General features: G+C 69.5%; 206 protein-coding genes, 2 pseudogenes and 1 riboswitch (2 of these 209 only partly in view). Of the genes and pseudogenes, 121 read left to right on the top strand and 87 right to left on the bottom strand.

The window, feature by feature from the left end; all coding sequences use genetic code 11:
* From WA675_RS16515 to WA675_RS16505, 3 genes are all read left to right on the top strand, one after another.
* Positions 1-1334, top strand: the 3' portion of a protein-coding gene (locus tag WA675_RS16515; protein ID WP_336085389.1) for a hypothetical protein. 598 nt of this gene lie to the left of the window's left edge; 1334 of the gene's 1932 nt are visible here — the last part of the coding sequence; its start codon lies beyond the left edge, outside the window; its stop codon occupies positions 1332-1334.
* Positions 1331-2125, top strand: coding sequence for an ESX secretion-associated protein EspG (locus WA675_RS16510; protein WP_336085387.1), 795 nt, complete (start codon positions 1331-1333; stop codon positions 2123-2125). Before WA675_RS16515 ends, WA675_RS16510 begins: the two co-directional genes overlap by 4 nt.
* Positions 2126-2241: 116 nt before the next feature.
* Positions 2242-2562: a hypothetical protein gene (locus WA675_RS16505; RefSeq protein ID WP_336085385.1), complete on the top strand. Its 321-nt coding sequence runs from the start codon at positions 2242-2244 to the stop codon at positions 2560-2562.
* Positions 2563-2571: 9 nt separating this feature from the next.
* On the opposite strand, the gene WA675_RS16500 is transcribed toward WA675_RS16505, so the two are convergent.
* From WA675_RS16500 to WA675_RS16490, 3 genes are read right to left on the bottom strand one after another with little or no spacing between them, the layout of a single operon-like run.
* Positions 2572-3018, bottom strand: a complete 447-nt coding sequence (locus tag WA675_RS16500; RefSeq protein WP_336085383.1) for a TY-Chap domain-containing protein — start codon at positions 3016-3018, stop codon at positions 2572-2574.
* Positions 3015-3500, bottom strand: a complete 486-nt coding sequence (locus WA675_RS16495; RefSeq protein WP_336085381.1) for a DUF6301 family protein — start codon at positions 3498-3500, stop codon at positions 3015-3017. The genes WA675_RS16500 and WA675_RS16495 overlap by 4 nt, the downstream gene beginning before the upstream one ends.
* A gap of 20 nt (positions 3501-3520) precedes the next feature.
* Positions 3521-3904, bottom strand: coding sequence for a hypothetical protein (locus tag WA675_RS16490; protein WP_336085380.1), 384 nt, complete (start codon positions 3902-3904; stop codon positions 3521-3523).
* A 209-nt stretch (positions 3905-4113) separates the two neighbouring features.
* Here WA675_RS16490 and WA675_RS16485 point away from each other — a divergent pair, with 209 nt between their 5' ends.
* From WA675_RS16485 to WA675_RS16410, 16 genes are all read left to right on the top strand, one after another.
* On the top strand, positions 4114-19995 hold the full coding sequence (locus WA675_RS16485; protein WP_336085378.1) for a WXG100-like domain-containing protein: 15882 nt from the start codon (positions 4114-4116) through the stop codon (positions 19993-19995).
* A 21-nt stretch (positions 19996-20016) separates the two neighbouring features.
* A complete protein-coding gene (locus WA675_RS16480; RefSeq protein ID WP_336085376.1) occupies positions 20017-20760 on the top strand; it encodes a toxin-antitoxin system YwqK family antitoxin in 744 nt (247 codons plus the stop codon).
* Positions 20761-20775: 15 nt separating this feature from the next.
* Positions 20776-21963 carry a hypothetical protein gene (locus tag WA675_RS16475; RefSeq protein ID WP_336085374.1) on the top strand — a complete coding sequence of 396 codons (1188 nt, stop codon included), beginning with the start codon at positions 20776-20778 and terminating at the stop codon, positions 21961-21963.
* Positions 21964-22028: 65 nt separating this feature from the next.
* Positions 22029-22505, top strand: a complete 477-nt coding sequence (locus WA675_RS16470; protein WP_336085372.1) for a YbaB/EbfC family nucleoid-associated protein — start codon at positions 22029-22031, stop codon at positions 22503-22505.
* Between the two features lie 115 nt (positions 22506-22620).
* Positions 22621-24360, top strand: coding sequence for a hypothetical protein (locus WA675_RS16465; RefSeq protein WP_336085370.1), 1740 nt, complete (start codon positions 22621-22623; stop codon positions 24358-24360).
* Positions 24357-25139, top strand: a complete 783-nt coding sequence (locus WA675_RS16460; RefSeq protein ID WP_336085368.1) for an ESX secretion-associated protein EspG — start codon at positions 24357-24359, stop codon at positions 25137-25139. Before WA675_RS16465 ends, WA675_RS16460 begins: the two co-directional genes overlap by 4 nt.
* On the top strand, positions 25126-25476 hold the full coding sequence (locus WA675_RS16455; RefSeq protein ID WP_336085365.1) for a hypothetical protein: 351 nt from the start codon (positions 25126-25128) through the stop codon (positions 25474-25476). The genes WA675_RS16460 and WA675_RS16455 overlap by 14 nt, the downstream gene beginning before the upstream one ends.
* Before the next feature lie 21 nt (positions 25477-25497).
* Positions 25498-25794, top strand: coding sequence for a YbaB/EbfC family nucleoid-associated protein (locus WA675_RS16450; RefSeq protein WP_336085363.1), 297 nt, complete (start codon positions 25498-25500; stop codon positions 25792-25794).
* Positions 25795-25895: 101 nt separating this feature from the next.
* Entirely contained in the window at positions 25896-26207 is a 312-nt protein-coding gene (locus WA675_RS16445) for a type VII secretion target (protein WP_336085361.1), read from the top strand.
* Positions 26208-26209: 2 nt separating this feature from the next.
* Complete coding sequence (locus tag WA675_RS16440; RefSeq protein ID WP_336085359.1) at positions 26210-27556, top strand: hypothetical protein; 1347 nt, start codon at positions 26210-26212, stop codon at positions 27554-27556.
* A gap of 28 nt (positions 27557-27584) precedes the next feature.
* Entirely contained in the window at positions 27585-27890 is a 306-nt protein-coding gene (locus WA675_RS16435) for a PE family protein (RefSeq protein WP_336085357.1), read from the top strand.
* Entirely contained in the window at positions 27887-28867 is a 981-nt protein-coding gene (locus tag WA675_RS16430) for a PPE domain-containing protein (protein WP_336085354.1), read from the top strand. The genes WA675_RS16435 and WA675_RS16430 overlap by 4 nt, the downstream gene beginning before the upstream one ends.
* Positions 28864-29040 carry a hypothetical protein gene (locus WA675_RS16425; protein WP_336085352.1) on the top strand — a complete coding sequence of 59 codons (177 nt, stop codon included), beginning with the start codon at positions 28864-28866 and terminating at the stop codon, positions 29038-29040. Before WA675_RS16430 ends, WA675_RS16425 begins: the two co-directional genes overlap by 4 nt.
* Positions 29037-29828 (top strand): ESX secretion-associated protein EspG, encoded by a 792-nt coding sequence (locus tag WA675_RS16420; RefSeq protein WP_336085349.1) that lies wholly within the window; start codon positions 29037-29039, stop codon positions 29826-29828. Before WA675_RS16425 ends, WA675_RS16420 begins: the two co-directional genes overlap by 4 nt.
* 43 nt (positions 29829-29871) lie before the next feature.
* Positions 29872-30201, top strand: coding sequence for a WXG100 family type VII secretion target (locus WA675_RS16415; RefSeq protein ID WP_336085347.1), 330 nt, complete (start codon positions 29872-29874; stop codon positions 30199-30201).
* Between the two features lie 30 nt (positions 30202-30231).
* Positions 30232-30525, top strand: a complete 294-nt coding sequence (locus tag WA675_RS16410) for a WXG100 family type VII secretion target (RefSeq protein WP_336085346.1) — start codon at positions 30232-30234, stop codon at positions 30523-30525.
* A 214-nt stretch (positions 30526-30739) separates the two neighbouring features.
* Here WA675_RS16410 and eccE (WA675_RS16405) read toward each other — a convergent pair whose 3' ends face one another.
* Positions 30740-32479 carry a type VII secretion protein EccE gene (eccE, locus tag WA675_RS16405; RefSeq protein ID WP_336085345.1) on the bottom strand — a complete coding sequence of 580 codons (1740 nt, stop codon included), beginning with the start codon at positions 32477-32479 and terminating at the stop codon, positions 30740-30742.
* 117 nt (positions 32480-32596) lie between these two features.
* Here eccE (WA675_RS16405) and eccB (WA675_RS16400) point away from each other — a divergent pair, with 117 nt between their 5' ends.
* Positions 32597-34102, top strand: a complete 1506-nt coding sequence (eccB, locus tag WA675_RS16400; protein ID WP_336085344.1) for a type VII secretion protein EccB — start codon at positions 32597-32599, stop codon at positions 34100-34102.
* A 45-nt stretch (positions 34103-34147) separates the two neighbouring features.
* On the opposite strand, the gene eccA is transcribed toward eccB (WA675_RS16400), so the two are convergent.
* Complete coding sequence (eccA, locus tag WA675_RS16395; RefSeq protein ID WP_336085343.1) at positions 34148-35989, bottom strand: type VII secretion AAA-ATPase EccA; 1842 nt, start codon at positions 35987-35989, stop codon at positions 34148-34150.
* A 158-nt stretch (positions 35990-36147) separates the two neighbouring features.
* On the opposite strand from eccA, the gene eccD (WA675_RS16390) reads away from it, so the two are divergent.
* From eccD (WA675_RS16390) to eccCa (WA675_RS16380), 3 genes are read left to right on the top strand one after another with little or no spacing between them, the layout of a single operon-like run.
* On the top strand, positions 36148-37608 hold the full coding sequence (eccD, locus tag WA675_RS16390; protein ID WP_336085342.1) for a type VII secretion integral membrane protein EccD: 1461 nt from the start codon (positions 36148-36150) through the stop codon (positions 37606-37608).
* A complete protein-coding gene (gene mycP, locus WA675_RS16385) occupies positions 37605-39011 on the top strand; it encodes a type VII secretion-associated serine protease mycosin (RefSeq protein ID WP_336085341.1) in 1407 nt (468 codons plus the stop codon). The genes eccD (WA675_RS16390) and mycP (WA675_RS16385) overlap by 4 nt, the downstream gene beginning before the upstream one ends.
* A gap of 6 nt (positions 39012-39017) precedes the next feature.
* The gene (eccCa, locus tag WA675_RS16380) at positions 39018-43082 is read left to right on the top strand and encodes a type VII secretion protein EccCa (protein WP_336085340.1); all 4065 of its coding nucleotides are present in this window, start codon (positions 39018-39020) and stop codon (positions 43080-43082) included.
* A gap of 3 nt (positions 43083-43085) precedes the next feature.
* Here the strand turns inward: eccCa (WA675_RS16380) and WA675_RS16375 are convergent, their stop codons facing one another.
* Positions 43086-43655, bottom strand: a complete 570-nt coding sequence (locus WA675_RS16375) for a GNAT family N-acetyltransferase (RefSeq protein WP_336085339.1) — start codon at positions 43653-43655, stop codon at positions 43086-43088.
* Positions 43652-44461 (bottom strand): GntR family transcriptional regulator, encoded by an 810-nt coding sequence (locus WA675_RS16370; protein WP_336085338.1) that lies wholly within the window; start codon positions 44459-44461, stop codon positions 43652-43654. The genes WA675_RS16375 and WA675_RS16370 overlap by 4 nt, the downstream gene beginning before the upstream one ends.
* Before the next feature lie 281 nt (positions 44462-44742).
* On the opposite strand from WA675_RS16370, the gene WA675_RS16365 reads away from it, so the two are divergent.
* Positions 44743-45135 carry a DUF4254 domain-containing protein gene (locus WA675_RS16365; RefSeq protein ID WP_336085337.1) on the top strand — a complete coding sequence of 131 codons (393 nt, stop codon included), beginning with the start codon at positions 44743-44745 and terminating at the stop codon, positions 45133-45135.
* Between the two features lie 15 nt (positions 45136-45150).
* On the opposite strand, the gene WA675_RS16360 is transcribed toward WA675_RS16365, so the two are convergent.
* Positions 45151-49296: a nucleotide-binding protein gene (locus WA675_RS16360; protein ID WP_336085336.1), complete on the bottom strand. Its 4146-nt coding sequence runs from the start codon at positions 49294-49296 to the stop codon at positions 45151-45153.
* Between the two features lie 271 nt (positions 49297-49567).
* On the opposite strand from WA675_RS16360, the gene infA reads away from it, so the two are divergent.
* From infA to WA675_RS16295, 13 genes are all read left to right on the top strand, one after another.
* Positions 49568-49789: a translation initiation factor IF-1 gene (gene infA / locus WA675_RS16355; RefSeq protein ID WP_003418601.1), complete on the top strand. Its 222-nt coding sequence runs from the start codon at positions 49568-49570 to the stop codon at positions 49787-49789.
* A gap of 150 nt (positions 49790-49939) precedes the next feature.
* Positions 49940-50053, top strand: a complete 114-nt coding sequence (gene rpmJ, locus WA675_RS16350; protein WP_011207363.1) for a 50S ribosomal protein L36 — start codon at positions 49940-49942, stop codon at positions 50051-50053.
* 179 nt (positions 50054-50232) lie between these two features.
* Entirely contained in the window at positions 50233-50604 is a 372-nt protein-coding gene (rpsM, locus tag WA675_RS16345) for a 30S ribosomal protein S13 (protein WP_019045109.1), read from the top strand.
* Between the two features lie 9 nt (positions 50605-50613).
* Positions 50614-51027 carry a 30S ribosomal protein S11 gene (gene rpsK / locus WA675_RS16340; RefSeq protein ID WP_019045110.1) on the top strand — a complete coding sequence of 138 codons (414 nt, stop codon included), beginning with the start codon at positions 50614-50616 and terminating at the stop codon, positions 51025-51027.
* Between the two features lie 22 nt (positions 51028-51049).
* Positions 51050-51655, top strand: coding sequence for a 30S ribosomal protein S4 (rpsD, locus tag WA675_RS16335; RefSeq protein ID WP_218717566.1), 606 nt, complete (start codon positions 51050-51052; stop codon positions 51653-51655).
* A gap of 137 nt (positions 51656-51792) precedes the next feature.
* Complete coding sequence (locus WA675_RS16330; protein ID WP_022567324.1) at positions 51793-52851, top strand: DNA-directed RNA polymerase subunit alpha; 1059 nt, start codon at positions 51793-51795, stop codon at positions 52849-52851.
* A 44-nt stretch (positions 52852-52895) separates the two neighbouring features.
* The gene (gene rplQ / locus WA675_RS16325; protein ID WP_336085335.1) at positions 52896-53399 is read left to right on the top strand and encodes a 50S ribosomal protein L17; all 504 of its coding nucleotides are present in this window, start codon (positions 52896-52898) and stop codon (positions 53397-53399) included.
* A 75-nt stretch (positions 53400-53474) separates the two neighbouring features.
* Complete coding sequence (gene truA, locus WA675_RS16320; protein ID WP_336085334.1) at positions 53475-54314, top strand: tRNA pseudouridine(38-40) synthase TruA; 840 nt, start codon at positions 53475-53477, stop codon at positions 54312-54314.
* Between the two features lie 273 nt (positions 54315-54587).
* A complete protein-coding gene (locus WA675_RS16315; RefSeq protein ID WP_336085333.1) occupies positions 54588-54962 on the top strand; it encodes an SHOCT domain-containing protein in 375 nt (124 codons plus the stop codon).
* Between the two features lie 20 nt (positions 54963-54982).
* Positions 54983-55957, top strand: coding sequence for a helix-turn-helix domain-containing protein (locus WA675_RS16310; RefSeq protein ID WP_336085332.1), 975 nt, complete (start codon positions 54983-54985; stop codon positions 55955-55957).
* Between the two features lie 306 nt (positions 55958-56263).
* Positions 56264-57181 (top strand): helix-turn-helix domain-containing protein, encoded by a 918-nt coding sequence (locus tag WA675_RS16305; protein WP_336085331.1) that lies wholly within the window; start codon positions 56264-56266, stop codon positions 57179-57181.
* Complete coding sequence (locus WA675_RS16300; protein ID WP_336085330.1) at positions 57178-58146, top strand: helix-turn-helix domain-containing protein; 969 nt, start codon at positions 57178-57180, stop codon at positions 58144-58146. Before WA675_RS16305 ends, WA675_RS16300 begins: the two co-directional genes overlap by 4 nt.
* Before the next feature lie 188 nt (positions 58147-58334).
* The gene (locus tag WA675_RS16295; RefSeq protein WP_336085329.1) at positions 58335-59240 is read left to right on the top strand and encodes a nitrilase-related carbon-nitrogen hydrolase; all 906 of its coding nucleotides are present in this window, start codon (positions 58335-58337) and stop codon (positions 59238-59240) included.
* Here the strand turns inward: WA675_RS16295 and WA675_RS16290 are convergent.
* Positions 59237-59563 (bottom strand): metal-sensitive transcriptional regulator, encoded by a 327-nt coding sequence (locus tag WA675_RS16290; RefSeq protein ID WP_336085328.1) that lies wholly within the window; start codon positions 59561-59563, stop codon positions 59237-59239. The two genes, WA675_RS16295 and WA675_RS16290, sit on opposite strands and share 4 nt — an antisense overlap.
* A 130-nt stretch (positions 59564-59693) precedes the next feature.
* Here WA675_RS16290 and WA675_RS16285 point away from each other — a divergent pair, with 130 nt between their 5' ends.
* Positions 59694-60503, top strand: coding sequence for an S-methyl-5'-thioadenosine phosphorylase (locus WA675_RS16285; protein ID WP_336085327.1), 810 nt, complete (start codon positions 59694-59696; stop codon positions 60501-60503).
* A 6-nt stretch (positions 60504-60509) separates the two neighbouring features.
* Here WA675_RS16285 and WA675_RS16280 read toward each other — a convergent pair whose 3' ends face one another.
* From WA675_RS16280 to WA675_RS16270, 3 genes are all read right to left on the bottom strand, one after another.
* Positions 60510-61493, bottom strand: coding sequence for a GAF domain-containing protein (locus WA675_RS16280; protein ID WP_336085325.1), 984 nt, complete (start codon positions 61491-61493; stop codon positions 60510-60512).
* Between the two features lie 88 nt (positions 61494-61581).
* Positions 61582-61968, bottom strand: coding sequence for a MerR family transcriptional regulator (locus WA675_RS16275; protein ID WP_336085324.1), 387 nt, complete (start codon positions 61966-61968; stop codon positions 61582-61584).
* A 24-nt stretch (positions 61969-61992) separates the two neighbouring features.
* On the bottom strand, positions 61993-63012 hold the full coding sequence (locus WA675_RS16270; RefSeq protein WP_336085323.1) for an NADP-dependent oxidoreductase: 1020 nt from the start codon (positions 63010-63012) through the stop codon (positions 61993-61995).
* A gap of 68 nt (positions 63013-63080) precedes the next feature.
* On the opposite strand from WA675_RS16270, the gene WA675_RS16265 reads away from it, so the two are divergent.
* On the top strand, positions 63081-63641 hold the full coding sequence (locus tag WA675_RS16265) for an NADPH-dependent FMN reductase (RefSeq protein WP_336085322.1): 561 nt from the start codon (positions 63081-63083) through the stop codon (positions 63639-63641).
* Here the strand turns inward: WA675_RS16265 and eccE (WA675_RS16260) are convergent.
* Positions 63638-65281 (bottom strand): type VII secretion protein EccE, encoded by a 1644-nt coding sequence (eccE, locus tag WA675_RS16260; RefSeq protein ID WP_336085321.1) that lies wholly within the window; start codon positions 65279-65281, stop codon positions 63638-63640. The genes WA675_RS16265 and eccE (WA675_RS16260) overlap by 4 nt on opposite strands.
* A gap of 102 nt (positions 65282-65383) precedes the next feature.
* On the opposite strand from eccE (WA675_RS16260), the gene eccB (WA675_RS16255) reads away from it, so the two are divergent.
* Complete coding sequence (gene eccB, locus WA675_RS16255; protein WP_336085320.1) at positions 65384-66865, top strand: type VII secretion protein EccB; 1482 nt, start codon at positions 65384-65386, stop codon at positions 66863-66865.
* A gap of 394 nt (positions 66866-67259) precedes the next feature.
* Here eccB (WA675_RS16255) and mycP (WA675_RS16250) read toward each other — a convergent pair whose 3' ends face one another.
* Positions 67260-68672, bottom strand: coding sequence for a type VII secretion-associated serine protease mycosin (mycP, locus tag WA675_RS16250; RefSeq protein WP_336085319.1), 1413 nt, complete (start codon positions 68670-68672; stop codon positions 67260-67262).
* On the bottom strand, positions 68669-70135 hold the full coding sequence (eccD, locus tag WA675_RS16245; protein WP_336085318.1) for a type VII secretion integral membrane protein EccD: 1467 nt from the start codon (positions 70133-70135) through the stop codon (positions 68669-68671). The genes mycP (WA675_RS16250) and eccD (WA675_RS16245) overlap by 4 nt, the downstream gene beginning before the upstream one ends.
* A gap of 186 nt (positions 70136-70321) precedes the next feature.
* On the opposite strand from eccD (WA675_RS16245), the gene eccCa (WA675_RS16240) reads away from it, so the two are divergent.
* Positions 70322-74359 carry a type VII secretion protein EccCa gene (eccCa, locus tag WA675_RS16240; protein ID WP_336085317.1) on the top strand — a complete coding sequence of 1346 codons (4038 nt, stop codon included), beginning with the start codon at positions 70322-70324 and terminating at the stop codon, positions 74357-74359.
* A complete protein-coding gene (locus WA675_RS16235; protein WP_336085316.1) occupies positions 74356-75789 on the top strand; it encodes a type VII secretion-associated protein in 1434 nt (477 codons plus the stop codon). The genes eccCa (WA675_RS16240) and WA675_RS16235 overlap by 4 nt, the downstream gene beginning before the upstream one ends.
* A 17-nt stretch (positions 75790-75806) precedes the next feature.
* On the opposite strand, the pseudogene WA675_RS16230 reads toward WA675_RS16235, so the two are convergent.
* The 3 genes and pseudogenes from WA675_RS16230 to WA675_RS16220 all read right to left on the bottom strand — a co-directional run.
* Positions 75807-76019 (bottom strand): annotated as a pseudogene (locus WA675_RS16230) (Fic family protein); the annotation flags it as partial.
* 19 nt (positions 76020-76038) lie between these two features.
* Positions 76039-76317, bottom strand: a complete 279-nt coding sequence (locus WA675_RS16225) for a helix-turn-helix domain-containing protein (protein ID WP_336085315.1) — start codon at positions 76315-76317, stop codon at positions 76039-76041.
* An 88-nt stretch (positions 76318-76405) separates the two neighbouring features.
* Positions 76406-77884 carry an ATP-binding protein gene (locus WA675_RS16220; RefSeq protein WP_336085314.1) on the bottom strand — a complete coding sequence of 493 codons (1479 nt, stop codon included), beginning with the start codon at positions 77882-77884 and terminating at the stop codon, positions 76406-76408.
* A gap of 693 nt (positions 77885-78577) precedes the next feature.
* Here WA675_RS16220 and WA675_RS16215 point away from each other — a divergent pair.
* The 3 genes from WA675_RS16215 (at position 78578) to WA675_RS16205 (ending at position 80357) form a co-directional block, all read left to right on the top strand.
* Positions 78578-79327: a hypothetical protein gene (locus WA675_RS16215; RefSeq protein WP_336085313.1), complete on the top strand. Its 750-nt coding sequence runs from the start codon at positions 78578-78580 to the stop codon at positions 79325-79327.
* 374 nt (positions 79328-79701) lie between these two features.
* Positions 79702-80034, top strand: coding sequence for a WXG100 family type VII secretion target (locus WA675_RS16210; RefSeq protein ID WP_336085311.1), 333 nt, complete (start codon positions 79702-79704; stop codon positions 80032-80034).
* 35 nt (positions 80035-80069) lie between these two features.
* Entirely contained in the window at positions 80070-80357 is a 288-nt protein-coding gene (locus WA675_RS16205) for a WXG100 family type VII secretion target (RefSeq protein WP_336085310.1), read from the top strand.
* Positions 80358-80432: 75 nt separating this feature from the next.
* On the opposite strand, the gene WA675_RS16200 is transcribed toward WA675_RS16205, so the two are convergent.
* From WA675_RS16200 to WA675_RS16165, 8 genes are all read right to left on the bottom strand, one after another.
* Positions 80433-81653 carry a DUF7373 family lipoprotein gene (locus WA675_RS16200; protein ID WP_336085309.1) on the bottom strand — a complete coding sequence of 407 codons (1221 nt, stop codon included), beginning with the start codon at positions 81651-81653 and terminating at the stop codon, positions 80433-80435.
* 30 nt (positions 81654-81683) lie between these two features.
* The gene (locus WA675_RS16195; RefSeq protein ID WP_336085308.1) at positions 81684-82925 is read right to left on the bottom strand and encodes a DUF7373 family lipoprotein; all 1242 of its coding nucleotides are present in this window, start codon (positions 82923-82925) and stop codon (positions 81684-81686) included.
* 31 nt (positions 82926-82956) lie between these two features.
* The gene (locus WA675_RS16190; protein WP_336085307.1) at positions 82957-84498 is read right to left on the bottom strand and encodes a serine/threonine-protein kinase; all 1542 of its coding nucleotides are present in this window, start codon (positions 84496-84498) and stop codon (positions 82957-82959) included.
* Between the two features lie 87 nt (positions 84499-84585).
* A complete protein-coding gene (locus WA675_RS16185; protein WP_336085306.1) occupies positions 84586-85830 on the bottom strand; it encodes a DUF7373 family lipoprotein in 1245 nt (414 codons plus the stop codon).
* Positions 85827-87032, bottom strand: coding sequence for a DUF7373 family lipoprotein (locus tag WA675_RS16180; RefSeq protein WP_336085305.1), 1206 nt, complete (start codon positions 87030-87032; stop codon positions 85827-85829). Before WA675_RS16180 ends, WA675_RS16185 begins: the two co-directional genes overlap by 4 nt.
* Before the next feature lie 81 nt (positions 87033-87113).
* Positions 87114-88373 (bottom strand): DUF7373 family lipoprotein, encoded by a 1260-nt coding sequence (locus WA675_RS16175; RefSeq protein WP_336085304.1) that lies wholly within the window; start codon positions 88371-88373, stop codon positions 87114-87116.
* The gene (locus WA675_RS16170) at positions 88370-89560 is read right to left on the bottom strand and encodes a DUF7373 family lipoprotein (RefSeq protein WP_336085303.1); all 1191 of its coding nucleotides are present in this window, start codon (positions 89558-89560) and stop codon (positions 88370-88372) included. Before WA675_RS16170 ends, WA675_RS16175 begins: the two co-directional genes overlap by 4 nt.
* A 63-nt stretch (positions 89561-89623) precedes the next feature.
* Entirely contained in the window at positions 89624-90820 is a 1197-nt protein-coding gene (locus WA675_RS16165) for a DUF7373 family lipoprotein (protein ID WP_336085470.1), read from the bottom strand.
* A gap of 145 nt (positions 90821-90965) precedes the next feature.
* On the opposite strand from WA675_RS16165, the gene WA675_RS16160 reads away from it, so the two are divergent.
* On the top strand, positions 90966-92282 hold the full coding sequence (locus tag WA675_RS16160) for an FHA domain-containing protein (RefSeq protein ID WP_336085302.1): 1317 nt from the start codon (positions 90966-90968) through the stop codon (positions 92280-92282).
* Positions 92283-92286: 4 nt separating this feature from the next.
* Here the strand turns inward: WA675_RS16160 and WA675_RS16155 are convergent, their stop codons facing one another.
* Positions 92287-93732 carry a neutral zinc metallopeptidase gene (locus WA675_RS16155; RefSeq protein WP_336085301.1) on the bottom strand — a complete coding sequence of 482 codons (1446 nt, stop codon included), beginning with the start codon at positions 93730-93732 and terminating at the stop codon, positions 92287-92289.
* 107 nt (positions 93733-93839) lie between these two features.
* Here WA675_RS16155 and WA675_RS16150 point away from each other — a divergent pair, with 107 nt between their 5' ends.
* From WA675_RS16150 to WA675_RS16125, 6 genes are all read left to right on the top strand, one after another.
* On the top strand, positions 93840-96389 hold the full coding sequence (locus tag WA675_RS16150) for an FHA domain-containing protein (protein ID WP_336085300.1): 2550 nt from the start codon (positions 93840-93842) through the stop codon (positions 96387-96389).
* Positions 96390-96456: 67 nt separating this feature from the next.
* A complete protein-coding gene (locus WA675_RS16145) occupies positions 96457-97773 on the top strand; it encodes a hypothetical protein (protein ID WP_336085299.1) in 1317 nt (438 codons plus the stop codon).
* Between the two features lie 168 nt (positions 97774-97941).
* Complete coding sequence (gene rplM, locus WA675_RS16140) at positions 97942-98385, top strand: 50S ribosomal protein L13 (RefSeq protein ID WP_022567307.1); 444 nt, start codon at positions 97942-97944, stop codon at positions 98383-98385.
* Complete coding sequence (gene rpsI, locus WA675_RS16135; RefSeq protein WP_336085298.1) at positions 98382-98900, top strand: 30S ribosomal protein S9; 519 nt, start codon at positions 98382-98384, stop codon at positions 98898-98900. The genes rplM and rpsI overlap by 4 nt, the downstream gene beginning before the upstream one ends.
* 167 nt (positions 98901-99067) lie before the next feature.
* A complete protein-coding gene (gene glmM, locus WA675_RS16130) occupies positions 99068-100405 on the top strand; it encodes a phosphoglucosamine mutase (protein ID WP_336085297.1) in 1338 nt (445 codons plus the stop codon).
* 221 nt (positions 100406-100626) lie between these two features.
* Entirely contained in the window at positions 100627-100980 is a 354-nt protein-coding gene (locus tag WA675_RS16125) for a hypothetical protein (RefSeq protein WP_336085296.1), read from the top strand.
* Positions 100981-101027: 47 nt separating this feature from the next.
* Here WA675_RS16125 and WA675_RS16120 read toward each other — a convergent pair whose 3' ends face one another.
* Together WA675_RS16120 and WA675_RS16115 are read right to left on the bottom strand one after the other, a co-directional pair.
* A complete protein-coding gene (locus tag WA675_RS16120) occupies positions 101028-101453 on the bottom strand; it encodes a hypothetical protein (RefSeq protein ID WP_336085295.1) in 426 nt (141 codons plus the stop codon).
* 4 nt (positions 101454-101457) lie between these two features.
* Positions 101458-103044, bottom strand: coding sequence for an ABC-F family ATP-binding cassette domain-containing protein (locus WA675_RS16115; protein ID WP_442945642.1), 1587 nt, complete (start codon positions 103042-103044; stop codon positions 101458-101460).
* A gap of 201 nt (positions 103045-103245) precedes the next feature.
* Here WA675_RS16115 and WA675_RS16110 point away from each other — a divergent pair, with 201 nt between their 5' ends.
* From WA675_RS16110 to WA675_RS16090, 5 genes are all read left to right on the top strand, one after another.
* Positions 103246-103437: a PspC domain-containing protein gene (locus tag WA675_RS16110; RefSeq protein WP_336085293.1), complete on the top strand. Its 192-nt coding sequence runs from the start codon at positions 103246-103248 to the stop codon at positions 103435-103437.
* 92 nt (positions 103438-103529) lie between these two features.
* Entirely contained in the window at positions 103530-103835 is a 306-nt protein-coding gene (locus tag WA675_RS16105; protein WP_336085292.1) for a DUF6802 family protein, read from the top strand.
* 95 nt (positions 103836-103930) lie between these two features.
* Positions 103931-104500, top strand: coding sequence for a DUF3558 family protein (locus WA675_RS16100; protein WP_336085291.1), 570 nt, complete (start codon positions 103931-103933; stop codon positions 104498-104500).
* A 39-nt stretch (positions 104501-104539) separates the two neighbouring features.
* Positions 104540-105742 (top strand): hypothetical protein, encoded by a 1203-nt coding sequence (locus WA675_RS16095; RefSeq protein WP_336085290.1) that lies wholly within the window; start codon positions 104540-104542, stop codon positions 105740-105742.
* Positions 105739-106197 (top strand): hypothetical protein, encoded by a 459-nt coding sequence (locus tag WA675_RS16090; protein ID WP_336085289.1) that lies wholly within the window; start codon positions 105739-105741, stop codon positions 106195-106197. The genes WA675_RS16095 and WA675_RS16090 overlap by 4 nt, the downstream gene beginning before the upstream one ends.
* A 163-nt stretch (positions 106198-106360) precedes the next feature.
* Here the strand turns inward: WA675_RS16090 and WA675_RS16085 are convergent, their stop codons facing one another.
* The 13 genes from WA675_RS16085 to WA675_RS27400 all read right to left on the bottom strand — a co-directional run bounded on the left by WA675_RS16085 (position 106361) and on the right by WA675_RS27400 (position 118139).
* Positions 106361-106978, bottom strand: coding sequence for a hypothetical protein (locus tag WA675_RS16085; protein WP_336085288.1), 618 nt, complete (start codon positions 106976-106978; stop codon positions 106361-106363).
* Positions 106975-107487: a hypothetical protein gene (locus WA675_RS16080; protein WP_336085287.1), complete on the bottom strand. Its 513-nt coding sequence runs from the start codon at positions 107485-107487 to the stop codon at positions 106975-106977. Before WA675_RS16080 ends, WA675_RS16085 begins: the two co-directional genes overlap by 4 nt.
* Positions 107484-108227 carry a WXG100 family type VII secretion target gene (locus tag WA675_RS16075; protein WP_336085286.1) on the bottom strand — a complete coding sequence of 248 codons (744 nt, stop codon included), beginning with the start codon at positions 108225-108227 and terminating at the stop codon, positions 107484-107486. Before WA675_RS16075 ends, WA675_RS16080 begins: the two co-directional genes overlap by 4 nt.
* Complete coding sequence (locus WA675_RS16070) at positions 108224-108547, bottom strand: type VII secretion target (protein WP_336085284.1); 324 nt, start codon at positions 108545-108547, stop codon at positions 108224-108226. The genes WA675_RS16075 and WA675_RS16070 overlap by 4 nt, the downstream gene beginning before the upstream one ends.
* 65 nt (positions 108548-108612) lie before the next feature.
* The gene (locus tag WA675_RS16065) at positions 108613-109383 is read right to left on the bottom strand and encodes an ESX secretion-associated protein EspG (protein WP_336085282.1); all 771 of its coding nucleotides are present in this window, start codon (positions 109381-109383) and stop codon (positions 108613-108615) included.
* On the bottom strand, positions 109376-110539 hold the full coding sequence (locus WA675_RS16060) for a WXG100 family type VII secretion target (RefSeq protein ID WP_336085280.1): 1164 nt from the start codon (positions 110537-110539) through the stop codon (positions 109376-109378). The genes WA675_RS16065 and WA675_RS16060 overlap by 8 nt, the downstream gene beginning before the upstream one ends.
* On the bottom strand, positions 110539-111000 hold the full coding sequence (locus tag WA675_RS16055) for a hypothetical protein (protein ID WP_336085278.1): 462 nt from the start codon (positions 110998-111000) through the stop codon (positions 110539-110541). Before WA675_RS16055 ends, WA675_RS16060 begins: the two co-directional genes overlap by 1 nt.
* Before the next feature lie 27 nt (positions 111001-111027).
* Complete coding sequence (locus WA675_RS16050) at positions 111028-111588, bottom strand: DUF3558 domain-containing protein (protein ID WP_336085276.1); 561 nt, start codon at positions 111586-111588, stop codon at positions 111028-111030.
* A gap of 122 nt (positions 111589-111710) precedes the next feature.
* The gene (locus WA675_RS16045) at positions 111711-112256 is read right to left on the bottom strand and encodes a hypothetical protein (protein WP_336085274.1); all 546 of its coding nucleotides are present in this window, start codon (positions 112254-112256) and stop codon (positions 111711-111713) included.
* Complete coding sequence (locus tag WA675_RS16040) at positions 112253-113830, bottom strand: hypothetical protein (protein ID WP_336085273.1); 1578 nt, start codon at positions 113828-113830, stop codon at positions 112253-112255. The genes WA675_RS16045 and WA675_RS16040 overlap by 4 nt, the downstream gene beginning before the upstream one ends.
* Positions 113827-114144 carry a hypothetical protein gene (locus WA675_RS16035; RefSeq protein ID WP_336085272.1) on the bottom strand — a complete coding sequence of 106 codons (318 nt, stop codon included), beginning with the start codon at positions 114142-114144 and terminating at the stop codon, positions 113827-113829. The genes WA675_RS16040 and WA675_RS16035 overlap by 4 nt, the downstream gene beginning before the upstream one ends.
* Before the next feature lie 484 nt (positions 114145-114628).
* Positions 114629-117949, bottom strand: coding sequence for a DEAD/DEAH box helicase (locus WA675_RS16030; RefSeq protein ID WP_336085270.1), 3321 nt, complete (start codon positions 117947-117949; stop codon positions 114629-114631).
* Positions 117873-118139, bottom strand: coding sequence for a DEAD/DEAH box helicase family protein (locus WA675_RS27400; protein ID WP_442945638.1), 267 nt, complete (start codon positions 118137-118139; stop codon positions 117873-117875). Before WA675_RS27400 ends, WA675_RS16030 begins: the two co-directional genes overlap by 77 nt.
* Before the next feature lie 134 nt (positions 118140-118273).
* Here WA675_RS27400 and WA675_RS16025 point away from each other — a divergent pair, with 134 nt between their 5' ends.
* From WA675_RS16025 to WA675_RS16005, 5 genes are all read left to right on the top strand, one after another.
* On the top strand, positions 118274-118552 hold the full coding sequence (locus WA675_RS16025; RefSeq protein WP_336085269.1) for a hypothetical protein: 279 nt from the start codon (positions 118274-118276) through the stop codon (positions 118550-118552).
* The gene (locus WA675_RS16020) at positions 118540-118977 is read left to right on the top strand and encodes a type II toxin-antitoxin system VapC family toxin (RefSeq protein WP_336085268.1); all 438 of its coding nucleotides are present in this window, start codon (positions 118540-118542) and stop codon (positions 118975-118977) included. Before WA675_RS16025 ends, WA675_RS16020 begins: the two co-directional genes overlap by 13 nt.
* A 232-nt stretch (positions 118978-119209) precedes the next feature.
* The gene (locus tag WA675_RS16015) at positions 119210-119530 is read left to right on the top strand and encodes a hypothetical protein (RefSeq protein WP_336085266.1); all 321 of its coding nucleotides are present in this window, start codon (positions 119210-119212) and stop codon (positions 119528-119530) included.
* Complete coding sequence (locus WA675_RS16010) at positions 119527-120237, top strand: hypothetical protein (RefSeq protein WP_336085264.1); 711 nt, start codon at positions 119527-119529, stop codon at positions 120235-120237. Before WA675_RS16015 ends, WA675_RS16010 begins: the two co-directional genes overlap by 4 nt.
* Position 120238: 1 nt before the next feature.
* Positions 120239-120730, top strand: a complete 492-nt coding sequence (locus WA675_RS16005; RefSeq protein WP_336085263.1) for a hypothetical protein — start codon at positions 120239-120241, stop codon at positions 120728-120730.
* Between the two features lie 1070 nt (positions 120731-121800).
* Here WA675_RS16005 and WA675_RS16000 read toward each other — a convergent pair.
* Positions 121801-124692 (bottom strand): UPF0182 family protein, encoded by a 2892-nt coding sequence (locus WA675_RS16000; protein WP_336085262.1) that lies wholly within the window; start codon positions 124690-124692, stop codon positions 121801-121803.
* An 88-nt stretch (positions 124693-124780) separates the two neighbouring features.
* On the bottom strand, positions 124781-125635 hold the full coding sequence (locus WA675_RS15995; protein WP_336085261.1) for a poly(ethylene terephthalate) hydrolase family protein: 855 nt from the start codon (positions 125633-125635) through the stop codon (positions 124781-124783).
* A gap of 36 nt (positions 125636-125671) precedes the next feature.
* Here WA675_RS15995 and glmS point away from each other — a divergent pair, with 36 nt between their 5' ends.
* Positions 125672-127552, top strand: a complete 1881-nt coding sequence (gene glmS / locus WA675_RS15990; RefSeq protein ID WP_336085259.1) for a glutamine--fructose-6-phosphate transaminase (isomerizing) — start codon at positions 125672-125674, stop codon at positions 127550-127552.
* Between the two features lie 54 nt (positions 127553-127606).
* On the opposite strand, the gene WA675_RS15985 is transcribed toward glmS, so the two are convergent.
* Entirely contained in the window at positions 127607-128029 is a 423-nt protein-coding gene (locus tag WA675_RS15985; RefSeq protein ID WP_336085257.1) for a cupredoxin domain-containing protein, read from the bottom strand.
* Between the two features lie 69 nt (positions 128030-128098).
* Here WA675_RS15985 and WA675_RS15980 point away from each other — a divergent pair, with 69 nt between their 5' ends.
* From WA675_RS15980 to tsaD, 7 genes are all read left to right on the top strand, one after another.
* Positions 128099-129565 carry an NAD(P)H-hydrate dehydratase gene (locus tag WA675_RS15980; RefSeq protein ID WP_336085255.1) on the top strand — a complete coding sequence of 489 codons (1467 nt, stop codon included), beginning with the start codon at positions 128099-128101 and terminating at the stop codon, positions 129563-129565.
* Positions 129566-129976: 411 nt separating this feature from the next.
* Positions 129977-131104, top strand: a complete 1128-nt coding sequence (gene alr / locus WA675_RS15975; protein WP_336085253.1) for an alanine racemase — start codon at positions 129977-129979, stop codon at positions 131102-131104.
* Positions 131101-132171 (top strand): alpha/beta fold hydrolase, encoded by a 1071-nt coding sequence (locus tag WA675_RS15970; protein ID WP_336085251.1) that lies wholly within the window; start codon positions 131101-131103, stop codon positions 132169-132171. The genes alr and WA675_RS15970 overlap by 4 nt, the downstream gene beginning before the upstream one ends.
* On the top strand, positions 132164-132619 hold the full coding sequence (tsaE, locus tag WA675_RS15965; RefSeq protein WP_336085250.1) for a tRNA (adenosine(37)-N6)-threonylcarbamoyltransferase complex ATPase subunit type 1 TsaE: 456 nt from the start codon (positions 132164-132166) through the stop codon (positions 132617-132619). The genes WA675_RS15970 and tsaE overlap by 8 nt, the downstream gene beginning before the upstream one ends.
* 65 nt (positions 132620-132684) lie before the next feature.
* Positions 132685-133377, top strand: a complete 693-nt coding sequence (gene tsaB, locus WA675_RS15960; protein ID WP_336085248.1) for a tRNA (adenosine(37)-N6)-threonylcarbamoyltransferase complex dimerization subunit type 1 TsaB — start codon at positions 132685-132687, stop codon at positions 133375-133377.
* Between the two features lie 29 nt (positions 133378-133406).
* Complete coding sequence (rimI, locus tag WA675_RS15955) at positions 133407-133901, top strand: ribosomal protein S18-alanine N-acetyltransferase (RefSeq protein ID WP_336085468.1); 495 nt, start codon at positions 133407-133409, stop codon at positions 133899-133901.
* 40 nt (positions 133902-133941) lie between these two features.
* Positions 133942-134988 (top strand): tRNA (adenosine(37)-N6)-threonylcarbamoyltransferase complex transferase subunit TsaD, encoded by a 1047-nt coding sequence (gene tsaD / locus WA675_RS15950; RefSeq protein WP_336085246.1) that lies wholly within the window; start codon positions 133942-133944, stop codon positions 134986-134988.
* Positions 134989-135136: 148 nt separating this feature from the next.
* Here the strand turns inward: tsaD and WA675_RS15945 are convergent, their stop codons facing one another.
* On the bottom strand, positions 135137-136645 hold the full coding sequence (locus WA675_RS15945; RefSeq protein ID WP_336085245.1) for an Hsp70 family protein: 1509 nt from the start codon (positions 136643-136645) through the stop codon (positions 135137-135139).
* Between the two features lie 363 nt (positions 136646-137008).
* On the opposite strand from WA675_RS15945, the gene groES reads away from it, so the two are divergent.
* Positions 137009-137311, top strand: coding sequence for a co-chaperone GroES (groES, locus tag WA675_RS15940; protein ID WP_336085243.1), 303 nt, complete (start codon positions 137009-137011; stop codon positions 137309-137311).
* A gap of 84 nt (positions 137312-137395) precedes the next feature.
* Positions 137396-139006: a chaperonin GroEL gene (gene groL / locus WA675_RS15935; RefSeq protein WP_336085241.1), complete on the top strand. Its 1611-nt coding sequence runs from the start codon at positions 137396-137398 to the stop codon at positions 139004-139006.
* Positions 139007-139352: 346 nt separating this feature from the next.
* On the opposite strand, the gene WA675_RS15930 is transcribed toward groL, so the two are convergent.
* From WA675_RS15930 to WA675_RS15920, 3 genes are all read right to left on the bottom strand, one after another.
* Positions 139353-139601, bottom strand: coding sequence for an RskA family anti-sigma factor (locus tag WA675_RS15930; protein WP_336085239.1), 249 nt, complete (start codon positions 139599-139601; stop codon positions 139353-139355).
* Between the two features lies 1 nt (position 139602).
* On the bottom strand, positions 139603-140220 hold the full coding sequence (locus tag WA675_RS15925; protein WP_278264989.1) for a sigma-70 family RNA polymerase sigma factor: 618 nt from the start codon (positions 140218-140220) through the stop codon (positions 139603-139605).
* 125 nt (positions 140221-140345) lie between these two features.
* A complete protein-coding gene (locus WA675_RS15920) occupies positions 140346-140639 on the bottom strand; it encodes a WhiB family transcriptional regulator (protein WP_278264990.1) in 294 nt (97 codons plus the stop codon).
* A gap of 712 nt (positions 140640-141351) precedes the next feature.
* On the opposite strand from WA675_RS15920, the gene WA675_RS15915 reads away from it, so the two are divergent.
* From WA675_RS15915 to WA675_RS15905, 3 genes are all read left to right on the top strand, one after another.
* On the top strand, positions 141352-142095 hold the full coding sequence (locus WA675_RS15915) for a hypothetical protein (protein WP_336085237.1): 744 nt from the start codon (positions 141352-141354) through the stop codon (positions 142093-142095).
* A 157-nt stretch (positions 142096-142252) separates the two neighbouring features.
* Positions 142253-142831: a sigma-70 family RNA polymerase sigma factor gene (locus WA675_RS15910; RefSeq protein WP_336085235.1), complete on the top strand. Its 579-nt coding sequence runs from the start codon at positions 142253-142255 to the stop codon at positions 142829-142831.
* A 109-nt stretch (positions 142832-142940) separates the two neighbouring features.
* Positions 142941-143939, top strand: coding sequence for an anti-sigma-D factor RsdA (locus WA675_RS15905; protein WP_336085232.1), 999 nt, complete (start codon positions 142941-142943; stop codon positions 143937-143939).
* Between the two features lie 125 nt (positions 143940-144064).
* Here WA675_RS15905 and WA675_RS15900 read toward each other — a convergent pair whose 3' ends face one another.
* Positions 144065-144478, bottom strand: a complete 414-nt coding sequence (locus WA675_RS15900; protein WP_022567296.1) for a DUF5319 domain-containing protein — start codon at positions 144476-144478, stop codon at positions 144065-144067.
* Positions 144479-144698: 220 nt separating this feature from the next.
* On the opposite strand from WA675_RS15900, the gene guaB reads away from it, so the two are divergent.
* Both guaB and WA675_RS15890 read left to right on the top strand, forming a co-directional pair.
* A complete protein-coding gene (guaB, locus tag WA675_RS15895; RefSeq protein WP_336085228.1) occupies positions 144699-146243 on the top strand; it encodes an IMP dehydrogenase in 1545 nt (514 codons plus the stop codon).
* A 111-nt stretch (positions 146244-146354) separates the two neighbouring features.
* Positions 146355-147509: a GuaB3 family IMP dehydrogenase-related protein gene (locus WA675_RS15890; RefSeq protein WP_336085227.1), complete on the top strand. Its 1155-nt coding sequence runs from the start codon at positions 146355-146357 to the stop codon at positions 147507-147509.
* Here WA675_RS15890 and WA675_RS15885 read toward each other — a convergent pair.
* Positions 147506-148306 (bottom strand): alpha/beta fold hydrolase, encoded by an 801-nt coding sequence (locus WA675_RS15885; RefSeq protein WP_336085226.1) that lies wholly within the window; start codon positions 148304-148306, stop codon positions 147506-147508. The two genes, WA675_RS15890 and WA675_RS15885, sit on opposite strands and share 4 nt — an antisense overlap.
* 81 nt (positions 148307-148387) lie before the next feature.
* On the opposite strand from WA675_RS15885, the gene guaA reads away from it, so the two are divergent.
* Positions 148388-149962 (top strand): glutamine-hydrolyzing GMP synthase, encoded by a 1575-nt coding sequence (gene guaA / locus WA675_RS15880; RefSeq protein WP_442945637.1) that lies wholly within the window; start codon positions 148388-148390, stop codon positions 149960-149962.
* 376 nt (positions 149963-150338) lie between these two features.
* Here the strand turns inward: guaA and WA675_RS15875 are convergent, their stop codons facing one another.
* The 4 genes from WA675_RS15875 to WA675_RS15860 form a co-directional block, all read right to left on the bottom strand.
* Complete coding sequence (locus WA675_RS15875) at positions 150339-150548, bottom strand: hypothetical protein (protein WP_336085224.1); 210 nt, start codon at positions 150546-150548, stop codon at positions 150339-150341.
* Positions 150541-152361: a PspC domain-containing protein gene (locus WA675_RS15870; protein ID WP_336085221.1), complete on the bottom strand. Its 1821-nt coding sequence runs from the start codon at positions 152359-152361 to the stop codon at positions 150541-150543. The genes WA675_RS15875 and WA675_RS15870 overlap by 8 nt, the downstream gene beginning before the upstream one ends.
* A 67-nt stretch (positions 152362-152428) precedes the next feature.
* Positions 152429-156274: an nSTAND1 domain-containing NTPase gene (locus tag WA675_RS15865; protein ID WP_336085218.1), complete on the bottom strand. Its 3846-nt coding sequence runs from the start codon at positions 156272-156274 to the stop codon at positions 152429-152431.
* Positions 156275-156358: 84 nt separating this feature from the next.
* The gene (locus WA675_RS15860) at positions 156359-156985 is read right to left on the bottom strand and encodes an MspA family porin (RefSeq protein WP_336085217.1); all 627 of its coding nucleotides are present in this window, start codon (positions 156983-156985) and stop codon (positions 156359-156361) included.
* Between the two features lie 625 nt (positions 156986-157610).
* Between WA675_RS15860 and WA675_RS15855 the strand changes: the two genes are divergently transcribed.
* Positions 157611-158945 carry an ATP-binding protein gene (locus tag WA675_RS15855; RefSeq protein WP_336085466.1) on the top strand — a complete coding sequence of 445 codons (1335 nt, stop codon included), beginning with the start codon at positions 157611-157613 and terminating at the stop codon, positions 158943-158945.
* 228 nt (positions 158946-159173) lie between these two features.
* A complete protein-coding gene (locus WA675_RS15850; RefSeq protein WP_442945641.1) occupies positions 159174-159809 on the top strand; it encodes a response regulator in 636 nt (211 codons plus the stop codon).
* On the opposite strand, the gene WA675_RS15845 is transcribed toward WA675_RS15850, so the two are convergent.
* A complete protein-coding gene (locus WA675_RS15845; protein WP_336085214.1) occupies positions 159810-160946 on the bottom strand; it encodes a serine/threonine-protein kinase in 1137 nt (378 codons plus the stop codon). It lies immediately after the preceding gene.
* Between the two features lie 266 nt (positions 160947-161212).
* On the opposite strand from WA675_RS15845, the gene WA675_RS15840 reads away from it, so the two are divergent.
* From WA675_RS15840 to WA675_RS15830, 3 genes are all read left to right on the top strand, one after another.
* On the top strand, positions 161213-161959 hold the full coding sequence (locus WA675_RS15840; protein WP_336085212.1) for a hypothetical protein: 747 nt from the start codon (positions 161213-161215) through the stop codon (positions 161957-161959).
* Between the two features lie 89 nt (positions 161960-162048).
* Positions 162049-163617, top strand: a complete 1569-nt coding sequence (locus WA675_RS15835) for a DNA polymerase Y family protein (RefSeq protein WP_336085210.1) — start codon at positions 162049-162051, stop codon at positions 163615-163617.
* A 65-nt stretch (positions 163618-163682) separates the two neighbouring features.
* Positions 163683-164618: a sucrase ferredoxin gene (locus WA675_RS15830; RefSeq protein WP_336085209.1), complete on the top strand. Its 936-nt coding sequence runs from the start codon at positions 163683-163685 to the stop codon at positions 164616-164618.
* A gap of 142 nt (positions 164619-164760) precedes the next feature.
* Here the strand turns inward: WA675_RS15830 and WA675_RS15825 are convergent, their stop codons facing one another.
* A complete protein-coding gene (locus tag WA675_RS15825; RefSeq protein WP_336085207.1) occupies positions 164761-165717 on the bottom strand; it encodes an SDR family NAD(P)-dependent oxidoreductase in 957 nt (318 codons plus the stop codon).
* 121 nt (positions 165718-165838) lie between these two features.
* Between WA675_RS15825 and WA675_RS15820 the strand changes: the two genes are divergently transcribed.
* The 6 genes from WA675_RS15820 to WA675_RS15795 are packed head-to-tail and all read left to right on the top strand — an operon-like array spanning position 165839 to position 172014.
* Positions 165839-166294 (top strand): hypothetical protein, encoded by a 456-nt coding sequence (locus WA675_RS15820; protein ID WP_336085205.1) that lies wholly within the window; start codon positions 165839-165841, stop codon positions 166292-166294.
* 33 nt (positions 166295-166327) lie between these two features.
* Positions 166328-170089 (top strand): error-prone DNA polymerase, encoded by a 3762-nt coding sequence (locus WA675_RS15815; RefSeq protein ID WP_336085203.1) that lies wholly within the window; start codon positions 166328-166330, stop codon positions 170087-170089.
* A 28-nt stretch (positions 170090-170117) separates the two neighbouring features.
* Complete coding sequence (locus WA675_RS15810) at positions 170118-170360, top strand: CopG family transcriptional regulator (RefSeq protein WP_336085201.1); 243 nt, start codon at positions 170118-170120, stop codon at positions 170358-170360.
* Entirely contained in the window at positions 170357-170791 is a 435-nt protein-coding gene (locus WA675_RS15805; protein ID WP_336085199.1) for a type II toxin-antitoxin system VapC family toxin, read from the top strand. Before WA675_RS15810 ends, WA675_RS15805 begins: the two co-directional genes overlap by 4 nt.
* Before the next feature lie 46 nt (positions 170792-170837).
* Positions 170838-171827: a DUF4349 domain-containing protein gene (locus WA675_RS15800; protein WP_336085197.1), complete on the top strand. Its 990-nt coding sequence runs from the start codon at positions 170838-170840 to the stop codon at positions 171825-171827.
* Positions 171787-172014, top strand: a complete 228-nt coding sequence (locus WA675_RS15795; protein ID WP_336085196.1) for a DUF167 domain-containing protein — start codon at positions 171787-171789, stop codon at positions 172012-172014. Before WA675_RS15800 ends, WA675_RS15795 begins: the two co-directional genes overlap by 41 nt.
* On the opposite strand, the gene WA675_RS15790 is transcribed toward WA675_RS15795, so the two are convergent.
* From WA675_RS15790 to WA675_RS15780, 3 genes are all read right to left on the bottom strand, one after another.
* Entirely contained in the window at positions 172015-172476 is a 462-nt protein-coding gene (locus tag WA675_RS15790) for a type II toxin-antitoxin system VapC family toxin (protein WP_336085194.1), read from the bottom strand.
* Positions 172469-172693: an AbrB/MazE/SpoVT family DNA-binding domain-containing protein gene (locus WA675_RS15785; protein WP_336085193.1), complete on the bottom strand. Its 225-nt coding sequence runs from the start codon at positions 172691-172693 to the stop codon at positions 172469-172471. Before WA675_RS15785 ends, WA675_RS15790 begins: the two co-directional genes overlap by 8 nt.
* 101 nt (positions 172694-172794) lie before the next feature.
* Positions 172795-173259: a tRNA (cytidine(34)-2'-O)-methyltransferase gene (locus tag WA675_RS15780; protein ID WP_336085192.1), complete on the bottom strand. Its 465-nt coding sequence runs from the start codon at positions 173257-173259 to the stop codon at positions 172795-172797.
* 84 nt (positions 173260-173343) lie between these two features.
* Here WA675_RS15780 and WA675_RS15775 point away from each other — a divergent pair, with 84 nt between their 5' ends.
* Positions 173344-173670 carry a DUF3017 domain-containing protein gene (locus WA675_RS15775; RefSeq protein ID WP_336085191.1) on the top strand — a complete coding sequence of 109 codons (327 nt, stop codon included), beginning with the start codon at positions 173344-173346 and terminating at the stop codon, positions 173668-173670.
* Between the two features lie 46 nt (positions 173671-173716).
* On the opposite strand, the gene WA675_RS15770 is transcribed toward WA675_RS15775, so the two are convergent.
* Positions 173717-174670 carry an oxygenase MpaB family protein gene (locus WA675_RS15770; protein ID WP_336085190.1) on the bottom strand — a complete coding sequence of 318 codons (954 nt, stop codon included), beginning with the start codon at positions 174668-174670 and terminating at the stop codon, positions 173717-173719.
* 143 nt (positions 174671-174813) lie between these two features.
* On the opposite strand from WA675_RS15770, the gene WA675_RS15765 reads away from it, so the two are divergent.
* Positions 174814-175458 (top strand): TetR/AcrR family transcriptional regulator, encoded by a 645-nt coding sequence (locus tag WA675_RS15765; protein ID WP_336085189.1) that lies wholly within the window; start codon positions 174814-174816, stop codon positions 175456-175458.
* Positions 175459-175461: 3 nt separating this feature from the next.
* On the opposite strand, the gene metX is transcribed toward WA675_RS15765, so the two are convergent.
* Entirely contained in the window at positions 175462-176610 is a 1149-nt protein-coding gene (gene metX, locus WA675_RS15760; RefSeq protein WP_336085188.1) for a homoserine O-acetyltransferase MetX, read from the bottom strand.
* Positions 176607-177923, bottom strand: a complete 1317-nt coding sequence (locus WA675_RS15755) for a bifunctional o-acetylhomoserine/o-acetylserine sulfhydrylase (RefSeq protein ID WP_336085187.1) — start codon at positions 177921-177923, stop codon at positions 176607-176609. The genes metX and WA675_RS15755 overlap by 4 nt, the downstream gene beginning before the upstream one ends.
* Positions 177924-178004: 81 nt before the next feature.
* A riboswitch (SAM riboswitch) is annotated at positions 178005-178115 on the bottom strand.
* Between the two features lie 364 nt (positions 178116-178479).
* Between WA675_RS15755 and WA675_RS15750 the strand changes: the two genes are divergently transcribed.
* Positions 178480-179700, top strand: coding sequence for an NADP-dependent isocitrate dehydrogenase (locus tag WA675_RS15750; protein WP_336085186.1), 1221 nt, complete (start codon positions 178480-178482; stop codon positions 179698-179700).
* Positions 179701-179904: 204 nt separating this feature from the next.
* Positions 179905-181053 (top strand): MFS transporter, encoded by a 1149-nt coding sequence (locus WA675_RS15745; protein WP_336085465.1) that lies wholly within the window; start codon positions 179905-179907, stop codon positions 181051-181053.
* A 104-nt stretch (positions 181054-181157) separates the two neighbouring features.
* On the opposite strand, the gene glpK (WA675_RS15740) is transcribed toward WA675_RS15745, so the two are convergent.
* The 3 genes from glpK (WA675_RS15740) to WA675_RS15730 are packed head-to-tail and all read right to left on the bottom strand — an operon-like array spanning position 181158 to position 183762.
* On the bottom strand, positions 181158-182672 hold the full coding sequence (glpK, locus tag WA675_RS15740; RefSeq protein ID WP_336085185.1) for a glycerol kinase GlpK: 1515 nt from the start codon (positions 182670-182672) through the stop codon (positions 181158-181160).
* Entirely contained in the window at positions 182669-182938 is a 270-nt protein-coding gene (locus WA675_RS15735; RefSeq protein WP_336085184.1) for a hypothetical protein, read from the bottom strand. Before WA675_RS15735 ends, glpK (WA675_RS15740) begins: the two co-directional genes overlap by 4 nt.
* Complete coding sequence (locus tag WA675_RS15730; RefSeq protein ID WP_336085183.1) at positions 182935-183762, bottom strand: IclR family transcriptional regulator; 828 nt, start codon at positions 183760-183762, stop codon at positions 182935-182937. The genes WA675_RS15735 and WA675_RS15730 overlap by 4 nt, the downstream gene beginning before the upstream one ends.
* A 120-nt stretch (positions 183763-183882) precedes the next feature.
* On the opposite strand from WA675_RS15730, the gene glpK (WA675_RS15725) reads away from it, so the two are divergent.
* From glpK (WA675_RS15725) to WA675_RS15710, 4 genes are all read left to right on the top strand, one after another.
* Positions 183883-185391, top strand: a complete 1509-nt coding sequence (gene glpK, locus WA675_RS15725) for a glycerol kinase GlpK (RefSeq protein WP_336085182.1) — start codon at positions 183883-183885, stop codon at positions 185389-185391.
* A gap of 33 nt (positions 185392-185424) precedes the next feature.
* Positions 185425-187104 (top strand): glycerol-3-phosphate dehydrogenase, encoded by a 1680-nt coding sequence (gene glpD / locus WA675_RS15720; RefSeq protein ID WP_336085181.1) that lies wholly within the window; start codon positions 185425-185427, stop codon positions 187102-187104.
* A gap of 44 nt (positions 187105-187148) precedes the next feature.
* Complete coding sequence (locus tag WA675_RS15715) at positions 187149-187913, top strand: SDR family oxidoreductase (protein WP_336085180.1); 765 nt, start codon at positions 187149-187151, stop codon at positions 187911-187913.
* Between the two features lie 110 nt (positions 187914-188023).
* Positions 188024-188548: a hypothetical protein gene (locus WA675_RS15710; protein WP_336085179.1), complete on the top strand. Its 525-nt coding sequence runs from the start codon at positions 188024-188026 to the stop codon at positions 188546-188548.
* Between the two features lie 45 nt (positions 188549-188593).
* On the opposite strand, the gene WA675_RS15705 is transcribed toward WA675_RS15710, so the two are convergent.
* Entirely contained in the window at positions 188594-189448 is an 855-nt protein-coding gene (locus tag WA675_RS15705; RefSeq protein ID WP_442945640.1) for an alpha/beta fold hydrolase, read from the bottom strand.
* A gap of 69 nt (positions 189449-189517) precedes the next feature.
* Here WA675_RS15705 and WA675_RS15700 point away from each other — a divergent pair, with 69 nt between their 5' ends.
* Positions 189518-190297, top strand: coding sequence for an exodeoxyribonuclease III (locus tag WA675_RS15700; protein ID WP_336085177.1), 780 nt, complete (start codon positions 189518-189520; stop codon positions 190295-190297).
* 3 nt (positions 190298-190300) lie between these two features.
* Here the strand turns inward: WA675_RS15700 and WA675_RS15695 are convergent, their stop codons facing one another.
* Complete coding sequence (locus WA675_RS15695) at positions 190301-191731, bottom strand: ATP-binding protein (protein WP_336085176.1); 1431 nt, start codon at positions 191729-191731, stop codon at positions 190301-190303.
* A 160-nt stretch (positions 191732-191891) separates the two neighbouring features.
* On the opposite strand from WA675_RS15695, the gene WA675_RS15690 reads away from it, so the two are divergent.
* Together WA675_RS15690 and WA675_RS15685 are read left to right on the top strand one after the other, a co-directional pair.
* Positions 191892-192392 (top strand): ribonuclease domain-containing protein, encoded by a 501-nt coding sequence (locus WA675_RS15690; protein ID WP_336085175.1) that lies wholly within the window; start codon positions 191892-191894, stop codon positions 192390-192392.
* Entirely contained in the window at positions 192392-192877 is a 486-nt protein-coding gene (locus tag WA675_RS15685; RefSeq protein WP_336085174.1) for a barstar family protein, read from the top strand. Before WA675_RS15690 ends, WA675_RS15685 begins: the two co-directional genes overlap by 1 nt.
* A gap of 105 nt (positions 192878-192982) precedes the next feature.
* Here WA675_RS15685 and WA675_RS15680 read toward each other — a convergent pair whose 3' ends face one another.
* Positions 192983-193621, bottom strand: a complete 639-nt coding sequence (locus tag WA675_RS15680) for a TetR/AcrR family transcriptional regulator (protein WP_336085173.1) — start codon at positions 193619-193621, stop codon at positions 192983-192985.
* 102 nt (positions 193622-193723) lie between these two features.
* Here WA675_RS15680 and WA675_RS15675 point away from each other — a divergent pair, with 102 nt between their 5' ends.
* The 3 genes from WA675_RS15675 to yhjD all read left to right on the top strand — a co-directional run bounded on the left by WA675_RS15675 (position 193724) and on the right by yhjD (position 196863).
* Positions 193724-194671, top strand: coding sequence for an oxygenase MpaB family protein (locus WA675_RS15675; protein ID WP_336085172.1), 948 nt, complete (start codon positions 193724-193726; stop codon positions 194669-194671).
* 97 nt (positions 194672-194768) lie between these two features.
* Positions 194769-195800: a tryptophan--tRNA ligase gene (gene trpS / locus WA675_RS15670; RefSeq protein ID WP_336085171.1), complete on the top strand. Its 1032-nt coding sequence runs from the start codon at positions 194769-194771 to the stop codon at positions 195798-195800.
* Between the two features lie 40 nt (positions 195801-195840).
* Positions 195841-196863: an inner membrane protein YhjD gene (yhjD, locus tag WA675_RS15665; protein WP_336085170.1), complete on the top strand. Its 1023-nt coding sequence runs from the start codon at positions 195841-195843 to the stop codon at positions 196861-196863.
* An 18-nt stretch (positions 196864-196881) separates the two neighbouring features.
* On the opposite strand, the gene WA675_RS15660 is transcribed toward yhjD, so the two are convergent.
* Positions 196882-198192: a D-alanyl-D-alanine carboxypeptidase family protein gene (locus tag WA675_RS15660; RefSeq protein ID WP_336085169.1), complete on the bottom strand. Its 1311-nt coding sequence runs from the start codon at positions 198190-198192 to the stop codon at positions 196882-196884.
* Positions 198193-198333: 141 nt separating this feature from the next.
* On the opposite strand from WA675_RS15660, the pseudogene WA675_RS15655 reads away from it, so the two are divergent.
* Positions 198334-199413: pseudogene (locus tag WA675_RS15655) on the top strand (MFS transporter); the annotation flags it as partial.
* A complete protein-coding gene (locus WA675_RS15650) occupies positions 199403-200011 on the top strand; it encodes a TetR family transcriptional regulator (RefSeq protein WP_336085168.1) in 609 nt (202 codons plus the stop codon). The pseudogene WA675_RS15655 and the gene WA675_RS15650, both read left to right, overlap by 11 nt.
* Here WA675_RS15650 and WA675_RS15645 read toward each other — a convergent pair.
* Both WA675_RS15645 and WA675_RS15640 read right to left on the bottom strand, forming a co-directional pair.
* Positions 200008-200691, bottom strand: a complete 684-nt coding sequence (locus tag WA675_RS15645; RefSeq protein WP_336085167.1) for an ester cyclase — start codon at positions 200689-200691, stop codon at positions 200008-200010. The genes WA675_RS15650 and WA675_RS15645 overlap by 4 nt on opposite strands.
* Positions 200692-200845: 154 nt before the next feature.
* Positions 200846-201742: a phenylalanine 4-monooxygenase gene (locus WA675_RS15640; RefSeq protein ID WP_336085166.1), complete on the bottom strand. Its 897-nt coding sequence runs from the start codon at positions 201740-201742 to the stop codon at positions 200846-200848.
* Between the two features lie 257 nt (positions 201743-201999).
* Between WA675_RS15640 and WA675_RS15635 the strand changes: the two genes are divergently transcribed.
* Positions 202000-202185 carry a type II toxin-antitoxin system VapB family antitoxin gene (locus tag WA675_RS15635; RefSeq protein ID WP_336085165.1) on the top strand — a complete coding sequence of 62 codons (186 nt, stop codon included), beginning with the start codon at positions 202000-202002 and terminating at the stop codon, positions 202183-202185.
* A gap of 82 nt (positions 202186-202267) precedes the next feature.
* The gene (locus WA675_RS15630) at positions 202268-202936 is read left to right on the top strand and encodes a JAB domain-containing protein (protein ID WP_336085164.1); all 669 of its coding nucleotides are present in this window, start codon (positions 202268-202270) and stop codon (positions 202934-202936) included.
* Here WA675_RS15630 and WA675_RS15625 read toward each other — a convergent pair.
* Positions 202933-203664, bottom strand: coding sequence for a TetR/AcrR family transcriptional regulator (locus WA675_RS15625; protein WP_336085163.1), 732 nt, complete (start codon positions 203662-203664; stop codon positions 202933-202935). The genes WA675_RS15630 and WA675_RS15625 overlap by 4 nt on opposite strands.
* Before the next feature lie 28 nt (positions 203665-203692).
* Entirely contained in the window at positions 203693-204922 is a 1230-nt protein-coding gene (locus tag WA675_RS15620) for a cytochrome P450 (protein ID WP_336085162.1), read from the bottom strand.
* A 182-nt stretch (positions 204923-205104) separates the two neighbouring features.
* On the opposite strand from WA675_RS15620, the gene WA675_RS15615 reads away from it, so the two are divergent.
* Together WA675_RS15615 and WA675_RS15610 are read left to right on the top strand one after the other, a co-directional pair.
* On the top strand, positions 205105-206154 hold the full coding sequence (locus tag WA675_RS15615; protein ID WP_336085160.1) for a fructosamine kinase family protein: 1050 nt from the start codon (positions 205105-205107) through the stop codon (positions 206152-206154).
* A gap of 126 nt (positions 206155-206280) precedes the next feature.
* Positions 206281-206673 carry a hypothetical protein gene (locus tag WA675_RS15610; RefSeq protein WP_336085159.1) on the top strand — a complete coding sequence of 131 codons (393 nt, stop codon included), beginning with the start codon at positions 206281-206283 and terminating at the stop codon, positions 206671-206673.
* A 173-nt stretch (positions 206674-206846) separates the two neighbouring features.
* Here WA675_RS15610 and WA675_RS15605 read toward each other — a convergent pair whose 3' ends face one another.
* Entirely contained in the window at positions 206847-207254 is a 408-nt protein-coding gene (locus tag WA675_RS15605) for a hypothetical protein (RefSeq protein WP_336085158.1), read from the bottom strand.
* Positions 207255-207514: 260 nt separating this feature from the next.
* Between WA675_RS15605 and WA675_RS15600 the strand changes: the two genes are divergently transcribed.
* Entirely contained in the window at positions 207515-208120 is a 606-nt protein-coding gene (locus WA675_RS15600) for a dihydrofolate reductase family protein (RefSeq protein WP_336085157.1), read from the top strand.
* Positions 208121-208185: 65 nt separating this feature from the next.
* Here the strand turns inward: WA675_RS15600 and WA675_RS15595 are convergent, their stop codons facing one another.
* Genes WA675_RS15595 through sdhC form a run of 4 tightly spaced genes read right to left on the bottom strand, consistent with a single transcriptional unit; the run spans position 208186 to position 211582 of the window.
* Positions 208186-208956 carry a succinate dehydrogenase iron-sulfur subunit gene (locus WA675_RS15595; RefSeq protein ID WP_336085156.1) on the bottom strand — a complete coding sequence of 257 codons (771 nt, stop codon included), beginning with the start codon at positions 208954-208956 and terminating at the stop codon, positions 208186-208188.
* Positions 208956-210725, bottom strand: coding sequence for a succinate dehydrogenase flavoprotein subunit (sdhA, locus tag WA675_RS15590; protein WP_336085155.1), 1770 nt, complete (start codon positions 210723-210725; stop codon positions 208956-208958). The genes WA675_RS15595 and sdhA overlap by 1 nt, the downstream gene beginning before the upstream one ends.
* Before the next feature lie 16 nt (positions 210726-210741).
* Positions 210742-211176 carry a succinate dehydrogenase hydrophobic membrane anchor subunit gene (locus WA675_RS15585; RefSeq protein WP_336085154.1) on the bottom strand — a complete coding sequence of 145 codons (435 nt, stop codon included), beginning with the start codon at positions 211174-211176 and terminating at the stop codon, positions 210742-210744.
* Position 211177: 1 nt separating this feature from the next.
* Positions 211178-211582 carry a succinate dehydrogenase, cytochrome b556 subunit gene (sdhC, locus tag WA675_RS15580; protein WP_336085153.1) on the bottom strand — a complete coding sequence of 135 codons (405 nt, stop codon included), beginning with the start codon at positions 211580-211582 and terminating at the stop codon, positions 211178-211180.
* A 290-nt stretch (positions 211583-211872) separates the two neighbouring features.
* Between sdhC and WA675_RS15575 the strand changes: the two genes are divergently transcribed.
* From WA675_RS15575 to WA675_RS15565, 3 genes are all read left to right on the top strand, one after another.
* Positions 211873-212286 carry a cytidine deaminase gene (locus WA675_RS15575; protein ID WP_336085152.1) on the top strand — a complete coding sequence of 138 codons (414 nt, stop codon included), beginning with the start codon at positions 211873-211875 and terminating at the stop codon, positions 212284-212286.
* A 19-nt stretch (positions 212287-212305) separates the two neighbouring features.
* Positions 212306-213694 carry a thymidine phosphorylase gene (locus WA675_RS15570; RefSeq protein WP_336085151.1) on the top strand — a complete coding sequence of 463 codons (1389 nt, stop codon included), beginning with the start codon at positions 212306-212308 and terminating at the stop codon, positions 213692-213694.
* Between the two features lie 194 nt (positions 213695-213888).
* Positions 213889-214986 carry an adenosine deaminase gene (locus WA675_RS15565; RefSeq protein ID WP_336085150.1) on the top strand — a complete coding sequence of 366 codons (1098 nt, stop codon included), beginning with the start codon at positions 213889-213891 and terminating at the stop codon, positions 214984-214986.
* Positions 214987-215040: 54 nt separating this feature from the next.
* Here WA675_RS15565 and WA675_RS15560 read toward each other — a convergent pair whose 3' ends face one another.
* From WA675_RS15560 to WA675_RS15540, 5 genes are read right to left on the bottom strand one after another with little or no spacing between them, the layout of a single operon-like run.
* Positions 215041-216282 carry a primosomal protein gene (locus WA675_RS15560; protein ID WP_336085148.1) on the bottom strand — a complete coding sequence of 414 codons (1242 nt, stop codon included), beginning with the start codon at positions 216280-216282 and terminating at the stop codon, positions 215041-215043.
* Positions 216283-216302: 20 nt separating this feature from the next.
* The gene (locus tag WA675_RS15555; protein WP_336085147.1) at positions 216303-216656 is read right to left on the bottom strand and encodes a YbaB/EbfC family nucleoid-associated protein; all 354 of its coding nucleotides are present in this window, start codon (positions 216654-216656) and stop codon (positions 216303-216305) included.
* Positions 216653-217006, bottom strand: coding sequence for a hypothetical protein (locus tag WA675_RS15550; protein WP_336085146.1), 354 nt, complete (start codon positions 217004-217006; stop codon positions 216653-216655). The genes WA675_RS15555 and WA675_RS15550 overlap by 4 nt, the downstream gene beginning before the upstream one ends.
* Positions 217003-218139 (bottom strand): C40 family peptidase, encoded by a 1137-nt coding sequence (locus tag WA675_RS15545; protein WP_336085145.1) that lies wholly within the window; start codon positions 218137-218139, stop codon positions 217003-217005. The genes WA675_RS15550 and WA675_RS15545 overlap by 4 nt, the downstream gene beginning before the upstream one ends.
* Positions 218136-218465: a hypothetical protein gene (locus tag WA675_RS15540; protein ID WP_336085143.1), complete on the bottom strand. Its 330-nt coding sequence runs from the start codon at positions 218463-218465 to the stop codon at positions 218136-218138. Before WA675_RS15540 ends, WA675_RS15545 begins: the two co-directional genes overlap by 4 nt.
* A 143-nt stretch (positions 218466-218608) precedes the next feature.
* On the opposite strand from WA675_RS15540, the gene upp reads away from it, so the two are divergent.
* A complete protein-coding gene (upp, locus tag WA675_RS15535; RefSeq protein ID WP_336085141.1) occupies positions 218609-219232 on the top strand; it encodes a uracil phosphoribosyltransferase in 624 nt (207 codons plus the stop codon).
* Between the two features lie 19 nt (positions 219233-219251).
* On the opposite strand, the gene WA675_RS15530 is transcribed toward upp, so the two are convergent.
* Positions 219252-220829: a phospho-sugar mutase gene (locus WA675_RS15530; protein WP_336085140.1), complete on the bottom strand. Its 1578-nt coding sequence runs from the start codon at positions 220827-220829 to the stop codon at positions 219252-219254.
* The gene (locus tag WA675_RS15525) at positions 220830-221609 is read right to left on the bottom strand and encodes a purine-nucleoside phosphorylase (RefSeq protein ID WP_336085138.1); all 780 of its coding nucleotides are present in this window, start codon (positions 221607-221609) and stop codon (positions 220830-220832) included.
* Between the two features lie 95 nt (positions 221610-221704).
* Here WA675_RS15525 and WA675_RS15520 point away from each other — a divergent pair, with 95 nt between their 5' ends.
* The 3 genes from WA675_RS15520 to WA675_RS15510 all read left to right on the top strand — a co-directional run bounded on the left by WA675_RS15520 (position 221705) and on the right by WA675_RS15510 (position 224948).
* On the top strand, positions 221705-222406 hold the full coding sequence (locus WA675_RS15520; protein WP_336085137.1) for an enoyl-CoA hydratase-related protein: 702 nt from the start codon (positions 221705-221707) through the stop codon (positions 222404-222406).
* Positions 222407-222456: 50 nt separating this feature from the next.
* Positions 222457-223659, top strand: a complete 1203-nt coding sequence (locus tag WA675_RS15515) for a M20 family metallopeptidase (RefSeq protein WP_336085136.1) — start codon at positions 222457-222459, stop codon at positions 223657-223659.
* A gap of 101 nt (positions 223660-223760) precedes the next feature.
* Entirely contained in the window at positions 223761-224948 is a 1188-nt protein-coding gene (locus tag WA675_RS15510; protein ID WP_442945639.1) for a M20 family metallopeptidase, read from the top strand.
* 7 nt (positions 224949-224955) lie between these two features.
* Here WA675_RS15510 and WA675_RS15505 read toward each other — a convergent pair whose 3' ends face one another.
* On the bottom strand, positions 224956-225417 hold the full coding sequence (locus WA675_RS15505; protein WP_336085135.1) for a gamma-glutamylcyclotransferase: 462 nt from the start codon (positions 225415-225417) through the stop codon (positions 224956-224958).
* A gap of 200 nt (positions 225418-225617) precedes the next feature.
* On the opposite strand from WA675_RS15505, the gene WA675_RS15500 reads away from it, so the two are divergent.
* The 4 genes from WA675_RS15500 to WA675_RS15485 all read left to right on the top strand — a co-directional run.
* Complete coding sequence (locus WA675_RS15500; RefSeq protein WP_336085133.1) at positions 225618-227018, top strand: NAD(P)H-quinone dehydrogenase; 1401 nt, start codon at positions 225618-225620, stop codon at positions 227016-227018.
* A 393-nt stretch (positions 227019-227411) separates the two neighbouring features.
* A complete protein-coding gene (locus WA675_RS15495; RefSeq protein WP_336085132.1) occupies positions 227412-228305 on the top strand; it encodes a hypothetical protein in 894 nt (297 codons plus the stop codon).
* A gap of 72 nt (positions 228306-228377) precedes the next feature.
* On the top strand, positions 228378-229631 hold the full coding sequence (locus WA675_RS15490; RefSeq protein ID WP_336085131.1) for a hypothetical protein: 1254 nt from the start codon (positions 228378-228380) through the stop codon (positions 229629-229631).
* A 91-nt stretch (positions 229632-229722) separates the two neighbouring features.
* Positions 229723-230686, top strand: the 5' portion of a protein-coding gene (locus tag WA675_RS15485; RefSeq protein ID WP_336085130.1) for an aminotransferase-like domain-containing protein. The gene runs 212 nt beyond the window's last position; only the first 964 of its 1176 coding nucleotides appear in the window; it begins with the start codon at positions 229723-229725; the stop codon falls past the right edge of the window.

Raw genomic sequence — 230686 nt, 5'->3', positions numbered from 1 at the left:
GGCGCGATATGTACGACCTCGGTCAGCGGATCTCCTGGGCGGAGGTCGCCAATGACGCGCCGATCTGGGAGGCGATGGCGCACGCGGTGCACGGCGCCGCCTACAACCTCGAGCAGAAGCTGGCCGAGATCACCAGCGACCGGTGGGAGAGTCAGGGCGGTGACGCCGCGCTGGCGGCGATCGGCACCTTCGGCAAGTCGGCGATGGTGGCCAGTGACTCCTTCACGATGATGCAGCAGAACCTCGAATACACGGCGGACTGGTTGTACGCGACCAAGGTGTGTATGCCGATCGAGACCGAGGACAAGTGCGACGACGATCTGCAGGAGAACCGCGATCGGTACGAGCGGCACTATGTCAACGGGGTGATGAACACCGAGAAGCTGTTCCCGGCGGCGGCCGAGCCCGCGGCGCCGAAGGGTCCGGTGACGAAGCCCGACGACGGCAATAACAACAACAATAACAACAATAACAACAACGGAAATAACAACAACGGCGGAAACAACAACGGTGGAAACACCGGTGGCAGTGGTAATTCCGGCGGTAGTGGGAATTCCGGGGGTAGCGGAAACTCCGGCGGTGGCAGTCAGCAGCAGGGCATCTCGGCCGCCGACGCGGCCAAGCAGCAGGCCGCTCAGCAAGCCGCCCAGCAGGCGGCGGCAGCGCTGCAGCAGCAGGACGGCACCGGTGGCGCCCAGCAGAACAGCGGTTCCCAGCAGGACGCGAACGGGCAGGCCGCCGGGTCGACCGGTTCCACCGGGTCCGCGTCGGGGTCGAGCGGGTCCGGGTCCGGCGATATGTCCGGCATCCTGTCCTCGGTGATGTCGGCGGTGACCGGCGCGGTCTCCTCGCTCACCCAGGCGCTGCCCTCGCTGGCCACCGCCCTCCAGCAGGTGTCCTTGCCGACGACCGACACCGGCGCCACCTCGGGCCTGCCCGACCTCACCCAGCTCGGCACGCTGTTCGGGCAGTTCCCCGATCTGGCCGAACTGCTGTCGCAGTCACCCGAGATCAATCAGCTGATCGCGGACAACCCCGCGCTGTCCCCGCTGGCGGAGATGCTCGGGATCGAGACCGCCGCACCGGCCACCGACGGGGCTGCGGTGGCCGGGGAGACCACCGAGCCCGCGATGGCCGACGCGTTCCCGCGGGCCTCGCTGCCCGACTTCTCGAACCTATCCGGGCTGGACGAGGTCGTCACCCCGCTCACCGGCCTGGTCGCCGAGTCGCTGGCTACCGAAGCGCCGGTCCAGCAGGTCGAGGCCCCGGTCGAGTCGGTCGAGGCCGGAGCCACCGGCTCGATCGCGCACGCCCGCCCGGAGGCCCGCGCATGACGCAGAAGTGGGAACTCACCGATATCGAGTTCCGGGTGCTGTGGCAGCGATTCGTGGGCACCGACCTGCCGCGCCCGCTGACCTTCCAGTCCACGACGCGCCTGCACGAGGACTACGAGGAAGAGAAGTACCAGACCTGGCAGCGGTTGCAGCACTCCGTCGATCCGGCCCTGCGCACGGTGTTCGATGTGCTGGAACGGCCGGAAGTCTATGTGCGGCTGCGCGGCTGGAAGGACAGCGAGCGCGACCAGGCCGCGCACTGGCTGAAGGCGCGCGCGGCACGAGCCGGTGCCAATGGGTACCTGATCTACCAGCTTCCGGGCGAAACACCCACGCACAGTGGCGGTTACACGGTGGTCGATATCGGGCCGTACGGGCTGGCCGACGCGATCGTCGACCTGATGCCGGGCACCGGCGCGGGCACCGGTGGGCTCATTCCGCTCGTCACCGACGCGGGCGACCGTGACGACTACGGGCAGCGCTCCTCGATGTTCTTCGAGGAGGCCGACACCTCGATCGTCCAGCGCAGCACCGAGTTCTTCAGTCGCCCGGCCGAGCGCACGGGCACCATCAATATCCTGCAGAACCAGTCGATGTTCGGTTCGCGCGGCATGCACCGCGACATCCTGGTGTGGCGTGACCTGCCCGCCGACGGCCGCTACGTCATCGAACTGCCGAACGAGAACCCCACGGCCACACCGATGTCGCGCACCGATCTGATCGACAAGATCAATGCCTCGATCGAGCGGATGATGTCGCGGGTGGAGGCGCACTGGGAGGCGGGGGTCTGACCCGCACCCGCCGTTCATGATGGGGCCATGCGGGATTCGCGCGGCTGTGTGAGGCTGTTGCGCACGGGAAAGTGTTGTGGTGTGCTCGAAACACCACTCGTGGAGGGATGAGGGCGATGGGCACGTTCGAATACGACGCCGACAACTTCCGGACCGCGGCGGGCAAGTCACGCGGGGTGAGCAATCAGCTCACGACCATCATCAACACGCTCAACAGCTCGCTCAACAGCCGCGGAAACGTCTGGGGCAACGACAAACTCGGTCAGAGCTTCAACGACGGCCCCGGCGGCGACGACGGCTACGACTCGTCCTGGACCAACACCAGCGACAACGTCAAAACCATGGCCAAGTCCATGGGCGATTTCGCCGACGGCCAGACCGAGAGCGCCGACTACATCGACAAGATGGAGCAGGGCAACCGCAACGGCCTGACCTAGCCACCGGTCTCAGGGGGCGTCGGGGATGCCCAGGCCGGGGAGGTGGAGATCGCTGTTGCCCGCCTGTTCCACCCAGCCCCGGTAGACCAGCGTGGTGGGGGCGGCGATGCCGAAGCCGTCGCGGAGGCCGGTCACGGTCATGGCGGCCAGCCGCTGGTAGTCCTCGGTGGTTGTCGGCCAAGGGAATTCGGCCCACCAGTTGTCCATGTGGGCCTCGTCGGGGGTCTGCCAGCCCGCCTCGGTGATGGCCCGGATGCCGTCGGCGTCGGGGCGGAAGGCGGGTTCGAGCCATTCGTCGCCGGTGAGTTCGGCCGCGACCGCCGTGCCGGTCTTGCGGAACTGGGCGAAGCGCCGCGCGCCGGGGGCGGCCGATTCGCCGATCACCAGCACGGTGGTGTCGGGGGCGGCCGCGAGTTCGGTGGCGAGCCCGTGGGCGAAGGCGGTCCAGCCGGTCACAGCAGGCCCTGTTCATCGAGCGCGATATTGCGGTCGTCGGCGGCCAGCCGGGCATTGGCGGTCAGATACAGCCAGACCGAAGCGGCGGAGCGTTCGAGCACGACCGTGGCCGCGGTCCCGGCCCACCGCAGCCGCGGCGGCGGACCGGCGACGCGCGCGGTGGGCGCGCCGAGCTTGGCGGTGATCGCCGCGGCGATGCCGTCGAAGGCCGGGCCGACCTCGGCCTCCTGGCCCGCGCCCGCGAAATCGCTGATCTGCAGCTCGATTCCGGTGACCTGGCCGTCCTTGGCGCGGATGGCGCCGCTGTCCGGGCCGAACCCGATGTCGAGCATGATCCGGCGGGGGCGGCTGGAGAGGGTCTGCCAGCCGAACTTCTCGACGACGGCGGGTGCGTCGTCGAGGGTCCACGACCACTCGAGGGTGTGCAGTGCGGCCGCGAGATCAGCTGCCTCGTCGGCGGGCAGCACGCGCCAGTTCGCCATGGGCTTGCCTTTCCTCTCGGTCAGAAATAGGACAGGAACGCCGCGTCGAAGTCGGGATCGCGGGTGTCGAACGATTGCGGGGTGTAGTCGAAGGCGCGCACCCGGTCGACGAACTCGGCGGGCAGGGTGAGCGGCTGTTCGGCGAGGTATTCCAGAGAATCCTCGCGCCAGATCCAGACGCCATCGGAATACAGCGACGGCCCGCCCTCGATATCGGCGCCCTCGACGAACAGGTGGTCGGAGGAGCCCATGACATCGAAGATGGCGCGGACCTCGCGCATGTAGTTCAGGATCTGCTCGCGATCGGGTTCGACGGTGCCGGTCGGCGCGGTGTGGACCGAGGGCAGTTCGTCGTGCGTGCCCTCGTACATCTCGCGGTACATGGCCACCGGCTGCAATTCCATGGCCCCGATCCTTCGCGTGCACCGCATGGTCGTCAAGTTCGCCGACGCGGTCGTTTCCCGTTCATCCTGCGGTCACGGCGGATTCGCCCATAGCTGCCACTCTGTTGCACAGGCGAACGACTTGTGGTGTGCTTCGGATGGGCACCACTTGCTGGAGGATGAGGGGCGATGGCGACGTTCACGGACGCGAGCTGGTGACGTAGCGCCCCATGATCGATCTGCCATCCGGGCTGCATTGGCTCTCGATTCTCGCCGGCATGGAATGGCCGGACGGCAATGAAGACGAGATGTGGGCCATGGCCGAGGACTGGCGCGCGGCCGCCGACAGTCTGCGCGGGCTCGTCGACGACATCGATGCCGCCAAAGACGCTGCCTTCAAGGCGTATCCGCAGGGCGAGGGCGTCGACAAGATGCTCGAGGCCTTCGACAGCATGGCGCGCGGTGACCAGTCGGTCACCAAGCTGGGTGAGCTGTTCGATCTCCTCGGTGACTCGGTGTATCAGACCGGCACCGAAATCGAATACACCAAGATCATGTTCCTGTCCTCGCTGGGCTTGCTGGCGCTGGAAATCGCCGCGGCGTGGATCTTTCCGCCGACGGCGCCCGCGGTGGAGGCGGCCGCCATCGCGGCGACCCGGGTGGTGGCGCGCACCATCTTCGGCCGGGTGCTGGCGGCGATTCTGCGGCACGGCGCGAAGGCGGTGCTGACCCGCGTCCTGAAGTTCGTCGGTCAGCACGTGGCGATCGACACCGCGCTGGGCACCCTGCAGGAACTCGGTGTGCAGCAGTGGCAGGTCGACCAGGGGCACCGCAAGGAGATCAACTGGGATCAGGTGAAGTCGGCCGCGATCAGTTCCGCCGCAGGCGGTTTGGCGGCGGGTCCGTTCGGCGACTTCCTCGGTAAGCGGCTCGGTGACAGCATGGCGCCGTGGCTGCGCGGCGCGATCACCGGCACCGGCGCGGGTCTGGTCGGCGCGGGCGGCGGCATGCTCGGCCAGTTCGCCTACGACGGCTTCACCAAGGGCTGGGATCAGGCCTGGGACAACCTGCAGGCCGCGGCCTCGGACCCGCTGATGTGGAGCGCGGGCGCCACCAACGGTGGGCTCTCCGGCTTGAACAAGGCGGGCGCGAATTCCGCCTGGCAGAAGATGAATCCGGGCCTGTTCGAGCGGCCGAGCTTCAGCTCGCGGATTCGCGAGGCCATGGGACCCGGCTATGACCTGGGCAGTTTCGGTGTGGACGAGTCCACGGGCGCGGGCGACGGGTCGTCCACCCGGCCCGGGGGCGAGGACGAGAACCGGGCGGGCGCCGACGACGGGGCGACCGGGGCCGGTGACGACGGCAAGGTGCGGGTCGGCGCGGGCGAGGACACCATGGACGGCGGCTCCGGCGAGGGGCGCGCCGGTGCTGGTGACGACAGTCAGTCGATGCGGCCCGCGGGCGCCACTCAGTCGCCGGAGGCCGACGGGCAGACCGACACGAATTCCGGTGCGGGCGAAGCACGTCAGGACTCCGGCGGCGATCGGCAGCACAGTGGCGCCGACGGCGGCGCCGGGGGTGGGCGTCAGGATGCCCGGCCGGAGGCGCAGACCGGCGGCGACACGCAGCAGTCCGGTGACGGTGGCCGCCAGGACTCCGGGGCCAGGGCGGACGGGGAAAGCCCGGCCGCACAGGGCGATTCGGGGAGGGACGGTTCGCGGGCCGGAGAGGCCGACTCGACGGCCGACGGTGCGAACGTCAATGACGGAACGCGCACCGACGCGCACTCCACCGGCAAGCCGATCACCCAGGTCGACGCGCCGACGGCGACCAGGGACATGACCACCCAGGCCGGGGGCGCGCCGGTGGCCGCCGGGATGACCGGTGCGGGTCCGGCGGCGACGGGTGGGCCAACGCCCGGCGCGACGGGGCAGGCGCCGGTCACGGGCCAGGCGGCACCCGCGACCTCCCAGCCCGCCGCCACGCCCGCGCAGTCCGGCGCTCCCGCCCAGTCCACGTCAACGCCGGGCCAGCAGGCGGGTACTCCCGCGGCGCGGCCGGGGGCGAGCGATGTCCGGGCCGGGATGCCGGACGGCGTCCAGGGCTCCGATATCCGTTCCAGTGCACCGGAACTCGGCGCCGATGCGTCGCGGACGGTGGATTCCGATGCCGAACAGGTGAACGAGCCGAGTGTCCGGTCCGAGGAGGAATCGCGCGCCGGTGTCGGCGAACAGCGCGGCGCCGGTCTGGCCGACACCCCGCTCCAGGGACTGCAAGCCGCGCCGGGCGAAGCGCCGCCGGTGCGCGGCGAGGCGGAGGACGCCGCGACTCCGGTGCGTGCCGGGGCGGAGGACGCCGCGACTCCGGTGCGCGGCGAGGCGGAGGACGCCGCGACTCCGGTGCGTGCCGGGGCGGACGAAGCTGCGACTCCGATGCGGGCCGAGGGGGAGGACGCTGCGACTCCCACGCGCGGCGAGGGGGAGGACGTCGCGACTCCGGTGCGCGCCGGGGAACCCGAGGTCCGGTCCGACCCGCTCGCTGACCTCGCGCCCGTGGTGCCGCTGGTCGGCGCCGATCCGGGTGCGAGCCCTGCGCGGCCGGGTTCGGAGACGAGCCGTCCGGCACGCCCCGCTGACTCCTCGTCGCGTCCACGCCCGGGCGATGACGGTGGCTCGCCGCGTGACCGCACCGACGATAGCGGTCGGCCGAACGGCCGGGGCGACGACGCCGCATCGCTCCGTGACCGCACCGACAACGGCCCGGGTGACGATCCCGCCTCGCCGCGTGACCGCGCCGACGACAACGGGCAACCGCGCCCCGACAGCGACGACACCCTGCCGGTGCCCGACGACTATCTGCCCAATGGTCAAGGTGTCGTGCACAATCCGACCGGCACCGCGATCGGTGACGATGCCCGCACCCATCGCGTCAGCCAGAACGTCCGCAACGACGGCGCGCACGACGTGGTGGTGCACGGGCGCAGCGATGGTTCGGTGACGCCGGGTAACAAGGACGCGGTCAGCCCGCAGGACATCGTCGACGCGATCAACCGCAATCCACATTACGTTCCTGGCACGCCGATCCGGTTGCTGTCCTGTCACGCGGGCAACGATTCCGGCTGGGCGCAGCACATCGCCGATCAGCTCGGTGTGGATGTCATCGCGCCGACCGACCGGGTCGGTGTGCGCCGGGAACCGGGCTCGGAGCCGGTGATCGATCGCGGTGGTGAGTGGGAGCGGTTCCGGCCGGAGTCGGCGACCACGCCCAGCGAGACACCCACGCCCAGAGCGGATTCCGATCCGGACGTGCCCCGCGACACCCTCGACGGTGACACCCGCGCGCGCGATGGCGAACTCGTCGACTTCATGAGCGACCAGGATCCGCCCACCCGCCCGACGGCGATGTCGTTCCTGACACCCGAGATCGGCACCCCGCACGCGCCGTTCAGCCGCACACCCGGGGTGGACGCGCACCTGCTCGGCGTGCTCGACCTGAACGACCCGATGGTGCGGACCGGGGGAAACCCGCGCCGGATCACCCATGTCGGCGGGGAACCGATCGACGAGTATTCGCACCGGCTCAGCGAGGAGCGCGGCCAGGCGTTCGACGACGCGGCCAAACCCGACGCGGCCCTGGTCGCCGAATTCGAGCAGCACAAGGCCCAGCAGAAGGCGCTCGAGGCCGAGCGGGCGGCGGCGGGCCGGGGCGTTCGCGATGCCAATATCGAGCTCAGGGACGCCAAGCAGGCCAGGGACGCCGGGGTCGAGGGCGCCGACGCGCGGGTGCGCGCCGCCGAGGACGCGGTCACCGCCGCCAAGGACAAGGCCACCGCGGCCAAGGCGGCCCTGGACAATTTCCTCGCTGCCGACAAGGCCGAAGGCGAGGCCGGGAACTCGCCCGCCAAGCGCCTGGCGAAGGCCGAGGCCGACCGGCTCTCCGCCAATCGGCGCGGCCACGTCTCGTCCATCACCATCGACCGTCTCACCGGCCGCGTGTACGAGGCCGCCAACGGCACCTCCGACCAACGCATCCATCCGTCGGAGCTGCACCCGACGCTGCATAACAATGTCGCCCGCTACCAGGACCCGCTGGACGTCTACCACGGGAACCGCGACCCGGCGCACTTCCCGCACGCGGACAACCCGCTCGGCCACGCCGAGATCCGCGGCACCAACGCCGCCCTGCACGACCGGGAGCTGTTCAACCAGCGCCGGAAACCGGGCGAGGCGGCGCTGCCGACCGATTTCGACGGCCTGGCCTCCATTCTCAACTCGCCGTATGTGCCCGGTCGCGGTGTCGAAGCGCCCTGCTGCGCCAACTGCACCCGGGTGGTGCAGGGCACCGAGAGCACCGCGGGCCACATCATCGACGAGGGCGAGCCCCGGGTCGACCCGCTGCGCCACGCCGATCTCGAACAGGCCGCGCGCGACGGCGAACCCCGGGACCCCCGGTTGGTCTCGCCCGAGTATCCGGCCGATACCGACTTCATGGGCGACGACGATCCGGTGCCGCCCGGCCTGGTCCGCGGTGACGACGGACAGCTGCATCGTCCCGGCGACCGGCCGGACAGCTTCCGCGACCCGGACGGCACCTGGCACCACAACGACGACCCGCCCGGCACCAAGCGCAATGTCGACTTCCGGCTCTACGACTCCGGCGGGTTCATCAAGGACCACCTCACCGGTGGCGAGTACCAGCATCGCGTGCAGAAGGGCGATTCGGAGCCGCACATCGTGCAGGATCCGGAGCGCGCGCGGGAGATGGCGGAGGCCTCCACGCGGCGGGTGGAGCTGCAGACCGAGCGGAACAACACCGGCAAAGAACTCGCGAAGCTCATGAAAGAGTTCGCGTTGAAGGACAAGCACGAACTCGCGCCCAAGGCACTGCCGGAGAAGATCAAGAGCCTGCGGCAGGCGCTGCTCGCCGACACCACGCTGAGCGAGCAGGAGCGCGCCCGTAAGCGCGCGCTGCTCGACGATCTGGAAGACGTCGCCACCGACTACAACGACCAGGGCCGCGAGATGGTCGAGCTCTCCAAGAAGCTCGGTGAGGTGGCAGGCACCGACTACGCCCTCGCCCGGCCGGGCGCGGTCAAGCTCTCGCCGTTCGACGGCGCGTTCGACGGCGCGGGCGTGGTCGATATCGCGGCCTTCATCCCCGCCGATGGCGACTCGCCGCCGACGCTGCTGGTCGTCGAGGCGAAGGGTGTCGGGGCGACACTCGGTGGGTCCAAGGTCATCAGTGCCGAACAGGGATCGCCGGAGTACCTGCGCCACATCCTGGGCAAGGACCGCAACCTCGTCCGCCTGCTCAACGAGACCCCCGAGCAGCTGCGCGCGTGGGGCGTCGATGCCGCGGTGGATCAGCTGCGGGCGGCCATGGACGACGGCACGCTGCGGGTGGAGTACCGGCTCGTGCACTCGGACGAGAACGGGAAAGTCACGGTGACCGAGCTGCTGCTCGACCGCGACGGCGTCGACCAGCTCGCCGATGTGCCGCTGCCCTTCGACATCGACCCCGCCACGCTCGACCGGTCCGGCGACGACGACGTCACCACTGACTACATGGGCGAGCCCGATACGTCGCGGACACCGGACACCGACGGCACCGACCGGACACGGCCCGATCCCGACGACATGGACTGGCTCGGCACCGATGACGAATCCACCTCGCGCAGACCAGATTTCGCCGAACCTGAACCGCCGGAGCGGGAGGTGCGCGTCGAACTCGGGGACAACGGGGAGGTCGTCGCGCTGCATGTGCGGCTCGATGACGGCCAGTGGATCGTCGCGCGGAACGATGGTGCGACGGATCAGGAGGGCGCCCTCGCGCGGCGCGAGGACCCCGAGCTGCTGGATACCCGCAGTGAACTGCGCAAGTGGGTGGATCGGCTCAATCGCGGGTTCGAGGGGCTCAATCTCAAGTACCCGTCCGGGTCCGGGCTCGACGGACGTGGCCAGACCGCGATTCGCGACGGCGTGACCGGCGGCATCGGCATGGTGACCGATCCGCCGCCCGCGCCCACACCTGCCTCGCCGGTGCCGGACGGCCCGGTGATCAGTGCCCCGCCACCGGGGCCGGGCGACCCGGCGCTGAATGTGGCGCGCATCGGCAAAGAAGGCGTGACCATCTGGCACAACCGGGAGCATCTGCCGATCATCGGCGGCATGATGGGCCGCCAGGAGGACACGGCGGGCGCCTATCACCCGGTCTACTTCCCGGACGGCACCGAGTACCGGCCGTGGATCACCGACGCCGACCCGAACGCGGTGCGCGACACCGTGGTCAGCGAGCTGCGGGCGGAACGGATGGATCCCGACGAGGCCCGCGCGATCCTCGAGGAACTGTTCGCCACCAGCCGGGATCCGCGACTGCGCCAGGACCTGATCGACGACCTGGAGTTCAACGGCCTCATCGACACCGACACGGCGCGGGCCATGGAAGACGCGCCGCTGCCCGATCCGCCCCGGCCGCCCGAACAGCCGGGCTCGCCGCCGGAGGGCGAGTCGCTCACCGACATGGCCCAGCGCCTCGGTATCGACCTCGACAGCGACAGCCCGCAGGACGTGCGCGCCGCGATCGACCGGCAGACCCACCGGGTGCTGCGCGAGCTCGGCGCCATCGAGGGGCTGGCCGATGCCGCGCACCGCGCCGAGGCGGAACAGACCCGGCCCTACCGGCGCGCCGATCACCCCGTCGACCCCGAACCCGCGCCGGACGAGCGGACCGTGGCGGGACCGGACCGCCGCTCCGAGCTCGACTCGGGCGAACCGCGCCGCGACACCGCCGACTACGACGACCTCGACGACGAGACCGCGCCGCCACGCCGCAGCTACTGGGGTGACACCAGTGCGCCTCGGCCGGTGCCGTTCTCGGCGGAAGCCAGCTTCCTCGACAAGGACCCGCTCGGTCGCTTCCTGCGCGATCTGATCGTCGCCTTCGATGGCGATACCGCGCTGCGCGACTACGACCGGGTCGGCAACGGCGCGGACCGGCTGCCCGAATGGGCCAGCTTCCTGGACGACCGCGAACCGGGCCGGGACCAGGCGCGCGCCCGCGAGTTCTTCGAGAACGCGCTGCGCCGCGACCAGCTGCGCGACGAATTGTCCAGCTGGGCAGCCATGTTCGGCCGCGACCTGGGCGATCTGACCGGGGATCGGCTGGAAACGACGCTGAACGAACTGCGCGAGTCGGCGCGTCAGCGGGCGCGGCACCTGGCCGATTTCGTCGCCGCCGCGCAGCCGATCCTGCAGGGGGACGGCACCCCGCCGGTCGGGACCATGTACGGCGATCAGGTCGCGCGGGTGCCCGATCCGGACGGCGGGCCCGACCGGCTGCTGGTGCTCGACGGCGCGCTCGCCCGCGAAGAGGCGCTGGCGCGGGCCCTGCGTGATCATCCCGAGCTGGCCGTCGACGTGAACAGCGGGGTGCTGAAGCCGGATTTCCGGGCCTCGCACGACGACGGGGCCGGGCAGCGATTCCTCGATCCGCTGGCGACCCCGGAGGTCCAGCACATCCGGCGCACGGTGGACGGCGCCGAACTGCAGGTGACGATGTTGCGCGGGGAGGACGGCGAGTGGCGTCCGGTCCAGACGACTCCCGAGCCGCCGCCCGCGCCGCGCGACCGGGCCGAGATGGCGCGCGAGATCGTCGATCTGGCACGGCAATTGAACCTCGGTCCGGCCGCGGTGCATCCGGATGCCATCGCCGACACCGTGCGCGCGCTGCACCTGGACAACGCGGTCCGCGCCGGGCAGGCCGAGGCGCTGGCCGACTACGCGCGCACCATGTCCGATATCGAGAGCTTCCACCTGATCGGTGACGCGCGGGGTCAGCTGGCGACCCGGCTCGGTATCCCGGAGGCCGAACTCACCCCGCGCCGGATCGCCGAGGCGCTGGCCGATCCCAAGCAGCGCCGGGCCCTGCGCAACCAGCAGTTCGAGGATCTGCTCGACGGGCAGCAGCGCGATCCGCGACGGACCGCCGGGTACTCCCAGCAGCTGCGGAATATCGACGAGGGCGCGGTCCTGGCCGCGCAGGAGGCGCTGATCCGGGCGCTGAGCCCGGGCGATCCGGACGCGCTGCGCCCGCTGATCAGCGAGACCGACCGGCACGGCAGGTCGAAGGTGCGGCCCGCCGACACCGGCATCGACCCGACCGCGTTGCGCAGGCGGGTCATGCGGATGCACCGGCTCGGGCAGCGCGATCAGGTGCTCGACGCGCTCACCACCTTCGCCGACGCGTTGCTGTCGCTCGACCCGTACAAGGATGTGCCCAAAGGCGATTCGTCCGCCGACCCGCGCACCACCGGCGACCCACACATCTACGACGCCGACGCGGTGCACGCGCTGCGCGAGGTGACCGACAGCGCGCGGCCCGGCGCCGACCCGCTCGATTTCGCCGCCCTGATCGCGGAGAACCTCGCGCACGCCTACGGGGCCGATCTGCCCGTGGACCCGAACGAGCCACGCCCGCAACCGAATCGGGACTGGGCGCGGTTGGTCGGTGTCGACATCTCCACCGCCGACGGCGCGACGTTCGTCAAGGTCTACGAGGCCTACCGCGACGGCAAGATCGAGAAGCACGAGGGGCTCAGCCCGGAGAAGCTGGCGGCCGAGATCGCCGCCATCCGCGCGGAGATCCGGACCAGGACCGAGCAGCTCCGGCGGTTGCGGGAGCTGGCCGACGAGTTCTATCGGCCGGTGGGGGATCTGCCCGCCGGGTCGCCCGGACGGGAGCATCCCGGTCGACAGCCCGACGCGCTGGGCGACGGCGAGAAGGGCCTGCCTGCTGGGCCGGAATCCACGGGCTCGGAACCGGTTGACGGCGGTCCTGCTGGTGGGCCGCGGGCGATTCCGGATGGTGCGCGACCGGATTCGCGGGCCGACGCCGATGCGGTGCCCGAGCGCGGTCAGGATCTCGACGACCGGGCCGCCGCGAAACTGGCCGAGACCATGCGCAAGCTCGACGCGGTCGCCGATGAGCTCGCCGAACCGCTGCCGACGCTCGACGATCTCGTCGGCCCCGGCGATCCGGTCGACCCGCTGGCCAGGATCGACGAAGCCGTCGACCGGCAGAACAAGCTGGCCGACCAGGCCGAGGAACGCCGCGCCGACCGAGCCGACGAGGCACTGGACGAGGCGATGCGCGCCCTCGACGGTGTCGATGACGATCTCGCGGCCCAGCAGGAGCACTCGCGGGCCCAGCGCGAGCTCGACGCGGCCCAGGCCGAGATCGCCCGCCGTTTCGAGGAATTGGCCGCCAGCGAGGGGCCGAGTGAGTCCGTTGCCGCTGCCGCTCCTGACAACGGCGGCAACAACGGCAAAGGTCCCGATGGCAAGAATGCCAAGGGGGGCGACAATGGTGACGGTGTCGATAACGGCGACAACGGTTCCCGTGGGGACGATGATTCCGGCGAGCCACCAGCAGCAGCCGAGCCCGGCGGGCCGCCGTCCAAGCCTCCGTCACGTCCACCGACGGCGCCGACTCCGGAACCGGAAGAGCCGTCGAGGAATTCGTCCCCGCTGAACTCGGGTCTGCCCAAGGCACCCGCCGAGCTGGCCGTCCCCGGCGACAACACCCTGGCTGGGTCGGTCGCCGACGACAGCGTTCCCGGCGATCCCCCGCAACGCGCCTACCAGCGCCGGGACTTCCTCAACGATGTCCACCGGTTCCTGCGGGAACTCGGCGATCTCCCGCCCTCGACCACCGCCGACACCCCGCCGCTCACCCCGGAGCAGGCCGAGCAGGTCCGGATTCTCGCCGAGGCGCTCGGGCTCGGTGACGCCCTCACCCGTCAGCGGGATCCGCTCGGCGCGCTCGCCGAGATCGCCGATATGGCGCGGGCGCGCGGATTCCTCGACCGCGCCCTCGATCCCGACGCCGACCTCGGCAAACCCATGCGATACCCGGACGACTACGAGCCGCTCGATCTCGACGAGCTCCAGGATGGCTTGGACCACTGGCGCGTCGAAGGCGATCCGCGGGTGCGGGACGAGCTGGCCGAGGATCTCCGGCTGGCCGGACTCGACGACGATTCCCGCCCCGCGCTCGGTGCCGAACCGGAGCCGAATCCGCAGGCCACGCCGCTGCGCCCGTCCGCGATCCTGCCGCCGGACGACGGCACGCGTCAGCCCGGCGCGCCCCGGCTCGAGCCCGCGCGGCAGGCGATGGATCGCCTGGCCGCCCGGTTCGGGGTGGATCTCACCGACGCCGGTGCCCTCGATGCCGCGCGGTACCGCCAGTTGCTGCGGGCGGGCGCGGTCGAGGCGTTCGCCGCCGCGGTCCGGCACGCCGAGACCGCCACCGATCCGCAGCAGCGGGCCCTGCGCGAGGCCGTCGCCCGGCGGTGGGCGGCGAGGCTGGGTCTGCCCGCCGATCCCGGTCTCGTCCGCGCCGCCGACGACATCAACCGGTTGCGCGCGGGAGTCGCGCGCGATGCCGGGGATATGGCGCATCTGTATCAGATGGTGCGCCACCAGCTCGACGACCGCGTCCTGTCGCTCGATGTCGACGGCGACAAGACGCTGGTGCGGCTGGTGGCCGACGGACCCGACGCCTGGCATCTGGAACCGCTCGAGCGACGCGCGCCGAAGCCGTTCCGGCATCCCACCGACACGGCGGTCGAGGTGGCGCCGAAGAAGAACTGGCTGCGCAGGCTCTGGGATCGGATCGTCAACCGGGGCTATTACGGGGAGAACCCGAAGTACCCGTCCGGTTCGAGCATCGACAGCGCGGGCCAGTCCATGCTCGGGCACGGGGCCGGGCTGCCGCTGACCTCGGTGAAGGACGCGACGCCCGACGCCCCGGGCGGCGAATACGACCAGCTGCAGATCAAGTTCAACCCGGTGCGCATCCTCAAAGAGGGCATGGAGATGTGGCGCAAGCGGGAGCTGGTGCCGATCCTGCGGCACCTGTCGGCGCGGATCGCCGATCAGGCGGGCGAGTTCCTGCCGCTGCGCAATCTCGACGGCACCGAATACAAGCCGTGGATCTCCGACGCCGACCCGGAACTGCGCCGCCAGATCGAACAGGAACTGCGCGAGGCCGGGCTCGAGCACCTGCTCGAACCGGAAAGCCTGACACCGGAGGAACTCGCGGCCCGGCAGGCCGAGGAAATCCCGGAAACCGCTGAGCGGCAACAGCTTCCCGCCGAACCCGAACGGGCTCCCGAACCGGCCGAGCCGCTGCCGCCGTGGCTGAGCGAGGTGGTCGACGCGGTCAACCAGCGCATCGCCGACGCCACCGTGCTCGACGCGCTCGCCGCCGAACTCGGCATGCGCATCACCGATTTCAGCGAGGAGGGTCTGCGCAAGGCGCTCGCCGAGGCGCAGTACCGGCTGCTGCGCCGCGACGGGGTGATCCAGGCGCTGGCAGCCGCGGCGCGGTTCTTCAATGCCGAGCACGCCGACATCCCGTTCCGCCCGGCCAACTTCTTCAGCAAGGACCCGCTGGGCGCCTACCTCAAGGAAGTCGTCGCGGCCAGGGGCGAGAAGTTCAGCTTCGACATGCTGAACTGGCGCGGGGTGAACAACGGTGGCGAATGGGTCGACCTGTGGCCCGATCTGAGCGACGACGGTTCCCCGACCATCCACGCCGAGGACGCGCGCAAGATCTTCGACGACGCCCTGCGCCGCGCGGGTCTGCGCGATGAGCGGTCCACCTGGGCGCATCTGGCGGCCGCCGATCTCGCGGCGCTGACCGGGAATCTCGACGCCGAGATCACTCGGCTGCGCGATCAGCTCGACCGCAATGTCGGGGTGCTCGACGAATTCGCCCGGCGGACAGCGGAATTCCTGGACAGTGACACCGGCGACCGGCTCGTGCTCGATCCGGAGAACGGCACCATCGCCATCGTCGACACCGGGGCCGGGCACGAAGCCGCGCTGGCGCGGGCACTCGCCGATGCCGACGCGGACTTCATCGACCGGCTCAACCGGGGCGAGGTCGACATCCGGATCAGGATCGTCGGGGTGGACGATCGGGGGCTGGTGCGGGTCGCGGAGGTCGACGCGCCCGAGGTGCGTCAGGTGCGGGCCGAGGTGGACGGGCGCGTCGTCGACGCGACCATGGTGCGGGACGGGGCCGGGCCGTGGCGGATGGTCGAGGCGTCTGCACGGGACGGCGCGGCGGAGGCGAACCTGCCCGCGGTCGCCGAGGAGACTGTGCCGCAGCCGCGTTCGCTGGCGGAGGTGCGGGCCGAGGTGGCCGAGGTCGCGGCGCGGCTCGGGATCGACGATCCGGCGAATCTCTCGCCCGAGCGGCTGCACGATCTGCTCGCCGAGCTGGATCGCGAGAATCAGGTGCGGGCCAGGCAGCTCGAGGGGCTCGTCGACTACGCGCTCAGCGTGGACGCGGTCGACAACTTCAACGCGCTGCACAACGCCCGGAGTGCGCTGGCGCTGCGGTTGGGTGTCGACCCGAGCGATCTCGGTCCGGAAGTGGTCGCCGAGGGTCTCGCCGATCCGTCGACCCGCGTGGAACTGCATCGGCAGCGCGCCAAGGACCTCACCGAGTACGCGAAACTGCTGCACGCCCTCGACCCGGCCGCCGTCGACGCCGCGCGCGACGCGCTCGCCCCGCACCTCGGATTCCCGCGCGGCGGGCTGCCGCTGGATGCCGCGACCCTGGCCGAGGCCGTGTCGAACCGGGCCGCGCGCGGCGATCTCGACGATCTCACCGGCCCGCTCACCGACTACGTGCGGGCACTGGCCAAGATCGACCCGTACGCCGACGACCTGGTCTACGACCCGGCCACCGACCCGCGCGCCATCGGCGACGACCCGCCGGTCCACCCGCGCGACGCCCTCGACTTCCTGCGCGAAGTCGGTGCCGACGACCTCACCTCCCGCGCCCCCCGCCCCGCCGCGCCCCCGGACGCCGTCCCCGGCCCGAGCCGCGATCACGCCCGCCTGCTCGGCGCCGACCTCACCGACGCCGACGACGAGAAGGTCGCCAAGGTCTACGACTGGTTCCGCGACGGCCGCATCGACAAACACGAACGCCTCACCCTCGACCGCCTCGCCGAGGTCCACGAACAGATCCGCGACGAGATCCGCCGCCGCGCCGCCGATATCGCCCGCCTGCGCACCCTGCTCAACGAACCCTTCGTCACCGACCCCGAAATCGGCACCACCACCCCACCCACCGTCGACCCTGCCGACGGCGCACCCCCGTCCGATCCGAACCGTTCACCGAGTTCGGAGCCGTCCGCCCCCGCCGTGCCGGGTGCACCGGTGCGCCCGGAACTGCCTGCCTCCCCGGATACCAACGGCGACAACGGAACTCCGCCCGCCGGCCGTTCACGGGAGGAGCGCCCCGGCTCGAACGGAAACCTCGCCGATCACCCGGGTACCGAACCGCGCGGTTCTCATCCGCCGGTCGACGGCCGCGACGCTGTCGCGACCGACAGCCCTTCGCCGACGCCACCGTTGCTCGGCCCGGTCACCGACCCCGGCGACCCCGGTATCCCCACGGATCTCCGGCCGCACGAGGAGAACCGCCGCCCCGACGCCGGGCTCCCCGCCAACGGCACACCCCGAACGGACTCGGGAGACGGATCGTCACCCCGCCCGTCGTCGAACCCGGTGCACGGCCCCGAGGAGTCCCGCAAGCCCGCTCGACCCGATCAAGACGGCCCGCCTCCCGGCGAGGAAACGCGACGTCCTACCAACCCGAACACCGACATCGACGGCGGGGATCCGACCAAACCCACCGATCCCGATGCCGGTGTCGACAGCGGCGGTCCCGACAAATCCGCAGCCCCGGATACCAGCGTTGATGGTGGTGGTGTTCCGGTGAAGTCGGCCGATCCGGATGTCGGCGTTGATGGTGGTGTTTCGGCGAAGTCGGCCGATCCGGATACCAGCGTTGATGGTGGTGTTCCGGTGAAGTCGGCCGATCCGGGTGTCGGCGTTGATGGTGACGATCCGGTGAAGTCCGCCGACTCGGACGCCGATCCGGACGGTGACAGTCCGGACAAGGGGTTCGATCCAGGTGGACCTGCACAACCGCCGCGTTCGCCCGAGGGAGACCGGCCCGGCACACCTCGACAGCTGCCGGGTTCGTCCCTGCGCTCCCACATCCCGCACCCGCCCCACGAATACGAGGTGGAGCTCGACGTCCCGATCTTCGACGCCGTCGAATGGCCGGTCCCACCCCTACAGGTAACCCCGGAACCCCAGGACCCCCCACAACCCCCGCGCCCACCCCTACCCCCACCCCTACCCCCACCCCCGGGCCACCAGGATCCGCCGTGCCCCCCGGAAACCCCCGAACCACCACACCCCCCGGCCCCGCCGCACGCGCCTGTCCCCACGGACCCACCCGCACCGCCGCAGCCGCCGACAAACCCGCCTGTGCCGCCACAGCCACCTGTGCCGACAGACCCGCCCGCGCCGACGGACCCGCCTGTGCCGCCACAGCCCCCCGTGCCGACGGACCCGCCGGGTACTCCGGCGCCGCCGCAGCCTCCATTCCCGACGGACCCACCCGCGCCTTCGTGGCCCCCGCTGCCGCCCGGACCCTCGCTGCCGCCCGTCCCGCCATTGCCGACCGAACCTCCCTTGCCGCCGCAAATTCCGGTCCCGCCGGGTCCGGTTCCAACCGAACCCGTGCCGCCTGGTGGTGGCTCCTCGATGCCTTCGTTCCCGCCGTGGGTGGCTCAACCCCCCGGGCCCGGCCTGCCCTACCAGCCGGACGGTGGCCACCCGTATCCCCTCGGCAGCCAGCCGTATCCGCCTGGAACTGGCGATCCTTATGCACCGGGGAATGGTGGTCAGCCTCAGCCAACCGGGAGCGGCCAGTCGCCGGGGAATGGTCAGCAGCCGAATGTTCCGGCGAACAATCAGTTCTCGGCGCCAGGAAGCGGTCAGTCTTATGTGCCTGGCACCGGTGAGCCCTCCCCGCCTGGGAACGGCGTGCCGTACCCGCCTGGGCACGGCGTGCCGTACCCGTATGGGACCGGCCAGCCGCACACGGTTGGCACCGGCCAGGATGCCCCGGCGGGGAACGGTCAGTTCGGCACGCCGGGACATGGGCAGTTCGGCACGTCGGGACACGGTCAGTTCGGCACGCCAGTTGGCGGGCAGCCGTACTCGCCTGGGACAGGTGAGCCCTACGCGCCCGGGAACGGTCAGTCGCACGAACCGGGGACTGGTCGGGATTCCCGAGTGGGGAACGGGCAGCTGAACTTGCCGGGGAACGGTCAGCCGTTCTCGCCTGGGGGCAGTCAGTCCTACGGGGCAGGGCCTGGTCAGGCTTATGGGCCGGGAACTGATCAGTCGTACTCGCCAGGGCCTGGTCAGGCTTATGGACCGGGAACTGATCAGGCGTACTCGCCGGGGCCTGGTCAGGCGTATGGGCCTGGGGGTGGTCAGCCGTATTCGCCAGGTAATGGTCAGGTGACTACGCCGGGGAACGGTCAGGCGTTTGGTCCGGGGGCGGGTCAGTCGTACCCGCTGGGGAACCAGGTTTATGGGCCTGGAAACGGTGAATCGTATGCGCCGGGTGGGCAGCAAGGGGCCGTGTCGGGTGGGGTGCAGGGTTCCTCGGCCGGTGGGCAGCAGGGCGCGCAGGCCGGTGGGCAGCAGGGCGCGCAGGCCGGTGGGCAGCAGGGGCCCGTGCAGGGGGCGCCTATGTATCCGCCGCCGATGGTGCCGCCGGGGGGTGCGCAGGGGAGTGAGCGCCGGGCTTATCGGGCCGAGTATCGGGCGCCCGTGGAGCAGGTGGTGTTGGTGGTGCGGGCGTATGGCGGGGGTGTGCTCGCCGAGTTCGAGCCCCGGTCGGGGGCTCTGCGGGCCGCGGCGGCGGGGATGGTCGGGGCCGATGGGGTGTATGGGGATCTCGGTGGGGTGACGGTGATCTTCTATCGGCTCGGGGATCGGTTGCTGGTGCAGGTCGGGAGTCAGGCCATCGATGTGACCTATGGGGCGCATGTGGGGTGGGAGCGGTCGGCGCAGGGGCGGACGCGGTTCAGTGTGGCCGTCGACGGGCGGCCGATGGGGGAGCTGATCTACGGGGTGCTGCCGCCGGAACTGGACCTGGGGCTGCTGGTCCGTAACGTGGTGGCCGATCCGGCGAGCCGGATGACAATCTTCAGTGACCGAGCCTGACCGATCGGAGAGGTTTTCCAGGTGAGTGACGATCCGATCGAAGCGAGCGATCCGGATGCGGTGTTCGATCCGGCGACGGGCACCCTGTCGTATCGGGGCGAGCCGTACAGCGGCGCGGTGACCCAGTCCTACGCCGACGGCTCCTGGCGCGAGTACTGGAGCTACGACGACGGCGACCGCGACGGCGACTGGACCGGCTGGTACCCGGACGGCACCATGCGCTACAACGGCGAGTTCTACCGCAACCGCCCGGTCGGCACCTGGCAGGAGTGGTACCAGGACGGCACGCGCGGCCGCGAGGACGTCTACGACATCGACGGCGTCCTGCTCACCCACTCGGTGTGGAACCGGGCGGGCGAGCTGGTCGAATTCGAGGACGAGCGCACCCGCAAGGGCGTCGCCGCGACGGCGATCCCGGCGGACGACCTGCGCTGGGACGAGCAGGAGAACCGCAGGTACTACGGCGACGAACCGTTCACCGGCCAGGAATACCATCGCCCCGCACCGAGCAGCCCGATCACCGAGGTGGCGAGCTACACCGACGGCTACCCCGACGGGCCGACCAGGGGCTGGTACCTCGACGGAACCCCGCGCTACACCGGCGAATACGCCGACCGCCGCCAGGTGGGTACCTGGCTCGAGTGGTTCCCGACCGGCGCCCGCAAAGCGGAAACCGTCTTCGCCCCGGACGGCGCGTTGCGCACCCGCAGACAATGGGACGAGACCGGCGCCCTGATCGCGCAGCACGGCGAGAGCCGGGACTAGGCAAGGAGTGTGGCAGTGGCCGAGGAACCGGATGTCGGGTTCACCCTCACCACGGTGGTGGCCGAGGACGGGGTGACCGAGCAGGCCGCCGCGCTGAGTCACCGGATCGCGAAGACGGTCGCGGCGCTGGGCCCGCCGGGGTGGACCAAAGTCGAGGCGTCGTTCGCGATGTCGGCGGCGGCCGAGGTGTCGATGGTGGTCTTCCACGACGAACAGGACCGGTTCGCGCGGGTGTTCCCGAGCCCGGAGCTGCTCGGATTGCTGCGCGAGCACCGGCATCTGTCCGCGTCGCTGGGTGACGGCCCCTGGTGGCGCTACCTGCTGACGCTCACCAACGCGGGCCGCATGGACGTCGACTACGACTACGGCGACGAGCCCTTCCCCGACGACCAGCTGTTCCCGCCGACGGTGTACCGCACCGATATCGAGGTCTACCCGCGCGAGCGGCTGCCGGTCTGGCTGGCCGCCTACATCGGCCACGGCGACCGTCAGATCCGCGGTCCGGTGGCCGCCGCCGAGCAGGCGCGCGCCGACACCGCCGCGGGCAGGCACGCGGTCGGTTCGGCACCGGGTGTGGAGTTCCCCGCTCTCGAGCCGATGGCCCGCCGGTGGGCGCTGATCGCCGCGGCCTTCGTCGCGGTCGGCTCGAAGTGGGGCCCGCGGGTGACCCCGGCGTTCCATGTCTTCGAGGGGTCCTCGTTCAGCGGCTCGACCCTGTGCCTGCTGCCCGGCGATCGCGCGGTGCTGTCCGGCGGGGTCTGGGACGCACCGGAACTCGACGCCGTCTACAACCGGGACGCGCAGGCGCCGCGGCTGTATCTCGGCGCGCCGGACTGGGTGGCCGCGCCGGTGATCAATCGCCGGGCCGACAACGGCCTGCTCACCTTCTGCTACTGGTGGGAGGGCGGTCGCTGGTATCGCGGCGCCTCGCCCGGCTCGGACGCGCTCGCCCCGGCGGTACCCGGCATGTGGGACACCGCGACCGTGGTGCGCGTGCTGACCGGGTTGCTCGGTGACCAAGCGCCCGAGGAACGGCGTCATGCCGTCCTCGGCCTGGTCGAGGCCGCCGAGCGGGCCGCTGTCGCCCGCGACACCTTCACCCGGGTCTTCCCCGCCGACAGCTATCACGTCGACGCGGCCTGGTTCGAGCTGACACTGGCCGGACTCACCGGCGCGCCCACCGCGGGGCTCGCGAAAGGGTAAGCACCGCCGTGCTGTTGCGGGGCACCCCGGGGTGTGGTGTGCTCGCTGACCGAAGGGAGAACGGAATGGCCAACGAGCACGCCAAGGCGCAGATGGCGGACATCCTCGAGACCGTCCAGGAGCAGATGCGCGCGATCGCGCAGGTGCAGCAGGACCGCGCGCGGATCGTCGCCAGTGCCACCGTGCGCAAGCGGGTCACGGTGACCGTCAACGCCGATTACAAGGTGATCGAGACGAAGTTCACCCCCGATATCGACGACCTGACCTACACCGAGATCGCCAAGGCCGTCACCGAAGCCGCCCAGCAGGCCGCGACCGAGGTGGCCCGCCGCACCCAGGAACTGATGGCGCCGCTGCAACGCGAACGCGCCCGCCTGCCCAAGATCACCGAATTGGTCGACGACATGGACGAATTCGCGATCCCGCAGCCGGTCGAGGCCTCCCTCGCGCCGCCCAATTCGCCGGAGCGCGAACCGGATCCGACCCGCCCCGAGGACGGCGCCGCGGCGCGTCCGCGCACCGCGACCGACTCGGGCTGGTGACCTCGCTCCGGCGATGGTCGATGCGTGGTCACCGGTGAGAACGCTGCTGTACATGCGGGATTCATCCGGAGACCCTTAGAATTGATAACGGGTACGGACAGGGAGGGCCTACTGCATGACGGGACCATCTGCGCAGCAACAGTGGGCGGGTCTGCGTTCGGCGGCCGCCGACGGCACGCTGATGCTCGAGCCCTCGGCATTGCCGGATCTGGTCGACGCCGCCACCAACGCGCGCTACTGGGTCAATACGGTCAAACGCTCGGTCGACACGGTCGCCGAGCTGGTGGACTTCTCCTCGCTGGAGTCGGGTAAGCAGCTGTCCAAGCAGTTCGAGGCCAAGGCTGAAGAGCTGAAAACCATTCTCGGCAAGCATGAGACGGTGCTCGACGACGTCAGCAGTACGTTCCTCGACGCGGCCCGGCACTACGAGGGCGCCGAATCCGACAGCTCGGTCGACATGAACGCGCTGCGGACCGAGATCGAGAAGAGCAAGACCGAGGGCATGACGCTGCCCGCGCCGCAGCCCACCGCGGGCTTGCTGCCCGAGCCGGGCACCGCGGTCACGCTGCCCGCGAATCTGGCCGACGGCAAGACCTTCGACCCGGCGGGTATGAAGGCCGAGAGCCCCACCGGCTACAACTACGACCAGCTGCAGACGATCCGGAACTCGCTGTCGACCGTGCCGGGCAATCTCGCGCACAACGCGCTGTTCTGGGGCACGCTCGCGTCTTCGCTGAAGACCGGCTTCGACGACCTGAACACCAAGGTGGAGGCCAGCAAGAAGAGCTGGACCAGCCCGGGCGGCGCGACCAAGGCCATGTCGGCGATGTCGGCCTATCACTCCGGCAACGAGACGCTGGTCGACCAGGTCGAACAGGTGAAGTCGGCGCTGGAGTACTCGGTGCTGTGGACCGACGCCACCGCCAAGCAGCTGGCCACGGCGCTGATGCTGCCGCGCTGCTACTCCGATCCCAACGGCACCCAGGCGCAGACCGACAAGGAGAACTGCGCCAAGAACGCCCGCGAGGTGATGTGGAACGTCTACGTGCCGGGGGTCAACAGCACCACCAGTCATATCGCCACGTTGCCCGAGCCGACCGCGCCCACCACCGGTGACGGCAGTGGCAACGGCAACGGGAATGGGAACGGCAGCGGAAGCGGCTCCGGTTCAGGTTCCGGGGCGGGGTCCGGCTCGGGGTCAGGCAGTGGCTCGAGTGCGGCCCTGGCGGCGTTCGACCGGGCCCTGTCCCAGCTCCAGCAGCAGGAATCCGGTGCGGGCAAGGACAACGGCGGCCAGGACGGCCGCACCGGCGGGAACGGCGACAGTTCCACCGATTCGTCGGGCTCGTCCTCGGCCGGTCAGCTGACCTCCGCCGCGCAATCCGCGCTGGACCAGGCGAGTTCGGCCGCCCAATCCGCCCTGGAACAGGCCAGTTCGGCCGCCGACCAGAGTTCGCTGGCGGGCATCCCCGGCTCGGCGCTCAGCTCGCTGCAGGATCAGGCCAAGAAGGCGCTCAGCGCGGCGAGCAAGGGCGGCGGCGGTGGTGGCGGCTCGGGCGCCGGTGGTGCCGGTGCCGGGCCGGGCGGTCTCTCGCCGAGCCTGGACAGCGCGTCGAAGCTGTTCCCGCGCGCCTCGGTGAGCACCGGCGCCGAGTCGGCCATCCGGGCCGGACTCGCCGCCACGGCGGGCTCGCCGATGGGCGGTATGCCGATGGCGCCGATGGGTGGCGCGGGCGCGGGCGGTCAGGGCCAGCAGAAGGAACACAAGCGGGCCGACTACCTCGACTCGACCACGCACCTCGACGACGCGCTCGGTGACGCTCCGATCGTCGCCCGCCCGGTGGTGGAACAGTGACGTCCACCTGGGAATTCACCGCCGACGAGTTCGAGGCGCTGTGGATCGGGCTCGAAGCGGAGTACCTGCCCGAGCCGTTCATCCACACCAGCGAGGCCGCCGACGCCGAGGAAGCCGACTTCGCCCGCAGGCAGCGGTGGGTCGACCTCAAGCAGCGGTGGGGGCACGAGCTCGACGAGCTGATCGACGTGCTCACCAAGCCCGACCTGCGGGTGATCGTGCGCGGCTACGGCGGCGGCGAACGGCTGACCGACCCGGCCCGCTCGGTGCGCCTGCTCGGCGTGCGCAAGGGCGAGGTCGGGTATCTGGTGAAGCAGCGGCCCGGCGAGACCCTGTATCACGCCGACGGTTTCGAGATCACCCGCCACGGCGCGCTCACCCTCGGCGATGTGATCGCCGACGAACTGCCCCCCGCGCCCGCGGGCCGCGGCCAGGAGATCCGGCTCGACGAACCCACCGACGACGAGCTGGACCACAGCTACGGCCGCTCGCTGGTGCAGCACTACGACGACGACGCCGCGGTCCAGACGCTGACCTTCCAGCGGGCGGCCCTGGATCGCGACGGCTTCATCGATATCGAGCAGGGCTGGTCGCGGTTCGGTCCGCGCGGGGTGGTGCGGTTGCGGCTGGGCTGGCGCGATCTCACCGACGACGGCCGCTATGTGCTGGTGCCCGGCACCCCACGGGTGGCCGTCGGCGCGGATCGGCGGCGGGTGGTCTCGCTGATCAACGGCCAGATCGCCGAAGTTGTCAGAGCCATCAGAGATGATCGGGCGTAACGCGATGGATCAGTTCCCGACCGAGTTCACCGCGGCCTCGCTCACCGGCGCGATATCGGTACGCACCACCGAGCAGGGGCTGCCGCTGGGCGTCACGGTGGACCCCGATCAATTGCGGCGCGACCCCGCCGAACTGGCCGCCGAGATCCTGCGGCTGTGCCAGAAATCGGCCAAGCGGGCGGGGCTGGCGCGACGGAATCAGCTGGCCGAGGCCGGGTTCGACCCGGCGCTGCTGGCGGCGACCGGTCTGCCGACGGCGGCCGAGGTGGCGGCGGCGGAGATCGTCGAGGAGCAGGAGTACGACACCGAACCGCAGAGCTGGCTGCGCTCGGTCTGACGAGGGAGAGAGGGGCGGGCGATGGTCGAGACCATGGACGAACTGATCGCCAAGGTGCAGGGGCAGCTCTACCGGTTACAGGACCTGAGCGAGTCGACCCAGGGCATCCGGGCGCGGGAGACCTCGCCCGACGGCGCGGTGACGGCCACCGTCGACGGCGCTGGCGCGCTGGTCGGACTGGAGTTCACCGCGGCGATCGGCAAGCTCGCACCCGCCGATTTCGAACGGGTGCTGGTCGAGACGGCACGGGCGGCGGCGCATCGCGCGCTGGGCGAACGCGCCGAGCTCGTCGAGGCGTTCAACCAAAGCGGTACCTGAGATTTCCCCTGATCTTCACCGCGTATACGCATGGTGCGGGTTTCCAGCGGGTAGATAGAGTAACGAAACACCATGGGCTGTTTCGAGATTGGACGAGAGCCATGAATCACGTTGCGGTAGTTCCCGAAGCGGTGCGCGCGTACGCGGGCGCGTCGGCCACCATGGCGGCGGGGGTCGCCCAGGCCGGTGCGGTGGACCAGGCGGCCACGATGGCGGCCGCGGTGCCGGTCTTCGGCCTGATCGGCCAGGAGTTCCTGCTCTCGTTCGCCTACGCCCAGGCCAATCACCTGACCTCGGTGGCCGAGCTGGCCGCGGTGCACGCGGGCACCGCGCTCACCGCCGCCCAGGCCGCGAGCACCTACGAGGGTGCCGACGGGGCCGCCAAGCTGGGCATCGCCTCGGTCGATCGGTAACCATGACGACTACCGGGGGAAGCGCGGCGGTACCCGTCGATCCGACGGTGCTCGAGCTGCTGCGCGGAAGTTCGCTGGCGCCGATGCTGGACCAGCCGGTGAGCGAGGTGCTCGGCTCGATGGGGCTGCCCCAGCTGCCCGCGCTGCCGGAATTCATCCAGCTGCCCGAGCTGCCGCCGCTGCCGACGATCGATCTGACCGCGCTCATGCAACCGCTCACCGAGCTGGCCTCGGCCTTCGGCACCGGCGCGCTGGGTGGCGGAACCGCCTCGGACACGGGCACATCGGCCAATCCGGTCGACGCGCTCTCGGCCATCACCTCGGGCTTGCAGACGGCCATGTCGCTCGGGTCGACCGCTTTGCAGACGGTGATGCAGCTGTGGCAGAGCGCCGCGGCGACCGAGGCCACCACCAAGGCGACCGCGGCCCAGGCCGACGGCGCCAAGCTGGCCACGCAGAGCACCCAGGAGAAGGCGGTGCTCACCCACGCGGCGGGCAATGTGGCGGTCGGCGGCGCCAAGATGGCCGCGGTGATCGCCCGCTACTCGGCGACCCTGGCCCTGGCCCCGCTCTACGCGGCGACGCCGGGCGGGCAGGCGGTGCTGATCGCGGCGACCATGGAGGCCATGGCCGAAGGGCTGGCCATCACCGCCGAGACCAAGGCCGAGATGGTCGCGCGCAGTGGCGAGATGGCGCAGGCGGGGGAGAAGGTCCAGGTCACCAACGCGCCCACCGGGGTGGACGCGAGCAGTGAGTCGCTGAGCCAGCTGATGAGCCTGATCTCGCCGTTGATCAGCACCGCGAGCACGGCCGTGTCCTCCATCGGCACGCTGGCCCAGCAGGTGAGTTCGCTGTCGACGAGCACCACGACCACCGATACCTCCACCACCACCGATACCGCGCTGACCGGCGAGGAATCCGCCGACGCTCTGACCGGCGCGGGCGGCGGTGGTGGTGGCGGCATGGTCGGCGGTGTCGGCGCGATCGGCGCGGCGGGGGCGGCCTCGACGCCGCTGAGCCCGTGGCAGGGCGGCCGCACCGGCGGGCTGACCAGCACCGGCGCGTTCGGCGGAGCCGGGGGCACCACCAGCTCCGGCGGGGCCATGACCACGGCCTCGGCCAGCGGTTCACCGGGCTATATGCCGATGGGCGGCGCGGCGGGTGCGGCGGGCGCGCCGATGGCGCGCGCGGTCGACGGGGGCGGCAACGAGGCCGTGCATTCGCAGCTGGTGACTGGCAACCACGGCGACGAGGTCGTCGGGCCGATCGCCGGGGTGGCGACACCCGTGGTGGGCGCCGCCGAGACGGTGAGCACCGAAGCGCCACCGGACAAAGAACTCTCACTGTGACGCGGGATCAGCACGACAGGAGTGGCACATGACCGACACCTTCGAATTCGACGCGACCGCCGCGGGCAAGGCCGCGGCCGCGCTCGACGGCATCGCCGACCGGCTCACCGCCGAGCTGAGCGCGGTCGCCCCCGCGCTGCAGGTGGCGCCCGCGGGCACCGACGAGGTGTCCGCGCGCGCCGCGACCACCGCCAACGGTGTGGCGCAGGACTACCTGACCGGCGCCGAGGCGGGCGCGCACGAGATGAGCAAGCTGGCCGCGACCCTGCGCGCGCAGGTCAGCGAATTCGATCAGATGGAGACCGACAACACCAGCGGCTTCACCGGACGATGATCGAACCTCCGCAGCCCGGCTTCACCGGAGTGGTGTGGGAGGCGCGCGAGCCGGAGAAGCTCGCCACCGACCTCACCTCCGGTGCCGGTCCGATGCCGATGGCCGACGCGGCCGCCGCCTGGACGCGGCTCGCCGCGGCCTTCGGCGCGGCCGTGCTCGACTACGAGCAGGTGCTGCACACCCTGCGCGGCTCCTGGACCTCCGGGCGCAGCGAGCAGGTGTGGGAACGGATCTCGACCCTGCGCGAATGGCTGATCGAGACCGCCGCCGCCGCGACGGCCAATGCCGCGCGCCTGCAAGCCCAGGTCCTCGCCTACGAGGTGGCGGCCCTGGCCATGCCCGCCACCGCCGATATCGCCGCCATCACCGCGATGCAGCAGGCACTCGAACAGGTCGGCGCCGCGCTCGGCGCGCCGATCAAGGCCATCGCCGCCCAGACCGACACCGAGGCCGACCTGGCCAAAGCCGTCGCCTCCCGGGTGATGCGCAGCTACGAGGCCGCCACCGAACCCCTGGCCACCCCCTGGCTGCACGCCCCGCCGCCGTCCATCGCGCCGGAAACCGCCCTGACAGGCGAACAATCGGCCCAGGCCACCGCCCCCGGTGCCCCTGGCACCGGTGCCCTGCCGGGCCTCGGCACCGCCGGACTCGGCATGCTTCCCGCCATCCCCGCCCCCGTCCAAACGGCCTACCGCGCACCTACTTTCGTACAGTCCACCGCCGCCGTGACCACTACGACACCGCAGGCCGCGCCGGTGAGCACACCGACCGGCCACGCCCCGATCGTCCCCGGTGCCATGGGCGCAGGCGCGGGCCAGAGCAGCGGCAGTGTCTTCCCCCGCGCGGGCATCGCCTACGAGGAATCCGACCAGCTCGTCGCCGAGGGCGAAATCCAAGCCGCCCCCGCCGTACTCGGCGTCGCCGAACGCCCCACCCCACAGACCGGCACCACCACGACGGGGGAGGGCACGCCGTGACCGCCCGCGCCAACTACTCGCTGCCGATCGTCGGGCCCCGCGCCGTGCGGATCGACGGCACTTCCGCGACCTGGGGACAGGCCGTGGCCAGTTGCGGCCCGCTGGCGACTGTCGCTGAGCGCTTCGCCGTGTGGGCCGGTGCTGCTACCGCCAGCGCGGAGGGCGCGCGATGACCACCCTCACCAATGACTCGTTGCTGGCCGTCGCCGACCGGCTGGGTGTGCAGACGCTGCCGCTGGTGCTGGCCGTTGGTCCCCAGCAGGACACCATCGAGGCGTGGCGCGCTGCTCGGGATGCCGCCGTCGACGAGCTCACCGCCACCGGGGTTTTCGATGCTTACGGGGATGTCGAGCCCGGGCTGGCCGACGCACTGCACATTCTGGCCCAGCCCGATGCCGAGCTTGTCGCCCGCGGCTATGGTGACGGCGAGCGGCGGCGGATCTGCCTGGCCCGGCGCGGCGCAGGGCACGCGCATGCCGTGCGTACCGGCGCCTCGTTCGACATCACTACCAGCACCATTGATGGATCCGATCGCGAACTGGCCCGCCTGCTGCTGGCCGCGCTGCCCGCCTGCGCGCCCGCCGAGGTGGCGGGGGTGAGCGTGGCGGCCGATGAGCTGGCCGCGCGGCTGGACGCCGCCGAGACCACCTCCCACTACGTGGACGCGATGTACGCGCTCGGGATCGACGCGCATCAGGCGACCGTGCTCGGCGCGGCCTTCGGCAGCTGCCGGGGGTACACCGAGATCGTCGCCACCGTCCACCACGACGGGCTGACCACCCGGGCTCCTGGCGCGGTCGCGGTGTACGACACCGCGCGCGGCCGGATCGTCGTCGCGCCGATGACGGCGCCCGACGGGCAGGTGTGGTCCACCATCACGCCGGGCACCGACCATCGCCTCACCCAGGCGGTCGGTGCGCTCCTCGAGGGGCTTCCCGGTGGGGGGTGGCGGCCCGATTAGCCATCTCTGAAGTTTCAACCATCAAGTTAGAAAGGCTCGGCACATGCCCCCTCAGGGACCAGTAGGTGTAGAAGCAGGCGGCGTAGACGGCGTCGTCTCCAAGCTCGAAGGCACCATCAACAACCTGCGCACGTCGGTCGGCCAGATCGACGACGCGGCCCAGGCCGTGCTGCGCGGCTGGAAGGGTGACGCCTCCGACGAATTCGTCAAGGTCGCCCAGGCCTGGCACGACGAGGCCGACGCGCTGAACAAGAAGTTCGACCGCCTCACCGAGGCCGTCAACACCGGTAAGTCCACCCTGGTGAACATGGACGGCGCAGGCCTGTCCGGTGGCGGCGCCTCCGGTGGCGGCGGCACCTACACCAACCTCTGACGCGAATCAGCACGAACAGGAACTGAGCTCATGACCATTCTTTACGATCCCGCGGCGATGAACGAGCTGTTCAGCGACCTGCAGACCTACGGCGGGAAGATGAAGGGCGAGATCGACGAACTCGAGGGCGCCGCTTCGGATTTCCGCAACAACCTGCAGGGTGACAACGCGATCACGAACTTCGACACCGCGCACAAGAACGTCACCACCGAGCTGACCGACACGCTCGACAAGCTCGACAAGCTGGCGGCGCAGGTGGAGTCCGCGCTGAACCGTGCTCTCGAGGCCGACGGCAAGGTCGGCGACGGGTTCGCTGACTTCTAGGGAGCTGTGTTTTTGGAGCGCTGGCGCGCTCGAGCGCGGCCCCCTTGGGGCCCGATGAAAAACGGGGCGTGACTCGTGCCTTCGGCACTTTGTCACGCCCCGTTTTTCCTCGGGCCGGGCCGCTACGCCCGCTGCGCGGGCGGGGCCTCCTCGAGGTCGGCCTGTGGGTGGTGGCGAATTGCTGGATGGTGCGGCATTTGGGGTGTTGGTTGAATCAGCGGGCCGCCAGGGATTCTCCGATGTAATGCATTTCGTCGGGGGTCGTCACCATTGATACCGTCGCGCTTCCCGTTGCCGTGCGGACCGTGATCCGGTTGGGCGCGTAGGGGTCCTGGACGAGGGTGACATCGGGGGCGATCGCCTCGGGATCGCGTTCGGTCGAGAGCACTTCGACGATGGTGGCGCCACCCATGTGACTGGTCGGCGCGATGCCGTCGAAGACCAGGACCGTCGTCGTCGGATAGGGGGCGGCGGGGGCCGGTGGGGGGCCGGGTGGTGTCTGCGGGGTGGCACCGGCGGCGCGGGGGGCGATCGACAGCAGCTGGGGGGTGGCCAGATTGGCGACCATCGAGTGCCAGGCCTGGGGGCGGGTCGTGTGCACCACCGCGTGGGCGCCGAGGGCGGTCGCCCGCAGCACCACCTGCTGGGCCAGGTCGAGATTGCCGATCACGTCGACATGGCGGGTCCCGGCGCCGATGAGCGGCACCGCGATGCCCTGGCCGCGCTCGTCGGCGCCGATCAGCTGACCGCAGCCGGTGGTGGGGACGGCGATATCGGTCAGCGCGGTGAGGGTGCCGCGATAGCCGTCGCGGCCACCGAGATCCTCGGCGGCGCCGATCGGCAAGGCGTCCAACAGAATCCGCCGCTGGCTGCCGGGGAGTTCGCGCAGCCCGGCGATCGGGACCTCGTCGTAGGGGGCGGGGGAGTCGAACCGGACCACCGCGTTGAGCACGACCGTGCCCGCCTTGTCGTCGGCCCGGCCGACCCGGCGCGCACCGGGGTGCAGGCGCAGGGTGACGGTGGTCGACAGCGTCGGCAGCGACCAGATCTCGGCCAGCCCGCCGGTGCTGATCATCGGCGCGGTCAGCTGATAGTGGGTCAGGTGCCTGCCGAACTCGGATTCGAGGCCGTGGGTGGACTCGGTCAGGCGCAGCGGATCGAAACCGTGCGAGAGCTCGCGCACCGCGCTGTTCATCTCGGTGGCGGTGAGCACGGCGGCGTCGATGCCGTGGGTGGCCAGGCGATTGGCGACGCGGCGGGTGGCGATGATCATGGTGCGCAGGGCGCCGGTCGCGCCGCCGCCGCGCTTGTCCACGGCGGCCGCGTTGGCCACCGGGTCCAGCCGCAGCACCAGCCAGCAGGTGCGGTGCGCGATGGCGGGCAGCGGGCCGAGGATGCGGTCGTAGAGGTGGGCGGCCGCGCCGGTGCCCGCGGTGCGCGCGCCGGTGGCGATCACATCGATGCTCACCAGCTCCACGTCGAACTGGTCCAGGCACCGGGCGACCTCGGTGAGCGGCAGCAGCTGATCGGCGCTCAGGGCGCCACGGCGCAGCAGGGTGAGGGTGTCCGGTGGGGGATCGATACGCAGCATGGTCAGCAGTAGATCGCCGTCCCAGCGCACGCCGCAGCCGCCGCCCTCGGGCAGCGGGACATCGAAGGCGGGCGCGCGGTCCAGGGTGTCGGCGCGGGCGCGCAGCCGCCGCGCCAGCCAGCCCTCGACCCGCACGGCGGGCGGACGGCGCCGGATCGGGACCAGCCCGATCAACAGCACGGCCGCGGCCGCGCCGATCGCCCCGTAGCCATTGCCGGTGGTGGCCAGCACGACCCACGCCAGCCCGGCCGCGAGAATCGCGACCGGCACGCAGGCCCGCAGCGGATACATGCGGAACAACCAGAATTCCGGATCGCGCAGTGTGTCATAGGCATTGTCGCCGCCGGTTCGCCCGGCGTTCATACTGTTGTTCAAAATCGTTGTCCCTGCTCGGCATCCGTCGATTCATGGTGAAGGACAATTCCGGATTTACGGTACCGTGTCCGACGAGATGGTGATCAACGCAGCAATGGAGTCCCTGTGCCGGCACAGCTGACAACCAAAGCCCAGGTCAATGGTTATCGTTTTCTGCTGCGCAGGCTCGATCACGCCATGGTCCGCCGGGATGTGCGCATGCTGCACGATCCCATGCGCTCGCAGAGCCGGTCGATGATGGTCGGTGCGGTGCTCGGGCTGATCATCGTGGCGGGTGCGGCGATCCTGAGCTTTCTCAAGCCGCAGGGCGCCATCGGTGACGCGCTGATCGTGAGTGGCAAGCAGAGCGGCGCCATGTATGTGGTGGTCGAGGCCGAAGCGGGCGAGAAGACCCTGCACCCGGTGCTCAACCTGGCCTCGGCCCGGCTGATCGCGGGTGACGCGCAGACCCCGAAATCGGTGAAGGACGACAAGCTCGGCTCGCTGCCACGCGGCCCGCTGCTCGGCATCCCCGGCGCCCCCGCGGCCATGCCGGGCTCCGGACAGGGCTCGAGCTCGCAGTGGACGCTGTGCGAGACCACCCAGCTCTCCGCCTCCGGCAGCGCCTCGGGTTCCTCGGGCGGGCAGACCACCGCGATCGTCGGCAAGCTGGCGACCGGCGAGCGGATCGGCGTCACCGGCGCCGACGACGCCCTGCTCGTGCGCCGCGACGACAAGACCTACCTGGTCTACCGGGGCACCAGGGCCGAGGTCGACCCGGCCAATTCGGTGGTCGCGCGCACCCTCGGGCTCACCGGCGAGCAGGCCCGCCCGCTGGGCAGCGCGGTGCTCGGCGCCACCACCCAGGCCCCGCCGCTGACCGTCCCCACCATCGACCGCGCGGGCGAACCCGGCCCGGGCAAACTCGCGAATGTGCCGATCGGCGGCATCATCTCGGTCACCGGGGTGCGCGCGTCCGACCAGGAGACGCTGTACGTGGTGCTCGCCGACGGCGTGCAGCCGGTCTCGGAGTTCACCGCGGACCTGCTGCGCAATGCCGATTCGCGTGGCATGCGCGAGATCGCCGAGCTGGCCCCCGACATCCTCGACCAGATGCCGATCCGGCACACCCTGCCGATCGACGGTTTCCCCGAGCGCGCCCCGCGCATCCTGTCCGCCGAGGACGCCCCGGTGGCCTGCGTGCACTGGGCCAAGGACCCGGGCGCGGCCACCGCGCCGGGCAAATCCGTCGACGGTCCCGCCGAGCGCGCCACGGTGACCATGCTGGCCGGGATGACCCTGCCGCTGCCCGACGCGGCCAAGCCGGTGGCCCTGGCCACCGCCGACGGCACCGGCGACCGGATGGACGCGGTCTACCTGCCGCCGAGCACCGGTGAGTACGTGCAGGTCACCGGTGCCGAGCCGGGCAGCCTGCGCCGCGAATCGCTGTTCTACGTGGCCGACAACGGCATTCGCTACGGCATCCCCGACGCCGCCACCGCCGCGGTGCTCGGCCTGGGCGACAAGCCCCGGCTCGCGCCGTGGTCGGTGGTCGGCCAGCTGGTCCCCGGGCCGACGCTGTCCGCGAAAGACGCGCTGACCAGCTACGATTCGCTACCCTCCGCGAATTAGTAAGGGCCGTGGGCGAATCCGCCCACGGCCCGGCACTCCAGGAACTCAGTCCAGGTTGGGCACCTTGCCCACATTGAGCGTGGCGACGATCCCGCTGAGCGCGGTCCGCATGTCCGGCTCCTCGATCCGCATGAGCACATCGTCGTCGACCTCGGTCAGATCGATGCCTTCGGTATTGGCCAGCCGGAACTCGCGCTCCTCCTCGGCCGCCTCGATCACATTGCGGATGAACCGGCCGTTGCCCGCCAGGTCGACACCGCGGCGCGGCTGCCCGCTCTGATCGGTGCTCTCCAGGTCGTAGAGGTACTGGCAGGTCTCGACCAGGGTGGCCAGCGCCTCGGGCGCGAGCTGGGAATCGCGTCCGCCCGCGACGATCTCGCCGATCCGGCCCAGTTCCTCGGCGGTGTAGGAGGGGAACTGCAGGCGCTTGGCGAAGCGCGAGGCCAGACCGTCATTGGCGGTGAGCAGACGGTCGATCTCGCCGTCGTAACCGGCGATGATGACCACCAGCCGGTCGCGGTCGTTCTCCATGCGCGCCAGCAGGGTGTCGACGGCCTCGCGGCCGAACGCGTCACCGCCGGACAGGCCGGTCTGGATCAGGGTGTAGGCCTCGTCGATGAACAGCACGCCGTCCATGGCGCTGTCGATGAGCTTCTCGGTCTTGATGGCGGTGCCACCGAGGTTCTGGCTCACGAAGTCGACGCGCTTGGCCTCGACCACCTTGTCGGTCTTGAGCAGCCCGACACCGCAGTAGATCTTGGCGACCACGCGCGCGATGGTGGTCTTACCGGTACCGGGCGGGCCGGTGAAAGCCAGGTGCTGGCCGCGCGATTGGCTCGACAGCCCCTTGCCCGCGCGGATCTTGGCCAGCTGCGCCGAGGACTGCAGCTTGGCCACCTGGTTCTTCACCGAGGCCAGGCCGACCTGCTTGTCGAGTTGCGCGCGCGCCTCGGTGAGCACCGTCTTGGCGCGGTCCTCGGCGGCGGCCTCGTCCATCGCGGCCAGCGAGGGCGCCGAGGTGGGGTCCCACTTGTCGGTGCGCGCGTCGATCACCTCGCGGCTGGTGATCACGATGCGGAAGGTGCGGTCGCGCATGGCCGAGGTGTTGGCGGCGAAATCGGGCAGCTGGGAGTAGACCTGCTCGAACAGCTTCTGGGCCTCGGCCTCGTTGCCCGATTCGCGCAGGCACAGGCCGCGGTTGTACATGGCGGTGAACTTGGCCGACGGGATCGGGCCCGCCTCGGCCTGTTCCATCCGCCGGATCGCCTCGCCGAACAGGCCCAGCTGGGCGCAGGCGGTGCCGACCATCACGTTCGCGCCGGTGGCCAGGTACGGATCCTTCCACTCGGCCGAGCCTGCCAGCACCGTCATCACGTCCGGCCAGCGCTGGGTGTTGTAGTGCAGGATGCCGCGGATGTAGGCGCTGATCCGGTCATCGATCTGCTTGTCCGGGTCCTCGGCGCGGCCGCGCCGCAGTTCGGCGAGCTTGTCGAGCACCTGCTCGGCCTGGTCGTAGTCCTTGTCGGCGATCAGCTGACTGGCCCAGGCCAGCCAGATCTCGGTGAGACCGGCCAGCGGGTAGTCGATGTAGAGCCCGGGCAGGAAGCGCCCGGCCATCGCCCGCGGCGCCAGGCCGAGCCTGCGCTGCTCGCGGCCCAGCGAGTCCAGGCTGGTGCGGTGCAGATGGAACAGCACCTCCTTGGTGAGCTCGCCCGCGGCGGCGCGGCCCAGCCACGCGTCACACATCGACGAATCCCATTCGGTCGCACGCTGGAAGGCCAGCTTCGCGTACTCGTCGTCGCGCGCGGACTCCTGACCGTCGATGGACAGACCGAGCGAGAGGACGCCCGCGTCGAACGCGCGCTGCGCCTGGCGAATGTCTGGCATGTGGTGTCGGACCCCGAAATCTTCCTCTGGTGGACAACTTCTGTTCAATCCGGCGCCCAAGACTTCGATCGCGCCGGTTTGCCCTGTCCGTTAGATTAGGTAACGCTGCCGTGTGGTCGCAACGGAAGTAGTCAGCTACAACTGAGAGTTCATCACTGGTGTCGACGTTGTTAGGCAATGAGCCCGAGCTGTGCCGAGTTTCGGTGATCGGGGGTGATACGCAGCTCGACATCGGTCTTCCCGCCACCGTGCCGATCGCCGGATTCATCGGTGATCTGGTCGCCCTGATCCGTTCGCGCAACCCGCGTCTGCCCGACGGCGACGAGGATTCGGCCCCGGTCCGCGCCCAGCACTGGACCCTGGCCCGGCTCGGCCAGGACCCGCTCGCGCCCAGCCGCACCCTCACCGAGGCCGAGGTCTACGACGGTGAGCTGCTGGTACTGAGCCCGGTGACCCGCAAGGAGTCACCCGCGCTCTTCGACGATGTCATCGATGCCGTATCCCGGCTCACCGCAGGCGAATTCCGGGGCTGGTCGGGCTCCTCGGCCCGCTGGACCGGCCTGGTGCTGGCCACCGTCGCGATTCTCGCCGCGCTCGGGTTGCTCGCGGTCTCGCGGTCGAGCGGCGACCCGCTGATTCCCGCGTTCGCGCTGCTCGGCACCGGGATCGCCGCCATGGCCGCGGCCGGGATCGCCGCGCGCAAGTTCACCGATCCGGTCACCGCGCACTGGCTGTCGCTGGACGCGTTGCTGTTGCTGTTCGGTGGCGGCGCGCTCATCGTGCCCGGCGCGCTCGGCGCCGGACAGGTGCTGCTGGGCAGTGTGGTGTTGCTGGTGGCCGGGGTGCTCGGGTACCGGGTCACCGGGATCGGTGCCGGGATCTTCGCCGCCGCCATCACGCTCGGTGTCTTCGGCGCGGTGACCGGGCTGGTGTATCTGATCTGGCATCCGGGGCTGGCCAAGCTGTTCGCCGGGGTGCTGGTGGCCGCGGTGATCCTGCTGTCGTCGGTGCCGCGACTGGCCGCGGTCGCCGCGCGGCTGCCGATCCCGCCGGTGCCCACCGCCGGTGGCGCGATCGACCCGGCCGACCACGAACAGCGTCCGACCATCGAGGGCATCGGCGCGGTCGGCGCCATCGCCCTGCCCTCGGCCGCGGGTCTGGGCGAACGCGCCCGCGTCGCCAATCAGATCCAGACCGGGCTGGTGATCGCCTGCGCGCTGGCCGCCCTGGTCGGCGCCGTCGGCGCGGCCGATCCGCTCGGCACCTTCCACTCCGGCGGGGTCGCGCTGGCCGCCGTCACCGCGAGCGTGCTGTGCCTGCGCGGCCGGTCCTACGCCGACCTGGTGCAGGCCGCCACCCTGATCACCGCGGGCGCGCTCACCGTGCTCGCCCTGCTCACCGGCCTCGGCCTCGGCCACGATGCGATGCGGTTCGCCGCGGTGGCGCTGCTGCTGGTGACCGCGGGCGGGGTGATCGTGTTCGGCGTGATCGGCCCGCACGTCGAGGTGACCCCGGTGACCCGCCGGATGATCGAGATCGTCGAGTACCTGCTGATCATCACGATGATCCCGCTCGCGCTGTGGGTCATGGATGTGTACTCGACCGCACGCAACCTATGACCCGCGCACCCCTGCGCCGGGCGCTGCTCCGGCTGACCTGCGCGGCGGCAGTGCTCGGCGCGGCCGCCGGGTTCCCGGCCCCGGCGAACGCGGTCTCCCCGCCGCGCATCGACCCCGGCGCGCTGGACGCGGCGGTGGCGCTCAGCGGCAGGCCCGCCCCGCTGGAACCCACTGAACAGCGGGAACTGTGCGCCGAACCGGTGCTGCGCGGTAGCCCGCCGAGCGAACCGCCGATGTCCCAGCGGGTGCTCGACCTGCCCGCCGCCTGGCAATTCAGCCGGGGTGCGGGCCAGAAGGTGGCGGTGATCGATACCGGCGTCAACCGGCATCCGCGTCTGCCCGCGCTCCAGGCGGGCGGCGATTACGTCAGCGACTCGGACGGCACCGTCGACTGCGACGGCCACGGCACGCTGGTGGCCGGGATCATCGCCGCGCGACCGTCACCTGACGATGCGTTCGTTGGTGTCGCGCCCGAGGCCGAGATCCTGACCATCCGTCAGCTCAGCCTCGCCTACGACACCAAGGACCGCCAGCCGGACCGCTCCGGCGAGCTGCGCAACGACGGCTACGGCAGCGTGCTCACCCTCGCGGCCGCCGTCGTCCGCGCGGTCGACATGGGCGCCACGGTGATCAATATCTCCGAAGTCGCCTGCACCGCGGCGGGTTCCGATACGGCCGACGCCTCCCTCGGCGCCGCCGTGAAATACGCCTACGACCGCAATGTGGTGGTCGTGGCGGCGGCGGGCAATGTGGAACAGGGCGGGCCGTGCCAGAACCAGAACGAGGGTTCGGGCTGGAGTTCGGTGAGCACCATCCCGTCCCCGGCCTGGTTCACCCCGTATGTGCTGGCGGTCGGGTCGGTCGACGCCGACGGCAAGCCCTCGGCCCTGTCGCTGCGCGGGCCGTGGCTCGGGGCCGCCGCCATCGGGCGCAATATCGTCTCGCTCGACAGCAAGCCGGGCGGAACCGGCCTGGTCGACGGGGTGCAGACCATGGACGGCGTGCAGCCGGTCGACGGAACCAGCTTCGCCGCACCGTATGTGGCGGGCCTGGCCGCGCTGGTCCGCGCGCGCTTCCCGGAACTGTCCGCCCAGCAGGTGATCGACCGGATCACCCGCACCGCGCACGCCCCTGGCCGTGGCCGCGACGACGCGATCGGCGCGGGCCTGATCGACCCGCTGGCCGCGCTCACCGCACCGCTGGCCGACGAGGCGCCGAGCCGCGGCGCCGATGTGGGCCACCCGATCCCGACGCCGTACGCGGCCCCGGAACCGGACCCGCGCCCGCGCCGGATCGCGATCGCCGGTTCGCTGACGTTGCTGGCCGCGCTGGGGATCGGCGCCGCCTTCGGCTTCCCGTTCCGCAGGCGCCGCGCCGATCTCAATCAGGAATTCGAGGAGTAGGGATCGATGGCCACCGAAGGTTTCGTCCGCCGCCCCCGGATCGCGCCGCCGCGCGCCCCGGGCGGTGAAGTCGCGCTCACCCCGCCGCCGGAGATCCAGCGCGCCATCCCGTCGCCGCTGATGATGAAGCTGATGCCGGTGATCATGGTGGTCGCGGTGGTCGGCATGATCGCCATGATGGTCTCGATGGGCCGCAATCTGCTGGCGAATCCGATGATGATGATGTTCCCGATGATGATGCTCATGTCGATGGTCGGCATGATGGCGGGGATGCGCGGCGGCGGCCCCAAGCGCGCGGTCGAGCTCAACGAGGAACGCAAGGATTACTTCCGCTACCTCGACCAGGTGCGCAAAGACGTGCGCGGCACCGGGATCAAGCAGCTCGAGACCCTGGGCTGGAGTCATCCGGAACCCGCCGACCTGCCCTCGCTGATCGGCAGCAGGCGGATGTGGGAGCGCCGCCCGGCCGACCCGGACTTCGGGCACGTGCGCGTCGGCGTCGGCAGTCATCGCCTGGCCACCAAGCTGGCCCGGCCCGAGACCGGCCCGCTCGAAGACCTCGAACCGGTCTCGACCGTGGCCCTGCGCCGCTTCGTGCGCACCCACTCGGTGGTGCACGAACTGCCCACCGCCGTCTCGCTGCGCGCCTTCCCGGCCATCAATATCGGCGGTGACCTCGACGAGGGCCGCGAACTGGTGCGGGCCATGCTGATGGAGCTCACCACCTTCCACGGCCCCGACCACCTGATCGTCGCCATCGTCTGCGCCGACCCGGATACGCATTGGTCGTGGGCGAAATGGCTGCCGCACGTGCAGCATCCGTCGGTGCGCGACAGCCTGGGCTCGGCCCGGATGATGTACACCTCGCTCGGCGAACTCGAATCCGCGCTGCAGACCGAGCTGATGGAACGCGGCCGGTTCATGCGCAACCCGCAGCCCACCCAGGGCCGGTTGCACGTGGTGGTGGTGATCGACGACGGCTACATCAGCGGCAACGAACGCCTGATCAGCGAATCCGGCCTGGACTCGGTCACCGTGCTCGACCTGACCGCACCCGAGAACGGGCTGGCCGCCCGGCGCGGCCTGCAACTGGTCGTCGGTGAGGGCGCGGTCTCGGCGCGCAGCGCGGCCGGGGTGGAACGCTTCGCCACCGCCGACGAGGTGAGCCACGCCGAGGCCGAATCCTTCGCCCGCGCCCTGGCCCGCTACCGGCTGGCCACCGCCGCGCAGATCGTCAGCCTGGGGGAGGGGACCACCAGCGACCCCGGCCTGATGGCGCTGCTGCGCATTCCCGACGCCGCCCAGATCGACCCGGCCCGGGTGTGGCGCCCGCGCACCGCGCGTGAGCGGCTGCGGGTGCCGATCGGCATCACCCCCGACGGCACGCCCGTCGAGATCGACATCAAGGAGTCCGCCGAGAACGGCATGGGCCCGCACGGCCTGTGCATCGGCGCCACCGGTTCCGGCAAGTCGGAGTTCCTGCGCACCCTGGTGCTGTCGCTGGTCACCACGCATTCGCCGGACGCGCTGAACCTGGTGCTCGTCGACTTCAAGGGTGGCGCCACCTTCCTCGGCCTGGACTCGCTGCCGCACGTCGCGGCTGTGATCACCAACCTGGAGGACGAGCTCTCGCTGGTCGACCGCATGAAGGACGCGCTGGCCGGTGAGATGAACCGGCGCCAGGAGCTGCTGCGCTCGGCGGGCAACTACGCCAATGTCACCGATTACGAGAAGGCCAGGGCGGCCGGTGTACCGCTCGATCCGCTGCCCGCGCTGTTCGTGGTGGTCGACGAGTTCTCCGAACTCCTCTCGCAGAAGCCCGATTTCGCCGAGCTGTTCGTAATGATCGGCCGCCTGGGCCGCTCGCTGCACGTGCACCTGCTGCTGGCATCGCAGCGGCTCGAGGAGAACAAGCTGCGCGGGCTGGAATCGCACCTGTCCTACCGGATCGGCCTGCGGACCTTCTCCGCCAACGAATCCCGCGCGGTGCTCGGCATCACCGACGCCTACCACCTGCCCAGCATCCCGGGCGCCGGTTACCTGAAAAGCGATGCGTCCGAACCGCTCCGGTTCAACGCCAGCTATGTGTCGGGTTCGTATGTGGCGCCGGTTGGCACGGTCGTCGACGACGACGGCGCCCCGGTCGGCGGCCAGCGGCCGGTGGTGTTCACCGCCGCGCCGGTCGAGGTCGAGGAGGCCGAAGAGGCTGCCGCCGAGGAGGATCCGATCCTGCGCGGCAGGCCCGAACTGCCGCCGCCCCCGCCCAGTGGCCCGGCGGCCGAGGAGGGCATCCCGGACTCGCTGCTCGACGTGGTGGTCAAGCGCCTGACCGGCCACGGCAGGCCCGCCCACGAGGTCTGGCTGCCGCCGCTGGAGGAATCGCCCACCGCCGACATGCTGCTGCCCGACCCGGACTGGCGCTCGCCGGTGAACCGGCACGGTCAGCTGTGGATGCCGATCGGCGTGATCGACAAGCCCTACGAGCAGCGCCGCGACGTGCTCACCATCAATCTGGCCGGGGCCCAGGGCAATGTGGCGGTGGTCGGTGGTCCGCAGTCGGGCAAGTCGACCACGCTGCGCACCATCATCCTGGCCGCGGCCGCCACCCACACCCCCGAGCAGGTGCAGTTCTACTGCCTGGACTTCGGTGGCGGCAGCATGGCCGGTCTGGCCGGTATTCCGCACGTCGGCTCGGTCGCGGGCCGTCTCGACGGCGACCGGGTGCGCCGCACCATCGCCGAGCTCACCACCCTCATGCGCCAGCGCGAGGAACGCTTCGCCGAGCTGGGCATCGAGTCGATGGCCGAGTTCCGTCGCCGCAAGTTCTCCGCACTGGAGGCCCGGCAGATCAACGGCACCACCGCCGCGCCCGGTGATCCGCTGGCCGCCGACCAGTTCGGTGATGTCTTCCTGGTGATCGACGGCTGGGGCGCGATCCGCGAAGAGTTCGACCTGCTCGAACCGCTGATCAACGCCATCGCCACCCAGGGACTGTCCTTCGGTGTGCACCTCATGCTGGGCGCGTCGCGCTGGGCCGAGATCCGCCCGATCGTCAAGGACCAGATCGGCACCCGGCTCGAGTTGCGCCTCGGTGACCCCGGTGACTCGGAGATGAATCGCCGTACCGCGCACCAGGTTCCGGTCGGCAGGCCCGGTCGCGGTCTGACTCCCGAGCAGCTGCACATGCTGATCGCGTTGCCGCGTCTGGATTCCGACTCCGATCCGTCGACCATCGCCGACGGTGTCACCCGGGCCAGGGAGGAACTCGTCGCGCTGTATCCGGGGCGGCGCGCGCCCGAGGTGCGCATGCTGCCGCTGAGTTTCCCGCGCGAGCAGGTACTCGAGGCGGCCCGGCAGCACGGCCACACGCTGGACCGCACCAAGGTCGTGGTCGGGCTCGGCGAATCCGAATTGCAGCCGCTGGTCCTCGATTTCGGACTCGAGCCGCACTTCATGGCCTTCGCCGACGTGGAGTGCGGCAAGACCACGCTGCTGCGCAATATCGTCATGAGCATCGCCGAGCAGTCCACCGCGTCCGAGGCCAGAGTCATCCTGATCGACTACCGGCGCACCATGCTCGGGGTGCTCGAGGGCGACCAGCTCGCGGGCTACTCGACCTCCTCACAAACCTGCGGGCCGATGATCGCCGAGGTCGCCGCCTACCTGGCCAAGCGCATCCCCGGCGCCGACATCACCCAGCAGCAGCTGCGCGAACGCAGCTGGTGGACCGGCCCGGAGATCTACGTGGTGGTCGACGACTACGACATGGTCGTCACCGGCTCCGGCAACCCCTTCGCCCCGCTGCTCGAGTACCTCCCGCAGGCCCGCGACATCGGCCTGCACCTGGTGGTCACCCGCCGCATCGGCGGCGCCTCCCGCGCCCTCTACGACCCGATCCTCGGCGCCATGAAGAACCTCTCGGTCCAGACGCTGATCATGAGCGGCTCCCGCGACGAGGGCAAACTCATCGGCGACGTCCGCCCGAGCAAGATGCCCCCCGGCCGCGGCACCCTGGTCTCCCGCAGCCAAGGCATCGAACTCGTCCACATCGCCGACCTGCCCCCGGTCTAGCGGTCAGCCGAAGCGGGTGCGCAGTGCCGGGATCACGACCTGCGCTATCGGCCAGTCGTCGGTGCGTCGTTCGAACAGCGCCCGCGACGGGCCGACCGCGCCGGGGCCCGCGATCCGGGCCAGCGCGAAACCGGCCCTGCGGTAGTAGTCGTGGAGTTCGGTATTGGTGGTCCAGGCGTCGAGCCGGACCCAGTGACGATGCTCGCGCCCGGCCAGCTCGGCGGCGTGGGTGAGCATGTGGTGACCGATCCGGCGGCCCGCGAAACGCAGGTCGACGATCATGAAATGGACGATGACCGATTCGGCCAGCTCGCTCGCCGACCACAGCCCGGGATCGGAACGGTGGTTGACGGTGATGGTGCCCGCCGGTTCCCCGTCGACCTCGGCGATCCAGGTCTCGCCCGCGTCCAGCGAGCGGCCCACCGCCCCGGCGAAGATCTCGATCGGGCGGCCGCGGCCCGCGACCGTCCACTGATCGGAGCCGCGGGCGGTGAGCCAGGCGGTGCGTTGCACGCGCAGGCGGCAGATCAGCGACAGGTCGCCCAGGATGGCCGGGCGCATGCCCACCGTCATGGCAGGGCGACGGCAGGCCCGGGTGCGATGCCGAGGGTCCGGGCGATGACGTCGGTGCCCGCCGCGTCGCCGAGTTGGTAGGCCAGCCGGTTACGGCCTGCCTGGGAACGGTGCCGGGTCGCCCGGGTGACCCGCTCGTGATTGGCGCCGATGCGCAGGTGGTCGAGCAGGACGGTGCCGGTGGCGACGCCGAGGACCGCGGCCTCGTCCGCGGTCGCCGGGCGGGCCAGCACCGTGTCGCGATGCGCGGTCTCGCCGTAGCCGCGGTCGGCAAGGCGGCGGGTGGTGCCCTCGGGGATGTCGCGCGGGGAATCGATGCCCGCGGCCTCGGCCAGATCGCGTGGGTAGAAACTCACCTCCCACGACCACGGTTCGTTGTCGAGATGTTGTACGACGGTGCGGGCCAGCACCCAGGAGTCCACCGGGACACCGAGCCACTGCGCCACCTGCGCGTCGGCCGGTTCCATCCGGGCGCTGAACTCCTTGGACGGCTCACGGTTCGCCGCGCGCGCGATCTCGGAGAAGATGTCGTGCGAGGACTTGGGCCGGTCGCGCCGGATGTGGTCGGTGACCACGGATTCGAGCACTTCCTGGTTTCGCACGATGGTGCCGCGGGAAGTCGCTGTGTAGACCAAGTTTTCGGCGACCAGCACCTGAATCGCGTTGCGCGATGTGGTGATCGAGACCTGCATCTGCTCGGCGAGTTCGGAGTGGCTGGGCAGCCGGTCGCCCGGTTTCCACGTGCCGGCGCGGATCTCCTCACGGAGCAGGTTCGCGATCCGGAGGTAGGTAGGACCGTCCGCCATCGTGCTCCTCGGTAGGTCGTGCAGGTAACGAAGTGTACTCGTCTGGGTTACCTACGGCCGAGTAATGCTTGACAGGAAGCTTGCGAGGTTTATTGTAATGAACGTCCTGATCCGGTGCTGTGCGGCGATGACGGCGAGGCAACGTGGCTGGTTCGGAGAGTTCTACGGTCGTAATGGCTTTCCCCGACACACTCCGGTGTGTCGATACCGCCGGGCCGCCGGCGAGTACCGGTCCGCTCCCGCTCTCCGATCTTCTCGTCCGGGCGTGTCGCGGACATCGGGTGGTCGGTGGACCGCTGCTGTGGTTCGCGCGCGATCTCGCTGTGCTGCACGAGAAACGGATCGTCGGCCGCGGCGGGTGCGTCGACACCGATCCCCTGGTGATGCGTGAGATCGATTGCCGCCGAAGCGAACTGGTGCTGGCCATCGACGACTGGGTGCTGCGCGGCGTCCCCCAGCACCGCCTGGGCGCCACCCTGCACACCGAGACGATCGGCGCGGTCATCGACCGGCTGGCCGAGTCCTCGGTGCGCGCGCACCACGCGCTGATGACCCTGGCCGCCCACGACGAGATGCTGCACTCGGCCTGGCACCACCTGGCCGAACTGGCCGACGCCTACGACGACCTGGTCCGCGATGTGCTGGCCGGACGGCGCAGGCTGCCGGAGTGGTAGTCCGGCAGCCGCGCCTCAGCCGAAGCGGTGGTGGCTGACGCCGAACTCGTCGGCGACGGTCGCCGCCAGCTCCACGTAGGCCCGCTTGGTGGTCTTGTGCAGGCGGTGCAGGTCGATCTCGGCGCCCTCGGACAGGTGCTCGTCGAACGGGATGATGTGCACGGCGCGGCAGCGCGACAGGAAGTACTCACGCAGCTGCTGCACACCGACATTCGGCGAACCCTCACGCGGCAGGTTGATCACCACGACCGCGTTGCGGACCAGGTGATCGTGCCCGTGCAGCGACAGCCAGTCCAGGGTCGCGGCGGCGCTGCGGGCGCCGTCGATCGCGGCCGAGGAGATCAGCACCAGGGAGTGCGCCAGATCCAGCACGCCGGTCATCGCCGAGTGCATCAGGCCGGTGCCGCAGTCGGTGAGGATGATGTTGTAGAAGCGCTGCAGGATCCGCGCGACCGCGCGGTACTCCTCGTCGTTGAACGACTCCGACGCGGCCGGATCCCGTTCGCTGGCAAGCACTTCCAGGCGGCTCGAACTCTGCGAGGTGTGCCTGCGGACATCGGAGTAGCGCTCGATCGAGGGATCGAGCAGCAGGTCGCGCACGGTCGAACGGGTCTGCAACGCGACGCGCTGTGACAGGGTGCCGAAGTCCGGGTTGGCGTCGACGGCGATCACCCGGTCGCCACGGATGGAGGCGAAGATCGAGCCGAGGCCGGTGGTGGTGGTCGTCTTGCCGACACCGCCCTTGAGCGAGAGCACCGCGATCCGGTAGTCACCGCGCACCGGCTGGCGGATGCGCGCCACCAGTTCCTGCAGGCGCAGCTCCTCGGCGGACATGCCCGGGTTGATCGCACCACCCGAAACATGGTGCACCGCTTTACGCCAGCCGCTACCCGGCGCCTTCTTGGCCCGCTTGACCGGCACATTGTCCAGCGACGGAGCCTGGAAACCCGGCTGCTGCTGCGGGTTGCCACCCCAGCCCTGCTGCGGCTGCTGATACTGCTGCGGGGCCTGCTGATACGGCTGGTTCCCCTGATACGGGGGTTGACCGCCGTCCGGCGCGGCGAACTGCTGCGGCGCGCCCTGCTGGTACTGCTGCGGCGCGCTGTTCGGTGCCTGGCCCTGCCACGCCTGCTGCGCGCCATCGGGCATCGCGAACTCGCCGGATCCCTGCGCGGGCCCGGACCCTTGCCGCGACTGGTTCGGGTCCTGCGTGGGCCCACCCTGCCCGTAAGCGCCTGCGCCGTACTCGGATTGCGGCTGCGCCTGCTGCCCCTGCCATGACTGGAACTCACCGGCCTGATTCGGGCCCGGCTGCAGCCGCGGATCATCGGCACGGAACATCTCGGTCTGCGCGTCGGGCGAGGCCTGCACGTCGTGCGTGGGGTCGCCGGGGATCGAATTGTATTGCGTCGCAGGGTGAGCCGGGGCCTGCCCGGAGGCGTAGGGCGACTGGTCGTCCGGGCCAGGCGCGCGCTGCGGGGCGGAGCTGTAGGGCGAGTGCTGCGGGGGGAGCGCGGACGTCGGGATGTCAGCGGGCTGCGTGGGTGTGGCGGCTGCGCCCGAACCGGCGGCTTGGGCATCGTCGGTACGCGAGCTGGTTCCGGCGCCGGTGGCTGAGACTCGCGCGTCACCGGGCATCCCGGTGGCCGAAGCCCGTGTATCGCCGGGCAGGCCGGTGGCGGGGGCCTGCGCATTGCGTGGCCCGCCAGTGACGGCCGCCTGTGTATCGCCAGGCATGCCGGTGGCCGAAGCCTGCGTATCGCCGGGCAGGCCCGTGGCTGCGGCCTGGATGTCGCCGGGTCCGCTGGTGGACGGGCTCTGAGCGTCGCTGGAGACGCCGGTGGCCGAGGCTTGCGGGTCGGCGGTTCCGCCGGTGGCGGAGGTCGGCCGGTCACCGAGGCTGCCGGTGGCCGGATTCGTGCCGACCGCGTTGGAGTGGCGGTGCTCGTCCGCGACCGTCGGGTGTACCTCGGTGGCCTTGGTGTCGGCGGGCGAGGTGACCGGGTCGGGGACCTCGCCCCCGGCCTGCCGGAAAGCATTGGCCGACTGCGTGGGAACGGCCGGAATCCGCGAACCGGCCCCGTCCTGCTGCCTGCCATCCGCGAGATCGGGGCCGCTGGCGCTGTGCCGCCCGGCTGTCGGGTCGGCCAGCCGCGGCGACGCCTGCTCGGCCTCGGCCGAGTCGCCCGCGGCCGCACTCTCAGCTCCAGCAGTGGAAGCTGCCCGCTGCCCAGCGGCTGCCGCCGCCGCCAGCGCGGCCTCGGCGATCGCGATATGCGGATTCGGCTCCCGAGTACCCGCCGAATCCCCGGTCCGCTGCCCGGCCTGTGCCGCGGCGGCCAATGCCGCTTCGGCTGCGGCGATGTGCGGGTTGGGCTCGCGGGTGGCCGCGTCGCCAGTTTGTTGAGGTGCCTGGGCCGCGGCGGCCAATGCCGCTTCCGCTGCGGCGATGTGGGGGTTGGGCTCTTCGGCTGACGGTGCGTCTGTTTGCTGCGGTGCTTGCGCTGCGGCGGCCAGAGCGGCTTCGGCCGCGGCGACGCGGGGCGAGGATTCCGCGGGGGCCGAGGGGGCGGTGAGGCGCTGGGGTGCTTGGGCTGAAGCGGACAGGGCGGCTTCGGCTGCGGCGATGCGTGGGGACGACTCGGCGGGGGTCGACGGGTCGGTGAGGCGCTGGGGGGCGGCTGCGGAACTCGTCGGCGATGCCGGGGCGTCACCGGGGGTGGAGGCCGTGTCTGTCGGCCCGTCCGTTGGGCCGGTGGTCGGCTGGGGCGGGGTGGGGGCCGTCAGGCGGGGTGGGGCCTCGGTGGGGCGGGGGGTCGGCGGGTCCGGGAGGGGTGGTGGGGGTGGCAGGTCGGGGCGTTCGCGCTGGGCGGAGGGGCCCAGGGGAGTGAAGCCGTTCGACGGTGGGGCCGGGGTGCGGGTGGGCAGACCGGGGGTACTGGGTGCGGCGGCCGACGGGTCGCCGGTGGTCCACGGTGCCTGGTCTGGGGTGCCGGGTGTGGAGGTCGGCTGGCCGGTGTTCCACGGTGTTTGGCCGGACGTGCCGGGGCCGGGTGCCGCGCCCTGCGGGCCGGTCGTCGACGGCTGGCCGTTCCACGGTGCCTGATCCGGGGTGCCGGGGCCGGGTGCCGAGGTCGGCCCGGTGGTCCACGGTGTCTGGTCGGGTGCGCTGGATGCCGAGGACGGCTGGCCGGTGGTCCGCGGTGCCTGATCGTGGGCGCCGGGTCCGGGAGCCGAGGTGGGGCCGGTGGTCCACGGTGCCTGGTCGGGCGAGCCGGAGGTCGGTGTGGAGGGCTGGCCGGTGCTCCAGGGCGCCTGGTCTGGGGAGGTGGGGTTCGGTGCTGCGTTCGGCGGGGTGGCGCCGGTCGCCGGTTGGCCGGTGGTCCAGGGCGCCTGGTCAGGCGCGGTGGGGTTCGGTGCGATCGGCGGGGTGGCGCCGGTCGACGGCTGGCCGGTGGTCCAGGGTGCTTGATCGCTGGGTGCCGTGGTCGACGGCTGGCCGTTGTTCCAAGGTGCTTGATCGCTGGGTGCTGTGGCAGGCGGCTGGCCGTTGTTCCAGGGGGCCTGGTCGGGTGCGCCCGCGGTCGGCGGCTGGCCTGCGTTCCAGGGGGCCTGGTCGGCGGGGCCGGGTGCCGGGGTCGGTGGGGTGGCGCGCTGGGCCGTGTTCCACGGTGCCTGGTCGGTGGGCGGCCAGGGCTGGCCGGGGGCGGACTGGTCCGCGGGCTGTTGGTACGGCGGCTGGCCGGGCGGGGTCAGCGGGGTGGCGCCCCAGCCCTGTTGGGGGGCGGACTGCGGGTCGTGGGCGCGCTGGGGCGAGCCTTGCGCGGCGCTGGGGTCGCGGGTGGTTCGGCCGCTCTGCGGGTCGTGCGCGCCGGACTGTGGCGTGCCGGAACCGGGGCCCTGGGGGCCGGAGCTCTGCCGACCGGAGTCGGCGGGCTCGGGGGCCACGTCCTCGGGCTCGCGGTCCTTGCGGCGGCGGCCGCGCTTGTCCTTGCGGCCCGAATCGTCGCCGCGGCTCATGAAGCGGCGGCGTTTGGGGGCCTCGTCGATCAGGTCGTCCTGGGGCAGGTTCTCGACCGGAGCCTCGTAGCCGACCTGTGTGACGTCGCTCTCCGACAGCCACGGCGGCAACATGGGGAGGCTGTCGTTGTTGCGGCTCACCGGCGCGCCTCGCTCACCAGGGTCCCCCGATCTGCTCGACCCACATCTGGACGCCGGTGAGTTTACGCGACAACCCGCGGGTCGTGACGGGCGGTCCAGGGCGGGGCACTGCGCCGCATCCGGGCTACGGTCCGGGGCGTTTTTGCCTCAGGACAGCACGCCCGGTAAGCTTGAGCGGCGGTGCACCCATGCGCCGACTGCTCGCGTGCCAGCGAGCAGCTACGAGGCAATCCAAACTCAGGTTAGAAGCATAACCGGGATCGCGGAGGATATGGCGAAGAAAGACGGGGCCATCGAGGTCGAGGGTCGAGTTGTCGAGCCGCTGCCCAATGCGATGTTCCGGATCGAGCTCGAGAACGGTCACAAGGTTCTCGCGCACATCAGCGGAAAGATGCGGCAGCACTACATTCGCATCCTTCCGGAGGACCGCGTGGTCGTCGAGCTGTCGCCGTACGACCTCTCACGCGGCCGGATTGTCTACCGCTACAAGTGAGACCTGCCTGACGCCGCGAGCCGGAACCGGCACGCGGCGTCGCATGGTGTTCCGGCCCTGGTCGGAGCGCGTAACAAGACTTCCCCAGTCGTCGGCTGGGGAAAAACTGTGTTCACAGACCCCTGTGGGCCAAGAAAAGATTGGACGGACGTGAAGGTTCAGCCGAGCGTCAAGAAGATCTGCGAGAAGTGCAAGGTGATCCGCCGTCACGGCCGGGTCATGGTGATCTGCGACAACCTGCGCCACAAGCAGCGCCAGGGCTGATCCAGCAGCACCGCCGGGCACCGATCGTCTGATCGGACTGACCGAAAAGAAGAACTCCCAGCTCCAGCACGCACGCAGGCTGTGCGCGCCAACCATCGGTACGGAGGCCGGTGCCCCCACTGCGAAGACGGGGGGACGGACAGGGAGCAGACCTCCGCAACCATTAAGGAACCTGCCACATGGCACGTCTGATGGGCGTCGATCTCCCGCGCGAGAAGCGCATGGAGATCGCGTTGACCTACATTTTCGGAATCGGGCGCACCCGCGCCACCGAGATCCTGGCTCAGACCGGCGTCAGCCCGGACCTGCGCTCGAAGGATCTCAGCGACGACGACCTGACCAAGCTCCGCGACTACATCGAGGCGTCGGAGTTCAAGGTCGAAGGTGACCTGCGCCGCGAGGTCCAGGCCGATATTCGCCGCAAGATCGAGATCGGCTGCTACCAGGGCATCCGCCACCGTCGTGGCCTGCCCGTGCGTGGTCAGCGCACCAAGACCAACGCGCGTACGCGTAAGGGTCCGAAGAAGACCGTCGCCGGCAAGAAGAAGTAGGGATAGCGTATGCCTCCGAAGAGCCGGGCCGCTGGCCCGAAGAAGACTCAGAAGTCGCGTCGCCGGGATAAGAAGAACATCCCGCACGGCCACGCGCACATCAAGAGCACGTTCAACAACACGATCGTCTCGATCACCGACCCCGAGGGCAATGTCATCTCGTGGGCCTCGTCGGGTCACGTCGGCTTCAAGGGTTCGCGTAAGAGCACCCCGTTCGCCGCGCAGCTCGCCGCCGAGAACGCTGCCCGCAAGGCGCAGGAGAACGGTGTCAAGAAGGTCGACGTGTTCGTGAAGGGCCCGGGTTCGGGCCGCGAGACCGCGATCCGTTCGCTTCAGGCCGCTGGCCTCGAGGTCGGCTCGATCTCCGATGTCACCCCCCAGCCCCACAACGGCTGCCGGCCGCCCAAGCGCCGTCGCGTCTAGCGGGAAAGGAAACAGCTAAAAAATGGCTCGTTATACAGGCCCCATCACCCGCAAGTCGCGTCGTCTGCGCGTCGACCTCGTCGGAGGCGACCAGGCGTTCGAGCGTCGTCCTTACCCGCCCGGCCAGCACGGCCGCGCGCGGATCAAGGAATCCGAGTACCTGATGCAGCTGCAGGAGAAGCAGAAGGCTCGCTTCTCCTACGGCGTCATGGAGAAGCAGTTCCGTCGCTACTACGAAGAGGCCAACCGCCTCAAGGGCAAGACCGGCGACAACCTGCTCCGTCTGCTCGAGTCGCGTCTGGACAACGTCGTGTACCGCGCCGGTCTGGCGCGTACCCGTCGCCAGGCTCGCCAGCTGGTCAGCCACGGCCACTTCGTCGTCAACGGCGTCAAGGTGAACGTGCCCAGCTACCAGGTCTCCCAGTACGACATCATCGATGTCAAGGAGAAGTCGCTGCCGACCCTGCCGTTCCAGGTCGCGCGCGAGACCGTGGGCGAGCGTCCCGTTCCCGGTTGGCTGCAGGTCGTCCCCGGCCGCCTGCGGATCCTGGTGCACCAGCTCCCCGAGCGTGCCCAGATCGATGTGCCGCTGCAGGAACAGCTCATCGTCGAGTACTACTCGAAGTAATTTGCTGCCGCTGGTGGGCCGTCCTGTCCAACAATGGGCGGCACACCCGCAGGAGGTAGGGGCCGCACCCAGTGGCGGCCCCTGCAATCACTGATTAGGCGTCAAATAGCGGACGCCCTGACAGGAAGTAGATCCTCATGCTGATTTCCCAGCGTCCGACACTGACCGAAGAGGTTGTGGCGGAGAACCGCTCGAAGTTCACCATCGAACCGCTCGAGCCGGGCTTCGGTTACACCCTCGGCAACTCGCTGCGTCGTACCCTGCTGTCCTCCATCCCGGGGGCCGCGGTCACGAGCATCCGCATCGACGGTGTCCTGCACGAGTTCACCACCGTTCCCGGTGTGAAGGAAGACGTCACCGACATCATCCTGAACCTCAAGGGTCTGGTCGTGTCCTCCGAAGAGGACGAGCCGGTCACCATGTACGTGCGTAAGCAGGGCCCGGGCACCGTCACCGCCGGTGACATCGTGCCGCCCGCTGGCGTCGTCGTGCACAACCCGGACATGCACATCGCCACCCTGAACGACAAGGGCAAGCTCGAGATCGAGCTCGTCGTCGAGCGGGGCCGCGGCTACGTGCCCGCCGTGCAGAACAAGGCGACCGGTGCGGAAATCGGCCGGATCCCGGTGGATTCGATCTACTCCCCGGTGCTCAAGGTGACCTACAAGGTCGAGGCCACCCGTGTCGAGCAGCGCACCGACTTCGACCGTCTCATCCTCGACGTGGAGACCAAGAACTCCATCACGGCCCGGGACGCGCTGGCTTCGGCCGGTAAGACCCTGGTCGAGCTCTTCGGGCTGGCCCGTGAGCTCAACGTCGAAGCCGAGGGCATCGAGATCGGCCCCAGCCCGGCCGAGGCGGATCACATCGCCTCCTTCGGGCTGCCGATCGAGGACCTGGACCTCACCGTCCGGTCCTACAACTGCCTCAAGCGCGAGGGTGTGCACACGGTGGGCGAGCTCGTGGCCCGCACCGAGTCGGACCTGCTGGACATCCGCAACTTCGGCCAGAAGTCCATCGACGAGGTCAAGGTCAAGCTGCACGCGCTCGGCCTCTCGCTGAAGGACTCGCCCGCCTCGTTCGACCCGTCCTCCGTGGTGGGTTACGACGCGAGCACCGGCACCTGGAGCGATTCCGGCACCTTCAGTGACACCGACGGCGGCGAGCAGGACTACGCCGAGACCGAACAGCTCTAGATCTCCGGGGGGCACCCCGGACGATCTTTCCCAAGGAGAATCCCATGCCTAAGCCCAAGAAGGGTGCCCGCTTCGGCGGGTCGGCGTCGCACCAGAAGGCGATCTTCGCCAACCTGGCCACGGCGCTTTTCGAGCACGGTCGGATCACGACCACCGAGGCCAAGGCCAAGGCGGTGCGTCCGTACGCCGAGAAGATCATCACCAAGGCGAAGGGCGGCACCCTGGCCGACCGTCGCGAGGTGCTGAAGGTCATCCGCAACAAGGACGTCGTGCACGCCCTGTTCGCGGAGATCGGCCCCTCGTTCGAGGGTCGCGAGGGTGGCTACACCCGCATCACCAAGGCGCTGCCGCGCAAGGGTGACAACGCGCCGATGGCCGTCATCGAGCTCGTCCGCGAGAAGACCGTGACCAACGAGGCCGACCGGGCCCGTCGCGTCGCCGCGTCGCAGAAGGCCGAGGCGCCCGCCGCCGAGGTCGCCGAGGAGAAGACCGAAGAGGTCGTCGCCGAGGCCGCCGACGAGGCCACCGAGGACAAGAAGGACGCCTGATCTTCAGGTAGTTCGATCGAGCCCGTCACCCCGCGTGGGTGGCGGGCTCGGTTCTTTTCACGCGGAGAGGAAGCGATGCAGGAGACCGGCGAGACCACCCGGGTGCGGCTCGGGATCAGTTACGACGGCACCGATTTCACCGGCTGGGCGCGTCAGCCGGGCCTGCGCACGGTGCAGGGCGTGCTGGAGGACTCGCTGTCGAAGGTGTTCCGGGAGCCGATCCAGCTGACCGTGGCCGGGCGCACCGACGCCGGGGTGCACGCCGAGGGCCAGGTCGCGCACTTCGACACCACCGCCGAGTTCGACGGCGCCAAACTCCTGCACCGGATGGCCCGCTTCCTGCCCAAGGATGTGCGCATCACCGCCGCGCGCCCGGCGCCCGCCGAGTTCGACGCCCGCTTCTCCGCCCTGCGCCGCCACTACGTCTACCGCCTCACCACGGCCCCCTACGGCGCCGAACCGCTGCGTGCGCGCAGTGTGGTGGCCTGCAAGCCCGGTGCCGATCTGGACGCCATGCGCGCCGCCTCGCGGAACCTGCTGGGACTGCACGATTTCGCCGCCTTCTGCCGCCGTCGCGAGGGCGCCACCACCGTGCGTGAATTGCAGCGCTTCGACTGGGTGCGCGAGGGCGACGCGCTGACCGCCCATGTCAGCGCCGACGCCTTCTGCTGGTCGATGGTGCGCAGTCTGGTCGGCGCGGTGCTGGCCGTCGGGGAGGGCCGTCGGACACCGGAGTGGGTGGGCGGCCTGCTGGCCGAGACCGCCCGGTCGAGCTCGGTCACCGTGGCGCCCGCGCACGGCCTGAGCCTGATCGCGGTGGATTATCCCGCCGACGCCGAGCTGGCCGCCCGCAATGCCGAAACCCGGGAACTGCGTACGGTGCCCGCGCCGGACGAGGGATGCTGCGGGGACTGATTTCCCGGTGCGCGCCGCATTGTGCGCCCCCGTCGGCGGTGATCGCCAGTGGCGCACCGACATCGATGCCGCTTCGAGACGCACGGGCCGACCTCACCTGCACCGCAAACCATCGGCAACCCGCCGGTGGTGAATTACCCGCGCAGGTGAGAGCGGTCGCGGCGGTTCTCCTTGGTCGATATAACCATTCGGTGCTAACTTCCCCCTCGAAGGCGGGTGCATCGGCAATCGCCCGGGAAATCATTGCCGGATAAAACGATTCAGGGGAACACCATGTCGTTCTGGGACGTTGTCTGGCTCATCATCATGAGCTTCGCATTCATCGCGTATCTGCTGCTGCTCTTCATGATCATTTCCGACCTTTTCCGGGACAAGAAGACCTCCGGCTGGGTGAAAGCGATCTGGGTGGTGTTCCTGTTCATCCTGCCGCTGCTCACCGCACTGGTGTATCTGATCGTGCGTGGCGGCAGTATGTCCGAGCGCGCCGAAGCCGAGGCGAAACAGATCCGGGCCGCGCAGGACGACTACATTCGCGAGACCGCGGGCACCAGCCCCGCCGCGCAGATCGCCGATGCCAAGAAGCTGCTCGACTCCGGTGCGATCACCCAGGCCGAATTCGATCATCTGAAGGCCAAGGCGCTGGGCTGAGTTCATGCCATGATCTCGCCATGGCGTTCGAGGGATTCCCCGAGGTCTGCTCGACCGAGCAGATCCCGGGCCCGGACGCGTTCGGATACTGGGAACAACTGGTCACCGGCGCGCTCACCGAGGTGGCCATCGCGCCGACGGTGCCGCGCACTTTCGCGGGGCGGATCAGATCGGCCGATTTCGGCGAGGTAGCCATCGGCACGGTGGTCGCCCAGGGCCACGAATTGCGGCGCAATCGCCGCCATATCGCCCGGGCCGGGGAATTCCACGTCATCGGCAGTGTGGTGCTGGGTGGCTCGGCCCAGGTGGAACACGCGGGTCACCGGGTCGAGCTCACCCCGGGCTCGATGATCTTCTACGACACCACCCAGCCCATCCGCTGGCGCGCGGACGCCCCGATCGAGGACCTCACCATCCGGGTGCCGCGCCAGCGCGTGGTGGACTTCCTCGGCGTGCGGGCCGAGGCGCTGCCCGCGGGCCGGGTCATCGGCGGCGGCGAAGTGGGGTTCACCCTGGCCCGGTTCTTCCGCAGGGTTGCCGACCTGCACGCCACCGACGCCGCGGCCGCGGCGGTGCTCGCGGCGGGCGGTATCGATCTGCTCGGCGCGGCCGCCGCCATCGCCGCGGGCCGCGAGCCGGGACGGGCCCAGGCCGACGCGGTGACCGCCCAGCAGGTCCTCGATTTCGTACACGCGCACTTCACCGATCCCGGCCTCTCGGCCGACCGGATCGCGACCGGCTGCCGGGTGTCGCGGCGCACGCTGTATCGGCTGGTCGAGGACCTCGACGGCGGGCTCGGGGCGCTGGTGCGGCGGCTGCGGGTGGAGCGCGCGCAGGCGCTGCTGGAGTCCGGGGATCCGCGCTCGATCGCGGAGGTGGCCCTCGCCGCGGGCTTCGCCACCGAACGTCAGTTCTATCGGGCCTTCCGGGCCGCCACCGGCATGACGCCGGGTGAATACCGGATTGTTGCTCGGGGTGGTACCGCCGTCGCCTGAACGGCCGATGCGCGGGGGTTCGAGGTGATATACCTCACGTCGAGAGCTTCGAATATGTTGTTCTCCGAACGGATATCACCAGTAGTAGCCCGTGCTAGTTGAATCTTTGAGCATGCGCGGTGAGCGCGAATGGATGCGTTTCGGTGGAAACGGATCGGATGATCTGGCAGGCTCAGCGACCAGGAGCGTCGGTCTATTCCGGGACGCTCATTGTTTGCTGATCAGTTCGGATTGGGGAGCGAGGTGGTTGGCGTGGACTCGTCGGGGCCTCACGTCGCGAACGAATCGTTTGCGCGGTGGGAGTCGATGCTCTCGGCCAGTTATGTGCCACTGGCGGTGGATTCCGACCGGCAGGGGGGTTTCCACGGCTGGATCGAACGCGCGAGCATGCCGGACTTCGACCTGTCCACGCTCGGCGCGAGCGGGCAGTTCGTGCGGCGCACCGAGCGCTGTATCGGCCGCTCCGACGAGGAGTTCCTGCTGGTCTCCATCCTCACCGAGGGCCTGGGCTCGCTGCATCAGGACGGTCGCGTCGCTGAGGTCACCCCGGGTGACATGGTCTTCTACGACACCAGCAGGCCCTACCACTGGGATCTGTCGGCCGCGGACTGGTCGCAGGTGGTCATCCGGCTGCCGATGGCCGTGGTCGAGGAGCAGTTCGGCACCGATCGCGCGCACCTGCCCACGGCGGTGCGGGTGGCCGCCGACAGCGCGGGCGGGGTGGTCGCCGGGTTCTTCCGCGATCTCGCCAGGATCCAGGCCGAAGCGCCCGGTCAGGCCGCGGTGCTGGCGGGCAACGCGGTGAACCTGCTGTCCTCGGCCGTGCGCCTGGCCGCGGGCGACCTGCCGACCGGCCAGCCCGCCCAGGCGCTCACCCGCGAACAGGTGCTGGCCTTCATGCGTAGCCACTGCGCCGACCCGGCCCTGACCGTCGACGAGATCGCCCGATCCTGTCTGGTCTCGCGCCGCACGCTCTACCGGCTCTTCGACGATGTGGGCGAGAGCCTCAGCGCCGTGCTGCGGCGCATGCGGGTCGACGGCGCTCGCGCGCTGCTCGCCCGCGAACCAGGCCGCCCGGCCTCCTCGGTCGCGTTCTCGGCCGGTTTCGCCTCCGAACGGCATTTCTTCCGGGCATTCCGGCTGGAGATGGGCATGACACCGGGGGAGTACCGGATGCTCGCGGCGACGCCGACCGGCGGCGGGCTGCGCGGCGTTACCGCATGAGCGCGGCGCGCAGCGCGCTCGTCGACGTGCGCAGCGGCCCCGAGCTCGCGCCGAAAGTGGCGCTGGAGCGGTGGGAAGCGGCGATGAGCGAGACCTACATCCCGCTGGCCGTCGCGCCGCACCGCGTCGAGGGTTTCGGCGGGCGGATCGCGGCCACCGAGTTCGACGGGCTGCTGGTCACCTCGGTGCAGGCCGCCGCGCAGACCGTGCGGCGCACGCCCCGCCTGGTCGCGGCCGCCGCGGACCGCTACATCCTGGCCAGCATCTATCTGAGCGGGCGCGGAGTGATGCACCAGGACGGCCGGGAGGCCCATATCGGCGCGGGCGACATGGTGTTCTACGACAGCGCCCGGCCGTACCGGTGGGAGATCGACGAACCGTTCGACAAGGTGGTCGTGCAGGTGCCGATGGCGCGGCTGGCCGCGGCGGCCGGTCCGGCGGCACGCACCGTGCCCACCGCGATCGCGGTCGGCCCCGAACATCCCGCGGCCGCGGTCGGCGCGTACTTCCGCGGGCTGGCCCGGTTGCAGCGCACCGACCCGGTCCGCGCCGCCGAACTGGCCACGCACGGGCCCGGCCTGATGGCCTCGGCGCTGCACCTGCTCGCCGGTCCGGGCGAGCCGCCCACGGCCGAGCTGACCAGGGCGCGCGTGCTCGCCTTCATGCGCAAACGCTGCGCCGACGCCGAACTGACGGTCGAGGCCGTCGCCCGCCGCTTCGCGGTCTCCCCGCGCACGCTGTACCGGCTGTTCGAGGGTGCGGAGAGCCCGGCCCGGCGGCTGCTGCGGATGCGGCTGGACCATGCCTGCGCATTACTGCGCGACTGCCCGTCGCGGTCCGTCCGGGAAGTGGCCGCGGCCGCCGGTTTCAGCGCCGAGCGCCACTTCTATCGGGTATTCCACGCCGAGCTCGGGATGACCCCCGGTGACTATCGCGCGGCCATCTCGCTGTGCCCCGCCGGTTGATCGGAATACGTTCGCGGCGAATACTGTCGGTGTTGCCGAATTCGATGCCGGTCGCATTTCGGCGGGTTGGCACGGACGGTCAGTCGCCTGGCACGGTATGACAGTTTGGTGCGCGCCTATCTGCGAGAGAGTGAATCGAACACTTTTCACGGATGAGCGACAGGGGTCACGGGATGAGCCGAGTACGCGTGGCTGCGGTGCAAGCCGAGCCGAAGTGGTTGAACTTGTCTGCGGGGGTCGAGCAGGCCATCGAATACATCGATACGGCGGCCGACGGGGGTGCGCGGCTGGTGGCCTTTCCAGAGACATTCCTGCCGGGATTTCCGTGGTGGATGTGGTTGAACTCGGTGGACTGGGGTGAGGAGTTCCTGGCCAGGTACCTGTCGAACGCGCTGACCGCCGACGGACCCGAACTCCGGGCGATCGGTTACGCGGCGCGGCGGAAAGGCATTCACGTCTCGATCGGTTTCGCCGAACGGGCCGGGCGCGAGGTATTCATGGCCCAGGCGCTGATCGACGGCGAGGGCACCATCTCGGTGGTCCGCAAGGCCGAGCCCACCGGCCTGGAACGCACCGTGTTCAGCCCGTCCGACGGCGGCCTGCTCGTCCGCGACACCGAACACGGCCGGGTCGGCGTGCTCGGCGGCGCCGATCATCTGCGCGCCGAACTGCGGGCCCGCATGCACGAACAACGCGAGCAGATCCATATCGCGGCCTGGTCGGGCTTCACGGTGTACTACGGCGAGGGCAAGGAGTGGGGTCCGGAACTCAATACCGCCGCCAGCGTGCGCTACGCCATGGACGGCGCGACGCACGTGATCGCGCCGGTCGCGGTGGTGCCGGTGGCGGGCTGGGAGGTGGTCGACGCGCGGATGCCCGATCGGCGGCTGCTGCACGGCGGCGGCGGGGTCTCGCGGATCTTCGGGCCCGGCGGGCTGGAGCTCGCCGCGCCGCTGGGCGAGGGCGAGGAGGGCGTGATCTTCGCGGATCTGGACGTCAACCGGTCGCCGCGCCCGGCCCCGCACACCGACCGGCCGACCTCCTTCCGCACCCCCAGCGGCCGGATCGCCCGCCGGGAGCCCGCACACACCTAGGAGCGGACCAGGCGGGCGATCGCGTCGGTGGCTTCCTTGATCTTGGCCTCGGCCTCGGGGCCGCCCGCGACCGCGGCGTCCACGACGCAGTGACTGATGTGGTCCTCGAGCAGGCCCATCGCGACGGCCTGCAGGGCCTTGGTCATCGCCGAGACCTGGGTGAGGATGTCGATGCAGTACTTCTCCTCCTCGACCATCCGCTGCAGGCCGCGGGCCTGGCCCTCGATGCGGCGCAGGCGCTTGAGGTAGTCGTCCTTGGCGGTGATGTAGCCGTGGGCCGCGTGGTCGCAGCCGGGCTCGGTCTCGGGGGTGGGTGCGGTCACCGTGGTCTCCTCGCCTGCCGGGGTGCTCGCCGGGCGAGCTGATACCCCCCTAGGGTACAGAATCCGGCGGGTATTGTCAGGTCGGATCCCGGTGCCGCGCCCGACCAGCCAAGACGGGAGAATCACCGGTATGAGTTCGCTTCCCCGGCCCGCCCTCGCCGTCATCGGCGGCAGCGGTTTCTATGACTTCTTCGACAACGACGCCACCCACGTCGAGGTCGACACCCCCTACGGCGCCCCGAGCGCGCCCGTCGCGATCGGCGAGGTGGACGGTCGCGCGGTGGCCTTCCTGCCGCGCCACGGCAAACAGCACGAGTTCGCCCCGCATACCCTGCCCTACCAGGCCAACCTCTGGGCGCTGCGCTCGCTGGGCGTGCGCCGGGTGTTCGCGCCGTGCGCGGTCGGCAGCCTGCGCGCCGACTGGGGGCCGGGCACCGTCGCGGTGCCGGATCAGCTCGTCGACCGGACCTCGGGCCGCCCGCAGACCTACTTCGACGGCGGCGGGGTGCACGTCTCCTTCGCCGATCCGTACTGCGACGAGCTGCGTGCCGCGGCGGTCAAGTCCGCGGGTGACGATCTGCGCGTCGAGGACGGCGGCACCATGGTCGTGGTGCAGGGCCCGCGCTTCTCCACCCGCGCGGAGAGCCGCTGGTTCGCCGGGCAGGGCTGGGACCTGGTCAATATGACCGGGCACCCGGAAGCCGTGCTAGCCCGCGAGCTGGAGATGTGCTACTCGGCGGTCGCGCTGATCACCGATCTCGACGCGGGTCTCGAAGAGGGCGACGGCGTGCATGCGGTGGACGTGTTCGCCGAGTTCAAGAAGAACCTGGGCCCGTTCAAGGAACTGCTGCGCCGGGCCGTCTCGGCGGTCGAGGGCACCGAGACCTGCGACCGCTGCCGCGTGCACGCCGGGGTCTCGCTGCCCTTCGAACTGCCCTGACCCCGCTCACCGTGGCGGCGTGGTGACCTGCAGCTGAGCCAGCACGAAGGTGGGCACCACGTCGCTGCCGGGCAGCGGCGAGACCTCGACGTCGGCGGTGAGCCAGCCGCCGTTCTCGGCGGCCAGCCGCAGCGCGGGCAGCGCGGCCCTGGTGGCGCCCGCCATGATCTGCGCGCGCACGGCGGCGATGCGGGCGCGGTCGTCGGGATGCGGCACGGTGCGCTCGTCGACCCCGCGCCAGCGCAGGCCCGGCACCGGCTCGGTCACCCAGCGCACCGCCCGCACCTGGGCGGTGTCCAGGATGACCAGGTAGAGCCCCGGCTGGGTGTCACGCAGCAGTTCCAGCGTGGCCGCCTCGAACGATTTGGGCTGGGGGACAACGCTGTCGGTGACATCCACGGCCAGGCCGCGCCAGTCGAAGCGGCGCCGCTCGGCGGCGCTGTTGCGGGCCGCCAGCAGCAGCGAGCGCGGTCCGCTCGCCGAGCGCACCGTCGCGATGGCCGACCACCGGCTGCCGGGCTCCGAACGGGTCAGCGCCGCCACCACGTCCAGCGCGCCGTCGAAGCGCTCGATGCGCTGGAACTGTTCGGCCCCGGTGTATTCGACCGGCGTTGACCCGAAATGCGGGCCCAGCCCGGAGGGCATGGTGCGGACCACGCGGGCGCGCGCGTCGATCTCGAACGGCGCGACCCCGAGTTCCTCGGCCGGGGCCTGCGGACCCACCCACACCCGCACGGCGTGTACCCCGGCATCGGCCCACAGCACGGGAACGGCTCGGAAGTTGGCCTCCGACCAGGGATTTCGCGACTTCGGCAGAACCTGATCGACCGGCGCCCCGGTGGCGTGCGCGGTGGCGACGAGCGGTCGCAGCCGGGCCGGGATCGCCCGCTGATACGAAGCCCAGTCCCGGGGGGTGGTCCCGGTCGTCAGCATCGACCAGGTATCCGGTGCCCCCAGGGTCTCCACCAGCTGCCATCGCCCGATGATCACCACTTCCCCCTTCGCGTCACCACCCCGCCTACGACTCACGACCGGACCATCGTGCCCGATCGATCGCGCGCGGTGTGGACGGGGCGGCTCAGCGTGCCGGATCCTCCCCGGCCAGCCACGGCATCCGCTCGACCAGCCGATCGCGCAGCTCGGTGAGCCGGGCGATGCGGCGGTTCAGCTCGGCCACCCGCGGTCGCCCCACTGCCGCGTACCCGTTGACACAGCGCGGTTCGAACGGAAACTGTTCGGGCAGTTCGCGATCCAGGTACGGCTGGAAGGCGCGCACGTCCTCGACGGTGAAGCCGATCTCGAGCAGTTCGCGGATATTGCGAACCCGCGCGACGGCCTCCTCGTCGTAGCGGCGATAGCCCGCGGACGTGCGCTCGCTGGTGAGCAGGCCGAGTTCCTCGTAGAAGCGCAGTGCCCGCCGCGTCACCCCGGTGCGCGCTGCGAGTTCCCCGATGAGCATGATCATCCCTTCGCCGCTGTGGTGATCGGGTCAACGCGAATGCCGCACGACAACCTTCCCGCGATACCTCCCGCGCACCAGATCCAGCAGCGCTCGCGGGGCGTTCGCCAGGCCGTCGACCACCGTCTCGGTCTGCGTGATCGCGCCCTCGGCGAGCCATTCCCGCAGGCGCGTACCGAATTCCGGGACCAGGTGCGGGTAGTCGAACGCGGTGAACCCGCGCAGTGTCAGCCGCTTGCCGATCACCGGCAGCAGGTCGCCGGGCCCGGCATCGGGTGTGCCGCCCGCGCGCTGGCGGGCCAGGGCGCCGCACAGGGCGACGCGCCCGCCCGGATTCATCACCTCGACGGCGGCGCGCAGCTGGTCGCCGCCGACGGTGTCGAAGTAGACGTCGATCCCGTCGGGGGCGAGCGCGCGCAGCCGGTCGGCGACCGGGCCGTCGTGATAGTCGAAGGCGGCGTCGAAGCCCAGTTCGTCGACGGCGTAGGCCACCTTCGCCGCCGATCCCGCACTGCCGATGACCCGCCCGGCGCCCAGCAGCCGGGCCAGCTGACCCGTCAGTCCGCCGGTGGCGCCCGCCGCGCTGGAGACGAAAACCGTGTCGCCCGGGCGCATCCCGGCCACCTCAGTGAGTCCGGCGTAGGCGGCCAGGCCGAAGCCGAGATGGGTCGAGGGCGAGTCGTAGGCGTGTGCGTCGACCGCGCGCACCGCTGTTGCCTCGGTCACCGCGTAGTCGCGCCAGCCCAGCCGGTGCACCACCAGGGTGCCCGGCGCCAGGCTCGCGTCCCGTGACGCCACCACCTCGCCGATCGCGTCACCGCTGAGCGGTTCGCCGATCCCGAAGGGTGGCAGCGGGATTCCCGGATAGTCACCGATGCGCATGAGCAGGCCGGGGTCGAGCGAGGTGAACAGGTTGCGGATCAGGACCTGGCCGGGCGCGGGTTCGGCGACGGGCAGGTCGACGAGGGCGAAATCGGTCGGTGCCGGGAAACCGGCGGGGCGGGTGATCAGCTGGATCGCACTGCTCGTGCGGGCGATGGTCTCGATCATGGCCCGACGCTAAAGCTTCACGTATGCGTGAAGGTCAAGCCCGGCGCGCGCGGGGATAGGCTCGGCGGATGGAGACAGCGTTGCGGTTGGAGGTCATCGTCGCCAGCACCCGTCCCGAGCGGTTCGCGCCGGTGGTGGCGGACTGGTTCCTCGCGGCGGCGCGGCAGCGGCCCGAATTCGAGGTCGGGGTGCTGGATCTGCGTGAGCTCGTGCTCCCGGGGGACCTGGTCGAGACGCCGGAGGTGGCGCGGTTTCGGGACCGGATCGGGGCGGCCGACGGGTTCGTCGCGGTCACCTCGGAGTACAACCACGGCTATCCGGCATCGCTGAAAACCGCGCTGGACAGCGTCAAACACGAATGGCGGGCCAAGCCGATCGGGTTCGTGTCCTACGGCGGGCTCTCCGGCGGGTTGCGCGCGGTCGAGCAGTTGCGGCAGGTGGTCGCCGAGTTACACATGGTCTCGGTGCGCGAGTCGGTGAGTTTCGCACAGGCCAAGCGCCGCTTCGACGCCGCCGGTGCCACCGACGATCGCGCCGCGACCGACGCGTCGGCCCGGATGCTCGGCCAGCTGGCCTGGTGGGGGCGGACGCTGCGCGCTGCGCGGACCGCCGATCCCTATCCGGGCTAGGCGCTGGCCATCTGGCGCTGCCCGCGCGGCTGACCGATGTAGGTCGCCTCGCGCGGGATGGACACCAGGCTCAGGTTCACCCGCGTGGTGCCGGTGCGCAGCACCACCCGGTTGCCGACCGCGCCCGGCTGGAAGATCTCCAGGTCGGGACGCGAGGCGGGCCAGCCGTTGGGGTCGCCGGTGAGGTAGATGGTGGTGACACCCGCGTGCGGGGCCGGGGCCAGCACGCCGTCGACGATGGTCGCGGTGAAACCCGCGTCGGACTGGTGGGTCTCGACCGCGATGGTGAGCCGTTCCGGGTTGCCGACGGTGTTCACCAGGTGCTCCCAGGCCTGCGCCCGGTCGGTGCGTACCAGCACCCGCTCACCCACGGCCAGCGCGCGGAACACCAGCTGCTGGGCCAGATACAGCTCGCCCGCCACGTAGACGGTGGAGATGCCGGAACCGATGATCCTGGCCGCGACGCCGTTGCCCTCGTCGTCGGAACCGAGCAGCTGACCACAGCCCGCCGAGGGCAGGTGCAGCGCGCCGATGACGTCGATCGGGTACTCGGTGGTCGGGATGGTGTCGTCCAGGCCGGGCACCGCGATCGGCAGGTGCGCGAGCAGCGCGTCACGGTGGCGGCCGTTCATCGACACCATGCCCTTGGTCTTGGCCTTCTCCGGCAGCTCCCGGGCGGTCAGCCGCCAGGCCGCGCCGACGCTCACCGATTCGGCGTCGCTGCCGGGACGCAGCCGCACCGAGACCGTGGTGCCGCGCGAGGGCGCCACCCACAGCTGGGCCAGCAGGTCCGAACCGAGCTGCTTGGGGTCGACCGCGCTGCCGATATTGACCGCGTTGCCGATCTCGGCGTACTTCCAGCGCTCGCTGAGCGTGCGTGGATCCAGGCCCGCGGTGATCTGCTGCACGGCCTTGCGGATCTCGGGGGCGGTGAGGATACGGGCGTTGCAGTCGGCGTCCTCGAGCGTGCGCATGATGCGCTGGGTGGCGATGGTGACCGCGCGCGAGGCGCCGTCGGTGCCGCCGCCGCGGCGCTCGGCCGCGTCCGGGCAGCGCACCGCGTCGAAGCTGATGGCCAGCCAGACCGTGCGGTGCGCGGTCGCGGGCAATGGGCCGAGCAGCGATTCGTAGATCGCGCCCGCGGGCGTGCCGGAGCGGCTGCGGTGGCCGTGGCTGATGATGTCGATGCCGCTGAGCAGGATGTCGTGCTGGTTGAGGCAGGCGGCCAGCTCGGGCAGCGGGAGCAGGTGCGAGGCGTGCACGGTGGTGCGGGCGATGCGGGTCAGCCCGCCGCGCGGCGGCAGCACCTCGACCACGGTGACCACCCGGCTGCCGTCCCAGTACAGGCCGAGGGAACGGCCGTCGGTGTCGCGGAAGTCGACCGTGTCACCGAGGGTGTACTCGCGCTTGCCGAAGTAGCGGCGCAGGGTGGCGATCCAGTCGAGCAGGGGACGCTTGCCGAGCGGGATCAGCGGGATCAGCGCGACCACGACGCCGATGCCCAGCGCGATCCACGGGTTCAGCCCGGCCACCACCGCGATCACCCCGACGATCAGGCCGATGACCTGCGCGGTCAGCAGATGCGGCAAGGTGATCCGGCCGAACAGCGGGCGCGGTCCCGTACCGGTGAACTCGGCCATTCGTTCCTCCCCCAGGTACCCGGCCGACAGCCGAATGCGAACAAGTGCTGCGGGGAACTGTACTGTGTTGCCCGGACGAGAGCACTGTTCGGGGGAGGAACCATGCCTTCAAAACCCACAACGCGCTGGCAGGTCAGCGGTTACCGCTTCCTGGTGCGGCGGATGGAGCACGCCCTGGTGCGCCGGGACGTGCGCATGTTGCACGATCCGATGCGCGCGCAGACCCGTGCCTATGTGGTGGGACTGGTGCTCGGCATCGTCGTGCTGGCCGGTTGTGGCGTGCTCGCGCTGCTCAAGCCGCAGGACAAGATCGGCGACAACAAGATCCTGATCGCCAAGGAATCCGGCGGCGTCTACGTGGTCATCGACAATGTCGTGCACCCCGCGCTGAACCTCGCCTCCGCCCGGCTGGCCGCCGGTGAGGCGTCGAAGGCCGCGGTGGTCAAGGAATCCGAGCTGAGCAAGAAGCCGCGCGGCCAGCTCATCGGCATTCCCGGCGCGCCCACGTCGATCCTCTACGACAAGGACGGCAAGGGCCGGATCTGGACGGTGTGCGACCGGCTCAAGGCCGACGGCAGCGCCGATCTGACCACCTCGGTGCTGGCGGGTTCGCTGGACCTGGGGGCCAAGGCGGCCAAGCTCGATGCGGGCAAGGCGCTGCTGGTCCAGGGCAAGGACGCGGTCTACCTGGTGTACGACGGCAAGCGGGCGCGCGTGAAGATGGACGATGCCCCCGTCGTCCAGGCGCTCGGGATCAGCGGCGCGACCCCGCGCACCATCAGCGAGGGTCTGCTCAACGCGATTCCCGAGGTGCTGCCGATCATCACCCCGACCATCGACAACCCGGGCGGTGTGCCGACCTACAACGTCAGCGGTCACCGGATCGGTGACGTCGTGCAGGTCTTCAACGAGTCCAACCAGAACTACGTGGTGCTCCAGGACGGGCTGCAGCCGATCTCCGCGCTGACCGCGCAGATCATCCGGAACTTCTATCCGACGATCATGAACGGCACCACCATCCAGTCCACGGACCGCACCTACGCGCCGAAGGTGCAGAACCCGCTGAAGGTGGACCACTACCCGGCCGACCGCCCGAACCTGGTCTCCGACAAGGACAAGCCTGTCAGCTGCATGTCCTGGAAGCCCATCGCCGGTGCCACCGACAATGCCGACGGCACCGCCCGCGCGGAACTCGAGCTGCTCACCGGCATCGACCTGCCGATCCCGGACAAGGCCAAGCTGGTCGACCTGGCCCAGGCCGACGGCGCGGGCCCCAACGCCGACTCGGTCTACATCCCGCCCGCCTCCGGCGCCTACGTCCAGTCCACCGGCATCGAGCCCGACAGCCGCCGCAAGGACAGCCTCTTCTACATCGCCGACACCGGCGTCCGCTTCGGCATCAAGAACGCCGACGCGGTGAAGGCCCTCGGCCTCGAATCGGTCACCGCCGAACCGGCCCCCTGGCCGATCATCGGCCTGCTGGCCGGTGGCCCCAGCTTGGGCCGCGAGGACGCCATGGTCGCCCACGACGGCATCGCCCCGGACCCGTCACCCGCGAAGAAGCCGGTCGCCCAGGTCAACTGAATCCTGTCGGGGGATAGCCCGCAGCCGGTCCTGACCGACCGGCTGCGGGCTTTTATTTGTCAATGAGCGGCAGTTCGGTTGCCCTCGCTTGTGCGAGCAGGGTAACCCGGCTCCGGAGTTGGCTGTGATCCAGGTCACGTAGCATGATCGGGCGCGGACGCGGTACCCGTCCGAAGAAGCTTGTCAGATGGCAAAGCCGCCTCGTAAAGCAGCCAACGATCCGATCTACAGCTGTGAGTACGCGGGTGATGGAACGTGGAGCATGAGCGCCCTGGGTTTCTGATCCGCGGGTCGCCGCGATAGGAGGCCGACTGCCTCATCGCGTCACCGACTAAGGCCGTCGGGACTGTGCTCGGGTGAAAACCCGGCACAGTCCCGACGGCCTTGTCGTAGATCAGAGATCGTCCGAGGACATCCCGAACTTGCGGCGGATCGGGAACGAAGCAAGCACACCGAGCGTCAGGATCAACGCAATCGCCCCGGTGCCGATCAGCGCCACGTTCCGGGCCAGATGATCCGGGGCGGGCTCGGGCGCGGGCACCGCGAGCTGGACGCTGCGCGGCGGTGAGGCCTGCTTGGGCGGCAGTTCGGTGGGAACCTCGTTGGTCAACGCCGCGACGGGATCGACTGTGCCGTAACCGATGTAGGGGTTCCATCCTTCGGCAGGTGCGTGGGCGGTGGCTTCCAGTCGTTCGATGACCTGTTTGGCGGACAGCTCGGGGAACCGGTCACGAACCAGCGCGGCCACACCCGCCACATACGGCGAGGCGAAGCTGGTGCCGCTGTAGGCGAGATACTTGCCCTGGCTGTCGTACTTGCCGTTGGAGATGCCGGTCGTGCGAGCATCCAGCGAAGTGATGCCCTCACCCGGCGCGGCGATACCTACCCACGGGCCGGGCACAGTGAACGAGGACGGTGCGCCGTTGTTGTCGACCGAGCCGACCGACAGCACATATTCGTCGAACCAAGCCGGGCTCACATAGGTCCGAATGGATTCCCACAGGTCCTGCGCCGGCTTGAGCGGATCCGGAGTCGGATTGCCATTCTTGCAGCTGTCAGAATTGCCTGCCGAGCTGACGATGACGGCATTCTTTTCCACCGCTGCATACCGAACCGCGGCACCGAGGGCACCGTAGGCGGCGTCTTTTACCGACGACTCGTCGGTACAGGCAACCAGCGAGATGTTGATGACCGTTGCGCCGAAATCCGCCGCTCGGCGGATGGCCGCAGCGAGCGTGGACACCTTGCCGTAGCTGTCGGGAAAGTCGTCGGGTGACTTGTTACGTCCGGCGCCTTCTGCCTGCCATAGCGCGCTGGTCTGGCGAATGCTGAGAATGCGTGCTTCTGGCGCGACACCGGCGAAACCTTGACCGTCGATCTTGGTCGCACCGATGATCCCCGCGACGACGGTGCCGTGCACGTCGCAGTCGTCGGTGCCGTCACCGCCCGCCGCCACATAGTCGCCGCCGTGCCACAGATCCGGCAGTCGCGGATGCGGCGCGACCCCCGTGTCGATCACGGCGACGAGCTGCCCCGCGCCGCGGGAGAATTCCCATGCGCGATCGAGGTCGAGGGAACGTTGACTGGTCGGAACGGCGACCTCGGTGGTCGGCTGGGTGCGGTAGCACATGCCGTTCACACCGCTACCCTGCTCGGTCTTGTCCGGCGGCGCCGCCGGATCACCGGCGGGTAGCAGACCCATATCGATCGCCGGTGGTCGGTCGGCCGACGCGGTTCCGCTCAGCCCGACCCCGGCGCTCAGGCCGACGGCCAGCGTGACCGCCGTCAGCCGAAGGCCCAGCCTCACAGCCCGCGGACCAGTGAGTAGAGATCAGCGACCCAGAACACCAGCGGCAGTACCGCGGCGACGAACGCGTATTCCAGCAGTTCGGCGGCCCGGCGCATCGGCGGGGTGGCCGACTGGTTCGGCACGATCAGGCCGATGACCAGGGCGGCGATCAGGATCGTCACGGCCGCGCCGAACACCATCAGCGGCTGTTCCATCTCGACCGAGACACCGATCAGCATGAGCAGCACGATCGCCGCGCCGCCCGCGATGAGCACGATGGCCTGTTCGGCGCCCGCGTAGGTGCGGCTGCGGAACATCAGCACCACCGAGCACACCAGCGCCAGCGCGATGCCGGGCCAGAATGGATCGTCGGCGCCCGCGTCGGTGGCCAGCAGCGCACCGGCGACGGTGACCAGGGTGGTCGCCGAGACGAGTCCGGCCAGGTAGTTGCGGGCCCGCTCGGACCGGGCGCGCAGCGCGTCCAGGGTGGGCAGCGCGCGGTGGTCGTCGGGATCGTCCTCGGTGGGATCGATCGGGGTACCGGGGGAGGGAACCGGCGGCAGCGGCAGCTTGGCCAGCAGCATCGACACCCGCGGCGAGAGCGACAGCGCGGCCAGGCCGAGCGCCGCCACGACCGCGCCGACCGCCTTGACCGGCTGATCCGAGAGCAGTCCGACCAAGGCCGCGGGCACGATGAAGACCGAGACGGTCGCCGCGCCGATGAACAGCGCAAGGCCGACCCCGGTGACGCGCCAGGCCAGCACCGCCGTGGCGCCGAGCAGCGCCCCGCCCAGCAGCAGATGCGCCCAGCCGTAGTGATCGGGGACCAGCAGCATGCCGCCGGTGAACGCGGTCGGCAGCGCGCAGCCGCCGAGGACCAGCGCCGCGGAGGTGTCGCCGTACATGCGGCTGAGCACCGTGCCCGCGACCACACACAGGATGGCGACGAACAGTGCGACCGAGCCGGTGATCCAGGACGGCAGCGCGCCCGGCGCGGCCAGCAGACCGAAGCAGCCGACCAGCATGGTCACCGCGGCCAGTACCGAGCCGGTGATCCGGGCGGTCTTGGGCGTCCAGCTGCGGTAGTGCTCGGCGTCGGCGATCGCGACGTTATACATGATGTCGTCGAACAGCGGCGTCGGCGCGGTGTGCGAGGCGCTCTCGAGCATGAGCAGCTCGCCGTCGCGCACGCCCTGCTCACCCAGGCTCAGCGAGTTCGAGAACGGCGGGTGACCGATGCGCGCGAGCACCCATTCGGCGGGCTCGTAGCGCTCGCCCTCGTTGTCGAACGTATTGGATCGGCTGTGCTGAGCGACCATGTCGACCACGCTCGGAATCACCAGCGCCACCGGCACATCGACCGGGATGGCCATATCGACCTGCGTGTGCTTGGCCAGAATGGTCACCCGGGCGAGATCCGGCGCGCGAACGATACCGCGCGCGGAGTCTTCATCCACATGATCGAGTCGCGCGTGCGTCAAAACTCCCCCAACTCCGTCTCTACCTCGTGTTTCCGCTCGACCACTGGAGATGATCGACAGTTTGCGGAACCCACCGCTCGGACAGCAGAATGCCTGACGAACCATACGACATGTCGGCCGCGACCTCTACACTGAGCCCGTCGTGCGGACAGACAGCGAGTAGTCAAGCAGGGGGAGTCTTCGACCATGAGCACAGTACGGTTCCAGCGCCGTGCCCGGCGCGAGATGCCGCGCACGCCCGGTGGCGAGGTCACCCTGCAGCCGCCGCCCGAGATCCCCCGGATCACCCCCGGCAACCTGCTGATGAAGCTGATGCCCGTGGTCATGGTGGTCGGCATGGTCGGCATGATGGCGCTGATGTTCACCCAGGGCAGCGGCATGCTGTCCAATCCCATGTCGATGATGTTCCCGATGATGATGATCATGTCGATGGTCACCATGTTCGGCCAGGGCAACGGCAAGGGTGCCAAGGCGGCCGAGGCCAACGAGGACCGCAAGGACTACCTGCGCTACCTCGACCAGGTCCGCAAGGATGTCGACGAGACCGCCACCCAGCAGCGCGCCGCCGTCGAGTGGAGCCACCCCGAGCCCGGCCTGATCTGGATGCTCGCGGGCACCAGCCGCATGTGGGAGCGCCGCTCCGGCGACAAGGACTTCTGCCACGCCCGCATCGGCCTGGGCGGTCAGCGCCTGGCCACCCGCCTGGTGGCCCCCGAGACCGGTCCGGTCGAGGAACTCGAGCCGATCGCGGCGGTCTCCCTGCGCCGCTTCGTGCGCGCCCACTCCACGGTCCCCGACCTGCCCACCGCCATCGCGGTGAAGGGCTTCGGCACCGTCGCCCTCGACGGCGACCGGGCCCAGGCGCGCGACATGACGCGCGCGATGTTGTTGCAGCTGTGCATGTTCCAGGCGCCCGACCAGGTGCTCGTCGCCGTGGTCTGCGGCCCGGACACCGCGCGCGAGTGGGAGTGGACCAAGTGGCTCCCGCACACCCAGCACCCTGAGGTGGCCGACGGCGTCGGCACCCAGCGCATGTTCTACGGCTCCATCCGCGAGGCCCTGAGCAGCCTGCACCCGCTGCTCGGTAACCGGGTGCGCTACTCGCGCAACCAGCCGAACAACCCCAACCTGGTGCACGTGGTGATCGTGGTCGACGGTGGCTTGCTCGAAGCCGAGGACGACCAGCTGCGGGAGTCCGGTTTCGAGGGTGTCACCATCATCGACCTGTGCAACTACGCCCCGCGGCTGGCCGTCTCGCGCGGCATCAAGATGGTCGTCGAGGACGGCGAGTGCCTGGGCCGCGGTGCCACCGGCAACCAGGAGCGCTTCGCCACCATCGACCGGGTCAGTGCCGAGCAGGCCCAGCAGGCCGCCCGCAGGCTCGCCCCCTATCGCGCGGCCAGCCAGCGCAGCAGCGATATCGAGACCGAGGAAACCGAGACCATCTCCAGCTGGGCCCAGCTGATGAACCTCGGTGATATCGGTAATTTCAACCCGGCCAGCGCCTGGCGTCCCCGCTACGGCCGCGAGCGCCTGCGCGTGCCGTTCGGCCTCGGTGCCGACGGCGCCCCGGTCGAGCTCGATATCAAGGAAGCCGCCGAGAACGGTATGGGCCCGCACGGCCTGTGCATCGGCGCCACCGGTTCCGGTAAGTCGGAGTTCCTGCGCACCCTGGTGCTCAGCCTGCTGGCCACCCACTCGCCCGACCAGCTCAACCTGGTCCTGGTCGACTTCAAGGGTGGTGCGACCTTCCTCGGCCTGGACGGCGTCCCGCACGTCGCCGCGGTCATCACCAACCTCGAGGACGAGGCCGACCTGGTCGACCGTATGAAGGACGCCCTGGCCGGTGAGATGAACCGCCGCCAGGAAGTGCTCCGGCAGGCGGGCAACTTCGCCAACGTCTCCGAGTACGAGAAGGCCCGCGCCGCCGGTGCCGACCTGGACCCGCTGCCCGCGCTGTTCGTGGTGCTCGACGAGTTCTCCGAACTGCTCACCCAGCACCCCGACTTCGCCGAGCTGTTCGTGATGATCGGCCGCCTCGGCCGCTCGCTGCAGGTCCACCTGCTGCTCGCCTCGCAGCGTCTGGAAGAGGGCAAGCTCAAGGGCCTGGAAAGCCACCTGTCCTACCGCATCGGTCTGAAGACGTTCTCCGCCAACGAGTCCCGGCAGGTCCTCGGTGTCCCCGACGCCTACAACCTGCCCAGCTCGCCCGGTGGCGGTTACCTCAAGTCCGACTCCGGTGAGATCCAGCGTTTCCAGGCGTCCTACGTCTCCGGCCCCTACGTCGGTGGCGGTTCGGCCCGCGAGGTCACCAGCGCGGGCATCGTCGGCGGCGAGATCGATGTCAACGCCCGCCCGTTCAACGCCTCGCACGTCGGTTTCCGAACCTCCGACCGGGTGCCGGTGCCGGTGGAGTCGAGCTTCGAGCCCGAGCCGATCAGCGAGGAGGGCGAGCAGATGTCGAATCTGAACATGCTCGTCGCCCGGATCGCCGGTCACGGCCGCCCCGCCCACGAGATCTGGCTGCCGCCGCTGGACGAGGCGCCCACCCTGGATCAGCTGGTCCCGCGCTCGATCCTCACCGGCGAGGTGCTCCCGGTGTCCACCCTGCGCGCGCCGATGGGCATCGTCGACCGTCCCTACGACCAGCGCCGCGATCCGTTCGTGGTCGACCTGTCCGGCTCGCGCGGCAACGTCGCCGTGGTCGGTGGTCCGCAGTCGGGTAAGTCCACCGCGCTGCGCACCATGATCATGGCGATGTCGCTGACCCACACCGCCGAGCAGGTGCAGTTCTACTGCCTCGACTTCGGTGGTGGCACCCTGGCCAGCCTGCAGGGCATGCCGCACGTGGGCTCGGTGGCCAGCCGTCTCGACGAGGATCTGGTGCGCCGCACCATCTCCGAGATGACCACCATCGTGCGCACCCGCGAGGCGCGCTTCCGTCAGCTCGGTATCGAGTCGATGACCGAGTTCCGCAGGCTGCGCGCCACCGATCCCGCGTCCAGCCCGGCCGCCGCAGGCGCGCACGAGGACCCGTTCGGCGATGTCTTCCTGGTGATCGACGGCTTCGGCTCGATCCGCCAGGACTTCGACGTGCTCGAGCAGACCATCATGAACCTCGCCGTGCAGGGTCTGTCCTACGGCGTGCACGTGGTGATCGCGCTCAACCGCTGGGCCGAGGCCCGCCCCGCGCTCAAGGACCAGATCGGTACCCGCATCGAGCTGCGCCTCGGTGACCCGATGGACTCCGACCTGGGCCGCAAGTTCGCCTCGCTGGTGCCGCAGGGCCGCCCCGGTCGCGGTATGACCGCCGAGTGCCTGCACATGCTCACCGGTCTGCCCCGCATCGACGGCTCCGCCGAGCAGTCCAACCTCGGCCAGGCGGTCACCGCCGCGGTCGAGACGATCGCCCGGATGACCCCGGGCCGCCCGGCCCCGCAGGTCCGCATGTTGCCCGATCAGCTGCCGCGCGAGCAGCTGCTCTACCTGGCGGGCAACTGGCCCTCCCGGGTCGATCCGGCCACCAAGTGCCTGCGGATCCCGATCGGTATCAACGAGTCCGAGCTCGCCCCGGTCTACATCGATTTCGCGGAGAGCCCGCACTTCATCATCATCGGTGACTCCGAGTCCGGTAAGACCACGCTGCTGCGCTCGATCATCGACGGCATCGCCGCCTCGAACACGCCCAACGAGGCGCGCTTCATCGTCGGTGACTACCGCCGCACCATGCTCGGCCTGATCCCCGAGGGTTACCAGGCCGGATACGGTTCCACCGCACCGCAATTCACCACCAACATGAACGACCTGGCCGCCTACGTGGCCAAGCGCACGCCCGGCCCGGATGTGACGCCGCAGCAGTTGCGTGAGCGGTCGTGGTGGAGCGGTCCGGAGCTGTATGTGATCGTCGACGACTACGACCTGGTCGCCACCTCGCAGGGCAACCCGGTCGCCGCGCTCGTCGAGCATCTCCCGCACGCGCGTGACCTCGGCTTCCACCTGATCATCGCCCGCCGTTCCGGTGGCGCCAGCCGCGCCATGTACGAGGCGACGCTGGCGCGGATGAAGGACCTCGGCTCGGCCGCGCTCGTGATGAGCTGCAGCAAGGACGAGGGCGTGATGGTCGGTACCACCCGTCCCGGCCAGAAGCCGCCGGGCCGCGGTACCTACGTCACCCGCAACACCGAGGGCCTGATCCAGACCGCCTGGATGCCGCAGCCGGAATGACCATCGTCGAGCTGGTCGTCAGCGAAGCCAAAGTCTGGGCCCGGGGCACCACCACGCACTGGGACGGCCCGCCCTCGGTGGTACTGGGCAGCAACGGATCCGATCTCGTCGTCGGCGAGCCGCTGACTCCACCCACCCAGGTGGTCTCGGCGATCCAGTACCTCGGTGCCGACCGGATCGCCATGCCGCCCGGCATGCCGAGCACCGAGCAGGCGCTGTCCGCGGTGCTGGGCGCGATCATGGACAACCTCGGCGTCGCGGTGCCCTGCGATCGCATCGTCGTCATCCATCCGACGGTCTGGGGCCCGCGCGCCCTCGACCTGTTCGGTTCCGTCGCCCAGCGATTCACCCACGAGGTGGTCTTCGAGCCGCTGGCGGTGCGCGCCTCCGACGTCGACGACGCGACCAGGCGCAGCCGCCGCACCGCGGTTATCGAATTCGGCCTGCTCTCCACCACCGCCACGGCGGTCGGCTACGACACCAACGGCACCTTCGTCGAGGCCGTCGAAGCCGAACCGGATCTCTCGGCCGCCGAACTCGGCACCGAGGACGGCTGGCACCGGCTCGAAGCGCTGCTCACCCGGCTGCTCACCGACCGGCCCGCCGATGTGGTCCAGGTCTTCGGCAGCACCGATCCGGCGGTGCTGTCGGCGATCACGGCCGCCGCCGAGAGCGTCTGCGGCGCCAAGACCGCCGTCAGCCCGCTCACCGGCACCGATCTGTCCCGCCCGGCCCCGCAGGGTCCCGCCTACACCCCGACCATCCCGCCCGCCGCCGAGTGGATGCAGCCCCTGCGCGAGCGCGCCGCGGCCACCAACCCGGTCGACAACCGCCCGCTCTACTACGGCGCCGCCGCGCTGGCCGTCGTCATCGCGGCCGCGGCGGTCGGCGGTTTCTTCCTGTTCGGCGGCTCCGGCGACAAGGAAGCCACCGCCGCCACCGCGACCACCACCGCCGCGATCACCACCCAGGCCCCACCACCGGCCACCACGACCACCGCGGTCCCCACCACCGTCACCGTCGGCCGCGTCGTCGTCGACGTCCCCGCGGGCTGGCACCGCTCCACCGCCGCCGACCCCACCGTCCGCGCCGACCTGGTCCCCGACGACGGCGCCCGCCGCCGCATCACCGTCGCCCAGAAGACGGTCAACGCGGGCGCGGGCTACGACGAGATCGCCGCCGACCTCGACGCCCAGATCAAAAAGAAACCCGCGGGCACCGTCACCGAAGTCCGCCGCGACGTCGTCTTCGCCGACCGCCCCGGCCTCTCCTACGAAGAACACCCCGCCGACGGCTCCACCGTCCGCTGGCACGTCATCGTCGACCGCGGCATACAGGTCAGCATCGGCTGCCAGTACGCCGAAAACGGTTGGGAGGGAGTGCGATCGGCCTGCGAACAGGTCGTCGCCGGAGTCCGGGTGGGGTTGTAGCCCGGTTCACGGCGCGGCTCCCATGCGTTGTCGGCGGTCACGGCGCGCAAGCGCTGGTAGTACTCCTGTTTGGTCTCGATGATGTAGCGCGACAGGTACAGCACCGGTAGGTGCAGCAGGCCCGCTTCACAGAGCATGAGCACATTGAGGATCCGGCCGGTCCGGCCATTGCCGTCGGAGAGCGGGTGGATGGCCTCGAACTGATAGTGGGCAGCGGCCATCATGCGAAGTTTCTTGCCATGAGAGACGTCAGTCGCCGGTGCCGGTGCGGGCGAGGACCTCGTCGAGGAGCACGGGCAGCGGTGTGCCGAGGACGTTGCTCAGTGCGAGCAAGGTCGACAGTGTCGGGTTGGCCGGTTTCCGGGGATTGCGGGCGCGCAGGCCGATCTCGAGCAGCTGGTAGTGCTGGCGGCTGATCCCCGCGGCGAGCGCGACCTCTTCCTGGGTGAGGCCCTTGGCCACGCGCAGTGAGGCGAGATGCTGTCCCAAAATCGCCACGAGCTGCTTCTCGACGGCGGATTCGGACACCTCAACGAGGCTTCCGAGCCATCGCGTCCGCGTCGACCATCTATAGATGGCATCTTAGGAAAACCCGTCAAGGCCGCTTGTAGATGGTTCAACCGCGATAAAGGTCGGCGGGACCGACCAGTGCGACGTCCGCCGCCTGCGCGGCCACATTCTCCAGTCCAGGCATGAAGCCCGCGGCGCTGTAACAGATCAACCGGGTGTGGCTGGTGTCGTAGCGTGCGGACAGCAGCTCCCGAACCCGGCGCAGCCGGTCGAGATGCCCCATCCCCATGGTGTCGTTCCATTTCGCTTCGCCGATCGCGAGCAGGGACTCCTCGCCGCTGGCTCCTTCCCCGAACACGACGACATCGACCTCGTGCGTGGTCCGCTGGGCGGCATCGTTCACGACTCCGGAACCCACGGTGCTCGGGTACCCGCCGAGAAGGTCCGGCGGTGCGTACCCGGTCACCCAGTCACGGCAGATCTGCTCGAAGTGCGGACCGAGGACATTGCTGTGGAAGGCTGCCCGGCGCCGCCGCCATAGGCGGTCGGTATCGCGTCCGCGTTCCCACTGTGCCCAATCGGGCCGCAGGATCGCCTGATAGAACGTCACCAGGGGTTCGTTGATCCGGTACAGGGGCCGGTTGCCGCGGAACAGATCCGGTTCGCGCCGCAGCAGTCCGCAGTCCTCCAGTACTGCCAGCGGATGGGCGAGATCACTGGCCTTACGGCCGACGTAGGTAGCGATCCCGCCGCTGGTCGAATTGCCGTGCGCCACAGCGGACAGCACCGAGTGGTAGAGCCCGGGGTCGCGCAGGCCGGGCTCCTCGCTCAGCAGATGCCGGGCCTCGCGGAACAACGGACTGGCCGGATTGAGCACCGTTCGCCGCACCCAGGCGTCGAAATCGTCCGGCCCGGACGGGGTGTCGTCCTCGACGAACTCGCGGCGGTAGGCGGGTGTGCCGCCGGCAATGGCGTGCACCTGAATGGCCAAGTGTGGATCATCGATTCCCCAGAACTCCGCGGCGAGCCGATAGTCGAGGGTCGGGACCACCAGGTCCAGACCGGCCCGGCCGCGCAGCGGTGCTTCGCCGGACAGCAATGACCCCATGAACGACAACGCCGACCCGCACAGCAGCAACCGCCCGCGCGAGCGCAGCCGCTCGGCCCGCCGCGGGCCCAGCGCGGCTTGCACGACCGACGGAAGCGCCGGCGACGCCTTGGCCAGGTAGGGGAACTCGTCGATAACCACCGGAATCTCGCGATCCGCGGTCACCGCGAGCAGCCCATCGATCGCCTCCCGCCAATCGCCGAACCGCACCGGCAACGCCGATCCGGTGAATTCGCCGACCGCCGCGGAGAAGTGCCGCAACGACTCCGCCTCGGCCGCCTGCTCCGCCGCGAAGTAGAACCCCCCGGTGGCCTCGCACAACGCCTCGAGCAGAAACGACTTCCCCTGCCGCCGCCGCCCCGACACCACCCCCAGCGTGGCGTGCGGCTGCCCACTGGTCGCGAACCGCGTCAGCGCCTCCCACTCCCGCACCCGATCGAACATGTCCGCCGGTCTGTCGATCACCCGTGCCTCCATAGTTTAACTACAGTTCAACGAACTATACTTAAACTTATGTGCCCTGTGAAGATGACCGGTCAAGGCCGCTTGTAGACGACGCGTTCCTTCATCACGAAGTCGACCGGCCGGTGACCTCGATATCGGTGCGGTTGACCGGCTCAGAAGGTGTCGTCGTCGGCGTGCCGGGCGTCGTCGAGCACCGAATTCGATCCAGTCCGCACCCGCGCGGATCTCGTCACACCCATCGGCCGCCGCAAGCTCCAGCAGCGGCGGCTGCCCCCCTTGCACTGCCCACCCTCGCCCCGCCTCGACCATCACATCCCGCACCCCCGACAGCCTTGTCGCCCAACCCGTCCCACACCCGAGCCCAGCCACCACCATCGCCGCGTCCTCCGACAGTCCGCTCCCGGACCTCCAACCAGCGCGAGCAACGACGAGCGTAGGCCGCCTCCACCCCCGGCGCTTCACCGCCGTGTCCGTGTCACCCCGCCGCGTGCCGGTCGGAGGGCCAGGCCAGGTCGGTCCGTAATCGGGTACCGACGGCTCCCAGTACGCTCGCCTCGTGCCGAATCTCAACGGTGCGCCAAGGACTATCGGGAGGGAATCATGACCAATCCACCGCCGCAGGCCCCGGGCTGGATGCCGAATCAGCCACCAGGGCAGGGTCCAGTGCATCAGTACCCTGGCCTCCCGGGTCAGCAGCCGTACGGAATGCCGCCGCAGCAGGTGGGGCAGCCCTATCCGCCGCACGGCGGCCCGCAGCAGCAAGCCTGGGGTCAGCCTTCTCCGCAGCAGGGATGGCCGCAGCAGCCAGTGCCACAGACTATGTGGTGGAAGTCACCCGCCGTGCTGGTGGGTGCCGCTGTGGTTCTGGTCGGCGTACTTGTCGTCGGGGTTGTCGCGATCTCCGGTGGCGGTGATAGTGAAGCCGGTGTCGCCGCCGCTGCTACCACTACCTCGCAGGAGCCGTCGGCGGACTCCACGCCGACGACGAGCACGGTCGAGCGGACCACAACCACGAGTAAGGCTGTAACGCAGTCTGTTTCACCGGATGCGCAGGCGGTGATCGATGTGATGCCCGATGCCCTGCGCCAGGTAGTGGTCGCGAACAAGATCACCGAGAAGGCCCCTGTCGGCAAAGACCCGTACACGGTGCAGCTGCTGTGTACGGTGCCCGCGAAGAACAGCCTGACCGTCGGTCTGCTGCGGAAGATCGACATCGACCGCTATCCGATCGCCTGGATCGACACCGACCCCGCGAAGCGGCTGCGCCAATGGAGCAGCCAGCACCCGGAATGGCTTATCGACAAGGGCGAGAAGAAGGTCCGCGTGGACGACACGATCCCCGGCGGAGGCGCCACCGTGGAGACCTTCAACACCTCGACCAATCTCTACGTGCTGATGTCGGGATTCAAAGACAAGGAATCGGCGTTGACATTCGTCGAGCGCGCGGGGCTCTGAGCCGGATTCGACCCGGTCGTGGCGACCTCGAGTCATGCCGTCGAGGCGTAGCGGCGCGACCAGGGGTTCAGCTAAGGTGGCTTCGTTGGCTCGTGCAGACCAGAGCCGGACACATGTCAGGGGAGTAGTGGGGGGAGATCTGAACGTCATGCAGAAGGCGACGCCTGAGGCTGCGGCCGTCGGCCCGCATCCGGCCGACGGCTTGGTGATCCTGTGCTCGGCACAGACCCACTGCGTGCTGACGATGGAGCGACAGTGACCGTGAGCCGAAAATTTCTCGAAGTCGAGGGAACCGATCGGGCACCGAGTGCGTCCAACCATATGAACGAGGCCAAACCGACCCGCGACGTTGGCCGTGAGCAGGGAGCAAAGCAATGACGACTACGAACTTCAGTGCCGAAATCGATGGCCTCGATTCAGAGGTCGCTCGGTTTGTGCAGCGCCACGACGAGATCGCGGCCGCCATCAAGGCGCTCAAGGCCGTCGAGGACAACATCACCAACGGCTCCAACTGGCAGGGTGCGGCGCGTAACGCGTTCAACCAGTTCATGGAGCGGTACTACTTCCAGGCCGACAAGATGAACGACCAGCTCATCCAGACCTCCGAGAACCTGCGGAAGATGAGCGGCACCCTGACCGATCACGACGAGGCCTTCTCGGCCCAGGTCAACGCCCAGGTTTCCAGCCTGGACCTCCCCGCCGTCTGATCCGTAACTCACGAAATTCGAGAGGATAGAACCTTATGTCCAGTGTGATTTCTGCCAATTTCGACGGCGTCGCGGAGAATGCCCGGAAGCTGGTTGCCGACGCTGAGCGGCTCGCTGCCGACCTCCAGGACTTCCACAAGCAGGTCGACGCCTTCTTCCAGGCCCAGGGTGGTCAGGCCAAGGAAGCCGTCATCGCCTACCAGGCGACCTGGAACCAGCACGTTCAGCAGCTGAACGAGACCCTGCAGGGCGCCGGCCGTCTGGTCGACACCGGCAACTCTGAGCTCCAGGACAAGGACAAGGCGCTGGCCGGCCTGTTCTGATCTCGAACCAGTTCGGGCCCCTGCACCTCAGGTGCAGGGGCCCGAACTATTTTCAATAGAAGGTTCTGCCCGACCTTACTGGCTGTTCGCCAGCACCGCGTACTGCGCGGCGGCACGCTGCTGGGCGTCGGACAACTGGTGACTCTGCACATGCGCGACGTAGCGCCGGTACTGGACAGCGCAAGCGAAACGCTTGATGCTTCCTTTTGGATCTTTGTTCTCCACACACTTCGAAGTCGGAATGTTGCTCGGCGCGTCCGCGACCTGAAATGCGTCACCCACGAACGTGCCCTCCAGTAGCTCCTTCGCGGCATCGTCGTCCCTGGTACGGATGATGTAGGAGTCCCATGAGGTGCCGAATCGGTCCGCCCCGACCTTCGTGTACAGGTCTCGCATGTTCAGCAGATCCCGGCGCGTCTGCAGGAAGCCCTGCAGACCGAACGACGCGAAGTTGTTCAGGTCAGGACCTGCGAGCTGCTTTGGGTTGAGCGCACGCTCCAGCACCTGGTTGGGGTCATTGGGCAACTTCACCACATCCACCGGTGACAGCGCGGGTAGCTTGTCCAAACGCGGTAGCTCGGCGTCGAACACCTTCTTGATCAATTCCGTCAGCGTGTTCTCCTCGGGCTCCGGCACGCCCACTTGAACATTCAAGACGTAACTGCCGTGCGCGAGTGTCGCTACCATACTGGCTACACCGGGTCGCCAGTGTGCGTGTGCGCCTGCGTAATCGGGCACTGCGACCCGGATGTTCTGATCGGGCGCGACATCGAAATCGAGCTGCTCGATCCCCGTCGCTGCTCGTTCGGCAGTGGCGGCGTCCGGGAACTGCATGACGGTGAGTCCGAAGTACGTCGGCTTTCGGACGCGCATGATGTCGGCTAGGGCTTCGTCGCCGGGTGCCAGCGCCATCGAGGAAAACTCCTGGATATCGGAGTTGCCGGTGGCGAAGCCGAACAGTATCCGATTCTCCTCCAGAGCCGGATGAACGGCTTTCGACATGACCAGTGGCGTGTCAGAGGTGATTGCCTGGAAAGAGCCAAAGGTGAACTTCGGGTCGACATCTTCGCCGAGTACCACATGGTCTGCCAAACGCATTGCGGCCAGCGCCCGGCCGGACTGGAACGAATAGCTGTACTCGGAGAACTCACTCACGGGATCGGTCGGGTATTGTCCGATATCGAGTTGGCGGACATCGATCTCGCCCGGTGCTGCGACCCCGTCGATGGTCGAGCCGCACCCAGCTGCGGCCAACAAAGAGATAGCGAGCGCGAGGGATGTGGTCAGTTTCCGCATGGTTCGGGGTTCCTTAGCGTTCATCAACGTCTACTTTCCTTGGGCCAGTAGGAGATACTGGGCGGAAATTCGCTGATGAGCGTCGGCCAGCTGGTTTGCGGAAATCGTGGCCGCAAAGCGGCCGGACGCGATACTGCACTGGAATCTGATGACGGCGGAGGCGGTGCCCTTGTATTCGTAGCACTTGGCGGCGGGCAGGCCGGGAGGTGGGCTGGCGAACTTGTACAGCTTCCCGAGCGTTGATCGGTTCTCTACCAGCTTCACGGCCGCCTCATTGTCCCGGGTTCGATAGAGAAGCCCGCCGTTGTAGCTCACGAGATCAACGCCGAGTTCTTCGAAAAGCTTCTTGTCTTCGTCGGTTTTTTCCGAGATATGCAGTGCGGCATGCCGACCGTAGACAGCAGGCTCGATGGCATAGGTCTGGGATTCGTTGGGTGAAGGAACCGTCATCGAGAGGATTCCATCGACGTCACGCGGGAGCTGGTCCCATTGGTCGCGTGGTGTCGGGGTGAACTTCGTCAGCCCCGAACTGATGACCTCGATGCTCCGCTCGGCCTTCTGCGTCATCGTCGGAAGGTCGGAGGTCGAGAGCTCGTTCGACAAGTGGTCGGACAGATACGTATAGATGACGAAACGACCGGTTGCCGCGGCGGAATGGAACGTTGCGTACTCCGGACTCCAGAACGCGGTGGCCTCGGGGTACTTTGCCAACGATGTGGTGCTGTACTTGCTCGCGTCCGATCCTGGTATTTCCTTGCCCAGCCCGACGGCGGCGTTCTTCGCTGCCTGCTCGTCATCGAACAGCATCACGAGGTTCTCGATCTCGTAAGAGAGCCGTCGATGCTTGTCCGATCGGGCAGAGGTCCGGAATCCGGTGACGAAACCTGGTGCCGCCGCGGTGAATTCCTCGGGTTTCAGGTTGAGGATACGGGCAACCGCGAATGAATCCGGACCGGTGAAGATCCGGACTTTGTCGTAGCTGTACGTATACGCGAGTTCCGGAGAAATCTCGGTCGGCAGGGGAATGGCCTCCGCCAGTCGCTCGGCCTCGATGACCCGCGGTCCGGTGGCGTCGCCGAGCGATGCCGGATCGATGGGTGTCGTGGGGTAGTTTCCGGCGTCGATCTTCTCGGTTTCCACGACGGGGTCGGGGACTGCGGCCTGTTCGGGCGGACTGCCACATGCCGCCAGCACAGAAATGGCGACCAGGCTGGTTGCTATATGTAGGACCCGATGCTTCGCTGAGATCAGGCTTCGGTCATGGTTGGCCAAGGCTCCCCCTGTAATCAATCGCTCGGTGCGACTACTTGATTCGGTTCTCCAGAATCGGAACGAGTTTCTCCGTGAGTACCGCTTCGGAGTCGGAGGTCCAATTCCGGAGGGCTGCGACGACCATAGGGTCGTCGACCGGGATCACTGTCGCGCGTGACGAGGTGATACCGGAAGGCAGTCCGAGCAGCCCCCCGCCGCCAGCCTTGTCGTCATACCGGAAGGCGAGGATGTAGCTGTTGTCGGGCGCTTCCAGCGATTTGTATCCGTCCGTGACCACTTTCGGCGAGGATTCACCTTCGGTGTTCACGTAGTTGTTGTTGTACACGAAACCGAGCTTCTCGATGAACTCGGTTTGCGGGCTACCGGTCAGATATATCCCGAACTTGTTCGTCGACCCGACATCGAGAATCGTCACGGTCTTCCCGGCGAAGGCCGGGTTGTACTGACGCCCCGAGGTCGTTGTGGGCGCTGTCGCCGTCGTCTCGGTGGTGGAACCGCCCGTCGATGTGGCCCAGATGCCGATACCCGCGGCCAGCGCGATGATTACCGCTGCCGCGGCGCCGAGCAGCACGAAACGCCGGGACTTGCTGGGAGCGGGTGGGGGTGGGGGTGCCTGGAAGACCTGGCTCGGGCCGGACAGCGAGGTCCGGGGATCGGTGGTGTGCTGCGGTGGCATCACCTGGATCGGGTACGTCGGGGACGTGTTGTGGCCGGTGGGGTTGAAGCCGGGGACCAGGGCGTTGGCGGCGGCGTCGGTGAATTCTCGGCAGGTGGCGAAGCGTTCGGCGGGGTTTTTGGCCAGGGCGCGGGCGAAGACGTGGTCGATGGCGTGGGGGAGGCCGGGGTTGACCTTGGTGGCCAGGGGTGGGGGCTCGTGTAGGTGGCCCATCATGACCATGGCGGGTTGGGCCGCGGGGTAGGGGTTCTGGCCGGTGAGGAGTTTGTAGAAGGCGCAGGCCAGGCTGTAGATGTCGGCGCGGTGGTCGAGGGGGGCGCCGCTGAGCTGCTCGGGTGGGGCGTAGGCGATGGTGGCCAGGAAGCTGCCGGTCTGGGTGAGCTCGGTGGCGTCGTCGGTGGACTTGGCCACACCGAAGTCGGTGAGGAAGACGCGTTCTTCCTCGTTGTCGTCGTCGGTCTTGGCGAGCAGGAAGTTGGCGGGCTTCACGTCGCGGTGCAGCAGGCCGCGGCGGTGCGCGTAGTCCAGGCCCTTGCCGACCTCGGTGGTGATGCGCAGGGCGCGCAGCGGGGTCATGGCGTGCTGGTCGCGGGCCAGTTCGGCGGCGGCGTCGGTGCCGTCGACGTACTGCATGGCGATCCAGAGCTGACCGTGCTCCTCGCCGCGGTTGTAGACCGAGACGATGTTGGGGTGGTCCAGCCCGGCGGCGAGATTGGCCTCACGTTCGAAGCGCGCGCGGAACTCGGGGTCGCGGCTGAGTTCCGCGCTGAGCACCTTCAAGGCGTCCATCCGCGGCAGACTCGGGTGTTTGGCCAGGTACACGGTACCCATGCCGCCGGCGCCCAGCACGCGCTGCACGCGGTACCCGCCGACGATGGTGCCGGGGCTCATCGCCATCTTTCACGATCTCCTGACTCGGTGCCGCACCCTGCCGCTTTCCCGGCTGGAGCATATCGGACTCGGCGGGGACGGGCAGGTGCGGGATTATCGGGTGTTGGCGAATACCGCATATTGCGCGGCCGCACGTTGCTGAGCGTCCAAAAGCTGGTTGCTGCTTACTATTCCGACATAGCGGTGGTAGGCGAGCACGCAGCTGTAGCGTTTGGGCTCCGAGAGCCGTTTGTTCTCCACACAGGCGGAATCGGGAACATTGGGCGGGGCGGCGGCCTCGGTTTCGGTGCGCCAGGGGAACAGTTTCTCGCTGACCGCGCGTCGGGCGCTCTCCTCGTCCGGCGTGCGGATGACGTAGGACCCCCACGACACCGCGATCTGCTCGGCGTTCATCTTGGTGAGCTGCTCGTCGATGTACTGCCGGTCGCTGGGCAGCGGGTCACCGGAGTAGTGCAGGATGCCCTGCTTGCCGACGAGCAGGTACTGCCCGGAGCCCTCCGGGCTGGACAGCTCCTCGGGGTTGAGCGCGCGCATGAGCACGTGCTCGGGGTCCCACGGCAGGGTCATGACCTGCTCGTCGGTGAGCGGGGTGGTCTTGTCCAACGCCGCGATCTGCTTGGCGTAGGCGGTCTCGGCGAGGGTGGTCAGCGCCTGCTGGTCGGGCTGGTCGACCGAGAGCAGGAAGGCGATCACGTACGGGCCGTGCGGGAGCAGGGTGCGCAGGAACGGCGAATCGGGACGCCAATGTGACAGTGCCGCAGGGTATCCGGGCAGTGACACCGGCTGGTTCTTGCCCTCCTGGGCGGCGAGATCGGCGTCGTGGAACTCCCGGGCGGCCGCGTTCGCGCGCTCGGCGTCGGGGAACTGGAACACCATGCTGGTGGCGGTGAACCGGTTGTTGGCCTGCTTGGACGGCCAGCCGCCCAGGGTGTTGACGCTGGTGTCCTTGGCCGCGCCGCTGGACTCGAAGCCGTAGAGCAGCTTGTGCTTCTTGGCGATGTCCGACATCACGGTGTCGTCGCCGAGCGCCCAGGGCATCACGCCCGCCGAGACGGTGCGGGCGCGTTTGCCGAAGCCCATCTGCGGGTCGATGTCGTGGGCGGTGATCACGTAGTCGGCGATCCGCATGGCGGCCACCTCGTACATCTCGTAGAACGGCGGCACCGGGTCGTCGTCGTGGGCGTTGAGCGGCTCGGTGGGGTAGGAGCCGGTGTCGAGGGTGCGGAAATCGGTTTCCGCGGGCAGCGCGGTGCCTGCCAGGGTGGACCCGCAGGCGGTGAGCACGGCGGTGAGAGCGGTGGCGATCAGGGCGCTCGCGAAGCGCGTCGGAGTTCTCATGCGGCATTCACCAACAGGGCGTATTGGGCGGCGATTCGCTGCTGGGCATCGAGCAGCTGGTGTGACCACACGTAGGCGGCGTAGCGGTCGTAGGAGACCGCGCAGTAGAAGCGGATCGCGAAACGCTGCCTGCCGATGTACTCCTTGCACTGGGCGAAGGGCAGGTTCTTCGGTGGTTCGGAGGCGGTGAACTTGCGGGTCAGCCCGCCGATCTCGTCGCGCACGGCCTGCGCGCCCGCGATGTCACGCGCGCGGTAGACCTCGGCGCCGTCGTTGGCGTACAGGTCGACACCCGCCTGCTCGATGACCTCGGCGAGCGACACCGGATCGGAGGTGAAGTGCCGGGCGGTGCGGCCGTTGTAGACGCCGGGCGGGTTGATCCAGGAGTCCTCGCGCGGGCGCGGCGCCGTGCGGCCGAGCATGCCCTCGCGATCGCGTTGCAGGGTCATCAGCTGGTCGCTGGGGGTGGGGGTGAACTTCGTGAGCTCGGGCAGCAGGGTGTCGAGGCTCTTGCGGGTGAGGTCGAGCAGGGCCTGCTCGTCGACCTTCTCCAGATAGATCTTGAGGTAGTCGTAGAGCCAGGTGTAGACGACCAGGTGACCGGTCGCGAACCAGGACCCGATGGACTGCTGGTCGGGCTGCCAGTGCGCCTTGGCGCCCGGGTAGCCGGGGATCTCGATCGGCTCGTTGCCGGGGGCGTAGCCGAAGTCGAGCCGCTCGAGCTCGGTCGCTGCCGTCGCCGCCTGCTGCTCGTCGGGGAAGATCATCACGGCGTTGACCATGTCGATGCCGCGATTGTTGGGCTCGGTCTGCGCCGAGCTCACGAAGCCGCCGATGAAGTCGGGCGCGGCCTCGGCGAACCGGTCGACCGCCATGATCTTGCCGAGCGCGGCCTCCGGATCCAGGAATACCGAGGCGATCGTGGGATTGGTGTGGATGAATCGCGGATCGATGTCGGCGGGGGTGGGCACGTAGTCGCCGAGGCGCTCGGCCTCGATGAACCGGCCCTGGTCGAGGTTGGCGACCAGACCGACCTCGCGCGGCTCGGTCGGGTAGTTGCCGACATCGAGGGCGGCAAGGTCGACCGGCGGATCGACCGCGGCCCGCGCGTCCGGCCCGGAGCCGCAACCGGCTACCGTCCCCGCCACCAGCACGGCCGCGAGCAGGGCACAGGCGGCCCTGGCCCGAATCGGTATCACCACGGCGATCTCCCTCCCCGGAATCGTTCGTCGGCGGAATCGTACGTCACGGCCACGACATGCGCGTCGGGCACTCAGGGCCCGCTACCTGCTGTTGGCGAAGAGCGCGAACTGGGCGGCGGCGCGCTGATGCGCGTCGAGGAGCTGATCGGCGCTCACGATGCCGACCCGGTCGCGGTAGGCGATCAGGCAGCGGAAGCGGTGGTCGGTCGCGGTCATCTCGGTTTCCACACAGGTCGAATCCGGCACGTTCGCGGGAGCTGCGGCGTCGCCGAGGAACGGGACGAGAAACAGTTTCTCGGTGATCGCGCGACGGGCCGATTCGGGATCGGCCACCTGGATCGCGAGGGTGCCCCACGACTGCGCGACACGCTCGGCGCCCATGCGGTCCAGACTCGCGCGGGCACGCTCGAGGTCGGGATAGGAGTACTCGTCGAGGTAGTGCAGGAAGCCCTGCCTGCCGGTGACGGTGTTGCTGCCGTCCGAGGTGACGACGGGGACGCGGTTCGGGTTGAGGGTGGCGGCCAGCAGGCCGTCGGCGTCCCAGGTCAGCCGGTGGACCTGCTCGTCGGTCAACGGCTGGGTCCTGGTCAGTGCCTCGAGCTGGCGGGTGAGGGCCGTGTCGGCGAGGGCGGCGACGGTGTCGCGGTCGGGAGTCGCCGCGGAGACCAGCAGCCCGATGACGTACGGACCGTGCGCGAGGAACGCCCGCAGATAGGGCGAACCGGGTTGCCACTGGGCGTGCGCGCCCGGATGACCGGGCAGCGTGACGGGCTCGTTGTGCTCGCGGTAGGCAGCGAAGTCGGTGTCGTGGAGTTCCCTGGCGGCGGCCGCGGCGGCTGCCGGGTCGGTGTACTGCATGACCGCGATATCGGCGGTCAGTTCGTTGGGGATGTTCTTCGTCGGCCAGCTGCCATGGGCTGGCCACTTGCCGCGGGAGATATCGCTCATCCCGGCCGAGACGCCGCTGGTGGCGAACCCGTAGAGCGGTGGGTGCCGCTCGAGCACGGCGTCCACCGTCTCGTAGTCCCCGAACGCCGAGGGAAGCCCGCCGGAGACGTGACCGGCGTAGTTCTGGAAGGTCATCCGGGGGTCGATGTCGTAGGCCGTGACCGTGTAATCGGACTGGTGGACACCGGCCACGATCGGCATGTCGTAGATCGGGGGGATGTAGGGGTCGTCGTGGGCGTCGAGCGGTTCGACGCGATAGGAACCGGTGTCCAGGATCCCCAGATCGACCTCACCGGGGGCGGCGGTGCCGGGCACGGTGGCGCCACAGCCGGTCAGCGTGCCGGTGAGCACCACAGCGAGGACGAACGCGCGCAGGCGTACGGGCGGCCTCATCGGGCATTCACCAGCAGGGCGTACTGCGCCGAGACGCGCTGCTGGGCGTCGAGCAGCTGCGACGCCCAGGTGAAGGCCGCGTACCGGCCCGCGGTGACCGAGCAGTAGAACCGGACCGCGAGCATTTCCCGGCCGATGTATTCCTTACACAGGGCGGTCGGGAGGTTCACCGGTGACTCGACGCGCTGGAATTTCCGGCTCAGACCACCCAGGTCTTCCTGCACGCGCAGGGCGGCGGCGTAGTCGCGGGCACGGTAGACATCGGCGCCGTCGGCGGCGAAACGGTCGACGCCGTTCTCGGCGACGGTGCGGGCTACGTCGTCGGGTTCGGAACCGAAGTGCGCGGCCGCGCGGCCCGCGTAGGCGCCGGGCGGGTTGGTCCAGGAGTCCTCGGCCGGGCGCTTCAGCGTGCGGCCGAGCATGCCGTCGAGATCGACCGGGGCGGTCATCAGCGCGTCGACCGGCGTCGGCCGGAAGGCGGCGACGGCGGGCACGATCGTGTCCAGGCTCTTGTGCACCAGCTCCAGCAGCGCGGGCCGGTCCACCTTCTTCAGGTGGATCTTCAGATAGTCGTAGACCCAGGTGTAGACGACGAGATTGCCGGTGGCGTACCAGACTCCGATCGATTGCTCCGTGGGCTGCCAGTGCGCGTGCGCGCCGGGATAGCGCGGGATCTCGATCGGTTCGTTGCGGGTGTTCGCCTCGAAGTCGACACGTTCCAGGGCCGCGGCCGCCGCTGTGGCCTGCTGCGGATCGGGGAAGATCATGACCGCGTTGAGCAGGTCGATGCCGTCGTTGCGGGGATGGTTGCCCGCGCCGCTGACGAAACCGCCGACGAAACCCGGTGCGGCCTCGGCGAATCGGTCGACCGCCATGATCCGGCCGAGCGTGGCCTCGGGATCGATGAACACGTGCGGCATGAACGGATTGGGGTGGACGAAGCCGGGCTCGATCTCGGCGGGCGTCGGCACGTGGTTGCCGAGCCGTTCGGCCTCGACGAACCGCGCCTGCTCGGGATTGTCCGGTAGTCCGAGATCGCGCGGCTGGGTCGCGTAGTTGCCGACATCCAGGCCCGCCAGGTCGATCACCGGCTCGATCGGCCCGTCCGGCTCGGTCTCACCGCCGCACGCCGCGACCAGCAGCGCCATCGATACGGCCAGGCACGCGCCGCGCATTGTCCCCCGCATGGTCCGAAACCCCTCCCGCCCACGGTGAATCGCAGGGATGGTAGCGCGAATCGGGCAACCGTGTCACAGGCTGTTGGCGAGGAGGGCGTACTGGGCGGAGATCTTCTGGCGGACTTCGGGTTCGCGTTCGGCGCTGACGATGCCGAGGTAGCGCTTGTAGGGGATGTAACAGCGGTAGTTGTAGGTGTCGTCCTCGGGGGCGCGTAGCTCGAGGCATCGGGCGCCGGGGACGTCGCTGGGGGCGGGGAGGGTGTCGTAGCGGTCGGCGGTGTCGATCAGGCCCTTCATCAGGGCTTCGGAGGCGGACTGGTCGCGGGTGCGGGTGATCGAGCCGCCCTGGACGACGGCGATCAGGTCGGCGCCGGTGGCGTCGACAAGGGTCTGCCGGGCGGTCTGGTCGTAGGCGCGGTTGACCAGGTGCGCGGTGCTGTAGACGCCGAAGACGTTCTGGTCGGGGCGCAGGCCGCGGCGGTCCTCGACGACGGCGCGGGAGAGCAGGCGGTCGGGGTCGACGGGCAGGTCGGTGAGCTCGTCGACGGGGGTGGCGGTGAAACCGGCGAGCTGGGTGATCTCGGCGGCGAGCGCCTTGTCGACCCAGCTCGTGAGGTCGGTGGCCTCGGCGCGGGGGCGCTGGATGAACACCGAGATCACGAACTGCTCGTGCGCGTGGAAGGCGCCGATCGTCGGGACGCCGGGACGCCAGTGCAGGTAGGCCGCGGGGTAGCGGTTCGAGGTGAGCTTGCGGTTGTCGGGGGATACGGCCAGGTCGACGTCCTCCAGCTCGCGCGCGGCGAGCGTGGCGGCCGCGGCGTCGGGGAAGCGCAGCACGAACATGGTGACGGCGGTGGCGTCGGCGGCGGGTCGCTTGGAATCGGCGGGGTCGGGCTTGTCGGCGCCGAGCGCGGCGTACCCGGTGACGTACTCGCGTTTCTCCAGGACGGGTTTGGAGACGTGGGCGACGAAATCCAGTGCGCGCGTGACATCCCCGACCACCGCGCCACCGCGCCCGTAGGCCAGCGAGGCATCGATCCGGACCGCGGGGGCGACCGCCGCCGACATCCGCATGCCTTCCACCAGTGCGCCTTTGGTGCCCGCGGTGCCGTCGAAGTGGTGCCGGTCGACGGCGTAGGTGCCGGTCTCCAGCCCGCGTACGTCGGGTTCGCCGGGCACCGCCGTCCCGCCGACCGCGCAGCCGGTGAGTGTGGCGAGTGCGGCACAGCAGGCCACGGCCGCGAGCCGGATCCTGGTCGAACAGATCATCACAGCGCCCCCTCGGCGTTCTCGCGCGATACCTGTGAAGTTACCGCAGCAATCCCGCCCAGGGGGACCTATGTGTGGAGCTTTGCCATAGTCTGGAAGCTATGGCGACGACCCTGCTGTGTGGTTCCGGTGGAGGCCGATACCGGTGAAGGATCGGCAGGTCGAAGTGGTGCCCGGAAGTCATGCGGTCGCGCGGGTCGCGGGCGCGGTGATCGTGGTGGCGCACCGCGGGCAGGGCAGACCCGGCCCGGGCGACACCGCCGCTCTCGCGCTGGAATCGCTGGCCGAGCTGGTGCGCGGGGCCGCCGAGGAGGCCCCCGCGGGCCCCGGTTCGGTGGTCGCGCGCGAGGCCACTCGCTGGTTGATGAAGTACGCCGAGCAGATCTCGCCGGGCGTCCCCATCGATTTCGGGGTGCTCTCGGCGGCCGAGAACGGCGGGATCGCGATCTTCCTGCACGGCGCGGTGACCGCCGTGCTCGCGGGCGAGCACGCGCCGGAGTACTACCGGGGCAGCGACGCGGCCTTCACCGTCGACCGGGTGGCCTCCGAACCGGCCAGGGGCGTGGCGCTGTTCATCGACGACGCCAAGGGCCGCATCCCCGACCTGCCGCCCGAGCGTGGCATCGGCTGGCTGGTCGAGGGGATCGCCCAGGCCGGTGGGGCCGTGATGTGGTCCAACGATGTGCGCAGTCGGGTCCGCACCGCCGAGCCCGCGGGCGATACCCGGCGCCCGCCGCTGCCCACCGCGCGGATCGACCGGGAACCGCCCGCGCCGCAGCAGGATTCGCGCCCGGCCGAGCCGCCCGCGACCGGTATGCAGCCCGCGACCTCGATGATGGACGCGGTCACCAGCGCGACCGGCCCCGCCCACGCCACCGTCGATCCGCACCACGCCGAGACCCGGCAGGGGGGCACCAATCCCGCCCCCGAACCCGATCCGAACCTGCAGCGCAGGCTGGAGGCCACCGCGCGCTCGACCGTGCTCGCGGTCAAGGTGATGGGATTCAAGTGCGCGCGAGCGCATCCCAGCGATCCGCGCGCCGCGTTCTGCACGGTGTGCGGCATGCCGGTGGACCAGACCCAGGCGCTCGCGGAGGTCGTGCGCCCGCCGCTGGGCATGCTCGTCCTCGACGACGGCATGACCTTCCTGCTGGCCGCCGACGCCGTCATCGGCCGCGATCCGGAGAACTCCGAAGCCGCCCAGCGCGGTCTCATCCCGCTGCGCGTCGACGACACCTCCGGCGGCATGTCCCGCGCGCACGCCGAAGTGCACCTGGTGAATTGGGACGTGCAACTGCTCGACCGCGGCTCCACCAACGGCACCCGCTCCCGCCTGCCGGGCTACCGCGACTGGATCCGCCTCACCCCGAACCAGCCGATGATCCTGGTCCTCGGCACCGAGGTGATGATCGGCAACCGCGTCCTACGCTACGAACCCGCCGCCCCGCCCCCCTTCGGCTGACGGGTCAGCTGTAGCGGGACAGGCAGGTGGTTTCGCCGTTGAGGACGCCCGCGCGGAAGGCGTCCACCCGGGAGAAGCCGCTGGGGACGGTGTTGCCCTCGGTGTCGCTGGCCGCCAGGCCGTCGGTGAGCAGGCCGGAGACCGCCTCGTCGAGGTCGCCCGCGGACAGCTGGATGTCGCCCTGGCTGGCCGGGCGGCCGGGCTCGGCCAGCTTGCCGGTGACCACCCCGGACAGGCAGGCGGCGCGCAGCCCGGTCTTCGCGCCGGTCAGTGCCTGGCCGTGGCTCTGCTGCACGGCGAGGGTGTAGCGGGAGATGAAGACCACGTAGCCGTTGTAGTCGCCGCTGACCTTGACCGGCAGCGGGCCGTCGTCCTCGGTGTCGACCGCGCCGCGTTCGGCCAGGCCGGTCACGTCGGTGGCGATCACGTTGGTGGCGGGGCAGTAGGTGACCGGTTCGGTGGCGGCGCCGTCGGCGCAGTCGATGCGCGCGCCGGAGTAGTCGTAGCTGGGGTTCTGCTCGACCGGCAGGATCGCCTGCAGCGCCTTGCTCAGCTCGACCAGGTTCTCCTCGGAGATCGGGTACTCGCCGCGACCGGTGTCGCCGGAGAAGCTCTGCGGGAGATTGCCGCGGCGCGATTCGATCTCGTCGGAGTCGATGCCCTTGCAGCCGCGCGGGCCGTCGGTGAAGCCGATCTGCACCGCGGTGACCCGCTCGAACGCCGAGCCGTGCACGCTCTCCGGGTCGTCGGGGTCGGAATCGCGGATCGAAACCGTCGCGGCCAGCACCGAATTCAGGCCGTCGGAGGTATTGATGGTGAAGTGCTCGGACTTGCCCTCGGCGACATGGCGCATGAAGGCACCCGCGAAACAGTCGGCCTGCTGTTCCTTGACCAGCACCGGCGTCTTCTTGGTGGCCAGCCCGGCCATGGTCTGGATGGCGTGCCCGTACTCGTGGGCCAGCACCATCACCACCGACATGGTGCCGAAGGTCTCGCTCATGGTGGGCAGCAGCATCGCGCGGTCCCAGCCGATGGAGTTGTCGCTGCGGCAGTAGGCCGCGTTGACCAGGTGATAGGTGGTCTCCTTGCAGAACTCGACGGCCTGGCTGCGCGGGGCGCGGGCGTTCCAGGAGATGAGCTTCTGCACCGGATCGAAGGTCTGGTCGCGGAATTCGGTGCCGAAGACCGACTGCCAGTACGCCTGGATGTCGGCGATCGCGTTGAGGGCCAGCTGGTCCACCTCGCCGTCGTCGCCGTTGGTCGCGGTGAGATCGGTGTCGGGCACCCCCGGACGTGGCCCGTTGGGTCCGCCGGTGGTGGGCAGACCGGCGACCTGGAAGGGGTCGTCGTAGATCGAGACCGGGTGGCCGTCGACCGCTCGCGTGCACCCCACACCGGCCAGCGCGCATAGCACGGCGGTGATCACAACGAACACTTGGCCTTTCGGCATCTCTCCCCCTGGTCGGCCGGATCCGTGTGCAGGTCGATCACCGGATCGGCACTGAAGCCGTCTCGGGGGCACCGCCGATGTCCGGGCGATGGCATAGTATCCGCTCCATGTCTTCACCGGGGGCGCAGACCATCACCGTGCGCCATGATGGAACCGAACGAGTCTTCGAAGCGAGCCAGCAGATCACCATGGGCCGTGCGCCCGAGGTCACCCTGTTCGTGGACAGTCCGCTGGTCTCGCGCGTGCACGCCACCCTGCGCTTCCAGAACGGCGCGTGGGTGCTCGCCGACAACGGCAGTACCAACGGCGTCTTCGTCGACGCGCGCAGGCTGAACCAGCCCGTCTCGATCGACCGGCCGACCCAGGTCCGCCTGGGCGACGCGATCACCGGCCCGCTGCTGCACCTGGTCCCGGCCGCGCTGGGGTCGCGGCACGCGGCGACGGTGCTCGCGCCGCCGTCGCAGCCACAACCACCGCAGCAGCAACAGCCCCGGCCGCCGCAACGTCCGCAGTTCCCGCCGCCCTCGCGGCCGAATCCGCAAGCCCAGCGGCCCCAGCAGCCGCACCAGCCGCCGCAGTACGTCCCGACCTCGCAGCTGCCCTCGCAACCGATGGCGCCGCAGGACAACATCAACATGACCCGCCGCGCCGACTCCTCGATGCTGCCGCCGGTGCGCAAGGCGGCCTCGACCGAACCGGTCGCGCGGGGCGACCGCATTCCCGCGGGCGGCCTGAGCATCGGCCGTACCTCCGACAACCAGATCGTGGTCAACGATCCGCTGGCCTCGCGCAGGCACGCGCGGCTGGTGTCCTCCTCGGAGGGCCTGGTCATCGAGGATCTCGGCTCGGCCAACGGCACCTTCGTCAACGGTCATCGCCAGCAGCGCACCGTGCTGCGCGAGCGCGACATCGTCACCATCGGCAATATCGACTTCGTCGTCACCCAGGGCGCGCTGACGCACCGGCAGAAGCCGGTCGCCGAGCTGGGCCTGACGGTGCACGGGGTCGGCTTCACCGTCGAGGGCAACAAGCAGTTGCTCGTCGACGTCAACATGCAGGCGGGGCGCGGCACGCTCACCGCGCTGATCGGCCCCTCCGGCGCGGGTAAGTCGACGCTGTCGAAGCTGATCGCGGGCAATACCCAGCCCTCCGGCGGTGTGGTCACCTTCGAGGGCCGCAACCTGCACGCCGAGTACGAGGCGCTGCGTTCGCGTATCGGCATGGTCCCGCAGGACGACGTGCTGCACCGTCAGCTCACCGTGCGCCAGGCCCTCGGCTTCGCCGCCGAACTGCGGCTGCCGCCGGACACCACCAAGGCCGACCGCCAGCAGGTGATCGACGGCGTGCTCAAAGAACTCTCGCTCACCCAGCACGCCGATACCCGCGTCGACCGGCTCTCCGGTGGTCAGCGCAAGCGCGCCTCGGTGGCGATGGAGCTGCTCACCGGTCCCTCGCTGCTGATCCTCGACGAGCCCACCTCGGGCCTCGACCCGGCGCTGGACCGCCAGGTCATGCAGATGCTGCGCGAACTGGCCGACGCCGGTCGCGTGGTGATCGTGGTGACCCACTCGGTGGCCTGCTTGGACATGTGTGACCAGGTGGTGCTGCTGGCCCCCGGCGGCAAGACCGCCTTCGCCGGTCATCCGGGTGGTGTCGGCGCCGCGCTCGGCACCAGCGACTGGGCCGAGATCTTCGCGAATGTGGCCGCCAATCCGGACCAAGCCTTCGCGGCCTATCGCTCGCGGCAGGCCTATGTGCCGCCGCCACCGCCCGCGCCACCGCAACGCGGCAGCATGGGCGCGCCGCCGCAGTCCAACGGCATGCGGCAGTTCTCGACGCTGGTGCGCAGGCAGCTGCGGCTGATCTTCGCCGACCGCGGGTACCTGGCGTTCCTGGTGGTGCTGCCGTTCATCCTCGGCGCGCTGTCGCTGGTGGTGCCGGGCAAGAACGGTTTCGCCGCGGGCGCGCTGGTCGCCCAGGCCGACGGGTCCTTCGCGCGCTCCGGCGGCAGCGAGACCCAGCAGCTGCTGGTGGTGCTCATCCTCGGCGCCTGCTTCATGGGTGCCACGCTGAGCGTGCGTGACCTGGTCGGCGAGCGGTCGATCTTCCACCGCGAACGCGCGGTCGGGCTGATGCCCTCGGCGTATCTGCTGGCCAAGATCGCGGTGTTCAGCGTGGTCGCGTTCCTGCAGTCGGCGGTGCTGATCGGCATCACCCTGATCGGCAAGAAGCCGCCGGGCGACGGGTCGCTGATCCCCAACGGCAGCATCGAGCTCTACCTCGATATCGCGATGACCGCCGTGTGCTGTGTGGTGTTCGGCCTGCTGATGTCGAGCCTGGCCAAGTCCAACGAGCAGGTCATGCCGATGCTCGTGGTGATGATCATGGTGCAGCTGGTGATGGCCGGTGGCCTGATCCCGGTCACCGACCGCGTCGGCCTCGAGCAGGTGTCGTACCTGTTCCCGGCTCGCTGGGGCTATGCCGCCGGTGCCTCGACGGTGAACCTGACGGAGATCTTCTGGGGCGCCCAGGACGATCCGCTCTGGAAACACACCATCGGTATCTGGATCCTCGACATCGTGATGGTCATCGTGATCACCGCGGTGCTGGCGGCGATCACCTGGACCCGCCTGCGACTGAAGAAGACCCAGTCGTGAGCCAGGTCAGAGCGCTATCCGCGGGCACGATGCGCGTGTCGTCCGCCGACCGGGCACACTTGAGCCTGTGACCGTTCGAGTTGGCGCCCTGCACCTGGGGTGGGATGTGGTGTCCGTCGCCGCCGGTGGCGGAGACACGCCGATCCGCCCGGTTCAGGTCGAGGGCACCTATACCCCGCCTGCCTATCTGCTCGCCGACGCGGCGGGCAGGCTGCACACCGCCGGTGTCGACCGGCAGCGACCCGACCTGGGGATGGCGATCGCCGACGTGCGCGACATCCTCGGGCACCCGCAGATCGTGATCGCCGGGGCGACCTGGCCCGCCGAACTGGTGTTCCGGGCCCGGCTCTACAACCCGCTGGCCGCGATCGGCAAGTACCTGCGCGGCAAGCCGCAGCTGGTCGCGCTGCCGTATCCGGACAGCTGGCCCGACGAGAAGGTCGAGGTGTACGCGGCGCTGGTCGAGCAGCTCGACGTCACCGTCGAGCCGCTGCCGGAGAGCGTCGCGCTGTCCGGGTACGTGCGGGCGCTCGGCCTGGTGTCGCCGCCGAGCGAGCGGCACCGCACCGGCGTCGGCGCCACCGGCGTGTACTCCGACGGCCGCACGCTGCTGGTGGTCGCGGTGCACGGGGACGACGAACAGCCCACCGAATCGGTGGAGGTCTCGGTCAGCGCCGAGGCGCTGCGCGATGCCCGCTCGGCCGACAATGTGGTGATCGAGGCGATGGCCGCGGCCCGCTCGATCGGCGCCGACACCTCGACGGTGCTGCTCGCGGGCAATGTCTGCTTCAACGACGCGCTGCGGCTGGCCTTCCAGAACCACCTCGGCCAGCGCCTGCACGTGGCCGACCATCCGATGCACGCGCTGGTGCTCGGCGCGTCGCATCTGCTGGTCACCGAGCCGTTCGACGAGGACGAGTACGAGGAACCCCAGCACCCCGGCGCGGCCTACGCCGCCCAGGTGGGCTGGGGCGCGCAGCCCTCGGCCCCGCCCGCGGCCCAGCCGCCGGGCCCGGCCGGGTTCGTCGCCGGTCCGCCCGCCCAGCCGCAGAGCGCGCCCCGGCACGCCCTCGATGACGAGGACGACCGCCGCGGCAAGCTCATCGGCAAGGTGAAGAAGGGCTTCTTCGGTGCCCCGGCCGTGGCGGGCGCGCTCGCGCTGGCGGCCACCGGCTGGCAGGCCGACGTGGTCACCACCACCGCCGACGCGGGCAACTGCGCGTTCACCCCCTACGCCAACACCGTCCCGCCGGAGGGCATCGCGACCGCGGGTGCCCGCCTGGTCGGCGACCGGACCTGCGTGGCGCCCGGCATCGACACCCTGCGCTACCTGATCCCGGGCACCGCGGGCGCGACCGACCCCGGACCGCCGGTGGTCATCTAGCCGATTGTGGGTCGGTGATACGCGGCTGGTATCGTGGCTCGCTGGCGTGTGGAACGCCGAACCGTTCGCGGATCGGTGTGTCCTCGAAGCTCCGGGTCTCCACCAGCCGCCGGGGCAGCTCGAACCACACCCGTGGCTGGCAACACCGACGACAGACAGGGAACGACTGTGCCTACGTACAGCCCCAAGGCGGGTGACGTGACCCGTAAGTGGTACGTCATCGACGCCACTGACGTAGTCCTCGGCCGTCTCGCCGTGCAGGCCGCTGGCCTGCTGCGCGGCAAGGGCAAGCCGACCTACGCCCCGCACGTCGATGGTGGCGACTTCGTCATCATCATCAACGCGGACAAGGTTGCCATCTCCGGCAACAAAAAGCAGGACAAGCTCATCCACCACCACAGCGGACACCCGGGCGGCCTCAAGTCGCGCACTGTCGGCGAGGTGTTGGCGACCCGTCCCGATCGTCTCGTGGAGAAGGCCGTCAAGGGCATGATCCCGAAGAACAAGCTGGGCAACGCGATCGCGGGCAAGCTGAAGGTCTACGCAGGCCCGAACCACCCCCACGCCGCGCAGCAGCCGGTTCCGTTCGAGATCAAGCAGGTGGCCCAGTGACCGCTCCTGAAGAGTTCACCAACGAAGAGTTCGACGTGGCCGAGGAGGCCGTGGTCGAGGTCGTCGAAGACGGCGAAGGCTACGAGGCCGAGTACGTCGAGGAGACCGAGTTCGCGCCGATCGTCATCGATCGCCCGGTGCAGACCGTCGGCCGCCGCAAGGAAGCCGTCGTCCGCGTGCGCCTGGTGCCCGGTTCGGGCAACTTCGAGCTCAACGGCCGCTCCATCGAGGACTACTTCCCGAACAAGGTGCACCAGCAGCTGGTGAAGTCCCCGCTGGTCACCGTCGAGCGTGTCGAGTCCTTCGACATCTACGCTCGCCTGGTCGGTGGCGGCCCGTCGGGTCAGGCTGGCGCGCTGCGTCTGGCCATCGCCCGCGCGCTGATCGAGGTCACCCCGGAGGATCGCCCCGCGCTCAAGCGCGCTGGCTTCCTGACGCGTGACCCGCGTGCCACCGAGCGCAAGAAGTACGGCCTCAAGAAGGCCCGTAAGGCGCCTCAGTACTCGAAGCGCTGATTTACGCACTGCCGACCACGGTCGTTCGCTTACGCTAGGTATGCTCCCTGCGCGAGCGGGGACGAGACCACAGGTCGGCGGAGCACGTGTGCGAGAGCAGGCTTCCAGCACGGCTGGTCGCCTGCTCTCGTGCTGTATTCGGGGACCTACTACCAGTAGAGGGTTTTATGGGACGGCTGTTCGGCACCGATGGTGTTCGTGGACTCGCCAACGAATCGTTGAGCCCGGAACTGGCGATGCGCGTCGCCGGTGCGGCGGCACAGGTGCTCTCGCGCGGCAAGAAGCGCGCGGTCGCCGTGGTCGGCCGCGATCCGCGGGCCAGCGGCGAGATGCTCGAGGCGGCGGTGACCGCGGGTCTGACCTCGGCCGGTGTCGACGTGCTCTCGGTGGGCGTGCTGCCCACCCCGGCCGTGGCCTACCTGACCGGCCTCTACGACGCGTGCTTCGGCGTGATGATCTCCGCCTCGCACAACCCCATGCCCGACAACGGGATCAAGATCTTCGCCGCGGGCGGGCACAAGCTCGACGACGCGGTCGAACAGCGCATCGAGGCCCAGATCACCGACGGTGTCACCGTGCGCCCCACCGGCGCTGGCATCGGCCGGGTGCGCGGCGACTACACCGTCGAGGGCACCCACGAACGCTATGTCGAGCACCTGCTCGAATCCACCGGTCAGGACCTGTCCGGGCTCACCGTCGTCGTCGACTGCGCGCACGGCGCGGCCGCCGAGGTGGCCCCGCAGGTCTACCGGGAGGCGGGCGCGACGGTGATCGCGATCAACGCCGAACCCACCGGCCTCAATATCAACGACGGCTGCGGTTCCACGCACCTGGACGCGGTGCGGCGCGCGGTCCGCGAGCACGGCGCCGACCTGGGCATCGCCCTCGACGGCGACGCCGACCGCTGCCTCGCGGTCGACGCGGCGGGCGAGGTCGTCGACGGTGACGCCATCATGGCCGTGCTGGCGCTGGCCATGCGCGAATCCGGCGAGCTCGTCGGTGACACCCTGGTCGCCACCGTGATGAGCAATCTCGGCCTGCACATCGCCATGCGCGCCGCCGGGATCTCGATGGTCACCGCGGCCGTGGGCGACCGCTACGTGCTCGAGGAACTGCGTCGCGGCGGCTACAGCCTCGGCGGCGAGCAGTCGGGGCACGTGGTGTTCCCGCGCTACGGCACCACCGGTGACGGCGTGCTCACCGGCCTGCGCCTGATGGCGCGGATGGCCCAGACCCGCCGCACCCTGGCCGAACTGGCCTCGGTGATGACCACCGTGCCGCAGGTGCTGGTGAACGTGCCGGTCAGCGACAAGGCCGCCGTGGCCGCCGCGCCGGAGGTGCGCGAGGCGGTCGCCGAGGCCGAGCGCATGCTCGGCGAGACGGGCCGGGTCCTGTTGCGGCCCAGCGGAACCGAGCAGCTGGTGCGGGTGATGGTGGAGGCCACCGATCCCGAGCAGGCGCATCAGCTGGCCGACGACCTCGCCAAACGAGTCGCGGCGGTCTGAGCCGATCCGACCGGCGTAATCGTGCATTCTGTCGCGTCGCACGCGTGATATCGATTGGGCGCGGCCGAATCGCACGCTGACGCCGGTCGACCTGGTGGCGTGTCCGGGCAGGCCCATCTACTATCGGCGTACGCCATCAGGACCTGTGTGCTCGTGGCGCGTGTGCTGCTAGGCGCAGGCGGATGATTTGGCGCGCAGCACTATTCGAAGGGGGACGGGTCATGCTGCCTGCTCGCAACTACGGTGGTCAGTATTACGAGTACGGCGAGGCCGACCAGCCGCACCGCTGCGGCGGCGCCTGCGGGCGACCCGGCTGCCGCGAAGTGCCGCAGGGCTATTCGCACACCGTGCCCATCCGCGACGAGGGCTACGGCCAGCCGGAGTTCTACGAACCGGCACCCGCGCAGCCGCAGCGAAGCCCCCACGCGCCGCCCCGGGCCCCGCGCTCGCGCTCGCTCATCACGGTCGTCGCGGTTCTGCTGACCACCGCGCTGGCCGGACTGATCGGCGCCAAGCTCGGCTCCGATATCGACCTGTTCGGCGCTCCGGAAACGGCTGTGGTGCAGACGTTCTGACCACGGCCAGCTCCGAGTGGGCTGGCCCGTTCTGTCCGGCTTCGCGCTCAGAACTGACCGGCGAGGAAGCCGGTGAACAGCACGAGGAAACCGCCGACCTCACCCGCGATCAGCCCGTACATGGACAGTCGCAGCGCGGCGGGGACAGCGCCCGCGAACTGGTTGGTGGTGTCGCGGCGCGCGCCGTGCAGGACATAACTGGCGATCGCGCCGACGAAGAACGCGAGCACGATCAGGTCGGCGATCAGGTTCACCGCCGTCGGCCAGGCGCTGAGCTCGGTGAACACCGCCAGCAGCACCCCGGCGAAGGAATACATCAGCGCCGCGCGGTGCGCGATGTCGACATACACGTGTGCCACGCCGCTGGGCGAGGTACGGATGCCGTGGTACTTCCACACCCCGAGCAGCAGGGCGCTGAGGAAGATCAGCCCGGTGACGAGCAGGGTGAGACGGGTATCGATCCCCAGGTCCATCGTTCTATCCTTCGGTGAGCGTGCCCGCGGCCATGTGCCAGCGACGGGTCGCGCGAACAGAATCCAGCATGCGGCGGTCGTGTGTCACCAGAATCAATGTGCCGGTGAAGGATTCGACGGCCTGTTCGAGCTGTTCGATGGCGGGCAGGTCCAGGTGGTTGGTCGGTTCGTCGAGCACGAGCAGGTTCACCCCGCGCGCCTGGAGCAGCGCCAGGGCGGCGCGGGTGCGTTCGCCGGGGGAGAGGGTGTCGCAGGCGCGGGTCACGTGCGGGCCGCGCAGGCCGAACTTCGCCAGCAGGGTGCGCACGTCGGCGTCGGGCCAGTCCGGCATGGCGGCGCCGAAGGTGGCGGCCAGCGGTTCCGGGCCGCGGAAGAGTCCGCGCGCCTGGTCGACCTCGCCGATCAGCACGCCCGAACCGAGCGCGGCCGTGCCGGAATCGGGGGCGATCTTGCCGAGCAGCAGGCCGAGCAGGGTGGACTTGCCCGAGCCGTTCGCGCCGGTGAGCACGATCCGGTCGGCCCAGTCGATCTGGGTGGTGATCGGGCCGAGAGTGAACTCGCCCCGGCGCACCACCGCGTTCGCCGCCGTGGCCACCACCGCGCCGCTGCGGGGTGCGGTCGCGATCGACATCCGCAGCTCCCACTCCTTGCGCGGCTCCTCGACCACCTCGAGCCGCTCGATCCGGCGCTGGGTCTGGCGGGCCTTGGCCGCCTGCTTCTCGGTGGACTCGGCGCGGGTCTTGCGGCCCATCTTGTCCGAATCGCCCTTGCCCTTGCGGCGCGCGTTGCGCACCCCGTGCTCGAGCCAGTTGCGCTGCATCTGCGCGCGCGCCTCCAAACCCGCTTTGGTGTCGGCGAATTCGTCATAGGCCTCGCGGGCGTGCCTGCGCGCGATCTCACGCTCGGCCAGATACGCCTCGTAGCCGCCGTCGTAGAGCCCCACCTGCTGCTGGGCCAGATCCAGCTCCAGCACCTGATTCACGGTGCGCGCCAGGAACTCCCGGTCGTGGCTGATCACCATCAGCGGCACCCGCACCCCCGTGACGAAGCGTTCCAGCCGGTCCAGGCCGTCCAGATCGAGATCGTTGGTCGGCTCGTCGAGCAGCAGGATGTCGAAGCGCGACAACAACACCGAGGCCAGCCCCGCCCGCGCGGCCTGCCCACCCGACAGCCCCGTCATCGGCGTGGCCAGCCCGCTCGCCAGCCCGTCGGTGAGCCCCAGCTCGGCGGCCACCTCCTCGGCCCGCTGATCCAGATCGGCCCCGCCCAGCGCCAGCCAGTGCTCCAGCGCGGGGGAGTAGTCGTCGTCCCCGCCCTCGCCGAGCCGCTCGGCCGCCTCGTCCATCACCCGCTGTGCCTGCGCGACCCCGGTGCGCCGCGCCAGGAACTCCAGCACCGTCTCGCCCTCGATCCGCTCCGGCTCCTGCGCCAGATACCCGACCGTCGCGTCCGGCGGGCTCAACGAGATGGCCCCTTCGCCCGGCGCCCGCTCGGCCAGCATCCGCAGCAGCGTCGACTTCCCCGCGCCGTTCACCCCCACCAGCCCGATCACATCACCGGGCGCGAGGGTGAAATCGAGGTCGGCGAACAGTGTCCGCTCGGCATGGCCCGCGGACAGACCGGTCGCTTGCAAGGTGGCACTCACCGGGGTGATTCTGCCCGTCTCGGGGTCCGACCCTGAGGCCGGGGCGGGTGGAAATCAGGGTGCGTATCGGTCCTGCTACCGATGCGGGTACCCGCTCTTCCCCGGCACAGTGGAGTCATCACCCGCCCCGATAGGAAGGCGCCAACCATGACCGCCCCCGCCCGCCGCTTCACCCGTTCGACCAGCGACTCCTGGATCGCAGGCGTCTGCGGTGGGATCGCGGAGTACTTCGGCTGGAACGCCAACGTCGTCCGCCTGCTCTTCGTCCTGTCCTGCCTGCTGCCCGGTCCCCAGTTCCTGCTCTACCTGCTGCTGTGGGTGATCATGCCGAAGAAGTAGGCCCCGACCGCCCCGTGGAGGGCTCGCGGATGACAGGATGGTGACAGACATTGCCGCACTCTCGTCCGCGAGTTTTCCGTTGAGGAGGAGTCATGGTCACCTCGGGCGATTTCGGCCTCGGCCTGCCCGATATCGATGCCCACTCGCCACTGAACGACCTCGGTCCCGTCGAGCTGGATCATCCGAGCCAGGACCTCGACGGCGACGGCGTCGTCGACTCCATCACCGACACCACCCCCGACTCGACCAGTATCTGGTCCGACTACGACCACGACGGCTTCGCCGACCACGTCACCGTCGTCGAGGGTGACGGCGATTACGCGGCCTGGGAGTACCACCGTCATCCCGACGGCACCTCGGAATGGCGCCGCACCGACCAGGGCAATCTGGAGCGCTGAACCACGCGTCCCACATCGCCGCTGTTGTTTGCGCGCGTAACGACCGTCTGCTTGAATCGGTGGCAACGCAGCCTATTTCAGACAGGAGGAGTCTCGTGGTTCGTCCTGCACCTGCTCTCTACACGTTTGTCGTCGCGATGTCGGTCGCGGGCTTCGTCATGGGCTGCAGTTCTGGCGAATCCAGCAGTGACACAACGCCGTCCACGAGTGTCGCCGTTGAAGGTGAACCCGTGTCTGCGATTCCGGCCGTGTTCGAAGGCTTGGATCCGTGCGCGCTGGTGTCGGTGGAGGAGGCGCGAGAGGCCACCGGTTCGTCGAGTATCGGAGCTCCGAGACGGATTGTGGCCGGTGGGCAATCCGGCTCGATGGTCGCCTGTTCGTGGCGACCAGGCAACGACTTGGGGATTCAGCTGTCGTTCACCGCACCGCCGACCTCACCTGCTAGCGATCTAGATCAGGTATGGACGGATGAACTCGGGCATCCCGCCCGGGTGAACACGATCTCGGGTGCGTGCCATGCGTACGTCTGGTACGGCGACGATCGCATGGTTGATTTGAAGATCTATCCGCCCGCGGAACAACGATCATCGTCTCTTGAAGATGACGTGTGTGCCCGTCAGAAGGGCTTTCTCGAACAGGTTTTCGCAAAGGTTCCTTGGAATTAGCATCGACCGCTAGGGCACGATCCCTGGAGGGGGACAACCGTGGGGACAACCTTCAAAGCTGCAGCTGGGGAAATTGCCGGGCTGGGCAATCTGATCGATGAAATCGGCAGTAGCGCCGACTATCTCACGCGCACAAGCGGGATCATGGGCGGGCCGGCGACCGACGGCTACACCGGCATCATGCAGTTGCTTGTCACGCCGCTGACCTCGCTGCGAGACGCGACGAGTGGTCGCCAGCGAAAGATGACGACAGTCCTCCAGAACACAGGCGTCGAGCTCAACAAGGCTGCGTGGATGTATGTCGACCAGGACGTCAAGAATTACGCGGCACTGAATGCTCATACCAATGGGATCGATACCGGCGATCCTAATGCGGAGGAGCAGGGCGCCACTGAAGACTTCGTTGACGCAGTGCCGTATCAGGGTCCGGAGACGATTTCGGTTCCTGCCTGCACGGTCTCGGTTCCGCCCAATCTCAATGAGATCCTGTCTCAGGGAAATGAATGGGTCCAGGATATTCTGGACTACTTCAGCGAGATCGGCTACAACCCGCTCACTGATGTGCTCGAGAAGATCGCCGGGAACTGGAACGACTTGCGGCGTATTGGTGGGGTCCACAAGGAAGTTGGCGACAATTTCGAAAAATGTGGGTTGAATCTGGAGTGGGGCAGGACGACTGTCGACTCGCATTGGGATGGGCAAGCTTCGACCAGCTTCCAGGACTTCGCGGCCCGACTGTCCGCTGGAATGCGGTGGGAAGGACCGGTCGGCAGACTGATCTGCCTGGCGCTCGAGCGAGTCGCCGACGAGATCGAAAAGGCCGTCACGGAAGCCGTCAACAAGATCATCGATGTGCTGAAGAGTCAGGTCGATGTCAAGGGTGTCAAGTCGACCCTCAAGTTCGCCATGAAGAAGGTTCCGGTCATCGGATGGGCGTACCAGCTCGGTGACATAGCCCTTCAGCTCAAAACGGTGATGGATCACGTGATGCAATTGGTCGAATCCATCGAAACCACGGTCGACGCAGTCAAAGACTTCATCGAATTCGTCAAGGATCCGGTCGGCAATGTCGAGCAGGGTCTGGAAGCCAAGCTGCAGCCGATCACCGATAAGATCGAAGACGCTCAGCAAAAGGCGGCCATGGCGCAGGATATAGCTGCGGCAGGAAACATCGAAACGATCAAGAACAAGCCGGATTCGGCCTACGAGGTCGGCAGCGGAACGCAACCATGGGATTCATGATGAGCAACCCGGTCGGAGATGCAGACCCGCAACAGCTGCGAGCGTTCCAGCGCTTGATGGGAGCGGTCGATGCGCTGTCGACCCTCCGAATCCGTAGTGAGAATATGACCGTGGACGAGTTGTGCGCTGTTCCGGTCACCGACGACTTCATGAATCGCCTAGCGGCATCTCCCACCGCGTCGGCGGCATTGCAGGCGTACGCCCAGCGCGTGGCCTTCGGCGAAGCACGCTGGAACGACATAGAGTTGTGGGCCGACCCGCAGCCGCCAGAGGTCGCGGAGTTGAAGGCATCGCCGCGCCACGAGTGGCTCTACCACCCAGCCCCCAGGCCGACACCGCCCGCTGAACCTGTTCGGGCTCTGACCTACGGCACAGTCTTCCGTCGCGGCCAAATCGTCGGACCGAGCGATTGGGACGATGATGACGACAATCAGCCCCGGTCTTGGCTGGTCTGACCTACCGCGAAATCTCAGCGCCCTGCCGGGTCGCCTTCCATTTGGGCGGCCGAGGGAAATGGTGACTTAGGTCGTCTGGGAGTACCACCGAATTCTGACGGCACATTGGAATGGCGCAGCGCCGTGGAGCGCTGGCACACCGCCCGCTCGGTGCGGGCGAGGCTCAGCCGTCGGTATTCGCGGCGATGCGTTCGAGGAAGCGTGGGTGAGCGTGGAACGCGACCGAGCCACGATCCTCGGTGCGGCGTGCGCGCCAGGCGGGCCGCGCCTGGTTGAAGAACAGGACTGTGAGCAGCAAGCCGACGGGGATCCAGCCGGGGAAGATGCCGAAGGCGAAGTATTTGACGAGGTGGGTGGCCCCCTGCTGGGCCGACGCCAGCGCCCCGATCACCATCAGCAGGCCGACGAACACCATTGCCAGGCACAGGAACTGAAACACGCCCACACGCAGTCGGCAGCGGCGGCACGTGGGTAGGCTCACGTCGAGGATGGCATCCGCCTGCGGCTGCGGTCCCCCCATCCCGGGCAGGTACCCACGCCTACCGAGCCGCCTGCCGAGCCCGCGCCAGAAGACTGCGGCGGACTGATACTCCGCCGTCCCGCAGAAGGTGATACTGGCTGCGAATCGATCACCGGTTTCCCTGCCGTGCTGCAGGCAGAGCGGGGGAAGCTCATCGACCAACGCGAGCCTCGTGAGCCCTCGTCGGTCCAATGGGTTGCTTCCGGCCGCACTCAGCGTCGTCGGCAGCACCACCTCCGATTTGTGCCCGAAGGGCGTCACGAAAGCCAGCCTCGTTGATTGCGTTCCTGGAAGTACAGGTCGTCCTCGTCGAGGTCATCCGGGGTGACGACGCGGTCGCGATTCGGCTTACGCGTTCCCGAGATGACGTGCTGGTTCGACGGAGCATGCTGTTGGGATTGCGGATACGGGTCCCCACTGGGCCCGCCGGATTTCGCCGCGGAAGCTTCGGCCGCGGCTTCCCGCTCCAGCTCACGACGGGTGCGCTCGAGTTCGGCCCTGCCCTGCTCGACCTCCCGAGCGCGCTCCTCATCCGACATCGCGTGGTATTTCGCCAGGGCATCCGGAACCGCGGCATCGAGAAGGCGATTGAACGCGTCACCGTTCGCGAGATCCCGAGCACTGCTGCGACCGGCCAGGATGTCACTGATCTGCCGCCGCAGGGCGGGGTCACCGGTGCCACGCGCGATGGTCCGGAGCGCATCACCGACCTGCCGTGATACCGCGGCATCGCCTCGAGCGACGTCGAGAATCGGCTCTTGTTCCTTCATGAGACACCAGGGTGGTCATACCCGCCACCAGGGACTTGGGGGAGTGAGGTGCCGCTGAGCATGGCGGCGCCGCCGACGACGACGGAAGCCGCGGCCTCGGTCTTCATCACCCAGGTGGTCAAGGTACCCAGCGCGTCCTGCCAGCGCTCGATGATCATGGCGATCTCGAACGCGCTGGAGGCGATCGCGGCCGCCGACCCCACCGCACCGATTCCGGTACTCGCCATCACCGCCGACGCGGCGTACTTGATCGCCAGAATGATGACGTAGTCGAATACTTCCTGCAGCATGCCGCAGACGACCTGTGCCATGGCGTAGGACGAGAGCGAGTATTCCTCGATCGTGGTGCTGATGTCTTTCAGCGCACTCGCCTGGGTCGATATCGCCGCAGTGAGTTCCTTGAAGTAGTCCATGGCGGAATCGGCGGCATTGCCGTCCCAGGTCTCGTTGGCAGTCCGCGCCGCCTGCGAGACGTCCAACTTGTACGACACCAGGTAATCGGACAGATTGCCGATCGCTGTTCCGGCCTTTTGCATGGCCTCCCAGTCACCACTGATCGAATTCGTGGTGTAGGTCAGCGGGTCGTACCCGATCGTGGACTTCAGCACGTAGTTGATCCAGTACGACGGCGAAACCGCGTTACCGTTGATGATCAGCTCGACCAGATCCGGAATCGGATCGCTGGGCTGCGGATCGGCGAGTTTGCTGACCGGGGAGTCGGTTACTGTACTGCCGGTCATTTGGTGCCGTCCACGTAGGTTGCGTCTAGCGCGGCCGCGTTGGCGTAGTCCGTCGTCCGGTACATCTGCGCGGCCTTCGTCAGTTCAGCCGACGATCCCTGGGTAGCGGTGCCCAGCGATGCCAGGTTCGTTTCCAGTTCGCCGAGCAGCTGATTCAGCGTCCCCGCGATCGTCGGGAACAACAACCCACCGGTATCGGCATCGACCTTCAGCCAGCTCTGCGCGTACGGAGCCGCCTTGGCATGGTCGTTCGCCAGCGTCGTCAAGACGCCGGCGAACGTATCCAGCTTGTCCGGCTCAACTTTGAGTTCTTTTGTCATTGCCTACCTTCATCATGCAGTCGTGCGAAGATCCGAACCAGCTCAGAGCGGGCCCGCTTCCGGGGTTACCACGCGTGTTCGTTCTCGCGTTCGCGCAGCCTGGTCGTGGTTCGGTCGATCCAGGTCGTCAGAAGGGCTCGCATGTCGTCGCCGGAGGCCGGTTGGACTTTGACCTGATCGCGGTTTCGCTGGAGCACGTAGCGGCCGTCATCGATGACATCGAACCATTGCGCGTCGAACCAGGAATCGGCCCTGGCTTCAAGCGGGCCGGGGAGCAGCTCGACGAATCCGCCGCCGTCGAGTGGCCGGTCGAGGATCCGTTCGAACTGCTTGCGCGGCGAATCCCGGTAGCTGTCGTTGCCGCGGTCTCGCCGTGTGGGGGCGATGTCGTCGGCGTAGAACACTTGTCCCGGCACTCGCCCCGCGGCGAACTCGGGCAGCAGGTTCGCGACTCGGGCGGGGAGATTACCCGGTCGGAGCAACCTGCACCGGATGCGTTCTTCGACATCATCGGTGACTGCTTGGGACAGCAGCACCGCGTGGTGAGCTGTTTGGGCGGCGAGAAGCCGGTATGTCCTCAGCTTGCTGCCGCCCAGTCGCGTCGACTGGCCGACAATCCTGACCTGCAGGTCGCAGTTGCTGAGCGTATGGAAGGCGAGCTGGATCAGCTCGGTCTCCTCACGGTCATACCGTGCGCGCACAGCTTCTCGATGCACACGTTCCTCGGCGATGGTCGGAATCCGGCTCGTGTAGCCGAGTGGCCGCGGAAAGCGATCGTGTGCCTCGCTCAACCAGAGCGCGGCGAAATCGTCGGGTTCCCATGTCCAGTCACTCATTGAAGTCTCCGCCGATCACACCACCGTTGATCGTGCGTGGCATCTCGCCGAGCAGCTCCTCGGTGTTCTCCATGGTCTTCAGCCAGTCCGGGATCTGATGGGTCTCGTCGTCTTCCGATTTGCCGCCGCCGCGGCCGCCGCCCATGCCACCCATGCCTGCGGCGCCCGCTCGACCGGCGGCGCCCGCCGCCGTCGCCGTGACACCGGCGGGTACCTTCGCCACCCCGGCCGGTGAGCCGGGGACAGCGGCACCGGGGGTGCCTGCGTTCGGGGTTCCAGCACCGCCTGGGCTGCCACCGCCGGGCGAACCACCACTGGGCGAACCGGGCGAACCAGGACTCGGCGATCCGGCGGGTGTGGTCCCGGCGGGGGTGGTATCCGGGGTGGTCGCGGGTGTCGTCGAGTCCGGCGACTCCGGCTCCTCGGTCGTCGACGGATTCGTCTCGTCATTGCCGGGATCGTCAGTATCGGGTTCTTCGGTGGTCGTGGGTTCTTCCGTGGTCGCCGGGTCCTCGGTGGTCGGCTGGCCGTTCGTGCCCGCGGGGTTCGTGTTGTTGCCACCACCGTTACCGTCGCCGTTGTCTCCTGTGTCGCCACCGGTCGGCTTCCAGGAGGTGAGGGGTGAGGTAGGACTCTCCGGATGCGGCAGTACCGGGATCTGCTGATCGGCGGCGGTGAAGCTGGTGACGTAGTAGTTCTGCATCGCCTCGCGCGCCTTGTCGCGGGCGTCTTCGATCGAGGAAAGCGATCGCTTTCCGCCGAACCAGCTATCGATATTGAAGGGGTTCGACGTCGAGTTCTCGGGCTCGTCGACATTGAGCCGGGTGTTGTCCACGCCGGTGACGGTGGTGGTGACCTGCTGCGCCAGAGCGTTCAACGCCGGAGTGAGTTCCAGCGCCCGAGTTGCGTAGTCGGCGATGGCGTTCTGTGATGCCGTCGCGGCGGCGCCTTCCCAGGCCGATGTGCTCGACCGGCGAATCCTGGCCGCGAACGTTTCTACCGCGGCGGACCAATCCGATGCAAGTTTCTGGTATTCGGATCGTGCGTTGTTCGCTTCGGTTGTTTCCAGCGGGTTGAAGGCTCGATAGATGGCCCAGTGTGCCCAAGTGTCAGGCTTTTCCGGGCTGCCGATGCGAGCGTTCTCGGTACCAGCCATCAGGCCTTGCCCTCCGTCGATCCGATGGCTGAGGGGGGAACGTTCGCGGAAAGCTCGTTGTAGCGGGCGGCGAATTCCTCGTCCTGTGCCATGTAGCGTTTTGCGATCTCGCGGTGGATATCGCGGATGTCGACAACGATATCGTAGTGCTGCTGGAGGATATCGGCGACATTGTTTGCGGAATCGGTGGCGGCACCGGTCTTTCCGGCCTTACCGCGGAACCAGCCCACCAATGTTGCAGCCGACGACAAACCTTCGGTAGATTCGCCGAGCCCCCATTTTTCGCGGCTGGCGATAGCTTGAGCCTGAGTCTGCATACTGATTATCTCGTCGAGAAATGCGGTGCAGTCTCGCTCCATATATACGAACTCGTCTGCGTTGACTCGGATGTCGGGACTGAAAGATACAGTCAATCCACCGTTCTTGGCTTCCTGAACCAGGCTTTCTAGCGGTGTTGCCACGGGTCCCCTCCCATTGTCGACGACGGATTAGCTAGCTGAGTTAATTGTTGGTGCGAGCATATTCGCAAGATCTTTTGCGATATCGCATGGATGGCGGTGGCCGGATTTTTCTCGATTCGGCTGGTTCCCAATCGAAATCTCCATGCTACCGTTCTTCATCTCGACATTTATATCGCACCATTTATCGGCCTGGGCGGGCTTGTAGTGGGTGATTGCCTGACGGCCATCGATGGTCAGTTCCTCGCCGACAGTGACCTCGGAATTCTCACGAACCTGCTGGATAGTGATGGTCGACACGGTTATCGCTGCACCGTAGCCGCCGGACTGCACCCATCGGCAACCCAGCCACTTGTTGGCGCCCGTTGTCCACCCGTCGTCCTTCTTGGGGTTCTTCAACTCTTCCGTGTCGATCACCGACTGCGGCAGATCGCATCCATCGAACCCGGTGGGCAGCACCGATTCCGGCGTTGTGGCCGCCGCCGAAGTGCTCGGTTGCGTTTCCCCGTCGCTCCCCGAGCTGCATCCGCCGACGAGGCTCGAAATCGCCGCGCCGACGACCAGTGTTCGTACGACTGCACCGCGGTTCATCGATGATCTACTCCTCGTTCCGGTCACGGGCCGGTCCGCTCCCGCCCCGGCCTGGAATTTACACCACGACCTGCGGCTCGCCATCTCGGCGCCGAGTCGTTGTAGCTTACGAATGCTCACGCCTAACCGAACCAATTCTTTCCGCGGAAGTACTCACTCTCCTGGTCGTAGCCGTCGTAGTCGACCGGCTCGACGACTGCCGCCGCTCGTCGCGCCGCGATCGAGCGCGCGATCGCTTCGCGTGCCTCGTATTGCTCGGCTTCGCGGCGCGCGGCCTCGTCGTCTGACTGCGGCGGCCCGGGCACGGCAACTGGCGGGGCCGTGGGGGCGAAGCGCTGCTCGGTGGCTCGGGGTGCGGCGGCTTGGACTTCGCTGTTGGTTGTGACCGGCCAGCGTTGCTCTGCCGGTGCCGGAGCGACCCACTCGCGTCGTGCTGCCTCACGACGGAGGATCTCGTCGCTATCCGGCTCGGGCTGGACGGCCCGTGCGGCGGCCTCTTCCTCTGCTGCCCGTTCTTCCGCTGCCCGCTGTTCGGCTGCTTGCGCGGCGGCGAGCAACGCATCGCCTTTGGCTTGCAGGCGCGCGCGTTCGTCTTCGAACTCGACACGCAGCATGCGTACTCGGCGGAGATGTTCGGCGACCAGGTCTTCGATCGGGGAGTTGCTCACAGCGGTCCTGCTTCCGCGAGTTCGGCGCCGGTATCAGCCGGGGCCTCCGGCTCGGGGTCGGCGAGCGGTACCGACCAATGCTCGATGTCGGACGCCTGACCGGAGTTGTTGGCCGGAGTTCCGGGACGTGCTGAAACGGTCTCCGAGGCAGAGGTTTCTCCGGTGCTGCCATCGTTGGTGGCTTCGCCGTGCACGGCGGGCGTGCTTGGTTCTTCGGCCTCCACCGGGGCGGCACTGTCGGTCACCACCGGGATGCCGTTCTCGTTCAGGGTGAGGCCGTACTCGTGGGCGGTGCCCGCCGAGTCGGTGGTGGTGAGCTTGAGTTGTCCGTCGTCGCCGGTCTCCAAGCTGAGAGTCGTCCCGGCGATGGTGAACTCGGTGGAGCCGTTCCCGCTGAACAAGGCGCTGAGCTGCTCGATTCCGCTGGTGATTGATGTTCCGAGCGAACTGAGGCCCGTGCCGATCGACTGTGCGATGGACTCTGCCGTATCGGTCGACCCCGACGTGAGGCTCGACAGTTCGCTGGCCACCGAGCTCAGCGTCGAGAGTCCGCTCGAGACGGTCGACAGCAAGCTGCTCAGGTCGGTCGACGTGTCGTCGTCGTCGTCATCATCATCGGTGGTCGTGGGCTTCTTACCCGAAGTGTCCGTCTTCGTATCGTCGGTGGTCGTATCCGGAGTAGTACCGGCCGCGGTGGTCTTGTCGCCGGTGGAGGTGTCACCACCGGATGGATTGCCCGTCGACGGCGTTTCCTTCGTGGGATTATCCGGTGCCGCGGCATCCTGTGGCATCGGGTATGCGGCAGCTTCCACATCGCCCAGCGCGGTGGTTGCCTGTTTGAAGGCTTCGCGAACTACGGTGGAGGTTTCTTTGCATACCTCCTCGAAATGCAGAACGGTGGCTTCGACCTGCGGGACGAACACATCGCGTAGGAATGTCATCTGATAATCGACACTGTCCGCGGTTTTAATACAATTCTTGATAGTTTCGATTAGAAACGTTTCGTTGCGGCCCTCCATCTTGAAGTCAGCGGTGCCCGCGGGGCGGTAGTACCCTTTGACGTCCGATGCCTTCTCGGAAACAATGTTGCGAAGGGCTGTGGCGAGCTCGCTCAATTCGCGAGAAGCAATGCGTGCGGAGTTGTAGTCCGCGTCAGCTCGCCGAACCTGCTCGTTGAGCATGGTGAAAGCCGCATCACCGGCGTCGCCTTGCCATATGCTCTGGATCGCGTTCCGCTGAGTTTGCTGCTTCTCCAATTCGGTATAGAGCTTCGGCAGAGTGGATGCGAGCAACGTAGACATGCGTTCGATCGCCTCGATGTCCATGTCTCTCTCTGCGTCATAGAGCGCACACAGTTGGCTGTACTCGCGCGCGGCGATCTCAGCCTTTCCGAGGTTGTATTTTTCGAGGCATTGCCGGTACAACGGCAGATAGTTCTCGAAGTATTCGAGCCCATCGTCACCGTCGTCGAGAATTTTGTTCGTATTCCCGGCCGAGCCCGATACGCTGTGTTCCCAGTCGGAGTTTCTCTTTCCTTCGGTGACAACGCCCGCTTCGTTCGCTGACCACGTCATCCGAGATTCACCCCGGCTGCCGTGATCTTGGTGACGTTGGCATCGTCTACCGACGAGTACGTGTTCGCGCTGGTCGTATAGGTGTTGCCGGACTTGGTGATCGCTGTCTCCCAGTTGGTCAGCCAGGCGCCGATGTTCACGATCTCGGCACCGAGCTTGGCGCCCTCGTCACCGTAGCCGCGGCCTGCCTGCTTCGCGGTGAAGGACCACCCGCTGATGTCCTTGTTGAGCGTCTTGATCGTGCCCCCCGAAGTGGTCAGATTGCCGCCGAGCTTGCGTAGCTGCTCCGGATCGACCTTCACGTGACTACCCATTCGGACCCCTCCCTTGCTGTACATCACTGCACGGTTGTCGGCTACATCGTAGTCTCGGGCCCCGGAGGACTACACCCTTCGGTGCGGCCTACCTGGGACGCGTTCGGATACCCCGACCGGGCGAAGCGACATCGCCAGGACCCGGCCGCAGACTCCTGGCTGCTCACCCGCGGATGCAACCCGCCACTACCTCTTCAGACGCATCCCGGCGCCGATCGGTTCCAATCAATCTGACACGGGTTTTCTCGCCGCCACTTCGGCTCGCTCGTTCTCGCGCGCCCGGGGAGATCGCGCTGCCGTGGCGAGCCACTTGCAGTTCGGAGGGGCGGCGGCCGAGTGAGCCGATCGTGGTGGCGAACTGGGCCGGGAAAACTTGACCGGCCGGTCCCGCAGGGGTGCGACATCTTCGTTCGGCTGCATTATGTGACGGATCGTGTGGTCGTGTGGTGTGTGCTGTGGTTTGATGTCTGCTCGGGTCGACGCTTCATGGCGGCCGGACGACATCCCATTCCATCCCGAGGGCGTTGAGCACGGCGATCTGGTCGTCAGGGAGTGTGCCTGCACGAAAAGATCTGCGTTGGACAACAATCCAGCTACCGAGCGGAAACCCGTCCGTGGTGAGGAGCCGCTGGGGGACTCGGCTATGGCCATGCTCCGCCTGGAACTCGGTTAGCGCGGTCAGCCCCCTGTCCCACCGCGCTGACCGCGGGTCCCATTCGATGCCGAGTTGGGTGAGTTCCCGCACCCGCTGCGAGGTCAGGCGGCCGTCTCGATGTCGCTGCCGGATACCGCGCAACCAGTTCCCGAGGCGGAACCCCGCGCTGGTGACATGTGTGCCGGGGACACGGCAATGGCCGTGTTCGTCCCGGTAAGCGCGCAGTGCCTCGAACCCGGTTCGAAAGGCGGCGTCGAGCGGCCGCCATTCGATGCCTAGTGTTTCGAGCTGCCGCGTCCGTTCAGGCGTCAGATTGCCGTCGGCCCAGTCGTGGCGGCGGTGCTGCAGCCATTTGCCGAGGAATTGGCCATCGGCGGTGCGGAAGGAGTCGGGGATACGAAGGTGCCCGTGCTCGGCGTGGAATGCCCGCGCGCCGGCCAGGCCGCGCTCCCACATCGCCTCGAGTCGTGGATCGCGGCGCCGACGATCGGCGGGGTCGATTCCGAGGGAACGAAGCTGCGTGATCTGCTCGGGGCCGAGCGATCCGTCACGGTGACGGCGTCGCTGAGCTGCCAGCCACGAACCCAGCCGGTGGCCGTCGCGCGTCACGAAGGTGTGTGGAACCTCAGCCGTTCCGTTCTCAGCAAGGTAGTTGGCGAGTTCGGTGATCCCGCGTGCCCAGCCATTGCGAAGTGGCGTACCTGCGTCCACGTCGGGAGCGGGTGCTCGTTTGCGGCTGGCACGTTGCCGATCGAGATCCACACCGACTGTGCGCAGCTCGGTCTCCTGTGCATCGGTGAGCTCACCGATGCGGTAGGCGCGACGGCACCGGGAAGCAAAATTCGACAGGTAGCGATATCCGCCGGGTGTCACGTACGACCCAGGCGGGTTGGCGTGGCTGTGGATCGCGGCGAATTCGCCGAGCTCGGCGAGGCGCTGTTCCCACTGGAACCATCGTCGGTGGCCGGGCGCGCGGCGCTCGAACTGGACCCCGAGTTCGGTGAGCACGCGTGCGCGGTCGGCGGAGAGCGCGCCGGATCGGTAATCGGTGCGCCATCCGATCAGCCATTTTCCGACCGGGTCGCCGGATTCGGTGACGAAGCTGCCGGGCATGTCGAGATGACCATTGGCCGCCTTGTACTCGCGCAATGCGGCCGTCCCGACCAGCCACTGCCGGGTCTCCCGTCGGGCTGGTCCCGGCCGCTTGGGTCTGGGGGCCCTGGTCGGCTTTTCCTTCCAGCTCGCGTCGAGATCGTCCAAGGCCGCGAGGCGGTCCGCTGCGAGCTTTCCGTTCTGGTAGTCCTTGCGCCGCAGCGATACCCAGTTGCCGAGGTGGAGGCCGTCGGGAGTGCGATACGGGTACGGGACTCGCGCGTGTCCATGCGCGGCGTGATAGATGCGTAGCGCGGCCAGACCCGTCTCCCACGCCGCGGCCCGAGCGGTATTCGCCGGATGCCAATCCATGCCGAACGACTCGAGGAACTCGACGCGTTCGGGACGTAGTCGTCCGGCGCGGTGATCGGCGCGGCGGTTGCTCATCCACAACCCGAACTTGAATCCCGCCTCGGTCACGTAGTCGTCCGGGACCCGCGCATGTCCGTGTTCGGCATAGAACGCGCGCAGCGCGTCGCTGCCGAGCTGCCAGCTTTCGGAACGGGCATGGCCGGTGCGACGCTGCCAGTCGACGCCGAGGGCTTCCAGCCGCGCGATCCGGTCGGCAGGCAGCAGCCCGGCCCGATAGGCCTTCCGGCAATCCGAGAGCCACTGTCCCAACCCGCGCCCGTCGTCGGCGCGGAACCCGGCGGAGACGTCGGCATGCCCGTGCTCGCGATGGAAGGCCAGCAGGGCACCGTAGTGCTCCCACCACGACGATGTCGTCGCTTCCACGGTGCGCAGCATGATCGATTCCGAGAACTCGTGGCCGACCTGCGCGGGCACGCCGTCGACCTGCATCCACAGCGGCACCTTGTCGACATGATCGTGGGCACGAGCATGGCGCCACATGTTCTGTCGCCGGTTGTCCAGGTAGTCGGCGATCCGTTCGTCGTGTGCGCGCAAGGCTCGGACGACTCGCCAGACGGTGTCGAACTCCGAGCCCGACAAGGCGGCCGCCGGGCTTTCGCCTTCAGCGAGGAAGATCGGCACGATGATCGTGGCGACCTTGCCGTCGTTGTCGCCTCGGCGCAACGCACGCCCGACAGCCTGGACCACGTCGGTCGCCGAGTCGCGCGGGTCGGCGAACATCACCGCGTCCAACGCTGGGACGTCGACACCCTCGGACAGCACTCGCGCGTTGGATACGACAACCGTGTTGTCGCCGGGATTCTGCAAGTGGGCCAGGGTTCTGCGGCGGTGTTTCGGCGCGGTTTCGCCGCTGATCCAGTGCGCTCGTACTGGGTGCGGTGGGCGCTCGTCCGCGGGCATCAGTTCGATGGCTGTCCGCAATCCGGTCGCGAACTTGCGCGCACTCGCCACTCGGCCGTGGTAGGTGATCACGCGCCGCAGGCCGTAGTCACGGATCGCTTTCGACAGGGCGATCTGCATCGCGAGGGTTCGAGCTGGCAGCGCGCGCCCATCGATCGTGACGAGTCTCTCGTGTGCGGTGAGTGCGGCGACCTCGGCGTCGGTGACTGTCACCACTGCTACGCGGTAGTCGGCCAGCAGCCCGGATTCGATGGCGTGCGCGAACGGCAGGTGGAACACCTGGGGTCCGAACACGGACTCGTCGTCCATCGACACCGTTTCGGTGCCCCCGGCCGTCATGATCCGTGGCGTCGCGGTCAGATAGAGCCTGCGTTCGGCGCGGAGTGAGGTGTCCTGATGAACCTGCGCCCATGCTCCCCGCACACCGGCCGTGCGGTGGGCCTCATCGATCACGGCCAGTGCCCACGGACCGAGGTCGTGGTGCGCATGCGCCGCGAGGAGTACCGGCAGACTGGCGTACGTGGCCAGAACCGTCACCCGGCCTCGGTGACCGGCCAATTCGGCGACCTGCTGTGGGTCGGTGGTCACGGGGGCGGCCAGGACGCCCAGTTCGGCGCGCGCTCGCTCGGCGGAATCGGTCGCCTGCTGGTCACCGCATACCCCGACGATCAGACCAGCGGCGGCGCCGAGGTGGGTCGCGTAGGCGTGCGCGGTCTGCGCCAGCAATTCCAGGGTTGGGCACCAGCACCAGGACCCGACCGTGTGGCGCGATTCGACGCGAGGATTCGGCGCCCACGATCGTCTTTCCGGTACCACAGGCGGACACCGCCGTCGCCCGACCCGGCGTAGTCAGGGACGCGCAGATCTTCTCCACAGCCTCGGATTGATGCGGCCACAAGCCCCGCTCCGAACTCACAGCAACCCCACCATCACCGCAGACGATCCGGCCCGCATGCTCGAATCATCGTTCTATTCCGCTTGCAGCCTATCCGCGGGGAGCGGGAACGAAGAACTGTACAGATCTGTACGGTTTTGCCGTAGCCTGATGCTATGACGACTATCAGGGCTGAAGAGGCACGTCTTCCCCGCCGGGCCAGGGAGGCGGTCGACCGCCATGAGCGGGTGGTGGTGCTGAGTCACGACCGTCCCGCGTATGTCATCGTCCATCCCGACGAGTACCCGGAGACCGGTCGTCGTCGCGGGCGTTCCATGAGCGAGGCGTTGCGGTTGCTCACCTCGGCGGCGACGCCCGATCCCGAGTTCGGTGACGACCTGGAAGCCGTCCGTGATTCGGTGGGCCCGCTGCCGGAGGACCCGTGGGCACGCTGATCGACACATCGGTCTTCATCGACCTCGAACGGGCGCATACCCGCAGGGGCGGGTCGGATTTCGACAAGGTCGCGCACGAGTTGGCGGAGCAGATCGGTTTCGATGAAGCCGTGGCGATGTCGTCGGTGACGGCGTCGGAGCTCCTACACGGTGTGCATCGCGCGAAACCCGAACTTCGGGCTCGGCGTGAGGCTTTCGTGGAAATGGCGATCGCTGCGTTCCCTCCGCAGCCCTTCGACCTGCTGGCGGCGCGGATCCATGCCGGAGTGTGGGCTGACCTCGCTGGTCGAGGTCAGGAGATCGGTGCCCACGATGTGCTCATCGCCGCGACTGCGATGAGTATCGGCTGGCGGGTGGCTACCGCGAACACGCGTCACTTCGAGCGGATTCCGGGGCTGGAAGTCCGCACGGTGCGTTTCGGCTGAGGAGGAATCAGCCGCAGATATCCGACTACTGTCAAGATGGACCATTTGCGGCTGGTAGCGCCGTGTGTGTCTGCAGTTGTGCGGCGGTACCGAGCGCATAGCATCACGGTGACCACCCCCTCGCCCTCGGTTGTGGAGGTATGTCCCTCCCAGGACTCGGACGGGACTCCTTCGACATCGCTGGCCTGCTCGAGCTAAGTTGGCTTGGTTGGTCCAACTGGAGGGGATGTTGATGACAGCTGAATTCAAGGTCGAGCCTGCTGCGCTTGATGCTTTCGGAGTTATACTTCGGAATTTGGCAACTCAGTCAGATCAAGCAAAAGTGTATGCATCCGGGTATCTTGCCCTGAGTTCGGAGCAGGCCAGAATATATTTTTCGGTCAAGGGCTACATGGATTCCTTGCAGGCTATCCTTACATCGAACTATGAGCAGATGTCTGCGCTTGCTCGGCAATCTTCAGATGAGATATTCAGGAGTTCTGGAATGTATCGGACTCTTGATCTTGAACGTGCCAAGCAGCTGGATCAAACCTATTCAACGGAGCCGAAATGAGTGTTCCTTCTGATGCCTTGCAGGCTCCCAAGGCCGACGAGTTGGTATCTGATGATTTTGCCTTCTGGGTCGGCGGTAATTTCCTGTCGCCTGCCTACGGTGTCTCCGCGCTGATTAAAAAGTTTACTAATTTCGATGTTTTCGGCTGGGCGTCGGAGCAAGTTGCGGGCGACTGGGAGGCTGTAAGTAGGGCTTCTGGGGCTGTGTCAAATCTCGGGAAGTTCAATGCTGCTTTCGCGCAGTCGATCAACGATGAGTGGGGCAAGGGCCTGGAGTCGACCTGGCAAGGAAATTCGGCTCAAGCAGCCGAGACCTATTTCAAGCGTCTGGCAAGTAGTATAAATTGGCAGGTGACGTCGCTCGATGAGGTCAGTAGAACTTTGGATAACATCGGTGGCTCGATGGCTAACTTGAAGCGTGCTCTGGGTGATCTGCTCCAGGAAATTGCCGATCTCGGTATTATCTTAGCTGCGGAATTGGCGGTAGCGGCGATACCCGTAGGTGTGACAACGGCGGTTTCGAGTGCGGCTATTGCGGTTACCGTTGCGAAGATTGTCGCAAAGGTAAACAAAGTCATGTCGGTTGTGGCTGCCGTGTACGACCTGGTTTTGGCCGGGGTGGCTACCCTGCAAAGTCTGTCTGCGCGTCTGACTGCGGAAACGCTACCAACCTTGGGCAACTCGGCGTACGACCATCAAGGGGTTTAATATGTCCGAGAACGGAGAGTTGCAGTTCGATGTTGCGCGGGGTGATCTCGGCGTGTCACGGCACTTGGAAATTGCGATGAAATCCCTGCGCCAGTCCAGTTCTGACCCTGTGCTTCGCGGCATGCTCGATGAGGTACTCGCAGGGCGGATGGGATTCCGGGAGTTCGGCGCAACCGAGGTATTCGCCAAACTTATCGATCGTACCCCTGCGCGTGTGCTCGATGACATTCTCAATCTCTCCGAAGAGGAGCGAGAAGCGCTAGTCGCGCAAGGTGAGCGTGAACTGGAGGAGCTACGCAATCAGCCGTCGGGGAACTTCTCCTCGCCAGCGCCAGCGCCAGCGCCAGCGCCAGCGCCATCTGAACAGTCGAAGCCATTCTCTGCCTACGCGGGAACTCGCAAACCGAACCGGGATGCGGTCATTTCTCCGGATGAACCTGACGACGATGATCTGTATTTTCAGGATCGCCGTAATCGTGGGTGGCTTGTGTGACGGCACACAACGCTGGACTGATATTGGTGCGGCTTGCGACAGAGCCTGTCGAGGAGCGGCTGATCCGGGATTGTGAGGCACGGCGCAGATCCCCTACCGCGGGGGTGAGATTCATTGGGCGCCGAATTCGTGAACTTCCGTTGGTTTGTCCACGCCATGGGGTAGGTGCAACCCGCGAAGTGTCGGTAGATATCCCTTTTCTGCAAGTAGGCTCGCAGCGTAAGCCGCAAACTCCAGGAGAAATTATTCGATTCTATCGACGATGCTGGTGGAAAGTTTACACCCTACCTCGTGTGGATATTACTGCAAGATTGTGGGCGCAGTGGCCTTTGTGTGACTCGTGTGCGTCTTATCGCAGTTTGCTGGTCCGCATCGCTGTGTCAGCGATGTTACTTGGGCCGACTGCTCTGGTGGTAGCGTGGTTGTTATCGCTAGTTGGCGCTCCGCACGTTGTAGGGCTGCTGACTGTACTCATCGGTGTACCCGGTGGATTTCCGATCGGGCTAATTTGTGGCGCATTCCTGCTATCGATGGCGAATACATACATCGCTGTGGGGCCGCTTGACGAGAGCCCATGCGTCACTATCCGGGCGCACCCCGATTTCGTGGAAGCCCTTCAGATCAAGGCCGAGTCAGAATCCGGTCGATCGGACGACTTCGATTCGCGGTAATGAGGGTGCTGACCTGCGCGGAGGGGGCCGGACATGCAGTCCTGCAACTGAATTTGGACCGAGTTGAATGGACCCGGTGAACTCGGCCACGGATGAGTGTGGCGACCGTTCCGATGGAGAGTTTGGGGGCTTCCACCTCGACCTCGACGGTCGGGTTGATGACCGCCGTGTGCGGGATCTCCGCGGTGCAGTCGGCGAAGGCGGCGTAGGTCTTGTCGCGGAGCAGGGGTGTTGAGGAGGTACCGGTGAGGAGGGCTCGGGTGGCTTTTCCGTTTTGTGTTCGTACGCACAACGTGGTCTCGCCGTACGACGATGACGATGACGACCCGGAGTCGGAGTACTACCGGCGCAAGAGCTGGCTGGTCTGACGCGCACGACGGTATTTCGGCCGGAGTCGGTTCACTCGTCCGGTCGGAGGATCTCGTCGAGTTGTTGTTCGAGGCGGTCCAGGGCCGCGCGGGCGGCGTCGAGTTCGGCTTCGAGGCGGGTGATCGTTGCCTCGTCGAGGGGGGACGGGGTGGAGCCGGGGGTGGGGGGTTCGCCGCGTTGGGTGCCGGGTGGGGGTGGGGCGGCGGGGGTGCCGCCCGGGGCGGTGGCGAGGTTGCCGGTGGCGGGGCCGAAGACCTGGTCCAGGGCGGCGGCGAGGGTGGGGGCGTAGCCGACGCGGACGCCGCCGGTGGCCGGGTCGCGGTAGCTGACGAGGATGCGGGCCAGTTGGGGGAAGGTCGAGCCGGAGGGGGTGGTGGAGATGCGTTCGGTGAACAGGGGTTCGACGTAGAGGACGCCGCCGTTCGCGATCGGGAGGGTGAGCAGGTTGCCGTATTGGATGCGGTTGGAGCGTTCCAGCAGGGTGCGTTCCGAGGCGACGCGGGTGTCGGAGATCATCGAGTTCTGGATCTGTTGTGGGCCCTGGGTGAGTGTGTCGGTGGGTAGCTGAAGAATGCTGAAACGACCGTAGTCGCGGGGGTCGGAGCCCACGGAGATGTACGCGGACAGGAACTCTCGTTTGAAGCCGACCATGGCGCTGGCCAGGCGGAACGACGGGGCGGCGGTGTCGGGGTCGCCGAGCAGGACGTAGAACGGGGGTTGCTGCGGGTTGGCGTCCACGGTGGGATCGCTGGGGACCGACCAGAACGCGTTGTTGGTGAAGAACTCTCGTGGGTCGTTCACGTGGTAGCGCGCGAGGACGTCGCGCTGGATGGTGAACAGGTCCTCGGGATACCGGAAGTGCGCGCGCAGGTCGTCGCTGATCGCGGTGGCTGGTTCGACGGTGCCGGGGAAGACCCGCATCCACGCGGCCAGCACCGGGTCGTTCTCGTCGACCTGGTACAGCGTGACGGTGCCGTCGTAGGCGTCGACCGTGGCCTTGACGGAGTTGCGCGCGTAGGAGATCTGCGGTGGGTCGCGGCGGCCGAACCCGTCCACGTCGGAAGACGGTGCGGGCAGCGAGGTTCGGGCCGCGTACGGATAGCCCTCGATCGTGGTGTACGCGTCGATGATCCAGACGATCCGGCCGTCGACGACCGCGGGATACGGGTTGTTGTCGGCGGTGAGCCACGGGGCGACCAGTTCGACGCGGGCGCTGGGGTCGCGGTGGAAGATGATCTTCGAGTCGGGGCCGATCGCCTTGGCGAAGAGGATGTTTCGCTCGGTGTAGGTCGTCGCGAAGGCGAGGCGGTTGAGCCAGCTCCCGACCGGGACGCCGCCCGCGCCGGTGTAGGTGTATTTCGTGGTGTCGGTGTCGTATTCGCGGGGTTCGGTGCCGCCGACGATGGCGTAGTCCGGGTCGGCCTGCGCGATCACCTCGCCGAAATAGATGCGCGGCTGCTCGACCGGGATCACCTGCTGCCCGGCCTGGGAGGCGATATCGCTGACCGCGTAGATCGGGTAGCCGCTGTTGCTGGCCGAGCTGTCGGCCGAGGACTCGGTGACCGCCGCGTTGACCCGGTTCGCCGGAGCCGCGACGAAGCCGTCACCGTGGGTGTAGACGGTGTGCCGGTTGACCCAGTGGGACTGGTTTCCGCTGAGCGCGCTGGGTGTCAGCTCCCTGGCCGCGACGACGTAATCGCGTAGTCTGCCGTCGATCTCGTAGCGGTCCAGGTCGAGGTTCTCCGGGAAGCTGTAGAAGTTCTTGAGTTGCTGCTGCTGGGTGAAGGTCCGGGAGAGCACGTGCGGATCGAGCAGCCGGATATCGGCGATCGTGGTCACGTCGGCGGGCACCTCGGGGGGTGGGGTCGCGCCGACTCCCGGATACGGGTGGTAGTCGACCCGGTCGGGGCCGACCCCGTAAGCCTGCCGGGTCGCGGCGATATTGCGTTCGATATAGGTGCGTTCCATGTCGGCGGCGTTGGGGCGCACGGAGAACTGCTCGACGGCGAACGGCCAGAGGCCACCGGCCACGATCGAGGAGACCAGTAGCAGCGCGGCCGCCATGGCCGGGACCCGCAGATCCCGGATCACGACCGCGGAGAAGACCGCGGCGGCGCAGATCAGGGCGATGGCGAAGAGCATGAACCGGGCCGGGAGCACGGCATTGATATCGGTGTATCCGGCACCGGCGAAGGTCGGCTCGCGCCGCTCGCTCGACAGCAGCGCGTACCGGTCGAGCCAGTAGCCGACGGCCTTCAAGGCGAAGAACACGCCGATGAGGACCGCGAGCTGCCCGCGGGCGGCCTGGGTGAGGCCCAGCGATTTGGTCACCGGGCGGATGCCGCCGAACAGGTAGTGCGTCGCGAGGCAGGCCAGGAAACCGACGACGGTGGCGACGAACAGCCAGCTCAGCACCAGCCGATAGAACGGCAGATCGAAGACGAAGAACCCGACGTCCAGGCCGAATTCGGGGTCGCGCTCGCCGAAGGACCCACCGTGCAGGAACAACTGCACGGTTTCCCACCGCGACTGTCCGATCAGGCCGCAGAGCAGCCCGAAACCGACCGCGATCCCCAACCCGATCCGCAGCGGCCACCGCGCCACCACCTGCCGGACCTCACCGAGCGGATCATCGCGCGCGGCGGGGTGGAAGATCGGCCGGGATCGGTACGCCAGCCACATGGCCGTGAAGACGGCGCCACCGAGGAAGACCGTGATCACGGCGAACAGCGCGAGTTTGGTGAGCAGGACGGTCGCCCAGACACCGCGATAGCCGACCTCGCCGAACCACAACCAGTTGACATACAGGCCGACCACGCGCGGCACGACCAGCAGCAGCACGAGAAACGCCGCGCTCGCTGTCAGTAGTAGCCGCATTCTCCGGGGAATTCGTCCCGGAGCCACGGCATCCCGTGCGCTCATCAGCCGCTCCTGCGACCAACGCCTGGCCGGGCGGCCGACGCGGGCCGTTTCCGCCGATTCTACCCGGCGGCATGCGGCCGGACCGGGTTCAGCCGCGGATGAGTTTGGCGACCGTGCCGAGGGAGAGTTTGGGGGTTTCCGCCTCGACCTCGGCGGTGGGGTCGATGACCGTGGTGTGCGGGATCTCGGCGGTCGGGTCGGTGAAGGGGGCGTAGGTCTTGTCGCCGAGGAGGGTGTTTAGGAGGTAGCCGGTGAGCAGGGCCCGGGTGGCCTTCTCGGTTTTGTGTTCGTAGCGGCCCGCGCCGAGGGCGGCGAAGAGGCGGCGGCCCTCGATGATGCCGTTGTGCGAGGCGCCGTCGATGCGGCGCAGCAGGGACGGGCCTGCCCAGGCGGCGGCGAGGGCGCGGGCGTCGGAGCTGACCGAGTCGAGGTCGTCGCCGGAGAGGATCAGGCCGGGCGTGTCGAGCTCGGGGGCGATGTTCTGGGCGGCGGGGGACGTGGGCGCGGGGAACAGGGCGGCGACGGCGGCGACCCGGCGCTGCGCGGCGGCGATGACGGCGGCCCCGGCGCCCATGCCGTGGCCCGCCAGGGCGAGCCGGTCGGGGCGCACGCTGATGGTGCCGTCACCGAGACGGACCTTGCTGACGATGTCGAGCGTGGTGAGCAGGTCGGCGCCCAGATCCAGGTGCGACGGGATCGGGCCGCGTTCGGTGTCGGGCGCCGCGACGACGAAACCCCAGGACGCGACGTGCTCGAGCAGGCCCTTGTAGTTCTCGGCACTGGTCAGCCAGCCGTGCGCGAACGCCACAGCGGGCAGGTTCAGCCCGGACTCGGGCGTGTACACCACACCCGGCTGTCCCGCGATCCCCAGATTTCCGCGCAGCACCCGGTGGGGACCACGCGCGGACAGGGTGCTCAGGAGCGACTTCACAGACACCGACACGGCGAGAAGGGTATCCGATCAGTAGGGTGGAGAACCATGTGCGGAATCGTGGGCTACGTGGGGTACCGGGACGCGCTCGGCGTTGTCGTCGACGCGTTGCGACGCATGGAGTATCGCGGGTACGACTCGGCGGGGGTAGCGATCCTCGACGGTCAGGGCGCGATCGCGGTGGAGCGCAAGGCCGGGCGGCTGGCCAATCTGGAGGCCGAGCTCGACGAGGCCGGGACCGCGCGGTTCGCGGGGACCAGTGGCATGGGCCACACCCGGTGGGCCACGCACGGCGCGCCGACCGACCGCAACGCCCACCCGCACCGGGATGTCACCGGCAAGCTGGCCGTGGTCCACAACGGCATCATCGAGAACTTCGCGCCGCTGCGCCGCGAGCTGGAGAACGCCGGGGTCGAGCTGCTCAGCGACACCGACACCGAGGTCGCGGTGCATCTGGTGGCGCGCGCATACGCCGAGGGGCCCACCGCGGGCGACTTCACCGCGAGCGCGCTGGCCGTGCTGCAGCGGCTCGAGGGCGCGTTCACGCTGGTGTTCACCCATGCCGATCATCCGGACACGATCGTGGCGGCGCGCCGGTCGACGCCGCTGGTCGTCGGGGTCGGCGAGGGCGAGATGTTCATCGCCTCCGATGTCACCGCGTTCATCGAGCACACCCGCGAGGCGGTCGAGCTCGGGCAGGACCAGGCCGTGGTGATCACCAAGGACAGCTATGTGGTCACCGACTTCGCCGGGAATACCGAGGGCGTGGTCAGCAGGCCGTTCACCATCGACTGGGACCTGGCCGCCGCCGAGAAGGGCGGCCACGACTACTTCATGCTCAAGGAGATCGAAGAGCAGCCGACGGCCGTCGCCGACACGCTGATCGGGCACTTCGTCATCGACGAGCACGGCGGGCGGGTGGTGCTCGACGAGCAGCGCCTGGCCGACCAGGAACTGCGCGAGTTCGACAAGGTGTTCGTCGTCGCCTGCGGCAGTTCCTACCACGCGGGTCTGCTGGCCAAGTACGCGATCGAGCACTGGACCCGGGTGCCGGTGGAGGTCGAGCTCGCCAGCGAGTTCCGCTACCGCGACCCGGTGCTGGACCGGTCGACGCTGGTGGTGGCCATCTCGCAGTCCGGCGAGACCGCCGACACGCTCGAGGCGGTGCGCCACGCCAAGGAGCAGAAGGCGCGCGTGCTGGCCATCTGCAACACCAATGGCGCGCAGATCCCGCGCGAGTCCGACGCGGTGATCTACACCCGCACCGGACCCGAGATCGGGGTCGCCTCGACCAAGGCGTTCCTGGCCCAGGTCGCGGCCAACTATCTGGTCGGCCTGGCGCTGGCGCAGGCGCGCGGCACCAAGTACCCCGACGAGGTCGCCCGCGAGTTCGCCGAGCTCGAGGCCATGCCCAAGCTGATCGCCCGGGTGCTCGAGACCGCGCCGCAGGTGCGCGCCATCGCCCGCGAACTCGCGCACGTGCCGACGGTGCTGTTCCTGGGCCGCCACGTGGGCTACCCGGTGGCGCTGGAAGGCGCGCTCAAGCTCAAGGAACTCGCCTACATGCACGCGGAGGGTTTCGCGGCCGGTGAGCTCAAGCACGGCCCGATCGCGCTGATCGAGGACGGCCTGCCCGTGATCGTGGTGATGCCCTCACCGAAGGGCCGCGCGGTGCTGCACTCGAAATTGCTCAGCAATATCCGCGAGATCCAGGCCCGCGGCGCTCGCACGATCGTCATCGCGGAGGAGGGCGACGACACCGTGCGCCCGTTCGCCGACCACCTCATCGAGATCCCGGCCGCACCGACCCTCTACCAGCCGCTGCTCTCGACGGTCCCGCTCCAGGTCTTCGCCGCCGAGATCGCCCAGGCCCGCGGCTACGACGTCGACAAGCCCCGCAACCTGGCCAAGTCGGTCACCGTCGAATAGGCCTGACCCCCGATCCGCGATTTCGCTGCGGGTCGGGGATCTACCGAATCCGGATCACTCCACCGTGATCGTGCCGCGCATGTCGGGGTGGAGGGTGCAGAGGTAGCGGTAGGTGCCGGGTTGGGTGAAGGTGTAGGACCATTCGCCCTTGTCGATGATGGGGCTGTTGATGCCCATGGCCTTGTCGCCGATGCCCTGGACGTTGTGGGGGGCCTTGTCGGAGAACTTCCAGGTGACGGTTTCGCCGACCTTGATGGTGGCGTCGGCGGGGGAGTACTTCATGCCGGAGACGTCGACGGTGAGGGCGGTGGGGCCGCTGTGGGTCGTCGTGGTGGTGGTGTTCACCGGGCGGGGGGTGCGGGTCGGCTTGGCCGAGTCGTCGTCGGAGCCGGAGCAACCGGCGGTGAACAGGGTGGCGGCAGCGAGGACTCCGGTGAGAACGCGGAGGGACGCGGCGCGGTGACGAACCATCGACATGGTTCCGGAGCGTAGTCTGCGAACGATCGCGGGCCGGGCGTGGCCCGTGCGGGCGGCCGGGAGGCGACGATGACGGATCGGCGTGGCTATTTCACCGCCGACCAGGTCCGGGCGGCCGAGGCGGAGCTGTTCACCCGGGTGCCTGCGGGAATGCCGATGCGCCGGGCCGCACACGGGCTGGCCACGGTGGTTGCGGGGGAATTGCGTGCGCGGACCGGGGGGATCGCGGGGCGCGCGGTGGGTCTGCTGGTCGGGTCCGGGGACAACGGTGGGGACGCGCTGTGGGCGGGTTCGTTTCTGCGGCGGCGCGGGGTCGCCGTGGTGGCGGTGCTGCTGAATCCCGAACGGGCGCATCGGGATGGGCTCGCGGCATTGCGGCGCGCCGGGGGGCGGGTGGTCGACGCGGAGGCGGCCGAGGCGGTGGCTCGGCTCGACGAGACCGACCTGGTCCTCGATGGGATCGTCGGGATCTCCGGGCGTGGGCCGCTGCGGCCGCGCGCGGCGGAAATCGTGGGCGCGCTGGGTGTTCCGATCGTCGCGGTGGATCTGCCCAGCGGTGTCGATCCGGATACCGGTGCCGTGGACGGGCCTGCGGTGCGCGCCGAGGTGACGGTGACCTTCGGTGCCTACAAGCCGGTGCACGCGCTCGCGGTGCCACGGTGTGGGCGAATCGTGTTGGTGCCCATCGGTGTGACGCTGCCCGAGCCGGATCTGGTGCAGTGGGAGCCTGCGGCGATCGGCGCGGGCTGGCCGGTTCCGGGAGCCGCCGACGATAAGTACAGCCAAGGCGTGGTGGGGGTGTGCGCGGGGAGCGCGAAATATCCGGGGGCCGGGGTGCTGTGCGCGGGTGCGGCGGTGGCGGCGACCTCGGGACTGGTGCGGTATGTCGGGGACGATGCCGAGGTGCTGGCTCGTTTTCCGGAAATGATTGCGAGCCGTCAGATCTCGGAGACCGGGCGGGTGCAGGCGTGGGTGTTCGGGCCGGGCGCGGGCACCGACAGCGCGGCGCGGGATCGGTTGGCCGAGGTGCTGGCGAGCGATCTGCCGGTGCTCGTCGACGCGGACGGGCTGACCATCCTCGCCGACGAACCGGAGCTGGTACGCGGACGGACCGCGCCGACCGTGCTCACCCCGCATGCCGGGGAGTTCGCGCGACTCACCGGGGCGTCGCCCGGCGCGGATCGGGTGGCGGCGGTGCGGCGGCTGGCCGAGGACTGGCACGTGACCGTCTTGCTGAAAGGCCGGGCGACGATCATCGCCGCGCCGGGGTCGCCAACCGCGGTCAACGAAGCGGGAGGGTCGTGGGCGGCGACAGCGGGCGCGGGGGACGTGCTGTCGGGGATTCTCGGCGCGCTACTGGCAGCGGGCAGGTCGCCGCAGTGGGCCGCCGCCGCGGCTGCGCGGGTGCACGCGCTGGCAGCGAACCTGGCCGCCTACGACGATCAGCCCGCCGCGGCGCCGGTGTCGGCGTGGCCGTTGCTGGAGCACATCCGGCCCGCGGTGCGGGTGGTTCGGGAGATGGGTGGGCAGCGGTAGCTCGGCTGCCTACGACGGTCGGCCCGTGGCGGTGTCGGAGTGGCCGTTGCTGGGTTACATCCGGGCCGCGGTGCGGGTGGTTCGGGAGATGGGTGGGCAGCGGTAGCTCGGCTGCGTACGACGGTCGGCCCGTGGCGGTGTCGGAGTGGCCGTTGCTGGGTTACATCCGGGCCGCCGTCCGCGTGGCTCGGGAGATGGGCGGGCGGCAGTAGGTCCGGTGATCGCGGCGTACCTGGCCGCTCACGACAGTCAGCCTGCCGTGGTGTCGGCGTGGCCGTTCGAGCACATCCGGCCGCCGGTGGTTCGAGGAGATGGTGAGCAGCAGCGGGTAGCTTCGGCGATCGCGTGAACGCGGCGTGGCGGCGGCCCCCGGTGCCGGGGAAGGCCGTCGTCCTGGCAGGATCAGGGGTTGTGAATGCGCAAGTGGAGACGGTTATCGACCTGGATGCCATAGCCCACAACGTGCGGGTGCTGCGCGAGTACGCGCGGGGGGCCGCCGTGATGGTGGTGGTGAAGGCCGATGGCTATAACCATGGCGCGGTGCAGGTGGCGCGGGCCGCGCTGGGCGCGGGAGCCGCGGAGCTGGGGGTGACCACGGTCGCCGAGGCGCTGGTGCTGCGGGAGGCGGGGATCACGGCGCCGATCCTGTGCTGGCTCAACACCATCGACGCCGATTTCGGGGCGGCGATCGCGGCCGATGTCGAGATCGGGGTGTCCTCGCTGACGCAGTTGCGCGCGGTCGAGCGGGCGGCGCAGGCGGCGGGGCGCGCGGGGGTCGTCAGTCTCAAGGTCGATACCGGGCTCAACCGCAACGGGGTATCGGCGGCGGAATATCCGCAGGTCCTCGCGGCGCTGCGGACGATCGTGGAGCAGGGCACGCTGCGGCTGCGCGGGATCTTCTCCCATCTCGCGCACGCCGACGAGCCCGGTCACCCGATGATCGACGAGCAGCGTGAACGGTTCGTCACCGCGATCGCGCAGGCCAAGGAACAGGGACTCGAACCCGAGCAGGTGCACCTGGCGAACTCGGCGGCCACGCTGACCAGACCCGACCTGCACTTCGACCTCGTGCGCCCCGGCATCTCGGTCTACGGGCTCTCGCCGATTCCCGAGCTGGGTGACTTCGGGCTGAAACCGGCGATGACGCTGCAAGCCCAGGTGACGCTGGTGAAGCAGGTCGCCGCGGGCGAGGGCGTGTCCTACGGGCACCGCTGGATCGCCCCGCGCGACACCACCGTCGCGCTGGTCCCCGCGGGCTACGCCGACGGGGTGTTCCGCGCGCTGAGCGGGCGTTTCGAGGTGTGGCTGGGCGGGGCGCTGCACCGTAATGTCGGGCGGGTGTGTATGGACCAGTTCATGGTCGACCTGGGTGACAACCCGGGCGAGGTACGGGCGGGCGACACGGCGGTGCTCTTCGGCGGCGGCGCTGGTCATCCGCACGCCCTCGACTGGGCAAGGGCCCTGGACACCATCGACTACGAGGTGGTGTGCGCGCCGCGCGGGCGGGCCGTGCGCCGCTATGTGGGGGCGGGCTCGTGAGCAGGCGCGCGGTGGTGCGCGGCGGCCTGGCCACCGCGGGACTGCTCGGCGCGCTCGCCGTCGCGCACACCCTGCGCCGGATCGGGGCCCGGGTGCGCTGGCCCGCCGAACGCGACGAGTACCGCGACGAGAACTTCGCCCTGATCGATTCCGACGAGCCCGGCTCGGTCCTCGCCGACGACGGGGTCTCGCTGGCCACCCGCACCTACGGCGACGACTCCGCCGCGGTGACCCTCGTGTTCGCGCACGGCTTCTGCAACAGCATGGAGTCCTTCCACTTCCAGCGCCGGGATCTGGCGCGGCAGTGGGGGACCCGGGTCCGGATGGTGTTCTTCGACCTGCGCGGGCACGGCCGTTCCGGCACCCCGGCCACCGACAGCTGCACCGTCGAACAGCTCGGCCGCGATCTGGCCGCGGTGGTGCGCGAGTGCGCGCCGAGCGGGCCGGTGGTGCTGATCGGGCATTCCCTGGGTGGGATGTCGGTGCTGGCCGCGGCCGCGCAGTTCCCCGAGCTGTTCGCGACGCGGGTGGTCGGGGTGGGGCTGTGGTGCACGGCGGCGGCCGAGGTGACGGCCACCGGGATTCCGCAGCTGCTGCGTCATCCGGCGGTCGGCGGGTTCCGGATGGCGGTGCGCACCGCGCCCGCGCTGGTGCAGGTGAGCCGCACTGCGAGCAAACAGCTGATCACCCCGATCCTGCACGTGAGCTCGTTCCACGGCCCGGTGAGCCCGACGCTGTCGCGGTTCACCACCATGATGATCGACCGCACGCCCGTCTCGACCATCGAGAAATTCCTGAAAGCGATTGAATTGCACGACGAATCGGCCGCCCTGCCGGTGCTGGCGGGCAAGCCCGTGCTGGTGCTGGGCGGCGCGCACGACCTGGTGATCCCGTTCCGCAACTCGCGGGTGCTCGCCGCGGCGATCGCCGACAGCGAGCTGGTGCGGGTGCGTGCGGCGGCGCACATGCCGCACCTGCAGTTCCCCGAGGTGACCCTCGACGCACTCGACCGGCTGCTCACCGCCGCGGGCGTGACCGGCGGACACGAGGAGGCCGTCGGTGGCTGACCCCCAGCAGCGCACCCTGACCACCGTCGAGGACACCGAGGCCTTCGGCCGCGAGCTGGCGCTGAACCTGCGCGCGGGCGACCTGGTGGTCCTCGACGGCCCGCTCGGTGCCGGAAAAACCGCCCTGACCAGGGGCATCGCCGCCGGTCTCGGCGTGTCGGGGCGGGTCAGCTCGCCGACATTCATCATCGCCCGCGCACACAAGGCCGGGCAGCGCCCCGACGGTTCGCCCGGCGTGCCGCTGGTGCACGTGGACGCCTATCGCCTCGCCGGTGACCTCGACGAACTCGACGCGCTCGACCTCGACACCGACCTGCACCACGCGGTGGTGGTCGTGGAATGGGGCAAGGGTGTCGTCGAGCACCTGTCCGAGCGGCACCTGCGGGTGCAACTCGCCCGGGAACCGGAATCCGATGTGCGCACGGCCATCTGGGAGTGGATCGGATAACTGGCGCGTCGTCCTGGCCAGGTGCGCGCCGAGCGCGGATACCACCCGGTATTGTTGAGACAATCATGCTCGTACTAGCAGTCGACACCGCGACACCCGCCGTTACAGCGGGATTGGTGCACCTGTCACCTGCCGCCGACGCGGACAGCCTGCCCGCCGTGGCGACCCTGTCCGCCCGCGTGAAGGTCGACGCCCGCGCCCACGCCGAGGTCCTCACCCCGCAGATCCTGGAATGCCTGAGCGAGGCCGGGGTGAGCCGCGCCGAGCTGGACGCGGTCGTCGTCGGCATCGGGCCGGGGCCGTTCACCGGCCTGCGGGTCGGCATGGCCACCGCCGCCGCCTTCGGTGACGCGCTGGGCCTGCCGGTGCACGGGGTGTGCAGTCTCGACGCGATCGCCGCCGACGCCGCCGCCGAGCCGCGCGGCCGGGGCGAGCTGCTGGTGGTCACCGACGCGCGCAGGCGCGAGGTGTACTGGGCGCGGTATCTGGACGGCGCGCGCGTGGCCGGACCCGAGGTGGGCAAACCCGCCGACGTGCCGGTGCCCGAGGCGGGCGCGATCGCCGGGTCGGCCGCGCACGTGGACTACTTCGATCTGCCGGTGCTGCCGGTGGAGACCCCCTCGCCCGCCGGGCTGGTCACCGTCGCGGCCGCCGCGCTGCTGGCCGGGACCGCGCCCGAGGCGCTGGTGCCGCTGTATCTGCGCAGGCCCGACGCGGTGGAGAACGCCTTCCGCACCCTCGACCGGACCGGGGCGTGAGGGCCGTGCCCGAGTTCCGGATCCAGCCGATGACGGTGCACGACATCGACCGCTGCGTCGAACTCGAACACCTGCTCTTCCCCGAGGACGATCCGTGGCAGGCGGTCTCGTTCCGGTCCGAGCTGGCCGGTGCGCACAACCGCTACATCACCGCGCGCGACGCGGACGGGGCCATGGTCGGCTACGCAGGCATCGCGCTGCTCGGTGACGCCGAGCATCCCGAGGCCGAGGTGCACACGATCGGCGTCGACCCGCGGTGTCATCGCGGCGGCATCGGCACGCTGCTGCTGGAGGCGCTGCTGGCGACCGCGGGGGAACGCGGCGGGCCGGTGTTCCTCGAGGTGCGCACCGACAACGCGCCCGCCATCGCGCTCTACGCCAAGCACGGCTTCCACATCATCGGGCTGCGCAAGAACTACTACCACCCCAGCGGCGCCGACGCGTACACGATGCGCCGCCCGGAACTCACGGCCGCGGCCGACGAATGGGCGGCGCGCGGCAGGCAGGACGAGGTGCTGTCGTGACCGGATCGGCAGTGCGGATGAAGCGGAACGAGGCGTCGGCGTGATCGTCATGGGTATCGAGAGTTCCTGCGACGAAACGGGAGTCGGCATCGTCCGGCGGCACCCGGACGGGTCGCTCGAGCTGCTCGCCGACGAGGTGGCCTCCAGCGTCGACCAGCACGCCCGCTTCGGCGGTGTGGTGCCCGAGATCGCCTCGCGCGCGCATCTCGAGGCGATCGTGCCCGCCATGCGCCGGGCGCTGGCCGCGGCCGGGATCAGCAAGCCGGACGCGCTGGCCGTCACCATCGGGCCCGGCCTGGCCGGTGCGCTGCTGGTCGGGGTCGCGGCGGCCAAGGCCTACGCGGCGGCCTGGGAGGTGCCGTTCTACGCGCTCAACCACCTCGGCGGGCACGTCGCGGTGGACACCCTCGAGCACGGCCCGCTGCCGCCCGCGGTGGCGCTGCTGGTCTCCGGTGGGCACACGCACCTGCTGCAGGTCAGCGATCTGGGTTCACCGATCACCGAGCTCGGCAGCACCGTCGACGACGCCGCGGGCGAGGCCTTCGACAAGGTCGCCCGGCTGCTCGGCCTCGGCTACCCCGGCGGCCCCTACCTGGACGCGGCCGCCCGCGACGGCGACCCGCGCGCCATCGCCTTCCCACGCGGCATGACCGGCCCGCGCGACGCCCGCTACGACTTCTCCTTCTCCGGCCTCAAGACCGCGGTCGCCCGCTATGTCGAGGCCGCGCAGCGCCAGGGCATCGCGCCCGAGCAGCTGCCGATTCCGGATATCGCCGCGTCCTTCCAGGAGGCGGTCGCCGATGTGCTCACCATGAAGGCGGTCCGCGCGGCCACCGACGTGGGCGTGGACACCATCGTGCTCGGCGGCGGTGCCACCGCCAATTCGCGGATTCGCTCGCTGGCCGAAGAACGGTGTGCCGCGGCGGGACTCACGTTGCGGGTGCCCAAGCCACGGCTGTGCACGGACAATGGCGTGATGATCGCGGCGCTGGGTGCGCATGTGATCGCGGCGGGCGCCGAACCCGCCGAGCTGACGGTGGCGACCGACCCGGGTCTGCCGGTGTCGGTGAGCGCCCTGCGCGGCTGACAGCCGGTCGCCGATCCACCGCGCCGGGTGCACTGCCGCGTTGCCGCTGGTCGCTGCTCCGCGACGCACCGAGGAGGGGGCGGCCCTGCGCGCGAGTCGATCCGGCGGTGGTGATCGGGTTGCTGGGCCTGATCACGCGCCGGGCCGGTCAGCCCACCGTCTGCAGGATCGGTTCGCTCGGCGCGGCCTCGGGCGGAATCGGGAGAACGCCGTGGGCGGGGGCCTGGGTGGGCGAGGTGTTGGGCGTGGAGGGCCGCTGCTGGCCGGGCCGGGAGGAGCCGCTGTCCAGCGGGACCAGTGGGGACTCCGGGTAGGGGATCTGCGGCAGGTTCGGGTCGGGGCGCAGCGTGGGCGCGGTGCTCGACGGCGCACCGGACGGGCCGGGGATCACCGGGGTGGTCGTCGGCGGGACCGTGGTGGTCGGAGCGGGGGTGCTGGGGATGCCGGTGGCCGGCGGGGCGGGAACGATGCCGGTGCGGTCGGTGCTCTCCTGGTCCTGCGGGGTGGGCGCGGGCGACCCGGGTAACGACGGCTGGCGCACCGAACTGCTGGTGCCCGCGGGGGTGACGTCGGTGCTGTCGGGTGTGATGGCCTGCACGCCGTAACCGATCACCAGGCCGACCACCACGACCGCGCCCGCCAGCGTGCCCACCACCTTGGTGACGGTGCCGCTGGGCACATCGGTCAGCGAGGCGCCCTGTAAGGCCGCGGGTAAGGCGGAGGGGGCCGCCGCGTCGGCGACCAGCGCGGCGCCCTTGGCGATCACCGCCTCCGGGTCGGGCACGGTCAGTACCGGCATGTCCAGCCGCGCGGCGAGGGTCTCCACCACGGCGGGGATATTGGCGCAGCCGCCGATCACCGCGACCGCCTCCGGCCGCCGGGGCGCGCGGCTGAACACCGAACTGGAGAACAGCGCGATATTGCGCAGGAGCCCGCCGATGAGCTCCTCGAAATCGGAGCGGGTGAGCTTGAGCGGCTGCCCGGCCACGTGGTCGATGGTGACCGCGGGCGCGATCGAGAGGTGCTCCTTGGCCGCGCGGCCGCGATTGGTGAGGGTGGCGCGGTTGGGCCGGGCGCCGCGGCGGGCGTAGTGCAGGTCGACGAGATGGTGGTAGATCAGCTCGTCGATGGCGTTGCCCGACAGCGTGGGGGTGCGCTCGGTGTGCAGCACCGACCCGTCGGCGTAGTCGGCCACGGTGACGGTGAGCCCGGTGGCGCCGAGGTCGATCACCGCGACGGTGGCGTAGCGGTCCAGCAGTCCGGTCTCGCGCAGATACGACAGCGCGGCCGTGCCCTCGGGCACCAGCCGCAGATCGCGACGGCGGGTGGTGGCCGCGCGGATCGCCTGGGCCTGCTCCTTGTCGCGGTAGGCCACCGCGACGCTGGTCGGCGGACGGGTGCGGGTGGACTCGGTGCGGCGCTGCACGCCCGAGGAGTAGCGCCCGACGGGCTCGCCGATCAGGCCCGCGGTCTCCGAGACGGGTAACTGGGTGGTCATCAACTCGATCGAGGACGAGACCAGGTCACCGAGATCGGAATGGGCCGCGTCGGCGGAGACGACGCGGTAGTCGAAGTGCTGTTCGCCGGATGGTCCGGTGGCGACCAGTGCGGAGCACACCACCTCGTTCCCGGCCGAGATGCCGAGGGATGTTCGCATGTTCACCTCCCTTCGAGCGGATGGTTCCGCGGTGGCCGACCATCTCGAATGGAACGTTATGCATACTCTGTCACAGCCTGTTATGCGAACGTTACAGATTGTTGCAAGCGATGTGAAGATCACTGGCGAGTGTGGGCGTGTCGAAAATGCGACATTGGCAGAACCCGGCCTTGAGCGCTGGCACTCTCGCATATAGAGTGCTAGTCGGCACTGCGAAAGCTGTACTTGTGCCAGCCGACTACTGGGCAGGGGTCCCGGCACCCGCGACGACGGGGCTGATGCGCAGAGTCGCAAGCTGACCGAAACCCGGTCCGGGACACCAGTTCCGGACGACCGAATTCCCCTGAAAGTGGAGGGCTCAACGTGGCGAGCGTGAACATCAAGCCGCTCGAGGACAAGATCCTCGTCCAGGCCAACGAGGCCGAGACGACGACGGCCTCCGGCCTGGTCATCCCGGACACGGCCAAGGAGAAGCCGCAGGAAGGCACCGTTGTCGCGGTCGGCCCCGGCCGCTGGGACGAAGACGGCGACAAGCGGATCCCGCTGGACGTCCAGGAGGGCGACGTCGTCATCTACAGCAAGTACGGCGGCACCGAGATCAAGTACCAGGGTGGGGAGTACCTCATCCTCTCGGCTCGCGACATCCTGGCCGTCGTCACCAAGTAAGGCCAACGCCGCATTCGCGTTCCGCCCCGGCGTCGTCATCCGACCCGGGGCGGATCGCGTTCTCACACAGGAGCGAATCCCCCTATGCCCAAGCAGATCGAGTTCGACGAGAAGGCGCGCCGGGCGCTGGAACGCGGCGTCGACAAGCTGGCCGACGCCGTCAAGGTGACCCTCGGCCCGCGCGGCCGCCACGTGGTGTTGGCCAAGGCCTTCGGCGGCCCGACCGTGACCAACGACGGTGTCACCATCGCGCGTGACATCGACCTCGAGGACCCCTTCGAGAACCTCGGCGCCCAGCTCGTCAAGAGCGTCGCCACCAAGACCAACGACGTCGCCGGGGACGGCACCACCACCGCCACCGTGCTGGCCCAGGCGCTGGTGCGCGGCGGCCTGAAGAACGTCGCCGCGGGTGCCAACCCGATCTCCCTCGGCCAGGGCATCGCGCTGGCCGCCGAGAAGGTGTCGGAGGTGCTGCTGGCCGCGGCCACCCCGGTCTCCGGCGAGCAGGCCATCGCCCAGGTCGCCACCGTCTCCTCGCGCGACGAGGAGATCGGCGAGATGGTCGGCAAGGCCCTCACCACCGTCGGCAAGGACGGCGTGGTCACCGTCGAGGAGTCCTCGACCACTCACACCGAACTCGTCATCACCGAGGGTGTGCAGTTCGACAAGGGCTACCTCTCGCCCTACTTCCAGACCGACCCGGAGACCCAGCAGGCCGTCCTCGAGGACGCCTACATCCTGCTGCACCGCGACAAGATCAGCTCGCTGCCCGATCTGCTGCCGCTGCTGGAGAAGATCGCCGAGTCCGGCAAGGCCGTGCTGATCATCGCCGAGGACGTCGAGGGCGAGGCGCTGTCCACCCTGGTGGTCAACTCCATCCGCAAGACGATCAAGGCTGTCGCGGTCAAGGCGCCGTTCTTCGGTGACCGCCGCAAGGCGTTCCTCGACGACCTGGCCGTGGTCACCGGTGGCACCGTGATCAACCCCGACCTGGGCATCACCCTGCGTGAGGCCACCATCGAGCAGCTCGGTCAGGCGCGTCGCGTCGTCGTCACCAAGGACGAGACCGTGCTCATCGACGGCGCGGGCACCGAGGCCGACATCGCCGCCCGCAGCGCGCAGCTGCGTCGCGAGATCGAGGCCACCGACTCCGACTGGGACCGCGAGAAGCTCGAGGAGCGCCTGGCCAAGCTGGCCGGTGGCGTCGCGGTGATCAAGGTCGGCGCGGCCACCGAGACCGCGCTCAAGGAGCGCAAGTACCGCGTCGACGACGCGGTGGCGGCGGCCAAGGCCGCGGTCGAGGAGGGCATCGTGCCCGGCGGTGGTTCGGCGCTGGTGCAGGCCGCGACCGCGCTGGTCGAGCTGCGTGACTCGCTGAGCGGTGACCAGGCCGTCGGCGTCGAGGTGGTCCGCAAGGGCCTCGAGGCGCCGCTGTACTGGATCGCCACCAACGCGGGCCTGGACGGCGCCGTGGTGGTCAGCAAGGTCGCCGAGGGCAAGGACGGCTTCAACGCCGCCACCCTCACCTACGGTGACCTGCTCACCGACGGTGTCGTCGACCCGGTCAAGGTGACCCGCTCCGCCGTGGTGAACGCCGCCTCGGTCGCGCGGATGATCCTCACCACCGAGAGCGCCATCGTGGACAAGCCGGTCGAGGAAGAAGACGACCACTCGCACCACGGTCACGCTCACTGAGTGAATCGCGAAGGGTGAATCGCGAAGGCCCGCTGTCGGCTGGTGGTCGGCAGCGGGCCTTTGTATACCGCCTACAACGGTGAACGCTGTGTTTGTTGGAGCGCTGGCGCGCTCGAGTCGCGGCCCCTAGGGGCCGCCGGTCAGCGCTCGAGACTCGCCTTCGGCATGCGCTTCGAGCGCTGACCGGCGACCCGGCCGCGACCGGCGCTGCGCGCCGCCGCTCCTCGGGGTCGCGGGTGCGGGGCTGGGAGGGCGGTCATGGCGGTTTCGGCTGGGTGTGCTGTGTGGTGGGAGTGCGCGAAGGCCCCCGGATCGTTGTCGGCGGTCTGGGGGCCTTCGTTCGCGTTCAGCTGGCTACCGGGGGTTCCTCGGCCAGCGCGGTCAGTAAACCGGTGCGCAGGGTCGGGGGTGGGGCGGTGGCGGTGAGTTCCGCGAGCAGCGCGAGGGTGCCGCGGGTGTCGCGGACCTCGCGCAGGAACTCGGTACAGAGGGTCGGGTCGTCGGTGTCGATGATGGTCTGGATCGCGTGATGGTCTTCGTCGTCGATCAATCCGAGCGCGACGGTGTGCGCGAGATCGATCTGGGCTTCGTTCATCTCACGTCACCCCCAAACTTTTCTTCAGTCGTGTCAATCCGTCCCGAATACGGGACTTAACGGTCGGTAACCCTATGCCGAGGTATTGAGCCACCTCCGCGTAGGTCCGCCCGCCGTAGTAGGCGAGCGAGATCGCCTCGCGCTGGGTCTCGGTCAAAGTCGAGAGTCCGCGCTGGACGGCCTGTTGTTCGAGTCTGCGTTCCACCTCCTCGGTGACCTCGTCGAACTCGTTGCCGAGCACCCGGATCCCGTAGGCGACTTCGCGCTGGGTGTGGGCTTGCTCGGCACGAACCCGATCGACCGCGCGCCGGTGCGCCAGCGTCATCAGCCAGGTCACCGCCGACCCCTTGGTGGGGTCGAAACTCGTTGCGGTGCGCCAGATCTGCAGATAGACCTCCTGCGTGGTCTCCTCCGCGTACCCGGGGTCGTGGAGCACCCTCAGGACCAGGCCGAAGACGCGCGCCGACGTCCGGTCGTACAGTTCGGCGAACGCTTGCTGATCGGCAAGGCCGCATCGTTCCAACAGTGCGGCTAGCTCGACTCCTTCGGCCGCGCGTGCGGTAACCGCAGAATCCACGCTCGGTGGGAAGGCTTCGCTTCGGAACCCATTCTGTGTCATCGGTCACGAATCTAGCCCGCGGCTATGACCTCCCTTCGCCCGGGGGTGCCTTGAACGCGTGCCAGCTGTTTGCTAGAGATTCGGCACGCCACGCCGGGCGGATGGGATTTGATTTGCCGAAGTATCTAGACGGCCATACGACGCCGGTTGCGGCGCGCGTGCATCTCGCGTTCGGTCTCCGACATCCCGCCCCAGATGCCGTAGGGCTCGCTGACCTTCAACGCGTGCGCGCGGCACTGCATCAGCACCGGGCAGGCCCGGCAGATCTCCTTGGCGCGCATCTCACGCGCGGTGCGGGCGCGGCCGCGTTCGCCGTCGGGATGGAAGAAGACGGCGGAGTCCTGGCCGCGGCACGAGCCTCGCATCTGCCAATCCCAGACATCGGCGTTCGGGCCGGGGAGGTGAGTGGGCATGGGCATGGTGAACTCCTTGTGGTGCGAGCTCGTCAGCGTTGTCGAGCGAGTGGTTCGGCAGGTCTCGGTGCCACCATGCGGTGGCCTGCTCGACGGTGCCTGACGGTGTCACCTCGGTGCGGGTCGCTGCAATTTCGCGCGGCGCCTACCGTGACGGTGAGCTACGTTAGGGGCAGGCGGGAATTTCCGTCAATAGTTCGGCGCATTGGTTCCACAAATCGGCATCGCTGAAATTTAACCTGCGCACTGTTTACATTTCATGCTCACTCCGTCCATACTGTTCGGTTGGCTATGGCTCGATCCCGCCGCGTCGGCGTCGGAATCTGACGTTTTCCCAGGTCGCGCCGGTCAGGGGCCGGTTTCGGCCGTGACGCCACGGCGGCGGCGAGTGGCTGCGGTCACAGTGGGCCCCGCGCCCGGGGTCCGCCGACATGGCCGAAACGGGGCGCCGAGGTTAATTGCGCGAAACGCATGTGAATTCGAGAGTTTGCGGTAGCGGCGGGTGCGGGCGGAGATTTACCTGATGGCAACATCGGCCCCGGAAAGAAAAGCTGACCGGTAGCTGATCGACGGCCCCGGTGGCATATCACGGGAACTCGCCCACCCCGGCGGCGGCTAGAGTCTCGGCGTGCAGACAACGGCTTCACCCGGGGATATCGGATCCGAAATACTCGCTGCGACAGCCTTCGGGGCGACCCCCGGCCGCGGCGCTGCGGAGTTGCCGGAACCCGCGGGCCCGCTCGCGCGCTGGCATCGCGCCGTCGCGCTCGGCGCGCAGGGACACTACGCCGCCGCCAGGGCCGACCTCACCCGGCTCACCCGCGTCCCCCTCGAGCCCGGCTTGCGCTCGCTGGCCGAGAGCACCCGCGGCTCGCTGCTGCGTCAGCTCGGCGGCCACGCCGCGGCCGCCGCCTACGACGGCCGGGCCGCGACCCTCGCGCTCGGCGCCACCGGCCCCGCCCGCGCCGAAGCGCTCGCCGACGCCTACACCGGCCTGGCCGCCGACGCGCTCGGCACCGGCCGCCTCGCCCTGGCCGACCGGCTGCTCGGCCGCGTCGAACCGCTGCTCGACACGGCCCCGCCCCGCGCGCGGGTGCGCTGGCACTGGGTGCGCGCCGAGACCGCGCTCGCCGGGGGCGCCGCGGCGCCCGCGCTGGGCGATGCCGGGCGGGCGGTCGAACTCGCCGGTGCGCTGCCCTCGGTGCGGCACCGGGTGAAATCGGCCCTGCTGCTCGCCGCGGCCACCGCCGCCGCCGGTGATCTCGCCGCGGCGGCCGAACAGGCCGAGCGGGTCGACCGGGACTGCGCCACCCACGGCCTGCTGCCGCTGCGCTGGGCGTGCGCGATGCTGCGCGCCGGGGTCGCCGAACCGGCCGTGGCGACGGCCGCCGCGGCCGAAGCCGCTGATCATGCGGCACGAATCCGCGAGCTCGGCGGGGATTTCATCCTGCCGACTCGCTGATTCGCTTCCGGTGATCTTGCTGGGAGCTCACGCGGAAGGGTGCAGGGTGACTGGCGGGGGATCGAAGGGTCGCTATTGTTAGTTCCGTTCCGCCACTTCGGTGGAAGCTCGGTCACATCTGACCGCGCCACTCGTAACGCCAGGAAAATCTCTGACGATGACGCATATGGGCGAAGAGTTGGACCTCGCCGTCGCTGCGGCTGCGCAGGGCGACAGGGCTGCTTTAGCTCAGGTACTGGAACTGGTCCGGCCGTTGGTGGTTCGCTACTGCCGTGCTCGGATCGGTGCCGCGGAGCGCGGGCAGCTCTCCGCGGATGATGTTGCGCAAGAGGTCTGTCTGGCTGTGATGACCGCCCTGCCCCGCTATCAGGATCAGGGTCGGCCCTTCATGGCCTTCGTGTACGGCATCGCTTCGCACAAGGTCGCCGACGCCCATCGCAACGCCGCCCGTAACAAGGCGGAGGCGATGGCCGAAGTACCAGATGTCATATCCACCGACCAGGGACCGGAGCAGCGAGCTCTCGACTCGGAGACGAGCAGGCAGATGAACACTCTGCTGGCCACGCTCCCCGAGAAACATCGGGAAATCCTGATCCTGCGCTTGGTCATGGGTCTGTCGGCAGAAGAAACCGCAACCGCTGTGGGCAGCACGGCGGGGGCGATACGGGTAGCCCAGCACAGGGCACTCGCGAAACTGAAGTCACAAGTGGCGAGGGCAGGTGAAATGTATGGCTAGGGATGGCGAGCGCGGTCGAGGCGACCGGAAGGTTTGGCGTGGGTCGCACGACAGCGGTCCCTCAGCCGCCGAGGAAGCCGGTGACTCCGGTCCGGTCGACATCGCGGCGGTGCGCAGCGACGATGCGCTGATCGACGCGATCGCCAGCGACGGACCGGTGCGTACCGACAGCCCCGAAGAGTTCCAGCTGGCGTCGCTGCTCGCGGATTGGCGAGCCGACCTGTTGGCCGAGCCGATGCCCGCGGGCCCCGATCTGGACACCGTCTTCGCGGCGGTCAACCAGGAGATCGGCGCGCGGCAGGTTCGAGTCGGTGCATCCTCGCGCGGACGCTTACGTCTGGTACGCCCGCTCCTCGGAGCCGCCGCGGCACTGGCCGTGGTCTTCGGCGGTATCACGGCGTTCTCCTACAATGCCGCTCCCGGTGATCCGCTGTGGCGGGTCAAGGAGGTCGTGTTCAGCGAACAGGCCCAGTCGACGGTCGTGAAATACGCCGACGACGACCTGCTCGCCGCGCAGAACCTGCTGGACGCGGGCAACCCGGAACAGGCGCGGGCCCGGCTCGAGCAGGCCTCGGCCACCGCGGTCCAGGTCGACGACAAGGGCAAGCGCGAGGATCTGATCGCGCGCTGGAACCTGCTGCGCGATCAGCTGGTCCGGATCGCGCCGGAGATCGGCGCGCAGCTGCCGACGACGGTGCCCTCGACCCCGGGTGAGACCAAGCCGACCTCTCCGGAACCGACCCAGCCGCAGCCCTCGCCCAACCCGGCCACCACGGCCCCGGTCGCGCCGACCGGCCCGGGGACCTCCCCGGAGCCCGGCACGACCGAGCCGGAGCCGCCGGTGATCCTGCAGACCCCCGCGCCGGAGACCAACCCCACTCCGCCCGCCGAGACGTCGCAGCCGCCGGTGACCACCCCGCCGCCGGTCACGGTCGAGCCGACCGAGCCGGGGACCACCCAGCCGCAAACGACGATCGTGGAGCCGCCGGTCACCGTGCCGACGGTCGTCCCGACGTCCAAGCCGCTGCCGCCGACGGTGCCGCCGACCCTGCCGACACCGCCCGCGGTGACCAACCTGCCGGTACCGCCCTCGGTCCCGATCTCCTGATCGTTTCCACGACGAAGGCCCCGAACCAGTGGTTCGGGGCCTTCGTCGTATGTCCGGGTGCCCGGCGCATCGTCCCCCGCGCACGCGTGACCGGAGCGGGGGAGCGACGCCGCGAGGCGGGTGGCTCAGTTGTCGAAGCCGTCGAATCCGTCGCCGTGGAACGCCTCGTTCATGGACGCGTCCGCGTAGCCGCGGCAGTAGTCCCACGTGACGTAGGCCTCGGGGGTGGGATCGTAGGCGGGCTCGTGCGGACGGACGGTGCCGTCGACGAGTAGCTGCAGCAGGTTCGCCCGCAGCATGTCCCAGTCGTGGTAGTGATCTTGCCGACAATCCTCACAGCTCACGACGAGGCCGCGGATCCCGCGATGGGCCAGCAGGGCTTCGTAGACGGCGAGGTCGGCGAGATCTTCCTCGACCGCGAGGCGCTCATGAGGATCCAGCGGCTCACCGGGCTCGATAGCGTCGAGCGCGGCAGACGGGTCGGAGGGGTCTCCGGCGAAGGGATCCGGCGGCAGGCCAGGTGGTAGATGGTCACGCACATCCCCACGGTACGCAGTACTCGGTGGTCTGCGCCAGCGATGCACCGGGCAAGTTTTGCGGAAGGGCTCACTTCGCAGGGCGAAATACCCGCCGGATACCATGGAATGCAGGCGTCGGCGACTTTGTTCTCACCGACCATCCAAGCGTTCCCGTTTCCAGCTGTCGTCGCGTTGCATCTCCAGCGTCGGTGGCTCCGACGACCAGGAGGGGTCGATCCGAATGAGTAATCCCGTGCCGGGCGAACGAAACGCGGTGCGCCCTCCTACGGGTGGCGACGATCCGACCAAGATCGCCATGCTCGGCCTCACGTTCGACGACGTGCTGCTGCTGCCTGCCGCCTCGGATCTCATCCCCAGCTCCGTCGAGACCTCCAGCCGGCTCACCCGCGACATCACCCTGCGTACCCCGCTGGTGAGTTCGGCCATGGACACCGTCACCGAGGCGCGCATGGCCATCGCCATGGCCCGCGCCGGCGGCATGGGTGTGCTGCACCGCAACCTCTCGGCCGCCGATCAGGCCGCCCAGGTGGAGACGGTCAAGCGCTCCGAGGCGGGCATGGTGACCGACCCGGTCACCTGTCGCCCGACCGACACCCTCGCCGAGGTCGACGCCATGTGCGCCCGCTTCCGCATCTCCGGCCTACCCGTGGTGGACGAGACCGGCGCGCTGGTCGGCATCATCACCAACCGTGACATGCGCTTCGAGGTCGACCAGGACCGCCGCGTCGACGAGGTGATGACCAAGGCGCCGCTGATCACCGCCCAGGAGGGCGTCACCGCCGAGGCCGCGCTCGGGCTGCTGCGCCGCCACAAGATCGAGAAGCTGCCGATCGTCGACGGCAACGGCCGCCTGCGTGGGTTGATCACGGTCAAGGACTTCGTCAAGACCGACCAGTACCCCAACGCCACCAAGGACCGCGACGGCCGCCTGCTGGTCGGTGCCGCGATCGGCGTCGGCGAGGACTCCTGGTCGCGCGCGATGACGCTGGCCGACGCGGGCGTGGACGTGCTGATCGTCGACACCGCGCACGGCCACCAGTCGCAGGTGCTGCAGATGGTGTCCAAGGTCAAGGCCGAGGTCGGCGACCGCATCCAGATCGTCGGCGGCAATGTCGCCACCCGTGCCGGTGCCGCGGCGCTGGTCGAGGCGGGCGTGGACGCTGTCAAGGTGGGTGTCGGTCCCGGCTCCATCTGCACCACCCGCGTGGTCGCCGGTGTCGGCGCCCCGCAGATCACCGCGATCCTCGAGGCCGTCGCCGCGTGCAAGCCCGCCGGAGTGCCGGTGATCGCCGACGGTGGCGTGCAGTACTCCGGTGACGTCGCCAAGGCCATCGCGGCGGGCGCCTCGACCGTGATGCTCGGCTCGCTGCTCGCGGGCACCGCCGAGTCGCCCGGCGATCTGGTGCTGGTCAACGGCAAGCAGTTCAAGGCCTACCGAGGCATGGGCTCCCTGGGCGCCATGCAGGGCCGCGGCCAGGCCAAGTCCTACTCCAAGGACCGCTACTTCCAGGACGACGTGCTCGCCGAGGACAAGCTCGTCCCCGAGGGCATCGAAGGCCGCGTCCCGTTCCGCGGCCCGGTCAACCAGGTGATCCACCAGCTCGTCGGCGGCCTGCGCGCCGCCATGGGCTACACCGGCTCGCAGAACATCGAGCACCTGCAGAACGCCCAGTTCGTGCAGATCACCGCCGCGGGCCTCAAGGAGAGCCACCCGCACGACATCACCATGACCGTCGAGGCCCCGAACTACACCGGCCGCGGCTGAGTACAATAGATGCGTTTGTGCGCCGGGAGGTACGCTCCCGGCGCACAGCCATGCGGTCGTTCAGGATCGTGAAAACGCGCGCACACGCGCGCCCGAACACAGGGAGCAACTGTGCGTGACATGGTGGAAATCGGGATGGGGCGGGTCGCTCGGCGGACCTACGAGCTCGATGACGTCGACATCGTGCCCTCGCGGCGGACCCGCTCGTCCAAGCAGGTCTCGCTGGCCTGGCAGCTCGACGCCTACCGCTTCGAGATCCCGGTGCTCGCGCACCCCACCGACGCGCTCGTCTCGCCGCAGTTCGCCATCGAGCTGGGCCGCCGGGGTGGCCTCGGGGTGATCAACGGCGAGGGCCTGTGGGCCCGGCACGCCGATGTGCAGGCCAAGATCGACCAGCTCATCGATCTGGTCGACAAGGGGGGTTACGAGAAGGCCATCTCGCTGCTGCAGGAACTGCACGCCGCGCCGATGCAGCCCGACCTGCTGGCCGCCGCCGTCGCCGAGGTGCGCGCGGCCGGGGTTACCACCGCGGTGCGGGTGAGCCCGCAGAACGCCCGCGCGCTGACCCCCGCGCTGGTCCAGGCGGGCGTCGACCTGCTGGTGGTGCAGGGCACCATCATCTCCGCCGAGCACGTGGGCGACGGTGAGCCGCTCAACCTCAAGACCTTCATCGCCGAGCTGGACGTGCCGGTCGTGGCCGGTGGCGTCAGCGACCACCGCACCGCGCTGCACCTGATGCGCACCGGCGCGGCGGGCGTCATCGTGGGCTACGGTTCCTTCCCCGGCGCCACCACCACCGGTGAGGTGCTCGGCATCGGCGTGCCGATGGCCACCGCCATCGCCGACGCCGCCGCCGCGCGCCGCGACTACCTCGACGAGACCGGCGGCCGCTACGTGCACGTCATCGCCGACGGTGACGTGGCCACCTCCGGCCAGCTGGCCAAGGCCATCGCCTGCGGCGCCGACGCCGTGATGCTGGGCGTGCCGCTCTCGGCCGCCGCCGAGGCGCCCGGTCGCGGCTGGTACTGGCCCTCGGCCACCGCGCACCCCTCGGTACCGCGCGGGTCGTTCCTGCCGGTCGACGAGTCCTGGCTGGACGGTCCCGACGGCGCCGCCGCGCGCCCGAGCCTCGAGCGCGTGCTCTACGGCCCCTCCGACGACCCGTTCGGTTCGCTGAACCTGGTCGGCGGCCTGCGCCGGTCGATGGCCAAGGCGGGCTACTCCGACCTCAAGGAGTTCCAGAAGGTCGGGCTCAGCGTCCGCTAACGCGCGGGGGTCAGCGAGACCCGATCCCGCAGGAACCGGGCGATCGCGGTATTGACCGGTTCCGGGTGGGTCATCGTGACGGCCAGGCGGGCGCCATCGATCTCCACGAAGGTGGAGGCGGTGAGCCCGTCGGCCAGCGTCCGCGCCCGGTCCCCGGCGATACCGCTGTGGGTGGCGTGGATGATCAGCGCGGGGCAGGTGATCTCGCGCAACCGGTCGAGGACCGAATCGCGTCCGAGCAGGCAGCCCACGGCGGCGTCGAGGCCGTTGTGGGCGTCGCCGGTCCAGCGGCGGGTCCAGATGTCGCGGTACCAGGCGTCGTCGCCGATCAGCCAGTCCGCCAGCCTGCCCGCGGCCGACTCGCGCGAGCCGCGGTCGTGCCATTCGTCGAGGAAGCGCTGGGTGGCGCGGGACTGTTCCCGGGTGGGCCCGTGCGCCTCGGTGCTGATCAGGATGAGCGCGGCCACGCGTTCGGGCGCGACCAGCGCGGTGCGCAGCGCGGTGAAGCCGCCCTGCGCGGTGCCGCCGACGACGGCGCGTTCCACACCGAGGGTGTCCAGCACGGTCAGCGCGTCGCGCGCGGCGGTCCAGTAGGTGAACGGCAGCCGCTGATCCTTGGTGCGGCCGTGCCCGCGCGCGTCCCAGGCCACGATGCGGAATTCCGGTGCCAGCGCGGCCTGCTGCGAGGCGAACATGGTGCGGTCCATGAAGAACTCGTGGGCCAGCAACACCACCGGTCCCGTGCCACCGCTGTCCTCGTAGTAGATGTCGGCATCGATCGCGCGGGCGAATGGCACGTGCACGAGGATAGCCAGCCCCACCGGCCCGCGCGCAAGGAATGGCCCGCCAGCTCGGCGGTTGTACGCCGTCACTAAACTGTGCGGGTGGCAGAAACTCAGAGACCGGTCCTCGTTGTCGACTTCGGCGCACAGTACGCCCAGCTGATCGCCCGTCGGGTGCGCGAGGCGCGGGTGTTCTCCGAGGTGGTTCCGCACACCATGACGGTCGAGGAGATCGCCGAGAAGCAGCCGCTGGCGGTCATCCTGTCGGGTGGCCCGTCGAGCGTGTACGCCGAGGGCGCACCGCAACTCGACGCGCGCCTGTTCGAGCTGGACGTGCCCGTCTTCGGCATCTGCTACGGCTTCCAGGCGATGGCGCAGGCCCTGGGCGGCACCGTCGCGCACACCGGCACCCGCGAATACGGCCGCACCGAGCTCAATATCGACGGTGGCGTGCTGCACGGCGGCCTGCCGACCATCCAGCCGGTGTGGATGAGCCACGGTGACGCCGTCACCGACGCGCCCGCCGGTTTCGAGGTCACCGGCACCACCGCCGGTGCCCCGGTCGCCGCGTTCGAGGACCGCGCGCGCCGCCTGGCCGGTGTCCAGTACCACCCCGAGGTGCTGCACTCCCCGCACGGCCAGCAGGTGCTCAGCCGCTTCCTGCACGACCTGGCCGGGATCCCGCCGCAGTGGACCCCCGCCAATATCGCCGAGTCGCTCATCGCCAGCGTGCGCGAGCAGATCGGCGACGGGCACGCGATCTGCGGTCTGTCCGGCGGTGTGGACTCCGCGGTCGCCGCGGCGCTGGTGCAGCGCGCGATCGGTGACCGGCTCACCTGTGTGTTCGTCGACCACGGGCTGCTGCGCGCCGGTGAGCGCGAGCAGGTCCAGCAGGACTTCGTCGCCGCGACCGGCGCCAAGCTGGTGACCGTCGACGCGGTCGACAAGTTCCTTGGCGAGCTGAAGGGCGTCTCCGATCCCGAGGAGAAGCGCAAGATCATCGGCCGCGAGTTCATCCGCTCCTTCGAGGACGCGGTCTCGGGCATCGTGCTCGAGCAGGGCGACGGCACCGCGCCCAAGGTCGAGTTCCTGGTGCAGGGCACCCTCTACCCGGACGTGGTCGAGTCCGGCGGCGGCACCGGCACCGCCAATATCAAGAGCCACCACAATGTCGGCGGCCTGCCCGACGACCTCGAGTTCGACCTGGTCGAGCCGCTGCGACTGCTGTTCAAGGACGAGGTCCGCGCGGTCGGCCGCGAACTGGGCCTGCCCGAGGAAATCGTCGCGCGCCAGCCCTTCCCGGGCCCCGGCCTCGCCATCCGCATCGTCGGCGAGGTGACCGCCGACCGCCTCGACCTGCTGCGCCAGGCCGACGCCATCGCCCGCGAGGAACTCACCGCCGCCGATCTGGACAAGCAGATCTGGCAGTGCCCGGTGGTGCTGCTGGCCGACGTGCGTTCGGTCGGTGTGCAGGGTGACGGCCGCACCTACGGTCACCCGATCGTGCTGCGCCCGGTCTCCAGCGAGGACGCGATGACCGCGGACTGGACCCGCCTGCCCTACGAGGTGCTCGAGCGGATCTCCACCCGCATCACCAACGAGGTGGCCGACGTCAACCGCGTTGTCCTCGACGTGACGAGCAAGCCGCCGGGCACCATCGAGTGGGAGTGAAATAGCCGTATTTTTGGAGCGCTGGCGCGCTCGAGTTCGCGCCCCCTGGGGTCCCGTCGATCAGGCACCGTTTCTTGCTCCTTCGTCGCCTACGAAACGGCACCTGATCGACGGGACGGGCGCGAACCGCCGCTGCGCGGCGATCCCTCCTCGAGGTCGGGATGTGGGGGCTCGGTGAGCGGCGGACGTGGGGGTTCCGGGCGATAGCTTGCCAGTAGTAGTAGTCGGCCCAGCGGCAGACCTTCGGCAGCTGGTCGACGGTGAGTCAGTAGGTGCGCGAGTGGCGTCGGCTCGGTCATTGTTCTTGCCCTCCACCAGGAATGGCCCGTCGTGGTGACGGGCCATTGCTGATTCCTGGGTCGATGGTCGGATGCGGTCAGCGCCGTTTGCGGCGGGGGGAGAGCACCAGCAGCAGGCCGATGACGCTGGCGGCGATCACCACGCCCCAGCCGATCGGCAGGACGCCGCTGTTCGGGGTGGGGGCGCCTGCCAGGGCCCAGGCGCTCAGGGCCAGGGCGATCAGGCCGGTCCAGAGCAGGGAGTACGCCGGTCGGCGCCGGGATTCGGTGCTGGTCGGGTCAGCCACGGGTCACCTCCACGTCACCCAGGTGCATCTTGATGTGCAGGTCGAGAATCGGAGCGCCCGGTGTGTTCGGTCCGGTCACGCCCTCCACGCAGGAGGAGCCGGAGACCCGGACCGCGCAGGTGGTGCGCACGGTCATGTCTTCGGGCAGTTGCACTTTCGCGTCCCCGATATTCACGGCCACCTCGACGCTGCGCGGTTCGGTCAGTTCGAGCCCCCGCAGATCCAGTGTGCCCGAACCGATATCGAGGGCATACCGGGGTTGGAGCTCGTTCACCGAGGTGGGCGCCCACACCCGGTCACCCACGGCTCGCTCGTCGAAATCGATCGGCCCGATCAGCGAGGCCAGCAGGACGAATCCGGCCAGCGGCGCGGTGAGCACCAGCAGCCCGTACCCGCGGCGCAGGAACGCCCCCGCGACGAGCCCCAGCCCGACCACCGCCAGCGCGACGGCGGCGATGCGCGCCGGTGTCATCCACTCGGCCCCCGAGGCCGCGACGGCCCCGGCGAGCGCGGCGGCCAGAATGGCCAGGCCGATGGTGATCGGGGTGAGCCGCGAGCGCGGCCGTTTCGGCGCCGGTGGTGGGGGCGCCACCGGGGCATATCCGCGCGGCGCGGGCTCGGGCAACTCCCAGGCCAGCGGAGCGACGGCCAGCGGATCCCAGCCCTGCGGGACCTGAGCCGCGAGCCGGGGGCCAGGGGCCGGGTCCTTGCGCAGCACCGTGGTGGGGGCATCGGAGCCGGGCTCCTGCTCGCCAGCCGGGTCCGGTGTGCGCGAGGCGTCGGCCTTGCCCAGATCCACTGGAGCATCACCCCGCAGGTCGGTGGTCTCGCCGATCGCCGCTGACTGCGCCGTAAGGGAGTCGGCTCCCGAGGCCGCTGACGCCGACGCGGCGAGTTCGTCCTGATCCGGGGCCCTGTGCGGGGCGTCTGTCCTGGTCCCGGTCGGATCGGTGACGGAGGGTCGCGCCGGATCGGGTGCGGTGCTGGGTAATCCGCTCGCGGAGGCAGCCGACGTATGGTCGGTGTCGGGTTGATCGGTCGCGGCGCCAGGGGAGACACCGGCGGACGTTGACGAGGTGGACGCGGTGTCCGACGTCGCGGAGGCGGCGTCCTGGGGCGTGGAGACGGTGTCCTTGTGCAGGACAACGGTTTCGGTGTGGTCCACGCGGAGCAGGGGAGTGGATTCGGCGGTGTCCGTGCGGGGTTCGTCGCGGACGGTGGTCGCCGGGTCGGGGGTGTAGGTGTCGGGGAGCTTCGTGTACGGGGTGTACATGCTGGTCGCCACTTCGGGGCGGAACAGGTAGCCGCCCAGGGGTGCGCCGGTGGGGTAGCCCGCGGTGGGGTAGCCGGGTGGTGGGGCGGCGCGGTAGGCGTCGAAGCCGACGGGGAGTTCCGGATGACGCAGGTAGAGCATCCACCAGCCGGCCAGCATCAGGCCCATGCTGAGCACCCCGGACCCGCCCATGCCGAGCCCGATCGGCCCCATGGTCGATACCGCGATGGCCAGCGCGACGATCAGCACGATCGTCTTGGTCTGCGAGTGCGCGCCGCGCGCGTGGTCCGACAGCGCCTCCGCCGCCGAGACCTCGTTACCCGCCGAGCTGAGCACCAGCCAGGCCAGCAGATAGAGCACGATGCCCGCGCCGCCGAAGATCGTCGACACCACGAACGCCACCCGCAGCAGCACCGGGTCGACGCCGTAGCGCAGGCCGAACCCCGCGGCCACGCCCGCGACGGGTCCCTGCCGCGGCAGCCGGACGGGCCGCGTGTGCCACATCTGCTGGATCTGGTCGCCGAAGCTCGTTCTGGTCATGTCCTCCATGGTGGGCCCGACCAGCCCTTTCGCACATCGGGGTGAACCCTGAGAATTGCCCCGGGTCTCAGGCGCACGGCGGGCGATACTCCACATTCGGCACCTGCCCGCGCCACACCGCCTGGGTGAGCTGGCCGCCGGTGCGCGCGCAGATCTGCTCGGCGACCAGGTCGGCGTCGAGATCCCAGACGCCGAGCCTGCCGTCATCGGCGACCATGATCAGCTGTTCGCCGCGCGGGTGGAGGGCGATCCGTCGATCCCGCCCGTCGGCCGGGTCGAGCGCACCGCCGACGCGCCGCGGTGCGCGGGGATCGGTGGTGTCCCAGAGCCCGGTGACGCCGGCCGCCCCCGAGACGGCCAGCAGTGTGCCGTCCCGGTTCGTCGACACCGATTCCAGCGGGGCGATCTCGGTGTGCACGGCATCGATGAGCGGGGTGACGGCATCGGGAGACGAGGTGTCCCACAACCCGAAGTGGTCGGAGTAGGCGCCGATCAGCGTCCGGTTGTCCGGCATGAATCGCGAGGGTTGGTAGGCGTTGACGGCGCTGATATCGGCGTGGTCGACCAGGCTCGGATGGTGCGGATCGGCCAGGCTCCAGATCTGGCGGGTGAACTCCTCCAGCCAGGTTTTGCGTTCGACGAGAACCACCTCGGCCAAGGTGCCATCGGGGCTGAGCGTGCTGGAGTAGACCAGTTTCTCGGACGAGGTGATCGTGCCGAGGCGGACCGGCGCAGCGCGATCGGTGATGTCCCACACATGCACCGCGTCCCTGGCCGTGACCAGCATCCGGCCGCCATGGATTGTCGACAACCCGGCGACCTCGGTCGGCCAGCCGGGCAACGGGCGCGGAGCGCGCGGATCATCGAGGTCGTAGACGAGGCGCTGATTGCCGTGCTGGTCGTGGACCGACAAGGTTCGCCCGTCCGCGCTCAGCGCGGGGTTGACCCAGGCCGCGGTGCCGGTGATCGTCGCCAACCGAACCGGTCGCTCGGTGACGCGAGTGTCCCAGAGGGTGAGATTCCCCTTCGCGGTGAGTATCGCCATCCGGTCGCCCTCGCGGTCGAAGACGGGTCGGCTCGGCGCGAAGTCCACCGTGCCGACCGTCGCCCGCGACAGCGACCAGCTGCGCAGGTACCCGTCGTCGCCGGAGCTGAACAGAATCGGCATGCCGGGCAGGAACAGCATCGCGTTGGGGCCGCCGCCACAGGAAGCGAACTGGATCGCCGGGCAGACGGTCGGACTCACCGACAGGACTGGTCCGGTCTGGGTCGGACGGGTCGGCTCGGTGATGTTCCACAGCCGGATGGACTCGGTGGAGCCGACAGCGAGCAGGCCGCTTTCCGCATGAAAGGCGAGCGAGGTCATCATCTCGTTGTCGACCCTGATGGGCGTCTCGTACTTGCGCGGACGCGACGGATCGGCGATCTGCCAGATATCGACCCGACTCGATTCAGCGTCGGCGGTGCCCAATGCGCCGACGATGCCGAATGTGCCGACTACCAGCTGGGTGCCGTCCGGGCTGAAGGTGAAGTCGGCCAGATAGTCGGGATCGGCGAGGCCGAGCGGTCGCCCGATGCGCTGGGCGACCGCGCGATCACGGATGTCCCACAGCTGCACGTTCGCGGAATCCGTACCGTAACCCCTGGTGCTGATGGCGAGCAGCTCGCCGCTGGGGGCGAATTCGACGGCGTGGTCGTCTTCGGGCAGCGCCGTGAACGACGTGCGCACCGGGCGGGCGCGGTCGTCGATATCCCACAGCGTCAGGCTGGTCGAGCCGACTCCGGCCAGGCGGGTGCCGGTGGGATCGACCGCGATCGAGACATCACGGTCGGACTCGATCGAGTGCAGCAGGCGGGGCGATCGCGGGTCAGCCAAGTTCCACAGCTGGACACCGTCGGGCCCCTTGGTGACGATGTCGGTGGAGCCGGGAAGAAAGACCAGCTGGTCTACCGCCAACCGCCGGTCGATGTCGAGGCGCTGTGGTCGCGTTGGCTCCTCGACGTTCCAGAAGACAGCGTTCCCGCGATAGTCGAGGGAGACCAGCAGATGGTCGGTGGGACGGACCGCCAGCATCCGCGCGGGCCCTTCGTGGGCGGCCACGGTGACGGCCAGCGGAGCGTCCTGGCTGTTGAGCAGCAACGTGCGGGTCGCGTCGTCGGGCCGCATCCGGTACGCCGCCAGCAGCAACTGCGCCGACAGTGAGGGATCACTGGTTCGGTTGCGCTGGGCGGCCGCCACCAGCTCGATGTAGTCCCGGTCGGCCGTGCGCTGATCGGCCAGCCTGCTCCGATCGACCGCCACCACCCCGGTCGCCAGCAGTGCCACCACCACGGCGGCCACCCCGATCCGCCACCGCCCGCCGATCCGGGCGGCCCGTTGTGAGGCGTGCAGGAAGGCGTTCACGCGGGTGCTCAGGGTGGCGCCGCGGGTATGTTCGCGGGCACCGTCGAGCCGCGTCCCCCGATACAGCAGCGCCGAATCACGCGCCGCCGCATCCCATTCCGCCGCGTCCCGTTCCAGCCGCTGCCGCACCAGATGCCCGACCCGGTCGATCTCGATCCACCCCCGCAGCCGGGGCCAGGCGGTCAGGACGATCTCGTGCGCGAACTGCACCGACTCGGCGTCCAGGGCCAGCAGGCGGGCGGCGGCGAGGATCTCCAGGACCTCGCCGGTGGCGGAGGGGTCGGCGCTGCGGGCGAGCAGGTCGGCGCGGTCGACGGTGCGGCGGGTGTCGCGGGAGTCCTCGCCGACGGTGACCAGCGCGCCGAGCAGTTCGTGGGCGGCGTCCTGCTGGGCGGGGGTGAGCTCGCTCCAGGCCAGCTCGGCCGTCTCGGCGACCGACCCGGCCACCCCGCCCGCCTTGCGATATCCGGCCACGGTGAGTTTGCGTCCGTCGCGCTGCTGCCAGGTCGCGGCCATCACGTGCGAGAGCAGCGGGAGCGCGCCGGGGTCGTAGCCGTCGGTGCTGGTGTGCTCGCCGAGGCCGCGCAGTTCGGTGCGGACCAGTTCCTCCAGACCCTGTTCGAGGGTCAGGCCCGCGGCGGCCGCGGGCCCGGTGATGGCGCGCGAGATCTCGTCCATCGACATCGGGCCGAGCAGATAGTTGGTGCGCCGCAGGCTCTCCCGGAGCACGGGGTAGTGCAGGCAGCGTTCGTAGAAGTCGGCGCGCAGGGCGGCGACGACGGTGATCGGGTGCTCGTCGCGGGTGCTCAGCGCGGCGAGCTCGGTCAGGAAATCGGTGCGTTCGGTGTCGTCGGGGCAGAGGGTGAACAGTTCCTCGAACTGGTCGACGATCAGGACCCGCGGGTCCGCGGCGAGGGCGGTGGTGAGCCCGGCGGACGGTGCGGTGCCGGGTGTCATCGAGGCCGTCGGCACGTCGAGGGCGGGGCGCAGGCCCGCCGCCAGCAGCGAGGACTTGCCCGCCCCGGACGCGCCGATCAGCACCACGATGCCGGTGGCGGCCCGGACCAGCTCGACGAACTCGGCGGTGGCCTGCTCACGGCCGAAGAACAGCGCGCGTTCCTCGGCGCGGAAGGCGCGCAGACCCGGGAACGGACAGGTGTCACCCACGCCCGCCGCCGCGGTCCAGGTCACCGATTCCTGCCACAGCCGCTGCCATTCGTGCGGTTCGCTCAGCCTGCGCGGGAGTTCGCGCTGGGTCTTGGCCGCCAGCTCGGCCAGGGTCAGCACCACCGGGAGCAGGGATTCGAAGCGCGCGGGCACATTGCGCCCGGCCTTCCAGTCGCTGATGCGCTGGGCCGAGGGCGTGCTCGCCTGGGTGCCGCGCATGCGCCGCTCGGTCGCGGCGGACACGCGGCGCAGGGTCGGATTGCCCGCCGCGGCATAGAGTTCGGCGAAGCGCTGGGCGAAAAGCGCACGCGGCGACGAACTCTCCGGTTCGGTGATGGTCAAGGAACCCCCCGTTCGATGAAAACGACCGGGAGGAATGATATTTGGTCGAGCGGGACCCGGCATACAGCCGGGTCCCGTCGCGGCTCACAGGAACATGGTGTCGCCGAACACCGAGTTGGTCGCGGTGACCGATCCGGCGGTGGCGGTGACGGTCGCCCACGAGTAGATGTTGAGCGGCCCGGCGCAGTTGCCGACCATCAGATGGAAGTCACGGTTCACCAGGTAGGTGGTGCCGGGATCCAGCGTCCGCTCGCCGACATCGATCTTCTTGATCTCGCCCGGCGCCATCGACAGGCTCAGATCCATGCCCGCCGAGATCGACGGGCCGATGTCCACCGAGGCGTCCGGCCCCGAGGAACCGAACCCGATCGAGCCGCCCGCGCTCGCCGAGACCCCACCGTCGAGGCCGACCGTGAGGGTCAGATCCACCGCGCAGGCGACGAAGTAGCCGGAGGTGAGATCGCCGGTCGCGCCCGGCGCGGTGACGTAGACGGTGTTGTCGAGGAACACCTCCCGATTGGTCGGCATGGCGTTGAGCGCGGGCACCTGCCGGTAGGACTGGTCGGTGTGCCCGATGGTGAGCTCGAAGCCGTCGGGCCCGTGATAGGTCGTCTCGTGCGGGGCCATCGGCGCGGCCGCGGCGGTGGGTGTGAGTCCCAGAGTGCTCAGCGCGATCGCGGTGGTCCCCAGCACGGTGGTGATGATGTTCAACGTTCCTCCCCGAAGTATCGGCCGTGATTTCCGGCCCGACATCAAGGTAGGAATCCGGGCTGAGCCCCGGTCGGCGGCGAAGCGTCGGAAAGGCTGAGAATCGCTGGTGAGAACGCTGTGACCGGTTTTCCGGTCCGGCCGCCGGGACGCCGTCCGGGCCGCCGGACGCGCCCGGCGAAGGTCCAGGTCAGCGCGTGTTTCCGGCCGGACCGGACAGCGTTGTCCCAGCTCGGCGCCGGATCGCCGGTCTCGGGGACGAGATCAGGGACTTTCCTGATGTCGGCACCCGCTCGCGCGTGCCAGTATCGAAAGCATGGATCCGTCTGTTCCCGCCCGAGAGGCCGCCCACCCCGGGTTCCGTGGCGTCCCGGGGACCGCGTCGCCGGGCGCGGTACCGCCGCCGGACGGACCGGGCGCCGCGGCACGCTTCGGCGGGAACCCGCGGGCCAACTGGCCGTCGGCGTTGCTCGGGCGAGCCTCCCAGCGGGTGAACGGCGGCCAGGCCGTGTACGGCACCCCCCAGCCCTACGCGACCCAGCAGTACCCCCGCTACCGGACCGCGCCGGGTTATCCGCCGTACCCCGGGGCGATGGGCTACGGCGTCCCGCGCGGGTACCGGCCCGGGATGCTGCCGGTGCCCGCGCCGCCGCCCGCGGATCGGCCGGTCCCCGAGCTGCCCCGGCTGGTCCGGCGCACCGGCGGCCGGGTGGTCGGCGGGGTCGCGGGCGGGCTGGCCGATCATCTCGGCGTCGACGTGTTCAAGGTGCGGATGGCGTTCGTGCTGCTGTCCGCGCTGGTCGGGGCCGGGCTGGTGGCCTACGGTCTGCTGTGGATCTTCACCCCCGGCGGCGCCGACGCGGCCAAACCCACCGGCGACGAACGCAGGCAGGCGATCGGCCTTGCCCTGCTCGGTCTCGGGCTCACCGCCACGGTGTCGTGGTTGTTCCAGGGCACCGCGGCGCGGGTGATCGCGCCGATCGTGGTGGTCGCGGTCGGCGCGGCGCTGGTGTGGCGCGAATACGACGCCGCCGCGCCGGGCCCGCGCGCCCTGTTCGGGCTGCCCGCGCGGCCCTCGGTGGTGACCTGGTCGCGCATCGTGGCCGGGGCGACACTGATCGTGGTCGGACTGGGTGTGGTGGTGCTGGCCCGGATCGACCTGAGTTCGCTGGGGTCGGCGCTGGTCGCGGTCGCGGTCACGCTGATCGGCGCCGGCCTGCTGACGGTGCCGCTGTGGCTGCGCATGGTGCGCGCGCTGAACGCCGAACGCGGCGCCCGCATCCGCAACGAGGAACGCGAGGAGATCGCCTCGCACCTGCACGATTCGGTGCTGCAGACCCTCGCCCTGATCCAGCGCCAAGCCGAGGACCCGCAGGAGGTGCTGCGGCTGGCCCGCAGCCAAGAACGCGAGCTGCGCAAATGGCTCTTCGACGACACCGCGCCCGCCCAGTCCAGTCTGTCCGCCGCGCTGCGCACCATCGCCGGGGAGGTGGAGGACCAACACGGGGTGAAGGTCACCCCGGTCACCGTCGGCGATGTCGCCATGGACCCCGGTGACACCGGCGCCGGGCTGCCCAAGGAACACTTCACCGCCCTGCTCGGCGCCAGCCGCGAGGCGCTGGTCAACGCCGCCAAGCACGCGGGCGTGCCCGAGATCGACCTGTTCGCCGAGACCGAACCACACCAGGTGAGCATCTTCGTGCGCGACCGCGGCGCCGGTTTCGACCTCGCGGCCGTGCCCGAGGACCGGCGCGGCCTGGCCAAGTCGATCCGCGCCCGGATCGAGCGGCGCGGGGGCAGCGCCGAGATCGACTCGACGATCGGGCGCGGCACCGAGGTACGCATCGTGCTGCCACGCTCGGACTCGGGCGCCACCGACCTGGATGCGCCCACCGACACCGAGACACCCACCGATTCCGGCGCGGCCGACCCGGTGGACGCCCGTCCGATCCCCGACGCATGACCGGTGTGGCGCGGCCGACCCGGTGGACGCCCGTCCGATCCCGACGCGTGACCGGTATGGCGCGACCGGTCCCGGCGGGTGTCACCCGGCCGGACAGCACCCGCGCTGGGGTCCGCCGCCGCGCGCTCGGCTGCTCCGGCACCGCCGACCGTGGTCCGCGCCGGGACCGGCACCGATGTGGTACCGATGAGAGCAAGTCGCCGGGATGAGGGAGAGCTGTCAGTGAGTGTGCGGGTGTTTCTGGTCGACGATCACGCGGTGTTCCGGTCGGGGGTGCGCGCGGAGCTGAGCCGGGAGACCGATATCGAGATCGTCGGCGAGGCGGGCGCGGTGGCCGAGGCGGTGGCCGGGATCGATGCGGTGCGCCCCGATGTGGTGCTGCTGGACGTGCACATGCCCGACGGCGGCGGGGTGGCGGTGCTGAGCGGAATCGCCACGGGGCCGGTGTGTTTGGCGCTGAGCGTCTCCGACGCCGCCGAGGACGTGATCGCGGTGATCCGGGCGGGCGCGCGCGGGTATGTCACCAAGACCATCTCCGGCGCCGAACTCGCCGACGGCATCCGCCGGGTGGCGGGCGGCGACGCGGTATTCAGCCCGCGCCTGGCCGGTTTCGTGCTCGACTCCTTCACCGGCCGCTCCCCGGTTCCCGAACCGCCGCTGGACCCGGAACTGGACTCGCTCACCCCCCGCGAACTGGAGGTCCTGCGCCTGCTCGCTCGTGGCTACACCTACCGCGAGATCGCCGAAACCCTGTTCATCTCGGTGAAAACCGTGGAAACCCACGCCTCCAACGTGCTCCGCAAAACCCAGCAGTCCAACCGCAACGCCCTGACCCGCTGGGCCCACCGCAGAAGAATCGAATGATTACATCACCGCGATGATGATCGCGATGAGGAGGATCAGGCCGATGAGGACGCCTGCGCCGATGGCGAGGGGTGCGCCGTTGGGGAGGTTGTCGATGAAGCTGCCGCCGGTGTGCTGGCGGGGGGCCGCGGGGGCGGCCGCGGCCATGGGGGTGCGCTGGGGGCGGGGGAGGGGCGCGGCGTGGGGGCTGCGCAGGCCGCTGGCGGAGTTGCGGGTGGCCCAGGAGGGGATGGTGCCGTCTTCGGTGCGCAGGGGGACGCCGAGGATGTAGGCGCCGGTGCCGGGACCGAAAGCGGCGGTGAGGATCTCGTCGCGGGCCTCGGCCATGGTGGGGCGGCGCTGGGGGGCGGGCTCGAGCATGTGCAGCAGCGCCTGGGTGAGGATGCCGCTGCGGGTGGGCGGGATGATCTGGCCCATCGCGGCCCGGGTGACGACATCGTTCTCGTCGTCGTCGAAACCGAACGGCGGCTGACCCTCCAGCGCGGTGTAGAGGGTGGCGCCGAGGGAGAACACATCGCTGGCGGGGGTGGGCGTGGCACCGCGCGCGACCTCGGGCGGGAGGTAGGCGGGGGTGCCGGTGATCACGCCGTCGGGTTCGTCGCCGGTGTCGCCCGCGCCACGGGAGATACCGAAGTCGCTGAGCTTGGCCAGGCCCACATCGGCGCCGCGGTCGGCGACCAGGATGTTGCCCGGCTTGATATCGCGGTGCACGATGCCCGCGGCGTGCGCGGCGGCGAGCGCGTCGGCCACCTGCGCGCCGATCTGGGCGACCTCGACCGCGGGCAGCGTGTCGACCATGGCCAGCGCCTTGGCCACGCTGCGCGAGGGTAAGTGTTCCATGACCAGCCACGGCTCGCCCGCCTCGAGCACCACGTCGTAGACGGCGATGGCGTGCTCGTGCGAGAGCTTGGCCGCCACCCGCCCCTCGTGCACCATGGCGGCCCGCAACCGCTCGGCCTCGGCCTCGCTGAGCCCCGCCGTGGACAGCACCTGCTTGATCGCGACGTCCCGGTTCAGCAACCGATCGGTCGCGAGCCACACCGCACCCATCCCACCCCCACCCAGCTTCGACTGCAGGCGGTAGCGACCCGCGACCAGGTAGTCGGGGCCGATATGGGGACGAGCACGTTCGGTCACGGGTGCGAGGGTAGCCGAATCTCCCGCTGACTGGCCGCTATCTCTACTCCCGGGTATCGCCCGCGCCCGCCCCGGCGATTCCCCGCGCCACCGCGTCGAGCGCCGTATCCGAGCCGGGGGATCCGCTGCGGCTCCGGTCCAGGGGGCGTGTCACCCTGGTCGCTATCGAACGTATATTCGAATATGATCGATAGCTGGAACGGTGCTGAGGTTGCGGTGCCGGGTGGTTTCCGGGTGCGGGTCCATCGTGGAGGTAGGTGGTGTTGATGGGTTCGTCGCCGGAGCTGGGTGCGCGGGAGCGCACGCTCGACGAGTTGCGCAGGCGGATGGCCGCGGTGCCGGGGCGGGGGGCGGCGGCGGCCGCGCGGACCCCGCGTGAGCAGCCGTTACGGCGGGAAATGCTGCCGGTGCCCGCGCCGCTGGCCGAGTTGCTGCCCGAGGGTGGGTTGCCGAAGGGGGCGGTGGTCGCCTATTCCGGGGCGCATTCGCTGCTCACCGGTCTGCTCGCCGCGGTGACCGGGGCGGGTGGGCACGCGGCGGTCGTCGGGCTGCCCCGGCTGGGTTTGCTGGCCGCCGCCGAGATGGGAGCCCAGCTGTCCCGGCTGGCCGTCATCCCCGATCCCGGCCCCGATCCCGCCGAGGTCGCCGCCGTGCTCCTCGACGGGCTCGACCTGGTGGTCCTCGGCCTCGACGGCTTCGCCGTACCGCCCGCCCGCTGCCGGGTACTGACCGCCCGCGCCCGCAATCGCGGCGCCACCCTGATCGCCGCGGGCGGCACCTGGACCGACCCGGCCCTGCGCCTGGACTCCCGCGTCACCGGCTACCGTGGCCTCGGCGCGGGTCGCGGCCGCCTGCGCTCGGTCTGCCTCGACGTCCGCGTCAGCGCCAAGGCGGGCCCACCCCGCCACGGCCGCATGGACCTGTGCGCCCACGCGGGCCGCACCGAATGGCAGACCCGCGAAACCGTCACCGGCGCAACCGAATGCACCGCTCTACACGAAGCGGTGTCATGAGCACCGGTGCGCGACCGTGAGCCCGAGCGTCATCCGGCTCGCCCACCTTGGCTCGGCAGACAGCTGGTGGGTCGTTCGAAGGCCGCACCGTGACCGGGCGTGATCGGGTGCTCGCGGTGTGGTGTCCGGACTGGCCCGCCGTGGCGGCCGCGGCGGTGGCCGGGGTGGCGGCGGACCGGCCGGTGGCGGTACTGCGGGGGAACCGGGTGGTGGCGTGTTCGGCGATCGCGCGGGCCGACGGGGTGCGGCGCGGGATGCGGCGGCGTGATGCCCAGGGGTGCTGCCCGGAACTCGTTGTCGTACCGGATGATCCGGACCGCGATGGCCGCCTGTTCGAGCCGGTGGTCGAGGTCGTCGACGCGACCGTGCCGGGCGTGGAGGTATTGCGGCCGGGTCTCGTCGTGCTCGGAGCACGCGGTGCCGCACGGTATTTCGGGTCCGAGGAGGCGGCGGCGGAACAGCTGATCGACGCCGTCGCGGCGGCGGGTGCCGAGGCGCAGATCGGGATCGCCGACGCGGTGTCCACGGCGGTGATCGCGGCGCGACGCGGCGCGATCGTGGCGCCGGGGGCGGGTGCGCGGTATCTGGCCACGCTGCCGGTGGCCGAGCTGGCGAGCGAACCGAGCCTGGCCGCGCCGGAACGCGCTGAACTGGTCGACCTGTTGCGCCGCTTGGGTTTACGCCGCATCGGCGATTTCGCGCGCCTGGCACCCGCCGAGGTGGCCTCGCGCTTCGGCGCCGACGCCGTGCTCGCGCACCGCACCGCGCGGGCCCTGCCGGAACGCCCGCCCTCGGCGCGCCCGCCCGCCCCGGAACTGACCGTCGAGCTGGCCTGCGACCCGCCGGTCGACCGGGTCGACGCGGCCGCCTTCGCGGGCCGTCAGCTCGCCACCAACCTGCACGCGGCGCTCACCGCGGCCGGAATGGCCTGCACCCGCCTCGCGGTGACCGCGCGCACCGAGGCGGGCGAGGAACTCACCCGGATCTGGCGCTGCGCCCGCCCGCTCACCCCCGCCGACACCGCCGACCGCGTCCGCTGGCAGCTCGACGGCTGGCTCACCCATCGCGCCCGCCCCACCGCGCCCATCGTCACGCTCACCCTGGAACCGGTCGAGGTGATCGCCGCGGGTGCCCTGCAGCTGGGGCTGTGGGGCGGCGAGGGCGAGGAGACCGAGCGGGCCCGCCGCGCGCTGGTCCGGGTGCAGGGGCTGCTCGGCGGCGAAGCGGTGCGCATCGGCGTGCTCAGCGGCGGCCGCGGCCCCGCCGAGCGCATCACCACCATCGCGCTCGGCGACGAGCTGACCCCCGCCGCCGACCCCACCCACCCCTGGCCCGGCAGGCTCCCCGAACCCGCCCCCACCCTGCTCCTGCTGCACCGCCCGGTCGTCCACTTGACCGACGCCGACGGCCTGGCCGTCCTCGTCACCGACCGCGGCCTGCTCACCGCCGACCCCGCCCACCTGCGCTGGGGCCGCAAGGAATGGGCGCTGCTCGGCTGGGCCGGGCCCTGGGCGGTCGTCGAACGCTGGTGGTCGGCCGATCCCGCCGTGCCCGCCGTCCGCGTCCAGGTCCAGCTCGACGCCGCCGCCACCGAGATCCGCGCGGTCCTGCTGGTCTACGACGCCACCGACTGGCACGCGGAGGGCGTCTACGAATAGCGCCGGTTCTAGAGTTGTGGTGCCCGTCCCGACCGGCTGGACGGCCGGTCGCGGAGAGGAGCGCCATGAACCCGTTCGAGGGGATGCTGTGCTCGGCGGCCGCCGCGGACCTCCCGCTGCCCGGCACCGCCGTGCACGTCACCGGCTGGCTGGGGATCGAGCATCCCGGGGCGTGGGGGCGTGATGTGATCGGGGATCAGGTGCTCGGCCCCGAGATCACCGCGGAACTGGCCGCGCGCACCTCGGCGGCGAAGGTCCGCCCCACGCTGATCCGCAGGCCCGGCCGTCACGAGTTCACCGGGAAACGCACCGTCCTGCTGGCCGCCTCGCGGCCGGAGGGTTCGTGGTGCGAGCGGTTCGAGATCACCGACCTGCGCGAACTCTTCGACATCGACCTGCATCTCACCGCCGGTCCGGCCCCGGGAATCGGTGCGCCCGTGGATGATCCGATCGTGCTGGTCTGCGCCCACGGCAAACGCGACCAGTGCTGCGCGCTGCTCGGCAGGCCGATCGCGGCGGCGCTGTCGGCCGAGCATCCCGGCCGGATCTGGGAGGCCTCGCACACCGGCGGCCACCGCTTCGCCCCCGCCGTCGTGGTGCTCCCGACCGGCCTCACCTACGGCCGCGTCGACGCCCCCGCCGCCCAGGCCCTGCTCACCGCCGCCGACGCGGGCGAGGTCGCGCTCACCGGCCTCCGCGGCCGCAGCTGCTACCCGCCGATCGCCCAACTCGCCGAAATCGCTGTCCGCGAACAGGTCCCGGCCGCCCTCGACGACCTCACCGTCCACCTCGACCCGGCCCCCACCCACGACCCCGCCCTCGCGGGCGCCGCCATCGTCACCCACCGCGACGGCCGCCGCTGGCACGTCACCGCCCGCACCGTCCCCGCCGCACCCCGCCAGGCCAGCTGCAACGCCGCTCCCAAACCGGCCACCTACCTGGAAGCGGTCTCGGTCCAGGAACTCGTCGCGGCCCAGGGCGATCAACCACCGTCGAGGTAGGCGCTCCGCCGGGACGACACCGCTCGCGGCCCCCGGCGCCGCGAGCGATCGGCCACGGTGAGCCGGGTGTCCGGGAACCGCTCGCGGTGTGCGGTCCCGGCTGCCGATCACCCGGCTCGATTCGTCTCTGGCGCAGCCTGATTCACCAGTGTGTCCCCGGCACCCACCGCGCCGCCCGGCGCAGGGCGGTACCGGTGGCCTTGCGGGCAGCCGAGCGCGGCTTGGGTGCGGGCGGCGGCGGCACCTCCACCGCGACCTCCTCGACCGATTCACCCTTGGCCGCAGGCGAATCCGGCAGCGCGCGGTAGTAGCGGTGCAGGACGCGGTCGCGCAGGCGCGGGGTGATGATGCCGCCGTATTCGGCCAGGGTGCCGAGCGGGACATCGATGCGCTTGGGGCGTTCGGAGAGGGCGCGCACGATGGTGCCCGCGGCCCATTCGGGAGATTCGGAGGGGCCCTGATCGCCGCTGGGCGCGATCATCGGAGTGCGCACCAGCGGCATGTGGATGGTGGTGAAACTTACGCCGTCGGCGAGGGTTTCGATCGCGGCCACCTCGGCGAACTTGTCCAGCGCGGCCTTGCTCGCCAGATACGCGGCGAAACGGGGCGTGGCCACCTGCACCCCGGCACTGGAGATATTGACGACATGGCCGAAGCCGCGCTCGCGCATCTGCGGCAGCAGGGCGAGGGTCATCCGGACGGCGCCGAAGTAGTTGACCGCCATGGTGCGCTCGAAGTCGTGCATGCGGTCGGTGGACCGGTGGATGGCGCGGCGGATGGACCGGCCCGCGTTGTTGACCAGCATGTCGACATGGCCGTGCTGATCGAGGATGGCCTTCACCGCGGCCTCCACCGATTCGGCGTCGGTGACATCGCACTGATAGCCGTAGGCGCGCCCGCCCGCGTCGGTGATCTCGGTGACCACCTCGGCGAGCTCGTCACCACGCCGGGCGAGGAGGAAGACCACGGCGCCCTTGTTCGCGACCGCGAGCGCGGCGGCCCGCCCGATCCCGGACGACGCGCCGGTGATGACGACATGCCTGCCGGTCAGCTCGCGCTGCCGCTTACGGCCCTGTGCACCTGGAGAAACCTGGGACATCACTGCTCCTTTGCAGCTCGTTCCCTCCTAACTTACTCCAAAGTAAGTTCCCTGACCAGACTCGAAAATATGTTCGAAAGCCTCTCGCCAATATTCGAACGTATGTGCGATACTGGTGCGCATGGCGGACGATCGGATGGCGGATATCTATGCCGCGGTGCGGCTCGGCGGTTTTGATCAGCAGGCAGCGCGCGCGGCGCTGACCAGGCTCTGGGACGAGATAGGGGAAGGTGGCGACCCATTGCATCGCTGCGTGATCGCGCATCACCTGGCGGATGTGCAGGAGTTGCCGGAGGGCGCGCTGCTGTGGGACCAGCGGGCGCTGGCCGCGGTGTTCGGGCCGGGCATCCCGCTCGACGAGGGGCTGCGCGGGTTCCTGCCCTCGCTGTATCTGAACCTGGCCGACAGTCACCGCCGCGTCGGTGATTTCGACATGGCGCGGATGCAGCTGGCCATCGCGCGCGGGCACCTCGACGTGCTCGCCAACGATGCCTACGGCGCGGTGATCCGCTCGGGTCTGGGACATGTGGAGGCGGCGCTGGAGACGCGCTCGATGGAGCGTCTGCCCGCGAGTTAGGGGCTGGGCGGCCCGGGTGAGAGGAGTGGGTGCGTGGGCTGGAGCAATGGTCCGCCGACCTGGTCGGAGCTGGAGCGGGTGCTCTCGGGCAAGCCGAGCGCCCGCCCGGCCGAGGACATGCACCCCGGCGACGGCGGCGACAGCCCCGCCTGGTCACGCAAACGCGGCGAGTACCGCGCCACCGCGCTCGACCGGCCCAGCGGCCCGACCGTGCCCTACGCCGAGTTGCACGCCCACTCCGCCTACAGCTTCCTCGACGGCGCGAGCCAGCCCGAGGAACTGGTGGAGGAGGCGGTCCGGCTGGGCCTGGACGCGCTCGCGCTCACCGACCACAACGGCTTCTACGGGACCGTCCGGTTCGCCGAGGCGGCCAGAGAATGGGGAATGCCAACGGTTTTCGGTGCCGAACTGTCACTGGGAACCGATGCGGAGGCGGCGCCGGGCCGAGGGGATGCGGTCCGGCGCCGTTCTGTGCCACGCGGGGGATCACGGGTCGCGACGGGAACCGAGGGGACGGCAGCGACGTCCGGCAGCGGGCATTCGCTGGGCGATCCCGCACCGAACGTCGAGCATCAGCGCGCAGCCGAGCGCCGGGGCGAGCCGGGGGCTGGGCGCCGCACCGGGCGTCAGGGTGTGCCCGCGTGGCGCGCCGGGCACGGGGGTGAACCCGATCCCGTGCGACGCACCGGCCACCGGGACGCCCCGGACTCCATGCCGCGCACCGGGTTTCCCGATCCCGCTGGGCCGCATCTGCTGATCCTGGCGCGCGGCCAGGAGGGGTATCGGCGGCTGTCCAGGCAGATGGCCGACGCGCACATGGCCGCGGGCGCGAAGGGCATCCTGCGCTACGACCTCGACACTCTCACCGAGGCCGCGGGCGGGCACTGGCACATTCTCACCGGCTGCCGCAAAGGCCACCTGCGCCTCGCCCTCGAACAAGACCTGGCGGCGGGCGATACACGCCTGCCGAAAGCCGAAGCGGCCCTGCGTGATCTGGTCGAACGCTTCGGTGACGACCGGGTGAGCGTCGAACTCACCCACCACGGCATCGCCACTGACGATGAACGCAACGCCTACCTGGTCGCGCTGGCCGACCGGATCGGCATCCCGATCCTGGCCACCACCGGCGCGCATTTCGCCGCGCCCGCCCAGCGCAAGCGTGCCATGGCACTGGCCGCGATCCGCGCGCGGAGCAGTCTCGACGAGATGGCGGGCTGGCTGCCGTCCACCGGCGGCGCGCATCTGCGTTCGGGCGCGGAGATGGCGCGGCTGTTCGCCGAGTACCCGCGGGCGGTGTCGCATGCGGTGGACCTGGCCCGCGAGTGCGCGTTCGACCTGCGCCTGATCGCGCCGAAGCTGCCCCCGTTCGACGTGCCTCCGGGCCACGACGAGGACTCGTGGCTGCGTCATCTCGCGCTGAAGGGCGCCGCCGAGCGGTACGGCCCGCCGGAACGGAATCCCGAGGCGTACCGCCAGATCGAGCACGAGCTCGCGGTGATCAAGCGGATGACCTTCCCCGGCTATTTCCTGGTGGTGCACGACATCGTCGAGTTCTGCGAGAACAACGACATCCTGTGCCAGGGCCGGGGTTCGGCGGCCAACTCCGCGGTCTGCTACGCCATCGGTATCACCAATGTCGATCCGGTGGCCAACAAGCTGCTGTTCGAACGGTTCCTGTCCACCGAGCGCGACGGTCCGCCCGATATCGATGTCGATATCGAGTCCGACCGGCGCGAGGAGGCCATCCAGCACGTCTACACCAAATACGGCCGCGACTACGCCGCCCAGGTGGCGAACGTGATCACCTATCGCGGCAAGTCGGCGGTGCGCGATGCCGCTCGCGCACTGGGCTTTTCGCCCGGCCAGCAGGACGCGTGGAGCAAACAGGTGAGCCGCTGGTCGGGCGTGGCTGCCGAGACCGGCACCGACATCCCCGCGCCCGTCCTCGAACTGGCCGGTGAACTCGACGGTCTGCCACGGCATCTGGGCATCCACTCCGGTGGCATGGTGATCTGCGACCGGCCGATCGCCGATGTGTGCCCGGTGGAATGGGCGCGCATGGCCGGGCGCAGCGTGCTCCAGTGGGACAAGGACGATTGCGCCGCCGTGGGTTTGGTGAAGTTCGACCTGCTCGGCCTCGGCATGCTCTCGGCGCTGCACTACATGATGGACCTGGTCCGTGAGCACAAGGGCGAGAAGGTCGAACTGCACGCGCTCGACCTCGCCGAACCCGCCGTCTACGAGATGTTGCAGCGGGCCGACTCGATCGGGGTGTTCCAGGTGGAGTCGCGCGCGCAGATGGCGACGCTGCCCCGGTTGAAGCCGCGCGAGTTCTACGACCTGGTGGTGGAGGTGGCGCTGATCCGGCCCGGGCCCATCCAGGGCGGCTCGGTGCACCCGTATATCCGCAGGCGCAACGGGCTGGAGGACCCCGTCTGCGACCATCCCGCGCTGGAACACTCGCTCGCCCGCACGCTCGGGGTGCCGCTGTTCCAGGAACAGCTCATGCAGATGGCCATCGATGTGGCCGGTTTCAGCGCCGCCGAAGCCGACCAGCTGCGCCGCGCCATGGGCTCCAAACGCTCACCGGAGAAGATGGAACAGCTCAAGGAGCGCCTCTATCGGGGCATGCGCGAGCTGCACGGCATCACCGGCGAGGTCGCCGACCGCATCTACGAGAAGCTCTACGCCTTCGCGAATTTCGGTTTCCCGGAAAGTCATTCGCAGAGCTTCGCCTCGATCGTGTTCTATTCCTCGTGGTTCAAGCTGCACCACCCCGCCGCCTTCTGCGCCGGTCTGCTGCGCGCCCAGCCGATGGGTTTCTACTCCCCGCAGTCGCTGGTGGCCGACGCCCGCCGTCACGGCGTGCTCGTGCACGGCCCCGACATCAATGCCAGCCGCGCCGAACCCACCCTGGAGAACGCGGGCACCGAGGTCCGCCTGGGCCTGTCCGGCATCCGCCACCTCGGCACCGACCTCGCCGACCGCATCATCACCGAACGCGCCGCCCACGGCCCCTTCACCTCGATGCTCGACCTCACCGGCCGCATCGAACTGTCCGTCACCCAGGTCGAATCCCTCGCCACCGCAGGCGCTTTGGACAGCCTGGTCGACCACATCGACAGCGTGGGTGGTCGACTCGACGACGACCGTCGACCGAACCGAGCCGACGATGACGCATGCGGCGCCGGGCGGAGCGACGAGGCGGCAGTGCGCAGCGCGCGGCGAGGCGATGAGGCTATGCGCGGTGCGGGGCGGGGCGAGGAGGCGGTGCGCGGCGCGCGGCGGGCGGCGTTGTGGGCGGCGGGGGCGGCGGCGCGGGAACGCGCGGACCTGCTGCCCGGGACCGGACCGGTGACCGCGGCCCCGTCCCTGCCCGGCATGAGCGCGCTCGAGATCGCCGCCGCCGACGTGTGGGCCACCGGCATCTCACCCGGCAGCTACCCCACCGAATTCCTGCGCGAGCACCTGAACTCGCTCGGTGTCGTCCCGGCCGCTGACCTGCTGCTCGTCGAGGACGGCACCCGCATCCTGGTGGCGGGCGCGGTCACCCACCGGCAGCGCCCCGCCACCGCCGCGGGCGTCACCTTCCTCAATCTCGAGGACGAGACCGGCATGGTGAACGTGGTCTGCTCGGTCGGCCTGTGGCAGCGCCACCGCCGCCTCGCCCAGAGCGCCACCGCCCTGCTGGTACGCGGCCGCATCCAGAACGCCGAGGGCGCGGCCAGCCTCGTCGCCGACCACCTCGAACACCTCGACCTGCGCATCGTCGCCCGCTCCCGCGACTTCCGCTGACGCGCCCAACGGGTCATACCATCTAGGCATGACCAAGACGACCGTGTACCTCTCCGAGGAGTTGGCGGTCCGGCTCGATGCCGAAGCTGCCGCGACCGGTGTCAGCAAGGCGGCACTCATCCGACGGGGGATCGCGATGCTGCTCGAGGCTTCCGCGGTACCGAAGAGCGACGCGCCACTACCGGTGTTCCGTAGTGGCCGGGCCCGCACCGTCGCGGAGATGGATCAGTCGAGCTACGACCACATCAAGTCCCGGTCCGAGCGCCGATGATCATCGGCGCCGACACCTCGGCTGGTTTCGCCGCGTTCGACGCCGACCAGCCCGAACACGACCGGGCGGCAGCCGTCATGGCGACCGAGACTCTGGTGATCTCGCCGCTGGTTTTGACCGAGCTGGATCATCTCGTGCACCGTGATCTCGGTTTCGACGCGGCGATGCAGGTCATCGAGGCCCTGATGACGCGCATGCTGGACGGCCGGTATCGGCTCGCTGAACTCGAGCACGTCGATCTCGCTGCGGCACAGACGATTCGGGCCAAATACGAAGGTTTGCGGCTCGATCTCGCTGACGCGGTCGGCGTCGCCTTGGCCGACAAGTACCGGACCGACTGCATTTTCACGCTGGGTCAGCGGGACTTCCGGGCGGTCGAACCGCTCACGCCCGGCGCCGCGACATTCCGCATCCTGCCCGCCGATCTATAGTCGGCGGCTCCGCCCGCGGACGGCCGCGGCGCATTACGCTGCGACCATGCGCAAGCTTGCGGTGATGCTGATCGGAATGCTCGGGCTGCTGTTCCTGGTGGGGTGCGGTAGCGGCGGGGACGACGAGTCCTCCGGTGGGGCCGCGACCCCGAGCCTGTCCGGGCCCGCCGCCGCGCCCGCCCCCGGCTACCGGGAGGGCGCACCCGCCAAAGACAGTCCCGCACCGGCGGACTCGACGCGCAAGGAGGTGATCACCGGCTCGGTCGATATCTCCACCGGCGATCCGATCGCGGGCGCGGCGACCGTCACCGACCAGGTACGCGCCGTGGACGGCCGCATCGACAGCCGCACCGAACAGCCCGGCACCGACAAGCGCAACGCGCGCGCGGTGCTCAGCGTGCGGGTGCCCGCCGACAAGACCGATGCCTTCATCAGCGGGCTCGACGGCATCGGCACCGTCACCCGGGTCACCACCAACCGCGACGACGTCACCATGCAGTGGCAGGACCTCGATGCCCGCATCCGTGCTCTGCAAGCCTCCGTCGACCGCCTGCGCGCGCTCATGGCGGGCGCCACCAACACCGCCGACCTGATCGCCGCCGAGGAAGCGTTGTCGAGCAGGCAGGGTGAACTCGACAGCCTCACCGCGCAGAAGCGCTCACTCGACGACCAGGTGGCCCTGTCCACCCTCACCATCACCCTCACCGCCGATGACAAGCGCACCCCCGGCGAGGCCGACAACTTCTGGGACGGCGTCGTCGCGGGCTGGCACTCGCTGCTCGACTGGCTGCACGACGCGATCGTCTTCCTCGGCAAGGCCCTGCCCTGGCTCGGCTTCCTCGCCGTGATCGGCGCGGTGCTGTGGACGGCCCTGCGCTGGCTGCTGCGCCGCCGGTCCACGGCCACACCCGTCGCGAGCACGACCGCCGGGCCAGCACAGCCGGAACCGAACCGCCCCGCCTCCGAACCGCACTCGACCACGAAGGGAGCCGACGGTGCCGACGGTCCGGGCGACGATCAAACCCAACAGCCGTAAGGGCCCGTTGGTCGAAACCGCCGACGACGGCACCCTCACCCTCTACGTCCGCGCCCCCGCCGTCGAGGGCAAGGCCAACAAGGCCGCCATCGAACTCCTCGCCACCCACTTCGGCGTAGCCAAATCCGCGGTCCGCCTCACCGCGGGCGCCACTTCGCGCTTCAAGCGCTTCGAGATCGGCACCTGATCAGGCGTCGTCAGGAGTGATCAGTTCCACGCGCGGGAAGTAGGTGCGGAATCGGGCAGCGTCTCTGGTGAGCAGTCGGTAGCCCGAGTACGCCGCGTGCGCCCCGATGTAGAAGTCCGGCAGTGGGCTACGTTTCTCTCCACCTCGCCGCCGATAGGCGACGAACGCTTTGCTCGCCACGAACCCGGCCTGGAACGGCAGCGGGAGGCGCTCGAGATCGGCTTCCGGAATGGCTTCGTCGAGGTCTTCGATGGCGTCGAAACCGCCTGCTACCTCCGCGTAGATGATCGGATTGATCACCGTCGGCCCGGCATCCCGTGCCTCGGCCAGGGCGTCATCGGACCAATCCGCCCACTTCGGGTCGTCGGTGAGCACATCGAGCAGCACACAGGAGTCCACCAGGGTGATCGGCCGGTTGTGAGCGAGTCTCAGCGGACGCCCCGCACCCTGACCGTCAGCCACGGAAGAGTTCCATGAGTTCGTCTGTGCTCATCGAGGTTGTCGCCCGGCCGCGCATATGCCCGGTGAGCCGCTTCCCGCGACGTGTCGCGCCCTCACGCCGCACGATCTGCAAGGTATTGCCCACCTCGATGACCTCGACCTCATCGCCCTCTTCGAACCCGAACTTTCGTCGGAGTTCGGCCGGAATCGTGACCTGTCCCTTGCTGTTCAAGCGCACCGCGCACCACCTTGCTCTCAGGAAGGGAAGAGATACGTAATACATACGATACGTGTCTATTGAATCCCGTACCAGCTCGAGCGCTTCGAGATCGGGGAGCGTCAGACGGCGTCGGGGAAGCCCTGCTGTCGCCATGCCTCGTACACCGCGACCGCGGCGGTGTTGGACAGGTTCATCGAGCGCCGCCCCGGCAGCATCGGGACCCGCACCTGCTCGGTGATGTGCGGATCGGCGAGCACCTCGGCGGGCAATCCGGTGGGTTCGGTGCCGAAGAGCAGGACGTCACCGGGCTGGTAGGCGATATCGGTGTAGCGGGTGCTCGCCTGGGTGGTGAAGGCGAAGACCCGCTGCGGTCCGATGGCCGCCCATGCCGTCGCCAGGTCGGGGTGCACGATGACCGAGGCGAGGTCGTGATAGTCCAGCCCGGCCCGCCGCAGCTTGGCCTCCGACAGATCGAAACCCAGCGGCTCGATCAGGTGCAGCGTGCAGCCCGTGCCCGCCACCAGCCGGATCGCGTTACCGGTGTTCGGCGGAATCACCGGCTGATGGAACATCACATTGAACACCGCAGCAGGGTACTGCCCGGCGGCGCCCCGGATGCCGAGGAGGGTCGGTGTGCGGGGGTTCCGCGACACTGGAACAATCGGGGCGTGAACAAGGCGGAGACGACCGGCAAGCACCGTGTGGTGCGGTTGAGTGCCTGGCAGCAGTATCTGCGCAGTCATCTGCCGATGACCGTGGTGACCGCGCTGATCATCGTCGCCGTCGGGTTCGTGGCGTGGGATCGCTGGCGTCGGGGGGCGCTCATCTTCGGTAGTGCCGCGCTGGTGGCGGCGGCCTTCCGGCTGTGTCTGCCGACTGTGCAGGTCGGGCTGCTCGCGGTGCGTAGCAAGCCGTTCGACGTGGCCGCGCTGACGGCGCTGGGTAGTTCCATCGTCTTCCTGGCGGCCACCATCAATACGCTCGGCGTCAGCTGACGAAACGGCCGCGCCCGGAGTGGACGCGGCCGTGTGGTGCTCGGTTTCAGGCGGAGGCGACGGAGCCCTCCCACAGGCTGCGGGTGCCCTGGCTGCCGTAGCGCTCGCGGGCCTCGGCGGGGGTGATCGTGGCCTGGTGACGCGGCGGCGAGGCGGCGGCGTGCGCGGCCAGGATCTGCCCGGTCATCTTCGCGACATACGGGCTGGCCATGATCAACCCCCGGTTACCGCGCAGCGCGGTGGCCCACACCAGTGCCTTCCACGGCAGCCGCGCCGAGACGTCGACGATTCGCGGCAGGTCGAACCGGCCGAGCTCACGCATCCAGGCGGGCAGCGTCGCGATCGTCGCCAGCGACAGCACCCGCCCGCCCGCCGCGAACGTCAGGCCCTTGTCCGCCGACGGCCACAGCAGGTAGTGCATGGCCCGCACAGCCCGCTCGCTGACACACAGCTGCGGCCGCATCCGCGCGAAATAGGCACGCACCTGCTCGCGATTGCGCGGCACATCGGCGGGCTTACAGGTCTGTAGCTCGGCGGCGATGACGCAGTCGGCCCAGTACCGGTCCTCCTCGGCCGGGCTCAGCGGGCCGGGGCCGAACATCTCGTAGGCCTTGAGCACCGAATGCCAGCCGGTGACGTGGATCCACAGCTGGGACTCGGGGTTGTTGGCGCTGTAGCGCTTGCCGCTGATCGGCTCGATGCCCGTCATCGGCGCGTGCACCTTCATCAGATGCTCGGCGGCCTGGATGGCGGTGCGGCCGTCGCCGAGGGCGACCAGCAGGAAGTAGGACAGGGTGTGGTCGAGACGGGTCGCGGGATTGTCGTAGATCCCGTGCGAGTCGGCCACCGCGGCGGTGAGGAACGGGTCGAAGTGCTCGAGGGTGACCGCGCGCTGGAATCCGATCAGCGCGGTCGGGGCGGCCCACACCTTCCAGGTGGGGGAGTCCGGCCCGAAGAAGCCGTAGTCGTCGCGGCGCAGGGAAGACGGATCGAAGGCCATGCAACTGCTCCTTTGCAGTGCCGAGGCGAACCTCGCAAGTGAATACAACGCAACCGTAGCAATTGTGCGGATTGAATACAACGGTTGTGTAGGATTTGCCTTGATGGGCGAACGGTAACGTTCGGAGGGTGAAGGGAGGTCCCGTGACCGCCACGCAGGAACAGCGGCCCCGGCGCCGCTACGCCCCCCGGCTACCGCCGCACGAACGCCGGGCCCAGCTGCTCGACGCCGCCTTCGCGGTGCTGGGCCGGATGGAGCTGCACGAGCTCAATATGGAGGCCGTCGCCCAGGAGGCCGGGGTCGGCAAGCCGGTGCTCTACACGGTGTTCAAGACCAGGGCCGAGCTGGTGGAAGCGCTACTGGAACGCGAGCGCGAACGTGGGCTGGCACAGATCGCGGACACCTTGCCCGCCGATCTGATCGGCGCCGAACCGGTGGCCGCCGCCTCGGCGACGGTGGAAGCCTTCGTCGGCCTGGCGCTGGCGAACCCGACCCGCTGGCGGCTCATCCTGGCCACGCCGGCCAGCGCGCCCGACGAATACCGGGCCGCCCTGCGCGCCTCCCGCACCGATATCCTCGCGCGGGCGACGGCGCTGGTCGAAGCGGGGATCGCGACCCTGCCGCGCTGGACGCACATGGACGCGGGGCTGCTGGCGAACGCGACGCTCACCGTGGCCGAGATGCTCGGGCGCCTGGCCGTCAGCGATCCCGACGAGTATCCGCGCGAACGCCTACAGGACTTCGTCCGCTCGGTGGTGGTGCTGGTGGGCGGGTCGGTGCCGGACTGAGCCTCAGCGGCTCTCGCGGGCCATCCGGATGGTCTCGGTGAGCAGCTTGGCGACGGCGGCGGCCTCGGTGAGGAAGCCGTCGTGGCCGTCGCGCGAGTGCACGATCTCGAGCCCCGCGCAGCCCGGCAGGCCCTCGGCCAGCTCGGCCTGGGTGTGCAGGGGATACAGGCGATCGGAGTCGACACCGCCGACCACACACGGCACCGGCGTCGAGGCCAGCGCGGCGGCGATCCCGCCGCGTCCGCGCCCGATGTCGTGGCGGTTCATCGCCTCGCTGAGCAGCACATAGGTGGCCGGGTCGAAGCGCTGACAGAGCTTGTCGGCCTGGTGCTCGAGGTAGCTCTGCACCGCGTAGCGGCCGCCGGTCCACGGGTCCTCGTCGCCCTGAGGCGAGTTGGCGAAGCGGTGGTCGAGTTCGCCCTCGGTGCGGTAGGTCAGGTGCGCGATGCGCCGGGCCAGGCCCATGCCGGTCATCGGCGCGCGGCCGGTGCCGTGGTAGTCGCCGCCCTGCCAGTCCGGGTCGGCCTTGATGACGGCCATCTGGGTGGTCTGGGTGCCGATCTGATCGGCGGTGGCCCTGGCCCCCACGGCCAGCACCAGCGCCGCGGCCACCCGCGCGGGGCGGCTGATCATCCACTCCAGCACCCGCATGCCGCCCATCGACCCGCCGACGACCGCGCCCAGGCGCTCGACGCCGAGCAGGTCGAGCAACTGCGCCTCGGCGGTCACCTGGTCACGGATGGTCAGGTCGGGAAAGCGGGTGCCCCACGGCTTTCCGTCGGGGGCCGGACTGGCCGGGCCGGTGCTGCCCTTGCAGCCGCCGAGCACATTGGTGGCGATCACGCACCATTCGTCGGTGTCGATCGGCGCACCGGGGCCGACCATGCCCTCCCACCAGCCCGGCGCGGGATTGTCCGGGCTGGCGATGACGGCGGAGTCGCCGGTGAGCGCGTGCTCGACCAGCACCACATTGTCCAGGGTGGGCGAGAGCTCGCCCCAGCGCTGCACCGCGAGCCGCGCATCGGGGACCACGGCGCCGTTCTCCAGCGTCACGTCCCCGATGGCGACCACGCCGAGACGCCCGTCCGGTGGTGGCAGCAGGGCCACCCCGGCAGCGGGACGGGCGATCGGCGATTCGGTGCTCACAGTCACGTCGTCGCCGCCGCGAAACCGGCCCGCAGATCGGCCAGGATGTCGTCGATGCCCTCGATACCCACCGCGAGCCGCACCAGCCCCGGAGTCACGCCGGCGGCCAGCTGCTCTTCCGGCGTCAACTGCGAGTGCGTGGTCGAGGCCGGGTGAATCACGAGAGAACGCACATCACCGATGTTAGCTACATGGCTGTGGAGGCTGAGCGCGTCCACGAACTTCTTGCCCGCGTCGACGCCCCCGGCCAGCTCGAAGGCCACGATCGCGCCCGCGCCCTTGGGTGCCAGCCGCTTGATCCGCTCGTGCCAGGGCGAGGACTCCAGGCCCGCGTAGTACACGGTCTCCACGCCCGGCTGTTCGGCGACGAACTTCGCCACCGCCTCGGCGTTCGCCACGTGACGTTCCACCCGCAGGCTCAGCGTCTCGATGCCCTGGGCGATCAGGAAGGCGTTGAACGGTGACACCGCCGCGCCCAGATCGCGCAGCAGCTGCACGCGCGCCTTGAGCGCGAAGGCCGGTGCGCCCAGGTCGGCGAAGACGGCGCCGTGGTAGCTCGGGTCGGGCTCGGTGAAGCCGGGGAAGCGCGCGTTGCCCTCGGCGTCGCGCACGGTCCAGTCGAAGGTGCCGCCGTCGACGATCACGCCCGCGACCGCAGCGCCGTGCCCGCCCAGGTACTTGGTGGCCGAGTGCACGACGATGTCGGCGCCGTGGGCCAGCGGCTGGATCAGGTACGGGGTGGCGACGGTGTTGTCGACGATGAGCGGCAGGCCCGCCGCGTGCGCGACCTCGGCGATGCCGGGGATGTCGAATACGGCGCTGCTCGGATTGGCGATGGTCTCGCCGTAGAAGGCCTTGGTGTTGGGCCGGATCGCGGCCTGCCACTGGGCCAGGTCGTCGGGGTCCTCGACGAAGGAGACCTCGATGCCCAGCTTGGGCAGCGAGTAGTGGAACAGATTGTAGGTGCCGCCGTAGAGGTGCGGGCTGGACACGATGTGGTCACCCGCGCCTGCCAGGTTCAGGATCGCGCAGGTCTCCGCGGCCTGGCCCGAGGCCAGCAGCAGCGCGGCGACGCCACCCTCGAGCGCGGCGATGCGCTGCTCGACCGCGTCCTGGGTGGGGTTCATGATCCGGGTGTAGATGTTGCCCGGTTCGGCGAGCCCGAACAGCGCTGCGGCGTGATCGGTGTCGCGGAAGGTGTAGGAGGTGGTCTGGTAGATCGGCAGTGCCCGCGCGTTGGTGCTCGCGTCGGGGGCCTGGCCCGCGTGGATCTGCTTGGTCTCGAAGGTCCAGTTCTCGGGCAGGGCAGAGTCGGTCATGAAAATGCTCCAGGGTTGTGCGCCGGGGTATTCGTCAACTGGGTCGGATCGACGGACAACAACACATGGGGGCCTCCTGCGAACGCGCGCTTGCCCTCGACCTTCGAGAGCCCGGTCATCACCCGGAGCACCCCACCGCAGCTGGAGGGTTGCCGACCAGCGAGCCGGGGCTTGGCGCTGGTACTCATGACCTTGCCGTCATGTTAACCGGCGATCTCATCCGTGCGGAAATTTCCCCCGTTTTCATCGCCAACATCACTGGCCACCCGGCGTGTTGCCCGCGAGTCCGCCCGAGCTCAGTGCACTGGACCGGACCAGATGGGCGCGCGCGGGCCGGTGGGTAAGCTGGACGGGCTCGTCCCAGGGCAGTCCCGCACAGCGGGCCCTCCCATCGCGGTGAGGTCCGGGGCAGCAGTACGCTTGTCTTGTTTGCACCACACGTCCCGCAGACAACGCGGGGCATATACGTTGTCTGTTGGAACAGCTGGGGTCCGCTCACAAGCGTGTTCGCCTGGCCGTGCAATGAGGGCACCATCCTAGGAGGACACGAAGATCCATGTCCAAGATCAAGGTTGAAGGTACCGTCGTAGAACTCGACGGCGACGAGATGACCCGGATCATCTGGCAGTTCATCAAGGACAAGCTGGTCCATCCGTATCTCGACGTGAACCTCGAGTACTACGACCTCGGCATCGAGTACCGCGACAAGACAGACGACCAGGTCACCGTCGACGCGGCCAATGCCATCAAGAAGCACGGCGTCGGCGTCAAGTGCGCCACCATCACCCCGGACGAAGCGCGGGTGAAGGAGTTCGGCCTCAAGAAGATGTGGCGCTCGCCCAATGGCACCATCCGGAACATCCTGGGTGGCACCATCTTCCGCGCGCCGATCATCATCTCCAACGTGCCCCGCCTGGTGCCCGGCTGGACCAAGCCGATCATCATCGGCCGCCACGCCTTCGGCGACCAGTACCGCGCCACCGACTTCAAGGTCTACGAGGCGGGCACCGTCACGCTGACCTTCACGCCGGAGGACGGCAGCGAGCCGATCGTGCACGAGGTCGTGAAGATGCCCGAGGACGGCGGCGTCGTCATGGGCATGTACAACTTCAAGAAGTCCATCGAGGACTTCGCGCGGGCCTCGTTCAACTACGGCCTGCAGCAGAACTACCCGGTGTACCTCTCCACGAAGAACACCATCCTCAAGGCCTACGACGGCATGTTCAAGGACACCTTCCAGGAAGTCTTCGACGCCGAGTTCAAGGCCGAGTTCGACGCGGCGGGCCTGACCTACGAGCACCGTCTCATCGACGACATGGTCGCCTCCTCCATGAAGTGGGAGGGCGGCTACGTCTGGGCCTGCAAGAACTACGACGGCGACGTGCAGTCCGACACCGTGGCCCAGGGCTTCGGTTCGCTCGGTCTGATGACCTCGGTGCTGCTCACCCCGGACGGCAAGACCTGTGAGGCGGAGGCCGCGCACGGCACCGTCACCCGGCACTACCGCCAGCACCAGCAGGGCAAGCCGACTTCGACCAACCCGATCGCGTCGATCTTCGCCTGGACCCGCGGGCTCGAGCACCGGGGCAAGCTGGACAACACCCCCGAGGTGATCGGCTTCGCGCAGGCGCTGGAAGACGTGGTCATCAAGACCGTCGAGGGCGGGCAGATGACCAAGGACCTGGCGCTGCTCGTCGGCGGCGACCAGGGCTACCTGAGCACCGAGGAGTTCCTGGGCGCGCTCGACGTCAACCTGGCCAGGGCCCTGAAGCAGTAAGCCTGGTTCCGCGCCGAACCGCGGAATCGTACGGCTGGGCGAGGCGCTCGTATCGAATCCGATGCGGGCGCCTTTCTCGTGGGGAGACCCAACTCACGCCCGCTCCGGGATGCGGTGGGCCGCGCGCGGCCGTTGCATGGAAGCGTGACTGCTACCCCCACCGCCGACCGCGCGGCGCCCCGCACCGGCTGGCACCTTCCCGCGATGCTGGCGCTGGCGCTGGGTGGTTTCGGGATCGGGACGACCGAGTTCGTGACGATGGGGCTGCTGCCCGATATCGCGACGGGCTTCGGCATCTCCGAGCCGACCGCCGGGCACGCGGTCTCCGCGTACGCGCTGGGCGTGGTGGTCGGCGCGCCGGTGATCGCGGCGCTGTGCGCGCGGGTGCCGCGCAAGCAGCTGCTCATCGCGTTGATGGCGGCGTTCACCGTCGGCAATGCCGCCACCGTGCTGGCACCGACCTTCGGCACGCTGGTGCTCGCCCGGTTCGTCTCCGGGCTGCCGCACGGTGCCTACTTCGGCGTCGCCTCGCTGGCGGCGGCCACGCTCGCGCCCGCCGGGCAGCGGGCCAAGGCGGTGGCCGCGGTCATGCTGGGGTTGAGCGTGGCCAATGTGGTCGGTGTGCCCGGCGCGACCTGGCTCGGGCAGCATCTGGGCTGGCGCGACGCCTATGTGGTGGTCGCGATCATCGGGGTGGCGACGGTGGCCGCGCTGTGGCGGTTCGTGCCCGCGCTGACCAGCATGACCATCACCGATCCGCGCACCGAACTGGGCGCGCTGCGCCGCCCGCAGGTGCTGCTCACCCTCGCTGTCGGCGCGATCGGTTTCGGCGGCATGTTCGCCGTGTACACCTATATCGCCACCACCATGACCGATGTGGCGGGCATGTCCGTCGGCGCCGTCCCGATCGTGCTGGCCCTGTTCGGCCTCGGCATGATCGCGGGCAATGTGCTCGGTGGCGTCCTGGCCGACCGCGGCGTCGATCGCGCGATCCTGCTGTCGCTGCTGGCGATGGTCGTCGTCCTGGCAGGCTTCGTCCTCGCGGCCCACCACCCCGTCACCGCGGGCCTCGGCGCCTTCCTCGTCGGCGCCACCGGCGCCGCCCTGGCCCCCGGCCTGCAAACCCGCCTCATGGACGTCGCCGCCGACGCCCAAACCCTCGCCGCCGCCCTCAACCACGCGGCCCTCAATATCGCCAACGCCGCGGGCGCCTGGCTCGGCGGCCTCGTCATCGCCGCTGGCCTCGGCTACACCGCCCCCGCCGCTGTCGGCGCGGCCTTGGCCGTCGCGGGCGTACTCCTGTTCACCACCACCGTCTGGCTGGCCCGCCGCGCCATCGCCAACACGCCGTAACCGATTCGACAACGCTGCGATCCCGGCTCTGCTGCCCGGTGGTGCTGCTGGTGGTCACCCCGCCGCCACCGTCGATCAGATCTTCGCCCGGCGATTCGCGGTGGTCAGTCCGGCTTCGGTGATTCGCTGGCTATCGGGCGGGCCCAGCCGATGCTGAGGTGGACGGCGCGTTGCCATTGCTCGTATTCCTCGTCCCGGATGGCCCGGTCGGGGGTGGGGAGCCACTGGGCGGCCGCTCGCCAGTTGCGGCGCAGGCCCTGGAGGTCGGGCCAGTAGCCGACGGCGAGGCCCGCGGCGTAGGCGGCGCCGAGGGAGACGGTTTCAGTGACCAGGGGACGCACGACGGGGATGTCGAGGACATCGGCGATGGTCTGCATGAGCAGGTTGTTGGCCGCCATTCCGCCTGCTACGCGCAGGGATCGGGCGCGCAGGCCCGCGTCGGCGTTCATCGCTTCGACGACATCACGGGTCTGCCAGGCGGTGGCCTCGAGGACCGCGCGGGCGAGGTGGCCCTTGGTGACGTAGGAGGTCAGGCCGATGAGCAGGCCGCGGGCGTCGCTGCGCCAGTGGGGTGCGTAGAGGCCGGAGAAGGCGGGGACCAGGTAGCAGCCGCCGTTGTCGTCGACCGTGCTCGCGAGGGTTTCGATCTCGGGGGCGGTGGCGATCAGGCCGACGATATCGCGCAGCCACTGCACCAGCGATCCGGTGACCGCGATCGGCCCCTCCAGTGCGTACACCGGCTCCGGGCCCACCTGGTAGCCGATGGTGGTGAGCAGTCCGTGTTCGGATCGGATCAGCTCGGCGCCGGTGTTCATCATGAGGAATCCGCCGGTGCCGTAAGTACATTCGGTCTCGCCGGGCGCGAAGCAGGTCTGGCCGAACAGCGCCGCGTGCTGATCGCCGAGGGCCGCGCCGATCCGCACGCCGGGCACGACGGCCCGCGCCGTGCCGAAATCGCCGGTCGAGGGTTCGATGCGGGGGAGCATGGCGCGCGGAATATCGAAGAACCGCAGCAGTTCCTCGTCCCACTGCCGGGTCGCCAGGTTCATCAGCAGCGTGCGGCCCGCGTTGGTCACATCGGTGACGTGGGTGCCGCCGGTGAGATTCCAGATCAGCCAGGACTCCATGGTCCCGAACAGCACATCACCGCGTTCGGCGCGCTCGCGCAGACCGTCCACCTCGTCGAGCAGCCAGCGCAATCGGGGCGCGGCGAAATAGGTCGCCAGCGGCAGCCCGCTCAGCTCCGTAATACGTTCGGCACCAGGCATTTCCCGCAGCCGATCGACCAGCGCCTCGGTGCGCACGTCCTGCCAGACGATGGCGCGCCGCACCGGCAGCCCGGTGTGCCGATCCCACACCACGGTGGTCTCGCGCTGATTGGCGATCCCGATCGCCGCCACGTCCTCGGCCTCGATCCCAGCGTCCCGCAGCGCGGCGGGCACCACCTTCTCGACCGTCCGCCAGATCTCCAGCGCATCCTGCTCCACCCACCCCGACCTGGGATAATGCTGACGATGCGCGCGCTGCGCCAGCCCGGCCAGCCGTGCGTGCCGATCGAACACCAGACACCGGCTCGACGTGGTGCCCTGGTCGATGGCCAGCACGAAGCGCCCCGTCATCGAGCCTCCCTTTCGTCGGCGCGGAAACCGGTCACGCCGAACATGCCGCTGCGTCCGGCAGCGTAGACCTCCGCACCCGCTGGGATGGCCGCGGAACCACCATCCACCACGCTGACCTGCACGTCGACCCGCGCCCGCGTATCGGCTCGCGCTCGCAGGGCGGCGGTCATCTGCGCGCCGACCCGCTCTTGCCGGATGACCCGCGCCGGACCGATCCGCGCCGGGCTGGCCCGCGCCAGGCCGGGTCCTCGCCTCGGCGCGATCACTGTGCCACCCGCAGATCTCGATGGACAGCCTGCGCCGCCAGCCGAACGTGCTCGACAGCGGCCGCCCGGATCTGTGATCGGTTGTCGCACAGCCGATCCACCGGCCCGGTGATGCCCAGCGCCGCGACCACCAGCCCGCCCCGGTCCCGGATCGGCGCGGCGACGCCCGCCTCCCCGCTGCGGAACTCACCGACCTCCCCGGCCCACCCGGCCCTGCGCACCCCGGCGATCACACGGTCGAGCTCACCTCGATCGACGATCGTGCGACGAGTGAAGCTGGGCAAGGGCGTGGCGGAGGCGAGCGCTGCCTCCGGCCGGGCGGCCGCGAGCCCGGAGACCCCGACAGCACCGGAGGCGGGCGCCGCGCGCAGTCTCGCGGCCGCATAGGCCAGCAGCACCTTGCCCAGCGCGGTGGCGTGCGCGGGCAGCACTTCCCCGACGGCCAGCTGCTGCGCGCTGTTGTCGGGCCGGAAGACGTGGTGGATCACGGTGACCCCGTCCGCGCGGCCCACCGCGATCCGCACCGACTCCCCGGTGCGCGCCGCCAGCGCGTCGGCCCGGTGGATCGCCCGCGACCGCAGCTCGTTCACATCGAGCCGGTCGGTGCCGAGTTCGCCGAGCGCGTGGCCGAGCAGATAGCGCCCGGTCGCGCCGTCCTGGTCGACGAAGCCGACCCCGAGCAGGGTGCGCAGGATGCCGTGCGCGGTGGGTTTGGCCAGGTCGAGGGCCCCGGCGATCTCGCCGACCGCCAGCGGCCCCGGGGCGCGCGCGAGCAGGCGCAGCACGGCGGCGGCGCGTTCGATCGACTGGATCGGGCCCGGCACCCCTCGAACCTACCAGGCCGTTCGGCATTGTCGAACGGTGTCGATGGCGGCCCCCGGACCAGGTTCCTAGCGTGGGTTCCGCAGGGCGGGCTCACAGCGGAGTCCGGTGAAAGGACAACGATGTATGTGGGTGCGATCGACCAGGGCACCACATCGACGCGCTTCATGGTCTTCGACCGGCACGGTGCCGTCGTCGCCCGCCATCAGCTCGAGCACGAGCAGATCATGCCGCGCGCGGGCTGGGTCGAACACAATCCGGACGAGATCTGGGAGCGCACCCGCACAGTCGTCAAAACCGCACTCGCGCACGCGGATCTGACCGCCGTCGACCTCGCCGCCATCGGTGTCACCAATCAGCGCGAGACCACCGTGGTCTGGAACCGCCACACCGGCCGCCCCTACGGCAATGCCATCGTCTGGCAGGACACCCGCACCGACCGCGTCATCGCCGACCTCGACGCCGCCGGGCACACCGAGCTCATCCGCGCCCGCACCGGCCTGCCGCCCGCCCCGTACTTCTCCGGCGGCAAACTGCGCTGGGTCCTCGACACCGTCCCTGGCGTGCGCGCCGATGCCGAACGCGGCGACGCCCTGTTCGGCACCATGGACACCTGGCTCATCTGGAACCTGACCGGCGGCGTCCGCGGCGGCGTGCACGTCACCGATCCCACCAATGCCTCGCGCACCATGCTCATGGACCTGGAGACCCTCGACTGGGACGACGAGCTCCTGCGCGTCTTCGACATCCCACGCGTCATGCTCCCCGCCATCGCCTCCTCGGCCAACCCGGCGGGTTTCGGCAGCACCAACCCCGACGGCCCGTTCAAGGGCGTCGTCCCCATCACCGGCGTGCTCGGTGACCAGCAGGCCGCCGCCGTCGGCCAGGTGTGCTTCCGGCCCGGCGAGGCCAAGAACACCTACGGCACCGGCAATTTCCTCATGCTCAATACCGGCACCGAGATCGTGCGCTCGCGGCACGGCCTGCTCACCACGGTGGCCTACCGCTTCGGCGACGACAAACCGGTCTACGCGCTGGAGGGCTCGATCGCGGTCACCGGCTCGGCCGTGCAGTGGTTGCGCGACCAGATGGGGATCATCGCCGGGGCCGCGCAGATCGAGGACCTGGCGGGCCAGGTCAGCGATTCCGGCGGGGTCTACTTCGTGCCCGCCTTCTCCGGGCTGTTCGCCCCGTACTGGCGGCCCGACGCGCGCGGCGCCGTCGTCGGCCTCTCGCGCTACAGCAACAACGCGCACCTGGCCCGGGCCACCCTGGAATCCATCGCCTACCAGACCCGCGACGTGGTCGAGGCCATGCAGCGCGACGCGGGCGTGCGGCTGGAGACGCTGCGGGTCGACGGCGGCGTCACCGTCAACCAGCTGGCCATGCAGATCCAGGCCGACCTGCTCGGTGTCCCGGTCTCGCGGCCGGTCGTCGCCGAGACCACCGCGCTGGGCGCCGCCTACGCCGCCGGGCTGGCCGTGGGCTTCTGGGCCTCCACCGACGACCTGCTCGACAACTGGGCCGAAGACGTCCGCTGGTACCCCACCTGGTCCGACGAGCAGCGCGAACAGGGCTACGGCCGCTGGCTCAAAGCCGTCTCGCGCACCCTCGACTGGGCCGAGATCTGAACTCCGACAACCCCTTTGTCCAAGGAGAACCGCATGTCTGTACAACTGGACCGCAGCTACCGTGAGCAGGCGATCGCCGGGCTCGGCGCCGAGGAGATCGACGTGCTGGTCATCGGCGGCGGGGTGACCGGCGCGGGCGCCGCCCTCGACGCCGCCGCGCGCGGCCTGTCGGTGACTCTCGTCGAGGCCCGCGATTTCGCCGCGGGCACCTCCAGCCGCTCGTCCAAACTCATCCACGGCGGCCTGCGCTACCTCGAACAGATGGACTTCGCCCTGGTCCGCGAGGCGCTCAAAGAGCGTGGGCTGCTGCTGAACACCCTCGCCCCGCACCTGGTGCACCCGGTGCCGTTCCTGTTCCCGCTCCAGCACCGCGTGTGGGAGCGCGCCTACATCGGCGCGGGCATCGCCCTCTACGACACCCTCGGCGGCGCACGCACCGTCCCCATGCACAAGCACCTGACCCGCACCGGCGCACTGGAACTCGCCCCCGCGCTGCGCGAGGACGCCATGACCGGCGCCATCCGCTACTACGACGCCCAGGTCGACGACGCCCGGCACACCATGATGATCGCCCGCACCGCCGCCGACCACGGCGCCACGGTGCTCACCCGCACCAAGGTGGTCGGGCTGGAACGCGACGGCGACCAGGTCACCGGCGCGCGCGTGCTCGACCTGGAAACCGGCCGCGAGCACACCATCCGGGCCCGCGGCGTGATCAGCGCGACCGGCGTGTGGACCGACGACATGATCAAGCTGACCGGCGTCGAGTTCCCGTTCCACGTGCGCATGTCCAAGGGCGTGCACATCCTGGTCCCGCGCGACCGCCTCGACCTGCACACCGGGCTGATCATGCGCACCGAGAAGTCGGTGCTGTTCGTCATCCCGTGGGCCGAGCACTGGATCATCGGCACCACCGACACCGACTGGGCGCTGGACAAGAACCACCCCACCGCCACCGCCGCCGACGTGCGATACATTCTCGACCACGTCAACGGACTGCTGCGCGAGCCGCTGACCAGGGCCGATATCGTCGGCACCTACGCGGGTCTGCGCCCGCTGATGACCGGCGCGTCCAAGGAGACCGCCAAGCTCTCGCGCGAACACGCCGTCGCCGAGCCCGCGCCGGGCCTGTTCGTCATCGCCGGTGGCAAATACACCACCTACCGGGTGATGGCCGCCGACGTGGTCGACGCCGTCGCGGCCCGCCTCGGTGGCGACATCCCCGCCTCGACCACCGCCACCCTGCCCATCCTCGGTGCTGTCGGCTACACCGAGATGCTCGGCGACACCGCGGCACTCGCCGCCACCGCCGGGCTGCCGGTCGAGACCGTCGAGCACCTGCTCGGCCGCTACGGCTCGCTGACCGCCGACCTGCTCGACCTCGTCGGCACCGATCACACCCTGCGCCAACGGATTCCGGGCGCGCCCGACCACATCGCCGCGGAGATCGTCTACGCCGTCACCCACGAGGGCGCCCTGCACCTCGACGACGTCCTCACCCGCCGCACCCGCATCTCCATCGAGGTGCCCGACCGCGGCCTGGCCGCCGCCCCCGAGATCGCCCACCTGATCGCCCCGCTGCTCGGCTGGGACGCCGACACCACCAACGCCGAGATCAACCGCTACTACGACCGCGTCCACGCCGAACTCGCCGCCAACGAGGCCGCCGACGACGAGGCCGCCAATACCGCCCGCCTGGTCGCCGTGCACTGACCCGAAGCGGCACCCGGCGGCCACGGGATGACTACCGTGGACCCATGAATTCGCGCAGTGACCGCCGGGGCACCATCCTCATCACCGGCGCCAGCTCGGGCCTCGGCGCCGAGATGGCCCGCCAGTTCGCCGCTCTCGGCTACGACCTCGCCCTGTGCGCGCGCCGCACCGAGCGCCTCGACGAGCTGCGCGCGCGGATCCTGGCCGAGCATCCGGATCGGGTGGTCGCGGTGCAGGTGCTCGATGTGGTCGACGACGCGGCCGTCTTCCGCGTCTTCGAGGAGTTCGCCGCCGAATTCGGCACCATCGACCGCGTGGTGGTGAACGCGGGCCTGGGCAAGGGCGCGCCGCTGGGCACCGGCCGCCACGACGCCAATCGCGAGACCGCGACGGTGAACTTCCTCGCCGCCCTGACCCAGAGCGAGGCCGCGCTCACCCTGTTCCGTGCGCAGGGGCACGGCCACCTGGTGATGATCTCCTCGATCTCGGCCCTGCGCGGCATGCCCAAGACGCTCACCACCTACGCCGCCACCAAGGCGGGTGTGGCCGCCCTCGCCGAGGGCGTGCGCACGGAAAACATTCCCGGCGTGGATGTTTCGGTGATCTATCCCGGCTACATCCGTTCGGAGATGAACGACCGGATCAAGCATCAGCCGAAGTTCATGGTGGACACCGCCACCGGCGTGCGCGCCATGGTCGCCGCCATCGAGAAGCGCCGCGCCAAGGCCTATGTGCCCGCCTGGCCGTGGGTGCCCTTCGGCTACGCGCTGCGCGTGCTGCCCGCCCCGCTCGCGCGCAAACTGCTCTGAGCCCGTCGCGGGGAAACCCCGGCGGCACAGGGATGTATATGATTCATGCGCTGTGCTCGGGGGAAGATCTCGTAGGGAGACCCCGCGCGTCCCGATGAGGAGGGGAATCCGTGAAGACCCGTTTCGCGCTGTCCGCCACCGTGGCTGCCGCCGCCTTGCTGCTGACCGGTTGCCAGGAAGAGCTGCCGCCCGGTGGTCAGCCGGTCACACCGGCCTCGACCACCACCAGCTCGGCCGCACCGGCCACCCCGAACGCCGACGGCGTGCTGAACCCGGGTGACACCGGCAAGCTCGAGTCCGGTGTCGAGCTGACCATCCTGAAGGTGGAAGGCGACCAGGTCGAACGGCACGGCGCCGTCTCGGTGTTCACCTTCCAGCTCAACAACACCTCGTCGACGGCGCTGGACCGCTGGTCCTCGCCGAGCGTGGTCTACGGCGAGGACGGCACCGCCGCCGATTCGGTGCTGTCGCTGGACAAGAAGTACCTGTACGGCCTGGAAGGAAAGCTGCCGCCCGGCTCCAAGCAGACCATCAAGATCGCCTACGCGGTCCCGGTCGACAAGCTGAACCCGGCCGTCATCACCTCCGAAGAGCTGATCTGGCGCGGCGATTTCACCAAGCACGCCAAGAGCTGACACCACCGTGTGGGCGGACGCCGTTCGCCCACACGGCCCGCCGGTTCACACCGCGCGCAGGTGCCCGCGGCTGGCGTAGATGTGCTCGGCGATGAGGGTGGCGATCCGGTCCGGCGCTTCCAGCATCGGCACGTGGCCCACCCCGTGCACCAGGATGCGGTCCGCCGATTCGGGCAGTTCGCGCAGATAGCGGCGGGCGTAGACGCTGTTGGGGATGATCCGGTCGTACTCGGCCAGCAGCATCCGCACCGGCGGGCTCAGGGTGTCCAGATCGTCCATCGCCGGGGCGCGCAAACTGCCCAGCAGCATCGGGACGATCACCTCGCAGTGCAGCACCGCGGTGACCATGGTCGCCAGGTCGCGGCGCGGAATCGCGCTCACGTGCTTGCCGACCAGGAACCCGGCCACCTGCTGCACCAGCATGTTGTCGGCCACGAACTCGCTGAACCGCTTGCCGATCTCCACGAACGGGATCAGCGAGGCGAACTTGGCGCCGACCCGTAACTGGGTCAGCGAGGGCTGAGTCCACCCGCCCGCGGGCGCGATGATGGTGAGCGTGCGGGCCCGGCCGCGCCGCGCCAGCTCCAGCCCCACCCAGCCGCCGAGCGAATTGCCCGCGATATGGCAGGTGCGCCAACCCAATTCGTCGAGCTGGTTCTCGATCTGGTCGGCCAGCGCGTACACATCCAGCGACCAGCCCTCGACCTTCGGCCCACCCCAGTGCCCGGCGAAGGCGGGCGCGTACACCTCGCAGTGCGCCGACATCCGCCGCGCCACCTGTTCCCAGCAGTGCGGCGAGAGCATGAACCCGTGCAACAGCAGGACCGGGTCACCCGACCCGAGATGCAGCGCCGCGACGGGCGCGGGACGGGCGGTGGGCTTGGCGGTGCGTGACGTCATCGTCATCACCCCTTCCTGGACATCGGTGTCCCGGGGAGCTTTCCTGACCTGCCATTGTACGGTCGTACGGTGGCTCTGATCCTCTCGACAGTGAATGTGAACGGTGTTCGTGCCGCGGCGACCAAGGGCATGCTCGCCTGGCTCGACGCGACCGAGGCCGACATCGTGTGCCTGCAGGAGACGCGGGCGACCGACACGCAGGTGGCGACGGCGCTCGCGCCCGCCCTCGACGCCGGGTGGGTGCTCTCGCACGCCGAACCGGAGTCCAAGGGCCGCGCCGGGGTCGGCATCCTCTCGCGTCGCGCGCCCGACGCGGTGCGTGTCGGCTTCGGCAGCACCGAGTTCGCGGCATCCGGCCGCTACCTCGAGGCCGACTTCGGCGAGGTCACCGCGGCCAGCGTGTATGTGCACTCCGGCGAGGAGAACACCCCCAAACAAGACGAGAAATACCGCTTCCTGGCCGAACTCGGCACCTACCTGAAAACCCGCACCGGCGATTTCGTCGTCAGCGGCGACTGGAACATCGCCCCCGCCGAAGCCGACCTCAAGAACTGGAAGGCCAACCAGAAATCCGCGGGCTTCCTCCCCGAAGAACGCGCCTGGATCGCCGACCTCCTCGCCTCCGGCTACGTCGACGTCGTCCGCACCCTCCACCCCGACACCGCGGGCCCCTACAGCTGGTGGTCCTACCGAGGCCGAGCCTTCGACAACGACTCCGGCTGGAGAATCGATTATCAGCTGGCGCTGGGCGCCCTCCCCACCCGCGCCAAACAAGCCGTCGTCGAACGCGCCCCCGCCTACGACCAGCGCTGGTCGGACCACGCCCCGGTCACTGTGCAGTACCGGTGAGGTTCACGGCAGCGTGGTTCGAGGCTGCCACGCGGTGAGCAGATCGTCGGGGGTGAAGACGGCGGCGAGGTGATCGGTGGACGCGCCGGAGCGGCTGACCGCGATGAGCGGGAGGGCCGCATCCGTCAGGCGGAAGCGGTGGTTCTGCAGGGCCGTCAGGTCATGGGTGTCGAACGGGGAATTCTCCAACCACTTGATGGACCCGAGGAAAGCCAGCTCTTTGGCGACAGGTTCCCGGTCGGCGCCGACGATGTCGATCTCCACGTCATTGGTGCGGGTCCAATAGCCACCGATGGCCGGGACGGCGGGGATGTCCTGGGCCGGGAGGAGCCTGGCGAGGGACTCGCGGATCAACGGCTCCACCGCCCGGCCGCGCCAGCTCGTCCACCCGCGGCGGATCCGCGCGAGCGTCAAGTCGGCGCGCAGGCGATCGAGTTCGGCGAGGTGAGGGCCCAGGAACGTGAGCCAGAACCGGAGGTATGAGTCGGTGATGCGGTAGCGGCGGTCCTTCGAGGGAGTCAGCGAGATCGGTAGCTCCCCGGCTACGATTCCCTTGTCCGTCAAGAGGTTCAGCGCGCGGGACAGGCTGGTGTTGGCCAGTCCTCCGGCGGCGCGCGCGATATTGGTGAACGTCCGCTCGCCGCTGCCGATCGCGGCCAGGACCTGCCGCGCCAACGTCTGCTCCGGGTACTCGGCGGCGAGTGACAACTGCGCGGAGACGATCAACGGACTGACCGGATCCGCCAGTTCCCTGGTCAGGAAGGCCCACACATCATCGTTCGACCGCCAGCGCGCGCAGATGATGGGGAGTCCGCCGGTGACGAGGGTGGCGTCGAAGGCCGTCGCGGCATCGGCGCCGGTCATCGCCGCGACATCGGCGGGGCTGAGTGGGCCCAGCCGCATTTCGGTACCGCGCTGATGAAACGGGCGGCCGTGCGAGGTGAGCGCGGCCATCATGGCCAGATCGGATCCGATCAGGATCAACAGAACCGGTTTGCGGCACAGCTCGCGGTCCCACGCGCGTTGCAGGACACTTTCGAACGCGCCGGACTCGTCCATCAGGTAGGGCAGCTCATCGAGAACGACGACGCTGGGCTCGTCATCCGGCAGGATCCCGGCCAACTGCCGCAGGGCAGCAGTCCAGTTCGCCGGAAGGGCTTCGGCGAAGACCTCTGCCTCGGGCAGGGACGACTGCGCGACCGTGTCGGCGAACTCGATCAGCGGGTCCGTTCCAGGCCCGATCTCACTGGTGTAGAAGACATTCGGCACGCCACTACGCTGGGTGAACTCCTCGACCAACGCGGATTTGCCGATGCGACGGCGCCCGCGCAAGATCAGACAGCTCCCCGGCTTGGCGCTGCCGACCCCGTCCCGGACGCGATCGAGGGCCGTATCCAAGGTCCGCAGTTCACGCCAACGCCCGACGAAGTCCACACACCCTCCTTGGTATCATCGATGTTAGTAACATTGATGATACTACCGAGGTGCTCGTGTGGGGCCCACTCGGTGCCGTAGGTTCATCCCTCATGACGGATAGGCGCACTTCCCACGACCAGCGCTGGTCGGACCACGCCCCGGTGACGGTGCAGTACCGGTGAATCTTTCGCGTAAGACGCTCGGACTGCTTGCCGGGCTCGTTCTTGTTCTCGCCGCGCTGGGGCTCTCGTTGTTCGGGGGGACTGGGGACAACGGCACCACGACGTCGGTGACCAGTGCCTCGGCGGTCGCCGGAGGTACCACTACCGCACCCAAGCCCGGCCCACCGGCGACGAAGGTGGGTGGGAGTTCGGCGGCGCCGGTGACGAAGGTGGCCGGGGTGCCGGATCGGGCCTATGCCACGCTCGTGGAGATCGATGCGGGGCGGTGGCCGGATTCGGCGAATGCGCCGGGGACCAAGGGTGGGGAGCAGTTCATGAACCGGGGGACGAAGCTGCCGCCGAAGGATTCGGCGGGTAATCCGGTGAAGTATCAGGAGTGGGATGTCAATCCCAAGCAGCGCAATCGGTCTCGTGACGCGGAGCGCATCGTGACCGGCAGTGATGGGTCGGCCTGGTACACCGGGGACCACTACGACACCTTCACGAGGATGCGCTGATGCCGCGAATGCCGCTGTCGGAGTTCCTTGCTCGTCCCGGCGCCGAGACACCGGCGCGCGACCGTCCGGTGTTCGGTGCGCTGGCGGTGGACGCCGCCCAGTTCGGTGGGGTGCGCTATGACGCCCCCGCCGACTATCGGGTGCGGGAACTGCGCGGGCCAAAGATGCGGACCGTCGCGGCGCTGTTCGACGAGTTCGCGGCAGCCTTCCAGTTCCCGTACTACTTCGGCGCCAATAAGGACGCCTTCGACGAATGCCTGCGTGACCTCGATGATTTCGTCGGCGATGGCCCCGGCTATGTCGCGGTGATCCGCGCCGCCGCCGAGCTGCTGGCCGACGAGCCCACCGAACGCGACTGGTTCGCCGAGGCGGTGCGTGCGGCCGCGGCCTACTGGGCCCGCCGCGATGTGGCTTTCCGCGTCGTGCTGCAGGGGGAGCCGGACGCTTTCGGTGCCGTCGCTCTGAGCGATCGTCCGGCCTCGTAGTGGTGGATCGCCCGCGCTGTCGCCGGTAGCCCCACCAGCCGGTGAGGTTCTGCTCAGGAATGCGTCGGGCATCCTGCTCGACGTGTGCACGCCGATCGCGGCCGGTTATCGGCTGCGCTGGGCCAGATCGTCGCCGAGCAGGACGAACACGTCGGTGATCTGGTCGACGAGTTGCTCGCGGGTGAGGTCGAGATCGCCCGCGAGCCAGGTCGTCAGGGTCTGGGTGAGCCCACCGACCAGGTACAGCGCGCGGAAATCGACGAGGTTCTGCGCGATCTCCACCTGATAGAACCCGCTGCCCTCGGTGGCCACCAGCCGGGCGAACGCGCGCACCGTGCGGGCGGTGCGCGCCCGGAGTTCCGGGGTCGCCATGCCCGCGATCAGCGCGGCGCGCGCCTTGCGGGGATCGTCGATGAGCACCGAGGTGCCCGCGTGGATGGCGGCGTGGGCCTGGGCGCGGCTGTCGGGGGGTGCGGTGGCCAGCGCCGTGACGATCGCGGCGGTGAGCTCCTCGGCGATGCGGTCCAGGACCGCCTCCAGCACCGCGTCGCGGTGCTCGAAATTCTCGTAGTAGTAGCGCTCGTTGAGGCCCGCGCGGGCGCACAGCCCGGCCACGGTCAGCTTGGCCTGCCCGTCCTCGCCCACGAGCTCGAGCGCCGCGTCCAGCAGGGCGGTGCGGCGCTGGGCCTTGCGCTGGGCCGCCGAAACGCCGCCATAGGTCCGTTGAGCTGTCACGGCATCCATTCTGCGTCCTGTCGGCGGAAATAGATCTCTGGTAGAGACCCTTGCCAGATTATCAAATCTGGGGGATTCTATTGCCAGATGCACTCAACGAGGAGGCGCAGCATGGCCGCACGGCAGGGCGAACCCGGATATTTCGCCGACGATTCGATGATCCGCAGGGTGATGAGCAAACGGGCGGTGGGGCTCACCTACGGCGTGCGCGCGCTGGTGATCGGCGCGGTCCACCCGCTGCTGTTCGTCGGCACCAGCGAGAACACCGCGCACCGGGCCACCCCGTACACCCGCCTGGCCATCACGGGCGCGATGTTCGAGGCGGTGTTCCTCGGCAGCAAGGCCGAGGCCGACCGGGCGCTGGCCTTCACCCGCCGCAAGCACCAGCCGGTGGTCGGCACCCTGCCCGAGGACGCGGGCGCCCACCACCCGGCGGGCACCGCCTACGCGGCCCACGACCCGCACCTGATGTTCATGACCATGGCCTTCACCTTCGACTCGGCCGAGGCCATGTACGACCGGCTGGTCCGCGAACTCACCCCCACCGAACGCGAGGACCTCTACCAGGACTACGTCCGCTGGGGTGAGCTGTTCGGCATGCCGCGCGAGGCCGCCCCCGGCGACTACCCGGCCTTCCGTAAGTATTTCGACGACTACCTGGACTCCGACGAGCTGTTCCTCACCGACGAGGCGCGCCTGGTGGGTTCCTATCTCGCGGGCAGCCGCAAGGCCTACCGGCTGGCCCCGCCCGCCGAACAGGTCGGCGCGGCGCTGTACTCGCTGGTCCAGGGCAGCCTGCCGCCGCGGATCCGGCGGATGTACGGCATCGAGTGGGGGTTCGCCGACGAACTCGCCCACCGCGCGCTGTGCCGCAGCCTGCGCACCGCGCACCGCACCCCGCCGATGGCTCCGCGCGTGCTCGCCGGGGCGCTGGCCGGGCCGTCGACTCCGTCCTATCAGCTGCTGGCCCGGCGCGAACAGCGCAATGTCCGGGCGGGCAGGGCGAGCATGCCGGGCGTCGATCCGCGCAACTGGGTGCAGCGCAATCTCGCGGTGTGACCGGCGGGCGCGGAGGCGGTAGCGCAGCGTGACCACGCAGCGCCCTCGGGAGCACCGCCGGACAAAACAGTTTGATGGGCATGGAAAGATCTGGTCTATGTCCAGTCCTGCCCCGGCCGCGACGGCCGAACGCAAGCAGCGGGTGCTGTCGGGCATCCAGCCCACCAGCGACTCCTTCCACCTCGGCAACTACCTGGGTGCGCTGCAGTACTGGGTGACCATGCAGGACGACTACGACGCGCTGTATTTCATCCCCGACATGCACGCGATCACCGTCAGCCAGGACCCCAAGGCGCTGCGCGCGCGCACCAAGTCCGCCGCCGCCCAGCTGCTCGCGCTCGGCATCGACCCGGCCAAGTCCACCCTGTTCGTGCAGAGCCAGGTGCCCGAGCACGCGGAGCTGTCGTGGGTGCTCAGCTGCATCACCGGTTTCGGTGAGGCCAGCCGGATGACCCAGTTCAAGGACAAGTCGGTCAAGCAGGGCGCCGAGAACGCGACGGTCGGCCTGTTCACCTACCCGGTGCTGATGGCCGCCGACATCCTGCTCTACCGCCCGCACCAGGTGCCGGTCGGCGAGGACCAGCGCCAGCACCTGGAGCTGACCCGAAACCTGGCCCAGCGCTTCAACACCCGCTTCAAGAAGACCTTCGTCGTGCCCGAGCCGCACATCGTCAAGGGCACGGCGAAGATCTTCGACCTGCAGGACCCCACCGCCAAGATGAGCAAGTCCGCCTCCACCGACGCGGGCCTGATCAACCTGCTCGACGACCCGAAGGTGACCGCCAAGAAGGTGCGTTCGGCCGTCACCGACACCGAGCGCGAGATCCGCTACGACCCGGAGCACAAGGCGGGCGTGAGCAACCTGCTGGTGATCCTGAGCTCGCTGACCGCCACCCCGATCGTGAACCTCGAGGAGAATTTCGCGGGCAAGGGTTACGGTGATCTCAAGGCCGAGGTGGCCGACGCGCTGGTCGAATTCGTGACACCCGTGCAGAAGAAGGTGCAGGAGTACCTGGCCGATCAGGCCGAGCTGGACCGGATCCTGGCCGCGGGTGCCGAGCGGGCACGCGAGATCGCAGGCAACACACTGGCTCAGGTGTACGACCGGGTGGGCTTCCTGGCTCGCTGACCCGGCGCCCCTGGGGTTTTCGGCTGAAGGGGCGCGTGGCATGCAGATCGTCGAGAACATCTCGGCCGCTGTCGAGAAGCAGATCGGGCGCAGGCCCTGGCTGGATCATCTGGTCAGGGCCGGTGGCCGCTTCAAGGACAGCCGGGGTGACTTCTTCGCCGCTGGCATCACGTATTTCACTGTGCTGTCGCTGTTTCCGCTGCTCATGGTCGCGTTCTCGGCGGCCGGTTTCGTGCTGGCCGGGCATCCGGAGTGGCTCGCGGAGCTGCAGGAGAAGGTCGTCGAGCTGGTGCCGGGTTCCTTCGGCGAGCAGATCAACGACCTGATCGACCAGGCCATCAAGTCCAGGGGCACCGTCGGTGTGCTGGGTCTGCTGGTGGGTCTCTACACCGGTCTCGGGTGGATGTCGAATGTGCGGGCCGCGCTCACCGAGCAATGGGCCAGCAAGAGCCCGGACAAGCCGTGGTGGCTGGCCAAGCTGTCGGATCTGGGCGCGCTGATCGGGCTGGGGCTGGCCTTCGTGGTGTCGCTTGGCCTGTCGGCGGTGGGCGCGAGCGGGCTGGGCAGGCGGCTGCTGGAGAGCATGGGCCTGGACCATCTGCCCGGGGCGACGGTGCTGCTGTCGCTGCTGTCGATCGCGCTCGGCTGGCTGGCGTCCTGGGCTGTGTTCGCCTGGATGATCGCCCGGTTGCCGCGCGAGCCGGTCTCGCTGCGCAGCGCGGCCAGGGCGGCGGCGCTGGCGGCCGTGGCGTTCGAGGTGTTCAAGGTGGTCGCGGCGATCTATCTGCGGATGGTGATGTCGAGCCCGGCCGGGGCGACCTTCGGCTCGATCATCGGTCTGATGGTGTTCAGCTACACCACCTACCGGATCCTGCTGTTCGCCACCGCGTGGGCGGCGACCTCCGCCGACAACGAACACGCCGCGACCGTCGCGCCGCCGAACCCCGTGGTGATCAAGCCGCGCGTGGTCGACCACGGTGTGTCGACCGGTGCGGGCGCGGCCTACTTCGGGGCCGGTGCGGTGGCCGCGCTGGCGCTGATGCTGGTGGGCAAGCGCCGGTAGTCCCGGCCGAGCCGCGATTCAGCGGCCGCGGCGCATCATCCGGCGGCCCCACAGCAGCAGCCCGACCGCCACCAGCGGGATGGCGAGCAGGGTGGCAACCCGCGCGCCCTGATGCGCCGGTTGCTCGGACGCGACCTGGGTGCTGTCGGCGCGCGGTGGGGGCGAGGCCAGCGGCACGGTGGGTTGCACTGCCTCGCTGCCGGTTTCGGGGAGCTTGCCGACGCGGGCGGCGCTGTCGAGGGCGAAGCCGTAGTCCAGCAGCCGGGCCGCCTGCACCCACGGCCGCTCCGGGAGCACGTCGGCCTTGAGCAGGGTCACCACGAGGCGGTGGCCGTCGCGTTCGGCGGCCGCGACGAAGGTCTGGCGGGCGTCGTCGGTGAAGCCGGTCTTGCCGCCGATCGCGCCCGCGTAGTTGTAGAGCAACTGGTTGTCGTTGGCGATGGGGAAGCCGGGGTGATCCTCGTCGCCGGGGATCTTCGGGTTGGCCGGGTAGCCGGGGAAGTCGACCTGTTCGGTGTGGATGAGCTCGGCGAACAGCGGGATGTTCATCGCCTCGCGGAACAGTACCGACAGGTCGTAGGCCGAGGTACTCATGCCGGGACCGTCCAGGCCCGACGGGGTGGCGGCGCGAGTGTCCATGGCGCGCAACGATTTCGCCACCGCGTTCATCTTCGCCACGGTGGCCTCGTCGCCGCCGAGCTGGGCGGCGATGGCGTGCGCGGCGTCGTTGCCCGAGCACATGATCAGGGCCTGCATGAGCTGGCGGTTGGTGTAGCGGCCGCCGGGCCCGATGCCGACGCGGGTGCCGTCGACATCGGCGTCGGCCTGGGTGCCGACCACCACGTCGTCCAGGTCGAGGGTGCGTAGCGCGACGATGGCCAGCGCCACCTTGATGGTGGAGGCGGGCCGGTAGCGGCCGTGCGGGTCCTTGGCGGCCAGTACGCGGCCGGTGTCGAGGTCGGAGACCATCCACGAGGTCGCGGAGATGTCGGCGGGCAGCGCGGGCGCGCCCGTCGGCAGCACCACTCCGCATTCGCCGAGCCGCTCGCCACCGATGGCGGGGGAGGGGACCGGCAGCGGGCTCGGTGTCGGCTCGCCCGGCGCGGGCACCTCGGAGGTGTCGATCGGCGGGGGCGGCAGCGTGCGCTGCGGGCAGCTGTCGGTGTTCGGGGTGGTGAACGGGGGTGTGGTGGTGGTGCTCGACCCGGTGGTGGGCGGGTCGTAGGGCTCGATCGGCGGGATGGCCAGGGCGGGCGCCGCGAGGGCGGCGACCGCGGCGAACGCGCCGAGCATGCAGGCGGCGCGCACGCCGAAGTCACGGATCTTCATCACCTCGCAGCCTAGCGAGCGCACGCGGCGGGACAACACGAGGTATTGACAGTCCATATCAAATGAGAGTTACTATCAAAAAGTAGTAACTGTCACTGCTGGAGGAGATATGCGGACCGAGGACACCCGTCGCTCTGGGTCACCTCGACCGCCATCGGCCTGCCGCTGGGGCCGATAGTGGGTGGCTGGCTGCTCCAGCACTACTGGTGGGGTTCGGTGTTCCTGATCAATGTGCCGCTGGTGATCGTCGGCGCGCTCGCGGTGGCGACACTGGTCCCGGAATCCCACGGCGACAACGGTTTCCGCGTCGACCTGCCAGGTGCGGCGCTCTCGGCGGTCGGCATGCTGGGGCTCACCTACGGTTTCATCCGGATCGGCGAGCAGGGCTGGGGTGAACCGCTCGCCTGGGTGTGCGTGGGCGCGGGAGTGGCGCTCCTGGCGGCGTTCCTGGCCTGGCAGCGCCGCACCGCGCAGCCGCTGATCGATCTCGCGCTGTTCGCCGCACCCGGATTCCGCTGGGGCACCGCGTTTTCCATACTGGTGAACTTCGCGATGTTCGGCATGTTCTTCACCGTGCCGCAGTACTTCCAGGCCGTGCTCGGGGTCGACGCGCTGGGCAGCGGCTTGCGGCTGCTGCCGATGATCGGGGGCGTGGTGCTCGGCAGCAGGCTCGTCGACGTGCTGCTGCCCCGGCTCGGCGTGCGCGCGGTGCTGGTGAGTGGATTCCTGGTGCTCGCGGCCGGTCTGGGCCTCGGGGCGCTGACCACCGTCGGCTCCGGATACGGTCTCACCGCCCTGTGGATCACGGTGCTCGGCGCGGGCATGGGCCTGGTGATGCCCGCCGCGATGGGCCTGGCCATGGGAGACCTCGACGCGAGCCGGGCAGGCGCGGGTTCGGCACTGCTGCAAGCACTTCGGCAGGCTGGTGGCACCATCGGCGTCGCCGTGCTCGGTACGGTGCTGGCCACCCGGTACCGGGCCGAGCTCGGGGCGCTGGACCGGGAGCCGATCGCCGACGGCGTCAATGCGGGGGTGGCCGCCACCCACGGTGACCCGGCCCAGCTGGCCCAGGTGCAGCACGCCTTCGTCGCCGGGATGGACACCATGCTCGGCGTGTGCGCGGTGCTGTGCGCGCTGGCGGCGCTGGGGGCGGTGTTCGTCCTCGGGCGCGCGACACCGGTCGCGGCGGGGAATGCGGCAGAATCGGTACATGCCGGTTGACATGTCACTTCGCGCGCGGAAGAAGGAACGCACCCGCCGAACCATCCGGCTCGCGGCGTTCCGGCTCTTCCGCGAACAGGGCTACACCGAGACCACGGTCGAGCAGATCGCCGCGGCCGCGGAGGTCTCGCCGAGTACCTTCTTCCGCTACTTCCCGACCAAGGAACAGCTGGTCCTCGCCGACGACCAGGACCCGCTGATGATCGAGGCGCTGGCGGCGCAGCCCCGCGGCCAGCACCCCATCACCGCCTTCCGCAAGGCGGCCGAGCAGGTCTTCGCGGGGCTGTCCCCGGCGGAAATGGCCTTCGAGCAGGAACGTCAGGCGCTGCTCTATCACGTGCCGGAGCTGCGCTCGGCGATCGGCCGGGAATTCCAGCGCAGCATCGAACTCGCGGCCGATCTACTGGCCGACTACACCGGCAGGCCCGTCGACGACTTCGAGGTGCGGGTGGCGGCGGGCGCGATGATCGGGATGATGCTCTCGGTGGCCACCACCACGCCGGTCAATGCCGAGAATGTCGGCCGGGCGCTGGAGCTGCTGCGGGCGGGGCTGCCGTTCGGCGCGCCCACGGACGCACCGAACGGCACCGGCGCCTAGTTCTTGCCGTGCTGCACGGGGCAGCCGTGCGCCAGCGGGCCGAGCAGCTGGTTGTTGTCGTAGAAGTGCTCGAGCTCGACGATGCGCAGGTCCTCGCTGACGCGCGCGATGGTCACACCGAACATCTCGATCTGCTCGCCGGTGGGCTGGTGGCCCTTGTACTCACCCTCGTACCTGCCCCAGTGCCGCCAGCGGAAGCTCACCGTCGGCGGGCCCGACAGCACCTCGAGGACCTCCCAGAAGAAGCCGCCCGGGAAGGCGGTGTGGAAGATCTTGTGCGAGGACTCGAAGGTCTCGTTGGCCGACTCGTAGTAGGGGTTGTCGCCGATGAGGATGTTGTAGCTGCCGATCCGGGCGAACTCCTCGGCGTCCTGCCACACCCCGCCGTTGACCCGGCCGCGGTACTGCTCGGCGACGACCGAGAGCCAGGTGGCCGGGTCGGCCTTGTGCGAGACCTCCATCTCGAAGACCTTCACCAGATCCTCGACGATGGCCTCGAGCGAACCGGGCGCGTGCTCGGCGACGCGCTCGCGCGGGATCACCTCGTGGCTGAGTTCGTAGTCGGGAACGTTGCCGCGCCACTGGTCCGGTGTCGCCGCGGCGATCACCGCTTCCCGGCCCTGCAACCACAGCGGAGCCTCGGGCTCCGGGGCGGGTTCGGAGGCATGCGTATCGGTCACGTCCACAGTCATTTTCGGTCTACCCGACCCTTTCACAAAGCTTGAAGAACCGGTCGAAAGTAACAGCCGAACGGCCCGCCATGCCTGCCGGGTCTCATCATGTGAGAAACGAAAAATGCTGAACTGTGTTCTGTACCAAGGTATTCGGTGTTTGCTATGACACCGGGTGCGGATGGTGCCCGAGCCGGGCCGGTGTCTCGTCGTCCATTGTCGCGAAGAATTCGCCGAGCACGTCCTCGAGCTGGGTCACCGATTCCGCGCAGAACAGCACCGGCTGGTAATGGGTGATGTCGTAGCTGATGGTGCCCATCGCCGCCACGTCGAGCGGGCGTAGCTGCGCGCGCCGGAATTCGTCGATCTCACCGTAGGAGGACAGCAATCCCGCGCCGTAGCAGCGAATTTCCCCGGCCTCGCGCACCACGCCGAATTCCAGCGAGAACCAGAACACATCGGCCAGGAATTTCAGCGCGGTGTCGGTGCCGAGCCTGCCCACCGCGGCGCCGACCGTTTCGTAGAGCGCCGCGAAACGCGGGCTCGCGATCTGGGTGGCATGGCCGATGATCTCGTGGATCGCGTCGGGTTCCGGGGTGTAGAGCGGCGCCGAATGGTGCCGGATGTACTGGGTGGAATGGAAGGTCCGCTCGGCGAAGGAGCCGAAGAACTCGCGCAGCGGGACCAGTCCGGCGGCGGGCACGTAGCGGAAGCCGGTCAGCGGGGCGAGCAGAGCGGAGACCTCGTCGAGCTGGGGGATGTGATCGCGCGGCAGGGCCAGCCGGTCGGCGGCCTCGCGCACCTCGGCGCAGGCGTAGACGGCGTGCTTGGCGGCGAGTTCGGCCGCGGCGATCCGCCACACCCGCTGCTCGTCGTCGGTGTAATCGATGTGCGGGGTGGGGCCGTCCGGGGTGTAGTCGAGGGCGAGCGCGGCGATGGCATTGCGGCGCGCGCGGTACTCCTGATCGCCGACGCCGGGATGGTCGGCGCTCAGGTGCACGGTCACATCGCCGTCACGCTCGCGCGTCACCGGCGAGTACAGCTGTGCCTCGGTGAACATGCTTCCAGGCAAGCACCGCGCGGCGGCAGCGACAACACCGACGCGCACAACTGCGCAAACTGCACAGTTCCGGCGCTACCGGTGCCGTGATTCCGGCGGTAACCAGCGATTTCCGCCCGCTGTCAGAGGGTTGCGCGGTGGGTGCGGCCGGTTTGCTGTGTGCTGTTGCGAAGGCCGGATTCGGTAACGACGCGGTGAATCCGCGCACGCGCGGGCGGTCCATCACGCAAGATTGCGTTCGTAGGCGAGGAGGATGTGTGCGAACCCTGCGGATAGATCTGGACCAGCAGCTGCTGGCCGCTGCTGCCGACATCATGGGCACAGGTGACAGCAACGCGACTGTCAACGAGGCCTTGCGCCGCATCGTGGTGCACGAACGTCAGCTACGCAACCTCGAACGCCTGATGGCTGATTCGATCTTCACCACCGAGCAGACCGCATAACCCCGGTCGCTGGGCGGTAGCTCGAATCTGTCGGTGGGTGCTGGGAGGATCGGCGTCGTCACCGATCCGCAGGGGGGAACCGATGTCGGTACCGATCGCCGATCTGCCCGTCGCCCAGCGTCCGCGCGAGCGATTGCTCATGCTCGGCCCGCACGCGCTCAGCGACGGCGAACTGCTCGCGCTGCTGCTCTGCCAGGGCACCCGCGGCCTTTCCGCGCTGGAACTGGCCGCCCAGCTGCTCGGTGAGTACGGCGGTCTCGCCGAGCTGGCCGCTGCCAGACCGGAGGAACTCGCGCGCCGGGCGGGTATCGGCCCCGCCAAGGCCGCCACCGTCATCGCGGCCTTCCACCTGGGGACCCGCTCCCGCACCACCGGGACCGTGCCTCGCCTGAGCACCCCCGCCGATGTCGCCAACGTCGCCGTTCCGCTGTTCGCGGGCGCCCGCGTCGAACGGCTGCTGGTGCTGATCTGCGATACCCAGCATCGCCTGCGCCACCGCGCCTTCGTCGCCGAGGGCGCCATCGACCACGTCGCCGTGCCCGTCCGCGAGATCCTCAATACCGTCCTGCGCCACGACGGCCGCGCCTTCGCCGTCGTCCACAACCACCCCTCCGGCGATCCCACCCCCAGCCCGGACGACCGCCGCGCCAGCACCCTGCTCCACCAGGCCGCCGCCACCGTCGGCCTGCGCTATCTCGACCACATCGTCATCGCGGGCGAGAGCTGGGCCACCGCACCGCCATTGGACTAGGCGGGGCGGTCGAAACCCGCGGTGCGGGCGAGGTCGGCGAGCATGGCGTCGAACATGATCTCGGGGGAGGCGAGGGGGATGGGGTAGTTGCCGAAGACTTCCAGGGTGACGTGGCCGAAGAGACGGGCCCAGGTCTGGACCATGAGATAGGTGGTGCCGAGGTCGAGTTTCTCGGCGGGGAATTTCTGGCCGGTCTCGGAGAGCACGGCCAGCAGTTCGGTCTGGAAGCCGGTGAGGTCGTCGCGGAGTTCGGGCGGGATGGTATCGCCCGGTGGGGTGGCGATGTCGAAACCCGCGAGCAGGCGGCCCGCGGCGGCGAGGAAGACGCGGCCGAAGGGCTCGTCGAAGCGGCGCATCATGGTGCGCTGATCGGAGGGGGTGGCGAAGACCAGGGTGAATTCGCGCGGGTGGGCCAGCGACCAGCGGCGGAAGCCCCGGCAGACGGCGAGGAACCGCACCGCGCTGTCGTCGGGGAGCTGGTCGATCTCGGCGGACAGGTGCGCGGCCAGTTCGGCGCAGAACTCCAGCCGCAGCCGCTCGACCAGCTCGTCGCGCGAGGCGTAGTGCCGGTAGAGGGCGGGGGCGGTGACGCCGAGTTCGCGGGCGATGGCGCGCAGCGTGACGCCGTCCGGGCCGTGTGCCGACAGCAGTGCCCGCGCGACGCGCCGGATATCGGGGTCGGTCACCGTCGGCGCCCGGCCCCTGGTCCGTCCTCGCTCGTCGGTCAACCGACCCCTCCCTCGATCTGCTTGTGGCTCAAGCGTATTCGACTTCCCAGCGCTTGATGCCGTTGAGCCAGCCGGTGCGCAGCCGCACCGGATCGGCGACCTGGCGCAGGTTCGGCATCGCGTCGGCGATCGCATTGAACATCAGATCGATCTCCAGGCGGGCCAGATTGGCGCCCACGCAGTAGTGCGTGCCGGTGCCGCCGAAGCCGACGTGCGGGTTCGGGTTGCGCAGCACGTCGAAGCGGAACGGGTCGGTGAAGGCGTCTTCGTCGAAGTTGGCCGAGCTGTAGAACAAGCCGACCCGCTGGCCCTTCTTGATCTGCTGCCCGCCCAGCTCCAGATCGCGGGTGGCGGTGCGCTGGAAGGCGGTCACCGGGGTGGCCCAGCGGACGATCTCGTCGGGGGCGGTGCGCGGGCGCTGCTGCTTGTAGAGCTCCCACTGCTCGGGGTTGTCGACGAAGGCCTTCATGCCGTGGGTGATCGAGTTGCGGGTGGTCTCGTTGCCCGCGACCGCGAGCAGGATGACGAAGAAGGCGAACTCGTCGGAGCCAAGGTGCTCGCCGTCGACATCGGCGTTCACCAGCTGGGTGACGATATCGGCGGCCGGGCACCCGCGCCGCTGCTCGGCCATGTTCCAGGCGTAGCCCATCACCTCGGCGGTGGCGGTGTGATGGTTGCCCTCGAATTCCGGATCGTCGTAGGAGATCATCTGATTGGTCCAGTCGAAGATCTTGCGGCGATCCTCCTGCGGCACGCCGAGCAGCTCGGCGATCGCCTGGAGCGGCAGTTCCACGGCCACCTGCTCGACGAAGTCGCCGCGCCCGGACTTCTTGGCCTCGTGCACGATGCGCTCGGCGCGCTCGGTCAGCGCCGCGCGCAGGTTCTCCACCGCGCGCGGGGTGAAACCCTTCGACACGATCCGGCGGATCTTGGTGTGCTGCGGCGGATCCAGATTCAGCATCAGCATATTGCCGAGCATGTCGATCTGCTCGCGGGTGGTCTCCTCGTTGAACCGGATGATCGCGGTGTTCTCGTGCGAGGAGAAGTCGTCCGGGTTCTTGGAGATCTCCTTGATATCGGCCAGTTTCGAGACCACCCAGTAGCCGCCGTCGTCGAAGCCGCTGGCCCGGTCGGGCTGCGCGCACCACCACACCGGCGCGGTGCGGCGCAGCTCGGCGAATTCCTCGACGGGCAGTCGGGAAGCCAGCAGATCGGGATCGGTGAAATCGAATCCTGCCGGGATGTTCGGGCTGATCACGGGTGTCTCCTCCGGTCCGTCACGCGGCCCTCGCCGGTGATGTAGAACACGTTCTGGGACCATGAAACCACGCCGCACCCATTTGTGAACAGTGTTTAGTAATACCCGTTAACTAATGGGGTGGACGAGGCGTTTCCGGCCGTTCGCCGACCGGTCGCCCGCGATGTGGGCAAGATGGCCGGGTGGACCTGCCGTTCTTGCGTGCGCACCCGCACCTGCTGCCGACCTTCCTGGCCCATCAGCGGCTGCGCACCACGCCGGTCGCGGGCGGATCGATCGCCGTCGCCGAGCGGATCGTGCTCGACGACGGCACCCACCTGTTCCTCAAGACCTGGCCCGGCGGGGTCTCGGCCGCCCCCACCGGCGAACCCGAGCCCGCACCGCCGGGACTGTTCGCCGCTGAGGCGGCCGGGTTGGACTGGCTGCGCGTGCCCGGCGGTGTCGCGGTGCCCGAGGTCTACGCGTCGACCGACGACCTGCTGCTCCTGGCCTGGATCGACCACGCCGAGCCGACCGTGGCCGCCGCCGAACGGTTCGGCGCCGCCCTCGCCATCACTCACCAGGCAGGTGCCGCCCGCTTCGGCGTGGCAGGCCCGCTCGCCACCGGCGCCCTACCTGCCACCGGCGCTGCGTCCGCCGCTGGTGCTGCGTCCGCCATGAGCGCCGGTACGCGGCCCGCCGCCGACATCATGTCCACCGCCGGTACGTCGGGCATCTGCCCTCAGGCAGGGTTCCTCGCGGGCCTCCCCCTGGACAACACTCCCGGCGACGACTGGCCCACCTGGTTTCGTGAGCGCCGCATCCTCCCGTATCTGAAGCTCGCCGTCGACGCGGGCGCCCTCGACCCCGCCGACGCCAGGCTGGTCGAATCCCTCCACATCGAGGCACCCACCGAACCCCCGTCCCGCATCCACGGCGACCTCTGGCCCGGCAATATCCTCTGGGGCCGCGCCGACACCCCCTGGCTCATCGACCCCGCCGCCCACGGAGGCCACCGCGAAACCGACCTCGCCACCCTCTTCCTCTTCGGCGGCGCGCCTCACCTACCGCGAATCCTGGCTGCCTACAACGATATCCATCCCCTGGCACCCGACTGGCGCTCACGAATCGCCTTGCATCAGCTGCCCATCCTGCTCGTCCACGCCATCCTCTTCGGCCGCTCGTACCGCTCGGCTGTCCTGGACGCGGCGTCGCATTACCAAGCGGCGAGGGGAGCGGAGTCCCGCTACTAGGCGGCCATGGGCGCGGCGTCTCACTGTTGGGCGGCCGGGCGTCGGGGCCACGGCCACAGCGTCCGCCTCCGCGTCACCGCCCTGGCTCAGACGAATCGGCCCGCTGACGTCGGTACGCTGGTCTCGGTGACCACCACGGCGATGGGCTTCATCCAGATCGGCGTCGTCGCGCTCGCGCTACTCCTGCGGCTCACCGCGACCGGCTGGTTCGCCATCATCGCCGTCATCGTCAGCGCCGTCAGCCTGGGTCTGCTGCCCGTCATTGTGTTCGGGCCGTTGATCTTCGCCGGATTCGTCGCCCCGCCGATCTGGCCGCTGCTCGTCGTCACCGACATTCTGCTGCTGATGTGCGCGCTGACCTTGGAAGACGGCGGCGACAACGAATCCACCAGCCCACTGGAAGTGCTCACCGGGCGCGGTGGTGGCCTCGTGGCCGAGAAGGTATTCCGCTACTGCGTGGTCGCGTACCTGATCACCCTGCCGCTGCTGGTGATCGGGACGTTGGCGGCCCCGGGATGAACAGGTAGCGGCACTCGACTCACCGCCACGATCCGCGAGTTCATCCGGTTGGCGACGGAGACGGTGTCGGCGGCAGCTGTGGCGACGCTCAGTGCATCGATGCGCAGGGCCCGACGTGAGTCGCGGTAGTCACCGGTGCGTCGGTGCACTCCCGGTTTCGGACGCGGCGGGGCCTATCGGCGAGAACGCGGGCCCGATGCGTGGGTATCGGCGAGGCGCTGATGCCAGGAACCGATGACAGTGGCGGTGATACCGACGATCAGGACGAGAAGACCGGGGTGGAAGGTGATCGCGGGTTCGGTGGAGCTCACCATGCCCCGGACGAGCGAGAAGCCGAGCGCCAGCGCCACCACCGTGCCGATGGCCTCGGCCAGGGCGAGACCGGCGAGCCATATTTGAATACTGTTGGAGCGCAATCGATCCGGGGTGATCGCATCGGCAGCCAGCACGATCGCGCCGAGAAAGAGCAGGGGAATACCGGGCGCGCCTGCCTCCCGCAGATCCCACAGCGAGTAGCTCGGTGCCCCGCGGCTTCGGCCGATCGTGAACAGGGGAAGCCACAGGGCGGCGAGGGTGGTCACCGCGCCGAGTAGGGTGGCCGCGCGGGAGCCTCCCTGCATCCTTTCACCGAGAACCGGCATCCAAGCTTCAGACACCGGGTCAGCCTAGCCTGGACGGCGAATGGTCAGCGGGGGACGAGGTGGGCATGCCCGGCCTCCTGGCGGTGCACGCCGGGTTCGGGTAGCCGGTGGGCCGACGGTCCGCGATGAGTTTGTGAGCCCGGCCCCGTCTTATCGAGCGGAAGACATAACCCACCGCACCATGTACCGAGGAGAGATCGATGAGGAAGATCACCGCAGGCCTGTTCATGTCCCTCGACGGCGTGATCGCCGACCCGCAGGACTGGCACTTCCCCTACTTCGACGACGCCATGGGCGCCGCGGTCGACGCGCAGCTCGGGAGCGCGGACACCCTGCTGCTCGGCCGCGTCACCTACGACAGCTTCGCCGAGGCGTGGCCGGTCCGGGAGGCCGAGGGCGGTCCCGACGCCGTCTTCGCGAAGAAGCTGGGTGACGCCCGCAAGCTCGTGGTGACCCACCAGGACCGGGACTACACCTGGCGCAACTCCGAGCGCCTCGACGGCGAGCTGACCGAGACCGCCGCCGCGCTGCGGAACGAGCAGGGCGGAGACATCGCCATCAGCGGCTCGGTCTCGGTGGTCCGTCAGCTGCTGGCCGCGGGCCTGCTCGACGAACTCCACCTGCTCGTACACCCGATCGCCGTCGGCAAGGGCGAGCGCCTGTTCGAGGACGGCACCACGATCCCCCTCCGCCTGCTTTCCTCGGAAGCCTTCACAACCGGCGTCCTGCACCTGGTCTACACCAGCGACCCCGCCGCCCCCGGCGGCTCCTACGACGACGCGAAAACCCATCTCGCGCAGGAGTAGTCACGACACGACGAAGGCCGCCTTCATCGCCAGGATGAAGGCGGCCTTCGTAGGACCGGGGGAGGTCAGCGGGCGAAGAGGAGGGCTCGCTTGACTTCCTGGATGGCCTTGGTGACCTCGATGCCGCGGGGGCACGCGTCGGTGCAGTTGAAGGTGGTGCGGCAGCGCCAGACGCCTTCGACGTCGTTGAGGATGTCGAGGCGCTCGCGGGCGGCTTCGTCGCGGCTGTCGAAGATGAAGCGGTGGGCGTTCACGATCGCGGCCGGGCCGAAGTAGCTGCCGTCGCTCCAGTACACGGGGCAGGAGGTGGTGCAGCAGGCGCACAGGATGCACTTGGTGGTGTCGTCGAAGCGGGCGCGGTCGTGCTGGGACTGGATGCGCTCGCGGGTGGGCTCGTTACCCGAGGTGATCAGGTACGGCTTCACGGCACGGAACGCGTCGAAGAACGGCTCCATGTCGACGATGAGGTCCTTCTCCACGGGCAGGCCGCGGATGGGCTCGACGGTCATGGTGAGGGTCTTGTCGCCCTTGGGCAGCAGGTCCTTCATCAGCACCTTGCAGGCCAGCCGGTTCACGCCGTTGATCCGCATCGCGTCCGAACCGCACACACCGTGGGCGCAGGAGCGCCGGAAGGTGAGGGTGCCGTCCAGGTAGGACTTGATGTAGATCAGCACGTTGAGGAAGCGGTCGGTCGGCAGGACCGGCACCTGGAACGAATCCCAGTAGGCGCCCTTGTCGTCCTCGGTGCTGAACCGGGCCACCTTGACGGTGACCATGACCGAGCCCTCGGGAACGGGCGCGGGCTTCTGCGTGGTGGGTTCGGCTACAGCAGTCATCAGTACTTACGCTCCATCGGCTCGTAGCGGGTCTGCACCACCGGCTTGAAGTCGAGGCGGATCTCGGAGATGAGCTCCGGGCCCTCCTTGTAGGCCATGGTGTGCCGCATGAAGTTCACGTCGTCGCGATCCGGGTAGTCCTCGCGGGCGTGACCGCCACGCGATTCCTTGCGGTTGAGCGCGCCGACGACGGTGACCTCGGCCAGCTCGAGCAGGAAGCCCAGCTCGACGGCCTCGAGCAGGTCGCTGTTGTAGCGCTTGCCCTTGTCCTGCACCGTGATCCGGGTGTAGCGCTCCTTGAGCACGTGGATGTCGGTGAGGGCCTGCTTGAGGGTGTCCTCGGTGCGGAACACGGCGGCGTTCATGTCCATCGTGTACTGCAGTTCGGTGCGGATGTCGGCCACGCGCTCGTTGCCGTGGTCGGACAGGATCAGCGTCAGCCAGTCCTGCACCATCTGCGCCGGGTTCTCCGGCATCTCGACGAACTCGGTGCGGTTGGCGTACTCCGCGGCGGCGATGCCCGCGCGGCGGCCGAAGACATTGATGTCGAGCAGCGAGTTGGTGCCCAGACGATTCGCGCCGTGCACGGAGACACAGGCGCACTCACCGGCGGCGTAGAGGCCGGGGACCACGTCGGTGTTGTTGCGCAGCACCTCACCACGGATGCGGGTGGGGATACCGCCCATCACGTAGTGGCAGGTCGGCATGACCGGCACGAGCTCCTTGACCGGGTCGACGCCCAGGTAGGTGCGCGCGAACTCGGTGATGTCGGGCAGCTTCTCCTCGAGCACGTCCTCGCCGAGGTGGGTCACGTCGATGTAGACGTAGTCCTTGTTCGGCCCGGCGCCACGGCCTTCCAGCACCTCGAGCACCATCGAGCGGGCGACGATGTCACGCGGCGCGAGGTCCTTGATGGTGGGGGCGTAGCGCTCCATGAAGCGCTCGCCGGAGGCGTTGCGCAGGATGCCACCTTCACCACGGACCGCCTCGGAGATGAGGATGCCCAGGCCCGCGAGGCCTGTCGGGTGGAACTGGTGGAACTCCATGTCCTCGAGCGGCAGGCCCTTGCGGAACACGATCGCCATGCCGTCACCGGTCAGCGTGTGCGCGTTCGAGGTGGTCTTGTACATGCGGCCCGAGCCGCCGGTGGCGAACACGATCGACTTCGCGTGGAAGACGTGGATCTCGCCGGTGGCCAGCTCGTAGGCGACGACGCCGGTGGCGACGGGGCCCCGGTCGGACTCGGTCATCACCAGGTCGAGCACGTAGAACTCGTTGTAGAACTCCACGTCGTGCTTGACGCAGTTCTGGTAGAGCGTCTGCAGGATCATGTGACCGGTGCGGTCGGCGGCATAACACGCGCGACGCACGGGCGCCTTGCCGTGGTCACGGGTGTGACCACCGAAACGACGCTGGTCGATCTTGCCCTCGGGCGTGCGGTTGAACGGCAGGCCCATCTTCTCCAGGTCCATCACCGCGTCGATGGCCTCCTTGGCCATGATCTCCGCGGCGTCCTGGTCGACGAGGTAGTCGCCACCCTTGACGGTGTCGAAGGTGTGCCACTCCCAGTTGTCTTCTTCGACGTTGGCCAGCGCGGCGCACATGCCACCCTGTGCCGCGCCGGTGTGGCTGCGGGTCGGGTAGAGCTTGGTCAGGACCGCGGTGCGAGCCCGGGGGCCCGCCTCGATCGCCGCGCGCATGCCCGCGCCACCGGCGCCGACGATGACGACGTCGTAGCGATGCTCCTGAATCGGACGGGATTCACTCATGCGAGGTGGCCTGTTCCTAACCGGTGATGTTGGGGTCGAAGGTGAAGATGACGTACGTGCCGACGCTCATCACCAGGATCATCGAGACCGCGAGCACGGTCTTGAGCCAGAACCGGGTGGAGTCCTTGCGGGAGTAGTCATCGATGACGGTGCGCAGACCGTTGCCGCCGTGCAGCTGGGCCAGCCAGAGCATGCTCAGGTCCCAGAACTGCCAGAACGGGCTGGACCAGCGACCGGCGATGAAGGCGAAGTTCAGCCGGTTCACGCCGCCGTCGATCATCAGCATGATGAACATGTGGCCGATCACCAGCACGATCAGCAGCAGGCCGGAGAAGCGCATGAACAGCCACGCGTACTTCTCGAAGTTGCCGTTGGTCGAGGCCCGCGGCGAGCGGGGGGCGTCGAGGCTGGCCGGGCGGTCGTAGGACTTGCCGAGGACAGGTGCAGACATATCAGTGCTCCGTCAGCAGGTAGAAGAACTGGCGGCCGACGCCCGCGGCGGCGACCAGAACCCAGATGGTCAGCACGATCCACAGCATCTGCTTCTGGAAGCGCGGGCCCTGCGACCAGAAGTCGACCAGGATCAGGCGGACGCCGTTGAGCGCGTGGTAGAGCACCGCGACGACCAGGCCCATCTCCATGAGGGCGACCAGCGGCGTCTTGTAGATCTCGATCGCGTGGTCGTAGGTTTCGGGGCTGACCCGGACCAGCGCGGTGTCCAGCACGTGGACGAAGAGGAAGAAGAACAGCATGACACCGGTGATCCGGTGCAGCGCCCACGACCACATGCCCGGGTCGCCGCGGTACAGCGTCTTGCGCTTCGGCTGGGCCGGAGCCGGAGCTTCTATCGTGCTCATAGAGTGCGGTGCCTCCAACGTCGTTGATGGACCCGGTCACAGATCCGACGCCGGCATGCGTGGAGAGGCAAATGCCCAGGTGGCTGCGCTGTGTTCTCGAGCGCTGGCCCGCCGCCGGGAACCTGAACCGATCTTCGGTGAACTCTAATCCTCTCTGTTTCGCGGAACTAATTCGGCGTGCCGCGCGTTGCGTGCGAAACGGCCGAGTTAGGTTTACCTTTCTCGTTGCCGGATACTGGTGCGCGGGCCCGTTCATCGACGTGTCCGGCGTGATCGGCCGGAGGTTCGCGATGCCCGAAATCGACTGGAATACCTTGCATGACAAGGCAATTCAGGCTATGCGTCAGGCGTATGCGCCTTACTCGGGATTCCCGGTTGGCGCCGCTGCTCTCACCGCGGACGGGCGAATTGTGAGCGGATGCAATGTGGAAAATGTCTCATATGGACTAACGCTGTGTGCCGAATGTGTACTCGTCGGTAACTTATTCGCGACGGGTGGCGGGCGTCTCATCGCGGTGTCGGTGAGCGATTCCCGGGGGGAAATCCTGATGCCGTGTGGGCGGTGCCGCCAGCTGCTGTTCGAGCACGGGGGCGCGGAGCTGCTCGTGGCGCACGCGCAGGGGTCGGTGACGCTGGCCGAACTGCTGCCCCATGCGTTCGGGCCCGATGATCTCGCGGCCGGTCGGACTGACAAAGGCCGGTAACCACTGATTTAGTGAGCACATGGGTAACTCGCCGGGGACGAACGAACGCTCTACCCACCTGCCGCCGGTCGCCAGCGCAAGCCCGCCCGCTGCTGAGTCTGGCCTGACGGCGCGGGGAGGCGGAACAGCACTCAACGCGGTTTCGGTCATCAGGAGTAAGCGCGACGGTGGGGAGCTCACCGACCAGCAGATCGACTGGGTGGTGGACGGGTTCACCCGGGGGATCGTGGCCGACGAGCAGATGTCGGCGCTGGCCATGGCCATCCTGCTGCGTGGGATGACCCGGCGCGAGACGGCCCGGTGGACGGCGGCGATGATCGCCTCGGGCAGCCGGATGGACTTCACCGACCTGCCCCGGCCCACCGTCGACAAGCATTCGACCGGTGGCGTCGGTGACAAGATCACCCTGCCGCTGGCGCCGCTGGTGGCGGCCTGTGGGGCGGCGGTGCCGCAGCTGTCCGGGCGCGGGCTCGGGCACACCGGCGGCACGCTGGACAAACTCGAGTCGATCCCGGGCTGGCGGGCCGATGTCAGCGTGCCGAGGATGCGCGAGATCCTGGCCGACCCGGCGATCGGGGCGGTGGTCTGCGCGGCCGGTGCCGAGCTGGCCCCCGCCGACAAGCGGCTCTACGCGCTGCGCGATGTCACCGGCACGGTCGAGTCGATCCCGCTGATCGCGAGCTCGATCATGAGCAAGAAGATCGCCGAGGGCACCGCGGCGCTGGTACTCGACGTCAAGGTGGGTTGCGGGGCGTTCCTGAAGACTCTCGACGAGGCCAGGGAACTCGCCACCGCCATGGTCGAACTCGGCCGCGACGCCGGAGTGCGCACGGTCGCGCTGCTCACCGCCATGGACACCCCGCTCGGGCGGACGGCGGGCAACGCGCTGGAAGTGGCCGAATCGGTCGAGGTGCTGGCCGGTGGCGGACCGGCCGACGTGGTCGAGCTGACGCTCACGTTGGCTCGCGAGATGGTCGAGCAGGCCGGGCTGGACGTGGATCCGGCCCGAGTGCTGGCCGACGGCCGGGCGATGGACCACTGGCACGCGATGATCCGGGCCCAGGGCGGCGACCCGGCGGCCGCCCTGCCGACCGCCCGGCACACCGAGATCGTCCGGGCCGAATCCACCGGCGTGCTGACCCGGCTCGACGCGATGGGCGTTGGGCTGGCCGCCTGGCGATTGGGCGCGGGCCGGGCCCGGCAGGGCGAGGCCGTCCAGGCGGGCGCCGGGGTCGAGATGCATGCCAAGCCGGGGGACACGGTCGTGGCCGGTCAGCCGCTGCTCACCCTGCACACCGACACTCCCGACGCCTTCGCCGACGCGCTGCGGTCGCTGGCGGGCACGGTGACGATCGAGACGAACCCGGACGGCAAACCGGGCGAGCTGATTCTCGACCGCATCGGCTGACGCGCACCGCGGCTGATCTCGCCGGGCGCGAGCCGTACTGTGCACCCCACCGCATGCCGCCGACGCGCCGCGCGTGCTCGACGGCACGGTGGCGATCGAGGTCGAGCCGGACGGCAACCGGGCGCGCTGGCGTTCGAGCGGATCGGGACCGCGGATGCGTCGCGGGGACGCGGACTCCCGGCTAACGTTTCCGTATGACTGGACCGATGCCCCTCGACCTCGCTTCGATCCGCCAAGCCCCGAAGGCCCTGCTGCATGATCACCTCGACGGTGGTCTGCGCCCGGCGACGGTGCTCGAGCTCGCCGCGGACTGCGGCTACGACCAGCTACCCGCCGACGACGCCGAGAGTCTCGGCGCCTGGTTCCGCGATGCCGCCGACAGCGGCTCGCTCGAACGCTATCTGGAGACCTTCGCCCACACCGTGGCCGTGATGCAGACACCGGAGGGTCTGCGGCGGGTGGCCAGGGAGTGCGCGATCGACCTGGCCGCCGACGGCGTGGTCTACGCCGAGGTGCGCTTCGCGCCCGAACAGCATCTGGAGAAGGGGCTCACGCTCGACGAGGTCGTCGAGCACACCCTCGCCGGATTCCGGGAGGGTGAGGCAATCGCGGCTGAGCGGGGCCAGGTCATCCGGGTGACCTGTCTGCTCACCGCCATGCGGCACGCGGCCCGCTCGCGCGAGATCGCTGAGCTCACGGTGCGTTTCCGCGATGCGGGCGTGGGTGGGTTCGATATCGCGGGTGCCGAGGCCGGGTTCCCGCCCACCCGGCACCTCGACGCCTTCGAATACCTGCGGGCCAACCACGCGCACTTCACGATCCACGCGGGCGAGGCCTTCGGGCTGCCGTCGATCCACGAGGCCTTGGCCTTCTGCGGCTGCGACCGGCTGGGACACGGCGTGCGAATCACCGACGACATCAGCGTCCCCGGTGCGATCGAGGATGCTCAGCTCGGGCTGGTCGCGAACTATGTGCGCGATATGCGGGTGCCGCTGGAACTGTGTCCGTCGTCGAATGTGCAGACCGGCGCGGTGCCCTCGCTGGACAAGCACCCCTTCGACCTGCTGGCCCGGCTGCGCTTCCGCGTCACGGTCAATACCGACAACCGGCTGATGAGCGATACCAGTATGAGCGAGGAGATGCTCAAGCTGGTCGAGACCTTCGGCTACGGCTGGAGCGATCTGGAGCGCTTCACGATCAACGCGATGAAGTCGGCGTTCATCCCGTTCCCGGACCGGTTGAAGATCATCGACGAGGTGATCAAGCCCGGTTACGCGGTGCTGCTGGGCTGAGACGCGAGCAGGGGCGGCACCGGATCGGCACCGCCCCTGCTCGCGCGTCGGGTCCTACTCGCTGACCAGGCGGGCCTCGAAGGCGCGCTGCAGGTCACGGAAGGACTGGGCCTCGCTGGCGAACGGCGGGTTGGGCGCCATCCGGTTGGGGTCCGGGTTGAGCAGGTAGGAGACGTACCAGCCCAGCGGGTTGGATGAGGCCAGCGCCTGCTCCACGCTGTCGTCGCCGGCGTAGTCGGCCGCGTCGCTGATCAGTTCCACCACCAGGTCGAGCTGTTCGATATCGACCGCCTGAGGGCCCTCGGCCAGGTCGTCGACCAGGCCGGTGAGCACGTAGACGTTCTCGTCGGTCACCTCGATCTCGAGCGAACCGTCGACCGCGGCGGTCTGCACCTCGGCGAAGGTGGAGACCCGGGCCAGCTCGTGCTCGTGATCGTCGGCCAGGTAGCGGGCCAGCGCGCGCTCGGAGCCGAAGACGGTGATGGAGCGGCCGTCACCGAGGAAGATCGGCTCGTCGTCGAGGTAGCAGCGCAGTGTGTAGTGCTCGCCGTCGGAGGTGACGATCTTGACCGGGTCGATGCCGACCTCGTGCCAGAACGACTCGTCCTCCTCGTCCTCGTCCTCGGCGGTGAGGTCGACGTTCTCGAACTCCTCGTCCTCGTCGGCGGCGTCGTCGGCGTCGACCTCGTTCTCCTCGGCGGCCAGCAGCTCCGCCTCGGCCACCGCGACCGCGGCCGCGTCGACCTCGGGCGTGGTGACCACGCCGTCGATGGCGTCGAGCACGTCGTCCCAGCCCTTGACGATGGCGGCACCGAGCTGATCCCACAGCTCCTCGCCGTCGCGTCCCGCGTAGGTGCGGACGCCCCCGGCGAGGGTCTCGAGCACCGCGTTGTCCTCGAAGAACTTGATGACGGGCTCGAGCTCGCAGACCTCGCCGATATTGCGCACCATCGCGAGGGTGTCCTCGAGCTCGCCGACGACCTCGGCGTCCGGGTCGCCCGCGGCCAGCTCCGGCACCGCGACCAGATCGAAGCTGAAGTTCTCCTCCGGCTCCAGCTCGGCCGCCGACAGCCCGGCGACCACCGCCCACGACGGATGGTCGACGAGGTCGTTGTCGGAGTTGGTGCGGATGAACGCCGCCAGCTCCGCCACCGACTCGAAACCGTAGAGGTCGTCCTCGTGACCGAGGAACGCCTCCCAGTCGTCGTCACCGTCGCGCCAGCGCGGAGCCCACAGGGTGACGAGATCGCCATCGGTCAGACCGAGCTCGATCGGGACGATGTCTCCAGAAGCCATGACGCGAAGCCTATCGAGCTTCAGCGCCGGGCACTATCCGGCCCGGGTGCTAATTGTCCGTCCGGCTGCCCGGCGCCTCCGGTGAGCGATTCGTTCAGTGTCGCAATGATGTTGGAACGCTCGGCTCCGGCGGTCTCGGTGGCCTGCTTGCAGGCCGAGAGGATGAGCTGTGCGGCCTCGGCGGGGGCCAGGGCGGTGATGCCCTCGTCCAGTGACAGCGCCACCAGGGCGCCGTCGCTGTTCACCTCGGCGGTGACCAGCCCGTCCTCGGTGGTGAAACGCCCGTTGACCTGCTTCAACCCGTAGAGCGCGGCCTCCAGCGCCTCGAGTTTTCCGGTGACCCCGGCGACCAGGGCGTCCATTTCCGCGCTCACAGCGGCCTCATCCAACTCGTCTGGCCGGTATCGGCGTCGTCGATGCGGTCGAGCTCCTCGACCGCCTGGCGCCTGGTCGGCAGGTTCATCTTGTCGAGCAGCTGATCGGGGATCTGGGCCTGCTCGCTGTAGACCTCGCGCAGGCGCGCGGCGGCGGCGATGGTCGAGCGCTTGGTCAGGCGCAGGATCTCATCGGCCAGCGCCTGCGCACCGTACTGGTACTCGCTGCGCTCGAACTTGATCGCGATCGGCAGGCCCATGCTGGTCGCGCGGACCGAGATGGTGCCCGACCGGTTGCTGCTGACCGCGGTCTCCACATTGGGGACCTCGGGCATCGGCGCGCCGGTCATTCGGTCGGCCTGTAGAAGCCGTAGAACTCCATACCACTGTTCTCCGTTCGGATGGAACTGATCGAGACCGGGTCGCCGGCCTCGACGAGCTGCCCGTTACCGACCACCATGGCGACATGGCCGTCCCATACGGCGAGGTCGCCCGGTTGCAGGTCACCGGGGGAAACCTGGGGGTGTCCGATGTGCTGTTCCTGGGCGAGCCGGGGCAGTTCGACGCCCGCCTCGCCGTAGGCGTACTTGGTGAGACCACTGCAGTCGATGCCCGAGGTGGGATCGTTGCCGCCCCAGACATACGGGGTGCCGCAGGCGCCGATGGCCGCGCGGACGGCGGTGGCGGCCTCCTCGTTGGGGGCCTCGACCACGCTGCCGTCGGGCAGGGTGATCTTGACGCCGGTGCCGTCACCCGTGGAACCGGTGGTGGTGCCGGGCGTGGTGGTGGTCGTCTTGCCGCCGTTGGTGGTGGTGCTCTTGGTGGAGGTGTCACCGCTGGTGGTCATCAGCGACGACACCGTGGAACCGACCGTGCTGAGCAGCGAACCGCCGGTGCTGGTCGCGGTGGACAGCAGGCCGGAGCTCACCGTGGAGGCGAGGTTGGTCGCACCGCTGGACACACTGGCCAGCTGGGTGCTCGACGGCGCCGGGGTGAGTTCCTGGATGGCGGCGGTCTGGGTGCCCAGCTCGTCCTGCACCCGGCCGACGACGCCAAGGCCCTGGCCGATGTGGTCGATCGCCGAGCTCACCACGGCGGCCAGGCCGACCGGGGTGCCCAGGGTGGGGCTGAGCGCGGAGACGTCGGTGAGGAAGGACTGGACGATGGTGTCGAGTTCCTTCTGGCCGGTCTGCACGTAGGCGGCGGCCTGGTCGAGCACGGTGGCCATGCCGGTGCCGTTGTCGGACAGGTTGGCCGAGGAGTTCTGCACCCGCAGCGCCTTGGCGGTGGCCGCGTCGACGGCCTGGCCGTCCCACGCGGTGTTGACGTTGTTGATGCTGTTGCGGCCCAGCTGATAGATCTGGTCCAGATTGGTCGAGGTCGCGCGCAGGCCGTCGGAGGCGCCGCCGGTGCCGAGGACACCGGTGCCGAAGCTCGACAGCAGGTCGGCCAGCGGCTGGGCCAGGCCGGAGAGGTCGATCATGCGCCCGCACCCAGGTCGCCCGCGGCCGCGGTGAGCGGGGCGGCGTTGTTGAGGTCGGTGTCGACGAGGGTGGTGGCCGCGCTGGCCGTGGCCGCGCCCATGCTCGCCATCACCGCCGACAACTGGGCGATCGAAGCCACGTGGCCCGCGTGCGCCGCGGAGTAGGCGGTGACGAAGTCACCACCGATCAGGCCCATGACCGGGCCGAGCAGCGTGGGATCGGAGGCCACCGCACCGGCCGCCGCCGTCGCCAGTTCCGCCGACATCGTTCCGGCTTGCGCGCTGTAGGCGACGATGCCCTCGGCATCGGCCGACATCTTCCGCATCGAACTTCCCCCAATCCTCGAGTTTCCGGGCAGAGTACGTCATTCATCAGTTTGGACGCGCCGACGCCGCATTCGGTTCCCTCGAACCCGAAAATTTCCCCAGCGGCCGTACCGGCAACGCCTGGCGACCCTATCGTTTTTTCATGCGCACCGACACTGTCGACCATCCACTCGCCGCGACGCTGCTCACCACCATGCGCGACGCCCGCACCGACAACGCCACTTTCCGCAATGCTCTGGGCGATCTCACCGGCATCCTCATGTACGAGGCGCTGCGCGACGCGCCCGTACTGCGCGAGCCCATCGACACGCCGGTGGCGGTGACCGAGGGCGTGCGCCTGGCCGCCCCGCCGCTGCTGGTCCCGGTGCTGCGCGCGGGCCTGGGCATGGTCTACGCGGCCGCCGAACTGGTGCCGCAGGCGCGGGTCGGTTTCGTCGGCATCGCCCGCGACGAGCAGACCCATCAGCCGGTGCCCTACCTGGAATCGCTGCCCGAGGACCTGACCGGCCTGCCCGTTTTCGTCCTCGACCCGATGCTGGCCACCGGCGGCTCCATGCGCCACACCCTCGACCTCCTGGTCGCCCGCGGCGCCACCGACATCACCGCCGTCTGCGTGGTCGCCGCCCCCGAAGGGATTGCCGCGCTGGCCGACTCGGGCCTGCCGGTCCGCCTGGTCACCGCGGCCGTCGACGAGAAACTCAACGAGAACGCCTACATCGTCCCCGGCCTCGGCGACGCGGGCGACCGCCAATTCGGCCCCCGCTGAACCCGCTGCGGGCGCGTCGTCAGGGCGCCAGGGACCGGCAGTAGTCGGCGAGCGCGTGCAGGCGGACGGACGCGTCGGCGCGCGCCCGGGACAGGGCGGCGTGGCCGGGCACCGGGGTGAAGACCTCCAGGTAGCACTTGAGTTTGGGTTCGGTGCCGGAGGGACGGACGACGAGGCGGAAGTCGTCGGCCTCGAAGATCAGCGCGTCGGTGCGCATGCGGCCGCGGATCTGGGACTGGTCGGTGAATTTCACCGGGGTGCCCGCGATCTCGCTGGGTGGGGTGGCGCGCAATGCGGCGGTGAGGGCGGCCGCGGCGGCCTGGTCGGGCAGGCGCAGGGAGACCTGGCCGCCGGTGTGCAGGCCGAATTCGACGGCGTAGGAGTCGAGTTCGTCGAGCAGGGAGCCTTCCTCGGCGGTGAGCAGGGCGACCAGGTCGGCCGCGGCGACGGCGGCGGAGATGCCGTCCTTGTCGCGGACGGCCGACGGGTCGACGCAGTGGCCGATGGCCTCCTCGTAGGCGTAGACCAGCCCCTCGCCCGCCCTGGCCAGCCATTTGAAGCCGGTCAGCGTCTCGGTGTAGCGGGCCGAGCGCGCCGCCGCCAGCTTCGCCAGCATGCGTGAGGACACCAGCGTGGTGGCCACCAGCGGGTCGGCGGGGCGGGTGCGCAGGACGTAGTCGGCCAGTAGCACGCCGGTCTCGTCGCCGCGCAGCATCCGCCAGCCGTCGGGACCTGGCACGCCGAGGGCGCAGCGGTCGGCGTCGGGGTCGAGGGCGATGGCCAGGTCTGCGTCAACGCGCTCGGCCAGCGCCAGCAGCAGGTCGGCGGCGCCGGGCTCCTCGGGGTTGGGGAAGGCGACCGTGGGGAAGTCGGGGTCGGGGGCGTACTGCTCCTCGACGACGTGCACATCGGTGAACCCGGCCGCCGCCAGGGCACGCACCGCGAGCTCACCGCCGACGCCGTGCAACGCGGTCAACGCGATCCGCACGTCGGCCCGCTCGCCGGGACCACCGAGCCGCCGAGGCACCGTGGCGACCCGGGCCAGATAGCGCTCGACCAGCTCGGCGCCGGATACCGCGTCGGGCCGGTCGGCGGTCGGACCGGTGCCGGATACCGCGTCGGGCCCGTGGGCGGTCGGCCGGGCATCCGGCACCGCGACGGGCTCGCGGGCGATCGGTCCGGTGACCTGTTCGATGCGGTGCTCGATCTCGGTGTCGGCGGGGGCGATGAGCTGGGATCCACCGTCGAGGTAGACCTTGTAGCCGTTGTCGGTGGGGGGATTGTGGGAGGCGGTGATCTGGACGCCCGCCACCGCGCCGAGTTCGCGGACCGCGAAGGCGAGCACCGGGGTGGGGACCGGTTCGGGGAGCAGCGTCACCGGAAAGCCCGCGGCCGTGAAGATCTCGGCGGTGGCCGTGGCGAATTCGGCCGAGCCGTGCCGGGCATCGCGCCCGACGACCACCGCGCCGCCGCCGAGGCAGCGGTCGCGCAGCCAGGCGGCCAGCCCGGCCGTCGCCCGCGAGACCGTCTCCACGTTCATGCCGTCCGGACCGTCGCGCAGCGGTCCGCGCAGGCCCGCCGTCCCGAAACGCAGCATCTACACCCGCTCCAGGATTCCGCGCAGCAGTTTGCCCAGCCGGGGCGCCGCCGCCTGGCCCTCGGCCAGCACCTCCGCGTGCGAGAGGTGCTCGCCGGTGACACCCGCCGCCAGATTGGTGACCAGCGAGATACCCAGCAGCCGGGCCCCGCGCGAACGCGCCTCGATCGCCTCCAGCACCGTCGACATGCCGACCAGATCGGCGCCGACGGTGGCCAGCATGCGGATCTCGGCGGGCGTCTCGTACTGCGGGCCGGTGAGCCCGGCGTAGACGCCGTCGGTGAGGCTCGGGTCGATCTCCCTGGCCAGCGCGCGCAGCTCGGGGTCCCAGGCGTCGACCAGGTCGACGAAGCGCGCGCCTTCGAGGGGGGTGCGCGCGGTGAGGTTGAGGTGATCGGCGATCAGCACCGGCTCGCCCACCCGCAGGCCCGGCCGGATCCCGCCCGCGGCATTGGTGAGCAGCACGATCTCGGCGCCCGCGGCGATCGCGGCGGTGACCGGGTGCACCACCTGCTGGGGCGGGTAGCCCTCGTAGAGGTGCTGGCGGCCCATCAGCAGCAGCACGTCGGTGGCGTCGACCTGGATCGAATGCACCATGCCGCCGTGGCCCTGCGCGCTGGGTTTGCCGAAACCGGGTAACTCCGGCATGGCGATCGAGGCGCGCGGCACGCCGATCTCGGCCGCCGCCTCCTGCCACCCCGATCCCAGCACCACGGCCACGCGATGACGTGGCACTCCCGTACGTTCGGCGATCGCCTGAGCGGCCTGTTCGGCAAGCATGCACGAAGTCTATGGGCGGGTGGCGCGCCCTGTCGCCCCCGCGCTTGCTACCCGCGAGTAATGGGTGGCTGCCAGCGGCGTTTATTCTTCCCTGCATGCCGTATTTGGAGCGCTCTGGTGATGTGTTCGTCCTGTACCTCGGGAACGAGGGGGAGACCGACAACGAGAACCGTTTCTCGCCGGGCTGGATCGACGCCTTCCACGCCGCCCTCGACGAGGTCGAGGCGTCCGAGGGCCCGGCCGCGCTGGTGACCGTCGCGACCGGCAAGTTCTACAGCAACGGCCTCGACACCGACTGGGTCTTCGGCAACCTGGACAAGATCCACGGCTACCTGGACCGGGTGCACACCCTCTACACCCGCCTGCTGACCTTCCCGATGCCGACCGTCGCCGCCATCAACGGCCACGCCTTCGGCGCCGGTGCCATGCTGGCCACCTCGCACGACTTCCGGGTGATGCGCGGTGACCGCGGCTTCTGGTCGCTGCCCGAGGTGCACCTGGGCATGCCCTTCACCGTCGGCATGAACGGCCTGCTCAAGGGCCGTCTGAGCAACCAGGTGTGCGTGCAGGCGATGACCAGCGGCCACCGCTTCGCCGCCGACGAGGCGATCGCCGCGGGCATCGTCGACGCCAAGGCCGACGCCGAGGAGGTGCTGGCGGCCGCGATCGCCCGCGCCGCCGCGCTGACCAGCCTGCGCAAGCCGATCACCCCGATCATCAAGGCCGATCTGCACGCCGAGACCCTCGCCGCGCTGGCCACCCCGGTCACCCCGGAGAACCTGCCCTTCGGCAACTGAGCCGCCTCGCCGGTGCGCCCGGAACCAGTACTGATGCGAGACTGGTTGGTATGGCACCCTCGCGCACCGGCGAATTCTCGGCCACCGCGGCCGACACCGCGATCCGCGCGGCCTCCGACGAGCTGATCGCGCTCTCGCACGCGATCCACGCCGAACCGGAGCTGGCCTTCGCCGAGACCCGCAGCGTCGCCAAGATCCGCGAGCCGCTGACCGCCCGCGGCTTCGCCGTCACCACCGGCGTGGCCGGGCTGCCGACCGCCTTCCGCGCCGTCTACGGCAGCGGCCCGCTCACCGTCGGCCTGTGCGCCGAATACGACGCGCTGCCCGAGATCGGGCACGCCTGTGGGCACAACATCATCGCCGCGACCGCCGTCGGCGCCGCGCTCGGCCTGGCCGAGGTCGCCGACGAGCTGGGCCTGACCGTGATCGTGCTCGGCACCCCGGCCGAGGAGAGCGGCGGCGGCAAGGTGCTCATGCTGGAGGCGGGCGCCTTCGACGACATCGCCATGGCGCTCATGGTGCACCCCGGCCCCAGCGATATCGTCGGCGCGCGCTCGCTGGCCCTTGCCGACCTGGCCATCACCTTCCACGGCCGCGAAGCGCACGCCAGCGCCGCGCCGGAACTGGGCCGCAACGCCGGTGACGCGGTGACGCTGACCCAGGTCGCGCTGGGGCTGCTGCGCCAGCATCTGCGTCCGGGCCAGCAACTGCACGGTATAGTCGCCGACGGCGGCGTAGCCCCCAACATCGTGCCCGGACGGGCGGAACTGCTCTACTACCTCCGCGCGACCGATGCCGCGTCCCTCGACGACCTGATGCGCCGAGCCAAGGCGTGCTTCGAGGCGGGCGCCCTGGCGACCGGCTGCACGCACGACATCCGGACGCTCGCGCCCACCTATACCGAGCTCACCCCGGATCCGGCGCTCTCGCAGCTGTATCGCGCGCAGATCACCGGTCTGGGACGGCTGCCGATCGCCCCCGAACTGGAGGGGCTGCGGCCGCTCGGGAGCACCGACATGGGCAACGTCACCAATGTCGTCCCCGGTATCCACCCGGTGATCGGCATCGACGCGGGCGGCGCGGTGACCCATCAGCCCGCGTTCGCCGCCGCCGCGGTGAACGCCTCGGCCGACCGCGCGGTGCTCGACGGCGCGCTCGCACTGGCGCGTACCGCTGTCGCGGCGGCACGCGATGAAGTACACAGGGACAGGTTGTTGCACACTCTGGTCGAACGACAGGAGGACATTCGGTGAGCATCTCCGGCCATCCGGGCACCACCCACGCCGATGCCGAGGCACTCGCGCTCGGTGTCACCGCCCCCGCGGCGGCCCGCGCGCACGCGGTGGTCCCGACCATGCCGGACGCCGAACGAGACGGGATGCCGGGAACCGAGATCGTCGACGCGTGGCTGGCCGAACACACCGGTGACCTGGTGCAATGGCGCAGACACATCCACGCCAACCCCGAGCTGTCGCGCGCGGAGTTCGCCACCACCGAATTCGTCGCGGGCTGGCTGAGCAAGGCGGGACTGACCTGGCAGACGCTGCCCGGCGGCACCGGCCTGCTCTGCGATCTGGGCCCCACCGACGCCCCGCGCATCGCCCTGCGCGCCGATATGGACGCGCTGCCGATGCAGGAGTTCACCGGCCTGACCTTCGCCTCCACCGTGCCCGGCGTCTCGCACGCCTGCGGCCACGACGCGCACACCACCGTGCTGCTTGGCACCGCGCTGGCGCTGGCCGAGGCCGAGGCGCATCTCCCGGTCGGCGTGCGGCTGGTATTCCAGCCCGCCGAGGAGGTGATGCCGGGCGGCGCGCTCGACGTCGTCGCCGCCGGGGGCATGGACGGGGTGGACCGGATCTTCGCGCTGCACTGCGATCCCCGGCTCGAGGTCGGCAAGGTCGGGCTGCGCACGGGGGCGATCACCTCGGCCGCTGACACCGTCGAGCTGGTGCTCGACTCGCCCGGCGGGCATACCTCGCGCCCGCATCTGACCAGCGATCTGGTCTACGCGATCGGCACCGTCATCACCGGGCTGCCCGGGCTGCTGAGCCGCCGGGTCGACCCGCGCACCAGCACGATCATGGTGTGGGGCGCGGTCAGCGCGGGCAAGGCGCCCAACGCCATCCCGCAGACCGGCATGCTCACCGGCACCGTGCGCACCGGCGACCACGCCACCTGGCTGCTGCTCGAACCGCTGGTCCGCGAGATCATCGACAGCCTGCTGGCCCCGACCGGCGTGCGCTACCAGCTCAACTACAAGCGCGGCGTGCCGCCGGTGGTCAACGACCCCACCTCGGCACTGATGTTCGAGAACGCCGTCCTGGCGCTGGGCCCGGACGCACTGGCCGACACTCCCCAGTCCGGCGGCGGCGAGGACTTCTCCTGGTACCTGGAGGAAGCCCCGGGTGCCATGGCCCGGCTGGGCGTCTGGTCCGGCACCGGCGAACAACTCGACCTGCACCAGCCGACCTTCGACATCGACGAGCGCGCGCTGGCCGTGGGCGTGCGGACGCTGACGAACATCGTCCTGCAAGCCTGACCGGCGGTTACGCTCCTGGGCCGACGTTCTTGCTGTTGCGGGTGCGCAGGGCGTGGACGTAGTCCTCGGGGGCGCCCGCCTTTTCGGCCGCGTCGGCGATCACGCCGATGTAGCGCGCCGAGGGCAGGCCGCCCTCGTAGGCGTCGAGGACGTAGAGCCAGGCCAGGCGGGATTCGCCCTGGGTGCCGGTGACGCGGATCCGGATCTTCTTGTGGATGCCGAAGTCCGAGCCCTCCCAGCGGTCCAGGCTCTCCTCGTCCTCGGGGGAGACGTCGTAGAGCACGACGAACACCCGGGAGGCCGGATCCTCGACGACGGTGGCCAACGGCCCTTCCCAGCCGATGTCGTCACCGGCGAAGGTCAGGCGCCAACCTTCCAGCCACCCGGTCCCGGACATGGGCGAATGCGGGCAGCGTTCCAGCATCTGCGTCGAGTCCATGTTGGACCCGTAAGCGGCATAGATCGGCACCTGAGGAACTGTAGCCAATAACAGCAGCGGAATTCCCGTCTCCCACCCAGATCGGCTGACGGTCACACCCGGCGAACACGCCGAACTTGTTCACCGAGCCGACCCGGGTCCGTCACCGCGCACCTGAAATGATGGGGGGACCCACGGACGCGGCCCTCACAAGGGGTGAGTCCGTCTCAGGCGAATACAGGAGCGTGACAGTGGCACGGATTGCGATCATCGGCGGCGGACCGGCGGGATACGAGGCGGCGCTGGTGGCCGCTCAGCACGGGGCCTCGGTGACCCTGGTCGATGCCGACGGCATCGGTGGCGCCTGTGTGCTGTGGGATTGCGTGCCGTCCAAGACCTTCATCGCCTCGACCGGCCTGCGCACCGATCTGCGCCGCGCGCGCGATCTGGGCATCACCATCGACGCCAGCCAGGCCCAGGTGCACCTGCCCGAGGTCAACGGGCGGGTCAAGGCGCTCGCGCTGGCCCAGTCCTCCGATATCCGCGCCAAGCTCCAGGCCGCGGGCGTGCGGCTGCTCGCCGGTCGCGGCGAATTGACCGGGCCCGCCGCCGGTTCGGCGCACCGGATCAGGGCCACCCTCGCCGACGGCAGCACCGAGGAGTTCGAGGCCGAGGTGGTGCTCATCGCCACCGGCGCCAGCCCGCGCGTGCTGCCCGGCGCCGAACCCGACGGCGAGCGCATCCTGAACTGGCGCCAGCTCTACGACCTCACCGAGCTGCCCGAGACCCTGGTGGTGGTCGGTTCCGGCGTCACCGGTGCCGAGTTCGTCTCCGCCTACACCGAGATGGGCGTGCGGGTGAAGCTGGTCTCCAGCCGCGACCGCGTGCTGCCCGGCGAGGACGCCGACGCCGCCCTGGTGCTCGAGGAGGCGCTGGCCGAGCGCGGGGTGGAGCTGGTCAAGCACGCGCGCGCCGACGCGGTGGAGCGCACCGCCGAGGGCATCGTGGTGAAGCTGTCCGACGGGCGCACCGTCACCGGCTCGCACGCGCTGATGACCGTGGGTTCCACCCCGAACACCGCCGCGCTGGGCCTGGACCGGGTCGGCATCGAACTCGATCGCGGCGGATACCTTCGCGTGGACCGGGTTTCGCGCACTTCGGTGCCCGGCATCTACGCCGCCGGTGACTGCACCGGGCTGCTGCCGCTGGCCTCGGTGGCGGCCATGCAGGGCCGCATCGCGATGTATCACGCGCTGGGCGAGGGCGTGAGCCCGATCCGGCTCAAGACCGTGGCCTCGGCGGTGTTCACCCGGCCCGAGATCGCGACGGTCGGCGTCAGCCAGACCGCCATCGACAACGGTGAGGTGCCCGCGCGCACGGTGATGCTGCCGCTGAACACCAATCCGCGGGCCAAGATGTCGGGCCTGCGCCGCGGTTTCGTCAAGGTCTTCTGCCGTCCGGCGACCGGTGTGGTGATCGGCGGCGTGGTGGTCGCGCCGATCGCCTCGGAGCTGATCCTGCCGATCGCGCTGGCGGTGCAGAACAATCTCACCGTCACCGATCTCGCGCAGACCTTCTCGGTGTATCCCTCGCTGACCGGTTCGGTCACCGAGGCCGGGCGCCTGCTGATGCGCCACGACGATCTGGACTGAGACCGACCGGTCGGGTATGTGAGACGCGTCACTGCCCGGCCGCGTTTCGAATTGTCTTGTTCGACAAGGATCCTCGTCGGCCGAATCCATCCCGCTGGGAAACCTACTGCCGCGTTGCCTGTCCCGCGCTCATGTGGTTGACTCACGGCCGAGGCGCGATCTGTTCAGGTCGCGTGGTGGAGTATGGGGGATTCCCTCCGGGAAAGGGATTAGCGAAAAGTGAAGCATCGTAAGCCGAGTCGGGCGCAGCGAGCGATGGCCAGCACGTCGTTGCCCCTGGCCGCCGCGGCCGCCGTGGCAACCCTTCTTGCGGCGCCGGCCGGCGCGGTCCCCAGTGACCAGCCGACCACGCCCGCCACTCCGGCCCCTGCGCAGCCGGGTACAGAGAGCCAGGTGACGCCGGAGAACGAGGCTCCCGAGGAAGGGGCCGAGGAGACTCCGGAGAGGGTCAAGCCGGGTCAGACCAAGCCGACCCCGGCCCAGCCGGGTGTCACCAGCCCCGAGCCGGGCGAGCCGGAGGAAGACACCCCGGTCAAGGTCACGCCGTCGCAGCCGGGTGTCACCACCCCGCGCGTCGCGCCGCTGCCGGTGCCCGGTCAGGGCAACCAGGTCCAGCCCGCGGTGCACCCGGAGACGGGCGCCACCCCGGACGAGGACGACGAGAAGACCACCACGCCGTCGCAGCCGGGCGCCACCTCGCCCGCGCAGCCGTCGCAGACCCAGCCGAACGTGCCTTCCGACGAGGGCACCGCGGGCGAGGAGTCCGAGGGCGAGTCGCGTGAGACCCTGGTCCAGGAGCCGCAGGAACCCGCGTGGCAGGCGCCGCGTCTGGAGAACGCGCCCGCCGCGCCGGTCGTCGAGATGGAGGGCCCGCACCAGGAAGTCGGCGCCACCATCGACGCCAACGGCCTGGTTCCCGGCCTGCTCGCCAACACGCACCACTACAACAACGAGCACGGCTACGTCGGCACCATCGGCTACCGCGCACCCGGCGGCGGCTTCGGTGACGCCGGTGTCTCGGTGGAGTACGTCGGCGAGAACTCGGTCAAGGTCACCACCTTCAACGGTGGCGACGGCCGCGACGACTTCACCACCGTGACCGTCCTCGACACCACCCAGGCCAACCTGGCCAAGGCGGCGGTCGAGAACTGGATCAAGGCGCAGCCGGGCGGCGCCGCCGCGATGGAAGCGGCCGCGAAGGCTACACTTCCGGTGCCGGGGGAGCTGCTTCAGACGGTGAACGTCGCTGGTGTCACCACTCAGTGGGGTGGCTCGCTCCAGTACTGACACACACCTACGACGTGTGGGGCGGTCGGCTGACGACCGCCCCACACGTGTGTCCTGGGGAAAGGATTGGTCTTGGGCACCGAGGGTGACGAGAACGATTTCGGGGAATTCGGACCGCCGCTCGACGACGCGTCCGCCGGTTTCGGCGGGCCGATCGGCGCGACGCCGCCGCCTGCGCCGGGTGCGCTACCCGAGCGTGGCTGGCAGCCCGCCGCCCCGCCCGCGGCGCCTGGTCCGTTCGGGCCGCCCGCCGGTGCGCCGAATCCGTTCGGCGCGCCTGTCTCGGGTGCGCCACCGGTAGCGCCGCCGCCGGGTCCGCCGGTCGTGCCGCCGGGGTCACCGGTCACGCCGCCCGGTCCGCCGGTCGGTACCCCGCCGCCCGCCGCGCCCCCCCGTGGCCCACGTTCCGCGCCGATCTCGGTCTTCGGTGACGCCGTCGCCGCCCCGCCGCCCGCGCCGCCGCAGCGCGACGGTTCGCCCTTCGGCGACTCGGTGCCGGTGGCCTCCGGCCGCGAGCTCACCGAGGTGATCCGCCGCGACCGGCCCGCCTCGCGCCCGGAACCCGAGGCCGACATCGTCCGCGCGCCCGCGCCGGAGACGGTCCGGATGTCCGCGCCGGAGACCACGCGGGCCGTGCCGCCCGCCCCGGAGCGTCCGGACGAGGACAAGGCCTGGTGGAACAGCCCGGACGACGACGGTGGCGTGCCCAAACCGCCCGCCGAGCCCGGCCTCTCCTGGGCCGACGACCCGATCGCGCGCCGCCTCGCGCCGAAGACGCCCACCGCACCGGTCGCCGAGCAGAAGGAGACCGACAAGCGGGTGCCGTGGCTGATCGGCGGTGCCGTCGCGGCGGTGCTGATCGTGGTGGCGCTGGTGGCCGTTATCGGCCTGGTCAAGCGGGGTGGCGACGAACCGGGTCCCACCGCGGCCCCGACCACCTCGGTGCAGATCCCCGGCTTCGAATGCCCCGCGTCCACGGATCCCGCCGTGACGGTGAGCAACGGTCCCGGTGACACGTCCTCGGGTGCCCGCGCGATCCTCGGTTTCCAGTACGCCTTCTATGTCGATCGTTCCGGCGCGAAGGTGCGTGACTACGCCTCGCCCGACGGCGACATCTCGCAGGCCGATCGGCTCCAGCGCGCGATCGACACCAAGATCCCGGTCGGTGCCAAGCACTGCGTGAAGATCCGCGAGACGGCGCCCGGCGTGTTCGACGTCGACCTGAGCGAATGGCATCCCGACGGGGAGGTGATCACCTACCCGCAGGTGATTATCACAACTAACAATGATGGGAAGTGGCAGGTCAAGCACATCTTGACCCGGTAGCGATCCCATATATCGGGACAATAATTTCATACTCTGGTCAGCCGTATGCGATCGTGGGCTATCGCGTCCCTTGGCGTACCCGGAGGTTTTCATGTCGCTGACCACTCCCGCCCTGGCGGGCAAACTGTCCGGCTTGCAGAGCTCCGCCATCCGTGACCTGCTCAAGCTGACCGCGCGGGCCGAGGTGATCAGCCTGGCCGGTGGGCTGCCCGACGCGGCGCTCATGCCGCGCGAGCGGATCGCCGCCGCCGCCGAGGAGGCGCTGCGCGACCCGTCGGTGCTGCAGTACACCGAGTCGCCTGGCTGGCCCGGGCTGCGCGAGGTGCTCGCGGCGCGGGAGTCGGCGCGGATCGGGCGCGCGGTGCCGGTCGAGGACGTGTTCGTCACCCACGGTTCGCAGCAGGCGCTGTCGCTGCTGTCGGAGGTGCTGCTCGATCCCGGCGCGCTGGTGATCGTGGAGGATCCCGCGTATGTCGGTGCGCTGCAGGTGTTCCGGGCCGCCGGTGCGCGCATCGTCGCGGTGCCGCTCGACGGTGACGGGATGCGGCTGGACCTCCTCGAGGACCTGCTGGCCGCGGGGGAGCGGCCCGCCGTGGTGCACACCGTCTCCAATTTCCACAACCCCGGCGGGGTCACGCTGTCGCCCGCGCGGCGGCAGCGCCTGGCCGAACTCTCCGAGGCGCACGGCTTCTGGGTGATCGAGGACGACCCCTACGGCGAACTCTGGTTCGACCGGCCCGCCCCCGCACCCGTCGCGTCCTACTCGCCGCAGGTGATCCGCCTGTCCAGCGTCTCCAAGATCCTCGCGCCGAGCCTGCGCGTGGGCTGGATGACCGCCCCCGACCGCGTCTGCCGCGCCGTGGAACTGCTCAAGCAGGGCGCCGACCTGTGCGGCTCGGCCCTCACCCATCGGATCGCGGCCACCCTGCTCGCCGACACCGACTGGCTCACCGCCCACATCACCACGGTCCGCACCACCTACGCCACCCGCGCCCGCGCCCTGGTCACCGCCACCCGCGCCGCCTTCGGCGACCGGATCCACTGCACCGACGCCA

Source organism: Nocardia sp. SSK8 (assembly GCF_037034205.1).
Classification (GTDB): Bacteria; Actinomycetota; Actinomycetes; order Mycobacteriales; family Mycobacteriaceae; genus Nocardia.
This window is presented reverse-complemented; position numbering and strand designations above follow the sequence as displayed.

Coding starts and splice junctions, on each gene's coding strand:
- WA675_RS15755 (WP_336085187.1), bottom strand. CDS start 177,923: ATGACCGACTCTGCCCTGCCCGAGAACTGGACCTTCGAGACCAAGCAG.
- WA675_RS16040 (WP_336085273.1), bottom strand. CDS start 113,830: ATGACGTGGTCAGCGAACGAAGCGGGCGTTGTCACCGAAGGAAAGAGA.
- WA675_RS16035 (WP_336085272.1), bottom strand. CDS start 114,144: ATGGGTAGTCACGTGAAGGTCGATCCGGAGCAGCTACGCAAGCTCGGC.
- WA675_RS16310 (WP_336085332.1), top strand. CDS start 54,983: ATGGCGTTCGAGGGATTCCCCGAGGTCTGCTCGACCGAGCAGATCCCG.
- WA675_RS15805 (WP_336085199.1), top strand. CDS start 170,357: ATGATCATCGGCGCCGACACCTCGGCTGGTTTCGCCGCGTTCGACGCC.
- WA675_RS15825 (WP_336085207.1), bottom strand. CDS start 165,717: ATGTCCCAGGTTTCTCCAGGTGCACAGGGCCGTAAGCGGCAGCGCGAG.
- WA675_RS16285 (WP_336085327.1), top strand. CDS start 59,694: ATGAGTTCGCTTCCCCGGCCCGCCCTCGCCGTCATCGGCGGCAGCGGT.
- WA675_RS15585 (WP_336085154.1), bottom strand. CDS start 211,176: ATGTCTGCACCTGTCCTCGGCAAGTCCTACGACCGCCCGGCCAGCCTC.
- WA675_RS16490 (WP_336085380.1), bottom strand. CDS start 3,904: ATGGAATTGCAGCCGGTGGCCATGTACCGCGAGATGTACGAGGGCACG.
- WA675_RS16450 (WP_336085363.1), top strand. CDS start 25,498: ATGGTCGAGACCATGGACGAACTGATCGCCAAGGTGCAGGGGCAGCTC.
- tsaB (WP_336085248.1), top strand. CDS start 132,685: ATGCTCGTACTAGCAGTCGACACCGCGACACCCGCCGTTACAGCGGGA.
- eccCa (WP_336085340.1), top strand. CDS start 39,018: ATGGCCACCGAAGGTTTCGTCCGCCGCCCCCGGATCGCGCCGCCGCGC.
- WA675_RS15715 (WP_336085180.1), top strand. CDS start 187,149: ATGAATTCGCGCAGTGACCGCCGGGGCACCATCCTCATCACCGGCGCC.
- WA675_RS15930 (WP_336085239.1), bottom strand. CDS start 139,601: ATGAACGAAGCCCAGATCGATCTCGCGCACACCGTCGCGCTCGGATTG.
- WA675_RS16370 (WP_336085338.1), bottom strand. CDS start 44,461: ATGGCGGACGGTCCTACCTACCTCCGGATCGCGAACCTGCTCCGTGAG.
- WA675_RS15600 (WP_336085157.1), top strand. CDS start 207,515: ATGAGGAAGATCACCGCAGGCCTGTTCATGTCCCTCGACGGCGTGATC.
- WA675_RS16270 (WP_336085323.1), bottom strand. CDS start 63,012: ATGATCGAGACCATCGCCCGCACGAGCAGTGCGATCCAGCTGATCACC.
- WA675_RS15675 (WP_336085172.1), top strand. CDS start 193,724: ATGGCCGCACGGCAGGGCGAACCCGGATATTTCGCCGACGATTCGATG.
- WA675_RS16025 (WP_336085269.1), top strand. CDS start 118,274: ATGACGACTATCAGGGCTGAAGAGGCACGTCTTCCCCGCCGGGCCAGG.
- WA675_RS15570 (WP_336085151.1), top strand. CDS start 212,306: ATGGGTAACTCGCCGGGGACGAACGAACGCTCTACCCACCTGCCGCCG.
- eccE (WP_336085345.1), bottom strand. CDS start 32,479: ATGAACGCCGGGCGAACCGGCGGCGACAATGCCTATGACACACTGCGC.
- WA675_RS16430 (WP_336085354.1), top strand. CDS start 27,887: ATGATCGAACCTCCGCAGCCCGGCTTCACCGGAGTGGTGTGGGAGGCG.
- yhjD (WP_336085170.1), top strand. CDS start 195,841: ATGCAGATCGTCGAGAACATCTCGGCCGCTGTCGAGAAGCAGATCGGG.
- WA675_RS16005 (WP_336085263.1), top strand. CDS start 120,239: ATGTCCGAGAACGGAGAGTTGCAGTTCGATGTTGCGCGGGGTGATCTC.
- WA675_RS16110 (WP_336085293.1), top strand. CDS start 103,246: ATGACCGCCCCCGCCCGCCGCTTCACCCGTTCGACCAGCGACTCCTGG.
- WA675_RS16090 (WP_336085289.1), top strand. CDS start 105,739: ATGATGAGCAACCCGGTCGGAGATGCAGACCCGCAACAGCTGCGAGCG.
- WA675_RS16000 (WP_336085262.1), bottom strand. CDS start 124,692: ATGAGCGCACGGGATGCCGTGGCTCCGGGACGAATTCCCCGGAGAATG.
- rpsK (WP_019045110.1), top strand. CDS start 50,614: ATGCCTCCGAAGAGCCGGGCCGCTGGCCCGAAGAAGACTCAGAAGTCG.
- WA675_RS16010 (WP_336085264.1), top strand. CDS start 119,527: ATGAGTGTTCCTTCTGATGCCTTGCAGGCTCCCAAGGCCGACGAGTTG.
- WA675_RS16440 (WP_336085359.1), top strand. CDS start 26,210: ATGACGACTACCGGGGGAAGCGCGGCGGTACCCGTCGATCCGACGGTG.
- WA675_RS16060 (WP_336085280.1), bottom strand. CDS start 110,539: ATGGCTGGTACCGAGAACGCTCGCATCGGCAGCCCGGAAAAGCCTGAC.
- rpsM (WP_019045109.1), top strand. CDS start 50,233: ATGGCACGTCTGATGGGCGTCGATCTCCCGCGCGAGAAGCGCATGGAG.
- WA675_RS15750 (WP_336085186.1), top strand. CDS start 178,480: ATGTCCAAGATCAAGGTTGAAGGTACCGTCGTAGAACTCGACGGCGAC.
- WA675_RS16505 (WP_336085385.1), top strand. CDS start 2,242: ATGGGCACGTTCGAATACGACGCCGACAACTTCCGGACCGCGGCGGGC.
- WA675_RS15640 (WP_336085166.1), bottom strand. CDS start 201,742: ATGTTCACCGAGGCACAGCTGTACTCGCCGGTGACGCGCGAGCGTGAC.
- WA675_RS16170 (WP_336085303.1), bottom strand. CDS start 89,560: ATGCGGGGGACAATGCGCGGCGCGTGCCTGGCCGTATCGATGGCGCTG.
- WA675_RS16070 (WP_336085284.1), bottom strand. CDS start 108,547: ATGACAAAAGAACTCAAAGTTGAGCCGGACAAGCTGGATACGTTCGCC.
- WA675_RS15515 (WP_336085136.1), top strand. CDS start 222,457: ATGGCACCCTCGCGCACCGGCGAATTCTCGGCCACCGCGGCCGACACC.
- upp (WP_336085141.1), top strand. CDS start 218,609: ATGCGCACCGACACTGTCGACCATCCACTCGCCGCGACGCTGCTCACC.
- WA675_RS15855 (WP_336085466.1), top strand. CDS start 157,611: ATGCTGCCGGTGCCCGCGCCGCCGCCCGCGGATCGGCCGGTCCCCGAG.
- WA675_RS15910 (WP_336085235.1), top strand. CDS start 142,253: ATGACGCATATGGGCGAAGAGTTGGACCTCGCCGTCGCTGCGGCTGCG.
- WA675_RS16510 (WP_336085387.1), top strand. CDS start 1,331: ATGACGCAGAAGTGGGAACTCACCGATATCGAGTTCCGGGTGCTGTGG.
- WA675_RS15820 (WP_336085205.1), top strand. CDS start 165,839: ATGGCGGACGATCGGATGGCGGATATCTATGCCGCGGTGCGGCTCGGC.
- WA675_RS16415 (WP_336085347.1), top strand. CDS start 29,872: ATGCCCCCTCAGGGACCAGTAGGTGTAGAAGCAGGCGGCGTAGACGGC.
- WA675_RS16150 (WP_336085300.1), top strand. CDS start 93,840: ATGTCTTCACCGGGGGCGCAGACCATCACCGTGCGCCATGATGGAACC.
- WA675_RS16330 (WP_022567324.1), top strand. CDS start 51,793: ATGCTGATTTCCCAGCGTCCGACACTGACCGAAGAGGTTGTGGCGGAG.
- eccA (WP_336085343.1), bottom strand. CDS start 35,989: ATGCCAGACATTCGCCAGGCGCAGCGCGCGTTCGACGCGGGCGTCCTC.
- infA (WP_003418601.1), top strand. CDS start 49,568: ATGGCGAAGAAAGACGGGGCCATCGAGGTCGAGGGTCGAGTTGTCGAG.
- WA675_RS15830 (WP_336085209.1), top strand. CDS start 163,683: ATGAACCCGTTCGAGGGGATGCTGTGCTCGGCGGCCGCCGCGGACCTC.
- WA675_RS15925 (WP_278264989.1), bottom strand. CDS start 140,220: ATGACACAGAATGGGTTCCGAAGCGAAGCCTTCCCACCGAGCGTGGAT.
- WA675_RS16125 (WP_336085296.1), top strand. CDS start 100,627: ATGCTGCCTGCTCGCAACTACGGTGGTCAGTATTACGAGTACGGCGAG.
- WA675_RS15800 (WP_336085197.1), top strand. CDS start 170,838: ATGCGCAAGCTTGCGGTGATGCTGATCGGAATGCTCGGGCTGCTGTTC.
- WA675_RS15595 (WP_336085156.1), bottom strand. CDS start 208,956: ATGACTGCTGTAGCCGAACCCACCACGCAGAAGCCCGCGCCCGTTCCC.
- WA675_RS16190 (WP_336085307.1), bottom strand. CDS start 84,498: ATGGCGATGAGCCCCGGCACCATCGTCGGCGGGTACCGCGTGCAGCGC.
- WA675_RS16075 (WP_336085286.1), bottom strand. CDS start 108,227: ATGACCGGCAGTACAGTAACCGACTCCCCGGTCAGCAAACTCGCCGAT.
- WA675_RS15920 (WP_278264990.1), bottom strand. CDS start 140,639: ATGCCCATGCCCACTCACCTCCCCGGCCCGAACGCCGATGTCTGGGAT.
- WA675_RS16120 (WP_336085295.1), bottom strand. CDS start 101,453: ATGGACCTGGGGATCGATACCCGTCTCACCCTGCTCGTCACCGGGCTG.
- truA (WP_336085334.1), top strand. CDS start 53,475: ATGCAGGAGACCGGCGAGACCACCCGGGTGCGGCTCGGGATCAGTTAC.
- WA675_RS16485 (WP_336085378.1), top strand. CDS start 4,114: ATGATCGATCTGCCATCCGGGCTGCATTGGCTCTCGATTCTCGCCGGC.
- WA675_RS15770 (WP_336085190.1), bottom strand. CDS start 174,670: ATGGCCTTCGATCCGTCTTCCCTGCGCCGCGACGACTACGGCTTCTTC.
- WA675_RS15810 (WP_336085201.1), top strand. CDS start 170,118: ATGACCAAGACGACCGTGTACCTCTCCGAGGAGTTGGCGGTCCGGCTC.
- mycP (WP_336085341.1), top strand. CDS start 37,605: ATGACCCGCGCACCCCTGCGCCGGGCGCTGCTCCGGCTGACCTGCGCG.
- WA675_RS15980 (WP_336085255.1), top strand. CDS start 128,099: ATGACGGATCGGCGTGGCTATTTCACCGCCGACCAGGTCCGGGCGGCC.
- WA675_RS15545 (WP_336085145.1), bottom strand. CDS start 218,139: ATGATCGACCTCTCCGGCCTGGCCCAGCCGCTGGCCGACCTGCTGTCG.
- eccE (WP_336085321.1), bottom strand. CDS start 65,281: ATGGCCGAGTTCACCGGTACGGGACCGCGCCCGCTGTTCGGCCGGATC.
- WA675_RS15560 (WP_336085148.1), bottom strand. CDS start 216,282: ATGGCTTCTGGAGACATCGTCCCGATCGAGCTCGGTCTGACCGATGGC.
- WA675_RS16210 (WP_336085311.1), top strand. CDS start 79,702: ATGACGACTACGAACTTCAGTGCCGAAATCGATGGCCTCGATTCAGAG.
- WA675_RS15745 (WP_336085465.1), top strand. CDS start 179,905: ATGCTGGCGCTGGCGCTGGGTGGTTTCGGGATCGGGACGACCGAGTTC.
- WA675_RS16165 (WP_336085470.1), bottom strand. CDS start 90,820: ATGATCTGTTCGACCAGGATCCGGCTCGCGGCCGTGGCCTGCTGTGCC.
- WA675_RS15540 (WP_336085143.1), bottom strand. CDS start 218,465: ATGCGGAAGATGTCGGCCGATGCCGAGGGCATCGTCGCCTACAGCGCG.
- glmM (WP_336085297.1), top strand. CDS start 99,068: ATGGGACGGCTGTTCGGCACCGATGGTGTTCGTGGACTCGCCAACGAA.
- WA675_RS16495 (WP_336085381.1), bottom strand. CDS start 3,500: ATGGCGAACTGGCGCGTGCTGCCCGCCGACGAGGCAGCTGATCTCGCG.
- WA675_RS16080 (WP_336085287.1), bottom strand. CDS start 107,487: ATGAAGGAACAAGAGCCGATTCTCGACGTCGCTCGAGGCGATGCCGCG.
- WA675_RS16470 (WP_336085372.1), top strand. CDS start 22,029: ATGGCCAACGAGCACGCCAAGGCGCAGATGGCGGACATCCTCGAGACC.
- WA675_RS15660 (WP_336085169.1), bottom strand. CDS start 198,192: ATGAAGATCCGTGACTTCGGCGTGCGCGCCGCCTGCATGCTCGGCGCG.
- WA675_RS16315 (WP_336085333.1), top strand. CDS start 54,588: ATGTCGTTCTGGGACGTTGTCTGGCTCATCATCATGAGCTTCGCATTC.
- WA675_RS16465 (WP_336085370.1), top strand. CDS start 22,621: ATGACGGGACCATCTGCGCAGCAACAGTGGGCGGGTCTGCGTTCGGCG.
- WA675_RS15565 (WP_336085150.1), top strand. CDS start 213,889: ATGACTGGACCGATGCCCCTCGACCTCGCTTCGATCCGCCAAGCCCCG.
- WA675_RS16275 (WP_336085324.1), bottom strand. CDS start 61,968: ATGATCATGCTCATCGGGGAACTCGCAGCGCGCACCGGGGTGACGCGG.
- WA675_RS16050 (WP_336085276.1), bottom strand. CDS start 111,588: ATGAACCGCGGTGCAGTCGTACGAACACTGGTCGTCGGCGCGGCGATT.
- WA675_RS16375 (WP_336085339.1), bottom strand. CDS start 43,655: ATGACGGTGGGCATGCGCCCGGCCATCCTGGGCGACCTGTCGCTGATC.
- WA675_RS16015 (WP_336085266.1), top strand. CDS start 119,210: ATGACAGCTGAATTCAAGGTCGAGCCTGCTGCGCTTGATGCTTTCGGA.
- WA675_RS16200 (WP_336085309.1), bottom strand. CDS start 81,653: ATGCGGAAACTGACCACATCCCTCGCGCTCGCTATCTCTTTGTTGGCC.
- WA675_RS15575 (WP_336085152.1), top strand. CDS start 211,873: ATGCCCGAAATCGACTGGAATACCTTGCATGACAAGGCAATTCAGGCT.
- WA675_RS16445 (WP_336085361.1), top strand. CDS start 25,896: ATGAATCACGTTGCGGTAGTTCCCGAAGCGGTGCGCGCGTACGCGGGC.
- WA675_RS16215 (WP_336085313.1), top strand. CDS start 78,578: ATGCCGCCGCAGCAGGTGGGGCAGCCCTATCCGCCGCACGGCGGCCCG.
- WA675_RS16265 (WP_336085322.1), top strand. CDS start 63,081: ATGGAGACAGCGTTGCGGTTGGAGGTCATCGTCGCCAGCACCCGTCCC.
- WA675_RS16105 (WP_336085292.1), top strand. CDS start 103,530: ATGGTCACCTCGGGCGATTTCGGCCTCGGCCTGCCCGATATCGATGCC.
- WA675_RS16205 (WP_336085310.1), top strand. CDS start 80,070: ATGTCCAGTGTGATTTCTGCCAATTTCGACGGCGTCGCGGAGAATGCC.
- trpS (WP_336085171.1), top strand. CDS start 194,769: ATGTCCAGTCCTGCCCCGGCCGCGACGGCCGAACGCAAGCAGCGGGTG.
- guaB (WP_336085228.1), top strand. CDS start 144,699: ATGAGTAATCCCGTGCCGGGCGAACGAAACGCGGTGCGCCCTCCTACG.
- WA675_RS15685 (WP_336085174.1), top strand. CDS start 192,392: ATGCCGCGAATGCCGCTGTCGGAGTTCCTTGCTCGTCCCGGCGCCGAG.
- eccCa (WP_336085317.1), top strand. CDS start 70,322: ATGAGCACAGTACGGTTCCAGCGCCGTGCCCGGCGCGAGATGCCGCGC.
- glmS (WP_336085259.1), top strand. CDS start 125,672: ATGTGCGGAATCGTGGGCTACGTGGGGTACCGGGACGCGCTCGGCGTT.
- WA675_RS15520 (WP_336085137.1), top strand. CDS start 221,705: ATGCCGTATTTGGAGCGCTCTGGTGATGTGTTCGTCCTGTACCTCGGG.
- WA675_RS16235 (WP_336085316.1), top strand. CDS start 74,356: ATGACCATCGTCGAGCTGGTCGTCAGCGAAGCCAAAGTCTGGGCCCGG.
- WA675_RS16410 (WP_336085346.1), top strand. CDS start 30,232: ATGACCATTCTTTACGATCCCGCGGCGATGAACGAGCTGTTCAGCGAC.
- glpD (WP_336085181.1), top strand. CDS start 185,425: ATGTCTGTACAACTGGACCGCAGCTACCGTGAGCAGGCGATCGCCGGG.
- WA675_RS16065 (WP_336085282.1), bottom strand. CDS start 109,383: ATGAGTGACTGGACATGGGAACCCGACGATTTCGCCGCGCTCTGGTTG.
- sdhC (WP_336085153.1), bottom strand. CDS start 211,582: ATGAGCACGATAGAAGCTCCGGCTCCGGCCCAGCCGAAGCGCAAGACG.
- WA675_RS15510 (WP_442945639.1), top strand. CDS start 223,761: ATGCCGGACGCCGAACGAGACGGGATGCCGGGAACCGAGATCGTCGAC.
- WA675_RS15985 (WP_336085257.1), bottom strand. CDS start 128,029: ATGTCGATGGTTCGTCACCGCGCCGCGTCCCTCCGCGTTCTCACCGGA.
- rimI (WP_336085468.1), top strand. CDS start 133,407: ATGACGGTGCACGACATCGACCGCTGCGTCGAACTCGAACACCTGCTC.
- WA675_RS16220 (WP_336085314.1), bottom strand. CDS start 77,884: ATGGAGGCACGGGTGATCGACAGACCGGCGGACATGTTCGATCGGGTG.
- WA675_RS15550 (WP_336085146.1), bottom strand. CDS start 217,006: ATGACCGGCGCGCCGATGCCCGAGGTCCCCAATGTGGAGACCGCGGTC.
- glpK (WP_336085185.1), bottom strand. CDS start 182,672: ATGACGGGGCGCTTCGTGCTGGCCATCGACCAGGGCACCACGTCGAGC.
- WA675_RS15840 (WP_336085212.1), top strand. CDS start 161,213: ATGGGTTCGTCGCCGGAGCTGGGTGCGCGGGAGCGCACGCTCGACGAG.
- WA675_RS16175 (WP_336085304.1), bottom strand. CDS start 88,373: ATGAGGCCGCCCGTACGCCTGCGCGCGTTCGTCCTCGCTGTGGTGCTC.
- WA675_RS15945 (WP_336085245.1), bottom strand. CDS start 136,645: ATGCGAACATCCCTCGGCATCTCGGCCGGGAACGAGGTGGTGTGCTCC.
- WA675_RS15630 (WP_336085164.1), top strand. CDS start 202,268: ATGTCGGTACCGATCGCCGATCTGCCCGTCGCCCAGCGTCCGCGCGAG.
- WA675_RS16185 (WP_336085306.1), bottom strand. CDS start 85,830: ATGAGAACTCCGACGCGCTTCGCGAGCGCCCTGATCGCCACCGCTCTC.
- eccB (WP_336085320.1), top strand. CDS start 65,384: ATGCCTTCAAAACCCACAACGCGCTGGCAGGTCAGCGGTTACCGCTTC.
- rplQ (WP_336085335.1), top strand. CDS start 52,896: ATGCCTAAGCCCAAGAAGGGTGCCCGCTTCGGCGGGTCGGCGTCGCAC.
- WA675_RS16420 (WP_336085349.1), top strand. CDS start 29,037: ATGACCACCCTCACCAATGACTCGTTGCTGGCCGTCGCCGACCGGCTG.
- WA675_RS15650 (WP_336085168.1), top strand. CDS start 199,403: ATGCCGGTTGACATGTCACTTCGCGCGCGGAAGAAGGAACGCACCCGC.
- groL (WP_336085241.1), top strand. CDS start 137,396: ATGCCCAAGCAGATCGAGTTCGACGAGAAGGCGCGCCGGGCGCTGGAA.
- WA675_RS16305 (WP_336085331.1), top strand. CDS start 56,264: ATGCTCTCGGCCAGTTATGTGCCACTGGCGGTGGATTCCGACCGGCAG.
- WA675_RS16455 (WP_336085365.1), top strand. CDS start 25,126: ATGATCGGGCGTAACGCGATGGATCAGTTCCCGACCGAGTTCACCGCG.
- sdhA (WP_336085155.1), bottom strand. CDS start 210,725: ATGAGTGAATCCCGTCCGATTCAGGAGCATCGCTACGACGTCGTCATC.
- WA675_RS16435 (WP_336085357.1), top strand. CDS start 27,585: ATGACCGACACCTTCGAATTCGACGCGACCGCCGCGGGCAAGGCCGCG.
- WA675_RS16300 (WP_336085330.1), top strand. CDS start 57,178: ATGAGCGCGGCGCGCAGCGCGCTCGTCGACGTGCGCAGCGGCCCCGAG.
- WA675_RS15705 (WP_442945640.1), bottom strand. CDS start 189,448: ATGACGTCACGCACCGCCAAGCCCACCGCCCGTCCCGCGCCCGTCGCG.
- WA675_RS15530 (WP_336085140.1), bottom strand. CDS start 220,829: ATGCTGCGTTTCGGGACGGCGGGCCTGCGCGGACCGCTGCGCGACGGT.
- WA675_RS15870 (WP_336085221.1), bottom strand. CDS start 152,361: ATGACCAGAACGAGCTTCGGCGACCAGATCCAGCAGATGTGGCACACG.
- glpK (WP_336085182.1), top strand. CDS start 183,883: ATGTATGTGGGTGCGATCGACCAGGGCACCACATCGACGCGCTTCATG.
- WA675_RS16155 (WP_336085301.1), bottom strand. CDS start 93,732: ATGCCGAAAGGCCAAGTGTTCGTTGTGATCACCGCCGTGCTATGCGCG.
- WA675_RS15680 (WP_336085173.1), bottom strand. CDS start 193,621: ATGGATGCCGTGACAGCTCAACGGACCTATGGCGGCGTTTCGGCGGCC.
- rpsD (WP_218717566.1), top strand. CDS start 51,050: ATGGCTCGTTATACAGGCCCCATCACCCGCAAGTCGCGTCGTCTGCGC.
- WA675_RS15525 (WP_336085138.1), bottom strand. CDS start 221,609: ATGCTTGCCGAACAGGCCGCTCAGGCGATCGCCGAACGTACGGGAGTG.